General features: G+C 59.3%; 193 protein-coding genes, 7 tRNA genes, 3 rRNA genes and 1 pseudogene (2 of these 204 cut by a window edge). 103 read left to right on the top strand and 101 right to left on the bottom strand.

Translation table 11 applies throughout. From position 1 onward, the window contains the following. Together metK and AC3ITY_RS30620 are read right to left on the bottom strand one after the other, a co-directional pair. Window positions 1–602, bottom strand: the 5' portion of a protein-coding gene (gene metK / locus AC3ITY_RS30625) for a methionine adenosyltransferase (protein WP_008050251.1). Its footprint begins 589 nt before the window's first position; 602 of the gene's 1,191 nt are visible here — the first part of the coding sequence; its start codon is at window positions 600–602; its stop codon lies off the left edge, out of view. Window positions 603–620: 18 nt separating this feature from the next. Continuing rightward, window positions 621–1,616, bottom strand: a complete 996-nt coding sequence (locus AC3ITY_RS30620) for an ArsR/SmtB family transcription factor (protein ID WP_046039312.1) — start codon at window positions 1,614–1,616, stop codon at window positions 621–623. Between the two features lie 261 nt (window positions 1,617–1,877). Between AC3ITY_RS30620 and tkt the strand changes: the two genes are divergently transcribed. The 7 genes from tkt to AC3ITY_RS30585 all read left to right on the top strand — a co-directional run bounded on the left by tkt (window position 1,878) and on the right by AC3ITY_RS30585 (window position 9,792). Beyond that, on the top strand, window positions 1,878–3,875 hold the full coding sequence (gene tkt, locus AC3ITY_RS30615) for a transketolase (protein WP_489306603.1): 1,998 nt from the start codon (window positions 1,878–1,880) through the stop codon (window positions 3,873–3,875). A gap of 188 nt (window positions 3,876–4,063) precedes the next feature. Continuing rightward, window positions 4,064–5,116: an erythrose-4-phosphate dehydrogenase gene (gene epd, locus AC3ITY_RS30610; RefSeq protein ID WP_489306602.1), complete on the top strand. Its 1,053-nt coding sequence runs from the start codon at window positions 4,064–4,066 to the stop codon at window positions 5,114–5,116. Window positions 5,117–5,128: 12 nt separating this feature from the next. Then, a complete protein-coding gene (locus AC3ITY_RS30605) occupies window positions 5,129–6,292 on the top strand; it encodes a phosphoglycerate kinase (RefSeq protein ID WP_489306601.1) in 1,164 nt (387 codons plus the stop codon). A 35-nt stretch (window positions 6,293–6,327) separates the two neighbouring features. After that, on the top strand, window positions 6,328–6,549 hold the full coding sequence (locus tag AC3ITY_RS30600; protein WP_056726539.1) for a hypothetical protein: 222 nt from the start codon (window positions 6,328–6,330) through the stop codon (window positions 6,547–6,549). Between the two features lie 56 nt (window positions 6,550–6,605). Further along, window positions 6,606–6,935, top strand: coding sequence for an MliC family protein (locus AC3ITY_RS30595; RefSeq protein ID WP_489306599.1), 330 nt, complete (start codon window positions 6,606–6,608; stop codon window positions 6,933–6,935). A gap of 247 nt (window positions 6,936–7,182) precedes the next feature. Further along, the gene (fba, locus tag AC3ITY_RS30590) at window positions 7,183–8,247 is read left to right on the top strand and encodes a class II fructose-bisphosphate aldolase (protein ID WP_007981624.1); all 1,065 of its coding nucleotides are present in this window, start codon (window positions 7,183–7,185) and stop codon (window positions 8,245–8,247) included. Between the two features lie 120 nt (window positions 8,248–8,367). Then, on the top strand, window positions 8,368–9,792 hold the full coding sequence (locus AC3ITY_RS30585) for an IS1182 family transposase (RefSeq protein WP_489306598.1): 1,425 nt from the start codon (window positions 8,368–8,370) through the stop codon (window positions 9,790–9,792). A 263-nt stretch (window positions 9,793–10,055) separates the two neighbouring features. Here the strand turns inward: AC3ITY_RS30585 and AC3ITY_RS30580 are convergent, their stop codons facing one another. Then, on the bottom strand, window positions 10,056–10,721 hold the full coding sequence (locus AC3ITY_RS30580; protein ID WP_489306597.1) for a polysaccharide lyase family 7 protein: 666 nt from the start codon (window positions 10,719–10,721) through the stop codon (window positions 10,056–10,058). Window positions 10,722–11,043: 322 nt separating this feature from the next. Here AC3ITY_RS30580 and AC3ITY_RS30575 point away from each other — a divergent pair, with 322 nt between their 5' ends. From AC3ITY_RS30575 to AC3ITY_RS30565, 3 genes are read left to right on the top strand one after another with little or no spacing between them, the layout of a single operon-like run. Further along, window positions 11,044–13,167 carry a putative bifunctional diguanylate cyclase/phosphodiesterase gene (locus AC3ITY_RS30575; RefSeq protein WP_489306596.1) on the top strand — a complete coding sequence of 708 codons (2,124 nt, stop codon included), beginning with the start codon at window positions 11,044–11,046 and terminating at the stop codon, window positions 13,165–13,167. A 45-nt stretch (window positions 13,168–13,212) separates the two neighbouring features. After that, entirely contained in the window at window positions 13,213–13,704 is a 492-nt protein-coding gene (locus tag AC3ITY_RS30570) for a YgjP-like metallopeptidase domain-containing protein (protein WP_223445447.1), read from the top strand. 36 nt (window positions 13,705–13,740) lie between these two features. Beyond that, window positions 13,741–14,037 carry a winged helix-turn-helix domain-containing protein gene (locus AC3ITY_RS30565; RefSeq protein ID WP_007894945.1) on the top strand — a complete coding sequence of 99 codons (297 nt, stop codon included), beginning with the start codon at window positions 13,741–13,743 and terminating at the stop codon, window positions 14,035–14,037. Window positions 14,038–14,145: 108 nt separating this feature from the next. Here the strand turns inward: AC3ITY_RS30565 and AC3ITY_RS30560 are convergent, their stop codons facing one another. Then, window positions 14,146–14,598 carry a GNAT family N-acetyltransferase gene (locus AC3ITY_RS30560; protein ID WP_489306595.1) on the bottom strand — a complete coding sequence of 151 codons (453 nt, stop codon included), beginning with the start codon at window positions 14,596–14,598 and terminating at the stop codon, window positions 14,146–14,148. 255 nt (window positions 14,599–14,853) lie between these two features. Here AC3ITY_RS30560 and AC3ITY_RS30555 point away from each other — a divergent pair, with 255 nt between their 5' ends. Next, entirely contained in the window at window positions 14,854–15,591 is a 738-nt protein-coding gene (locus AC3ITY_RS30555; RefSeq protein WP_489306594.1) for a substrate-binding periplasmic protein, read from the top strand. Between the two features lie 84 nt (window positions 15,592–15,675). Here AC3ITY_RS30555 and yccS read toward each other — a convergent pair whose 3' ends face one another. From yccS to betI, 9 genes are all read right to left on the bottom strand, one after another. Continuing rightward, the gene (yccS, locus tag AC3ITY_RS30550) at window positions 15,676–17,859 is read right to left on the bottom strand and encodes a YccS family putative transporter (RefSeq protein WP_489306593.1); all 2,184 of its coding nucleotides are present in this window, start codon (window positions 17,857–17,859) and stop codon (window positions 15,676–15,678) included. 220 nt (window positions 17,860–18,079) lie between these two features. Further along, window positions 18,080–19,258 carry a BaiN/RdsA family NAD(P)/FAD-dependent oxidoreductase gene (locus tag AC3ITY_RS30545; protein WP_489306592.1) on the bottom strand — a complete coding sequence of 393 codons (1,179 nt, stop codon included), beginning with the start codon at window positions 19,256–19,258 and terminating at the stop codon, window positions 18,080–18,082. Window positions 19,259–19,410: 152 nt separating this feature from the next. Then, window positions 19,411–20,748 carry an ATP-dependent RNA helicase DbpA gene (gene dbpA / locus AC3ITY_RS30540; RefSeq protein WP_263287191.1) on the bottom strand — a complete coding sequence of 446 codons (1,338 nt, stop codon included), beginning with the start codon at window positions 20,746–20,748 and terminating at the stop codon, window positions 19,411–19,413. 105 nt (window positions 20,749–20,853) lie between these two features. After that, window positions 20,854–22,281 carry a multidrug transporter subunit MdtD gene (gene mdtD / locus AC3ITY_RS30535; protein WP_489306591.1) on the bottom strand — a complete coding sequence of 476 codons (1,428 nt, stop codon included), beginning with the start codon at window positions 22,279–22,281 and terminating at the stop codon, window positions 20,854–20,856. A 155-nt stretch (window positions 22,282–22,436) separates the two neighbouring features. Next, the gene (locus AC3ITY_RS30530) at window positions 22,437–23,774 is read right to left on the bottom strand and encodes a TldD/PmbA family protein (protein WP_489306590.1); all 1,338 of its coding nucleotides are present in this window, start codon (window positions 23,772–23,774) and stop codon (window positions 22,437–22,439) included. Then, window positions 23,774–25,216 carry a TldD/PmbA family protein gene (locus AC3ITY_RS30525; protein WP_489306589.1) on the bottom strand — a complete coding sequence of 481 codons (1,443 nt, stop codon included), beginning with the start codon at window positions 25,214–25,216 and terminating at the stop codon, window positions 23,774–23,776. The genes AC3ITY_RS30530 and AC3ITY_RS30525 overlap by 1 nt, the downstream gene beginning before the upstream one ends. Before the next feature lie 293 nt (window positions 25,217–25,509). Continuing rightward, window positions 25,510–27,210, bottom strand: a complete 1,701-nt coding sequence (gene betA, locus AC3ITY_RS30520; protein WP_489306587.1) for a choline dehydrogenase — start codon at window positions 27,208–27,210, stop codon at window positions 25,510–25,512. 213 nt (window positions 27,211–27,423) lie between these two features. Continuing rightward, window positions 27,424–28,896, bottom strand: coding sequence for a betaine-aldehyde dehydrogenase (gene betB, locus AC3ITY_RS30515; RefSeq protein WP_489306585.1), 1,473 nt, complete (start codon window positions 28,894–28,896; stop codon window positions 27,424–27,426). A gap of 61 nt (window positions 28,897–28,957) precedes the next feature. Further along, on the bottom strand, window positions 28,958–29,551 hold the full coding sequence (gene betI / locus AC3ITY_RS30510) for a transcriptional regulator BetI (protein WP_489306584.1): 594 nt from the start codon (window positions 29,549–29,551) through the stop codon (window positions 28,958–28,960). Window positions 29,552–29,932: 381 nt separating this feature from the next. Here betI and AC3ITY_RS30505 point away from each other — a divergent pair, with 381 nt between their 5' ends. Beyond that, window positions 29,933–31,873 carry a BCCT family transporter gene (locus AC3ITY_RS30505; RefSeq protein ID WP_489311041.1) on the top strand — a complete coding sequence of 647 codons (1,941 nt, stop codon included), beginning with the start codon at window positions 29,933–29,935 and terminating at the stop codon, window positions 31,871–31,873. A gap of 253 nt (window positions 31,874–32,126) precedes the next feature. Here AC3ITY_RS30505 and choV read toward each other — a convergent pair whose 3' ends face one another. The 3 genes from choV to AC3ITY_RS30490 all read right to left on the bottom strand — a co-directional run bounded on the left by choV (window position 32,127) and on the right by AC3ITY_RS30490 (window position 35,176). Next, window positions 32,127–33,305, bottom strand: coding sequence for a choline ABC transporter ATP-binding protein (choV, locus tag AC3ITY_RS30500; protein ID WP_223460461.1), 1,179 nt, complete (start codon window positions 33,303–33,305; stop codon window positions 32,127–32,129). Next, window positions 33,302–34,147, bottom strand: coding sequence for a choline ABC transporter permease subunit (gene choW / locus AC3ITY_RS30495; protein WP_110662211.1), 846 nt, complete (start codon window positions 34,145–34,147; stop codon window positions 33,302–33,304). The genes choV and choW overlap by 4 nt, the downstream gene beginning before the upstream one ends. A gap of 72 nt (window positions 34,148–34,219) precedes the next feature. After that, on the bottom strand, window positions 34,220–35,176 hold the full coding sequence (locus AC3ITY_RS30490) for a choline ABC transporter substrate-binding protein (RefSeq protein WP_489306582.1): 957 nt from the start codon (window positions 35,174–35,176) through the stop codon (window positions 34,220–34,222). Between the two features lie 435 nt (window positions 35,177–35,611). On the opposite strand from AC3ITY_RS30490, the gene AC3ITY_RS30485 reads away from it, so the two are divergent. After that, on the top strand, window positions 35,612–36,988 hold the full coding sequence (locus AC3ITY_RS30485) for an L-serine ammonia-lyase (protein ID WP_489306580.1): 1,377 nt from the start codon (window positions 35,612–35,614) through the stop codon (window positions 36,986–36,988). A gap of 536 nt (window positions 36,989–37,524) precedes the next feature. Then, window positions 37,525–38,628, top strand: a complete 1,104-nt coding sequence (gene gbdR / locus AC3ITY_RS30480; protein ID WP_007975492.1) for a choline metabolism transcriptional regulator GbdR — start codon at window positions 37,525–37,527, stop codon at window positions 38,626–38,628. Between the two features lie 69 nt (window positions 38,629–38,697). Here the strand turns inward: gbdR and AC3ITY_RS30475 are convergent, their stop codons facing one another. From AC3ITY_RS30475 to AC3ITY_RS30450, 6 genes are all read right to left on the bottom strand, one after another. Then, window positions 38,698–38,964: a hypothetical protein gene (locus AC3ITY_RS30475; protein ID WP_007995656.1), complete on the bottom strand. Its 267-nt coding sequence runs from the start codon at window positions 38,962–38,964 to the stop codon at window positions 38,698–38,700. 323 nt (window positions 38,965–39,287) lie between these two features. Continuing rightward, entirely contained in the window at window positions 39,288–40,451 is a 1,164-nt protein-coding gene (locus AC3ITY_RS30470; RefSeq protein WP_489306578.1) for a gamma-butyrobetaine dioxygenase, read from the bottom strand. Between the two features lie 13 nt (window positions 40,452–40,464). Then, entirely contained in the window at window positions 40,465–40,941 is a 477-nt protein-coding gene (locus AC3ITY_RS30465) for a thioesterase family protein (protein WP_489306576.1), read from the bottom strand. Window positions 40,942–41,077: 136 nt separating this feature from the next. Next, complete coding sequence (locus tag AC3ITY_RS30460; protein ID WP_095964145.1) at window positions 41,078–42,043, bottom strand: L-carnitine dehydrogenase; 966 nt, start codon at window positions 42,041–42,043, stop codon at window positions 41,078–41,080. A gap of 142 nt (window positions 42,044–42,185) precedes the next feature. Further along, window positions 42,186–43,073: a 3-dehydrocarnitine:acetyl-CoA trimethylamine transferase CdhC gene (gene cdhC / locus AC3ITY_RS30455; protein WP_008048151.1), complete on the bottom strand. Its 888-nt coding sequence runs from the start codon at window positions 43,071–43,073 to the stop codon at window positions 42,186–42,188. 96 nt (window positions 43,074–43,169) lie between these two features. After that, the gene (locus AC3ITY_RS30450; protein ID WP_116261445.1) at window positions 43,170–44,114 is read right to left on the bottom strand and encodes a choline ABC transporter substrate-binding protein; all 945 of its coding nucleotides are present in this window, start codon (window positions 44,112–44,114) and stop codon (window positions 43,170–43,172) included. A 224-nt stretch (window positions 44,115–44,338) separates the two neighbouring features. Here AC3ITY_RS30450 and AC3ITY_RS30445 point away from each other — a divergent pair, with 224 nt between their 5' ends. Then, on the top strand, window positions 44,339–45,283 hold the full coding sequence (locus AC3ITY_RS30445) for a GlxA family transcriptional regulator (protein ID WP_489306574.1): 945 nt from the start codon (window positions 44,339–44,341) through the stop codon (window positions 45,281–45,283). A gap of 213 nt (window positions 45,284–45,496) precedes the next feature. Here AC3ITY_RS30445 and AC3ITY_RS30440 read toward each other — a convergent pair whose 3' ends face one another. From AC3ITY_RS30440 to AC3ITY_RS30425, 4 genes are all read right to left on the bottom strand, one after another. Beyond that, window positions 45,497–45,913 (bottom strand): DUF3010 family protein, encoded by a 417-nt coding sequence (locus tag AC3ITY_RS30440; RefSeq protein WP_489306572.1) that lies wholly within the window; start codon window positions 45,911–45,913, stop codon window positions 45,497–45,499. 33 nt (window positions 45,914–45,946) lie between these two features. Beyond that, the gene (locus AC3ITY_RS30435; RefSeq protein ID WP_489306571.1) at window positions 45,947–46,270 is read right to left on the bottom strand and encodes a helix-turn-helix domain-containing protein; all 324 of its coding nucleotides are present in this window, start codon (window positions 46,268–46,270) and stop codon (window positions 45,947–45,949) included. After that, the gene (locus AC3ITY_RS30430; protein WP_429366804.1) at window positions 46,254–46,508 is read right to left on the bottom strand and encodes a type II toxin-antitoxin system RelE family toxin; all 255 of its coding nucleotides are present in this window, start codon (window positions 46,506–46,508) and stop codon (window positions 46,254–46,256) included. The genes AC3ITY_RS30435 and AC3ITY_RS30430 overlap by 17 nt, the downstream gene beginning before the upstream one ends. Window positions 46,509–46,722: 214 nt before the next feature. Next, entirely contained in the window at window positions 46,723–47,124 is a 402-nt protein-coding gene (locus AC3ITY_RS30425; protein ID WP_489306570.1) for a lysozyme inhibitor LprI family protein, read from the bottom strand. A 223-nt stretch (window positions 47,125–47,347) separates the two neighbouring features. Here AC3ITY_RS30425 and AC3ITY_RS30420 point away from each other — a divergent pair, with 223 nt between their 5' ends. From AC3ITY_RS30420 to etfB, 6 genes are all read left to right on the top strand, one after another. Beyond that, window positions 47,348–48,325, top strand: a complete 978-nt coding sequence (locus tag AC3ITY_RS30420; protein WP_046039549.1) for a dipeptidase — start codon at window positions 47,348–47,350, stop codon at window positions 48,323–48,325. Window positions 48,326–48,403: 78 nt separating this feature from the next. After that, a complete protein-coding gene (locus AC3ITY_RS30415; protein ID WP_489306567.1) occupies window positions 48,404–48,934 on the top strand; it encodes a DUF5943 domain-containing protein in 531 nt (176 codons plus the stop codon). Between the two features lie 15 nt (window positions 48,935–48,949). Beyond that, window positions 48,950–51,010: a dimethylglycine demethylation protein DgcA gene (dgcA, locus tag AC3ITY_RS30410; RefSeq protein WP_489306565.1), complete on the top strand. Its 2,061-nt coding sequence runs from the start codon at window positions 48,950–48,952 to the stop codon at window positions 51,008–51,010. Window positions 51,011–51,194: 184 nt separating this feature from the next. Further along, window positions 51,195–53,141: a dimethylglycine demethylation protein DgcB gene (gene dgcB, locus AC3ITY_RS30405; RefSeq protein ID WP_489306564.1), complete on the top strand. Its 1,947-nt coding sequence runs from the start codon at window positions 51,195–51,197 to the stop codon at window positions 53,139–53,141. Next, window positions 53,141–54,361: an electron transfer flavoprotein subunit alpha gene (gene etfA, locus AC3ITY_RS30400; RefSeq protein ID WP_007985970.1), complete on the top strand. Its 1,221-nt coding sequence runs from the start codon at window positions 53,141–53,143 to the stop codon at window positions 54,359–54,361. Before dgcB ends, etfA begins: the two co-directional genes overlap by 1 nt. 15 nt (window positions 54,362–54,376) lie before the next feature. Continuing rightward, window positions 54,377–55,147 carry an electron transfer flavoprotein subunit beta gene (etfB, locus tag AC3ITY_RS30395; RefSeq protein WP_489306563.1) on the top strand — a complete coding sequence of 257 codons (771 nt, stop codon included), beginning with the start codon at window positions 54,377–54,379 and terminating at the stop codon, window positions 55,145–55,147. Window positions 55,148–55,206: 59 nt separating this feature from the next. Here the strand turns inward: etfB and AC3ITY_RS30390 are convergent, their stop codons facing one another. The 13 genes from AC3ITY_RS30390 to AC3ITY_RS30330 form a co-directional block, all read right to left on the bottom strand. Beyond that, the gene (locus tag AC3ITY_RS30390) at window positions 55,207–57,144 is read right to left on the bottom strand and encodes a secretin N-terminal domain-containing protein (protein WP_489306562.1); all 1,938 of its coding nucleotides are present in this window, start codon (window positions 57,142–57,144) and stop codon (window positions 55,207–55,209) included. A gap of 19 nt (window positions 57,145–57,163) precedes the next feature. Next, a complete protein-coding gene (locus tag AC3ITY_RS30385; RefSeq protein ID WP_489306561.1) occupies window positions 57,164–57,667 on the bottom strand; it encodes a hypothetical protein in 504 nt (167 codons plus the stop codon). Then, entirely contained in the window at window positions 57,664–58,221 is a 558-nt protein-coding gene (locus tag AC3ITY_RS30380) for a GspMb/PilO family protein (RefSeq protein ID WP_489306560.1), read from the bottom strand. Before AC3ITY_RS30380 ends, AC3ITY_RS30385 begins: the two co-directional genes overlap by 4 nt. Before the next feature lie 6 nt (window positions 58,222–58,227). Next, on the bottom strand, window positions 58,228–58,776 hold the full coding sequence (locus AC3ITY_RS30375) for a hypothetical protein (RefSeq protein ID WP_489306559.1): 549 nt from the start codon (window positions 58,774–58,776) through the stop codon (window positions 58,228–58,230). Continuing rightward, the gene (locus AC3ITY_RS30370; protein WP_489306557.1) at window positions 58,773–59,507 is read right to left on the bottom strand and encodes a hypothetical protein; all 735 of its coding nucleotides are present in this window, start codon (window positions 59,505–59,507) and stop codon (window positions 58,773–58,775) included. The genes AC3ITY_RS30375 and AC3ITY_RS30370 overlap by 4 nt, the downstream gene beginning before the upstream one ends. Then, window positions 59,488–61,125: a GspE/PulE family protein gene (locus AC3ITY_RS30365; RefSeq protein ID WP_489306556.1), complete on the bottom strand. Its 1,638-nt coding sequence runs from the start codon at window positions 61,123–61,125 to the stop codon at window positions 59,488–59,490. The genes AC3ITY_RS30370 and AC3ITY_RS30365 overlap by 20 nt, the downstream gene beginning before the upstream one ends. A 6-nt stretch (window positions 61,126–61,131) precedes the next feature. Further along, entirely contained in the window at window positions 61,132–62,316 is a 1,185-nt protein-coding gene (locus AC3ITY_RS30360) for a type II secretion system F family protein (RefSeq protein ID WP_489306555.1), read from the bottom strand. Beyond that, entirely contained in the window at window positions 62,313–62,777 is a 465-nt protein-coding gene (locus tag AC3ITY_RS30355; RefSeq protein ID WP_108229745.1) for a transglycosylase SLT domain-containing protein, read from the bottom strand. The genes AC3ITY_RS30360 and AC3ITY_RS30355 overlap by 4 nt, the downstream gene beginning before the upstream one ends. Window positions 62,778–62,779: 2 nt before the next feature. Beyond that, the gene (gene gspG / locus AC3ITY_RS30350; RefSeq protein WP_489306553.1) at window positions 62,780–63,220 is read right to left on the bottom strand and encodes a type II secretion system major pseudopilin GspG; all 441 of its coding nucleotides are present in this window, start codon (window positions 63,218–63,220) and stop codon (window positions 62,780–62,782) included. Window positions 63,221–63,445: 225 nt separating this feature from the next. After that, a complete protein-coding gene (locus AC3ITY_RS30345) occupies window positions 63,446–64,960 on the bottom strand; it encodes a lytic polysaccharide monooxygenase (RefSeq protein ID WP_489306552.1) in 1,515 nt (504 codons plus the stop codon). Window positions 64,961–65,037: 77 nt separating this feature from the next. Further along, window positions 65,038–65,559, bottom strand: a complete 522-nt coding sequence (locus AC3ITY_RS30340; protein WP_489306551.1) for a type II secretion system protein — start codon at window positions 65,557–65,559, stop codon at window positions 65,038–65,040. A 376-nt stretch (window positions 65,560–65,935) separates the two neighbouring features. Beyond that, window positions 65,936–66,325 carry a type II secretion system protein gene (locus AC3ITY_RS30335; protein ID WP_489306549.1) on the bottom strand — a complete coding sequence of 130 codons (390 nt, stop codon included), beginning with the start codon at window positions 66,323–66,325 and terminating at the stop codon, window positions 65,936–65,938. Further along, window positions 66,300–66,809, bottom strand: coding sequence for a type II secretion system protein (locus AC3ITY_RS30330; RefSeq protein ID WP_489306548.1), 510 nt, complete (start codon window positions 66,807–66,809; stop codon window positions 66,300–66,302). Before AC3ITY_RS30330 ends, AC3ITY_RS30335 begins: the two co-directional genes overlap by 26 nt. A 267-nt stretch (window positions 66,810–67,076) precedes the next feature. Between AC3ITY_RS30330 and AC3ITY_RS30325 the strand changes: the two genes are divergently transcribed. Then, window positions 67,077–68,297 carry a retropepsin-like aspartic protease gene (locus tag AC3ITY_RS30325; RefSeq protein ID WP_489306546.1) on the top strand — a complete coding sequence of 407 codons (1,221 nt, stop codon included), beginning with the start codon at window positions 67,077–67,079 and terminating at the stop codon, window positions 68,295–68,297. 788 nt (window positions 68,298–69,085) lie between these two features. On the opposite strand, the gene gbcA is transcribed toward AC3ITY_RS30325, so the two are convergent. Beyond that, a complete protein-coding gene (gbcA, locus tag AC3ITY_RS30320) occupies window positions 69,086–70,381 on the bottom strand; it encodes a glycine-betaine demethylase subunit GbcA (RefSeq protein WP_046039375.1) in 1,296 nt (431 codons plus the stop codon). A 282-nt stretch (window positions 70,382–70,663) separates the two neighbouring features. Here gbcA and gbcB point away from each other — a divergent pair, with 282 nt between their 5' ends. Beyond that, window positions 70,664–71,764 (top strand): glycine-betaine demethylase subunit GbcB, encoded by a 1,101-nt coding sequence (gene gbcB / locus AC3ITY_RS30315; protein ID WP_489306545.1) that lies wholly within the window; start codon window positions 70,664–70,666, stop codon window positions 71,762–71,764. A 113-nt stretch (window positions 71,765–71,877) separates the two neighbouring features. Here the strand turns inward: gbcB and AC3ITY_RS30310 are convergent, their stop codons facing one another. Together AC3ITY_RS30310 and AC3ITY_RS30305 are read right to left on the bottom strand one after the other, a co-directional pair. After that, window positions 71,878–72,702 carry an SDR family oxidoreductase gene (locus AC3ITY_RS30310; protein ID WP_489306544.1) on the bottom strand — a complete coding sequence of 275 codons (825 nt, stop codon included), beginning with the start codon at window positions 72,700–72,702 and terminating at the stop codon, window positions 71,878–71,880. 611 nt (window positions 72,703–73,313) lie between these two features. Next, window positions 73,314–74,354, bottom strand: a complete 1,041-nt coding sequence (locus AC3ITY_RS30305; RefSeq protein ID WP_489306543.1) for a threonine aldolase family protein — start codon at window positions 74,352–74,354, stop codon at window positions 73,314–73,316. Between the two features lie 132 nt (window positions 74,355–74,486). On the opposite strand from AC3ITY_RS30305, the gene AC3ITY_RS30300 reads away from it, so the two are divergent. From AC3ITY_RS30300 to AC3ITY_RS30260, 9 genes are all read left to right on the top strand, one after another. Beyond that, complete coding sequence (locus tag AC3ITY_RS30300) at window positions 74,487–75,200, top strand: TraX family protein (RefSeq protein WP_489306542.1); 714 nt, start codon at window positions 74,487–74,489, stop codon at window positions 75,198–75,200. A 315-nt stretch (window positions 75,201–75,515) separates the two neighbouring features. After that, window positions 75,516–76,769: a serine hydroxymethyltransferase gene (glyA, locus tag AC3ITY_RS30295; protein WP_046039380.1), complete on the top strand. Its 1,254-nt coding sequence runs from the start codon at window positions 75,516–75,518 to the stop codon at window positions 76,767–76,769. Window positions 76,770–76,792: 23 nt separating this feature from the next. Next, window positions 76,793–78,043, top strand: coding sequence for a sarcosine oxidase subunit beta (locus AC3ITY_RS30290; RefSeq protein ID WP_007947735.1), 1,251 nt, complete (start codon window positions 76,793–76,795; stop codon window positions 78,041–78,043). Window positions 78,044–78,057: 14 nt separating this feature from the next. Further along, window positions 78,058–78,387, top strand: a complete 330-nt coding sequence (locus AC3ITY_RS30285; RefSeq protein ID WP_046039383.1) for a sarcosine oxidase subunit delta — start codon at window positions 78,058–78,060, stop codon at window positions 78,385–78,387. Further along, window positions 78,384–81,401, top strand: a complete 3,018-nt coding sequence (locus AC3ITY_RS30280) for a sarcosine oxidase subunit alpha (protein WP_489306541.1) — start codon at window positions 78,384–78,386, stop codon at window positions 81,399–81,401. Before AC3ITY_RS30285 ends, AC3ITY_RS30280 begins: the two co-directional genes overlap by 4 nt. 158 nt (window positions 81,402–81,559) lie before the next feature. Beyond that, the gene (locus AC3ITY_RS30275) at window positions 81,560–82,192 is read left to right on the top strand and encodes a sarcosine oxidase subunit gamma (protein ID WP_126047958.1); all 633 of its coding nucleotides are present in this window, start codon (window positions 81,560–81,562) and stop codon (window positions 82,190–82,192) included. A gap of 134 nt (window positions 82,193–82,326) precedes the next feature. Further along, complete coding sequence (gene purU, locus AC3ITY_RS30270) at window positions 82,327–83,184, top strand: formyltetrahydrofolate deformylase (protein WP_007981374.1); 858 nt, start codon at window positions 82,327–82,329, stop codon at window positions 83,182–83,184. 202 nt (window positions 83,185–83,386) lie between these two features. Continuing rightward, the gene (fdhA, locus tag AC3ITY_RS30265) at window positions 83,387–84,586 is read left to right on the top strand and encodes a formaldehyde dehydrogenase, glutathione-independent (protein ID WP_056726583.1); all 1,200 of its coding nucleotides are present in this window, start codon (window positions 83,387–83,389) and stop codon (window positions 84,584–84,586) included. 233 nt (window positions 84,587–84,819) lie between these two features. Beyond that, entirely contained in the window at window positions 84,820–85,374 is a 555-nt protein-coding gene (locus AC3ITY_RS30260; protein WP_489306540.1) for a DUF2780 domain-containing protein, read from the top strand. A gap of 1 nt (window position 85,375) precedes the next feature. On the opposite strand, the pseudogene yihG reads toward AC3ITY_RS30260, so the two are convergent. After that, a pseudogene (gene yihG / locus AC3ITY_RS30255) lies at window positions 85,376–86,262 on the bottom strand (1-acylglycerol-3-phosphate O-acyltransferase, YihG family). 164 nt (window positions 86,263–86,426) lie between these two features. Here yihG and rloA2 point away from each other — a divergent pair. Beyond that, window positions 86,427–86,933 carry a retropepsin-like aspartic peptidase RloA2 gene (rloA2, locus tag AC3ITY_RS30250; protein WP_489306539.1) on the top strand — a complete coding sequence of 169 codons (507 nt, stop codon included), beginning with the start codon at window positions 86,427–86,429 and terminating at the stop codon, window positions 86,931–86,933. A 12-nt stretch (window positions 86,934–86,945) separates the two neighbouring features. Here the strand turns inward: rloA2 and AC3ITY_RS30245 are convergent, their stop codons facing one another. From AC3ITY_RS30245 to AC3ITY_RS30210, 8 genes are all read right to left on the bottom strand, one after another. Next, entirely contained in the window at window positions 86,946–87,575 is a 630-nt protein-coding gene (locus AC3ITY_RS30245; RefSeq protein WP_347909488.1) for a glutathione S-transferase family protein, read from the bottom strand. A 159-nt stretch (window positions 87,576–87,734) separates the two neighbouring features. Then, window positions 87,735–87,923 carry a hypothetical protein gene (locus AC3ITY_RS30240; protein WP_489306537.1) on the bottom strand — a complete coding sequence of 63 codons (189 nt, stop codon included), beginning with the start codon at window positions 87,921–87,923 and terminating at the stop codon, window positions 87,735–87,737. Next, a complete protein-coding gene (locus AC3ITY_RS30235; protein ID WP_489306536.1) occupies window positions 87,920–89,050 on the bottom strand; it encodes a PepSY-associated TM helix domain-containing protein in 1,131 nt (376 codons plus the stop codon). Before AC3ITY_RS30235 ends, AC3ITY_RS30240 begins: the two co-directional genes overlap by 4 nt. A 72-nt stretch (window positions 89,051–89,122) precedes the next feature. Beyond that, entirely contained in the window at window positions 89,123–91,567 is a 2,445-nt protein-coding gene (locus AC3ITY_RS30230) for a TonB-dependent siderophore receptor (protein ID WP_489306535.1), read from the bottom strand. Window positions 91,568–91,726: 159 nt separating this feature from the next. After that, window positions 91,727–92,701 (bottom strand): FecR domain-containing protein, encoded by a 975-nt coding sequence (locus AC3ITY_RS30225; RefSeq protein WP_489306534.1) that lies wholly within the window; start codon window positions 92,699–92,701, stop codon window positions 91,727–91,729. After that, on the bottom strand, window positions 92,698–93,216 hold the full coding sequence (locus AC3ITY_RS30220) for an RNA polymerase sigma factor (RefSeq protein ID WP_489306533.1): 519 nt from the start codon (window positions 93,214–93,216) through the stop codon (window positions 92,698–92,700). Before AC3ITY_RS30220 ends, AC3ITY_RS30225 begins: the two co-directional genes overlap by 4 nt. A 226-nt stretch (window positions 93,217–93,442) precedes the next feature. Then, on the bottom strand, window positions 93,443–94,150 hold the full coding sequence (locus AC3ITY_RS30215) for a 3'-5' exonuclease (RefSeq protein ID WP_489306532.1): 708 nt from the start codon (window positions 94,148–94,150) through the stop codon (window positions 93,443–93,445). Then, window positions 94,147–96,087: a putative nucleotidyltransferase substrate binding domain-containing protein gene (locus AC3ITY_RS30210; protein ID WP_489306531.1), complete on the bottom strand. Its 1,941-nt coding sequence runs from the start codon at window positions 96,085–96,087 to the stop codon at window positions 94,147–94,149. Before AC3ITY_RS30210 ends, AC3ITY_RS30215 begins: the two co-directional genes overlap by 4 nt. Before the next feature lie 253 nt (window positions 96,088–96,340). Here AC3ITY_RS30210 and AC3ITY_RS30205 point away from each other — a divergent pair, with 253 nt between their 5' ends. After that, a complete protein-coding gene (locus tag AC3ITY_RS30205) occupies window positions 96,341–96,799 on the top strand; it encodes a response regulator (RefSeq protein WP_489306530.1) in 459 nt (152 codons plus the stop codon). Between the two features lie 361 nt (window positions 96,800–97,160). Further along, a complete protein-coding gene (locus AC3ITY_RS30200) occupies window positions 97,161–98,072 on the top strand; it encodes an EamA family transporter (protein WP_489306529.1) in 912 nt (303 codons plus the stop codon). A gap of 74 nt (window positions 98,073–98,146) precedes the next feature. On the opposite strand, the gene AC3ITY_RS30195 is transcribed toward AC3ITY_RS30200, so the two are convergent. Beyond that, entirely contained in the window at window positions 98,147–100,336 is a 2,190-nt protein-coding gene (locus AC3ITY_RS30195; protein WP_489306528.1) for a malate synthase G, read from the bottom strand. A gap of 546 nt (window positions 100,337–100,882) precedes the next feature. Between AC3ITY_RS30195 and AC3ITY_RS30190 the strand changes: the two genes are divergently transcribed. After that, window positions 100,883–101,401, top strand: coding sequence for a glycine cleavage system transcriptional repressor (locus tag AC3ITY_RS30190; protein ID WP_130210220.1), 519 nt, complete (start codon window positions 100,883–100,885; stop codon window positions 101,399–101,401). Window positions 101,402–101,616: 215 nt separating this feature from the next. Here AC3ITY_RS30190 and rarD read toward each other — a convergent pair whose 3' ends face one another. After that, window positions 101,617–102,504 carry an EamA family transporter RarD gene (gene rarD, locus AC3ITY_RS30185; protein WP_046039417.1) on the bottom strand — a complete coding sequence of 296 codons (888 nt, stop codon included), beginning with the start codon at window positions 102,502–102,504 and terminating at the stop codon, window positions 101,617–101,619. 212 nt (window positions 102,505–102,716) lie between these two features. Then, entirely contained in the window at window positions 102,717–103,691 is a 975-nt protein-coding gene (locus tag AC3ITY_RS30180; protein WP_477753023.1) for a serine/threonine protein kinase, read from the bottom strand. A 239-nt stretch (window positions 103,692–103,930) separates the two neighbouring features. Here AC3ITY_RS30180 and AC3ITY_RS30175 point away from each other — a divergent pair, with 239 nt between their 5' ends. Beyond that, window positions 103,931–104,956, top strand: a complete 1,026-nt coding sequence (locus tag AC3ITY_RS30175) for an IS110 family RNA-guided transposase (RefSeq protein ID WP_489306526.1) — start codon at window positions 103,931–103,933, stop codon at window positions 104,954–104,956. A 275-nt stretch (window positions 104,957–105,231) separates the two neighbouring features. Here AC3ITY_RS30175 and AC3ITY_RS30170 read toward each other — a convergent pair whose 3' ends face one another. From AC3ITY_RS30170 to AC3ITY_RS30160, 3 genes are all read right to left on the bottom strand, one after another. Next, the gene (locus tag AC3ITY_RS30170; RefSeq protein ID WP_489306525.1) at window positions 105,232–107,133 is read right to left on the bottom strand and encodes a PhoX family protein; all 1,902 of its coding nucleotides are present in this window, start codon (window positions 107,131–107,133) and stop codon (window positions 105,232–105,234) included. 67 nt (window positions 107,134–107,200) lie between these two features. Continuing rightward, window positions 107,201–107,965 (bottom strand): TOBE domain-containing protein, encoded by a 765-nt coding sequence (locus AC3ITY_RS30165; RefSeq protein WP_489306524.1) that lies wholly within the window; start codon window positions 107,963–107,965, stop codon window positions 107,201–107,203. Window positions 107,966–108,028: 63 nt separating this feature from the next. After that, entirely contained in the window at window positions 108,029–108,769 is a 741-nt protein-coding gene (locus AC3ITY_RS30160) for a ComFC family protein (protein ID WP_489306522.1), read from the bottom strand. Window positions 108,770–108,862: 93 nt separating this feature from the next. On the opposite strand from AC3ITY_RS30160, the gene bioB reads away from it, so the two are divergent. The 7 genes from bioB (at window position 108,863) to AC3ITY_RS30125 (ending at window position 115,992) form a co-directional block, all read left to right on the top strand. Continuing rightward, entirely contained in the window at window positions 108,863–109,918 is a 1,056-nt protein-coding gene (gene bioB, locus AC3ITY_RS30155) for a biotin synthase BioB (protein WP_489306520.1), read from the top strand. A gap of 185 nt (window positions 109,919–110,103) precedes the next feature. Next, window positions 110,104–111,282 carry an 8-amino-7-oxononanoate synthase gene (bioF, locus tag AC3ITY_RS30150; protein ID WP_223445573.1) on the top strand — a complete coding sequence of 393 codons (1,179 nt, stop codon included), beginning with the start codon at window positions 110,104–110,106 and terminating at the stop codon, window positions 111,280–111,282. Further along, a complete protein-coding gene (locus AC3ITY_RS30145; protein WP_489306518.1) occupies window positions 111,275–112,006 on the top strand; it encodes an alpha/beta fold hydrolase in 732 nt (243 codons plus the stop codon). Before bioF ends, AC3ITY_RS30145 begins: the two co-directional genes overlap by 8 nt. Further along, on the top strand, window positions 111,999–112,811 hold the full coding sequence (gene bioC, locus AC3ITY_RS30140) for a malonyl-ACP O-methyltransferase BioC (protein WP_489306517.1): 813 nt from the start codon (window positions 111,999–112,001) through the stop codon (window positions 112,809–112,811). The genes AC3ITY_RS30145 and bioC overlap by 8 nt, the downstream gene beginning before the upstream one ends. Continuing rightward, window positions 112,808–113,488 carry a dethiobiotin synthase gene (bioD, locus tag AC3ITY_RS30135; RefSeq protein ID WP_489306515.1) on the top strand — a complete coding sequence of 227 codons (681 nt, stop codon included), beginning with the start codon at window positions 112,808–112,810 and terminating at the stop codon, window positions 113,486–113,488. Before bioC ends, bioD begins: the two co-directional genes overlap by 4 nt. 123 nt (window positions 113,489–113,611) lie before the next feature. Further along, window positions 113,612–113,908: a pyrroloquinoline quinone biosynthesis protein PqqE gene (locus AC3ITY_RS30130; RefSeq protein ID WP_489306514.1), complete on the top strand. Its 297-nt coding sequence runs from the start codon at window positions 113,612–113,614 to the stop codon at window positions 113,906–113,908. Window positions 113,909–114,186: 278 nt separating this feature from the next. Beyond that, on the top strand, window positions 114,187–115,992 hold the full coding sequence (locus AC3ITY_RS30125) for a phenylacyl-CoA dehydrogenase (RefSeq protein WP_489306513.1): 1,806 nt from the start codon (window positions 114,187–114,189) through the stop codon (window positions 115,990–115,992). Window positions 115,993–116,071: 79 nt separating this feature from the next. Here the strand turns inward: AC3ITY_RS30125 and AC3ITY_RS30120 are convergent, their stop codons facing one another. Then, window positions 116,072–117,862, bottom strand: a complete 1,791-nt coding sequence (locus AC3ITY_RS30120) for a hypothetical protein (protein WP_489306512.1) — start codon at window positions 117,860–117,862, stop codon at window positions 116,072–116,074. 581 nt (window positions 117,863–118,443) lie between these two features. Here AC3ITY_RS30120 and AC3ITY_RS30115 point away from each other — a divergent pair. From AC3ITY_RS30115 to AC3ITY_RS30095, 5 genes are all read left to right on the top strand, one after another. Then, entirely contained in the window at window positions 118,444–118,662 is a 219-nt protein-coding gene (locus AC3ITY_RS30115) for a hypothetical protein (protein ID WP_489306511.1), read from the top strand. Window positions 118,663–118,972: 310 nt separating this feature from the next. Beyond that, window positions 118,973–121,108, top strand: a complete 2,136-nt coding sequence (locus AC3ITY_RS30110; protein ID WP_489306510.1) for a cytochrome-c peroxidase — start codon at window positions 118,973–118,975, stop codon at window positions 121,106–121,108. A 152-nt stretch (window positions 121,109–121,260) separates the two neighbouring features. Further along, on the top strand, window positions 121,261–122,553 hold the full coding sequence (locus AC3ITY_RS30105; protein ID WP_489306508.1) for a GGDEF domain-containing protein: 1,293 nt from the start codon (window positions 121,261–121,263) through the stop codon (window positions 122,551–122,553). An 85-nt stretch (window positions 122,554–122,638) separates the two neighbouring features. Next, the gene (locus tag AC3ITY_RS30100; protein ID WP_489306507.1) at window positions 122,639–124,435 is read left to right on the top strand and encodes an acyl-CoA dehydrogenase C-terminal domain-containing protein; all 1,797 of its coding nucleotides are present in this window, start codon (window positions 122,639–122,641) and stop codon (window positions 124,433–124,435) included. Window positions 124,436–124,610: 175 nt separating this feature from the next. Further along, the gene (locus AC3ITY_RS30095; protein ID WP_150725176.1) at window positions 124,611–126,389 is read left to right on the top strand and encodes an acyl-CoA dehydrogenase C-terminal domain-containing protein; all 1,779 of its coding nucleotides are present in this window, start codon (window positions 124,611–124,613) and stop codon (window positions 126,387–126,389) included. Between the two features lie 227 nt (window positions 126,390–126,616). Here AC3ITY_RS30095 and AC3ITY_RS30090 read toward each other — a convergent pair whose 3' ends face one another. Then, complete coding sequence (locus tag AC3ITY_RS30090; protein ID WP_489306506.1) at window positions 126,617–127,546, bottom strand: LysR family transcriptional regulator; 930 nt, start codon at window positions 127,544–127,546, stop codon at window positions 126,617–126,619. Between the two features lie 169 nt (window positions 127,547–127,715). On the opposite strand from AC3ITY_RS30090, the gene AC3ITY_RS30085 reads away from it, so the two are divergent. The 4 genes from AC3ITY_RS30085 (at window position 127,716) to AC3ITY_RS30070 (ending at window position 130,162) form a co-directional block, all read left to right on the top strand. Beyond that, window positions 127,716–128,999 carry an aspartate aminotransferase family protein gene (locus tag AC3ITY_RS30085; protein WP_489306505.1) on the top strand — a complete coding sequence of 428 codons (1,284 nt, stop codon included), beginning with the start codon at window positions 127,716–127,718 and terminating at the stop codon, window positions 128,997–128,999. A 251-nt stretch (window positions 129,000–129,250) separates the two neighbouring features. Beyond that, window positions 129,251–129,607, top strand: a complete 357-nt coding sequence (locus AC3ITY_RS30080) for a type II toxin-antitoxin system RelE/ParE family toxin (RefSeq protein ID WP_489311038.1) — start codon at window positions 129,251–129,253, stop codon at window positions 129,605–129,607. Beyond that, window positions 129,600–129,920 (top strand): helix-turn-helix domain-containing protein, encoded by a 321-nt coding sequence (locus AC3ITY_RS30075; RefSeq protein WP_489306503.1) that lies wholly within the window; start codon window positions 129,600–129,602, stop codon window positions 129,918–129,920. The genes AC3ITY_RS30080 and AC3ITY_RS30075 overlap by 8 nt, the downstream gene beginning before the upstream one ends. Before the next feature lie 83 nt (window positions 129,921–130,003). After that, window positions 130,004–130,162 carry a YqaE/Pmp3 family membrane protein gene (locus AC3ITY_RS30070; RefSeq protein ID WP_003228885.1) on the top strand — a complete coding sequence of 53 codons (159 nt, stop codon included), beginning with the start codon at window positions 130,004–130,006 and terminating at the stop codon, window positions 130,160–130,162. A gap of 150 nt (window positions 130,163–130,312) precedes the next feature. Here the strand turns inward: AC3ITY_RS30070 and AC3ITY_RS30065 are convergent, their stop codons facing one another. From AC3ITY_RS30065 to AC3ITY_RS30020, 10 genes are all read right to left on the bottom strand, one after another. Next, a complete protein-coding gene (locus AC3ITY_RS30065) occupies window positions 130,313–132,139 on the bottom strand; it encodes a S9 family peptidase (protein ID WP_489306501.1) in 1,827 nt (608 codons plus the stop codon). Continuing rightward, complete coding sequence (gene pqqE / locus AC3ITY_RS30060) at window positions 132,105–133,277, bottom strand: pyrroloquinoline quinone biosynthesis protein PqqE (RefSeq protein ID WP_108231641.1); 1,173 nt, start codon at window positions 133,275–133,277, stop codon at window positions 132,105–132,107. The genes AC3ITY_RS30065 and pqqE overlap by 35 nt, the downstream gene beginning before the upstream one ends. Continuing rightward, a complete protein-coding gene (pqqD, locus tag AC3ITY_RS30055) occupies window positions 133,249–133,524 on the bottom strand; it encodes a pyrroloquinoline quinone biosynthesis peptide chaperone PqqD (protein WP_015097086.1) in 276 nt (91 codons plus the stop codon). Before pqqD ends, pqqE begins: the two co-directional genes overlap by 29 nt. Then, complete coding sequence (gene pqqC, locus AC3ITY_RS30050; protein ID WP_007993179.1) at window positions 133,521–134,273, bottom strand: pyrroloquinoline-quinone synthase PqqC; 753 nt, start codon at window positions 134,271–134,273, stop codon at window positions 133,521–133,523. The genes pqqD and pqqC overlap by 4 nt, the downstream gene beginning before the upstream one ends. A 139-nt stretch (window positions 134,274–134,412) precedes the next feature. Further along, window positions 134,413–135,324 carry a pyrroloquinoline quinone biosynthesis protein PqqB gene (gene pqqB / locus AC3ITY_RS30045; protein ID WP_489306499.1) on the bottom strand — a complete coding sequence of 304 codons (912 nt, stop codon included), beginning with the start codon at window positions 135,322–135,324 and terminating at the stop codon, window positions 134,413–134,415. Window positions 135,325–135,405: 81 nt separating this feature from the next. After that, window positions 135,406–135,480: a pyrroloquinoline quinone precursor peptide PqqA gene (gene pqqA / locus AC3ITY_RS30040; RefSeq protein ID WP_003444522.1), complete on the bottom strand. Its 75-nt coding sequence runs from the start codon at window positions 135,478–135,480 to the stop codon at window positions 135,406–135,408. A 158-nt stretch (window positions 135,481–135,638) separates the two neighbouring features. Next, window positions 135,639–138,068, bottom strand: coding sequence for a pyrroloquinoline quinone biosynthesis protein PqqF (pqqF, locus tag AC3ITY_RS30035; RefSeq protein ID WP_489306497.1), 2,430 nt, complete (start codon window positions 138,066–138,068; stop codon window positions 135,639–135,641). Window positions 138,069–138,168: 100 nt separating this feature from the next. Continuing rightward, window positions 138,169–138,963 carry a carbon-nitrogen hydrolase family protein gene (locus tag AC3ITY_RS30030; RefSeq protein ID WP_489306496.1) on the bottom strand — a complete coding sequence of 265 codons (795 nt, stop codon included), beginning with the start codon at window positions 138,961–138,963 and terminating at the stop codon, window positions 138,169–138,171. 12 nt (window positions 138,964–138,975) lie between these two features. Then, window positions 138,976–140,658 (bottom strand): flavin monoamine oxidase family protein, encoded by a 1,683-nt coding sequence (locus tag AC3ITY_RS30025; protein WP_489306494.1) that lies wholly within the window; start codon window positions 140,656–140,658, stop codon window positions 138,976–138,978. Between the two features lie 221 nt (window positions 140,659–140,879). Then, a complete protein-coding gene (locus AC3ITY_RS30020) occupies window positions 140,880–141,341 on the bottom strand; it encodes an Lrp/AsnC family transcriptional regulator (RefSeq protein WP_046039454.1) in 462 nt (153 codons plus the stop codon). A 185-nt stretch (window positions 141,342–141,526) separates the two neighbouring features. On the opposite strand from AC3ITY_RS30020, the gene AC3ITY_RS30015 reads away from it, so the two are divergent. Further along, window positions 141,527–143,881: a glucose/quinate/shikimate family membrane-bound PQQ-dependent dehydrogenase gene (locus AC3ITY_RS30015; protein ID WP_489306492.1), complete on the top strand. Its 2,355-nt coding sequence runs from the start codon at window positions 141,527–141,529 to the stop codon at window positions 143,879–143,881. Between the two features lie 113 nt (window positions 143,882–143,994). After that, window positions 143,995–144,675, top strand: coding sequence for a zinc metalloprotease (locus tag AC3ITY_RS30010; protein ID WP_489306491.1), 681 nt, complete (start codon window positions 143,995–143,997; stop codon window positions 144,673–144,675). A 15-nt stretch (window positions 144,676–144,690) separates the two neighbouring features. On the opposite strand, the gene AC3ITY_RS30005 is transcribed toward AC3ITY_RS30010, so the two are convergent. From AC3ITY_RS30005 to ltrA, 4 genes are all read right to left on the bottom strand, one after another. Then, entirely contained in the window at window positions 144,691–145,119 is a 429-nt protein-coding gene (locus tag AC3ITY_RS30005) for a hypothetical protein (protein WP_489306490.1), read from the bottom strand. Then, on the bottom strand, window positions 145,109–145,711 hold the full coding sequence (locus AC3ITY_RS30000) for a nucleotidyltransferase domain-containing protein (protein WP_489306489.1): 603 nt from the start codon (window positions 145,709–145,711) through the stop codon (window positions 145,109–145,111). Before AC3ITY_RS30000 ends, AC3ITY_RS30005 begins: the two co-directional genes overlap by 11 nt. A 68-nt stretch (window positions 145,712–145,779) precedes the next feature. Next, a complete protein-coding gene (locus AC3ITY_RS29995) occupies window positions 145,780–146,091 on the bottom strand; it encodes a DUF3077 domain-containing protein (protein WP_489306488.1) in 312 nt (103 codons plus the stop codon). Between the two features lie 174 nt (window positions 146,092–146,265). Further along, window positions 146,266–147,582, bottom strand: a complete 1,317-nt coding sequence (ltrA, locus tag AC3ITY_RS29990; protein ID WP_489306487.1) for a group II intron reverse transcriptase/maturase — start codon at window positions 147,580–147,582, stop codon at window positions 146,266–146,268. 828 nt (window positions 147,583–148,410) lie between these two features. On the opposite strand from ltrA, the gene AC3ITY_RS29985 reads away from it, so the two are divergent. From AC3ITY_RS29985 to AC3ITY_RS29975, 3 genes are read left to right on the top strand one after another with little or no spacing between them, the layout of a single operon-like run. Then, entirely contained in the window at window positions 148,411–149,205 is a 795-nt protein-coding gene (locus AC3ITY_RS29985; protein WP_489306486.1) for a MarR family transcriptional regulator, read from the top strand. 1 nt (window position 149,206) lies between these two features. Beyond that, on the top strand, window positions 149,207–149,908 hold the full coding sequence (locus AC3ITY_RS29980) for a hypothetical protein (RefSeq protein ID WP_489306485.1): 702 nt from the start codon (window positions 149,207–149,209) through the stop codon (window positions 149,906–149,908). Then, window positions 149,905–150,576 carry a PP2C family protein-serine/threonine phosphatase gene (locus AC3ITY_RS29975; protein WP_223532732.1) on the top strand — a complete coding sequence of 224 codons (672 nt, stop codon included), beginning with the start codon at window positions 149,905–149,907 and terminating at the stop codon, window positions 150,574–150,576. Before AC3ITY_RS29980 ends, AC3ITY_RS29975 begins: the two co-directional genes overlap by 4 nt. Window positions 150,577–150,737: 161 nt before the next feature. On the opposite strand, the gene AC3ITY_RS29970 is transcribed toward AC3ITY_RS29975, so the two are convergent. The 5 genes from AC3ITY_RS29970 to rpsU all read right to left on the bottom strand — a co-directional run bounded on the left by AC3ITY_RS29970 (window position 150,738) and on the right by rpsU (window position 159,277). Continuing rightward, window positions 150,738–150,814: transfer RNA gene (locus tag AC3ITY_RS29970), tRNA-Ile, on the bottom strand. A 15-nt stretch (window positions 150,815–150,829) separates the two neighbouring features. Further along, the gene (locus AC3ITY_RS29965; RefSeq protein ID WP_489306483.1) at window positions 150,830–154,576 is read right to left on the bottom strand and encodes a bifunctional diguanylate cyclase/phosphodiesterase; all 3,747 of its coding nucleotides are present in this window, start codon (window positions 154,574–154,576) and stop codon (window positions 150,830–150,832) included. A 122-nt stretch (window positions 154,577–154,698) separates the two neighbouring features. Then, window positions 154,699–156,546, bottom strand: coding sequence for an RNA polymerase sigma factor RpoD (gene rpoD, locus AC3ITY_RS29960; protein WP_489306481.1), 1,848 nt, complete (start codon window positions 156,544–156,546; stop codon window positions 154,699–154,701). Between the two features lie 67 nt (window positions 156,547–156,613). Continuing rightward, window positions 156,614–158,581, bottom strand: a complete 1,968-nt coding sequence (gene dnaG / locus AC3ITY_RS29955) for a DNA primase (protein WP_489306479.1) — start codon at window positions 158,579–158,581, stop codon at window positions 156,614–156,616. A gap of 480 nt (window positions 158,582–159,061) precedes the next feature. Next, window positions 159,062–159,277 carry a 30S ribosomal protein S21 gene (rpsU, locus tag AC3ITY_RS29950; RefSeq protein ID WP_002551877.1) on the bottom strand — a complete coding sequence of 72 codons (216 nt, stop codon included), beginning with the start codon at window positions 159,275–159,277 and terminating at the stop codon, window positions 159,062–159,064. 199 nt (window positions 159,278–159,476) lie between these two features. Here rpsU and tsaD point away from each other — a divergent pair, with 199 nt between their 5' ends. Then, complete coding sequence (tsaD, locus tag AC3ITY_RS29945; RefSeq protein ID WP_489306478.1) at window positions 159,477–160,502, top strand: tRNA (adenosine(37)-N6)-threonylcarbamoyltransferase complex transferase subunit TsaD; 1,026 nt, start codon at window positions 159,477–159,479, stop codon at window positions 160,500–160,502. A gap of 23 nt (window positions 160,503–160,525) precedes the next feature. Here tsaD and plsY read toward each other — a convergent pair whose 3' ends face one another. Further along, a complete protein-coding gene (plsY, locus tag AC3ITY_RS29940) occupies window positions 160,526–161,095 on the bottom strand; it encodes a glycerol-3-phosphate 1-O-acyltransferase PlsY (protein WP_008051600.1) in 570 nt (189 codons plus the stop codon). 74 nt (window positions 161,096–161,169) lie between these two features. Between plsY and folB the strand changes: the two genes are divergently transcribed. Both folB and folK read left to right on the top strand, forming a co-directional pair. Next, window positions 161,170–161,526: a dihydroneopterin aldolase gene (gene folB / locus AC3ITY_RS29935; RefSeq protein ID WP_489306476.1), complete on the top strand. Its 357-nt coding sequence runs from the start codon at window positions 161,170–161,172 to the stop codon at window positions 161,524–161,526. Further along, on the top strand, window positions 161,517–162,035 hold the full coding sequence (gene folK / locus AC3ITY_RS29930) for a 2-amino-4-hydroxy-6-hydroxymethyldihydropteridine diphosphokinase (protein WP_489306474.1): 519 nt from the start codon (window positions 161,517–161,519) through the stop codon (window positions 162,033–162,035). Before folB ends, folK begins: the two co-directional genes overlap by 10 nt. A gap of 81 nt (window positions 162,036–162,116) precedes the next feature. Here the strand turns inward: folK and AC3ITY_RS29925 are convergent, their stop codons facing one another. The 11 genes from AC3ITY_RS29925 to AC3ITY_RS29875 all read right to left on the bottom strand — a co-directional run bounded on the left by AC3ITY_RS29925 (window position 162,117) and on the right by AC3ITY_RS29875 (window position 176,313). After that, entirely contained in the window at window positions 162,117–163,346 is a 1,230-nt protein-coding gene (locus AC3ITY_RS29925; protein WP_489306473.1) for a multifunctional CCA addition/repair protein, read from the bottom strand. Between the two features lie 63 nt (window positions 163,347–163,409). Then, entirely contained in the window at window positions 163,410–164,972 is a 1,563-nt protein-coding gene (locus AC3ITY_RS29920) for a SpoVR family protein (RefSeq protein ID WP_057713067.1), read from the bottom strand. Further along, the gene (locus tag AC3ITY_RS29915; RefSeq protein WP_007993202.1) at window positions 164,969–166,240 is read right to left on the bottom strand and encodes a YeaH/YhbH family protein; all 1,272 of its coding nucleotides are present in this window, start codon (window positions 166,238–166,240) and stop codon (window positions 164,969–164,971) included. The genes AC3ITY_RS29920 and AC3ITY_RS29915 overlap by 4 nt, the downstream gene beginning before the upstream one ends. Window positions 166,241–166,444: 204 nt before the next feature. Further along, window positions 166,445–168,367, bottom strand: coding sequence for a PrkA family serine protein kinase (locus AC3ITY_RS29910; protein WP_218431083.1), 1,923 nt, complete (start codon window positions 168,365–168,367; stop codon window positions 166,445–166,447). A 297-nt stretch (window positions 168,368–168,664) separates the two neighbouring features. Next, entirely contained in the window at window positions 168,665–168,994 is a 330-nt protein-coding gene (glpE, locus tag AC3ITY_RS29905; protein ID WP_008051614.1) for a thiosulfate sulfurtransferase GlpE, read from the bottom strand. Window positions 168,995–169,027: 33 nt separating this feature from the next. After that, on the bottom strand, window positions 169,028–169,909 hold the full coding sequence (locus tag AC3ITY_RS29900; protein WP_489306471.1) for a symmetrical bis(5'-nucleosyl)-tetraphosphatase: 882 nt from the start codon (window positions 169,907–169,909) through the stop codon (window positions 169,028–169,030). Continuing rightward, window positions 169,909–170,289 (bottom strand): Co2+/Mg2+ efflux protein ApaG, encoded by a 381-nt coding sequence (gene apaG / locus AC3ITY_RS29895; RefSeq protein WP_007980214.1) that lies wholly within the window; start codon window positions 170,287–170,289, stop codon window positions 169,909–169,911. Before apaG ends, AC3ITY_RS29900 begins: the two co-directional genes overlap by 1 nt. 115 nt (window positions 170,290–170,404) lie before the next feature. Beyond that, window positions 170,405–171,223 carry a 16S rRNA (adenine(1518)-N(6)/adenine(1519)-N(6))-dimethyltransferase RsmA gene (rsmA, locus tag AC3ITY_RS29890; RefSeq protein WP_489306469.1) on the bottom strand — a complete coding sequence of 273 codons (819 nt, stop codon included), beginning with the start codon at window positions 171,221–171,223 and terminating at the stop codon, window positions 170,405–170,407. After that, complete coding sequence (pdxA, locus tag AC3ITY_RS29885) at window positions 171,220–172,209, bottom strand: 4-hydroxythreonine-4-phosphate dehydrogenase PdxA (protein ID WP_223460304.1); 990 nt, start codon at window positions 172,207–172,209, stop codon at window positions 171,220–171,222. Before pdxA ends, rsmA begins: the two co-directional genes overlap by 4 nt. Then, entirely contained in the window at window positions 172,206–173,522 is a 1,317-nt protein-coding gene (surA, locus tag AC3ITY_RS29880) for a peptidylprolyl isomerase SurA (RefSeq protein ID WP_223460303.1), read from the bottom strand. The genes pdxA and surA overlap by 4 nt, the downstream gene beginning before the upstream one ends. Beyond that, window positions 173,503–176,313: an LPS-assembly protein LptD gene (locus AC3ITY_RS29875; RefSeq protein ID WP_489306467.1), complete on the bottom strand. Its 2,811-nt coding sequence runs from the start codon at window positions 176,311–176,313 to the stop codon at window positions 173,503–173,505. The genes surA and AC3ITY_RS29875 overlap by 20 nt, the downstream gene beginning before the upstream one ends. A gap of 130 nt (window positions 176,314–176,443) precedes the next feature. Between AC3ITY_RS29875 and AC3ITY_RS29870 the strand changes: the two genes are divergently transcribed. Genes AC3ITY_RS29870 through AC3ITY_RS29860 form a run of 3 tightly spaced genes read left to right on the top strand, consistent with a single transcriptional unit; the run spans window position 176,444 to window position 178,900 of the window. Next, complete coding sequence (locus AC3ITY_RS29870) at window positions 176,444–177,463, top strand: aminoglycoside phosphotransferase family protein (RefSeq protein WP_489306466.1); 1,020 nt, start codon at window positions 176,444–176,446, stop codon at window positions 177,461–177,463. Beyond that, window positions 177,460–178,131 carry an N-acetylmuramate alpha-1-phosphate uridylyltransferase MurU gene (gene murU, locus AC3ITY_RS29865; protein WP_489306464.1) on the top strand — a complete coding sequence of 224 codons (672 nt, stop codon included), beginning with the start codon at window positions 177,460–177,462 and terminating at the stop codon, window positions 178,129–178,131. The genes AC3ITY_RS29870 and murU overlap by 4 nt, the downstream gene beginning before the upstream one ends. A gap of 1 nt (window position 178,132) precedes the next feature. Further along, window positions 178,133–178,900: a TerB family tellurite resistance protein gene (locus tag AC3ITY_RS29860; protein WP_489306463.1), complete on the top strand. Its 768-nt coding sequence runs from the start codon at window positions 178,133–178,135 to the stop codon at window positions 178,898–178,900. 138 nt (window positions 178,901–179,038) lie between these two features. On the opposite strand, the gene AC3ITY_RS29855 is transcribed toward AC3ITY_RS29860, so the two are convergent. Further along, window positions 179,039–180,028, bottom strand: a complete 990-nt coding sequence (locus AC3ITY_RS29855) for an alpha/beta hydrolase family protein (RefSeq protein ID WP_489306462.1) — start codon at window positions 180,026–180,028, stop codon at window positions 179,039–179,041. Window positions 180,029–180,101: 73 nt separating this feature from the next. Between AC3ITY_RS29855 and AC3ITY_RS29850 the strand changes: the two genes are divergently transcribed. The 10 genes from AC3ITY_RS29850 (at window position 180,102) to trpE (ending at window position 192,544) form a co-directional block, all read left to right on the top strand. Continuing rightward, window positions 180,102–182,498 (top strand): PAS domain-containing sensor histidine kinase, encoded by a 2,397-nt coding sequence (locus AC3ITY_RS29850; protein ID WP_489306460.1) that lies wholly within the window; start codon window positions 180,102–180,104, stop codon window positions 182,496–182,498. Between the two features lie 125 nt (window positions 182,499–182,623). Beyond that, window positions 182,624–183,253, top strand: a complete 630-nt coding sequence (locus tag AC3ITY_RS29845; protein ID WP_008051638.1) for a response regulator — start codon at window positions 182,624–182,626, stop codon at window positions 183,251–183,253. A gap of 282 nt (window positions 183,254–183,535) precedes the next feature. Then, the gene (locus AC3ITY_RS29840) at window positions 183,536–184,660 is read left to right on the top strand and encodes an ABC transporter ATP-binding protein (RefSeq protein ID WP_223460289.1); all 1,125 of its coding nucleotides are present in this window, start codon (window positions 183,536–183,538) and stop codon (window positions 184,658–184,660) included. 48 nt (window positions 184,661–184,708) lie between these two features. Beyond that, window positions 184,709–185,752 carry an ABC transporter substrate-binding protein gene (locus tag AC3ITY_RS29835; RefSeq protein WP_489306458.1) on the top strand — a complete coding sequence of 348 codons (1,044 nt, stop codon included), beginning with the start codon at window positions 184,709–184,711 and terminating at the stop codon, window positions 185,750–185,752. Between the two features lie 182 nt (window positions 185,753–185,934). Next, on the top strand, window positions 185,935–187,182 hold the full coding sequence (locus tag AC3ITY_RS29830) for an ABC transporter permease (protein WP_489306457.1): 1,248 nt from the start codon (window positions 185,935–185,937) through the stop codon (window positions 187,180–187,182). 12 nt (window positions 187,183–187,194) lie between these two features. Beyond that, on the top strand, window positions 187,195–188,019 hold the full coding sequence (locus AC3ITY_RS29825; protein ID WP_007986034.1) for an ABC transporter permease: 825 nt from the start codon (window positions 187,195–187,197) through the stop codon (window positions 188,017–188,019). Window positions 188,020–188,238: 219 nt separating this feature from the next. Next, window positions 188,239–189,387 (top strand): iron-containing alcohol dehydrogenase, encoded by a 1,149-nt coding sequence (locus AC3ITY_RS29820; RefSeq protein ID WP_489306455.1) that lies wholly within the window; start codon window positions 188,239–188,241, stop codon window positions 189,385–189,387. A 115-nt stretch (window positions 189,388–189,502) separates the two neighbouring features. Then, window positions 189,503–190,177, top strand: a complete 675-nt coding sequence (gene rpe, locus AC3ITY_RS29815) for a ribulose-phosphate 3-epimerase (protein WP_150725211.1) — start codon at window positions 189,503–189,505, stop codon at window positions 190,175–190,177. Then, a complete protein-coding gene (locus AC3ITY_RS29810; RefSeq protein WP_489306454.1) occupies window positions 190,174–190,992 on the top strand; it encodes a phosphoglycolate phosphatase in 819 nt (272 codons plus the stop codon). The genes rpe and AC3ITY_RS29810 overlap by 4 nt, the downstream gene beginning before the upstream one ends. A 70-nt stretch (window positions 190,993–191,062) precedes the next feature. Continuing rightward, the gene (trpE, locus tag AC3ITY_RS29805) at window positions 191,063–192,544 is read left to right on the top strand and encodes an anthranilate synthase component I (RefSeq protein ID WP_489306453.1); all 1,482 of its coding nucleotides are present in this window, start codon (window positions 191,063–191,065) and stop codon (window positions 192,542–192,544) included. A gap of 208 nt (window positions 192,545–192,752) precedes the next feature. Here the strand turns inward: trpE and estP are convergent, their stop codons facing one another. Further along, window positions 192,753–194,663, bottom strand: a complete 1,911-nt coding sequence (gene estP / locus AC3ITY_RS29800; protein WP_489306452.1) for an esterase EstP — start codon at window positions 194,661–194,663, stop codon at window positions 192,753–192,755. A gap of 408 nt (window positions 194,664–195,071) precedes the next feature. Here estP and AC3ITY_RS29795 point away from each other — a divergent pair, with 408 nt between their 5' ends. The 4 genes from AC3ITY_RS29795 to AC3ITY_RS29780 all read left to right on the top strand — a co-directional run bounded on the left by AC3ITY_RS29795 (window position 195,072) and on the right by AC3ITY_RS29780 (window position 198,402). Beyond that, window positions 195,072–195,665: an aminodeoxychorismate/anthranilate synthase component II gene (locus AC3ITY_RS29795; RefSeq protein ID WP_007906885.1), complete on the top strand. Its 594-nt coding sequence runs from the start codon at window positions 195,072–195,074 to the stop codon at window positions 195,663–195,665. 9 nt (window positions 195,666–195,674) lie between these two features. Then, complete coding sequence (trpD, locus tag AC3ITY_RS29790; RefSeq protein WP_489306451.1) at window positions 195,675–196,724, top strand: anthranilate phosphoribosyltransferase; 1,050 nt, start codon at window positions 195,675–195,677, stop codon at window positions 196,722–196,724. Next, window positions 196,721–197,557, top strand: coding sequence for an indole-3-glycerol phosphate synthase TrpC (trpC, locus tag AC3ITY_RS29785; protein WP_223445702.1), 837 nt, complete (start codon window positions 196,721–196,723; stop codon window positions 197,555–197,557). The genes trpD and trpC overlap by 4 nt, the downstream gene beginning before the upstream one ends. A gap of 143 nt (window positions 197,558–197,700) precedes the next feature. Beyond that, entirely contained in the window at window positions 197,701–198,402 is a 702-nt protein-coding gene (locus AC3ITY_RS29780; protein WP_489306450.1) for a lipoate--protein ligase family protein, read from the top strand. 10 nt (window positions 198,403–198,412) lie between these two features. Here the strand turns inward: AC3ITY_RS29780 and crp are convergent, their stop codons facing one another. Continuing rightward, a complete protein-coding gene (gene crp / locus AC3ITY_RS29775) occupies window positions 198,413–199,057 on the bottom strand; it encodes a cAMP-activated global transcriptional regulator CRP (protein WP_223445706.1) in 645 nt (214 codons plus the stop codon). Between the two features lie 229 nt (window positions 199,058–199,286). Between crp and AC3ITY_RS29770 the strand changes: the two genes are divergently transcribed. Together AC3ITY_RS29770 and speD are read left to right on the top strand one after the other, a co-directional pair. Beyond that, window positions 199,287–199,709, top strand: a complete 423-nt coding sequence (locus tag AC3ITY_RS29770) for an OsmC family protein (protein ID WP_489306448.1) — start codon at window positions 199,287–199,289, stop codon at window positions 199,707–199,709. Window positions 199,710–199,948: 239 nt separating this feature from the next. Further along, window positions 199,949–200,740 (top strand): adenosylmethionine decarboxylase, encoded by a 792-nt coding sequence (gene speD / locus AC3ITY_RS29765; protein WP_007986012.1) that lies wholly within the window; start codon window positions 199,949–199,951, stop codon window positions 200,738–200,740. Between the two features lie 81 nt (window positions 200,741–200,821). Here speD and coq7 read toward each other — a convergent pair whose 3' ends face one another. The 6 genes from coq7 to hemJ all read right to left on the bottom strand — a co-directional run bounded on the left by coq7 (window position 200,822) and on the right by hemJ (window position 205,379). Further along, window positions 200,822–201,469, bottom strand: a complete 648-nt coding sequence (gene coq7, locus AC3ITY_RS29760; protein ID WP_223460272.1) for a 2-polyprenyl-3-methyl-6-methoxy-1,4-benzoquinone monooxygenase — start codon at window positions 201,467–201,469, stop codon at window positions 200,822–200,824. A gap of 148 nt (window positions 201,470–201,617) precedes the next feature. Beyond that, window positions 201,618–201,956 (bottom strand): histidine triad nucleotide-binding protein, encoded by a 339-nt coding sequence (locus tag AC3ITY_RS29755; protein ID WP_007986008.1) that lies wholly within the window; start codon window positions 201,954–201,956, stop codon window positions 201,618–201,620. Window positions 201,957–202,036: 80 nt separating this feature from the next. Continuing rightward, complete coding sequence (locus AC3ITY_RS29750; protein WP_489306446.1) at window positions 202,037–202,825, bottom strand: SDR family NAD(P)-dependent oxidoreductase; 789 nt, start codon at window positions 202,823–202,825, stop codon at window positions 202,037–202,039. Window positions 202,826–202,886: 61 nt separating this feature from the next. Beyond that, window positions 202,887–203,852, bottom strand: a complete 966-nt coding sequence (locus tag AC3ITY_RS29745; RefSeq protein ID WP_489306445.1) for a DUF805 domain-containing protein — start codon at window positions 203,850–203,852, stop codon at window positions 202,887–202,889. Between the two features lie 93 nt (window positions 203,853–203,945). Continuing rightward, entirely contained in the window at window positions 203,946–204,914 is a 969-nt protein-coding gene (locus AC3ITY_RS29740; RefSeq protein WP_489306444.1) for an NAD(P)H-dependent flavin oxidoreductase, read from the bottom strand. Between the two features lie 33 nt (window positions 204,915–204,947). Next, window positions 204,948–205,379 (bottom strand): protoporphyrinogen oxidase HemJ, encoded by a 432-nt coding sequence (gene hemJ, locus AC3ITY_RS29735; RefSeq protein ID WP_489306443.1) that lies wholly within the window; start codon window positions 205,377–205,379, stop codon window positions 204,948–204,950. A gap of 295 nt (window positions 205,380–205,674) precedes the next feature. On the opposite strand from hemJ, the gene argC reads away from it, so the two are divergent. Then, the gene (gene argC, locus AC3ITY_RS29730) at window positions 205,675–206,709 is read left to right on the top strand and encodes an N-acetyl-gamma-glutamyl-phosphate reductase (RefSeq protein ID WP_007980174.1); all 1,035 of its coding nucleotides are present in this window, start codon (window positions 205,675–205,677) and stop codon (window positions 206,707–206,709) included. A 166-nt stretch (window positions 206,710–206,875) separates the two neighbouring features. Next, window positions 206,876–207,226: an iron-sulfur cluster insertion protein ErpA gene (gene erpA, locus AC3ITY_RS29725; protein ID WP_007906865.1), complete on the top strand. Its 351-nt coding sequence runs from the start codon at window positions 206,876–206,878 to the stop codon at window positions 207,224–207,226. Window positions 207,227–207,294: 68 nt separating this feature from the next. On the opposite strand, the gene AC3ITY_RS29720 is transcribed toward erpA, so the two are convergent. Further along, window positions 207,295–208,386 (bottom strand): anhydro-N-acetylmuramic acid kinase, encoded by a 1,092-nt coding sequence (locus tag AC3ITY_RS29720; RefSeq protein ID WP_489306442.1) that lies wholly within the window; start codon window positions 208,384–208,386, stop codon window positions 207,295–207,297. 3 nt (window positions 208,387–208,389) lie between these two features. After that, entirely contained in the window at window positions 208,390–209,814 is a 1,425-nt protein-coding gene (locus AC3ITY_RS29715) for a peptidoglycan DD-metalloendopeptidase family protein (RefSeq protein WP_489306441.1), read from the bottom strand. A gap of 211 nt (window positions 209,815–210,025) precedes the next feature. Between AC3ITY_RS29715 and tyrS the strand changes: the two genes are divergently transcribed. The 21 genes from tyrS to rpoC all read left to right on the top strand — a co-directional run. Further along, window positions 210,026–211,225, top strand: a complete 1,200-nt coding sequence (gene tyrS, locus AC3ITY_RS29710; protein ID WP_489306440.1) for a tyrosine--tRNA ligase — start codon at window positions 210,026–210,028, stop codon at window positions 211,223–211,225. Window positions 211,226–211,719: 494 nt separating this feature from the next. Continuing rightward, a 16S ribosomal RNA gene (locus tag AC3ITY_RS29705) occupies window positions 211,720–213,256 on the top strand. Between the two features lie 159 nt (window positions 213,257–213,415). Then, window positions 213,416–213,492: transfer RNA gene (locus AC3ITY_RS29700), tRNA-Ile, on the top strand. A gap of 30 nt (window positions 213,493–213,522) precedes the next feature. Continuing rightward, window positions 213,523–213,598 (top strand) — tRNA-Ala (locus tag AC3ITY_RS29695). 249 nt (window positions 213,599–213,847) lie between these two features. Beyond that, a 23S ribosomal RNA gene (locus tag AC3ITY_RS29690) occupies window positions 213,848–216,741 on the top strand. A gap of 148 nt (window positions 216,742–216,889) precedes the next feature. Further along, window positions 216,890–217,005 (top strand): 5S ribosomal RNA (gene rrf, locus AC3ITY_RS29685). The 16S, 23S and 5S rRNA genes sit together here with 2 tRNA genes alongside, the layout of an rRNA operon. A 135-nt stretch (window positions 217,006–217,140) precedes the next feature. After that, window positions 217,141–218,100 (top strand): bifunctional biotin--[acetyl-CoA-carboxylase] ligase/biotin operon repressor BirA, encoded by a 960-nt coding sequence (gene birA, locus AC3ITY_RS29680; RefSeq protein WP_489306439.1) that lies wholly within the window; start codon window positions 217,141–217,143, stop codon window positions 218,098–218,100. Further along, window positions 218,090–218,839 (top strand): pantothenate kinase, encoded by a 750-nt coding sequence (locus AC3ITY_RS29675; protein WP_489306437.1) that lies wholly within the window; start codon window positions 218,090–218,092, stop codon window positions 218,837–218,839. Before birA ends, AC3ITY_RS29675 begins: the two co-directional genes overlap by 11 nt. A gap of 7 nt (window positions 218,840–218,846) precedes the next feature. Next, window positions 218,847–219,287, top strand: coding sequence for a hypothetical protein (locus tag AC3ITY_RS29670; protein WP_489306435.1), 441 nt, complete (start codon window positions 218,847–218,849; stop codon window positions 219,285–219,287). Between the two features lie 143 nt (window positions 219,288–219,430). Further along, window positions 219,431–219,515, top strand: a tRNA-Tyr gene (locus AC3ITY_RS29665). Window positions 219,516–219,539: 24 nt separating this feature from the next. Continuing rightward, window positions 219,540–219,613 (top strand) — tRNA-Gly (locus AC3ITY_RS29660). 26 nt (window positions 219,614–219,639) lie between these two features. After that, a tRNA-Thr gene (locus AC3ITY_RS29655) sits at window positions 219,640–219,715 on the top strand. A gap of 174 nt (window positions 219,716–219,889) precedes the next feature. After that, window positions 219,890–219,965: transfer RNA gene (locus AC3ITY_RS29650), tRNA-Trp, on the top strand. Between the two features lie 45 nt (window positions 219,966–220,010). After that, window positions 220,011–220,379 carry a preprotein translocase subunit SecE gene (secE, locus tag AC3ITY_RS29645; protein ID WP_007984402.1) on the top strand — a complete coding sequence of 123 codons (369 nt, stop codon included), beginning with the start codon at window positions 220,011–220,013 and terminating at the stop codon, window positions 220,377–220,379. 9 nt (window positions 220,380–220,388) lie between these two features. Further along, the gene (nusG, locus tag AC3ITY_RS29640; protein WP_007984405.1) at window positions 220,389–220,922 is read left to right on the top strand and encodes a transcription termination/antitermination protein NusG; all 534 of its coding nucleotides are present in this window, start codon (window positions 220,389–220,391) and stop codon (window positions 220,920–220,922) included. 117 nt (window positions 220,923–221,039) lie between these two features. Beyond that, window positions 221,040–221,471, top strand: a complete 432-nt coding sequence (rplK, locus tag AC3ITY_RS29635) for a 50S ribosomal protein L11 (RefSeq protein ID WP_007933726.1) — start codon at window positions 221,040–221,042, stop codon at window positions 221,469–221,471. Further along, complete coding sequence (gene rplA / locus AC3ITY_RS29630; protein ID WP_003186095.1) at window positions 221,471–222,166, top strand: 50S ribosomal protein L1; 696 nt, start codon at window positions 221,471–221,473, stop codon at window positions 222,164–222,166. The genes rplK and rplA overlap by 1 nt, the downstream gene beginning before the upstream one ends. 199 nt (window positions 222,167–222,365) lie before the next feature. Further along, window positions 222,366–222,866, top strand: coding sequence for a 50S ribosomal protein L10 (gene rplJ, locus AC3ITY_RS29625; protein WP_007970413.1), 501 nt, complete (start codon window positions 222,366–222,368; stop codon window positions 222,864–222,866). A gap of 75 nt (window positions 222,867–222,941) precedes the next feature. After that, window positions 222,942–223,307, top strand: coding sequence for a 50S ribosomal protein L7/L12 (rplL, locus tag AC3ITY_RS29620; RefSeq protein WP_108218340.1), 366 nt, complete (start codon window positions 222,942–222,944; stop codon window positions 223,305–223,307). A gap of 220 nt (window positions 223,308–223,527) precedes the next feature. Continuing rightward, window positions 223,528–227,601: a DNA-directed RNA polymerase subunit beta gene (gene rpoB / locus AC3ITY_RS29615; RefSeq protein WP_108218341.1), complete on the top strand. Its 4,074-nt coding sequence runs from the start codon at window positions 223,528–223,530 to the stop codon at window positions 227,599–227,601. Between the two features lie 64 nt (window positions 227,602–227,665). Continuing rightward, a protein-coding gene (gene rpoC, locus AC3ITY_RS29610) for a DNA-directed RNA polymerase subunit beta' (protein WP_150726866.1) crosses the window boundary here: on the top strand, window positions 227,666–229,954 show its 5' portion. 1,911 nt of this gene lie beyond the right edge of the window; only the first 2,289 of its 4,200 coding nucleotides appear in the window; it begins with the start codon at window positions 227,666–227,668; the stop codon falls past the right edge of the window.

Genomic DNA, 229,954 nt, shown 5'->3' with positions numbered 1-229,954 from the left:
CGCAGGTCGTTGTACGACACTTCCGGGTTGTGCTGGGTCGACAGAACGACAGCGTCGATGCCGACAACCTTGCCGTTTTCGTAACGGCAGGTCACTTGCGATTTGGCGTCCGGGCGCAGCCAAGGCAGCAGGCCGGATTTACGGGCTTCGGCCTGGCGCTGTACCAGCTGGTGCGAGAAAGTGATCGGTGCAGGCATCAACACGTCGGTTTCATTGCTGGCGTAGCCGAACATCAGGCCCTGGTCGCCGGCGCCCTGATCTTCAGGCTTGGCACGGTCGACACCCTGGTTGATGTCCGGGGACTGCTTGCCGATGATGTTCATCACGCCGCAGGTCGCGCCGTCGAAGCCGACGTCGGAGCTGGTGTAGCCGATGTTGGTGATCACGTCACGAACGATCTGCTCCAGGTCAACCCAGGCGGAAGTGGTGACTTCGCCGGCGATGATCGCCACGCCCGTTTTCACCAGAGTCTCGCACGCCACACGGGCGAACTTGTCTTCAGCAATGATGGCGTCCAGCACCGCATCAGAAATCTGGTCGGCGATTTTGTCCGGATGCCCTTCAGACACGGACTCGGAGGTGAAAAGGGAGTATTCGCTCATCTCGATGTTTTCCTGAAATTACCGATGGTGAGTGTCGCCAGCCGGCCGCTGAAAATGGCGGACCTGGATCTGGAAACCATTACGTAAGCCTACATAGAGGCTTTCCCCGGGAACGAGTCCCGCAGCGGTGGCCCAACGGGCCAGATCGTCCTGTTCAAACCCCAGCCAGAGATCACCGCAGGCCTCCTTGGCCCAACTCTGGTTGTGGCTACATAACTCTGTCACTAACAGGCTACCGCCTGGTTGCAGCAAATTGGCCATGTGCTTGAGCGCATCGGCCGGCGCGGCAAAATGGTGCAGCACCATGTTCAGTACCACGCAATCGGCCTTGAGGCTGACGCCGTTCAATGCATCGGCCAGTTGCAGGCTAACGTTAGTCAGCTTGTCGCGTTCGCAGACCTGGCGTGCCAACTCAAGCATCGCGCTGCTGTTATCCAGCGCCGTGACTTGCGCGAAGCGGCGCGCCAGTTCCGGCAGGAATGCGCCATCGCCGGGGCCGACTTCAATGGCCGTGGCGTCTTTGTCGAAGCTCAGCTTGTCGAGCAGGGCCACCACGCTTTCGCGGTATTGCGGCAGGCCGGCGATCAAGTCTTGCTGGGCGCGAAACTTCTCCGCCACTCGCGAGAAAAAGTCCTGGCTGGCGGCCGCCCGTTGCCCATGGACCTGGGTGATGCGCGACTGTACGTCAGTCGGCAGCGTCAGGTTGTCCACTTCTTCGAGCAGGGCTGCGTGCAATTTTCCGCCCAGCAGTTCGGTGTGGGGCAGGGCGCGACGGTAGAAAATCGCATTGCCTTCGCGGCGCGTCGCCACCAGGTCGGCCTGGGCCAGTACCTTGAGGTGGTGGCTCATGCCTGACTGGCCGATGCCGAAGATCTGTGCCAGTTCCAGTACGCCGAACGAGTCGTTGGCCAGTGCGCGCAAGACATTCAACCGCAGGGGATCGCCGCCAGCCTTGCACAAGGCTGCCAGCTCATCGCAATCGTCATGTTGAATGGATGGCACGCGTAAATTCATAAGGCCGGCAGTCTAGTCACGGGTCGAAGGCATCGCAAGAGCAATATCAAAAAGTTTTGATATTGCTCGATAGATGGCACTTCTTAACGTTAGCTTCAGTCAACAAACGGACGGCGGAAAGGTTTCATCAAGCGAAACCGTCGTTATCCATTGGAAAAACGCCTTCAGATGACTATCTGTCATTGCCCCGAGGCGTCCCGGTGAGGGAAAATGCTCGCCTTTTTTCCGTTTCGTTTTATTCAAGCCCCCAGGAGAACAGCGATGCCTAGCCGTCGTGAGCGTGCCAACGCCATTCGTGCCCTCAGCATGGATGCCGTGCAAAAAGCCAACAGCGGCCATCCCGGTGCCCCGATGGGTATGGCGGATATCGCCGAGGTACTTTGGCGCGACTACCTCAAGCACAACCCGAGCAATCCATCGTTCGCCGACCGTGACCGCTTCGTGCTGTCCAACGGCCACGGCTCGATGTTGATCTACTCGCTGCTGCACCTGACCGGCTACGACCTGTCGATCGACGACCTGAAGCAGTTCCGTCAACTGCACAGCCGCACCCCGGGCCACCCGGAACTCGGCTACACCCCGGGCGTAGAAACCACCACCGGTCCACTGGGCCAAGGCCTGGCCAACGCCGTGGGTTTTGCCCTGGCTGAAAAAGTCATGGCAGCGCAGTTCAACCGTCCTGGCCACAACATCGTCGACCACCACACCTATGTGTTCCTGGGTGATGGCTGCATGATGGAAGGCATTTCCCACGAAGTCGCTTCCCTGGCCGGTACCCTGGGCCTGGGCAAGCTGATCGCCTTCTACGATGACAACGGCATCTCCATCGATGGCGAAGTCGAAGGCTGGTTCACCGACGACACGCCGAAGCGTTTTGAGTCCTACAACTGGCAAGTGATCCGCAATGTCGACGGTCACGATCCGGAAGAGATCAAGACGGCGATCGAGACGGCCCGCAAGAGCGCGCAGCCAACCCTGATCTGCTGCAAGACCACGATCGGCTTCGGTTCCCCGAACAAGCAAGGCAAGGAAGACTGCCACGGCGCCCCGCTGGGTGACGCGGAAATCGCCCTGACCCGTGCGGCGCTGAAATGGAATCACGGCCCGTTCGAAATCCCGGCCGATATCTACGCCGAGTGGGACGCCAAGGAAGCAGGTAAAGCCGTGGAAGCCGAGTGGGACCAGCGTTTCGCTGCCTACTCCGCAGCATTCCCTGCCGAAGCCAGCGAACTGGTACGTCGTCTGAGTGGCGATCTGCCGGCTGACTTCTCGGAAAAAGCCTCGGCCTACATCGCCGAAGTGGCCGCCAAGGGCGAAACCATTGCCAGCCGCAAAGCCAGCCAGAATGCCCTGAACGCATTCGGCCCGTTGCTGCCTGAGTTCCTCGGCGGTTCGGCTGACCTGGCCGGTTCCAACCTGACCCTGTGGAAAGGTTGCAAAGGCGTCACCGCCGAAGACGCCAGCGGCAACTACATGTACTACGGCGTGCGCGAGTTCGGCATGACCGCGATCATGAACGGCGTCGCCCTGCACGGTGGCCTGGTGCCTTACGGCGCGACCTTCCTGATGTTCATGGAATACGCCCGCAACGCGGTGCGCATGTCGGCCCTGATGAAGCAGCGTGTGATCCACGTCTACACCCACGACTCCATCGGTCTGGGCGAAGACGGCCCGACTCACCAGCCAATCGAGCAACTGGCCAGCCTGCGCTGCACGCCGAACCTCGATACCTGGCGTCCGGCGGATGCCGTTGAATCGGCAGTGAGCTGGAAGTATGCACTGGAGCGCAAGGACGGTCCTTCGGCCCTGATCTTCTCCCGGCAGAACCTGCAGCACCAAACCCGTGACGCTGGCCAGATCGCCGACATCAGCCGTGGTGGCTATGTGCTCAAGGACTGTGCAGGCGAGCCGGAGCTGATCCTGATCGCCACCGGTTCGGAAGTCGGTCTGGCCGTTCAGGCCTTCGACAAACTGACCGAGCAGGGCCGCAAGGTGCGTGTGGTTTCCATGCCGTGCACCAGCGTGTTCGATGCCCAGGAAGCCGGCTACAAGCAATCGGTCCTGCCGTTGCAGGTCAGCGCCCGTATCGCCATCGAGGCTTCCCATGCGGACTACTGGTACAAGTACGTGGGCCTGGAAGGCCGCGTGATCGGCATGACCACCTACGGCGAGTCGGCGCCTGCGCCGGCCTTGTTCGAAGAATTCGGCTTCACCCTGGAAAACATCCTGGGTCAGGCTGAAGAGCTGCTGGAAGACTAAGCACGACGCGGTGGTTTCACGACCACCGCGATCTTCTGTAGGAGCGAGCTTGCTCGCGATGGTCGTTAACGATAACGCTGGCTGTCTGGATAAACGCGTTGTTCTGAAGTCCATCGCGAGCAAGCTCGCTCCTACAAGAGACCGTGTTGTTAACGAGAATTCGTTTGCCTGCGTCTATCGAGAACCCCATGCCTCAACCGCGTCCCTACAAAGTTGCACTCAACGGCTACGGCCGGATTGGTCGTTGCGTCTTGCGTGCGTTGTTCGAGCGAGGCGACAAGGCCGGGTTCGAGATTGTCGCGATCAACGATCTGGCGGACATGGCCAGCATCGAATACCTGACACGCTTCGACTCCACCCATGGCCGGTTCCCCGGCGAAGTGAAAGTCGACGGCGATTGTCTGCATATCAATGGCGACTGCGTGAAGGTCCTGCGCAGTGCCACCCCCGAAGGCATCGATTGGGCGTCCCTGGGCGTCGATCTGGTGCTGGAGTGCTCCGGCGCTTATCACACTCGCGAAGATGGCCAGCGGTTCCTCGACGCCGGCGCCCCGCGTGTGCTGTTTTCCCAGCCGATGGCCAGCGAGACGGACGTCGACGCGACCATCGTCTATGGCGTGAACCAGGATTGCCTGACCGGTGATGAGTTGCTGGTGTCCAACGCGTCCTGCACCACCAACTGCGGCGTGCCGCTGTTGCGCCTGTTGAATCAGGCCATTGGTCTGGATTACGTGTCGATCACCACCATTCACTCGGCGATGAACGATCAGCCGGTCATCGATGCCTATCACCACGAAGACCTGCGCCGCACCCGTTCGGCGTTCCAGTCGGTGATTCCGGTGTCCACCGGTCTGGCGCGTGGTATCGAGCGCCTGCTGCCGGAACTTGCCGGCCGAATTCAGGCCAAAGCCGTGCGGGTGCCGACAGTCAACGTGTCCTGCCTCGATATCACGATGCAGACCGCCACCGCGACCGACGCCACCGAGGTCAACCGGATTCTGCGCGAAGCCGCCACCTGCGGCCCGCTCAAAGGCCTGCTGGCCTACACCGAGCTACCCCACGCAAGCTGTGATTTCAACCATGACCCACATTCGGCGATCGTCGATGCCAGTCAGACCCGCGTTTCCGGCCCTCGGCTGGTGAACATCCTGGCCTGGTTCGACAACGAATGGGGTTTTGCCAACCGAATGCTGGACGTTGCAGAACACTATCTGCAAACAGCAATTTCAAAAAAACCGTAGGAAGTGCGACCCATGACCGTGTTGAAGATGTCCGACCTCGATCTGCAAGGTAAGCGCGTATTGATCCGCGAAGACCTCAACGTCCCAGTCAAGGACGGTGTTGTCACCAGCGATGCGCGTATCCTGGCCTCGCTGCCGACCATCAAGCTGGCCCTGGAAAAAGGCGCGGCCGTGATGGTCTGCTCGCACCTTGGCCGTCCGACCGAAGGCGAGTTCTCGGCCGAGAACAGCCTCAAGCCAGTTGCCGACTACCTGAGCCGTGCTCTGGGTCGTGAAGTGCCGCTGGTGGCCGATTACCTGGGCGGTGTTGACGTGAAAGCGGGCGACATCGTGCTGTTCGAAAACGTGCGCTTCAACAAAGGCGAGAAAAAGAACGCCGACGAACTGGCCCGGCAATACGCCGCCCTGTGCGACGTGTTCGTGATGGACGCCTTCGGCACCGCTCACCGTGCCGAGGGTTCGACCCACGGCGTGGCCAAGTTCGCCAAAATCGCTGCTGCCGGCCCGCTGCTGGCCGCTGAGCTGGACGCACTGGGCAAAGCCCTGGGCGCTCCGGCCCAGCCAATGGCGGCCATCGTCGCCGGCTCCAAGGTGTCGACCAAACTCGACGTGCTGAACAGCCTGAGCCAGATCTGCAACCAGTTGATCGTCGGCGGCGGCATTGCCAACACCTTCCTGGCCGCTGCCGGTCACCCGGTCGGTAAATCCCTGTACGAGCCAGATCTGTTGGACACCGCTCGCGCCATCGCCGCCAAAGTCAGCGTACCGCTGCCAGTGGACGTGGTGGTTGCCAAGGAGTTCGCGGAAAGTGCTGCTGCGACTGTCAAGCTGATCGCTGACGTCGCTGCCGACGACATGATCCTGGACATCGGCCCGCAGACCGCGGCGAATTTCGCCGAGCTGCTGAAGTCGTCGCAAACCATCCTGTGGAACGGTCCGGTCGGCGTGTTCGAATTCGATCAGTTCGGTAACGGTACCAAAGTGCTGGCCCAGGCCATCGCGGACAGCGCGGCGTTCTCTATCGCTGGCGGCGGCGACACCCTGGCGGCCATCGACAAATATGGCGTTGCCGAGCAGATCTCCTACATTTCTACCGGCGGTGGCGCGTTCCTCGAATTTGTCGAAGGCAAAGTGCTGCCAGCCGTTGAAGTTCTGGAAAGCCGGGCCAAGGCCTGAGGGTCGCCCGTTTGACCAGGCAAGGGAGTGTTGAAATGGTCAAGACGTTAGCGCTGTTGATCGTCGCGGGTTCACTGGTGGCTTGCGGGAGTAACCCGAAAGCCACGCCGGAACCTGCGCCGTCCGAGTCGGACAAAGGCTGCTACCAGGCTGACTGGCAGGCGGAAACCAACCCGGTGCTCAACAAGCGTTCCGGGCCGGAAGGCCTGGACAAATACGAGACCCAGGCACCCGCCAAGGAACATGGCTGCCCTTGACGGGTCTGATTCATTACTCAGGGCTGGCGGCGTGCGCCGTCAGTCGAGGGGCACGGATGAAAGGTTTTATCGCAGTTGCGGCATTGGCGTTGTTGGCGGGTTGTGCTCAGTTGAACCTGTTCCAGTCGTCCGCGCCTGTGGATAACTGGACCACCTGGACCTGCGACAGCCAGGCCAAAGTGCTGTGGCGCTACACCGACGTTAGCCGCAAGGAAGTCGACGTGCGCCTGGGCGGTGCCGATCAGGTCTACCGCTTGAAGCAGGAACCGGGTGCATCAGGTTCGCTGTACAGCAATGACATGCTGGCGTTTCACATAAAAGGTGAGGAAGGCCTGGTTTACTGGGTCGCCACCAATGATTTGATTGGCCGTGGTTGTCACCTGTAGGAGCGAGCATGCTCGCGATGGTCGTTAACGATAACGCTGGGGACCTGAATGCCCGCGTTGTCTGGGCCACCATCGTCGGATCGCCGCCCGGAGCAAGCTCGCTCCTACAGGGGGGCCGGCGTTTAGAACTGATGCAGCACCGAATCCGCAGCCCGGGCCAACCCCCGATCTGCAAAAACTTGAATAGCCGCCGCCGCTACGGCAGGCTGGCACGATTAACGACCCTCAACCGGGAGAGATATACACAATGGCACTTATCAGCATGCGCCAGATGCTGGACCACGCAGCCGAGTTCGGCTACGGCGTTCCAGCCTTCAACGTCAACAACCTTGAGCAGATGCGCGCCATCATGGAAGCCGCTGACAAGACTGACTCCCCGGTGATCGTCCAGGCTTCGGCCGGTGCTCGCAAATACGCCGGTGCACCGTTCCTGCGTCACCTGATCCTGGCAGCCATCGAAGAATTCCCGCACATCCCGGTGTGCATGCACCAGGACCACGGCACCAGCCCTGACGTCTGCCAGCGCTCCATTCAACTGGGTTTCAGCTCGGTGATGATGGACGGTTCCCTGGGCGAAGACGGCAAGACCCCGACCGACTACGACTACAACGTGCGTGTTACCCAACAGACCGTGGCCATGGCTCACGCCTGCGGCGTTTCGGTAGAAGGCGAGCTGGGCTGCCTGGGTTCGCTGGAAACCGGCATGGCCGGTGAAGAAGACGGCATCGGTGCCGAAGGCGTTCTGGATCACAGCCAGATGCTGACCGACCCGGAAGAGGCCGCCGACTTCGTAAAACGCACTCAGGTTGATGCCCTGGCCATCGCCATCGGCACCAGCCACGGCGCGTACAAGTTCACCAAGCCGCCTACCGGCGACGTGCTGGCCATCGACCGCATCAAAGAGATCCACAAGCGCATTCCGAACACTCACCTGGTGATGCACGGTTCGTCTTCGGTTCCGCAAGAGTGGCTGGCGATCATCAACCAGTACGGCGGCGACATCAAGGAAACCTACGGCGTACCGGTTGAAGAAATTGTCGAAGGCATCAAGCACGGCGTGCGCAAGGTCAACATCGACACCGACCTGCGCCTGGCATCCACTGGCGCAATGCGTCGCCTGATGGCTACCAACCCGAGCGAGTTCGACCCACGTAAATTCTTCGGCGCCACAGTCACCGCCATGCGCGATGTGTGTATCGCTCGCTACGAAGCCTTCGGCACTGCCGGCAACGCTTCGAAGATCAAGGCGATCTCGCTGGAAGGCATGTATCAGCGTTACCTGAAAGGTGAGTTGAACGCCAAGGTCAACTAAGCCTGAGCGTTAAACTGCCTTGATGAAAAACCCGCCGAGACAGACTGTGTGAAAACCTGGCAATCTGCCTAGCGTTCAAAGAAAATGCTCCGCGTCGAAAGATACGGAGCATTTTTCGTTATGGCCTACATCCAAGGACAGTCCCGCAGTCAGACCAGTCTGTTTCCGGTCTCGCTGGAAGAGTTGATCCCCGAGGATCACCTCGTTCGAGTCATTGACCTGTACGTCACCAAACTGGATCTGGTGCAACTGGGCTTTGATAAGGCGCTGCCCAAAAGCACAGGGCGCCCCTCTTATGATCCTGCCGATCAGCTAAAACTCTACCTCTACGGTTATTTCCAGCGGATTCGTTCATCACGGCGTCTTGAAGCCGAGTGCCAGCGCAACATCGAAGTGATGTGGCTGATCAACCGCCTCAAGCCCGACTTCAAGACCATCGCCGACTTCCGTAAAGACAACAAACCCGCTTTTATCGCGACGTGCCGGGCCTTCGTCCGGTTTTGCCGCACGGTGGGTTTGATCGCGGGTGATTTGGTGGCGATTGATGGCAGCAAGTTCCAGGCGGTTGCTTCCTCGCGGCGCCATACGAGTTTGCAACGGCTCAAACACCAGGAGCAGAAGCTGGAGAAACGCATTGCCCAGTACCTGGCCGATCTGGATGAAGCGGATAAAACCGAAGCCGACGAGAAGGTTGACCGTAGCGCGATCAAGACGGCTTTAGCGCAACTTGAAATTAGGCATTCCAAAAACCTGACGTGCCAAGCGCTGATGAAATCAATGGCGCTCGAGCAATTCAATACCCACGAAAGCGATGCGCGAATGATGCGCACGCATAAAGGGCCGCGGGTCGGGTACAACGTGCAGACAGCCGTGGATGCCGAGCATTGCCTGATTCTGCATCATGAAGTGACTCAGGACAGCGATGATCGCAAGCAGCTTGAACCGATGGCCAAGGCCGCCAAAGAGCAATTGCAGCAAGATGAACTGACTGTCACTGCTGATATGGGCTATTCAAATGGCAAGCAGTTCCAGGCTTGTGAGGATGAAAACATAACGGCTTATGTACCGCCGGCTCGGTCGAACAACTCCTGCGGCAAGGAACAGGCGTTCTTCGACCGAACGATATTTACCTACGATGCGTCGCAGGATCGCTATCAATGTCCCACCGGTAAATGGCTGACTTTTAAACAGATCAGCAATAAGGGGCGTATCTACCAGGCGGCGGTCAGTGACTGCCTAAGCTGTCCGTTAAGAGCGCAATGCACCGACGCCCAACGCCGATACATTTCACGCCACGTGCACGAAGAGGCTTTCGAGCGAATGGAACGGCGAATGCAAGCACACCCCGAAATGATGGTCAGCCGAAGATCCATCGTGGAGCATCCCTTCGGAAACCTAAAGCAGTGGTTGTTTGGCAACGCTCGCTTCCTGCTGCGACAACTAGAAGGCACGAGAGCCGAGATGGCCTTGGCGGTGAACGCCTACAACCTGAAAAGAGCGATCAACGTGCTCGGCGCACGTCAGCTGATGGCGTTGATGGGCTGAAACGCCTTTTTCGTCTGCTGTCCGTACAAAAGCAAACGCCCCGAACATGTCGGGGCGTTTGCCAGAACCACCATCAGTGCGTTTTCACACAGCCTGGAGAGGCGGGTTTTTTGTGGGCGAGAGAAATATATGACGCGGGCTTTTGTGGCGAGGGAGCTTGCTCCCGTTCGAGAGCGAAGCTCTCGCCTTCGGCGTTGGGGCTGCTTCGCCCGAACGCGGACCGGCCCAGCGGGAGCAAGCTCCCTCGCCACAAAGGGTTCGGGCTATTGATTGTGATCAATATCCAGCTTGCTGAACGTCACTTCCCCGCCTTCGCTTGTGTACCCCGTGTTGTCCTGCACATAGACGCCGGCCTTGAAGTACAGCGGCTTATCACGCCACATCGCGCTGATATCGGTATTCCACTGATAGCCCGCCGCACTGATGCCCAATGCACCGCCGGGGCTGAGGTGGATGAGGTAGGAGAATTCCTGATTGAGTTTCACGTCGGTGGCGATGGTGATGACTCGGGGGGTGTCGTCGGGGTGCATGCGGACTTTGGCGACGATGTTGCCGGTCGAGCTGTAGGTTTTGTATTGATACTCGACCTTCACCATGGGCTTCTGGCTGTTATAGGCGTGGATCTGGCCAATGACGATCTTTCCCGAGCTGGGTACCTGGCTGACCGAAAGGGTCGCATGCAGGGAGTTGTCAGCGTCGGGGTAGTACCAGTTTTTCAACGTGCCGTTGCTGTAGGTTTCACGCAATTCGGTGCGTGGGTAAATCGCGTTTTCGGTACGGGAACCGGTCACGGGCGCCCAGAAAAACAATGTGCCGGTGTCGGAGTGGAAGTATTGATCCTTGAAGCCATCCACCAGTTTGGCGGTTTCGACGGTGTACGGCGGGTTGCCAACGGGAACGCTGAGGTTCCAGCTTGCGAGATCGATCATGTCGGTTCTTCCACTCGATTCATGCTGAAGGGGTGTGCCAGAAGCTCTAGATCGCCCCTTTGGGGCGGCCTTTATAAGCGTAGCGGGATATTTTGTTAACGCTCGTCTGACGGGTGGTTGACGTCAACATCCTGTCGAAATGCCATCTTCCCGGTTTTCATGGAACTGAACCATCGACCGTTAGTCGGTAAAAAGACACAATGATTATATGATGGCTTACTGACACCTTCTGCTTTTGCAGAACCGGGTCTAGAGTGATGGCACCGTATTTGTCCGGTTTTCACGAGAAGCCGGCCTGACACCCCGCAATTAGAGAGGCAGCATGGAATGCGCGCAACCCACGCCAGTAGACGGCGGCTCAACCCTTTTAGTCGTCGACGATTACCCTGAAAACCTGATCAGCATGCGCGCGTTGTTGCAGCGCCAGGGCTGGCGGGTCATTACTGCCGCCTCGGGATTCGAGGCCCTCGGCTTGTTACTTGAACACGACATCGACCTGGTGCTGCTGGATGTGCAGATGCCGGGCATGGACGGCTATGAAGTGGCGCGCCTGATGCGCGATAGCCAGCGGACCCGTCTCACGCCGATCATTTTCCTGGCCGCCAACGAACAGTCCCGGGACGCCGTGATCAAGGGTTATGCCAGTGGTGCGGTGGATTACCTGTTCAAGCCGTTCGACCCGCAGATCTTCACGCCCAAGGTCCAGGCGTTGCTCGAATACCAGCGTAATCGCCGAGCCTTGCAGCGCCTGAGTCATGATCTGGAAGCCGCTCGTGCCTTTAATGCGTCAGTGCTGGATAACGCAGCCGAAGGCATTCTGGTATTGGGGGAGGACGGTCTGATTCGTTTTGCCAATCCGGCAATGTCACGGTTGCTCAATGCCGCGGTGCAGGAACTGCAAGGCAAGGAGTTTGTGGACTACCTGCAAAAACCGCATATCCCGATCTGGGCCGATTCCGAGTTGCTGGCCGGATACAAACGCGGCGAAACCCTGCGCCTGCACGATGCCCTGCTACGAACGGCGCCCGGCCAGCAGGTGCCGGTGGCCTTGTCCTGCGCGCCATTGCCCGCCGAGCAACAGGCGATGGTAGTGACTGTGCTGGACATGTCGGTGGTGCGCCATCTGCATCAGCAACTGGAGTCTCAGGCGGTCACCGATCCACTGACCGGATTGCTCAACCGCCGGGGGCTCTACCAGACCGTAGAGAACCTGCTGTTGCGCGGTGAGCGTTCCGACAGTTCCTGGGTCTTGATGTACCTGGACCTCGACGGCTTCAAGCGAGTCAATGATTCGCTCGGGCACGATGCCGGTGATCGGGTGCTGCGCTGGGTCTGCGAACAGTTGAAGGCTTGCCTGCGGCCCTTCGACATTCTGGCGCGGATGGGCGGCGACGAATTCACTGTGCTGCTGGATCTGGAGTTCCCCGAGCAGGCGGCGAAGATTGCCGAGAAGCTCATCGAGCGAGTGTCGATCTGTCAGCAGATCGACGGCTTCGATATCGCCCTGGGTGCCAGCATTGGCATCGCCACGTTCCCTGATTGTGGCGCCAATCTCGACGGGATGCTGCGGGCGGCCGACATCGCCATGTACGAAGCCAAGCGCGCCGGTCGCCAGCAATATCGCTTCTACGATCACGAAATGAACGGCCGGGCGCGCTCGCGGCTGATGCTGGAAGAAAGTGTGCGCAGGGCCATCGAGAACCGGGATTTCAATCTGGTGTATCAGCCTCAGGTTGCGATTGCCGATGGGCGGACTCGTGGCTTCGAGGCCTTGTTGCGCTGGCAGCATCCGAGTGTTGGCGATGTCCCCCCGGGGCTGTTTTTGCCATTGCTGGAGGAGGCGCGGCTGATCAGTCGCCTGGGCAGCTGGATCTACCATCGCGGCATCGGGCAACGCAAAGCCTGGGGGTCTCTGTTTACCGAGGACCTGGTACTCGGCGTCAGCTTGAGCAGTACGCAGTTCGGCATGCCCAACCTGGTCACCGAGTTGCGCCAGGTGCTGGAGCGCCATGACTTGCAACCGCGTTATCTGGAAGTCGAGGTCACGGAAGAGGCCTTGATGCTCAACCCCGAAGAAACCCGCAAGCAATTGCGCCTGCTGCACAATCTGGGCGTACGAGTGGCATTGGATGACTTCGGGGCCGGACCCTGCTCCCTGTCGCACTTGCGCGACCTGGAGCTGGATACCCTCAAGCTCGACCGCCATTTGATCGCCCGGTTGCCGGAGTCGGTACGGGATGCGGCGCTGGTGCGCAGTGTGATCGACCTGTGCAAACAGTTCGGGATGCTGGTGATTGCCGAAGGGGTGGAAACCGTCGCGCAGTTTGAGTGGCTGCAAGCCAATGGCTGTGAATATGTGCAAGGTTTTCTGGTGGCCCGGCCGATAATGGCCGAAGACACTGGGGTCTTTGTCCAGCCGTTTGACTGGAGCGCGCTGGCCCGCTGAATTCGCTACACTTGCGACCTTTTAGTGACCTGTATTGCCACCCCGATGACAGTGTTGAAATATCTCCAGGCCTATCCCGCCACCTTGCAGGATCAGGTGCGCCAGCTGATCGCCGACGGTCGGCTGGGCGATTACCTGAGCCAGCGTTACCCGCAAAAGCACGGGGTGCAGAGCGACAAGGCGCTGTACACCTATGCTCTGGACCTCAAGCAGGAATACCTGCGTAATGCCCCGGCCATCGACAAGGTGCTGTTCGACAACCGCTTGGACCTGACCCACCGTGCCCTTGGCCTGCACACCACGATTTCCCGGGTGCAGGGCGGCAAACTAAAGTCCAAGAAGGAAATCCGCATCGCTTCGCTGTTCAAGGAAGCACCTTGCGAGTTCCTGAAAATGATCGTGGTGCATGAGCTGGCGCACTTCAAGGAATCGGACCACAACAAGGCCTTCTACAAATTGTGCGAACACATGCTGCCGGGTTATCACCAGGTGGAGTTTGATGTGCGGGTGTACCTGACGTGGCGGGACATGCAGTAGCTATCGCCGCCGAGAATCGCAACAAGGAGTGTGTGGATGGACGTGAGCAAGACCAAGAGCAGCTTCTATCGTCGGTTGTACGTGGCGTACCTGATCGACAGCGGGTTGGCCAGCAGTGTCCCGGCGCTGACCGAGGTCACCGGCATGCCCCGGCGTACGGCGCAGGACACCATCGCGGCGTTGGCGGATCTGGATATCGTGTGTGAGTTCGAGCAGGAAGAGGGTGCGCGCAACCATGCGGGGCGCTATCGGATTCGAGAGTGGGGGGCGATTGATCGCGGGTGGATCGAGCGTAATCTGCGACAGATCAAGGCGGTGCTGGAGTATCCCTGACGCCAGTGGTGACTGAACTGACACCTTCGCGAGCAGGCTCGCTCCCACGGTTGATTTTGGTTGTGAACGCAATCCAGTGTGGGAGCGAGCCTGCTCGCGAAAGGGGCTTCAGGAACGACGCATCCCGATGTGTGGAATGCCATCCTCGAAAAACTCCTCGCCCGTCACGACAAACCCGTACCGCCCGTAATACCCCTGCAAATGCGTCTGGGCCGAGAGGTAGATCGGCGTTTCCGGCCAGCGTTCTTCAATCTGCTTCAACGCCTGGTCCATCAACTCATGTCCAAGCCCGGCGCCTCGTGCGTGTGGAGCAATGATCACCCGACCGATCACTACGTCCCCGCCTTGCAGTTCCGGGTCGAGCAGCCGCAGATAGGCCACCAGTTGATTGCCGTCCCAGGCCATCAAGTGACAAGTGTCACCTTCCAGGTCCTGGCCATCCACGTCTTGATAAGCGCATTGCTGCTCGACGACGAACACTTGTGCACGCAACTGCAAAATGGCGTACAGCTGCTCCTTGCCCAGGTCGCTGTGGTGTTTGCAGATCCAATCGACTGTCATGTTTTGATTCCCTGAAAACGTCGTTCCGATACTAAGCGCACTCACGCCAGAAGTCTTTATGGTGGAAGAATCTGTGACAAAGGCCAAAATGCCATCATTCATTTCTCGCGCAGATGTCTTCTTTGTGTAATCTGGATCGAAGCGCTGTGCTGTGGCGTCGATGAGCTAATGTTGAGTACCCGGGTCTTGCCGGTACGGGGCCTGGGGTTTTGGCTGAAACACGTCGGGCAACCCGCCCGCTAAGGATTTTCTGGCATGCCGCGATTGCATCGAGCTTTTGCCTTGATTGGGTTGCTGTTGCTGGTTCAGGAAGCGGCGGCAGAAAAACTGCGGTTGGTCGCTGATGCCTGGCCGCCCTTTACCGACGCCACGCTCGTCAACGGTGGTTTGGCCACGGACATTGTCAGTACTGCGCTCGCCAGGGCCGGCTATGCCAGTGAGTTCGAGCAGGTGCCCTGGGCACGGGCCTTGATGGGATTGGGCGAGGGCCGATACGACGTGCTGGTCAACGCCTGGTACACCGAGGAGCGGACCAGGCTTGGCCAGTTTTCCGGCGAGTACCTGCTCAATCGCGTGCGCTTTCTCAAGCGCAAAGACGCGCCCATCGAATTCAATAACCTGCAGCAATTGCACACTTATCCGATTGCCATCGTGCGTGGTTACGCCTATTCGCCCGCGTTCGACAACGACGACTCGTTGCAGAAAATCCCTGTGCACAGTTTCGCCATGGCGGTGCGCATGCTCGCGGCCGACCGGGTCAAACTGACGCTGGAAGATGAGTTCGTCGCCCGCTACTACCTGGCCCGTGAGTCACCCAAGGTGCGAAACGCCGTGGAGTTCCTGCCCAAGCCATTAAGCGAGAACAGCCTGCATATTATGGTCAGCCTGAAGAATCCTGAGCATGAACAGATCGTTGCCGGTTTCGACCGCGAGATCGCGGCGATGAAGGCGGACGGGAGTTATGACAAGTTGATCAAACAGCACGGGATGTGAGTGGGTGGAGCCAGTTTCTGTGGTGTCTGAGCGGGCCTCATCGCGAGCAGGCTCGCGATGAGGCCCGCTCAGACACCACAGATCTCAATCCTCACTGGTGTCCTTGATGAGATGCGCCGCCAACGTCCGCAACGGCCCCAACTGCCGGCAGATCAACGCCAGTTGCGTCTGCACCAACCGCTGCCCCTCATCGATTTCATCAGGCATCTGTTCCAGGTCATTGGCCAGTGCTTCTTCTTCATCGCTCTGAATCTCGATCGAAGACTTGCTCGCCAGCCCTTGGGCGATCTCGTCGATGCTGGCGGCCAGTTTCACCCCGGCCCCATCGATCAAATGCTCGCGCACGTCCGCCGGCAGTTGGGTTTCCCTGTGCGCGCCGAGGCCCGACAGGTAACTGAGCAGCGTGTGTGACAGCACCAGGAAGCGGAAGCCCACGTCCGCCTCCTTCCGGAAATGCCCCGGCTCCATCAGCATGTTGGCCAGCGTGGTCGACAGCGCCGCGTCGGCGTTGTGCGCGTTGCGGCGGGCCAGGCGGTAAGCCAGGTCGTCGCTTTTGCCCGCAGCGTATTGCTGCATGATCTGGCGCAAGTAAATGCTGTTGCAGGACAGGGTGTTGGCCAGCACTTTGTTCAGGCGTCGGCCTTGCCAGTCCGGCAGGAACAGGAACACCGCCAGCCCGGCAATCAGGCTGCCGAGCAAGGTATCGAGCAGCCGTGGCAGGAACAGCCCGTAACCGTCGCCCACCTGGTTGAAGCAGAACAGTATCATCAAGGTGATTGCCGCCGTCGCCAGGGTGTAGCGGGTGGTGCGGTTGGTAAAGAACACCACCCCGGCGGCAATGGCGAAACACGACTGGATCAGCGGGTTCGGGAACAGGTCGAACAGCGCCCAGGCCAGGGTCAGGCCGATGGCGGTGCCGATGATCCGCTGGCCAAGTTTGCGGCGGGTGGCGCCGTAGTTCGGTTGGCAGACGAACAGCGTAGTGAGGATGATCCAGTAGCCTTGGGACGGGTGAATCAAATGCACCATGGCGTAGCCGATGCTCAAGGCCAGGGGCAATCGCAGGGCATGGCGGAACAGCAGCGAGGTCGGCGTCAGCTGCGTGCGCAAGCGCAGCCACACGTCCTTGAGGCTGCGCGGCGAACGGTCGAGCAAGCTGCTGTCGGTGGCGTCGGCCAGGGCGTCGGGGTTGCTGGCGTCGCTGAGCAAGCGGTCGAGAGTACCGAGGTTGGCCGCCAGTGCCCGCAGTGAACGCAGCAAGCCGCGCCAGGCCGGATTGCTCTGGATGCGCAGGTGTTCGAGAGAGGCATCGAGGTCGCTCAGGGCCTCGGCGAAACTGGCGTCATAGGTGAACGGCTGGCGCATCTGGATCGATTCGGCCAGGGCCCGGCAGGCCTTGCCTTGCTGACGCAACAGGCGTTGGCAGCGGAACAGCACGTCGCTGTGGAAGAAGGCGTCGGCCAGGGCGTTATACGGGTAGTGCGAAGAACTGGCGCGCTCGTGGATGTCCTGGGCGAGGAAGTACAGCTTGAGGTAGCGGCTGACTTTCGACCCCGGGCGACCATTGCCGACCCGGTGCAGGATGATCTCCTTGGCGGCGTTCAGTGCCGCCACCACCCGGCCGTTCTGCTGGGCCAATTCCAGGCGCCGTGCCTCCACGTCCATCTGCCGGATCGGCTCGAAAAGCGAGGATTTGAGCTTCAGGTAAAAGCCCAGTTCGCGGAACAACCGCGCCAGGCTCTGCTGCACCGGCTGATTGGAAAACAGCGCCTGCCACAACACCGACAGCAAGCCGTACCAGGCAGCACCGGCCACCAGCAGCAATGGCTCGTGCCAGACATCGGTGACCGCGCCGCCACGCTGGTCCACGCCAATCATGGTGTAGACCGAAAGGATCAACGTTGCCGAGGCAATCGCGCCATAGCGCTCGCCGAGGGCGCCGAGCATGGTCAGGCAGAACGCAGCCAGGGCGAAGGCGATGATAAACAGCGAGGGGTAGGGGAAGAGCAGTTCGACAGACAGGGCGGCAACCGCGAAACACACCAGCGTCACGGCCAGCGCGTTGATACGGCCCTGCCAGCTGTCGTCGGTCTCGGCCAGGGCACTGGCGATAATCCCCAGGAACAACGGGATCAGCAGGCCCATTTCATCCTGATACCAACACAGCGCCATGGTGCCGGTCAGGGCAATGAATACCCGCACGCTGTAGCTGAATTTATCCAGCGCCCAAAGGCGACGCAGAGACTGGCGGAACGAAGTCGATGACATGAAATGCGAAGGCCTTCCGAGGCAATGACGCTAAATTGAGCCACTAATGACGCCGACGCAATGGCGTCGATCACATCAGACAGCAAAATCTGTTCCTTGATACCACACGTATTCAATGTAGGAGCGAGCCTGCTCGCGATGAGGCCGGTACATTCAACATTTATGTCGACTGTCGAACCGCTATCGCGAGCAGGCTCGCTCCTACAGGTTTTGGGGTGAGTCAGACGTACTGCGCGGCGGCGTAACCGGAAGCCCACGCCCACTGGAAATTGAACCCGCCCAGATGTCCGGTCACGTCCAGCACTTCACCAATGAAGTACAGCCCCGGGCTTTTCAGCGATTCCATGGTCTTGGACGACACTTCATTGGTGTTGACGCCGCCCAGGGTCACCTCGGCGGTGCGATAGCCTTCGGTGCCGGCGGGCACGACTTTCCAGCTCGCCAGTTTTTCCGCGACATCGGCCAGTTCCGCGTGGGTGTACTGCTTCATCGGTTTGGAGACGAACCAGTTGTCCGCCAGCAGGTTGGCCATCTTCTTGGTGAAGATTTCACCGAGCAAGGTTTTCAGCTCGCTGTTGGGACGTTCGGCCTGTTGCTGTTGTAGCCATTCCGGTACGTCGTGATCCGGCAGCAGGTTGATCTCGACGGTATCGCCGGATTCCCAGAATGACGAGATCTGCAAAATCGCCGGGCCGCTGAGGCCACGGTGGGTGAACAGGATGTTCTCGCGGAAGCTCTGGTCGTTGCAGCTCACCAGGCAATCCACCGATGTACCGGACAGCTCAGTGCACAAGGTCTTGAGCTGATCGGTGATGGTGAACGGCACCAGGCCGGCGCGGGTTGGCAGCAGTTCGTGGCCGAACTGTTTGGCTACCTGGTAACCGAAACCGGTGGCGCCCAAGGTCGGGATCGACAGGCCGCCGGTGGCGATCACCAGGGATTCGCATGTTATCTGGTCGAGCGTCGTGTCCAGCAAATAGCCTTTCTCAAGCTTCTCGATGGTCTGGATCGAGGTGTCCAGGTGCAGGCTGACGCCGACCTGATCGCACTCGTTGAGCAGCATTTCCAGGATGTCGCTGGATTTGTTATCGCAGAACAGCTGGCCGAGTTTTTTCTCGTGGTATGGCACGCCGTGCTTGGCCACCATGCCGATGAAATCCCACTGGGTGTAACGAGCCAGGGCGGATTTGCAGAAGTGTGCATTCTGCGAGAGGAAATTGCTCGGTTCTGTGTACATGTTGGTGAAGTTGCAGCGGCCACCGCCCGACATCAGGATTTTCTTGCCAGCCTTGTTGGCATGGTCGAGCAACAACACTTTGCGCCCACGCCCGGCGGCGGTCAGTGCACACATCAACCCTGCGGCGCCAGCGCCAATGATCACGACTTCGGTAGAGCGCAAAACGGTGTCCTCTTGATGTATCACCACAAAACAAACTGTGGGAGCGAGCCTGCTCGCGATGGGGCTGCACATTCAACATAGATGTTGTTTGACAGTCCGCTATCGCGAGCAGGCTCGCTCCCACAGGGGATCTTCTTTGGTTGGAAGATCGCTTACAAAATACGCACGCGCAACGAACGGCCCTTGATCTTGCCGTCGTTCAAGCGCTGCAAGGCCTGCTTGGCGACGCCGCGCTCCACGGCCACATAGGCCTGGAAGTCGAAAATCGCGATCTTGCCGACCTGGGCACCGGGGATGCCGGCGTCACCGGTCAGTGCGCCAAGAATGTCGCCCGGACGAACCTTGTCCTTGCGGCCGGCAGCGATGCACAGGGTGCTCATCTGCGGCAACAGCGGGCCACCGCCCTTGGAGGTGAGGTTGTCCACCTGGTCCCAGGTCAGTGGTGTCTTCTGCAATTGCTCGATAGCCTGGGCGCGCTGCGCTTCGGACGGCGCCACCAGGCTGATGGCGAGGCCTTTCTCACCGGCGCGGCCAGTACGGCCGACGCGGTGAATGTGGATTTCCGAATCACGGGCCAGTTCGACGTTGATCACCATGTCCAGGGAATCGATATCGAGGCCGCGCGCAGCGACGTCGGTCGCCACCAGCACCGAAGTACTGCGGTTGGCGAACATCGCCAGCACCTGGTCGCGGTCACGCTGTTCCAGATCGCCGTGCAGGCCGACGGCGGAAATGCCTTTGGTAGTCAGGTGGTCGACGGTTTCCTGAACCTGCTGCTTGGTGTAGCAGAAAGCCACGCAGGAGGCCGGGCGGAAGTGGCCAAGCACCTTGGTCACCGCACTCATGCGGTCATCCGGGGAAATCTCGTAGAAGCGCTGCTCGATCTGCGTGTCGTCGTGGAACGCCTCGGCCTTCACCTGCTGCGGGTTGCGCATGAACTTCGAGGCCAACTGCTTGATGCCTACCGGGTAGGTGGCGGAGAACAGCAGGGTCTGGCGACGTTCCGGGGCCTGCATGATGATTTCTTCGATGGAATCGTAGAAGCCCATGTCGAGCATACGGTCGGCTTCGTCGAGAATCAGCGTGTTGAGGCCGTGGAGTACCAGCGAACCCTTGCGCAGGTGCTGCTGGATGCGTCCAGGGGTGCCGACGATGATGTGCGCGCCGTGTTCCAGCGAAGCGATCTGCGGGCCGAGGGACACGCCGCCACACAGGGTCAGGACCTTGATGTTGTCTTCGGCACGGGCCAGGCGACGGATTTCCTTGGCGACCTGGTCAGCCAGTTCGCGGGTCGGGCACAGGATCAGCGCCTGGCAACCGAAGTAGCGCGGATTGATCGGGTTCAGCAGGCCGATGCCGAACGCGGCGGTCTTGCCGCTGCCGGTCTTGGCCTGGGCGATCAGGTCCATCCCCTTGAGGATCACCGGCAAGCTTTGCGCCTGGATCGGCGTCATCTGGGCATAACCGAGGGAGTCGAGGTTAGCCAGCATGGCGGCGGACAGCGGCAAAGTATTAAATTCGGTGGCGATGGTGGTCACGGGACTGGCCTGCAAAACAAAATGTCGCGCAGTGTACCAGTCCGATGGCCATTCGCCCTAAGGCTCTATGTGCTCTTCCGGACGTTTAACACGCCGTCCGTCATTCCGTGAAAGCTGGGAAAAGATCGTCGCGGCCAACATTGCCATGATTCCCACAGTCACAAACGTCAGTTGAAACGCGCCCAGAACGGTCTGCACGCCGTCGTTTCCGATCTCCGCCGTGAACCCGCCGAGCAATGCCCCCGCGCACGCGACCCCCAGGCTCAGGGACAATTGCGCGACCACCGACAGCAGGCTGTTGCCGCTACTGGCGCTGGCGTCATCGAGGTCGATCAGGGTCACGGTGTTCATCGCGGTGAACTGCAAGGAGTTGATCGCGCCAAGGATCGCCAGCAGGCACAGCAGTAGCCAGTACGGCGTCTGCTCGCTGACCAGGCCCATGCTCGCCAGCATGATCCCCAGCGCCAGGGTATTGCCGGTGAGCACGATGCGGTAGCCCAAACGCTCGATCAGCGGCCGCGCCATCCACTTGGCGATCATCGCCGCTGCCGCCAGCGGCAGCATGCTCATCCCGGCCTGGGACGGCGAATAGCCCAGCGCCACTTGCAGCAGCAACGGCACCAGAAAGGGCAGGGCGCCGCTGCCGAGGCGGGCGAACAGGTTGCCGAGAATGCCCACGGCAAAGGTCCGGGTCCTGAACAGCGACGGCGCGAACAGCGGGTTTTCGATATGACCGGCGCGCAGCCAGTACGCCGCCAGGCACGCCATGCCACCGAACAGCAGCAACATCACCCGCAGGTGCGGCAGGTGCAGTTCGCCCAGGCCTTCCATGGCGATGGTGATCAGAATCATCGCCGCGCCAAACAGCACGAAGCCCAGGCTATCGAAGCGCGTGCGTTCGGTTCCACGCAGGTCCGGGATGTATTTCCACACGGCGTAGCAACCGACCAGCCCCACCGGCAGGTTGATCAGGAAGATCCAGTGCCAGGTCAGGTATTGCACCATCCAGCCGCCCATGGTCGGGCCGATCAAGGGGCCGAGCAGCCCGGGAATGGTGATGAAGCCCATGATCCGCACCAGCTCTGAACGCGGGTAGGCGCGCAACACCACCAGCCGCCCGACCGGCAACATCAACGCGCCGCCCAGACCCTGGATCACCCGGGCGCCGATCAGCATGCTCAGGCTGCTCGACAATGCGCAGAGCAGCGAGCCGAGGCTGAACAGCAAAATCGCACTGAAAAAGATTTTCCTGGTGCCGAAGCGATCGGCAATCCAGCCAGAAGCGGGAATCAGCAAGGCGACGGTGAGCATGTAGGCGATGATCACACCCTGCATGCGCAATGGGTCTTCGGCCAGGTCGCGGGCCATGGCCGGCAGGGCAGTATTGAGAATCGTCCCGTCGAGGGACTGCATGAAGAAGGCAATGGCGACAACCCAGGGTATCCAGCGGGCTGTTACAGCGTCGAGAGGTGGGCGGTTGGGCATGGGACCTCTTCTGTAGGAGCGAGCTTGCTCGCGATGGACGTGAACGATGATGCGTACTGTCTGAGTAAATACGCAGCCCTCTCATTCTTCGCGAGCAAGCTCGCTCCTACAGGAATTGTGCTGTCCATGTGGGAGCGAGCCTGCTCGCGAAGCTTTTAAAGGGTCAGAGTCAATCGGCTGACCAACGCCCCCGGCAACAACGCCGAAGCCGTCGCCCGTTGGCTGTAGGTACTCGCCGACAACAACAACTCCCGCTCCTCGGTCAACGCTTCCAGCTGCGAACCGAGCAGGCTGAAGGCGCTGTCATCGAAGCGCATGGTGCTGACCGGTGCCTGAATCTCGCCGTTCTCGACCCAGAACGTGGCAAACCGGGTCATACCGGTCAGGCGTGCAGCCGGTTGATCCGAGAAGTTCAGGTACCACAGGTTGCTGATGTACAACCCCGTGCCCAATTGCTTGAGGATGTCCGCGTCAGGCAATGCCCCGGCTTTCATGTTCAGCGCGCTCGGTGATTCACCGCCGCTGGCGCCATTGGCGGTCAAGCCGTATTCGGCGGCGCTGCGCGAGCTGACCAGTTGTGCCCCGGCCTTGCCATCGACGATCAACCCTAGATCGCTGCGCGGATAACCTTCATCGGAAAACGCCGGGCTCAGCGAGCCGCTGACTTTTTCATCCAGCGAGACCAGCGGGCTGAACGCGCTGTCGCCACCGTAGAGCTTTTGCAGCGGGCTGCTTTTGCTGGCAATCGACTGTGCCGAGAAACCACCCCAGCACAGCATGCCCATGATTTCTTCCAGCGCCGCCGGTGCCAGGTAAGCGCGGTACTGGCCGGGCGGCACAGTGCGCAGCGGCCGGCCCAGAAACTCAAGCTGCTCGCGGGCTTGCTGGAAGCGTCTGGAAAAGCCTTCCCTGTTCCAGTCGTGCCCGGCGTAGCTGGCTTTCACGGCCTGGCCATTCTCGTGGAACAGGCTGAAGTCAAAATTGAAACTGTTGGCCTGATGCCAGCCGAAGGCGCCCGAAGAGCTGGCAAAGCCACGACTGATCGGGCCGGCAGCGTAGAAACCGACAAGATCCAGGCCTTCGGCAGCCTGGGTTATTTGCGCGACCACCTGCTCGGTGTCCGGCAGCGGATGCGACTGCACGTTGTTGCTCTGCCAGCCGTTGTGGTTGAGCAACAGGTACGGGTCCGGCGGCAGCAGCGGCAGGGTTTCACGCAACTGTTGCAGACCTTCGCTCAGGCGCTGCGCATCCACTTGCGGATCGCCGGCCAGGGTGATGTGCAGGTCGGCATGGCGGCCTTCGTTGATCAGTTTCAGGCCGATGCTCGCCTGCTGCACCTGGCCGGCCTGACGCACCCTGGCGTGGTTGAAACGCACGAAGGCCGACGATTCGGCGGCGTAGCTGAGGGTGAACTGCTCGGGCTCGTGCAGGGCTCCACGCAGGCTGTTGACCAGCGCCTTGAACGATGCGGACTGGCTGTTTGAAGGATTCATCAGGCGTCTCCTCCGAATACATCGACATTGCTGAACACGCAGGCCGGTGACGCGTGACCGACGCGGATCACCTGGTTCGGTTCACCCTTGCCGCAGTTCGGTGTGCCGAGGACCTTGAAGGTACTGGCATCGCCGACGGCGCTGAGGCTCTTCCAGAACTGCGCGGAGATGCCCCTGTAATTGGGATTCTTCACCACCCCCTTGAGTTCGCCGCTTTCGATCAGTTGGCCCCATTCGCAGCCGAACTGGAATTTGTTGCGCGCATCGTCGATCGACCATGAGCGGTTGGTCGACATCAGCACGCCGTGTTCGATACCGCCGATCAGCTGTTCGATGGACTGATCGCCTGGCTCGATGTTGAGGTTGGCCATGCGGTCGATCGGCGGGCGGTTCCAGCCGCAGGCACGGCTGTTGGCGACGCCGTCCATGCCGGCACGGAATTGCGACAAAGCACCGCCCAGCGGACGCAGCAGCAGGCCTTCACGGATCAGGAACTGCTTGCTGGCGGGCGTGCCGTCGTCGTCATGGCCGTAGCTGGCGAGTTCTTCGGGGATGTCCGGGTCGAAGGTCACGTTGAGCAGGCCGGAACCGTATTGCAGGCGGCCGAAATCACTGGCTTTGACGAAACTGGTGCCAGCGTAATTGCGCTCGTCGCCGAGGATGCGGTCCAGCTCCAGCGGATGGCCGATGGACTCGTGGATTTGCAGCATCATCTGGTCGGGCATCAGCAGCAGGTCGCGCTTGCCTTGCGGGGTGTTTGGCGCCTGGAGCAATTGCAGGGCCTGATCGGCCACCTGGGCACCGGCACCGATCAGGCCGCAGCGGCTGATGACGTCCGCCGCGCCTTGCTGGCCGAAGTTCTCGCGGCCAAGGCTGCGGGTCTGGCTGTCGTTGCCGTCGTAGGCCGTGACGTCCAGGCCGGGGTACACAAAGCGTTGGGCCTGGCGCAGTTCGGCACCGGCGCTGTTGAGGTAGATCTGCTCAACGTGGGTGATACCGAGGCTGACCTGCCAGTTCACCAGGCGCTCGTCCTTGGGCACGGCGGCCGACTCGGTGCCAAGCAGTTGGAAGCAGTCGCTCAGGGACGGGAAGGTCTGGTCGAGGTTGGGTGAGAAGTAATCGGCGCGGTCGCTGGAAACAGCCTGCTCGCGCAGGTCCAGCAAGGCGTGGGGCTTGAGTCGACGGGCCTGGAGTTCGGCGCGTTCGAGGGCGGCTTGCAGGCCTTGTTGCGACAGATCGTTGGTGGCCGCATAGGCTTCGACGCCATTGACCCGTACGGTCAGCATCGCCCCTTCGTCACGGCTCAGGCTTGGCGGCTCGGCAATGTTCTTGCGCACCGACAGGTACTGCCCGGATTCGCGCACATAACGCAGGGAAAAGAATTCAGCGCCCGTGCGCAAGGCAGCGAAGCGCTGCTTGAGCTGGGGGTAGAAATCGAACATTCGTGAACCTCCTGGGTATGGAGTGGCGGTGGAGCGGCGTTGCGAGGGGAGGGGTGAAACGATTGCGTGGCGCTAGATTAGGCCTGCAAGGGGGGAGGGATCAAGGATGGAGCGGTCTAGAGCGGTGGATACTTTGGGAGGGATGGTGGCTGACAGGGCCCCTTCGCGAGCAAGCCCGCTCCCACATTTAATCCCGGGTGTTCACAAAATCTGTGTCCACTGGAGATCAAGTGTGGGAGCGGGCTTGCTCCGGGCGGCGTTCCGACGAAGGCCGCACCGCGGTGTAACGGTTGTTAAGCGATCTGGCTCACTTCCCGCACCGGCTTGCCCTTCACCGGCGCTTCACCCGCCACATAGTAAGTGGCGGTACTGCGCGGCAACGGCTTGCGGCCACGGATCTTGTCGGCGATTTTCTCGGCCATCATGATCGTCGGTGCATTCAGGTTGCCGGTGGTGATGATCGGCATGATCGACGCATCGACCACGCGCAGGCCTTGCATGCCATGCACGCGACCTTCGCCATCGACCACGGCCATCTCGTCGGTGCCCATCTTGCACGAGCAGGACGGGTGGAACGCGGTTTCCGCGTGTTCGCGGATGAACTTGTCCAGTTGCTCGTCGCTTTGCACGTCGATGCCCGGGCTGATCTCGCGACCGCGGAAAGCGTCCAGAGCCGGCTGTTGCATGATTTCCCGGGTCAGGCGGATGCCGTCGCGGAACTCCTGCCAGTCCTGCTCGGTGGCCATGTAGTTGAACAGGATACTCGGGTGCTGGCGCGGGTCCTTGGACTTGGCCTGGATGCGCCCGCGGCTTGGCGAACGCATGGAGCCCATGTGCGCCTGGAAACCGTGCTCTTTCACACCGTTGCTGCCGTTGTAGTTAATCGCCACCGGCAGGAAGTGGTACTGGATGTTCGGCCATTCGAATTCCGGACGGGTGCGGATGAAACCGCCGGCTTCGAACTGGTTGCTGGCGCCGATGCCGGTGCCGTTGAACAGCCACTCGGCACCGATGGCCGGCTGGTTGTACCAGAGCAGCGACGGGTACAGCGAGACCGGTTGGGTGCAAGCGTATTGCAGGTACAGCTCGAGGTGATCCTGCAGGTTTTCACCGACGCCCGGCAGGTCGTGGACCACCGGAATGTCGAGCTTGTTCAGCAGCTTGGCCGGGCCGACGCCGGAGCGTTGCAGGATCTGCGGCGAAGCGATGGCGCCGGAGCACAGCAGCACTTCCTTGCGTGCCTTGACCTCAACGCGCTCTTCAGCGGCGCCGACCAGGTAACGCACGCCGACCGCACGCTTGCCTTCGAAGAGGATCTTGTCAGTCAGGGCGTGGGTGACGATGGTCAGGGTCGAACGCTTCTTGGCGACGTCCAGGTAACCACGGGCAGTGGAGGCACGACGACCTTTGGGCGTCACGGTGCGGTCCATCGGGCCGAAGCCTTCCTGCTGGTAGCCGTTCAAGTCTTCGGTACGCGGGTAACCGGCCTGCACGCCGGCTTCAACCATGGCGTGGAACAGCGGGTTGTTGCCGGCTTTCGGCGTGGTCACGCTGACCGGACCTTCGCCACCGTGGTAGTCATTGGGGCCGATGTCGCGGGTTTCCGCTTTACGGAAATACGGCAGGCAGTCGAGGTACGACCAGTCCTCAAGGCCTGGCAGTTTCGCCCAGCCGTCGTAGTCCATGGCGTTGCCGCGGATGTAGCACATGCCGTTGATCAGCGAGGAACCGCCCAGGCCCTTGCCGCGCCCGCATTCCATGCGACGACCGTCCATGTGTGGCTCAGGATCGGTTTCGTAGGCCCAGTTGTAGCGACGGCCTTGCAGCGGGAACGCCAAAGCGGCCGGCATTTGCGTGCGGAAGTCGAAACGGTAGTCCGGGCCGCCCGCTTCGAGCAGCAGGACGGTGACGCCTGGGTCTTCGGTCAGACGGGTCGCCAGGGTGTTACCGGCCGAGCCGGCACCGATGATGATGTAGTCGAATTCTTGGGACATTGAATGCACCCTCTTTGAAGTTGGTCAGGTCGCGGTCGCTGGGACACTGCACAACCTGTGGCGAGGGGGCTTGCCCCCGCTCGGCTGCGTAGCAGTCGCAAAACCTGCGATTGCGTTCTGTCTGAAAGAGCGCGGAACCTGGTCTCAGGGCCGCTTCGCGACCCAACGGGGGCAAGCCCCCTCGCCACAGGTTCAGCGCTCGGAATCAGAGTCTTAGAACACCGAGACGTAATCGCCCAGCTCGACCTGTACCGATTTGATGCGGGTGAAGTTGTTCAGCGAGCTGATGCCGTTCTCACGGCCGACACCCGACTGCTTGTAGCCGCCAACCGGCATCTTCGCGTCGGACTCGCCCCAGGCGTTGATCCAGCAGATACCGGCTTCCAGTTGATGGATCACGCGGTGGGCGCGGTTCAGGTCCTTGGTGACGATACCGGCGGCCAGGCCGAAGTCGGTGTCGTTGGCGCGACGGATCACTTCTTCTTCGGTTTCGTAGGTGAGGATCGCCATCACCGGGCCAAAGATTTCCTCACGGACGATGGTCATGTCGTCGGTGCAGTCGGTGAACACGGTCGGAGCCACGAACGCACCTTTGGCGAACTCGCCGTCGGTCAGGCGCTCACCGCCGCACAGCAGGCGGGCACCTTCTTCCTTGCCCTTGGCGATGTAGCCCAGCACGCTTTCCATATGCGCAAAGCTGACCAGCGGACCGAAGTTGGTGTTTTCGTCTTGCGGGTTGCCGATGCGGATGCGTGCAACGCGCTCAGCGATCTTGGCTTCGAAAGCGGCTTTCAGGTGGGCCGGTACGAACACGCGAGTACCGTTGGTGCAAACCTGACCAGAGCTGTAGAAGTTGGCCATCATCGCGGTGTCGGCGGCGCGGTCGAGGTCGGCGTCGTCGCAGATGATCAGCGGCGACTTGCCGCCCAGTTCCATGGTCACGTCCTTGAGCGAAGAGCTCGAAGCGCTGGCCATGACTTTCTTGCCGGTGTCGGTGCCGCCGGTGAACGAGACTTTTTCGATGCGCGGGTGTTCGGTCAGCCAGGTGCCGACTTCACGGCCGCTGCCGGTCAGGACGTTGAACACACCGTTTGGCACGCCGGCTTCGGTGTAGATCTCGGCCAGTTTCAGGGTGGTCAGCGAGGTGACTTCGCTTGGCTTGAAGATCATCGCGTTACCGGCCGCCAGGGCTGGTGCGGATTTCCACAGGGCGATCTGGATCGGGTAGTTCCACGCGCCGATACCGGCCACGACGCCCAGCGGCTCGCGACGGGTGTAGACGAACGAAGTGGTGCGCAGCGGAATCTGCTCGCCTTCGATGGCCGGTACCAGGCCTGCGTAGTACTCCAGCACGTCGGCGCCGGTAACGATATCTACGTAGCGGGTTTCGGAGTAGGCCTTGCCGGTGTCCAGGGTTTCCAGGGCGGCCAGTTCGTCGTTGCGCTCGCGCAGGATTTCCACGGCGCGACGCAGGATGCGCGAACGCTCCATGGCGGTCATGGCGGCCCAGATCTTCTGGCCCTTTTCGGCGCTGACGACGGCGCGTTCGACGTCTTCCTTGGTCGCACGTTGCACTTTTGCGAGGACTTCACCGTTAGCCGGGTTGATGGCTTCGAAAGTGGCGTCGCTGCTGGCGTCGCTGTACGCGCCATCGATGTAGAGTTTTTGCAGTTCGAAACGGGCCATAAAGTCCTCGCAAGAGCATTAAGTGGCTGGCGCGTTCGGTGGTTGAGCGTTTATGTGTGCTCTAACTCACCCGCTTGGCCAGTTGGGTATCCATGTATTCGTAAGCGATCTGTTGCGCCTGCCCGGTGTCGAAAGCATCTCCCGACAGCGCGCCGCGCAACCACAAGCCGTCGATCAACGCTGCCAGGCCTCGGGCGGCACTGCGCGCATCATTGAGCGGCAGCACGCGGCGGAACTGGCAGCACAGGTTGGAATACAGACGGTGATCGTTGATCCGCTGCAACCTGTGCAAAGACGGTTGGTGCATGCTGGTGGCCCAGAAGGCCAGCCAGGTTTTCATTGCCGGACCATTGACCTGGCTGGCGTCGAAGTTGCCTTCGATGATCACCTGCAGATGCGCCCGCGGGCTGTCATCTGTCAGCGCCTGTCGGCGCAGGGTGACGCTCTCGCTCAGGACGGTCATCAGGTACCCCATGGTGGCGGCAATCAGGCCGTTCTTGTCCTGAAAGTAGTGACTGATGATGCCATTCGAGACACCGGCCAAACGGGCGATCAGCGCAATGCTGGCGTCCCCCATGCCGACCTGATCGACGGCCTGCAAAGTGGCTTCGATCAATTGCTGGCGGCGGATGGGTTGCATACCGACCTTGGGCATCTTGCACATCTCCTTAGGCCTTCCGGTGGACGTGGAACGGCTACCGGGTTGAAGGCCAGTCTATTTTGTTTTGATTGAACGTTCAATCAACAAAGAATAAGATCTGCGACAAATCGTCGCTGCCTACAGGTTTTTCCTACTTGTAGTTGGCGGAAAAACGACTTCCGAAACTGCTCGAAACCTACGCGCTGCGGCGCTCCAGGGGTTTCGGGCTTTTTTCGGGCTGTCTTTATATCACCCGCCGGTCGGCTGCCCACTAACCGATTGGTCGGGTAACTCGTTTGTCTTGCGTTCTTCTCTCGCACTGCCCGGAGCATCTGTGCCATGAGTTCTGCCTCGCTAATAAAGACCCCACCCGAGAAGGTGACGGTCAACGGTTGGGTGTTCTACACCTCTACCGCGTTGATTCTGTTGTTGACCGCCATTCTGATCATTGCCCCGCAAGAGGCCGGCAGAATGCTGGGTACGGCGCAAGCCTGGTTGTCCCGCAGCTTCGGCTGGTACTACATGGTGGTGATTGCCGCCTATCTGATTTTTGTCGTTGGCCTGGCGTTTTCGTCCTACGGCAAATTGAAACTGGGCAGCAAGGACGACACCCCGGACTTCAGCTACGGCGCCTGGGCGGGGATGCTGTTTTCGTCGGGTATCGGCATCTCGCTGCTGTACTTCGGCGCGTCCGAGCCGCTGGACCACTACTTCAATCCGCCGGAAGGCGTGGCCGGTAGCAACCTTGCCGCCCGTCAGGCGGTTCAGCTGACGTTCCTGCACTGGGGACTGCACGGCTGGGCGATTTACGCGCTGGTCGGTCTGGCCGTTGCCTACTTTGCTTACCGTCATAACCAACCGCTGGCGTTGCGTTCGGCGCTGTATCCGCTGGTGGGCGAGCGTTGGGTCAAGGGCGCGGCCGGGCATGCGGTGGACGGCTTCGGCATGTTCGTGACCCTGCTGGGGCTGGTGACCAACCTGGGGATCGGTTCGTTGCAAGTGTCGTCGGGGCTGGAAAACCTGTTCGGCATGGAACACAGCAACACCAACCTGCTGATCGTGATCATCGTGATGAGCACCGTGGCGACCATTGCCGCTGTGTCGGGTGTGGAAAACGGCATCCGTCGTCTGTCCAACCTCAACATCGTGCTGTTCAGCGGCCTGCTGATTTTCGTCCTGTTGTTCGGCCCGACCTTGCACCTGCTCAACGGCTTCGTACAGAACGTCGGTGACTACCTGAACGGCGTGGTGCTGAAGACTTTCGATCTGTATGTGTACGAAGGCGACAGTGAGAAATCCGACCGCTGGTTGGGCCTGTGGACCCTGTTCTACTGGGCCTGGTGGATTTCCTGGGCGCCATTCGTGGGCATGTTCATCGCGCGTATTTCCCGTGGTCGCACCGTGCGTGAACTGGTGGCCGGCGTGCTGCTGATTCCGCTGGGCTTCACCCTGGCGTGGTTGTCGATCTTCGGTAACTCGGCTTTGGACCTGGTGATGAACCATGGGGTGGTGGAGCTCGGGAAGACGGCGCTGGAACAGCCGTCCATGGCGATCTACCAGTTGCTTGAGCATTACCCGGCGTCGAAGGTTGTGATCGGCGTGTCGATCTTTGTCGGTTTCGTGCTGTTCCTGACCCCGGCGGACTCCGGCGCGGTGATGATGGCCAACCTTTCGTGCAAGGGCGGCAACGTCGACGAAGACGCGCCGCACTGGCTGCGGGTCTTCTGGTCGGCGGTAATCACCCTGGTGACCATCGGCCTGCTGTTCGCCGGCAACTTCGAAGCCATGCAAACCATGGTGGTGCTGGCTGGCCTGCCGTTCTCGGTGGTGCTGGTGTTCTTCATGTTCGGCTTGCACAAGGCCATGCGCCAGGACGTGCAGATTGAACAGGAGCAAGCGGAGCTGGCGGCACGCGGTCGCCGTGGTTTCAGCGAGCGTTTGACCCAGCTGGACCTGCAACCGAGCCAGTCGGTGGTACAGCGCTTCATGGACAAGCATGTGAGCCCGGCATTGCAAGATGCGACAACGCAAATGCGTGCTCAAGGTCTGCAAGTGCAGACGCTGCTGGGCAAGTCCAAGCGCTGCATGGGCCTGCGGATCGAGATGGAAGAGGGCAATCCTTTCGTCTACGAAGTAAGCCTGGATGGTTATCTGGCCACGCCGACCGAGTTGGCTCAGTCCGATGAGGCGCGTCAGCGTTTCTATCGCGCCGAGGTATACCTGCACAACGGCAGCCAGGACTACGACTTGATGGGCTTCACCCAGGATCAGATCACCCGTGACGTGCTCGATCAGTTTGAAAGCCATCGGCAGCTCCTTGGCCGGGTTTATAGCTGAGCTGTGAGGTCTGCGGTGGCGTCAGTTGCACCGCAGATCTTATGTGGCGAGGGAGCTTGCTCCCGTTGGGCTGCGAAGCGGCCCCAAAACCAGAGACTGCGGTAGTTCAGGCAGAACGCACTATCCGGATCTACGACTGCTTCGCAGCCGAACGGGAACAAGCTCCCTCGCCACAGTTGTCAGTATTCCAAGTCTTATATCTGCACTAACAAAAACGCCGCGATTCTCTCGCGGCGTTTTTGTGTCTGTTGCCTTACCCCAGGTTCTTGCCGAGCAGTGCGTGATACAGCTCGCTGTCGCCAAGAATCCCCACCACATGGTTGTTATCGTGCAGCACCAGTTTGTTGCCGGTCTGATAACGAATCTGTAGCGCATCGCGCATGCCGATGTTCGAGTCCACCAGGGTTGGTCGACGACCCAGGCCTTCAACGGCCTGACCCGGTACCCAGTTCTGCAAGTCCAGCGCAGACCCGTTCTGGCGAGCGCCCTTGATGGTGTTGCCCTCGGCCAGGTCCAGCCACGAATCGCCACCTGGATCCAGGCACACCGAACCGTTGATGCGTTTGCAGTTGTCCAGGCTGCGCATCAGGCTGCGGCCGCACAGCACGTTCAGCGGGTTGGTGTGGGCTACGAAGGTCCGCACGTAGTCGTCCGCCGGGTTGAGGACGATTTCTTCCGGCTTGCTGTACTGGATGATCCGGCCGTCTTTCATGATCGCGATACGGCTGCCGAGTTTCAGCGCTTCATCAAGGTCGTGGCTCACGAAGACGATGGTCTTGTGCAACTTGCGTTGCAGTTCCAGCAGCTCGTCTTGCAGGCCCTGGCGGATCAGCGGGTCGAGGGCCGAGAACGGTTCGTCCATCAGCAGAATGTCGGCGTCCATCGCCAGGGCACGGGCCAGGCCCACGCGTTGTTGCATACCACCGGACAGCTCGTTGGGTTTCTTGTTGCGCCACTGGGTCAGGCCCACCAGCTCAAGCTTGTCGTCCACCAGTTTGCGCCGTTCTTTCTCGGGACGACCCTGCATCTCCAGGCCGAAGCTGATGTTTTCGCGAACGGTCAACCAGGGCATCAGGGCGAACTTCTGGAACACCATCGCGATGCGCTTGGTGCGCATCATTTTCAGTTCTGCCGGCGTGCACGAGGCAATGTCGATCTGCTTGCCTTCGTGCTCGACGAACAGCTTGCCGCGGCTGACGGTGTTGAGGCCGTTGATGCAGCGCAGCAGGCTGGACTTGCCGGAGCCGGACAGGCCCATCAGTACGCAGATTTCACCTTTTTCGATATCCAGGCTGGCCTTTTCGACCCCCACGATCTGCCCGGTCTTTTTCAGGATCTCGTTACGGGTCATGCCTTGATCCAGCAGCTTGAGCGCCTCGCGTGGATCCTTGGAGAAGATAACGTCAACGTTCTCGAAGCGAATAATGCTCATGCGTCACCCCCTACTTTGGCGTCGGGTTGTTTGCAGATACGGTCGAGCATGATCGCCAGCAGTACGATCGCCAGGCCTGCTTCGAAGCCCAAGGCGATATCAGCAGTGTTCAGTGCGTTGACCACCGGTTTGCCCAAGCCATCGGCGCCCACCAGTGCCGCAATCACCACCATCGAAAGGGACAGCATGATGCACTGGGTGATACCGGCCGCGATGCTAGGCATGGCGTGGGGCAGTTCGATTCGCGAGAGCAGCTGACGTCGCGAGCAGCCAAAGGCCTTGCCGGCGTCCATCAATTCTTCCGGAACATCGCGGATACCCAGGTAGGTCAGGCGGATGGGCGCGGCAATCGCGAACACCACCGTGGAGATCAGGCCCGGGACCACACCCAGCCCGAAGAGGGTGAGGGTAGGAATGAGGTACACGAAGGTCGGTACGGTCTGCATCAGATCGAGTACCGGACGCATTAAAGTATAGAACATCGGCTTGTGCGCGGCGACGATGCCCAGCGGCACGCCGATGACCACGCAGACCAGGGTGGCGAACAGCACCTGGGCGAGGGTTTCCATGGTTTCCTGCCAGTACCCCAGATTGAGGATCAGCAGAAAGGAGGCAACGACAAACGCGGTTAGACCCCATTTGCGTTGAATGAAGTGTGCCAGTAGTGCGATTAGGCCGATCAGTGCCAGCGGGTTGAACCAGGTCAGCGCAAACGTCACGCCGTGGATCATCGTTTCCAGTGTCACGGCGATTGCGTCGAAGGTGCTGGCGCCGTGTTGCGTCAACCATTCAACGAAGCTCGCGATGTACTGGCCTAAAGGGATTTTCTGATCAATCAGCATGGTAGTGAACGTCCGCATGCAAGGAAATAAAACAGCCTGGCGGCCGAAGCCGCCCGGCATAACCGGTTTTCTTTATTTCAAGGGCCCGGCCAGCTTGGCTTTCACGGCCTCCAGGCCTGGTTTACCGTCAATGGTGGTCACGCCAGCGAGCCAGGTATCGAGTACCTGTGGATTGTTTTTCAGCCAGGCCTTGGCGGCCGCGTCAGGCTTCATCTTGTCGTCCAGGATGTTGCCCATCAGCGAGCTTTCCATGTCGACGGTGAACTCCAGGTTCTTCAGCAACTGGCCGACGTTGCTGCATTCCTGCGCATAGCCCTTGCGGGTGTTGGTCGCCACGGTGGCGGCACCGAAGTCCGGGCCGAAGAAGTCATCACCACCGGTCAGGTATTGAATCTTGAAGCGCTTGTTCATCGGGTGCGGCGCCCAGCCGAGGAACACCACGGCAGTGTCGCGTTTCTGTGCACGGTCCACCTGCGACAGCATGCCGGCTTCGGAGGATTCGACGACTTTGAAACCGGCGGTCTTCAGGCCGAAGGCATCCTTGTCGATCATGCTCTGGATCAGACGATTGCCGTCGTTGCCAGGCTCGATACCGTAGATCTTGCCGTCGAGCTCTTTCTTGAATTTGGCGATGTCGGCGAAGTCATGCAGCCCCTTGTCGTACAGCGCTTGCGGGACGGCGAGGGTGTACTTGGCGCCCTTGAGGTTGGTACGCACGGTTTCCACGGTGCCGGCATCGCGATAGGCCTTGATGTCGTTCTCCATGGTCGGCATCCAGTTCCCCAGGAACACGTCCATGTTCTTGCCGTCGGCCAGGGATTTGTAGGTCACGGGCACGGAAATCATGGTGGTCTTGGTCTTGTAGCCGAGTGCGTTGAGCACGACGCTGGTTGTCGCGGTGGTCGCGGTGATGTCGGTCCAGCCGACATCGGAGAAGTTTACGGTACCGCATTGCGCCGGTTCTGCGGCTTGCGCCAGAACCGGCAGACTAAGCATGGCGGCCAACAACAACGACGGGGAACCTTTCATGGATGGACTCCTTGGTGTTTTTTTTGGCAGTGTTCCGACTGGACCACCGCACTTATAGGTTGCGGTTGGATGGCGTTCTGGAGACAGCTCTACCACGTCGCCTTGCAATCGAGTCGATATGATCATGTACCAGTGAAAATCTGACGCCTACAGGGTGCGTCGTATCCAGTACAGGGATGGTCGCATCCAGTGTCGGTGACGTCGTTTACAGATTTTTTCAGCCCGATTTCCCCGTCTGAATCGCAAAAAAACGGCGAAAACACGGCGTAAAAGACACGCGGCGCTGGTGGGCATGAGTGCGTCGGTTAGAGACGTCGAACAACTGGATAAAAGCTTGATGATGCGGTCATCTCGGCGGATTGCAGCTTGAGCGTAGCAGCTCCGTCACCGTGCGCTTTCGCGTGCGCAGTGGGCCCATCCAGGAGTTCGGCAGTAATGGCTATCAGTGTTTTCGACCTGTTCAAAATCGGCATCGGCCCTTCCAGTTCACACACCGTAGGGCCCATGCGGGCGGCGGCGTTGTTCGTGCAGGGCTTGCGCGAGCGCGGATTGCTGGAGCAGGTGCGGCGTGTCGAAGTCCAGTTGTTCGGCTCGTTGTCGGCCACCGGTATCGGCCACGGCAGCGACAATGCCGTGATCATGGGCCTGATGGGCGAGTGGCCGGATGCGATCGATCCGTCGCAAATCGGCATTCGTATCGCCACCCTGCGTGAGACCGATACGCTGCTGCTCGACGGTCGCTTGCCGGTGCCCTTCATCTGGGCCCGGGACATGCGCCTGATCGACGAGAACCTGCCATTCCATCCCAACGCCATGACCCTGATTGTCGAAGGTGATGACGGCGAGTTGTATCGCGACACCTACTATTCGGTCGGCGGCGGTTTTGTCGTCGATGAGGCTCAGGCCTCCAGCGGTGTCGTCGACCTCGACCGCACTGTGTTGCCTTATGACTTTTCCAGTGCGGCCGAGCTACTGGAGCTGTGCAAAATACACAAGCTGCGCGTGGCTGAGTTAATGATGGCCAACGAGAGGGTGTGGCGCAGCGAGGACGAAATCCGCAGCGGCCTGATGAAACTCTGGCGCGCCATGCAGGATTGCGTTGAGCAGGGCCTCAAACACGAAGGCATCCTGCCCGGTGGGCTGAACGTGCGCCGGCGTGCGGCGAAACTACATCGCAGCCTGCAGGAGCTGAACAAACCCAACGTGATCGGCTCGACCTTGAGCGCCATGGAATGGGTCAACCTGTTCGCCCTGGCGGTCAATGAAGAAAACGCCGCCGGCGGGCGCATGGTCACGGCACCGACCAACGGCGCGGCGGGGATCATTCCGGCAGTACTGCACTACTTCATGAAATTCAGCGAGGCCGTGACCGACGCCAATGTCGTCGATTACTTCCTCGGCGCGGCGGCAGTGGGAATCCTGTGCAAGAAGAACGCCTCGATCTCCGGTGCCGAAGTCGGTTGCCAGGGCGAAGTCGGCTCGGCCTGCGCCATGGCGGCGGCGGGGCTGGCGGAAATCCTTGGTGCCACGCCAGAGCAACTGTGCAACGCGGCGGAAATCGGTCTGGAACATAACCTCGGCCTGACCTGCGACCCGGTGGGTGGACTGGTCCAGGTGCCGTGCATCGAGCGCAACGCGATTGCCGCGGTGAAGGCGATCAATGCCGCGCAGATGGCATTGCGCGGTGATGGCCAGCACTTTATTTCGCTGGATCGGGTGATCCGCACCATGCGTGATACCGGTGCCGATATGCATGACAAATATAAGGAGACATCGCGGGGTGGGTTGGCGGTGAGTGCGGTGGAGTGTTGACGCAATACTTGTAGGAGCTGGCTTGCCAGCGAAAGCGGTGGTTCTACCGCTGAAGATGTGTCGGCTGTACGGGCCTCTTCGCTGGCAAGCCAGCTCCTACACATAGCCAGACCAGTCAAAACTGCGCGCTAAGTGAACACCCGCTCGAAAACGCGCCACCTTTTAGCGCGTCGCTCTCAGATAAATTGTCTTGCCACTGATCGAGGGTCAACCGGCCTTCGACCGCCCGTCACCCGTGCCTGCGGTGACACTCCTTTCCATCGCGGCGCAACGCCGTTCCCACAAGTGCTACCGAATTGCTCACAGCTTGTGGGGCGGGGCACTTGCCAGTCCTGATGGCCATTTAAATCCCTACGCCTTGCAAGACATATATAGACACATTCCGACGTCGTTTTTAGGAGTTATTGAACGCGCATTCAAATTTAGGCATGGCAATTGCTCTGTCATTACAAAGCCCGTCTCCCACGCGAGAACGATGGCAATAAAAAGAGCCTCCGCCTGAGGCCATCACCCGCTTTGTGTGAGGAGATACCGCGATGACGACGTTCAACTCCGGGGCCCAACCCCAGAACCGTGCGCCTCAATCCATCGGCTTTCTGCTGCTGGACAATTTCACGCTGATTTCCCTGGCCTCCGCAGTGGAACCCCTGCGCATGGCCAACCAGTTGTCCGGTCGTGAGCTGTACCGTTGGACCACCCTCACCGTCGATGGCGGCCAGGTCTGGGCCAGTGACGGCCTGCAGATCACCCCCGACGCTTCCATGCACAAAGCCCCGCCAATGGACACCGTCATCGTGTGCGGCGGTATTGGCATCCAGCGCACTGTTACCCGCGAACACGTGTCATGGCTGCAAAGCCAGGCCCGCCAGTCCCGCCGCCTCGGCGCGGTGTGCACCGGCAGCTGGGCCCTGGCCTGCGCCGGCCTGCTCGACGGTTTTGATTGCAGCGTGCACTGGGAATGCTTGGCGGCGATGCAGGAAGCTTTCCCGCGTGTAGCGATGAGCACTCGCCTGTTCACCCTCGACCGTAACCGTTTCACCAGCTCCGGCGGCACCGCGCCGCTGGACATGATGCTGCACTTGATCAGCCGCGATCATGGTCGTGAGCTGTCGGCGGCCATTTCGGAAATGTTCGTCTACGAGCGCATCCGCAACGAGCAGGATCACCAGCGTGTGCCGCTCAAGCACATGCTCGGCACCAACCAGCCGAAGTTGCAGGAAATCGTCGCGTTGATGGAAGCCAACCTCGAAGAGCCGATCGACCTGGACGAACTGGCGGTGTATGTCGCGGTGTCCCGTCGTCAGCTCGAGCGGTTGTTCCAGAAATACCTGCACTGCTCGCCGTCGCGTTACTACCTGAAACTGCGTTTGATCCGCGCGCGCCAGCTGCTCAAGCAAACGCCGATGTCGATCATCGAAGTGGCGTCGGTCTGTGGCTTCGTATCCACGCCGCACTTCTCCAAGTGCTACCGCGAATACTTCGGCATTCCGCCGCGTGACGAGCGCGTAGGGTCCAACACCACCCAGCAAGTGGCGATGATGCCTTTGCCGCAAGCGCTGGTGCTGTCGCCGTTGTCTGGGCCGTTGTCGGCGCTGAGCCAGGCGCGTAATGAGTCGACGTTTGCCAGTGTAAGGCTCTAGACCGAGGCGCTGCATTCGCGAGCAAGTCGGATCGCCGCACCGCCGCTCCGACTTGCTCGCGAAGGCTTTTTATCGGCCTGTGTGGCTCTGCTGATACTCCGCCAACGCCGGCAACAACTGCTTGTCGATCGCCTGGCGCACCGCCGGCAGGATGGTCGCGCTGCTGGTGTACATCTGCTTGACCATGGTCCGCAGCGTCATCGCCCGCACATCGTTCAACCCCCTTACCGCACACTCGCAGGCCTGCTCGGCGGTGGCGCCGGTGGGCACTTCGAATCCCAATGACTTGAGCTGGCCCAACAGGTCTTCCTGGTCTATCAAATCGGCGTGCATCATGACGCAATCCTTCTTCAGGGAACGGTGTCGTGGTTCGATTCTGGTAGGGGTGCCGGGTGTCGGCAAGGACGATTTGTCGCAATGGCTCAATTGGTTATGAACATGTCGTTTTCGGCTAACCTGGCCCGCGGGGGAGTGGGCACACTGGACTCAGCTCGCTTCACGAAGGTTTGGTCACCCTCGCACGGCAGCTCCTCAACAGTACCCTCTGCCTCGATCCTGTCACGGCTTGATCGGGGCTTTTTTTGCCTGTGATTCAGGGAAATATTAGGTGTCGGTATGGGCGCCATCGCGAGCAGGCTCGCGATGAACGATGACTCGGTTTAACGTTGTAGCACGAGGATGCGCGACAACAACTCATCCCGGTCGACATAGCAGCCCTGGAAATGCCGGGCGCCTGTGGCGGGGTCGAAGGCGTTGCGGGCATGCAGGGTGCGGCGGTTGTCGAAACACCACAGCTCGCCGGGATTGAGCCGCTGCATCAACCTGAATCGAGGCTCGCGGGTCATCGCGATAAAGCGTCGGTAGGCTTGATACAGCTTGGGCATCTGCTCCACCGAGGCATCGAACGGTCCGCGCAAAAAGTTTGCCATGCGGATTTCCGACACCTGCCCCAACGCATCCAGGGCAATGATCGGTGCCAGGCAGCGGTAGTCGCTGTGACGGTCCTTGTTGCGAAACTCCACGGGGATTTCGCAGAGGCTTTTGAAAGCCTCCGGATCTTCCCGGCGCAAGGCGTCGGCAATGGCAAAACCATCGACAAAAATGCTCTCGCCACCCTCGGCGTCATTGACCAGGCAATGCAGGAATTGCAGCCCCGGTTGCAACTCCCGGGTCGGCAAGTCGCTGTGCAGCGGCAGGTTGAAGGCGGTGTAGGCGTTGCTGTCGGCGTCGGCTTTGGATTGCACGTTGAACAGCACGCCGAAATTGCTCTCGCGGATGAAGGAAATCCGTTGGGCGATCAGCTTCAGAGAACCGGGTTCGGTGGGCACGCCACGGACCTGGGTCAATCCGACATCTCGCACCGCCAACAACCATTGCAACAAGGCGTCGCTGTCGTTCATCAGTGCCTGATATTCGAACACCGGCAGTTGCAAATCGCTGTGCCAGAGCCTGGCTTTTGGCTTGCGTGCCTGGCGCTCGGCGCGGGACTCGTCATCATAGGCGTGGGCGCGCAGCCAGCCGGGGTCGAAGCGGCTGCTGTGGCCGTCCTGCCAATCAACCGACAAACAGCCATCGCTGTCTATACGGGCGTTATCGGGCATCAGATCTTGAGCCACATCGACGATTTCCAGCACTTGCTCGCGGGTCACGGTGTAGACGCACTGCGGGCACGGGCAGTTATCCCGCAGCCATTGATGGTGGAAAGGGCTGACGCGATCGTCGGCCCACTTCACCAGAACACGGTCCGCCTGGGTCTGCACGCCAGTCAGCGCGCTGATCAACGGATAGGTACGAAAGTCGGCAAATGCAGCGGCGGTGTTCATGGCGATCTCCTTGTTATTTTTTTGGGGGTAATGCGATCACTCGGCCAATGTACTCGGGTGTCGGCAGGTCTACCTGTTCGGCGACGATGGCTTGCAACCGGCTCAAGGACTGTTCGCTGAACGGCGCCGAACGCGGCCCGGCGAGATCCACGTGCAGCAGCATCTGTTCGTTGCCTGCAAGTTCCTGGGCATCACCGACCAGATGCAGGCTGTGATAGAGGTGCACGCGCTTGCTGTCGTGGGCGATGATTTGAGTGTGCACTTCGACCTGGGCGTCGAGCTTCACTTCGTGCAGGTAATTGAGGTGCAGTTCTAGGGTGAACAGCGAGTTGCCGCTGGCCTCGCGGCTGTTGCTGTCCAGGCCCAGGCGATCCATCAGGGCATCGGTGGCGTAGCTGAAAATCAGCAGGTAGAAGGCATCGCGCAGGTGGCCGTTGTAGTCGACCCAGTCGGGGATGATGGTGGTTTGGTAGGTGGTGAGGGTGGGCATGATGTTAGTTCCAACATTGATGGTGACTGGGCTGCCGCTATCGCGAGCAGGCTCGCTCCTACATTGGAATGCATTCCCCCTGTAGGAGCGAGCCTGCTCGCGATGGGGCCAGTGCTGCTAGCCCCAAGGCCTGGGCTTACTCGCTGAAAGCCATCCCATGCTTCTCTTTGGTGGTCTTCACCGCCTCCAGCACTGCCAGCAGGCAGTCATCACGATAGCGCTCCAGCGCCGAAATGCTGTGTTTGCCCAGTTGATCGCTGGTGCCATCGACCACGTCATCGATCAGTTTGTCGGTCAGCTCCGGCGCCGGCAGGTAGGTCCAAGGCAATTGCAACGCCGGGCCGAACTGCGCCATGAAGTGGCGCATGCCGGCATCGCCACCGGCCAGGGTGTAGGTCAGGAAGGTGCCCATGAACGACCAGCGCAAGCCGGCGCCGAAACGGATTGCATCGTCGATTTCGCCGGTGGTCGCCACGCCGTCGTTGACCAGGTGCAGCGCTTCACGCCACAGCGCTTCGAGCAGACGGTCGGCGATGAAACCCGGTACTTCCTTGCGCACATGCAGCGGGCGCATCCCCAGGGATTCATAGACCTTCATTGCCGCTTGGACTGCTTCCGGGGCGGTGTTTTTGCCACCGACCACTTCCACCAACGGCAGCAGGTAAACCGGGTTGAACGGGTGACCGACCACGCAGCGTTCCGGGTGCGTGGCGCTCTCGTAGAACTCGCTTGGTAGCAGGCCGGAGGTGCTGGAACCGATCAACGCATTGGGCTTGGCTGCCGCGCTGATTTTGCTGTGCAGGTCCAGTTTCAGCTCCAGCCGTTCCGGGGCGCTCTCCTGGATGAAATCGGCATCGCGCACGCACTCTTCAATGGTCGCGACAAAGCGCAGGCGATCCTGCGATGCACCCGGCGCCAGGCCTTGTTTCTCCAGCGCGCCCCAGGCATTGGCGACACGCTTGCGCAAGGCGGCTTCGGCGCCGGGGGCCGGGTCCCAGGCCACTACATCCAGACCATGGGCGAGGGCGCGGGACACCCAACCGCTGCCGATGACACCACTGCCCAGCGCTGCGAAGGTTTTGATTTCGGTGATAAAGCTCATGGCGACTTCCTGAATTTGGCTCGGAAAAAACTGTGGGAGCGAGCCTGCTCGCGATGGCATCGGTACATCCGATGCATCAATTGAGGCAGGTAAACCGCTATCGCGAGCAGGCTCGCTCCCACAGGGGGAAAGTTGTTTTGAATCAACCGCGCTTGGTCAGGCCCATTTTTGCCCGGCCTTCAGCCGGAGTCAGGACGCGGGCACCGAGGCGGCTGAGGATTTCGCCGGCGCGCTCGACCAGTTGGCCGTTGGTCGCCAGCACGCCCTTGTCCAGCCACAGGTTGTCTTCCAGTCCGACTCGCACGTTGCCGCCGAGCAACACCGCTTGCGCCGCCATCGGCATCTGCATGCGACCGATACCGAAGCCGGCCCAGACCGCGTCGGCCGGCAGGTTGTCGACCATGGCTTTCATGGTGGTGGTGTCTGCCGGCGCGCCCCACGGGATGCCCAGGCACAGCTGGAACAACGGGTTGTCGAGCAGGCCTTCCTTGATCATCTGCTTGGCGAACCACAGGTGGCCGGTGTCGAAAATCTCCAGCTCGGCTTTCACGCCCAGCTCTTGAATGCGTTTGGCGCCAGCGCGCAGCTGGGCCGGGGTGGAGACGTAAATGGTGTCACCGTCGCCGAAGTTCAGGGTGCCGCAGTCGAGGGTGCAGATTTCCGGCAGTAGTTCTTCGACATGGGCCAGGCGGGTCAACGGGCCGACCAGGTCGGTGTTCGGGCCAAATTCCATCGGGTTTTCGCCGGCACCGATTTCCAGGTCGCCGCCCATGCCGGCGGTGAGGTTGACGATGATGTCGACGTCCGCCTCGCGGATGCGCTCCATCACTTCGCGGTACAGCGCCACGTCACGGCTGAACTTGCCGGTTTGCGGGTCACGCACATGGCAATGAACCACGGTGGCGCCGGCCTTGGCGGCTTCCACGGCGGCAGCGGCGATTTGTTTCGGGGTGACCGGCACGTGTGGGCTCTTGGCGGTCGTGTCGCCAGCACCGGTGAGTGCGCAGGTGATGATGACGTCGTGGTTCATTTGGGCGGTTCCTTACAGGCGAGTTTTTGGTTTTGGCCAGGCGTGGTGGTCCCGTTCGCAGCCCGTCGGGGCTGCGAGTCGGTGGTTCTATCGGGTTTATTTACTGGTCAGTTGCAGGTTTTCAGCGGCCGGTTTGCCATCGAAGGTGGTGACGCCTTCAAGCCAGCGCTTTTTGTCCTGCGGGTGATCCTTGATCCATTGTTTGGCCGACTCGAAAGCGTCCTTGTGATCCAGCAGCGGCTGCATCATCCGGCTCTCGTCTTCGGCGGTGAACGTCAGGTTGCTCAGCAGGCGACCGATGTTCGGGCATTGCTCGGCGTATGTCGGTGCAGTGACGGTCCACACCGTGGCCTTTCCTTCGTCCGGCCCAAGGGCGTTTTCACTGCCGGTGAGGTAGGTCATTTTCACGTTGACGTTCATCGGGTGCGGCGCCCAGCCGAAGAACACCACGGCTTCGTTGCGACGTACGGCGCGATCCACGGCGGCGAGCATGCCGGCTTCACTGGACTCGACCAGCTGGAACTTGCCGAGGCCAAACTGGTTCTTGGAGATCATCGCCTTGATCTGGGTGTTGGCGCCCGAGCCAGGCTCGATGCCGTAGATCTTGCCGCCCAGTTCTTTTTCGAATTTGGCGATGTCAGCGAAGGTTTTCAAACCCTTGTCGGCGAGGTAGGTCGGCACAGCGAGGGTCGCGCGGGCGTCCTGCAGGCTTGGCGCTTCAAGCACCTTGACCTGTTTGGCGTCGACGAACGGGGTGATGGTCTGGGTCATCAGCGGGTTCCAGTAGCCGAGGAACAGATCCAGACGCTGGTCGCGGATCCCGGCAAAGATGATTTGCTGGGAGGCGCTGGTTTGTTTGGTGCTGTAGCCGAGGCCATCGAGCAATACCTGGGTCATGGCACTGGTGGCGATCACGTCGGTCCAGTTCACTACACCCATGCGCACGTTCTGGCACGCGGCGGGTTCGGCGGCCATGACACTGGCGCTCAGCAAAGCGGTACCACTGAGTGCAAGAACACAGCTGCTGATCAGTCGTTTCATCTCAGGTTCCTCGGCAGTTCGTTTATTGTGAGTTCCGGTGTCTGATGCGCCGGTGATGCCAAGTTACGCAGCAAAGCACCGATGAAAGCGCACTGCGGCGACCAGCTCTTGCACTGCAGCGACCTGCCCCCTTGAATGCCGCTCGCAAGTGGCGTATCAACATCCCTACGCTGCCCGCCCTCTCGTTACCTGGCCTCCTGTTACCTGCTAAGCGAGTGCGCTCCATGTCCCAGGATTTCTACTTCTTGTTGATGCCGGGTTTCTCGGCCATCGGATTTATCTCGGCCATAGAGCCGTTGCGGGTTGCCAATCGATTTCGCGGCGAGCTGTACCGCTGGCATGTGCTGAGTGCGGATGGCGGGGCAGTGCTGGCGAGTAACGGCATGTCGGTCAACGCCGATGCGGCGCTGGAGCCGCTCAAGAAAGGCGCGACACTGCTGGTGGTCGCCGGGTTCGAGCCCCTGAAGTTCACCACCCCGGCGCTGGAACACTGGCTGCGCCGGCTGGACAACGAAGGCGTGACCCTCGGCGCCATCGACACCGGCAGCTTCATCCTCGCCGAAGCAGGCCTGCTCGATGGCCATCGCCTGACCCTGCACTGGGAAGCCATCGACGCCTTCAAGGAATCTTATCCACAGCTCAGCGTCACCCAGGAGCTGTTCGAGATCGACCGCCGTCGCATCACTTCCGCCGGTGGCACCGCTTCCATTGATCTGATGCTGGATCTGATCGCCCAGGCCCACGGTCCGGAATTGGCGATCCAGGTCAGCGAACAATTCGTGCTAGGCCGCATCCGCCCGCGCAAAGACCACCAGCGCATGGAAGTTGCCACGCGTTATGGAATCAGCAACAAGAAGCTGGTTCACGTGATCGGCGAGATGGAGCAGCACAGCGAGCCGCCGCTGAGCACCTTGGAACTGGCGGAATCGATCAAGGTGACGCGGCGACAGTTGGAGCGACTGTTTCGGTTGCACCTGAACGACACGCCGAGCAATTTCTACCTGCGGTTAAGGCTGGAGAAGGCGCGACAGTTATTGCGGCAAACAGACATGAGCGTGCTGGAAGTGAGCATTGCCTGCGGGTTTGAATCGCCGTCGTATTTCACCCGCTGTTATCGGGCGAAGTATGAGCGCTGTCCGCGGGAGGACCGGCGTACCGCGCAGGCATAAACACCCGAGAAACCTGTGGGAGCGGGCTTGTGGCGAGGGGGCTTGTCGGAATGCCGCACCACCCCGTTCGACTGCGAAGCAGTCGTAAAACCTGCCAATGCGTTTTTCCAGACAGACCTCATTGTCTGGTTTTGGGGCCGCTCCGCGACCCAACGGGGGCAAGCCCCCTCGCCACAGAGGCCCGCTCCCACATTTGTACGGCGGCGCCTGGAATTACTTCTTCACCAACGCCGAACACGCCGCCTTGAACGCCTCATGCTGATACTTGTTCAGTGTCCCCGGCAGCTCAAAATTGTGCTTCTTGGTCTGGGCATTGATGGTCTGCGGCGACAGCAAGGTCACTTCGCAATTCTCCAGCAACTGGAAAACCCCTTCGATCTTGAACGTCGTCGGCCCGCCGGCGAACTCGCCTTTCTTGCTGCGCTTCTTGATCGCAATGCGGTCGATGGAGTTCTCACGGACAAACGAAGCGACCTGAGCGGCGAACACTTTGACGTTGGCGGCTTCGTCGTCATCGTCCATGGCAATTTTCTTGGTGGCGAGCGCGACATGGCCCAGCGCCTGACCGTCCAGCGTGGCCACGGCGATGATCGCTTCGCTGCCTTTGATTTCGATGCCGCAGACTTTCATGTTGAATCCCTTTACTGGCTGATGGCATGCAGCTTACAGCTCGAGTTGACCGGCGGTGATGCCAAACGCCGAGGCGATTTTTTCGCGAGTGGCTTTACGGGGTTTGGCGACTGTTTCCTGTTGGGCGAATGCGGGTTGAGAAATGCCCATGCGTTTGGCCACTTCATCCTGAGTAAGGTTCAAGTGTTCGCGCCAGGCGCGGATCGGTGTGGCGCCATCTACGATACGGCTGACCACCTCGTGGGGGATCAGATCAGGCTCAATCCTTTGCGCGACATATTGCGCATAGGGGATGACGACGAATGCGGGGTTGCCGTTTTCGTCGTTGATGATTTGAACGTCAGTAGGTGCGTTCATCGCGTTTTTTGACCTCTTGAATACTGACCACTTTGATCGCGCCATCCCAGTTGAACATGACCCTGTAGTTACCGACGCGCAGTCGATAAGCGTAGTCATGACCAACGAGTGCCTTGACCTGACTCACATCAGGCATGTCAGCGAGCGCCGTGATGGCATCACGAACCTGAATCTGGTGAACGGAATGCAATCTCAAGAGTTGCTTAACGGCCTTTCGAGTCCAGTGAATGCTGTTCATGGAAGAATATAAGTCTTTTATAAGATTTGCGAATCTTTACTTATATTTTTATGGTTGGCCATCAACAACATTTGTCGGCATGTTGCGTGAAAAGTCCGCAGAGCAGCGGCTTTGGACAGAAGCTGTAGGTCAGATCAGAGTGCTTTGTGGGAAAAGGGTTTTTTTGGCGATTGAAAGCTGGTGGTAGTGCCAGCTTTCAGCGGGACGTTCAGGACTATTCCTGCCCAATCGACTCCAAAAACTCCGACCGCTCGTCGCTCATTCGCGCAATGCAATCGTTCTGGGCAATGGTGAACGCCTTGCTGCCACTGGTGGCCGGGAAGGCTTCGACGGCGCAGTCGGCATCCCGAGTCTTCAGCCATTGCTGTTGGGCGGCCTTGAGCTTGGCGGTGATGTCGGCTAGTTGCGACGGGGTTTTGCCGTACTGCGACTGCATGCGCTCGGTCAGGCCCTGGAGGTTTTCCTTGAGCAGGTCTTCGGCGGTGGTTTTGCTGAAGGCCGAGCACTCGAGGGTCTGGACGTCGTTTTCGACTTTGTCGCACGGGTTGTCGTCAGACACCTCCGCTGCGTGTACGCCGGTCGCAATCAGTGCCAAAGCCAGAAGGATGGATTTCATTCAGGTCGCCGCTCTATTCCAGTGATGCGGCGAATTCTGGCCCAAGCCGAGGGCCTTGAACAGGTCGGTGATTGTGCCTGGCGACGACCCTTTGTCGCGGATTGACGCTTTCGGCAATTCCCCTGTCGTTTTTGCACCCGGCTGCTTAGGCACCGAGGCATATGCTGGCCCCAAAGCGCCGGCAGACGATTCGGCGCATGAATCGCTAATAGGGGACAGCCTGATGAGCCCAGCCGAATTGCACGCCGACAGCATCGTTATCGACGGGCTGATTATTGCCAAGTGGAACCGTGAACTGTTCGAAGACATGCGCAAGGGCGGTTTGACCGCGGCCAACTGCACCGTGTCGGTGTGGGAGGGCTTTCAGGCCACCGTCAACAACATCGCCGCGAGCCAGAAGCTGATCCGCGAGAACAGCGACCTGGTGATTCCGGTCCGCACCACCGCGGACATCCGTAAAGCCAAGGAGCAGGGCAAGACCGGCATCCTTTTCGGCTTCCAGAATGCCCACGCCTTTGAAGACCAGATCGGCTATGTCGAAGTCTTCAAGCAGCTTGGCGTCGGTATCGTGCAGATGTGCTACAACACCCAAAACCTGGTGGGCACCGGTTGCTACGAGCGTGACGGCGGCCTGTCGGGCTTCGGTCGCGAAATCGTCGCCGAGATGAACCGGGCTGGCGTGATGTGCGACCTGTCCCACGTCGGTTCCAAGACTTCCGAAGAAGTCATCCTCGAATCGAAGAAGCCGGTCTGCTACTCCCACTGCCTGCCGTCGGGGCTCAAGGAGCACCCGCGGAACAAGTCCGATGAAGAACTCAAGTTCATTGCCGACCACGGCGGCTTTGTCGGCGTGACCATGTTCGCGCCGTTCCTGGCCAAGGGCATCGATTCGACCATCGACGACTACGCCGAAGCCATCGAGTACGTAATGAACATCGTCGGCGAAGACGCCATCGGCATCGGCACCGACTTCACCCAGGGCCATGGCCAGGACTTCTTCGAATACCTGACCCACGACAAGGGCTACGCCCGCCGTCTGACAAGCTTCGGCAAGATCATCAACCCGCTGGGCATCCGCACCGTGGGCGAGTTCCCGAACCTGACCGAGACCCTGCTCAAGCGCGGCCACTCCGAGCGTGTGGTACGCAAGATCATGGGCGAGAACTGGGTGAACGTCTTGAAAGATGTCTGGGGCGAATAAGCCGCCGCACTTCTGAATCCTTTCCCGCTGCCGTCCGTGCAGCGGGCAACACAACGAATTTTCTGGAGTTAAGTTTCCATGGCCAAGATCGCCCCGCAATTGCCAATCGAAGTCGACAGCGAAACCGGTGTCTGGACCTCCGACGCCCTGCCGATGCTGTATGTGCCACGCCATTTCTTCGTCAACAACCACATGGGCATCGAGGAAGTGCTGGGCGCTGAAGCCTACGCCGAAATCCTCTACAAGGCCGGCTACAAGTCCGCCTGGCACTGGTGTGAAAAAGAAGCCGAATGCCACGGCCTGGAAGGCGTCGCGGTGTTCGAGCACTACATGAAGCGCCTGTCGCAGCGCGGCTGGGGCCTGTTCAAGATCCAGGACATCGACCTCGACAAAGGCACCGCCAGCGTCAAGCTCGAACACTCGGCATTCGTCTACGTGTACGGCAAGGTCGGGCGCAAGGTCGACTACATGTTCACTGGCTGGTTTGCAGGCGCGATGGACCAGATCCTCGCCGCTCGCAGCAGCAAGATTCGCACCGTGGCCGAGCAAGTCTACGGTGGCTCCGAAGAGGGCCACGAAGACGGCTTGTTCACCGTCAAGCCGTTGTAAGTCGAGGAACCCGCCATGGCTTTCGAAGCAATGTTCCAGCCGATCCAGATCGGCAAACTGACCATCCGCAACCGCGTGCTCAGCACCGCACACGCCGAGGTCTATGCCACCGACGGCGGCATGACCACCGACCGGTACGTCAAGTATTACGAAGAGAAAGCCAAGGGCGGGATCGGCCTGGCGATTTGCGGCGGCTCCTCCAGTGTGGCCATCGACAGCCCGCAAGGTTGGTGGAAGTCGGTGAACCTGGCGGATGACCGGATCATTCCGCACTTCCAGAACCTGGCCGATGCCATGCACAAGCATGGCGCCAAGATCATGATCCAGATTACCCACATGGGCCGTCGTTCCCGTTGGGACGGCGAGCACTGGCCAACCCTGCTGTCGCCGTCGGGCATCCGTGAACCGGTGCACCGTGCGACCTGCAAGACCATCGAGCCGGAAGAAATCTGGCGGGTGATCGGCAACTACGCCAGTGCTGCGGCGCGGGCCAAGGCCGGTGGCCTGGACGGCGTCGAATTGTCGGCCGTGCACCAGCACATGATCGACCAGTTCTGGAGCCCACGGGTCAACAAGCGTACCGACGAATGGGGCGGCAGCTTCGAGAACCGCATGCGTTTTGGCCTGGAAGTGATCAAGGCTGTGCGCAAGGAAGTGGGCCCGGACTTCTGCGTCGGCATCCGTCTGTGCGGTGATGAATTCCACCCGGACGGTTTGTCCCATGAGGACATGAAGCAGATCGCCAAGTACTACGACGACACCGGCATGATCGACTTCATCGGTGTGGTCGGCTCGGGTTGCGACACCCACAACACCCTGGCCAACGTTATCCCCAACATGAGTTATCCACCGGAGCCGTTCCTGCATCTGGCGGCCGGTATCAAGGAAGTGGTCAAGGCACCTGTGCTGCACGCGCAGAACATCAAGGACCCGAACCAGGCGACCCGTATTCTGGAGGGCGGCTACGTCGACATGGTCGGCATGACCCGCGCTCACATCGCCGACCCGCACCTGATCGCCAAGATCAAGATGGGTCAGGTTGACCAGATCAAGCAGTGCGTCGGCGCCAACTACTGCATTGACCGTCAGTACCAGGGCCTGGACGTCTTGTGCATCCAGAACGCCGCGACGTCCCGTGAATACATGGGCGTGCCGCACATCATCGAGAAAACCACCGGCGTCAAACGCAAGGTGGTGGTGGTCGGTGCCGGTCCAGCCGGGATGGAAGCCGCTCGTGTGTCGGCTGAACGCGGCCACGACGTGACCCTGTTCGAGAAGAAAGAATTCATCGGCGGGCAGATCACCACCGCTTCGAAAGCCCCACAGCGGGATCAGATCGCCGGTATCACCCGCTGGTTCCAACTGGAGCTGGCGCGCTTGAAAGTCGATCTGCGCCTGGGCGTGGCGGCGGATGCGGCGACCATTCTCGACCTGCGTCCGGACGTGGTGGTACTCGCCGTCGGCGGTCATCCGTTCCTGGAGCAGAACGAACACTGGGGCGCGGCTGAAGGCCTGGTGGTCAGCAGTTGGGACATCCTTGACGGTAAGGTTGCGCCGGGCAAGAACGTGTTGGTCTACGACACCATCTGCGAGTTCACCGGGATGTCGACGGCCGACTTCCTCGCCGACAAGGGCAGCCAGGTCGAGATCGTCACCGACGACATCAAACCGGGCGTGGCCATCGGCGGTACGTCGTTCCCGACTTACTACCGCAGCATGTACCCCAAAGAAGTGATCATGACCGGCGACATGATGCTGGAGAAGGTCTACCGCGAAGGCGACAAGCTGGTGGCGGTGCTGGAAAACGAATACACCGGCGCCAAAGAGGAGCGGGTGGTGGACCAGGTGGTGGTGGAAAACGGCGTGCGTCCGGACGAAGAAATCTACTACTCGCTGAAGGAAGGCTCGCGCAACAAAGGCCAGATGGACATCGAAGCCTTGTTCGCGATCAAGCCGCAACCATCGTTGAGCACCACGGGCGACGGCTACTTGCTGTTCCGTATCGGCGATTGCGTGGCTCAGCGTAATACACACGCCGCGATCTACGACGCGCTGCGGTTGTGCAAGGATTTCTAAGAGCTTGTGGATAACCCTTGTAGGAGCGAGCTTGCTCGCGATGGACGTGAACGATGACGCGGGGAGTCTGACTTAGCGCGGCGTTCTCAGGTTTTTCGCGAGCAAGCTCGCTCCTACAAGGAATCGGGCAAGGCATCCAGGTAGTTTGGCCTGCAAGACCCTGCGGTCTTTGGGAGCTTCACCTATGTTGAACACCCTTCTTCCAATCCTGCTGTTCGCTGCCCTGGGCCTTGGCGTCCTCGGTGCTTTGCGGCGGGTGAATATGTGGCGTCGGGGCCGCGCCTCGAAAGTCGACCTGATCGGCGGCTTGTTCGCCATGCCCAAGCGCTACATGGTCGACTTGCACCATGTGGTCGCGCGGGACAAATACATTGCCAACACCCACGTCGCCACGGCCGGCGGTGCGGTGGCGTCCATCGTGCTGGCGATTCTGGTGCATGGTTTCGGCCTGCATAACCGCTTCCTCGGCTATGCGCTGCTGCTGATGACGGCAGTGATGTTCGTCGGCGCGATCTTTGTTTACCTGCGTCGACGCAACCCGCCGTCGCGTCTGTCGAAAGGCCCGTGGATGCGCCTGCCGAAAAGCCTGTTGGCGTTCTCGGCCTCGTTCTTCCTGTTGACCCTGCCGGTGGCGGGCATCCTCCCGGAAAACTTCGGTGGCTGGCTGTTGGCAGCAATTCTCGGGGTTGGCGTGTTGTGGGGCGTGTCGGAACTGTTCTTCGGCATGACCTGGGGCGGGCCGATGAAGCACGCCTTCGCCGGTGCGCTGCACCTGGCCTGGCACCGTCGCGCCGAGCGCTTCGGTGGCGGTCGTTCCACGGGCCTCAAGCCTCTGGACTTGAGCGACCCGACCGCGCCACTGGGCGTGGAAAAACCCAAGGATTTCACCTGGAACCAATTGCTTGGCTTCGACGCCTGCGTGCAGTGCGGTAAATGCGAAGCAGCGTGCCCGGCCTTCGCTGCCGGCCAGCCGCTGAACCCGAAAAAACTGATTCAGGACATGGTCGTCGGCCTGGCCGGTGGCACCGACGCCAAGTTCGCCGGCAGCCCGTACCCAGGCAAACCCATCGGTGAACACGCCGGTAATCCGCATCAGCCGATCGTCAACGGTCTGGTGGATGCCGAGACCCTGTGGTCGTGCACCACCTGCCGTGCCTGCGTCGAGGAATGCCCGATGATGATCGAGCACGTCGATGCCATCGTCGACATGCGCCGTCATCTGACCCTGGAAAAAGGCGCGACCCCGAACAAGGGTGCCGAAGTCCTGGAAAACCTGATCGCTACCGACAACCCGGGCGGCTTCGCGCCGGGCGGGCGGATGAACTGGGCGGCTGACCTGAACCTCAACCTGCTCAGCGAAAAGAAATCCACCGACGTGCTGTTCTGGGTCGGCGACGGCGCCTTCGACATGCGCAACCAGCGCACCCTGCGCGCCTTCGTCAAAGTGCTGAAAGCAGCGAAAATCGACTTCGCCGTGCTCGGCCTCGAAGAACGCGACAGCGGTGACGTGGCCCGGCGCCTGGGTGACGAAGCGACCTTCCAGTTGTTGGCCAAACGCAACATCCAGACCCTGGCCAAGTACAGCTTCAACCGTATCGTCACCTGTGACCCGCACAGCTTCCACGTGCTGAAAAACGAGTACGGCGCCTTCGATGGCAACTACCTGGTGCAGCACCACAGCACCTACATGGCGGAAATCATCGATGCTGGCGCGCTCAATCTCGGTCAGCACAAAGGCGACAGCGTGACCTACCACGACCCGTGCTACCTCGGCCGCTACAACGGCGAATACGAGGCACCGCGTCAGGTGTTGCGCGCCCTGGGGATCGAAGTGAAAGAGATGGAACGCTCCGGCTTCCGCTCGCGCTGCTGCGGCGGTGGTGGCGGCGCGCCGATCACCGACATTCCCGGCAAGCAACGCATTCCCGACATGCGCATGGAAGACATCCGCGAAACCGGCGCCGAACTGGTGGCCGTGGGTTGTCCACAATGCACTGCGATGCTCGAAGGCGTGGTCGAACCCCGGCCGATGATCAAGGACATTGCCGAACTGGTGGCCGACGCGTTGCTGGAAGAAGCCGCGTCCAAGCCCTCTACACCGGCCCAGCGTAAACCCGCGGAGGTGCACTGATGAGCGACATTATCCGCCGCGACCCTCGGGCCGAATGGATTGCCCGCAACCGGCTGCACCCGCTGCACGCGGCCATGCAACCGGCGCAACACAGCTGGATGGGGCCTAACGGCGTCATCCGCAAGAATCCCCATGGCATTGGTTTTATCGGCCCCAATGGCATCAAACGCATCGACCGCAGCGGCGCTCAACAGGGCGGGGCGACCAAACGCTCGGCTGCTGTTGAAGTGCAACTGCCATTGCATCAGGTGGCCGCGCCGGCATTTTACATCAGCGTGGTGCCGGACATGGTCGGTGGTCGCTTGAGCAGTCACGACCGCGACCTGCTGGGCCTGGCCCATCAGCTGGCCGGCAAGGACGGCGCAGTGCTGGCCGTGGTGTTCGGCGAGCACAAGGAAAACGCTTTCGCCACGGCGGGCGTCGACCGCCTGCTGGTGCTGGAAGGTGAAGAATTCAACGGTTATGCACCGGAACAACGGGTCCAGGGCCTGCGGGCTGTGGATAACCAGTTCAGCCCGCGTCACTGGTTACTGCCGGACAGCCGCAGTGGCGGTGGCGAACTCGGCCGACGTTTTGCCGCGGCACTGGGCGAGCGCCCGGCCACGCGGGTCTGGCAGGTCAAGGATCAGGAGTGCATCGGTCGTGCCGGCGCGGGTCTGCAAGACCTTGCCCGTCCGCTAGCGCGATTGATTCTGGCGGCTGCCGAGTGCGCCGAACCGGTCAGCGAAACCCGTCACGAAGCCTTGCCGGTGGAGTTATCCACAACCGTGGCGCGCAGCCTGTCGCGGATCGAAGATCTGGGCGCGGTGGCGGTGGACCCAGCGGCAATCCCCATGGCCGAAGCCGAGTTCATTTTCTCCGGCGGCAACGGGGTCAAGGACTGGGGACTTTTCCACAGGACCGCCGAAGCCCTCGGCGCGACCGAGGGCGCATCGCGGGTGGCGGTGGACGACGGCTTCATGGCCCGCGACCGTCAGGTCGGGGCATCCGGCACCTGGGTCACCGCACGGGTCTATGTGGCGGTGGGGATTTCTGGGGCGATCCAGCACCTGCAAGGCATTGGTGCCTGCGACAAGGTGGTGGCGATCAACCTTGATCCTGGCTGCGACATGATCAAGCGCGCGGACCTCTCGGTAATCGGCGAGAGCGCGGAGATTCTTCAAGCCTTGATCGAGGCGGTAGAGGCTTACCGCAACGACGCCAAGCGCGATGCGGCTTAAGGGAAGGAAAGGGTTATGAGCACGAAAATCATCAGCCTGGTGTCCATCGGCGCCCACCCGACGTCCGGTCGGCCGCGTCGCGCGGAGCAGGATGCGCGGGCGGTGGAACTGGGCCTGCAACTGGCTGGGGATAACTTGCAGGTGCTGCATGCCGGCGACATTGCCGAGCCTGCCTTGCGCGCTTACCTGGGCATGGGGCTTGAGCTACTGCATGTGCTGGAACAACCGCAAGGCGCCGATGCGCTACCGGCGCTGACCGACTATTTGCGTGATGCCGGGGCGCAGGTGGTGTTGACCGGCAGCCAGGCGGAAACCGGTGAAGGCTCGGGCATGCTGCCCTTCCTGCTGGCCGAAAGCCTGGGCTGGCCGCTGGTGGTGGGACTGGCGCAGGTCGAGTCCATTGATGGCAGTTCGGCGCTGGTGCTGCAAGCCTTGCCCCGCGGTCAACGCCGTCGGCTGAAGGTGCGCCTGCCGTTTCTGGCGACGGTGGATAACGCCGCACCCAAGCCTCGGCAGAGTGCTTACGGCCCGGCTCAACGCGGCGTGCTGCAAGCACAGGACGTCGAGGTCATCGACGATGAACTGCTCGCGGTCGCCACCCTGCAACCGGCCAAGCCACGGCCCAAGCGCCTGAAGGTGATCAAGGCCAAGAGCGGTGCCGACCGCATGAAAGCCGCGACGGCCAAGGCCAGTGGTGGAGGCGGGCAGGTGCTCAAAGGCGTGACGGCCCAGGCCGGCGCCGAGGCGATTCTGAAGTTGCTGATAGAGGAAGGTGTGGTTCGCTGACGGATCACCAACGCAGATCCATAGATGTGGGAGCGCGCAAACCCGCTCCCACATCAGATTCAGGGTGTATTCGGACCAGGAGCGGCTGCCGGCGGTACCGCTTGCTGTTCCAACGGTGGGGGCAACGGCTGCCAGGTGGCGTCCGGTTGTTGCATTGGCGGTGGCAGCGGTGCACTCAGGGTGCTGGAGCCGCCACTGGATTTGAGTGTGAGGCTACTGCTCGTATCACGCAGGATCATCCCTTCGGTGGAACTGCGCGCCTCGGTACCGCTGTGGAAGGTGCTGACCTGGGAGATCGGCAGATCCAGATTACGTTCGATTCGGGGTGTGAGTAGCAGGATGATTTCGGTCTTCTGCTGGGTGCCCTGATTGGTGCCGAACAAGGTTTTACCCAGCCACGGGATTTGGCTCAGCCACGGCAAACCCGACCCCTCATCAATGTCTGCCGTGCGGATCAGCCCTGAGACCACCTGGGTTTCATTGTTGCGTGCCGTCAGCATGGTCTTGGTGGAACGGGATCCCAGCTCAAAGGTGGCCGGAACATTTTCCGAACCAGGGATACGTTTGGTGATGTGGCTCATTTCTACAAACAGATCGAGACTGATTTCGTCGGCCAGGCTGATATTGGGCTGCACTTCGATTTTCAGGCCCACGTCCTGATAGCTCACTGACGAGGTACTGATCTGGTTGGTGGTAGTGGTAGTGATTACGGGGATCTTGTCACCGATATTGACCTGAGCCTTCTCGCGGTTTTTCACCCGAACCCTTGGGTTGGCCAGCGTCACGGTGTTTCCGCTGCGTTGTAGCAGGTTGATTCGTGCGGAAGTACTCCCGGTGTCCAGCAAAATGTTATCGCCATTGATCCCCCGCAATGCGCTGATGGGCGTGCCGGCGAGACCTTCAGGCAAGTTGGCAAAGTTGCCTACCGACAGTCCGATGCTCTCTGGGTAGGCGATCCCCAGGTTCTGTTCGTCCGCCAGGCTGACCTCGAGCACCTGAATATCAATGGTCACTTCCGACTGGGCGATGTCGATGGCTTCCACCAGCTTTTCGACGGCGCTCAACGTGTCGAGACCATCGCGCACAATCACTGCATTGAGGCGTTCATCCACCAGTACTTCCTTGGGCTTGAGCAGCTGCTTGATTTCGGCGGCGATCAGCTTCGGGTCGCTGTGGCTCAGGTAGAAGGTGCGCACCGCCAGCTCACGGTATTCGCGATCTTTTTCCGGGCGTGAGGGGTACACCAGGATGGTGTTGGCGTTGAGGATTTTCTTCTGCAGTTGCTGGGTTGCCAGCAGCAGATTGAGTGCATCTTCAGGGGTGGTTTTGGTGGCTGTCATGCTGGCGGCGGCATTGGGGTTCACGTCCTTGTCGATGACGAAGTTGACCCCGGACACACGGGCGATGGTCTCGAAGATCGCCGTCAGGCTCTGGGAACTGAATTCCAGGCTCACGGGTTTGCGCATGGCTTCACTGAGGTCGGGGCTCAGGTTGTCGGCACTCACCAGTTCGCGGGTCAGGGCATTGCGCAGCTCCAGGGCCGCACGATAGTTGGGTTTTTGCGCGATGATCTGGCGCACCAGGTGGAGGGCTTCTACCGGGTTGCTGTCTTTGATCGCAAAAGCCCGAGCCAATTGCGGGCGTAGTTGCTTCATTATCTGGATGCTCTGGATTTCCTGGCGGGCGCCGAGGTTGCTGGGGTCGTACTTGAGGATGGTTTGCATGGCGGCGATGGCCGCGGCGTCATCACCACGCATCAACGCTGCACTGGCCTCGCGGCTGTATTGGGCGACCAGTATTTCCAGTTTGCTGAAGTTGGCGGTGCGCAACTGCACGTCTTCGGGATTTTCCTTGGCTTCGGCTTGCAGCAGTTCTACCGAATCCACGATTTGCCCTTTCTGGCGCAGTTCGTCGCTTTGCTCGATGGCGTGTTGCGTCTCGCAACCGGTCAGCAGGATCAATCCAAAGCAGCAGTGAACTAATGTGCGCGTTGACATGAGCGTTCTCTTTGTCCCGTCACGGGTAGGTACCCAGGTGTAAAGTGCTGACGTGCTTCATGGGCAAGTACGTCAGCACCACGCGGGTGTCAGTCAATTTGTCCAGTCGGTAGTCCTTGTCGAGCATGCCGCCTGGCCGAATCCGGCCCGGTACCGTGCATTGGTTGCATAAGGTGTATTGCTTGCCGTTACGTCTGAGCACGACGATCTTGGCCTGGTTTTGATAGCGCCATTGCGCACTGATAACGAACGGCAGTGGTGGCGGTGTCGGTGTCGGGTTGCTGACGACCGAGGGCGCAGGAGGCGGCCTCCAGGTTTGTATCGGGAACACGTCCACCACGGCACCGGGTTCAGCAACTCGTGTGTTCTTTGGCTCAGACGGAGGAGGGGTGGACACTCCGGGCATGGCTGCTGCGGGGGATGTTGGCGTGTCGGGACTGCCCGTCTGATCCTCCCAGAACAACCAGCCGCAACCGAACAGGGTGAGCAGCAGCAAGATCCGCAAATAGAGTGGCACTTTCATTCAATCACCCCAATTACGCTCAATTTGAGGTTGATGGTCAGTTGCGCAGCGTCGATCTCCTTGCGCTCCAGCCTGAGGTTTTCGATACGCACCGCCGGCTCTTGCACCACGGCGGCCAAGGCCTGACGTAGTGCTGGATAAGTGCCGGCCAGAGGAATTTCGATGTCCAGGCGTTGAAGTCCGCTATCGCCCGGCGTGGAGTAGGAAAGGGTGGTCTGATCGATACTGAAACCCTGTTGCTGAATGAGCGTCAGGATCTTTTCCAGGCGAGTCGCGAAGGCCTGGGCACTGGGTAGTTTTTCTACCACTGCCGGATCAGTGACCTGCACATCTTGAGGGCGTTCGGCGATAGCTGCCTGCAGCTCCTGACGACGCAGGGCGTCCTGCTCAAGGGACGGGACAATCAGTGTCAGTTTGATCACCAGTGTGCCGGCCATGGCCCCAAGGGCGAGCACACCCCAGAAACCGAGAGTCTGCTGCCAGTGCATCAGCCGCCAGCGCAGGCGTGGTAGCCATTGAGCGAGGCCGGGAAGCTGACGAGTCAGGCGCTTCACCACGGCTTACCCGCCGCCAAGGGTGAGCTTGACCAGCACCGGCCGTGCCGGATCGTTGGTCTTGCGGCTGCTTTGTTGCAGGCTCACGTGAACATCATCCAGGGCCTTGAGCCGCTCGACAAAGCGAAACGCGTCGCCCAGTACCCGAGCTTCCAGCTCCAGGTTCAACAGTTGGGTTTGGGTATTCACCTCCAGACGAGTCAGGGCTATGTCGTTGGACCATGCCTGGCCCAAGGCATCGAGCAGTGGGAAAGGGGTGACTGCTTGCTGGCTGAAGATCACCAGCTGTTTTTTTTGCTCGGGCGAGAGGTGGATGGCAGCTTGAATCAGTTGTTCCTGTTGTCGGGCCAGCTGGATGAATTGCTGCTCCAGTTCGTCGGTCTGTCGCTGCTGATGCTGCATCTGTTGCCAGTGTTCCCACGTCGTGAACATCACCATCAGGGTGATCAGCCAGAGCAATGCCACAAGGGGACGGCGGGTGGTGCCGGGGTGTAGAAAATCGATCATCGGCGAGCGCACAGCCCGCAGGCGTTGCCAGCGGTTTCGCAGATTCATGGTGCCGGCTCCATCAACCACGGGTGGGGTGGTCCCAGCCAGTGTTCTGGTGGCTCAATGGGGCGAGGGGTTGCGATAAAGGATGCTGGTGCGTGTTGTTCAACCAGCAGGTTTGCGGTGAACAGGTTATCGCTCAAAAGGCTGTCGGGAGCGGTGTGTATCAAACAGACCTGGCTGATTGCCCCATGCTGCATGTAGACGCAACCGAGGGCGTTGGTTTCAGGCACCGCCAACACACAGTCACCAGGCAACTGTATGCGGTAATACTGCAGGGCTGCCGTCAACAATGGTGCACAGGTTCCCAAGGGCAGGGCCTTGAGTTTGAACAGGGTGCGCAAGTCTTCCAAAAGGTCCAGAGGGGTGGCCACCGCAAGGCAGCTGTGACCGAAGCCAGCGTGGGCGACCTGCACCTGCCAAGGGAGCGGGTCAATGCCGGTCTGCTGATTGAAGCTCGCCCGGGCGTAACCTTGCCAATCGGCCTGGCTGTACAGGCCGGCCTGCCAAGGCAGTATCCAGTAATGCACGTGTGGAAAACCGAGCAGCACCGTGACCCGGTCCAGATAACGCAATCGTCCTCGTGGTGCCTGCTCCAGCAGGGTGGCGCAAGCACCCAGAGGCTCGCCGTCCTGGTGACTGCGCCAGGCTGGCCCCATTTTCCAGCGGGGGCGAGCGGCCCAGGTGGCGCCGGTGCTGTGCAGCAACACCACATGCTCAATACAGAGAGATGACACGGTGAATTTCCTTGAGTGTGGTGTGACCGGCGGCAGCGCTCGCCAGTGCGATATCGCGGATAAACAGGTGGCCGGATTGCTGCGCCAACTCCCGCAGGGCAGACGCCGAACTGCGTTGCAGCAATCCCTCCTTGATGCTGTCGGTGACAGCCAACACTTCGGCCAGGGCCAATCGCCCGCGATAGCCGGTATGACGGCAGGCTTCACAACCTTTGCCGATCCGGTAGTGGCCTTTGTTCAAGTGCAGGTGCGAGAGCTTCGCAAGTCGCGTCAGTTCGGCATCGGGCTCGACTTCCACGGCGCATTCTTCGCATATGCGTCGTACCAGTCGCTGTGCGACCACGCCGTTCAGCGCCTCGACAAAGCTGGCCGGCTCCACGTCCATGTAGATGAAGCGCTCCAGCACGCTGAAGGCGCTGTTGGCATGCACCGATGACATCACCAAGTGCCCGGTCAGAGCAGCTTGCACTGCAATGCCGGCAGTCTCGCCGTCGCGGATTTCCCCCACCAGAATCGTGTCCGGGTCATGGCGCAGAATCGAGCGCAGACCGCGTGCGAAGGTCAGGCCTTTTTTGTCATTGACTGGAATTTGCAACACGCCCGGTAACTCGTACTCCACCGGGTCCTCGATGGTGATGATTTTTTTCTCGCCGGTGTTGGTCTCCGACAAGGCGGCATACAGGGTGGTGGACTTACCGCTGCCGGTCGGTCCCGTCACCAGCAACATGCCGTAGGGTTCGCTGGCGAGGGCGCGGATACGCTCGATGGTATCGGCGGCCAGCCCCAGGGAATCGAGGCTCAGCGATTCCCCCCGCTGCGACTTGTCGAGGATGCGCAGCACTGCATCTTCCCCGTGGATACTGGGCATGATCGATACCCGGAAATCCACCTCGCGAGCCTGAATTCTGGCCTTGAAACGACCGTCCTGGGGCACCCGTCGTTCGCCGATATCCAGCTCTGACAAGACCTTGATCCGCGACAGTGACTGCTCGGCCATGTCCAGCCCGGCGGCTTGTCCCATCTTTTGCAGCACGCCGTCGATGCGGTACTTGATCTCCAGGCCCTGAGGAGTGGTTTCGACGTGAATATCGCTGGCGCGACTTTGCAGGGCATCGAACAACATCGAGTTGACCAGGCGCACCACCGGGTTGTCGTCGAGGGCGATGCTGCTCAGGGATATCTCCTGGGCGGTCTCCATCACTCGGGCATTTTCGTCGTCTTCGCCGAAGGGTTGCATGACCCGTTGGCTGGTTTCGGCGAGGGTCAACTGCTCTTTCACCGCGCCCGACAAGCTCATGGCCAGTGGCAGTGGCTGCAACGTTTTCGAAGACTGAATCCAGCGACGGCTGGCCAGTGAAAATGGATCCCCCAATACCAGACAGGGTTCACCTTGCCAGTCCACCACCAGCACCTGATGGATCAGCGCCTGGGGCAGTGGCAGGAGGTCGAAGCGCCAGTGGTTGGCGAGATTCTGCGGCTCGATGGCCTTCAAGCCCAGCCGGGTGGCAAGCGCCTGCAATTGCTCGGGTGCCTTGTCCAGGATCTCCAGCAAGTAATTGGCTAGCGATAGCCCTTGCTGGTCGGCCAGTGCCTGCCATTGCTGGATTTGATCACTCATGGCTTTTTATCCCTGGATTGAGCCCGCCAGCTCGAAAATCGGCATGTACAACATGAACACAATCAGCCCGATCAAGCCGCCGACCACCAGCATCAGCAGCGGTTCGAAGACCTTGCTGAACAATTCGATGGCCCGTTCGAGCGCTTCGTCGTGAAATTGCGCGATGCGCTCGCACATTGCCGCCAATTCACCGCTTTGCTCGCCCACCCGCAACAGGCGTTCAGCGACAGCGGTGGTCAGTTGATGGCGTGCCAGAGACGTCGACAGAGGTTGGCCGGCCTGGATGTCGGTCATGGCCTGGCGCAGTGCGCCCTGGCGCTCACTGGGCAGCAGCGTACCGGACAGCTCGATCGCCGTGACCACTGGCATCCCGCCCATCAACAGCATGCCGGCGGTACGATAAAACCGGGCGAGGATAAACAGCGTGCGTTGGGCACCCAGGCTCGGGATTTTCCAGAATAGTGCGGCGGCCCGGTGCTTGAAGGCGGCGCTGCGCAACAGCAGCGCCAGGCCGGCGACAGCAGCCAGGGTGCCAAGTATCAGCTCCATCCCACGCGCTTGCACCAGTGCGCCCCACCAAACCATGAACCGGGCAGTGGCCGGCAGATCGGCTACCGCATCGAATACCGAGGCAAATCTGGGGATCACAAAAAACAACAAGAACAGCAGGATCAGCGCGCCGACACTCAGTACCACCAGGGGATACATCAGTGCACCGCTGACGCGCTTCTTCACCGTTTCCAGATGCGCCTCAAAGTGGTGATAACGGCGCAAGGCGACGGACAACTGGCCGCTGTGCTCCGAGGAAGCCACGGTGGCGATCAACAGCGAAGGGAAGGTCTGTGGCTTGAGCTGCATCGCCCGGGACAGTGCGTTGCCTTGATACATTGATTCCAGCAGTTCACTCATGACCTGCCGATTGACGCCGGGCTCTGCCTTGTCGCGCAAGGTTTCCACCGCTTCTACCAGCACCAGGCCGGCGTCCAGCAGTACCACCAGTTCCTGGATGAACAGGCCCAGGGCAAATTTTGCGCGACGGCTGGGCAGTTTCAACTCACGACGCGCTTGCACAGAGATGATCTGCGTACCGTCGTCCTGCAGTTGCCGGCGTGCCTGCGCAAGGTCCGGAGCCTGGACGCGCAGGGTCTGCAAATGGCCATCGCGGATGATGCGCGCGTCGAAGTCGATCATGGTGTTTGCCCGGCCAGTTGTTGGCGGCGCCGCTGCAGTTCGCCGTAGTAACGCCAGACGGTGGCGGCGTAGCGCGAGCGACGGGCATCGCGCCCGGGGCGCGTACCGGCGTTATAGGCGCCGACGGCTTGCCAGTCGTAACCTTTCTCGCGGATGAACCCGGCGAGCACCCAAGCGCCGACGATCACGCTCGTGCAGGGTTGAGTCAGCAGGTGTTGTTCGGTAATGCCAAACTGTGCCAATGCCGGCAAATGGCGGCTGTTGATTTGCATCAGGCCGATGTCATGGCTGCCGTCGCTGTTGAGATTGCGGGCGGACGGGTTCAAGCCCGACTCAACCTTGGCGATGGCGTAAAGCAATAATGGGTCTATGTGGTAACGGCTGCCCGCCAGTTGCCAACAATTGGCGTGTGCGCCGTTGATCAAAAACAAAGCGCCCAGTGTGAGGACGAAAGGGTGCATGTTCATTGGCCAAACACGATGTCAGCGTTAGTCCCTTCGCCGCCGGCCTGGCCATCGCGGCCAAGGGAGATAATTTCGATCTCGTGGGCTGCGCCGGGGTTTTTGAACAGATAGGGATTATTCCACGGGTCTGGTGGTGCGCTTTTAGGCAGATAAGGGCCATGCCAATTGGGTTCGGAGGCCGGGCGTTCGGTCAGCGCTTTCAAGCCCAGGGCCTCGCTGGGGTAATGAGCGTTGTCCAGGCGGTACTGATTCAAGGTATCGCCCAGGGACTTCATCTGGCCTTTGGCGGATTGCACCTTGGCCAATTCAAGTCGATCGAACATCTTGGGGCCGACGTAACCGGCCAACAAGGCGATGATCAACAGCACGACCAGCAGCTCCAGCAAGGTGAAGCCGTGCTGCGGGTGCAACGTGCGAGGGGGTAAAGATAGCGAAATCATGGCGATACCTTTTGGGAGTGCCTGGGTAAGGCGGTTTTACTTTTTACTCTCCCGGCCCAACTGCAGAGGGGCACTTCCGGTAGGACTTCGTTTTGTGTGAACTTCAAGTAATTGAATATGTTTTTGTGATTGATTTTTTTCGGAAAAGTTAACCAACAATTTACCCCGCCAATATAAGCGCCACATAAACATGCGGCGCTTATAGCGAGACATCGGGTCTTGGCTTTACATTTTGTCCCAAGCTTGCTCCCAAGCCCTGCCTACACCAGGTTCGTATGCATCTGCTGGTCCTTTACACCAGCCGGTATACGGCCATGGTTTGCACTTATAATTACTGCCTTTATTGGACACAATATTGCCCGCTGCGTACTCCTTACCATCTACCCATTGTTCAGGATTACCGCCACCTGCCGGATTAATGGTCACAGGAAATTCAGCCTGGCTGGTTTTCCCGTTTTGAGCATCGCGTATGTTCAACCGTACAGTGTGTTGTGCTGGTTGCGGTACGGTGAAGGCCTTGAATGTAACGCTGTCGCCATCCAATTTGTCGGTCTCGCCAGCAGGTGCCCAAGTAAAGCCCAACTTGCCGTTGTACCCGATTGAGGACTGGCCAGAAAAGGTATAAGTCTGGCCCGACACTAATGAGCCAGGCCCTGTAATCCGGGCTACCGGTGCCGTTGGATTGACAGGCGTTTCACCACCACCAGGGATGATGGACATGGCTTTGGTGTAAACCTCGTTGGTTGCATAAACAGAGTTGGCACCTGAGTTGGTTGTGTTGAAGACCACATTGCTGCCGTTTTTTTCACCTATTTTGGCGATGTTCGAGCCCACTTGCTCAGCCACCTGACGACCCCAGACATTCTTGTTCAAGTTGCTTTGGTCGATCTTGTGGGTGATATCAACGATTTCCTTGGCCGCCGGCGTATCGTCCATGATGCGGAAGTGCACGGAGTCCCCTGGCTTGAGGCGATCCATATCGGAACCAATAAATGGACCCAGATCATGTAGTGGATCCGGTGTCCCACCACCGGCAATGGTGATGTCGCTGCAGTTGTAGAAACCTTCGCCATCCGGATCGATTCGCTGCCAGCGGGTATAGAGTACGGCATCGCCTGTGCGGCCAGGGGGAATCGCTACGTTGAACGTAAAGTAACCGCTCGCCCCTGGAATTTTCGGTGGATTGCTGCCCCAGTCCTTTTCGTATTTTTCCATCCGCTCTTCATGGATCAGTAGCAGGTCACTCCATTTCAGCGGCGTTGTGGCAGCGTTGTAGGCAGGCTTGCTCAGGTAAATTTTCACAAAGCTGGGAACATGGGGGGCGGTGCCAATAATTCGCACCTCAATGGAGCCGTTTTTGGGTGTTACTGTTGTCTTGTGCCACGTGGCCAATGGCAGGTTCAGACCATTCTTAAGTGAGTCAGCTGCCGAGCAGAGTTGGCCATCCGGTATCAATTTTTCGACAGTGCTCTGATCGTTGTAGTCGTAACCGTCTTTACTTTTTATCAGTTTGGCCACTTCGTTCCATTGTTGTCCCGGATATGTACCGCTCTCTTCGTGCACAGCTTTACAGGCCGGATCATTGGTGCCCCCCCAGAAATTCGGAAGCGTATAACAATGAACCTGCCGTGAAGCGGGAATATCCACCGCGCCATGGGCCCAGATCAGCGTGGGTACCAAGAACGTTGCCGCCATCGCCCACCCAAGCAGGTGTCGCATTTTTCGCTGTAGATTCTTCATTTTTGTGTCCACCTTCAATTCAGCTAAATGTGTTCCGAACTGCATGGAACAATCAGGGTAAGTTGTTGCGGTAGGCTTTATCCGGTTGGTTGAGCTCCATTGGGCGTGACGCTTTTTGGAGGGTTACTCTGTCCAGGGCCGTACAGAAACATCCACCCTTGATAACTGCCTTGTCCTGAGAAGCTTTGGTTTTCCCTTGAAAAGTTACTTTGCTTGAAAGGCGTTCCCTTTGCGGTGCTGAAGACGCCCATGATGGTGTCGCCTGGGCCCTGGATCAGGCCCCACTCGGTGGTGCCGAGCAGAGGGTCCTCATAGACCCGGCGCAAGTAGCGATTGATAGTGGGCAGGCGGCGGTCCAGCAACAGGTCGTCGAGGGTTTTGGGAAAGGTTTTACCGTGCTGGTAATACAGGCCGATGGCCCGACGTATTTCTCCGCCTCGGGCCAGGAGTTCCAACTCACGCTCGCGTTGCAGCACACTGGACCAAAGCGTGCCCGCCTCCATCAGCATTACCGCGACAATCGCAACTGAAACCAGCATGCCCATGAACACCGAGCCTTGCTGGCGCTGCCTACTAGCCTGCATAGGGAGTTCCGTCATTACGTTGGCCTGAAACACAATTGCACCGTTTATGGGTAATAGTGCTGGTGTTGTCGTTGCTAGAGATCTTTTCGTGTGCTCGCGTGTTTAATAGAAAATCTCGAGCATTAAATAGCTCAATAGTGTTTTTTATATGAGCAGTCGAAGTGTATTTTTCTATTGGCATACTTATTTCGCTCTACTTGGAGTGAGCTCGAAAACTGCAAAAGTTAAATCCTGTAACAAATAGATACGCCAAGCGAGCATCTTCCACCAGCTGTTAGAAATAACAGTTACGACGAACGGTTGTGTGAAGATAGAAGAGGAAGACAGGGCGTCGCGACGGGGAAGTTGTTGAACGCCGGGTGCCTATTGCAGGCGCTGGAGTTAGTGCTTTTTACCAATCTGAATACGGCGTTCCGTCATTACCTTGACCTTTGGCACCGCTGCGCACATCACCCAGGCCTTGCTCATCGGATGCTTGTAGTTGCCAGGTGTCACGCTTGCCGGTAAGGGGGTCGAGGGGGATTTCCCGCAAGTAACGACGGCTGACGAGTTCCTGGAGAGAGTCGGGGCTCTTGCCGTGATCTTCACGATATTGGTCCAGCGACTGGCGCAGTGAAACCAGGTTATGCCTAAGCACGGTTTCCTGGGCCTTGGTGTGTTGGCGAAAGTATTGGGGAGTGACGAGCGTCATGAGGGTGGCAATGATCGCCATGACCACCAGCAGTTCGATCAGGGTGAAACCACGTAAGTTGCTGCTACCATTGACTGTAAGGCGTTCCATTTAAACTCTCCCGTTGGCTGCGGGATGAAACGTCAAATACATCTTCTCCCTCGGATGGATTGTCGGGACTGCTTCGGTAACTGCGCAATTGCCAGGTGTCAATTGGTGAAAGTTCGGGGCACTCGCACACCGGGTCGCGGGGGATACGGCGCAAAAAAAATATCTTTTGGCCTTTGATATCACTCTTGTCCGTGACGCCCTGGACTAATACTTGCAAATTGGGAGGGTAACCACTGGCACTGATGCTTTGTTCAATTCGCTTGTCATCAGCGGCTTCTTTATAAGAATCAATCGCCCGCCGTATTTCCCGCAATGAACGTTGCAGTTCGAGTTCCCGGTCGCGTTGTCCCATCACCGCCGTCAGCGGATAAGCTACTGTCGAAAGAGTGGCTAGCAGAGCCAACGTCAGTAGTAATTCAATCAGCGTAAAACCTTTGGCGCAGTGATGGCGAGGCGCTATCAATGATAGCTTGCCGTGCCACATCACCGTTTAACCTCCATGCCTGCCAAGGACTTCTTCAATAACCCAGGCAATTGAAATTAACTGCTTGCCTGAGTGTAGAACAGGTTTTGATAGGGCAGTGCTACTTGAGATGAAAGGTGCAGACCTCACATTTCAAGCCTCGCGCTGCAACTGCCAATGGGGTGAACTACAGTTTTCATGCGCTGTTTAAGGGTGCAGCACGGTTTCGGGATCATTCAGACATTCAGCGCATACTTAAAAAACCCGGTTTTTATGAATGGGCTGGATATGAATGCGTTCTGTCGGTGCCTGATGTTCTTTGCAGGCTTCATGTGTTTATCGCCGGAGTTGATGGCTGCCCCCCAGGCAAAAACTTCTGACACCCCTGCTGCGCTCGATCCGGATTTTTATCAGTGGATAACCTCCGAGCAGGGACAGAGGGCGTCTCTGACGCAGCTGAGGCAGCGATGTGACAAGGTGCTGGACGCTGCGAAGAACCTCAGCTGTTCCGTCTCCGTCTTCGCCAGAATGCTGGAGGCCAAAGCCGCCAACCAGATCCCCGAATACTATCTGGCGATCAAGGAAAAACATGCACGAGCGATCGAAGCCAACGCCGATCTGAAACCACTGTTTTCCACGTTTGGCCACCAATCGCTGGCGATCCTGGCGGCGACCGGAAACTTTTCCATAAGCGGTTCGACACAGCATGAAGTGCTGCGCATCCATCCGTATGCCAACGACGCTTATGTCGCTGACGAGGTGCTGCCCTTTATTGATGTCGATGGGGCCAATGGTGCATCGGCGCGTTTTGTTGTGGATACCGGCGCACCGCAAACCCGCGTCAACGTCGACACCGCGAAACAGATGGGCATCCAACTGTTGCCCGATGCTTACTATCGCTACAGCACCTTTTATGGCGAAAAGGGCTTGGCCGCGAGGCTGGGCATTCTCGGGTCGCTGAAAGTCGGCACCCGTGAGTTCAGGAACGTCCTGGTCTTTGTCAGCGACCGGGATAATCTGTTGGGGCTGGATCTGATCAGCAAGCTGGGGCGCTTGAAGATAACCAGCAGAATACTGGAGCTAAATCCGCCGCTTGCCACACGCTGTGATGCGTCGATTGTCGTCAGCCGCCTGGATCTCAATCAACGGCTGGTGGTGGCCGCACAGTTGGATCGTCGGGCAACGCAGGCCATCATCGATACCGGAAATGTCGACTACCTGACGGCCTCGTCGCCCGGCAGGCAGCTCAGTGTTGTGCAGGCGCTGACACCGGGAAGCACGAGCGTTTACATCGGCGACAACAAGCGCTTTCAACGCTTCGACGGCGTATTGGCCCTGCAAGGCAACACCATGGCGGTCACCTACAAATACTACCCGGGCTTTACCATCCCGCCGTCGCTGATAGGCGGGCAATACGTCCCGTCGATATTGCTCGGATGGCGCGCCTTCAAAGACTTTGAATTGAACCTGGATCTGGATTCAGGACGCTCATGCCTCAATAAAATCTGAACAACTTCGGTGTTTACCCACAATCCCTGTTGGTGGTTCTGTGGATAACATGTTCGCCCCTCGCTACACCCCATACAAATCAAGCCTTGCAAGCCGTCGTTCAAAAAACAACCAGCCTTGTTCGTGTTTTTTCCAAGATTTTTCAAGGGGATAAGTGCTGCTGTGGATGCAGACTTGCCCCCAATCTCTGTTGGCGCTTCTGTGGATAAGATGTTTGCTATCGGCTGTAGGCCTTATAAACAGCGGCTTTCATGGTTGTGATCAAAAAATGATCAGTTGATGGTTGTGAACCGTAGAATTCCATGCAAACACCGGTTTTTTGCGGGTTGTAGCGGTTTTCCACAGAGCCTTCGAAGTTAACCCCAAAGTCTGTTGGCGCTTCTGTGGATAAGGTGTTTGCCGTCCTCTGGAAGCCTTGCATTCCGTACCTTTCAGGCTCCTGATCAAAAAATGACCAGCCCGGTCATGGAAGCATGCTTCTGGATAAGTCACGGTTTTTCTTTGGTTTTTGTGGAGAAAATTTTCAGCATTTCCACAGTTGTCCCCAATAGCTGTGGGTGGAGATGTGGATAACTTGTTCGCGGAAGGCTGGGAGGTGCGGCGGGCATAGGCCTGAACGAGATAGATCATATTTCGTACAGTTCTAAGTAAAGAGAGACTTAGTGCGGGCAAGCCCCTTGTAGGAGCGAGCTTGCTCGCGAAGGTCGTGAACGATAACGCGTAAAACCAGATGCCCAGCGGTGGCCTCGAGTTTTTCGCGAGCAAGCTCGCTCCTACAGGGGAGAGCTTCAGCCGCTAACCGGGACACCCTTGAGGTACGGCGCAGGCTCGGCCCCCAGGTTGCTCAGCAGACGCTCGCTGTACCAGTCCACGAAGTTCACCACGCCAAACTCATAGGTCTTGGAGTACGGGCCAGGCTGGTACGCGGTGGAGTTGATGCCGCGCTGGTTCTCTTCGGCCAGGCGACGGTCCTGGTCGTTGGTGGCGTCCCAGACCTGGCGCATGCGCTCCACGTCGTAGTCCACGCCTTCGACCGCGTCCTTGTGCACGATCCACTTGGTGGTGACCATGGTTTCCTGGGCGCTGATCGGCCACACGGTGAACACGATGATGTGGTCGCCCATGCAGTGGTTCCAGGAGTGCGGCAGGTGCAGGATGCGCATCGAGCCCAGGTCCGGGTTCTGGATGCGGCCCATCAGCTTGGCGCAGCCCTGTTTGCCGTCCATGGTCATCGACACGGTGCCCTTGAGCAGCGGCATGCGCACGATGCGGTTACGCAGGCCGAAGCTGGCGTGGGCGTAAGGGATCTTCTCGGCTTCCCAGGCAGCGGCGGAGGCGGCTACGTGGTCCTTGAACGCCTGGTCGGCGCGCGGGTCGGTGACGTCGTCCCATTCCAGCAGGGTTTTCAGCAGCTCCGGGTGCGACGCGTTGCAGTGGTAGCACTCGCGGTTGTTTTCCAGCACCAATTTCCAGTTGGCCTTTTCCATCAAGGTGGTTTGCACCGCCACCTTGGTGTTCTCCATGTCGTACGGTTCCATGTAGTGGTTGAGCGTCGACAGGAAGTCATCGATGGCCGGCGGGTTCTCTGCCAGGCTGATGAAGATGTAGCCGCCGGCGGTCTTCACGTTCACCGGCTTGAGGCCGTACTCTTTCATGTCGAAGTCGGCGCCCATTTCGGTGCCGGCGAACAGCAGGCGGCCGTCGAGTTCGTAGGTCCACTGGTGGTAGTGGCAAACCAGCTTGGCGACCTTGCCCTTGTCGCTGGTGCACAGGCGCGAGCCACGGTGGCGGCAGACGTTGTGGAACGCATGCACCACGCCTTCGGCGCCGCGGATCACGATGATCGGGTTCTTGCCGATCTGCAGGGTCAGGTAGTTGCCCTTGGTGGGGATCTCGCAGGTCATGCCGGCGATCAACCACTCTTTCTGAAAGATTTCCTGCATGTCGATATCAAACAGGCGCTCGTCGGAGTAAAACGGCTGCGGCAGCGAGAACGTGCGCTCGCGCTCTTGCAGCATCTGTGCGGTGGCCTTGCGTGCGGGTTCCAGCGGATCGCCCAGGCTCAGGGTAGTAGTGACGTCCATCATTTAATCCTCAAGGCCATTCTGTGTGGCCGGCGAATAGTGGCTACGGTTGTGCGACGCAAGACAAAAAACAGCAGTTATCTGTTGAGGCGAGTGTGGGGCCGGCGCTGCCCGGAACCTTATCCATGGGCGACATGGTGCAATCTGTTCCCGACGCGCAAGCCCCGGTAGTTGGGGGCTGGTCGCGATAAGCATGTCAATGTCGCAGATAGGTAAATGGATGGTTCGCGCTATACGCAGAATCGCCAACATGAAGGCCGACAGTCGGCCGTGGAGATCAGCATGTCCAACAGCTTCCTGAACCCGGTAACCACCCAGACCTGGGCCAATGGTCGACACATCGTCCGTTGCGTCAAAGTCATCCAGGAAACCTGGGATGTGCGCACCTTTTGCTTCATGGCCGACCAGCCGATCATGTTCTTCTTCAAGCCGGGGCAGTTTGTCACCCTGGAGCTGGAGATTGAAGGCCAGCCGACCATGCGTTCGTACACCATTTCCAGCTCGCCATCGGTGCCGTACAGCTTTTCGGTGACCATCAAGCGTGTACCGGGCGGCAAGGTTTCCAACTGGCTGCACGACACCCTGCACGAAGGCCAGGAGCTGGCAGTGCACGGGCCGGTCGGGCTGTTCAACGCCATGGACTTCACCGCGCCGAAGGTACTCTACCTAAGCGGCGGCGTTGGTATCACGCCGGTCATGTCCATGGCGCGCTGGTTCTACGACACCAACGGCAATGTCGACATGGTGTTTATCCACAGCGCCCGTTCGCCTAAAGACATCATTTACCACCGCGAGTTGGAGCACATGGCGTCGCGGATCGACAACTTCAGCCTGCACCTGATCTGCGAGAAGCACGGCATGGGTGAGCCCTGGGCCGGTTACCGCGGTTACCTCAACCACAGAATGCTTGAATTGATGGCGCCGGACTTCCTTGAGCGCGAAGTGTTCTGCTGCGGCCCGACACCGTATATGAATGCGGTCAAGCGCTTGCTGGAAGCCGCTGGCTTCGACATGTCGCGTTATCACGAAGAATCCTTCGGTGCGACCCCGCCAGAGGCGCGCGCTGACGCCGTGGAACACGCCGAACAAGCGGCCGAGGCACCGGAAGTCGACGCCGCGGATTTGCATCAAGTGGAATTCACCACCTCCGGCAAGAGCATCCGCGTGGCCCCGGGTGAGACCGTGCATGCAGCGGCGGCCAAGGTCGGCCTGATGATTCCGAAAGCCTGCGGCATGGGGATTTGTGGGACGTGCAAGGTGTTGAAGCTGGGCGGCGAAGTGGAAATGGACCACAACGGCGGGATCACTGAAGAAGACGAAGCGGATGGGTTCATTCTGTCGTGCTGCAGCGTGCCGAAAGGCGATGTGCGGATCGAATATTGATTCGGGATCCCTTGTAGGAGCGAGCTTGCTCGCGAAAGCGGTATGTCAGACGCAAAGATGTCGATTGACCTGACGCTTTCGCGGGCAAGCCCGCTCCTACAATGATTGGTGTTTCAATCCACAAACAGATCCGTCATCAGCTTGTCGCTGCTGTCGGGCGCGAACCGATAGTGCTCGAACTCCGTCACACCGTGTTCTCGCAGTATTTCCTCATCAATCAGCAAACGCCCGGTCAAGCTGCGGTTTGCGCTGCTCAGAATGACGTGGGCGGCATCGGCCATGATCGTCGGCAGGCGCGCATGCTTGAACGACTCGCGCGATCCCAGCTGAAACTCGATGGCGGCTGTGGCAATCATCGTCTGTGGCCACAGCGAGTTGACGCTGATGCCGTAGTTCTTGAACTCCTCACTCATGCCCAGGGTCAGCATGCTCATGCCGTACTTGGTGACGGTGTAGGGGCTGTACTGGGCGAACCACTTGGTGGCCAGGTTCAGCGGCGGGGACAGGTTGAGGATGTGGCCGCTGGACTTCTTCAGGTACGGCAACGCAGCCTGGCTGCACAGCAATACGGCGCGGGTGTTGATCTGGTGCATCAGGTCAAAGCGCTTGAGTTCAAGGTGCTGGACCCCGGTCAGCTTGATCGCCCCGGCGTTGTTGATCAGTGCATCAATGCTGCCGAAATGTTCGTTGGCCTGGGCCAGCGCCTCACGGACGGCATCCTCCTCACGTACATCTACCTGCAAGGCCAACGCCTTGCCGCCCGCGGCTTCCACTTCCTCGGCCACACTGAAAATCGTCCCCGGCAGCTTGGCGTGGGGTTCGGCGCTTTTGGCGGCGATCACGATGTTGGCGCCATCGCGGGCGGCCCGCAGCGCAATCTCGCGGCCGATGCCGCGACTGGCGCCAGTGATGAAAAGGGTTTTGTCTCGCAATGACATGTACACGCTCCTGATTGTTGTTATATGAGCGGACGAGCTCGACAGAGAATGTAGACGAAGCTTGATGGCGCGAGCGGACAAAAGTGACCTTCACCCTTTGGCAGCGGTCGTTTCGGGATCCGCGAAGTGTTGTAGTGGGTAAGGTGGAACGGAGGGCGCTACTGCAGAAGACGTCTGATGGGCTCCGCGTCTAGAGTGCTTTGACGCGGAGCATTGGAGCGATAATTTACGGCCTTTCTGAGGAGACCTCGATTTTGTAATTATTTGACATCTGTTGCACGAAAACCTTTTTTACAACAATGGATTCTGAATTGTCGTGATGTTTAATTGTGTCGCCGATGTTCACAATCTTTAAAAATTCATCTCTTTCAACTTCTTTGGCAGTACTTGTCAGAAGCACACCTTGTGTTTGATCGTTCATTTTGATCGCTCTCTACTGGAACAGCGTTTGCGCCGAATGTTCGACGGGCCTTGTTCCTGAAAGACTGCGTAACCCTTTCAGGTGTTCCGACGATACGCCAGCGTTGCAGAGCAGTTGAACTGTCAGAAATAACAGTTCTGATGAGCGGCGCGACGCAATCCGGATGCGCCTGCCGCTGCTGGTGCCAGATTCAGGCACTCATCACTTCACGAATATCTTTCGCCAGTTCCCGCACGCGCTCTTCCTCGGTGTCCCACGAGCACATGAAGCGTGCGCCGCCGTTGCCGATGAAGGTGTAGAAGCGCCAGCCCTTGGCGGTCAGTGCGGCGATGGCCGGTTCCGACAGTTGCAGGAACACGCCGTTGGCCTGTACCGGGAACATCAGCTCCACGCCGGGAATGTCGCTGACCAGTTCGGCGAGCAATTGCGCGCAGTGGTTGGCGTGGTTGGCGTATTTGAGCCAGGCGTCGTTTTCCAGGATCCCGACCCACGGCGCCGACAGGAAGCGCATCTTTGAAGCAAGCTGCCCGGCCTGTTTGCAGCGGTAATCGAAGTCTTCGGCGAGTTTGTGGTTGAAGAACAGAATCGCCTCACCCACTGCCATGCCGTTTTTCGTGCCGCCAAAGCACAACACGTCGACGCCGGCCTTCCAGGTCAGGTCGGCCGGGGTGCAGCCGAGGAAGGCGCAGGCGTTGGAGAAGCGCGCGCCGTCCATGTGCAGGTTCAGGCCCAGTTCCTTGCAGGTGGCGCTGATGGCGCGGATTTCGTCCGGGGTGTAGACGCTGCCGACTTCGGTGGCCTGGGTCAGGGTCACGACGCGGGGTTTCGGGTAGTGGATGTCCTGGCGCTTGAGCGCGACCTCGCGGATCGATTCCGGGGTCAACTTGCCGTTTTCAGTGCGGGCGATCAGCAGTTTGGAGCCGTTGGAGAAGAATTCCGGGGCGCCGCATTCGTCGGTTTCGACGTGGGCGGTTTCCGAGCAGATCACGCTGTGGTAACTCTGGCACAGCGACGACAGCGCCAGCGAGTTGGCGGCGGTACCGTTGAAGGCGAAAAACACTTCGCAGTCGGTATCGAACAGTTTGCGGAATCCGTCGGAGGCGCGGGCGGTCCACTCGTCGTCGCCGTATGCGCGCTGGTGGCCGTGGTTGGCCTGTTCCATGGCCGCCCAGGCTTCAGGGCAGATGCCGGAATAGTTGTCGCTGGCGAATTGTTGGCTCTTGTCGGTCATGGCCTGCTTCCGTGGTCGAGATGCCTATGGTGAAGCGTCCCGTGGTCAATGAGGGTGCGCACTGTACCCAAGATCGTCAGGTGGAGCGCACAGGATGTCGCTGTCAGGAACATACACAGTCGAAGGGCAATTATGCACGTGACTTCAAGGGACGGGGCACTGGATCTGCTCAAGTGGCTGGCGCTGCTCTGCATGGTGATCGATCACCTGCGATATGTCGGTTATTCCGCCGATCTGTTGTATGTGCCGGGGCGTTTGGCGTTTCCGTGGTTCTGCCTGGCGATGGCGGCCAATCTGGCGCGCGTGCGGACGACGACCGGCGGCCAATGGCGCTATCTGGGCTGGTTGTTGCTGTTTAGCGCGGTGAGTGAAATTCCTTACCGGATGTACATTCCCAATCCCGACACCTTGAATGTGCTGCCCACCCTTGCCCTGGGCTTGCTGGTGGTTCGTGGCTGGCAGCAGCCAGTGCTTGTGTCGCGCCTGCTGGCCGTTGGCGCGGTGCTGCTGGCAGGGTTTTTCTCCCAGCGATTGATGTTCGGTTTCTTTGGCGTTCTGTTGCCGCTGGCGATGCTGCTGGTACTGCAACGGCCCTGGTACTTCGCGCTGTTGGCGGGGTTGGTGTGCCTGGCGGGCAATCAGTGGCAGGTGCTGTATTACGCGGCTCGCTTGGGTAATGTCGCGGCGATTCCGGCCATCGTCACGTGCCTGATTGCGCCATGGCTCGGGCTGTTCTTGTTGCGACATGCAAAGGGCGTAAAACCACCGCCGATGCGGCGTTGGGCGTATGCGCTGTATCCGGTGCATTTCCTGGTGTTACTAGCCCTGCGCCAACTCATTGCCTGACTCTGCTTTTGTGGCGAGGGGGCTTGCCCCCGTTGGGCTGCGTAGCGGCCCCGAATGCTGAAACAGCGTTTTTTTCAGGTACACCACGCCTGCTGGATTTGCGACTGCTTCGCAGCCGAACGGGGGCAAGCCCCCTCGCCACAGAGATATCCTCAGCCCAGCCATTTCCCGCCATGTCGTAAACGCACCTTTGCGTGGCGTCCATAGGCATTTGACGACTCCAAGCCAGTCATACCATCGCATTCAAAGGGCACTGCCGAAAAACCAGTGCCTCACCGAGACGAATGGCGCACCACCGCCGCTGGGAGAGACGCGATGTTCAGCAAGCAAGACCAGATCCAGGGTTACGACGATGCACTGCTGGCGGCGATGAATGCCGAGGAGCAACGTCAGGAAGATCACATCGAGCTGATCGCATCGGAGAACTACACCAGCAAGCGTGTGATGGAAGCGCAAGGCAGCGGCCTGACCAACAAATACGCCGAAGGCTATCCGGGCAAGCGCTACTACGGCGGTTGCGAGCACGTCGACAAGGTTGAGGCGCTGGCCATCGAGCGCGCCAAGCAACTGTTCGGCGCCGATTACGCCAACGTGCAGCCGCACTCCGGTTCCTCAGCCAATAGCGCCGTATACCTGGCCCTGCTGCAAGCCGGCGACACCATCCTCGGCATGAGCCTGGCCCACGGCGGTCACCTGACCCACGGCGCCAAAGTGTCGTCCTCGGGCAAGCTGTACAACGCCGTGCAGTACGGTATCGACACCAAAACCGGTCTGATCGATTACGACGAAGTCGAGCGCCTGGCCGTCGAGTGCAAGCCGAAGATGATCGTCGCCGGCTTCTCGGCCTACTCCAAGACCCTCGACTTCCCGCGCTTCCGCCAGATCGCCGACAAGGTCGGTGCCCTGCTGTTCGTCGACATGGCCCACGTTGCCGGTCTGGTCGCTGCCGGCCTGTACCCGAACCCGCTGCCTTACGCCGATGTGGTCACCACCACTACCCACAAGACCCTGCGCGGTCCGCGTGGCGGCCTGATCCTGGCCAAGTCCAACGAAGAAATCGAGAAGAAGCTCAACGCGGCAGTTTTCCCGGGTGCCCAGGGCGGCCCGCTGATGCACGTGATCGCCGGTAAGGCAGTGTGCTTCAAGGAAGCGCTGGAGCCTGGCTTCAAGGTTTACCAGCAACAAGTGATCGACAACGCCCAGGCCATGGCCGGCGTGTTTATCAAACGCGGCTACGATGTAGTGTCCGGCGGTACCGACAACCACCTGTTCCTGGTCAGCCTGATCCGTCAGGGTCTGACCGGCAAAGAGGCGGATGCCGCCCTCGGTCGCGCCCACATCACTGTGAACAAGAACGCTGTCCCGAACGATCCACAGTCGCCGTTCGTGACCTCCGGCCTGCGCATCGGCACCCCGGCGGTCACCACGCGCGGCTTCAAGGTGACCCAGTGCGTCACGCTGGCCGGCTGGATCTGCGACATCCTCGACAACCTCGGCGACGCCGATGTCGAGGCCAATGTCGCCGAGCAAGTGGCAGCCCTGTGCGCGGACTTCCCGGTTTATCGCTGAGTGCGGTTTTGGAGTAAATGACTATGCAACGCTACTCGGGCTTCGGCCTCTTCAAACACTCTCTCAGCCATCATGAAAACTGGCAGAAAATGTGGCGTACGCCGACCCCTAAAAAGGTCTACGACGTGGTCATCGTCGGCGGTGGCGGGCATGGTCTCGCCACGGCCTACTACTTGGCCAAGGAACACGGCATCACCAACGTGGCCGTGGTCGAGAAAGGCTGGCTGGGCGGCGGTAACACCGCGCGCAACACCACCATCGTTCGCTCCAACTACCTGTGGGACGAGTCGGCGCACCTGTACGAACACGCGATGAAACTGTGGGAAGGCCTGTCCCAGGACCTGAACTACAACGTGATGTTCTCCCAGCGTGGTGTCTACAACCTGTGCCACACCCTGCAGGACATCCGTGATTCCGAGCGTCGGGTCAGCGCCAACCGCCTCAACGGTGTGGACGGTGAACTGCTCGATGCCAAACAGGTCGCCGATGAGATTCCGTACCTCGACTGCTCCAAGAACACTCGCTACCCGGTGATGGGCGCCACCGTCCAGCGTCGTGGCGGCGTGGCCCGTCACGATGCCGTGGCCTGGGGCTTTGCCCGTGCCGCCGACGCCCTCGGCGTGGATTTGATCCAGCAGACCGAAGTGATCGGTTTCCGCAAGGAAAACGGCGTGTGCATCGGCGTTGAAACCAACAAGGGCTTCATCGGCGCCAAGCGCGTCGGCGTAGTGACCGCCGGTAACTCCGGGCACATGGCCAAACTCGCCGGTTTCCGCCTGCCGATCGAATCCCACCCGCTGCAAGCGCTGGTGTCCGAGCCGATCAAGCCGATTATCGACAGCGTGATCATGTCCAACGCCGTGCACGGCTACATCAGTCAGTCCGACAAGGGCGACCTGGTGATCGGTGCCGGTATCGACGGCTACAACGGCTACGGCCAGCGTGGTTCGTACCCGGTGATCGAGCACACCATCCAGGCCATCGTCGAGATGTTTCCGGTACTGTCTCGCGTACGCATGAACCGTCAGTGGGGCGGCATCGTCGACACCACGCCGGATGCCTGCCCGATCATTTCGAAAACCCCGGTACCGAACATGTTCTTCAACTGCGGTTGGGGCACCGGCGGCTTCAAGGCCACACCTGGCTCGGGCAACGTGTTTGCCGCGAGCCTGGCCAAGGGTGAAATGCACCCATTGGCCGCACCTTTCTCCATCGACCGTTTCCACAACGGTGCGTTGATCGATGAACACGGCGCTGCTGCGGTTGCCCACTAACAGGAGAAATCCCCATGTTGCATATCTTCTGTCCTCACTGCGGCGAACTGCGCTCCGAAGAGGAATTCCATGCATCCGGCCAGGCGCACATCCCGCGTCCACTGGATCCGAACACCTGCACCGACGAGGAGTGGGGCGACTACATGTTCTTCCGCGATAACCCGCGCGGTCTGCACCACGAGCTGTGGGATCACGTCGCCGGTTGCCGCCAGTACTTCAACGTCACCCGCGACACCGTGACCTACGAGATTCTCGAAACCTACAAGATCGGCACCAAGCCACAATTCACCGACAAGACCGATAGCCCGAAAGCGGCCAGCACGGCTCTGGGAGAGAAGGTATGAGCCAGATCAATCGCCTGTCCAACGGCGGACGGATCGACCGCAACAAAGTCTTGAGCTTCACCTTCAACGGCCAGAACTACAAAGGCTTCGAAGGCGATTCCCTGGCCGCTGCACTGCTGGCCAACGGCGTCGACATCATCGGTCGCAGCTTCAAGTATTCCCGTCCGCGCGGCATCTTCGCTGCGGGTGCTGAAGAGCCGAACGCGGTGCTGCAGATCGGCGCCACCGAAGCCACGCAGATCCCGAACGTGCGCGCCACGCAACAGGCGCTGTACCAAGGCCTGGTCGCCACCAGCACCAACGGCTGGCCGAGCGTGAACAACGACATGATGGGGATTCTCGGCAAGGTCGGCGGCAAGCTGATGCCGCCGGGCTTCTACTACAAAACCTTCATGTACCCGCAATCGTTCTGGATGACCTACGAGAAGTACATCCGCAAGGCTGCCGGCCTGGGCCGCTCGCCGACCGAGAACGATCCGGACACCTACGACTACATGAACCAGCACTGCGACGTGCTGATCGTTGGTGCCGGCCCTGCGGGTCTGGCCGCTGCACTGGCCGCTGCGCGCAGCGGTGCCCGTGTAATTCTGGCTGACGAACAGGAAGAGTTCGGCGGCAGCTTGCTCGACTCCCGCGAAAGCCTCGACGGCAAGCCTGCGATGGAGTGGGTGGCCAGCGTCATCGACGAACTGAAGAACACCCCGGACGTGCTGCTGTTGCCGCGCGCCACCGTCAACGGCTACCACGACCACAACTTCCTGACCATTCACGAGCGCCTGACCGATCACCTCGGCGACCGCGCTCCGATTGGCCAGGTGCGTCAGCGCATCCACCGGGTCCGCGCCACTCGCGTGGTGCTGGCAACCGGCGCTCACGAGCGTCCACTGGTCTACGGCAACAACGATGTGCCGGGCAACATGCTCGCCGGCGCCATCTCGACCTACGTGCGTCGTTACGGCGTGGCACCGGGCAAGAAACTGGTGCTGTCGACCAACAACGACCACGCCTACCGCGTTGCCCTGGATTGGCTCGATGCCAGCCTGCAAGTGGTGGCCATCGCCGACGCCCGCAGCAATCCACGTGGTGCGCTGGTGGAAGAAGCCCGCGCCAAAGGCATCCGCATCCTTACCGGCAGCGCCGTGATCGAGGCCCGTGGCAGCAAGCACGTGACCGCTGCCCGCGTAGCCGCCATCGATGTCAAAGCCCACACCGTGACCAGTCCTGGTGAATGGCTTGAGTGCGACGTGGTGGCAAGCTCCGGTGGTTACAGCCCGGTGGTTCACCTGGCTTCGCACTTGGGTGGCAAGCCGATCTGGCGTGAAGACATCCTCGGTTTCGTACCGGGTGAAGCCCCGCAGAAACGCGTGTGTGTCGGTGGCATCAACGGTGTCTACGGCCTTGGCGATTCCCTGGCCGACGGTTTTGAAGGCGGCGTTCGCGCTGCTGCCGAAGCCGGCTTCCAGTCGGTTGAAGGTGTGTTGCCAAAAGCCCTGAGCCGTCTCGAAGAGCCGACCCTGGCGCTGTTCCAGGTGCCCCATGAAAAGAACACCGCACGGGCGCCGAAGCAATTCGTCGACCTGCAAAACGACGTCACCGCCGCCGCCATCGAACTGGCGACCCGCGAAGGCTTCGAGTCGGTCGAGCACGTCAAGCGCTACACCGCGCTGGGCTTCGGCACCGATCAGGGCAAGCTCGGCAACGTCAACGGCTTGGCCATCGCCGCCCGTTCGCTGAACGTGACCATCCCGCAGATGGGCACCACCATGTTCCGTCCGAACTACACGCCGGTGACTTTCGGCGCCGTGGCCGGTCGTCACTGTGGGCACATCTTCGAGCCGGTGCGTTACACCGCGCTGCATCAATGGCACCTGAAAAATGGCGCCGAGTTCGAAGACGTCGGCCAGTGGAAACGTCCTTGGTATTTCCCGAAATCCGGTGAAGACCTGCATACCGCGGTGAAGCGCGAATGCAAAGCCGTGCGCGACAGCGTCGGCCTGCTGGATGCTTCGACCCTGGGCAAGATCGACATCCAGGGCCCGGATACGCGTGAGTTCCTCAACCGCGTCTACACCAACGCCTGGACCAAGCTCGACGTGGGCAAGGCGCGTTACGGCCTGATGTGCAAAGAAGACGGCATGGTCTTCGACGACGGTGTGACGGCTTGCCTGGCCGACAACCATTTCGTCATGACCACTACCACGGGCGGCGCCGCTCGCGTACTTCAGTGGCTGGAGCTGTACCACCAGACCGAATGGCCGGACATGAAGGTGTACTTCACCTCCGTCACCGACCACTGGGCGACCATGACCCTGTCCGGGCCGAACAGCCGCAAGCTGCTCGCTGAAGTCACCGACATCGACCTGAGCAACGAAGCCTTCCCGTTCATGACCTGGAAAGAAGGTCTGGTGGGTGGTGTGCCAGCGCGGGTATTCCGGATTTCGTTTACCGGTGAACTGTCGTACGAAGTCAACGTGCAAGCCGACTACGCCATGGGCGTGCTGGAAAAAATCGTCGATGCCGGCAAGAAGTACAACCTGACCCCGTACGGCACTGAAACCATGCACGTGCTGCGGGCCGAGAAGGGCTTCATCATCGTCGGTCAGGACACTGACAGCTCGATGACCCCGGACGACCTGAACATGGGCTGGTGTGTCGGTCGCACCAAACCGTTCTCGTGGATCGGCTGGCGTGGCATGAACCGTGAAGACTGCGTGCGTGATCAGCGCAAGCAACTGGTTGGCCTGAAGCCGATCGATCCGAACAAATGGCTGCCGGAAGGCGCGCAACTGGTGTTCAACACCAAGCAAGCCATCCCGATGACCATGGTTGGTCACGTGACTTCCAGTTACCTGCACAACTCCCTGGGCTATTCGTTCGCGATGGGCGTGGTCAAGGGCGGGTTGCAGCGAATGGGTGAGCGAGTGTTCGCACCGCTGGCCGACGGCAGCGTGATCGAGGCGGAAATCGTTTCTTCGGTGTTCTTTGATCCGAAAGGCGAACGCCAGAACGTGTGATGGTTCGGACCCTGTGGAGTGCAGCTGCACCGTGGTGAATTCATCGCGAGCAGGCTCACTCCTACAGGTGATCGCGTAACCCTTGTAGGAGCGAGCCTGCTCGCGATGGCGGCAGTGCAGCCACCACAGGAACCAACAGAATTCAGGAAAGGTGCTTTATGACCGCAGCCAATGTTTACCAACAACGCCCAACCTCCGGGGCCAAGGCCGAGTCGTCGCTGCATCACGCCGACCTCGCCAGCCTGGTGGGCAAGGGCCGCAAGAACGCCGGCGTGACCGTGCGTGAGAAAAAACTACTCGGCCACCTGACCATCCGTGGTGACGGCCACGATGCCGCGTTTGCCGCCGGTGTGCACAAGGCCCTCGGCATCGAATTGCCGGGTGCACTGACTGTCATCGTCAAAGGCGAAACCAGTTTGCAATGGATGGGGCCGGATGAGTGGCTGCTGATCGTGCCGACCGGTGAAGAACTGGCCGCCGAGCAAAAACTGCGCAAAGCGCTGGGCGATTTGCACATTGCAATCGTCAACGTCAGCGGCGGCCAGCAACTCCTCGAACTGAGCGGCCCGAACGTGCGCCAGGTGCTGATGAAATCCACCAGCTACGACGTGCACCCGAACAACTTCCCGGTGGGCAAAGCCGTCGGCACGGTGTTCGCCAAGTCGCAACTGATGATCCGTCACACCGCCGAAGACACTTGGGAACTGCTGATTCGTCGCAGCTTCTCGGATTACTGGTGGCTGTGGTTGCAGGATGCTTCTGCCGAGTACGGCCTGAGCGTGCAGGCCTGAAATTTAATCGCCGGCAAGCCGGCTCCTACAGGATTGATGTCGGTCTTGAGAACGGCGTGATCCCCTGTAGGAGCTGGCTTGCCAGCGATCAACCGCGCAGCGGTTGTCATTAAACGAACAGGAGTCACCGCACTATGAGCCGCGCCCCAGACACATGGATTCTGACCGCCGACTGCCCCAGCGTGCTCGGCACCGTGGACGCGGTGACCCGCTTTCTGTTCGAGCAGGGCTGCTACGTCACCGAACACCATTCCTTCGATGACCGGCTCTCGGGCCGTTTTTTCATTCGTGTGGAATTCCGCCAGCCCGATGGCTTCGACGAGCAGTCGTTCCGCGCGGGCCTGGCCGAGCGCGGTGAAGCCTTCGGCATGATCTTCGAACTGACCGCGCCGAATTATCGGCCGAAAGTGGTGATCATGGTTTCCAAGGCCGATCACTGCCTCAACGACTTGCTCTATCGCCAACGCATCGGCCAGTTGTCGATGGACGTGGCCGCGGTGGTCTCCAACCACCCGGACCTCAAGCCACTGGCGGACTGGCACCAGATTCCGTACTACCACTTTCCGCTGGACCCGAACGACAAGCCATCCCAGGAACGTCAGGTGTGGCAGGTCATCGAAGAGTCCGGCGCTGAACTGGTGATCCTTGCGCGCTACATGCAAGTGCTGTCGCCGGAGCTGTGCCGCAAGCTCGATGGCAAGGCGATCAACATTCACCACTCCCTGCTGCCCGGGTTCAAGGGCGCCAAGCCCTATCACCAGGCCTACAACAAGGGCGTGAAACTGGTGGGCGCCACGGCGCATTACATCAACAACGATCTCGATGAAGGCCCGATTATTGCCCAAGGCGTCGAGGCGGTGGACCACAGCCATTACCCGGAAGACCTGATCGCCAAGGGGCGGGATATCGAAGGGCTGACGCTGGCCCGGGCGGTTGGGTATCACATTGAAAGAAGAGTGTTTTTGAACGCCAATCGTACGGTCGTTCTCTAGATCGCCATCGCTGGCAAGCCAGCTCCTACAGGGTTTTGTGTCGTTCACAAATTTTGCGTTCGCTCCGAATCACTGTAGGAGCTGGCTTGCCAGCGAAGAGGCCATAACAGACAACACAAGACACACAGGCAATAACCCGAGCACTTAACGCGCTGCCTGCCTGGGCAACGCGGTTCCATAAAAACAACAGCGAGGTGAAAGCATGTCTGGCAATCGTGGTGTGGTGTATCTCGGCGCTGGCAAGGTCGAAGTACAGAGTATTGACTATCCGAAAATGCAGGACCCGCGTGGCAGGAAGATTAACCACGCCGTCATCCTGCGTGTGGTTTCCACCAACATCTGTGGTTCCGACCAGCACATGGTGCGCGGTCGTACCACCGCACAAACCGGCCTGGTGCTGGGCCACGAAATCACCGGCGAAGTGATCGAGAAGGGCAGCGACGTCGAGAACCTGCAAATCGGCGACCTGGTATCCGTACCGTTCAACGTCGCTTGCGGGCGCTGCCGTTCCTGCAAAGAGATGCATACCGGCGTGTGCCTGAGCGTCAACCCGGCGCGTCCGGGCGGTGCCTATGGTTATGTCGACATGGGCGACTGGACTGGCGGCCAGGCCGAATACGCCATGGTGCCGTATGCCGACTTCAACCTGCTGAAACTGCCGGATCGCGACCGGGCCATGGAAAAAATCCGTGACCTGACTTGCCTCTCCGACATCCTGCCGACTGGCTATCACGGCGCCGTGACTGCCGGCGTTGGCCCGGGTAGCACGGTGTACATCGCCGGTGCCGGTCCGGTCGGTCTGGCGGCGGCCGCATCCGCTCGCCTGCTCGGCGCGGCAGTGGTGATCGTCGGTGACGTCAACACCGTTCGCCTGGCTCACGCCAAGGCCCAAGGCTTCGAGATCGCCGACCTGTCCCTGGACACACCGCTGCATGAACAGATCGCCGCGCTGCTCGGTGAACCGGAAGTGGATTGCGCCATCGACGCCGTCGGCTTCGAAGCCCGTGGCCATGGCCATGACGGCGTGAAACACGAAGCCCCGGCCACCGTGCTCAACTCGCTGATGGGCGTGGTGCGGGTGGCAGGCAAGATCGGCATTCCCGGCCTCTACGTGACCGAAGACCCGGGTGCTGTCGACGCTGCCGCGAAAATGGGCAGCCTGAGCATCCGCTTCGGTCTGGGCTGGGCCAAATCCCACAGCTTCCACACCGGCCAGACCCCGGTGATGAAGTACAACCGCGCGCTCATGCAAGCGATCATGTGGGACCGCATCAACATCGCCGAAGTGGTGGGCGTTCAGGTGATCAGCCTGGATCAGGCTCCGCAGGGGTATGGCGAGTTTGACGCGGGCGTGCCGAAGAAGTTTGTGATCGATCCGCACAAGATGTTCAGCGCAGCGTAAGTCTGCAGGCCAAACAAAACGGCGACCTTCGGGTCGCCGTTTTGTTTGGATATCTTTTTCAACCGGCTGCCCGGTCGTGCCATTCATCGTATGGCATCCAGGGATTCACGTTTCTTATACGTGGCCTGTGTAAAAACGGATGCGCGGCAAGGAACATGATTGAGGATGCCCGGTCAAATCGGCAGTTTTACCGCCGGTTTTCGGATGGTTTCATGGCACAAGAGGATGTCTGGATGAAGATTTCATGCAGTATTGCACTGGCTTCGCTGTTGGCTCTGTCCGCCAGCCCGGCCTTTGCACAGTTCAGCCTGAACGACGCGGCCAATGCGATTTCGGGCATGAAGGGCGGTGATGCGGCCGCGACTGCCGAACCGACGCCGCAGACCGCCGACCTGCTAAGCACCCTCAGTGAATTGAACATCACCCCACAACAAGCCATCGGCGGCGCCGGGGCGATGCTGGGGCTGGCGAAGAACCAGTTGAGTTCGACCGACTACTCGGAACTGGCCAAAAGCGTACCGGGCATCGACATGCTCTCGGGTGGCGGTGAGTTGGGTGCACTGGCCGGTCTGCTCGGCTCCAGCGGCAAAGCTGCAGGGCTGGACAATGCCCTGGGTAACGTCAAGAACACCAACGACCTGAACAACGCCTTCAGTGCCCTGGGCATGGACAGCGGCATGATCGGCCTGTTTACCCCGGTGCTCCTGCAATACCTCGGCCAGCAGGGCGTCGGCGGTTCGCTGCTGAGCAGCCTGGGCGGGATCTGGGGTGCCGGCGCTGGTAGCTGATTCAGCGGCGCCCGGCGCGCAAGGCGTCGATGCGTTGATCCTTCTCGATCCAGACTGGTTGACCCAGTTCTGGGTCTTCTCGCGAAACAGCGGATCGTTTTCGTAATCGCCCTGCCACAGCGCCGGGTCGAGTTCGCGGGTCTGGATATCGATGATGACCCTCGGCACATTGCCGCTGATCAAGTCCCAGAACCCCGGAATCTTCTGCTGCGGGTAAACCACCGTCACATCGAGAATCGCGTCCAGCTGTTCACCCATCGCCGCCAGCACAAAGGCCACCCCGCCGGCCTTGGGCTTGAGCAGGCGATTGAACGGTGACTGTTGCTGGGAAGATTTAGCTGCCGTGAAGCGAGTGCCTTCGAGGTAATTGACCACCGTCACCGGTTGGCGCTTGAACAGTTCGCAGGCTTGCCTGGTGATTTCCAGATACTTGCCGGCCAGTTCCGGATGCCTGGCCAGGAACGCCTTGCTGTAGCGTTTCATGAACGGGTAATCCAGCGCCCACCACGCCAGGCCCAGGAAGGGCACCCAGATCAGTTCTTTCTTGAGGAAAAATTTGAAGAACGGCGTGCGCCGGTTTAGCGTCTGGATCAGCGCCGGGATGTCGACCCAGGATTGATGGTTGCTGATCACCAGATACGAGGTATCACGACGCAGATCGTCACAGCCGCGGATGTCCCATCGGGTGGGGATACACCCGCGGAAAATCAGCTTGTCGATTTCCGACCAGGTCTCGGCGATCCACATCACCGACCATGAGGCGTAATCGCGAAAACGGCCGGGCAGGACCAGTTTGAGCAGGGCAAACACCATCAACGGCCCGATCAGGACCAGGGTATTGAGCACAAGCAGCAGGGTCACGAAACAGCCGGTGAGCAGGCGGCGCATAAGTCACTCGTGGAAGCGTTTGGGCGCGCCATGATAAGCAGCTTCGGGCGGCAGGCCAAATCGGTGCTGACGAATGTTTCACTTTTGGGTCGGTAACCTTGTGGGAACGATCAAGCGAACGACGGTCTAAAATCCGACCGCTCACTCTCATGGAAGCCCATCACGTGAAATCCCTCCTTGCAGTGCTCTCCCTCATCGCCCTGCCGGTCATGGCCGCCGAGCCGACCCTGTACGGGCGTTATGAATACATCGCCCTGCCGGAAATCGGCGGGCAGGTCCTCAAGGCCAAAATGGATACCGGCGCCCTGACCGCGTCGCTGTCGGCCAAGGACATCGAAACTTTCAAGCGTGACGGCGAAGACTGGGTGCGTTTCCGCCTCGGCACCAAGGGCGCGAGCAACCAGGTTTACGAACACAAGGTCGCGCGCATCAGCAAGATCAAGACCCGTTCCGAAGAGGAGGAGGATGACAGCGAAGTGATTGCACCCACCAAGCGTCCGGTGGTCGATCTGGAACTGTGCCTGGGTAACGTCAAGCGCACGGTCGAGGTCAACCTGACTGACCGCAGCAGCTTCAATTATCCGTTGCTGATCGGCGCGAAGGCGTTGCGTGAGTTTGGGGCGGCGGTGAATCCGGCTCGGCGGTTTACGGCCGACAAGCCGGATTGCTGATCTTTTGAAGGCTTAAACCTTCGGCATCGTCGCGATCATCGAAGGTCGCTGACTCACCTCGAAATACCACGCCGCAAGTTGCGGATTCGCTGTGCGCCAATCCAGATCCGGATGGCGCAGGTCCAAGTAACCCAGTGCGCAAGCCACGCTGATCGCGGCCACGTCGAAGTGGCAGGTCAGCTCGGCAATCGCGTCCTTTTCCAGCAATGCCAGGGCACGACGGATCTTGTCGCGCTGGCCGTCGAGCCATTCGTCCCAGTGTTTTTCCGGGGCGCGCAGGGCGGTTTCGTAGCGCACCAACACAGCCGCGTCCATGATCCCGTCGGCCAGCGACGCGAGGGTCAGTCGGCGCCAGCGGGCCGAGCCTTCGCGGGGGATCAGCGGGTTACCGACGTGCTGGTGGTCGAGGTAGTCGAGGATGACCCGGCTGTCGTGGATGATGTTGCCGTCGGCCAGGCGCAGTGCCGGGATTTTGCTCAGCGGGTTATCTTCGATCAGGGTCAAGTCAGGGTTGACCGGGGTGAGCACGCTGGTCTGCAACGCCACGCGGTTCTGCTGGCCGGTTTCGTGCAGCAGCACCATGACTTTACGGACGAAGGGGGAAAGCGGGTTGTGGTACAGGGTCATGCTCGGGGCGGACATGGCAGCGTCTCGATCGGTGGCAGTGTCGGGCAGCATAGCGTGTTGGAGCGATAGCTCAAGATGGCAAACACCTTTGTAGGAGTGAGCCTGCTCGCGATGGCGGCCTGACATTCAACATCAATGCTGGCTGACAGACCGCTATCGCGAGCAGGCTCGCTCCTACAGGGGGCAGCGGCGTTGCAGGAGGCCGCGTAGGGCTAGCACGGCTGGGATGCCCAGCCCCAACCAGCTCAGCGAATCCCACACACCATCCCCGAGCAACGCGGCAAACAAGCCTGCCGCGCTGAGTACCGCGATGACGGTCGGAATGGCAAACACTTTCCAGAAATTCGACTGCCGGGGCTTCATGCCACGCTCTCCGCTTTTTCCAGCACCGGCCTGGCAGCCTTGCGCCGTACCACCCACAGGTAGACCCCGCTGCCGAGCACGATGATGGTCAGCACATCCAGGGTCGCCCAGAGGATCTTCATCGGCATGCCGCCGTAGTCACCGAAGTGCAGTGGCTGCGACATGCCCATGGCGTCCATGTACCACGGTCGTTCGGCCACGGCGGTGACTTGCAGGGTGCGGGCGTCGATCAACACGGGTGTCAGTAGATGTGAGGTCAGGTGCGTGCTGCCTTTCATGAACACCGCGTAATGGTGCTCGCTGGAAAACCGCGTGCCGGGGAAGGCGATGAAGTCCGGCTGCATGCCTGGCGCGACGTCCTTGGCGATGTCGAGCAAACGGTTGGCGGGCGCCAGTTGTGTCAGCGGTGGCGCATCGCGGTACGGCGCGACCATCGCGCTCAGGCTGTCGTTGCGCCAGGCGGCAATGATCAGGTCGGCGCAGGCACTGATTACGCCCGTCACGCCCACCACCAAAGCCCAGGTCAAGGTCACGACGCCGATCAGGTTATGCAGGTCGAGCCAGCGCAGGCGCGTGGATTTGTCCTGGCGCACGGTGGCGAATTTCAAGCGGCGCATGAACGGCAAGTACAACACCGTGCCGGAAACGATCGCCACCACGAACAGAATCCCCATGAACGCCAGCAGCAACTTGCCCGGTAGCCCGGCAAACATGTCCACGTGCAGGCGCAGCATGGCCATCATGAAACCGCCGTTGGCCGATGGCGTCTCCAGCGCTTCGCCGGTACGGGCGTCGAGCATGAAGGTGTGGGACGAATTCGGCTCGGTGCCTGCGGTCGCGGCCATGATGGTCAGCACCGCGTTGGGCTCATCCTCCTCGAAGCCGAAATACTGCATGACTTCACCGGGGCGATGCTTCTCGGCGGCTTCCACCAACTGCTGCAAATTCAGGTGCGGGGTGTCCACCGGCATTTCCTTCACTTCAGGCGCATCGCCCAGCAAGTGGTCGATCTCGTGGTGAAAGATCAACGGCAGGCCGGTCAGTGCCAGCAGCAACAGGAACACCGTACAAATCAGGCTGGTCCAGGTATGAATAGCGGACCAGTGGCGAATTGTTTTACTTTTCATTTCATAGCCTTCAGAAAAACCAAAGCCGTCTACAAAGGACGGCCTGGTCATTGGGCGTGTCAGCTCAGAGCGTTACCACTTGTAGGTTGCACTTGCGACGACACTGCGCTGGTCGCCGTAGTAGCAGTAGAAGCTGTCGCAAGTCGAGATGTAGTCCTTGTCGAACAGGTTGGTGGCGTTAACGGCCAGCGAAGCGCCTTTGAGGCTGTTGTCCAGGCGACCGAGGTCGTAGTGAACCACCGCGTCGAACACCGTGTAGGCGCCGGCCTTGCCCAGCCATGTGTTGGCCTGGTCGCCATAGGTATTGCCGGTATAGCGTGCGCCAGCGCCGATGCCGAGGCCATCCAGCACGCCGTTGTGCCAGGTGTAGTCGCCCCACACCGACGCTTGTTGGTTAGGCATCAGTTGCAGGCGATTGCCCTTGTAAATGCCTTCTTGCACTTCGGATTTGGCCAGGGTGTAGGCAGCGGTAACCTTGAGGTTATCAGTCACGTCGGAAACGGCTTCCAGCTCCAGACCTTTGACTTTCACTTCGCCGGTCTGGCTGGTGACTGTCACGTTGCCTACGTTGTTGGTGACGGAAACATTTTTCTGGGTCAGGTCATACACAGCCGCCGTCAACAGCGTGTTGCTGCCCGGTGGCTGGTACTTGATCCCCAGTTCCCATTGCTTGCCTTCGGTTGGCTTGAACGACTCGGTCGGCGAGGCGACGGCATTGCTGGTCGGCTGGAACGACTCGGCGTAGGACAGGTAGGGCACGAAGCCCGAGTCGAACACGTAGCTGATCGCCGCGTTGCCGCTGAAGTTCTTGTCGCGTTCGGTGTTGGTGGCATCGCCCTTGTTGAAGAACGTGGTGCCGGTGTGGACCCAGTCTTCACGGCCGCCAAGGGTCAGGCGCCATTGGTCGAAGGCCATCTGGTCCTGGATGTACAGGCCGGTCTGCTGGGTCTTCTGCTCGTAGTCGTAGAACGCCGTGGAGCGTGGCGGACGGGTGATCGGCAAGCCATAGATCGGGTCGTTGACGTTGATGCCCGGCGCGGTGCCGAAGATCGAGAGGTAGTTGGTGGTGTTGCGCTGGTGGTCCAGGCCGATCAGCAAGGTGTGACTGACGTCGCCGGTGACGAAGTCGCCCTGGAGGTTGTTGTCCACGGCGAACTGGGCGATGTCTTCGTCGACATTGGTGGTGCCACGGCCGGTGTTGCCTTGATCGTCGACGACAAACCCGAACTCGGCAAAGTCAGGGTTGTAGCTGTTGACGGTCACGGCCTGGAACGACAGCTCCGACTTGGTATAGCGCAGGTTCTGCCGGAACTGCCAGACATCGTTCAAGCGGTGTTCGAAGGCATAACCCAGCGCGTAGTAGGTGCGGTCGTAGAAGTCGTAGTTCGGATCACCCAGGTTCTTGTGGTGGGAGATCTCTCCGAACGGCATGTCGATCTTGGTGCCCTGGATCGGATAGAACTGACTGGTGATACCGGTATCGTCACGAGTGAACTGCGTGAGCAGGGTGAACCTGGTGTCTTCGTCGATGTTCCAGGTCAGGCTTGGCGCAATGTTGTAGCGCTTGTCATCGATGTGGTCGATGGGCGTGCCGCCGTCGCGCAGCACGCCGCTGAGGCTGTACAGGAACTGGCCTTCGTCGTCGATCTTGCCGGTGCTGGCGAAGTTGATCTGGCGATGATTGTCGCTGCCGTATTGCAGCTGGATCTCGCTGCTGGCTTCCGCGCTTGGGCGACGGCTGACCATGTCCAGCAGGCCGCCCGGCGGGGTCTGTCCGTACACCGAGGAGGCCGGGCCGCGCAGCAGCGCCAGTCGGTCGAGGTTCCAGGTTTCCTGTTTCGGGTTGGAGTACACACCTTTTGGCAGTGGCAGGCCGTCGAGGAATTGAGTCGGTTCGAAACCCCGCACGCGCAACCAGTCGGAGCGGGTGTCGCTGCCGAAACTGCTGGCGGTGATGCCCGGTAAGTAGCGCACGGCATCATCGAGGGTGTGCGCGTTGCGGCCGTCCATCTGCTCACGAGTGACGACCGAAATCGAACGCGGTGCCTCGACCAGCGCGGTGTCGGTCTTGGTGCCGGCGGCGGTGCGCTTGGCCAGGTAGCCCTGTACCGGGCCCCAGGCGCTTTCAGAGTCTTCCACGCCGATCACGCTGGTGGCCGGCAGGGCCATCACGCCCTCGGGCACGGCCACCAGGCTGTAGGTGCCCGCACTGCTCTGCTCCAGTTGCAGGCCGGTACCACGCAGGGCTTCGCGCAGGGCGCCAGCGGCATCGAACTGGCCTTTGACTGGCGCCGAGGTTTTGCCCGCGGCCAGGGATGGATTAAATGACAAGGCCAAACCGGCCTGGCTGGCGATCTGGTTCAGGGTGCTGGTCAACGGCGCGGCCGGCAAGTTGTAGGCGCGGACGCTGGACACCTGTTCAGCGGCGACCAGTTGGCTGCTGGCCAAAGGGGTGCAAAGGGCAATGGCGACTGCCAGCAAACTGCGGCGCAACAGGGAGTCTAGCGAACGAGGCATACAGCGGCTCCTGAATGGAAACATTTCTCAATTGCCTGTGTGCCGAACGAAAATCAAAAAGTGATAGGGCTGGATGAAAATAATTTCGATTCAGTTATTCAATAAGCATCGAGGAACTTCAGGCATGCGCATTTTGTGGCGAGGGGGCTGTGTGCGGGTTCAGGGCTTGGTTTCGGCCTTGGCCACGACCTTTACCCACCATTGCGTGTGCTGTTCGATCTGCACCGGCAGGGTCGGCAGCAGGGCGTTGAGTGCCAGGTCGGTGTCGCGCAGCGGGAAGCTGCCGGTGATGCGCAGGTCGGCCACTTCCGGCGCGACCCCGACGTAACCGTTTCGATAGCGGCCGATTTCATGCACCAGATCTTCCAGCCGCGTCTTGTCCACCACGAGCATGCCGCGGGTCCAGGCATCCGCGCCGAGGTTGACGGCCAGAACCGGGCCCAGGCGGTTGTTGCGGATCAGTACCTGCTGGCCTTCGCGCAGAATCTGTTCATCAGGGTTGGACTCAGGGTGAACCGCTACCGCCGACTGCAAGACGCTCAAACGCGTTCCGTCTTCCTCGCGCTTGACCAGAAACCGCGTCCCCAGCGCACGCATGCTGCCTTCGCGGGTTTCGACGATGAACGGCCGGGAATCGCCATGGCCGGTTTCAACCAGGATTTCGCCTTCCTGGAGCACGATGCGCCGCTGCTTTTCATCGAAACGCACATCCAGCGCGCTGCGGGTGTTGAGATTGATCAGCGTGCCGTCAGCCAGGCGCAAGGTGCGCTGCTCGCCAACGGCGGTGCGCTGGTCGGCCAGCCAATAGTCGATCGGCAGGTAACGATCCCCGGCGAACAGGGCCAGGCCGATCACGGCAACGATACTGGCGACACCGTTGCCAAGCTTGCGCACTCGCCGGCGAATGCCTTCGCGCGATTGCAGCAAGGCAGTGCGGACCGGGCCGCTGGCCACGCTGAAACGCTGGTCGAGCATGCCCAGCTGGCGCCAGGCGCGGGCGTGCTCTTCGTGGGCCGCGTGCCACTTGGCGAACTCTTCGCGCTCTACCGGGTTGGCGAAGTCCATGGACAGCTGCCAGGCAATCGCCGCGTCCAGCACGTTGGCCGATACCGGTTTGGAACTGAGCGGATTCATGTCGGCTCACCATACAGTGCGATGTAGCACTGGCGAATGCCTTGGGCCAGGTACTGGCGCACCCGCGGCACCGACACACCGAGGCGCTCGGCGATTTCTGCGTGGCCGAGGCCGTCGAGACGGTTGTAGAGGAACGCCGCCCGGGCCTTGCTGGAAAGCTTGCCGAGCAAGCGGTCGATGTTTTTCAGGTCTTCGAGGATCATTTGCTGTTCTTCCGCCGACGGTTGTTCGGCTTCGGGAATCAGCATCAGCTCGGTGAGGTAGGCCTGTTCCAGCGCGGCACGACGGAAATAATCGAACAGCAGGCCCTTGGCAATCGCCACCAGAAACGCCCGCGGCTCGCGCGGCACCTTCAGTTCCTCACGGCCCAGCAAGCGTACGAAAGTGTCCTGGCTCAGGTCTTCGGCCCGTTGTGGGCAGGCGACGTTGCGTCGAAGCCAGGCCAATAGCCAACCGCGATGGTCGCGATATAACTCACCGACGAGCTCACTTTGAGGGCTTGGGACTGACGACACGCCGCATCACCGATTGGGAAATATTAACTAACGAGAATTATTCGCGATTGTGGCAGAGGCGAAGGAGGTAAGCAATTGGCGTTGGTCGGGTGGGAATTAGGCGACAGCCCCCGTAGGAGCGAGCCTGCTCGCGAAAATCGTCAACGGTGACACGTTTTTCTGGCAAGACCGAGGTGTCAGATGATTTTTCGCGAGCAGGCTCGCTCCTACAGGGATTGCGTATAGGTCAAAAGGATGGAGCCTGCTGCCGGCGCTTCCACTGATTCAAGCGCTGTTGCAAATTCAATGGGCTATGAATCTGCTGCTGCCGCGCGCGGCTGAACAGGATCAGCATCAGTTCGGCGGTGGCCAGGGCGTCGGCGCTGGCGTGGTGGCGCTCGAAGACTTCGAGCTTGAACCAGTCGATCCAATCGTCCAGTCCGGCCTCGCGAATGTGTGCCTGGGGGCATAGCAGCGGCGCAATGTCCGCCACGTCCAGAAACGGATGCTGCAACTTGAAACCCAAGTGATCTTTCAGCGCACGGCCGAGCATGTGCTGGTCAAACGGCGCGTGGAAGGCCAGCACCGGACTGTCCCCGATGTACTCCATCAGATCAAGCAGCGCTTCTGCCGGGTCGCTGCCCGCCGCAATGGCGCTGGGGCCAATGCCGTGGATCAGCACGCTGGGGCCGAGTTTCACTTGCGGATATTGCAGGGTGCGTTCGAACTGCTGGCGAAAGTCGATGGCCCCGTCCTCGATCACCACCGCGCCGATGGACAACACGTGGTCCTTGTTCAGGTTCAGGCCGGTGGTTTCCAGATCGAGCACCACCCAGCGCTGCTCGCGCAGGCTGCACTGCGCCAGGTCGGCCGCTGTCGGTAATTGCTCCAGCCGATGTTGCAGGTGGGCTGGCAGGGTGGGACTCGGCGGGCGCAGCCACGAAAACAGGCTCATAACTGATACCGCAAGGCCAGGCTGCTTTGCAGGCGTTGTGCCTGGCGCAGGGACTCACGCAGGATGCGTCGGTCCAGATGATTGAGGCTGTCGGGATCGACCCGATTCGAGTAAGGAAAATTCTCCCGGGTCTGTAGTTGATGCTGCTGCATGCGGGTCTGCTGGATGAAGTGATAGGCCTCTTCGTACGCGGCACCGTCCAAGGGATCGATGACCTCCTTGTCGACCAACTGGCGAAAACGCTCCAGCGTGTTGTTCGCTTCGATACCGTGGACCAGGGCCAGCAACCGGGCGCCGTCGACAAAGGGTGCCAGGCCCTGGATCTTCAGGTCCAGGGTGGCCTTCTCGCCATTTTTGCGCGCCAGCACGAACTCGCGGAAACGTCCTACGGGCGGGCGATTGCGCAGCGCATTCTCGGCCATCATGCGCTGGAACAAACGGTTGTCGCCGACCTGGTCGAGAATGCCCCGACGCAACTGCTCACAGCCTTGCTCGCTGCCCCAGACCACGCGCAAATCGAAGTAGATGCTCGAACCCAGCAGGTTCTCCGGGGTTGCCTCGCGGATAAACGCCGCAAAGCGCCGCGCCCATTCGGCTCGGGACAGGCACAGCTCGGGGTTGCCGGCCATGATATTGCCCTTGCACAAGGTGAAGCCGCACAGCGCCAGGCTCTGGTTGATCTGCTGGGCAATGGGCAGCAGCTTGCCGCGAATCTCGGCGGCATGGGCCGCGTCCCTGGCTTCGAACAAAATGCCGTTGTCCTGATCGGTGTGCAGGGTCTGCTCGCGACGGCCTTCACTGCCGAAACACAGCCAACTGAACGGCACGCCGGGGTCGCCTTTTTCAGCGAGGGTCAGTTCAATCACCCGGCACACAGTGTGGTCGTTGAGCAAGGTGATGATGTGGGTGATCTGCGTCGAAGACGCGCCGTGGGCCAGCATGCGCTCGACCAGTTGACCGATTTCGCCCCGCAGCGCCACCAGGTTTTCCACTTTCTGGGCATTGCGGATAGTGCGCGCCAGGTGCACCAGGTCGACCCGTTGCAGGGAAAACAGATCGCGCTCGGAAACCACGCCGCACAAGCGTTGGTCCTTGACCAGACAGACATGGGCGATGTGACGCTCGGTCATGGCAATCGCCGCGTCGAATGCACTGTGATCCGGCGACAGGAAAAACGGTGCCCGGGTCATGTGCCCTTCGATGGCTTCGTTGAAATCACTGCTGCCGTTGGCCACGGTCTGACGCAGGTCGCGCAGGGTGAAAATCCCCAGTGGCGCCTTGTGTTCGTCGACCACCACGATGCTGCCGACTTGCTGTTCATGCATCAACGTCACGGCTTCGCGCAACGGCGTCTGCGGGCCGCACGTTACCGGGTGGCGCATGGCCAATTCGCCCAGTCGGGTATTGAGCGAATATTGGGTGCCCAGGGTTTCCACGGCTTTTTGCTGCACTTGCTGGTTGACCTGATCCAGCAGGCTGCTGACGCAGCGCAGGGCGAAGTTGCGGAAGGTGTCCGATAGCGAAAACAGGCGGATGAACGCCGGCTTGTTCAGTTGCAGGCAGAAGGTGTCCTCGCCGGCCAGGTGCTCGGTGCGGGTCGCCCGTTCACCCAGCAACGCCGCGAGGGGGAAACACTCGCCGGTGGTGATCTCGAAGACCGTTTCGGTGCCACCTTTTGCCGTGTGCGGACGCTCGCCCACGACCCGGCCTTGCTTGACGATATAGAAGTGCTCGACCGGGCCGTCGGCGGGTTTGATGATGCTCTCGCCGGGGGCGTAAAAACGCAGCTGACATTGCTCGACCAGATACGCCAGGTGAGCGTGTTCCATTTGGTTGAAGGGCGGGAAGCGCTGAAGGAATTGCAACGTGCCCTGGATGTTCTGCAACACCGCGGTTTTCCCTGCCTGTGTGAAGGCGTCCGCTTTACTCATAACCATTACCGCAGTCTTTTTTGAATTGTTGTAGTCGGATGACCCAGACATGGTCGACCCCTGTGGCCGGGGTGCCCATTGGACGTAAGTCTAGGTAGGCAATCAGGGTGATGGAATGTCGGAAATACCTTACGCAACTGCGAGAAAAACCGCTCTATTCTGCTATTGGAAAAATATCCGACGAAGTGCACATTGGTGGTCTGCTCAGCGATGTCTCAGCACTGTGCAAGGGAAATGAATTGAACATATAGGGAAAGCCATGTCCGACCACGATATTTTGAGTGACGCCGAGCGCGAAGCGCTCAGTGCCGTCATGCTGGAGCCTGACCTGCCGCTGCAACGGGTGCTGATCGTCGACGACGATAAAGACGCCCGGAAGCTGCTGTCAGAGATCCTTGCGTTAGAGGGCATTCGCTGCCTGACGGCGGCCAGTGGCGAAGCGGCACTCAAGATCCTGGTGACCGAGGCAGAGATCAAAAAGCCCTCGATCGGTTTACTTATCACCGATCTGCGGATGGGCGGCGTTGACGGTTTGGAACTGATCCGTCAGGTACGCGAATCGGTAAGGGCGGCATTGCCGATCATCATTGTCTCGGGTGACGCCGACGTGAAGGATGCGATCGCCGCAATGCATTTGAGCGTGGTGGACTTTCTGCTCAAGCCGATCGATGCCAGTCATCTGCTGACATTGGTAAAACGTGAATTGGGCATTAAATAACTGGACTCCTGTAATTGTTAGTTGCAGGTTCGAGTTGTTTTTGTGAATTTAACTTGTAATTAAGTTTATCTAGTTGGTCTGCGAAAAAGCTACTCACAAATAGCTTGTTTCTTCTTTCGATTAATCAGATATCGTTCGGTTCTTGAAAACCAATGCAGGCATCTATTTGATGTTGTACTTGGTTTAATAAAATCTGTCGTAGCACTATCCGGGTTACCAGTTTGGCACTCCGCTTTTTAGTGGCTTGAGTATGCCGATGGTCGTCGTATATTCAGTCTGCGGCTAGTTCCTGCGGATAAAATACCGACAAAGGTCATTACTCTTCCTGGATTGTGTGGTTGTGTGTCGCAATGAGGACGATATGATAAAGAAAATTGAATTTCGCGATCTTGTACTTATTATCGGTGTGACAGTCATGTGGGGCAGCAATTTTACGGTCATTGATATCAGTCTTGACGGTATCGATCCGTTCATATTGACAGCGTTGCGCTTTACTTTCTGTGCATTACCACTGGTGTTCTTCATCCCGAAACCAAAAGGTGTCAGTATTTTTGTAACTATCGTCTACGGTTTGTTGTTTGGTATCGGAATGTGTTGGCTGATGAACTACGGCATGTTTCTTGGCGTCAGTGCCGGCGTGACATCTTTGCTCTTGCAGTTCAGTGCTTTTTTCACGGTCATCTGGGGAGTACTGCTGTTTGGCGAGAAAATGACGGCAATACAAGTGGCCGGCATTCTCATGGCGTTGGTGGGGCTGATGTTCATTACTCATGTAACACACGGTGATGCCGAAAGCTTTGGGCTTTTTCTGGTACTGCTCGGCGCATTGTTCTGGAGTCTTTGCAATGTGCTGGTCAAGAGAAGCAAAGTGGCTGATATATTTTCCTTTGTCGTTTGGTCGAGTCTGTATGCAACACCGCCTCTATATCTGATGACTTACTGGGTCAAGGGCGCAGCCCCTTTCCAGTCGTTGCTAACGGACATAACTGCTCCAGTGCTGGCATCTGTCCTGTTCCAGGCCTATGTGGCGACGGTATTCGGGTATTGGGTGTGGAACCGAATGATTGAGAAGTATCCGGCGAGCCAGGTTGCACCGTTGTCAGTGATTGTTCCGATATCGGGTATCTTGACCTCGTGGTATGTACTCGACGAACCCATTAGTGGCGAAAAGCTGTTTGCGCTCATCATCACGGTCCTTGGAATTGCCTTGTTCATGAATGCATCGAGAATAGGCCGCCACATCGCTGCAAACGCGTTGCGTTTCAGGAGATAGTTCTGCATTTGCAGGTCGCAGAAACAAAAATCCCCCGGCTTTTCAACCGAGGGATTGCTGTGGAGGGAGCTGGTTTACAACCCGTTCTTCGCCTTGAACTCGCGACGACGACGGTGCAGGACCGGCTCGGTGTAGCCATTCGGCTGCTTCGTGCCTTCAACCACCAGTTCGACCGCCGCCTGGAAGGCGATGTTGCTGTCGAAGTTCGGGGCCAGAGGACGGTACAGCGCGTCGCCGGCGTTCTGCCGGTCAACCACCGGCGCCATGCGCTTGAGGCTTTCCATGACCTGGTCTTCGGTGACGATACCGTGACGCAGCCAGTTGGCGATGTGCTGGCTGGAAATACGCAGCGTTGCACGGTCTTCCATCAGGCCGACGTCGTTGATGTCAGGCACTTTCGAACAACCAACGCCCTGGTCGATCCAGCGCACAACATAACCAAGAATGCCCTGTGAGTTGTTGTCCAGTTCGTTCTTGATCTGCTCAAAGGTCCACTGCGGGTTCACCGCCAGCGGGATGGTCAGGATGTCGTCCACCGAAGCGTGGGCACGTTTGGCCAGTTCGGCCTGACGGGCGAACACGTCAACCTTGTGGTAGTGCAGCGCGTGCAGGGCAGCAGCGGTTGGCGATGGTACCCAGGCGGTGTTGGCACCGGCCATCGGGTGAGCGATTTTTTGTTCGAGCATCGCTGCCATCAGGTCAGGCATGGCCCACATGCCTTTACCGATCTGTGCGCGACCTTGCAGGCCGGTGCTCAGGCCGATATCGACGTTGGAGTTCTCGTAGGCGCCGATCCATTTTTCCGCCTTCATGTCCGCCTTGCGCACCATCAGGCCGGCTTCCATGGAGGTGTGGATTTCATCGCCGGTGCGGTCGAGGAAACCGGTGTTGATGAACACTACACGCTCACTCGCTGCCTTGATGCAGGCCTTGAGGTTGATCGTGGTACGACGCTCCTCGTCCATGATCCCGACTTTGAGGGTGTTGCGTGGCAGGCCCAGCACGTCTTCGATGCGACCGAACAGCTCGTTGGTGAACGCCGCTTCTTCCGGGCCGTGCATCTTCGGCTTGACGATGTAGATAGAGCCGGTGCGGGTGTTTTTGCGCGACGTGTTGCCGTTCAGGTTGTGCATCGATGCCAGGCAAGTGACCAGGCCATCGAGAATGCCTTCCGGCACTTCGTTGCCGTCCTTGTCGAGGATCGCGTCGATGGTCATCAGGTGACCGACGTTACGCACGAACAGCAACGAACGACCGTGCAGGCTCAATTCGCTACCGTCGACAGCGGTGTAGGTGCGGTCGGCGTTCATGGTACGGGTAAAGGTCTGACCGCCCTTGGCGACGTTTTCCGACAGATCGCCCTTCATCAGGCCGAGCCAGTTGCGGTAGATCACCACTTTGTCATCGGCATCGACGGCGGCGACCGAGTCTTCGCAGTCCATGATGGTGGTCAGCGCGGCTTCCATCAGGATGTCTTTGACGCCGGCCGCGTCGGTCTGGCCGACCGGGGTGTTGGCGTCGACCTGGATTTCGAAATGCAGGCCGTTGTTTTTCAGCAGGATCGCGGTCGGTGCAGCGGCATCGCCCTGGAAGCCGATCAGTTGCGCATCGTTGCGCAGGCCGGTGTTGCTGCCACCTTTAAGGGCGACCACCAGTTTGCCGTCGACGATCTTGTAGCCGGTGGAGTCGACGTGGGAGCCGGCCGCCAAAGGCGCCGCTTCGTCGAGGAAGGCACGGGCGAAGGCGATGACCTTGTCGCCGCGAACCTTGTTGTAGCCTTTGCCTTTTTCCGCGCCGTCGGCTTCGCTGATGGCGTCGGTGCCGTAGAGCGCGTCGTACAGCGAGCCCCAGCGGGCGTTCGAGGCATTGAGCGCGAAGCGCGCGTTCATGACCGGTACCACGAGCTGTGGGCCGGCCATGCGGGCGATTTCGTCATCGACGTTTTGTGTCGTTGCCTGGAAATCGGCCGCTTCTGGCAGCAGATAACCGATCTCTTGCAGGAAGGCTTTATAGGCCTTCGGGTCGTGCGCCTGGGCTGACCCAAGAGCTTGGCGGGATTGGTGCCAGCCATCGATACGAGCCTGGAAATCATCGCGTTTGGCGAGTAGGGCTTTGTTCTTCGGCGCCAGGTCATGGATGACCTTGTCGGTACCGGCCCAGAACTTATCGGCGGTGAGGCCGGTACCGGGAATGGCTTCGTTGTTCACGAAGTCGAACAGGACTTTGGCGACCTGCAGGCCACCGACTTGAACGTGTTCAGTCATTGCTTGCCTCACTCTGCTCAGCTATTTCGCTTTTCAGCTCTTCAAATTAACAATGAAGCCGTTGGCCATTTAAACCACAAACCCGTCTACCAGTACATGCCCATGACAGGCGGCTGGGTTGGGACCAATCAACGGCTTGGGGCCTTGCTGACAGGGCTTTCAGGGTTGCGAACGTGCCTGCGGCAGACATCGATCCAACGTTATGTAGTGCGCGCTGCGGCATACTACATGATGAATTGCGGTTGTGAAAATTAGACTAATTACGTCGTTCTGCGACCCCATGACGCATTGCGGTCACGTCGGGGAGTGTGATGTTCTCAAAAAACCATTGGATTGTTCCAGTTAAATATCAAAAGTTGTACACGATTTGTCGGGTCAGTCAGATCGGCGGTGCCTTCATTCGCGAGCAGGCTCGCTCCCACAATGGCCCGCGCAACCCTTGTGGGAGCGAGCCTGCTCGCGAAGGCGCCTGACCTGTCGGCGCAGGTCCAACCCTTGCCTATACTTGGTTCTCTATAACAAAAGTCATGACTAGAGGGCTGCGCCATGGACCACCTCGTACTCACTGTTTTTGCTCCGGACAAGCCAGGGCAAGTCGAGCGCATTGCCCAATGCATTGCCGAGCACGGCGGCAACTGGCTGGAAAGTCGCATGTCGCGTATGGCGGGACAGTTCGCCGGGATTCTTCGAGTGGGGGTGCCGGCCGAGGCCTACGACGAATTGGTCGATGCCTTGCAGGGCTTGTCCGCCCAAGGCATTCGCGTGTTGATCGCTGAAAGCGGCATCGAACAATCCTGCACCTGGAAACCGATTGCCATGGAACTGGTGGGCAATGATCGCCCGGGGATCGTGCGTGACATCACGCGCTTGTTGAGCGAGCAGGGGGTGAATCTGGAACGGCTGGTCACCGAAGTGCGCCCGGCACCGATGAGCAGCGAGCCGTTGTTCCATGCCGAAGCGATTCTTGCGGTCCCGCTGACCCTGTCGCTGGACGTGCTGCAGTCGCGCCTGGAAACCCTGGCTGACGACCTTATGGTCGAATTGGTGCTGCGCAGTGAACCCTGATCAGGTTATCCAAGTTAAACGTGCACCGGCCTGTGGATAACCTGTAGAGACACCCCGCCAGGCCACGCCGACCGCGGTTCTCCAGGATCTGATCAAAAAACCAGCAGTTTCAGATACTTGCGCACAAACGGCGGGGATCACGCTGTGGATAACCTTGGGAAGGATCGATGCAGGCCACGGGGGGCGTGGCCTGTAGAGTTTTGTACGTTTTTTGATCAGCTGCGGCGGCGCAAACTTATCCACGCATCGATGCTGTAAACCGCCAGGCCGGCCCAGATAAACATGAACGCTACCAAGGTGCTGGACGACAGGTGCTCGCCAAACAGCAGGACCGCTTGCAGCAGCACCAGTGTCGGTGCCAGGTACTGGAGAAACCCCAGTGTCGTGTAGGGCAAATGCCGTGCAGCAGCGTTGAAGCAGACCAGTGGCACCAGTGTGATCGGGCCGGCGGCGACCAGCCACCAGGCTTGGGAAGTGGTCCAGAATTCGGCCTGGGCGCTGCTGGCCGTCGGATTGAGCAGTAACCAGCCGAGGGCAATCGGCACCAGCATCCAGGTTTCCACCACCAGCCCCGGCAGCGCCTTGACTGGCGCCTGCTTGCGAATCAGGCCATAGAAACCGAAGGTCAGTGCCAGCACCAGTGAAACCCACGGCAGGCTGCCGACTTGCCAGACCTGTTGCGCCACACCGACAGCCGCCAGACCGACGGCAATCCATTGCATGCGCCGCAGCCGTTCGCCAAGAATCAGCATGCCCAGCAATACGTTCACCAACGGGTTGATGTAGTAACCGAGGCTGGCCTCCAGCATGCGGCCGTTGTTCACCGACCAGACGTAGGTCAGCCAGTTGGCCGCGATCAGCGCACCGCTCAGGGCCAGGATCGCCAGCCGCCGAGGGTTTTCCCGCAGTTCGCGCCACCAGCCGGGATGCTTCCAGACCATCAGCAACAAGGCGCCGAACAGCGCCGACCACAGTACCCGGTGGATGATGATTTCCACGGCCGGCACGCTGGCGATGGCTTTGAAATAGAGTGGGAAAAGTCCCCAGATGATGTAGGCACTCAGGCCCAGAATGTACCCGCGACGCGGGTTGGCGGCTTGCATGCAGAATCCTTGCTTAGGCAGCTAACAAAGAGGGGATTGTAAGGAGATTTGTCTGCGAATGTCCTGACTGAATAGGTAGGACATTTGTGAACATCGATACCTGTAGGAGCGAGCCTGCTCGCGATGGACGTCAACGATAACGCGTGCTGTCTGGGTAAACGCGCTGCCCTTGCGTTTTTCGCGAGCAGGCTCGCTCCTACAGGGGGGTGTAGTCAGAAAAGTTTAAGCGGCTCTTCGTTAAGCGCAGCACATTGCTCGCGCAACGCCAAAACCTGATCACCCCAATAACGCTCGGTGCCGAACCACGGAAAACTGCGGGGGAATGCCGGATCCTCCCAGCGACGGGCGAGCCAGGCGCTGTAGTGCATCAGGCGCAAGGCGCGCAACGGTTCGATCAGCGCCAGTTCACGGGGGTCGAAGTCGTGGAATTCGTTGTAGCCGTCCATCAGTTCCGACAACTGGCTCAGGCAATCCTGACGATCGCCAGCGAGCATCATCCAGATGTCCTGTACCGCCGGGCCCATGCGGCAGTCATCGAGGTCGACGATATGGAACATCTCGTCGCGGCACATCATGTTGCCGGGGTGACAGTCACCATGCATGCGGATGTTCTGGTGCGGCGTATTGCTGTAGGCATCTTCCACACGTTTGAGCAGATCGCGGGCCACCGATTCGTAGGCCGGCAGCAGGCTGCGGGGGATGAAGTTGCCGTCGAGCAACGTGGCCAGCGAGTCATGGCCGAAGTTTTTGACCGCCAGCGCTTCACGGTGCTCGAACGGCCGGGTCGAGCCGACCGCATGCAGGCGTCCGAGTAACTGGCCCAGGCGATACAGTTGGTCGAGGTTGCCCGGCTCCGGCGCGCGGCCGCCACGGCGGGGGAACAGGGTGAAACGGAATCCGTTGTGTTCGTGCAGGGTTTCACCGTTGTGGATCAACGGCGCCACGACCGGCACCTCGCAGTCGGCGAGTTCGGCGGTGAATTGGTGCTCTTCCAGAATCGCCTCGTTGCTCCAGCGTTGCGGCCGGTAGAACTTGGCGATCAGCGGCTCGGCGTCTTCGATACCGACCTGATAGACGCGGTTCTCGTAGCTGTTGAGCGCCAGGATGCGCGCGTCGCTGAGAAAGCCGATGCTTTCGACGGCATCGAGCACGAGGTCTGGCGTAAGGGTTTCAAACGGGTGGGCCATGCTGACTCCTGCGCGCAGCAGGCTGCTGCGTCCGGCCAGGCATGGTAGCGCAGACGGCGCGGTTTTAGTGGTTGGGCTTGAGATGTGTGGTGTCTGGGTTGACGCCTTCGTCGGAACGCCGCCCGGAGCAAGCCCGCTCCCATAAGGACTACATGATTCCCTAATGAAATGGCTACCCCCCCTCACACCCTGTGATCGCTCTCTAAGCTTTCACAGGGTGTCTTTCGGAGGCTATTACCATGGACAACGTTGCTATTGTCGCTATCGATTTAGGGAAACATACCTTCCATCTGCATGCGCAAGATGATCGCGGTCATGAGCTCTACCACAAGAAATTCAATCGCGCAGGTCTGGCCAGGCACCTGGCCAGCCTTGAACCGTGCACGGTGGCGATGGAGGCCTGTGGTGGCGCCCACTACATGGCGCGAGAAGCGGCAAAATGGGGGCATGTGCCCAAGCTCATTGCCCCCCATCTCGTGCGTCCCTACGTAAAAAGCAACAAGAACGACTTCGCCGATGCCATGGCGATTTGCGAGGCGGCGAGTCGCCCGACCATGCGTTTTGTGTCCCCTAAAACCGAAGCACAACAAGCGCTGGCCATGCTCAATTCGCAACGTGACGCCTACATCAAGGAGCGTACGGCCAGCGTCAATCGGATTCACGCCGGTCTGTTAGAGGTCGGTATCAGCCTGCCCCCAGGCTTTCACGCCATCAAGGAACTGCCAGCGCTGCTGGAGGAATGCTCATTTTCTGCGCAGATCAAACAAATCCTGCTGGGACTGCGTGACCACTTCAATTATCTGGACGGGCGGGTCAAGGCACTGGACAAGCAGGTTGAACACCAGGCCGCTGAAGATGATCTGGCTTCTCGCCTGATGACAATTCCTTGCGTAGGTCCGATCACCTCCAGCGTCCTGGCTGCGGAGTTGGGCAACGGTCAGCAGTTCAAGTGCGGTCGAGACTATTCAGCCTCGATTGGGTTGGTGCCCAAGCAACACTCCACCGGCGACAAGACGGTACTTTTGGGCATCAGCAAACGCGGAGACCGAAATCAGAGACGGCTGCTTATCCAGTGCGCCCGTGTGTATCTGATGGGGCTGGAACGACAGACAGGAGCGCTGGCCGATTGGGTCCGACAGCTGCTGGCTCGCCATCATTCCAACCGTGTGGTCTGCGCCTTGGCCAACAAGCTGGCGAGAATCGACTGGTCGATCGCCGCTCACCACGATGAATTCAAGGCGGGGCCAAGCGCGATGAACGCTTGACCTCGCTGTCACCCGAGCACCACCCACCTGGTTTTGCGATGCTGGATAACAGATGACGTGAACGGTCAACCGGCCTGACGACTACCCTGGGCTCCCACAAGGCTGAAAAAGCCTTTTCACTATGAAGGGCCGTCAGGCGCGATTCTCATCGAGGCGCAGGGTCGCCACCCAGACGCCGGATAGATGAAAGCAAGCCAAACACGCATCAAAAACAGTATTGCAGAAATGGGGGTATCCATAGATGTGGGAGCGGGCTTGCCCGCGAAGAGGCCGGATCAGGCGCCGACGATCCCGCCATCTTCCCGGGTAATCGCCATCACCGATGAGCGCGGCTTGCCATTGGGCAGGTGCTCGGGGAAGGTCGAACCGCCGTTTTCACCCGGATGCTGAATCCCGACAAACAGGGTTTTCTGATCCGGCGAGAAGCTGATCCCCGTCACTTCACAACCTACCGGGCCAACCATGAAGCGGCGAATCTCGCCGGTTACCGGGTCGGCACAGAGCATCTGGTTGTTGCCCATGCCGGCAAAGTCTCCGGCGTTGCTCGAATCGCCGTCGGTGAGAATCCACAAGCGTCCGGCCTTGTCGAAGCCCAGACCGTCCGGGCTGTTGAACATGTTTTGCGGCGTGATATTCGACGATCCGCCTTTTGGTGTGCCGGCGTGAACCCCCGGATTACCGGCGACGACGAACAGGTCCCAGGCAAAAGTTTTCGAGCCGTGGTCGTCACGCTCGGTGCGCCAGCGCAGGATCTGCCCGTAGACGTTCTTCTCGCGCGGGTTTGGCCCGCCCACCGGTTGCCCTTCTTCGCCGCGTTTGGCGTTGTTGGTCAGCGTGCAGTAAACCTGGCCGTCCTTGGGGCTGACCACGATCCACTCCGGGCGGTCCATGCGCGTGGCTTTCACCACACTGGCGGCAAGACGGGCGTGGATCAGCACATCGGCCTGATCGGCAAAACCGCTGCTGGCGTCGATGCCGTTTTTGCCATGGGTCAGTTCGATCCATTCACCCAGGCCTTTCGGGTGATCGGTGTTGCCGTCGCCCGCATCGAAACGCGCCACGTACAGGGTGCCGTGGTCGAGAATGTCGCGGTTGGCCTTGGGGTTTTTGTGGTCGATTTTATCGCGGCTGACGAATTTGTAGATGAACTCACCGCGTTCGTCGTCGCCCATGTACACCACGGCATGGCCATCGCCGGTTTCGGCCAAGGCGGCGTTTTCGTGTTTGAAGCGCCCCAGGGCCGTGCGTTTGACCGGCGTCGATTTCGGATCGAACGGATCGATCTCCACCACCCAGCCGTGACGGTTGAGCTCGTTGGGGTTCTTCGCCATGTCGAAGCGCTCGTCGTGCGGGTGCCAGTTGATTTCTTTGCTGGTGGCCACCACGCCGTAACGCTTCTGCGCCGGGTCGAATTTCTGCTCGGCGTTGCTGCTGCCGAAGCAGTCGGTGAAGTTCTCTTCACAGGTCAGATAGGTGCCCCATGGCGTCTTGCCGTTGGCGCAGTTCTGGAACGTGCCGAGGACGTTCTTGCCGTGCGGATCGGCGCTGGTTTTCAGCAGGGCATGTCCGGCGGCCGGGCCGCTCAGGCTGATCGGTGCGTTGCCGTGAATGCGGCGGTTGTAGCGCGAGCCCTGGACGAATTGCCATTGGCCGCTCTTGCGCTGCACTTCAATCACCGACACGCCTTCGCAGGCCAGTGCCTTGCGCACTTCTTCCGCCGATTGCGGCATGCCGCCGTGGGCGTAGAGGTAGCGGTAGTTGGTGTATTCGTTGTTGATCGCCATCAGCGCCCGGTCTTTTTCGCCCGGAAATTCGAACAGGCTCATGCCGTCGTTGTTGTCGCCGAACTGGACTTCCTGATGTTCGGCGCTGCCGTTGCCGCTCGGGTCGAACGCCGGCCCGTCCTTGTGCAGGGGCTGGCCCCAGCTGATCAGCACCGAGGACTTGTAGCCCGCTGGCAGGGTGATGGAGTCGCTGGTGGCGGCGGCAATGCTGTCGAAGCCCAGCAACTGGCTGTTGCCGGCGCTGACGCTGGCGGCCATCACGCTGCGGCTCAGCAGGTTGCCGCCGAGGAACATCGCCGCGCCGCACAGGGCACCCGCGCTGATGAAGCCGCGACGGCTAAGACCGACCATGTTTTCGAGGTCGGTGGACTGGTTTTCTTCTAATAGGCTCATTTCAGGCTCCCTGCGGTTTGTGCAGACACCTTAATGATGATTAATGAATCTTTTGTTGCAGTTTTGTTCAAAGCGGCGTGCCCAGCAGAACCCTGGACGGCGAAAACTCCACGCGCACCGGTTTACCGGACGTCAGCCCCAATGCCTGCAGATGCTTCGGTTCGGCCAATGCGCACAGCGTCAGGCCGTTGGGCAGGGTGATGCGCACTTCGCTGGGGCCATCGTCGGCGTCGAGAATTTTTTCGATGATGCCGCTTAGGCAATTGTGTCCAGGGGTTTCGACGGAGTCGATTTCCAACACGTCGAGCCAGCCGGCCTTGATCAATGCCACGACTTCGGTGCCGATTTGCAGCTCCAGGCGCTCGGTGCTGTCGTGGGTGATCTGCGCGTCGACGATCACGCCTTCGGCGACTTCGAGACGAATCAGGTCGTTGCGTCCATGAGGTTCGATCGCAATCACCTTTCCGTGCAACTGATTGCGCGCGCTGGTACGCAGCATCAGGCGCCCTAGCAGGTTGAGGTCGCTCGCGTCTTCGGCGGCTTCCAGCACCTGGGCCTGCAAGGCTTGCAGCTTCTGGTACAGGCGTAACACCCGCTCCCCCTCGTTGGACAGGCGCGCGCCGCCGCCGCCCTTGCCGCCGACGATCCGCTCCACCAGCGGCTTCTGCGCCAGGTTGTTCAGCTCATCGATCGCATCCCAGGCGGCCTTGTAGCTCAGGCCCGCGCTTTTTGCCGCGCGGGTGATCGAGCCTTGTTCGGCGATGTGCTGCAGCAGGGCAATGCGCTGCGGACGGCGGACAATGTGCTGGGACAATAAGGTTGGCAAAGACATGACAAGTCGCTTTGGGTGGTGACGATGGTGAGGACGTTGGCCGCTTGGGCCGCGTGAGTCAAGTCAGGGTGTCTCGCCGGGTTTGGGCGTACGGGCCAGGCAATAGACGTCGACCCTCGCCGCACCGGCGTCCATCAGCAGGCGAGCCAGGGCCTGGGCCGTGGCACCGGTGGTCAGTACGTCGTCGACCAGGGCCAGGTGCAGGCCTTTGACGACGGCGCCGGATGCCAGGGCGAAAGCGTTGCGCAGGTTTTTTCGGCGGGCTTCGGCGTTCAAGGCCTGTTGGGCGTCGGTGTCTTGGGTGCGTAGCAGCAACCGTTCGTCGCAAGGGATATCAAGACTCGCACTCAACCAGTGAGCCAGCATCGCCGCCTGATTGAACCCACGCTGGCGCAGGCGTCGGTTGGCCAACGGCACCGGGATCAGCGCATCGGGGCGCTGCAGATCGTCTTCGAAGCGATGTTGCAGGTATTGAACGAGAAGTTCGGCGAGCAGGCGGCCAAACGGCCACATTGCGTTGTGTTTGAAGCGGGTGATCAGGCTGTCTACCGGAAAGCTGTAGGTCCAGGGGACAATCACTTGTTCGAAGGCCGGTGGCTGCTTCAGGCAATGGCCGCAGGTCAGGTCCGCGGCCGGGAGCGGCAGGGCGCAGGTGATGCAATGATCACCGAGCCAGGGCAACTCGGTTTCGCAGGCCATGCAGACAGGGGAGATGCCGTCGGCCGTTTCATCGCACAAAAGGCATGGTTGTTTGTTTTTTAACCAGATGTAAACCGGTCCTTCGTATCGTGGTTGACAGCGCATCGCTCTTCCTTAAATATGCCGAAACAACTGTGAAGCGACTGTGACATTCCATTACCCAGCCGCATGCCAAAGCATAATTCAAAGGAAACGCCCATGAGTGCCAGCACCACTGCAACCCTGCGTCATGACTGGACTTTGGCCGAAGTCAAAGCACTCTTCGTTCAACCATTCAATGACCTGCTGTTCCAGGCGCAGACGGTGCACCGTGCGCATTTCGACGCCAACCGCGTCCAGGTGTCGACCCTGCTGTCGATCAAGACTGGCGCCTGCCCGGAAGATTGCAAATATTGTCCGCAGTCCGGTCACTACAACACCGGCCTGGAAAAAGAAAAGCTGATGGAAGTGCAGAAGGTCCTCGAAGAGGCCGCTCGCGCCAAGGCCATCGGTTCGACCCGCTTCTGCATGGGCGCGGCGTGGAAGCACCCGTCGGCCAAAGACATGCCGTATGTGCTGGAAATGGTCAAAGGCGTGAAAGCCATGGGCCTGGAAACCTGCATGACCCTCGGTCGTCTCGATCAGGACCAGACCGTTGCGCTGGCCGACGCTGGCCTCGATTACTACAACCACAACCTTGATACCTCGCCGGAGTTCTACGGCAGCATCATCACCACCCGCACCTACAGCGAGCGCCTGCAAACCCTGGCCTACGTCCGTGAGTCGGGGATGAAAATCTGCTCTGGTGGCATCCTCGGCATGGGCGAGTCCCTCGATGACCGCGCCAATCTGCTGATCCAACTGGCCAACCTGCCGGAGCATCCGGAGTCGGTGCCGATCAACATGCTAGTGAAAGTCGCCGGTACGCCGCTGGAAAATGCCGACGACATCGACCCGTTCGATTTCATCCGCATGCTCGCCGTCGCCCGCATCCTGATGCCGCAATCCCACGTACGCCTGTCCGCTGGCCGCGAAGCGATGAACGAGCAGATGCAGGCCCTGGCGTTCTTCGCCGGTGCCAACTCGATTTTCTACGGCGACAAACTGCTGACCACCGCCAACCCGCAGGCCGACAAGGACATGCAACTGTTCTCGCGTCTGGGCATCCTGCCGGAAGCCCGCGAAGAGCACGCCGACGAAGTGCATCAGGCAGCTATCGAGCAGGCGCTGGTGGAGCAGAAGAGCAGCGAGCAGTTCTATAACGCGGCGGTTTGAAGTCTGCATCGATTCTTTTGGTGCAACGCAAAACACTGTGGGAGCGGGCTTGCCCGCGATAGCAATCGGTCAGTCAACATATGTGTTGAATGTGACTAGTCATCGCGGGCAAGTCGAATCGTCGCACCGCCGCTCCCACAGGGATCGTGTTTACTTCGATTTTTATGATCTGACCCGAGGCCTGCATGTCTTTCGATCTCGCCGCACGCCTTGCTGCCCGTCGTGCCGAAAACCTCTACCGCCAGCGCCCGCTGCTCGAAAGCCCGCAGGGGCCGCAAGTGGTGGTCGATGGCCAGCCGTTGCTGGCGTTCTGTAACAACGACTACCTGGGCCTGGCCAATCATCCGCAAGTGATCGAAGCCTGGCGCGCTGGCGCGTCGAAATGGGGTGTGGGTGGTGGGGCATCACATCTGGTCATCGGCCATAGCTCCCCGCACCATGCCCTGGAAGAGGCGTTGGCCGACCTGACCGGTCGCCCGCGCGCGTTGCTGTTCACCACCGGCTACATGGCCAACCTCGGCGCGGTCACGGCGCTGGTGGGGCAGGGTGATACGGTGCTCGAAGACCGGCTCAATCATGCGTCGCTGCTCGACGCGGGGCTGTTGTCCGGCGCGCGGTTCAATCGTTATCTGCACAACGACGCGGTGAGCCTGGCCAAACGCCTGGAAAAAGCCACCGGCAATACACTGGTCGTCACCGACGGCGTGTTCAGCATGGACGGTGATATCGCCGACTTGCCTGCGCTGGCCCGAGAAGCCAAGGCCAAAGGCGCCTGGTTGATGGTCGACGATGCCCACGGTTTTGGACCGCTGGGTGCCAACGGTGGCGGCATCGTCGAACACTTCGGCTTGAGCCAGGATGACGTTCCGGTGCTGGTCGGCACCCTCGGCAAGGCGTTCGGTACGGCGGGTGCCTTTGTGGCTGGCAGCGAAGAGCTGATCGAAAGCCTGATCCAGTTCGCCCGTCCCTACATCTACACCACCAGCCAGCCACCTGCGCTGGCCTGCGCCACGTTGAAAAGCCTGGAACTGCTGCGCAGCGAACACTGGCGCCGCGAGCATTTGCAGACGCTGATCCGCCAGTTCCGCCACGGTGCCGAACAGATTGGCCTGGAACTCATGGACAGCTTCACGCCAATCCAGCCGATCATGGTCGGTGACGCGGGGCGCGCGGTGCGTCTTTCGCAGATGCTGCGCGAGCGCGGGTTGATGGTGACCGCGATTCGTCCGCCGACCGTACCCGCCGGCAGCGCCCGATTGCGGGTCACGCTAACGGCTGCCCACAGTGAGGCCCAGGTACAGCTATTGTTAAACGGACTGGCCGATTGTTTTCAGCAACTGAAGCCGGAGCCAAGCCATGCGTGATCGTCTGATTCTGCTGCCCGGCTGGGGCCTTGGCGTTTCACCGCTGGAGCCTCTGGCGGCGGCCTTGCGCGGCCTGGATGAGCACCTGCACGTCGAGATCGAACCGTTGCCGGAGCTGGAGTCGAGCGATCTTGAAGAGTGGCTCGATGAGCTTGATTCGACCTTGCCGCAAGACGCCTGGCTTGGCGGTTGGTCATTGGGCGGCATGCTCGCCTGCGAGTTGGCGGCCCGGCGTGGCGATCGCTGTTGTGGTGTGTTCACGCTGGCCAGCAACGCTTCTTTTGTCGCCCATGATCAATGGTCAAGCGCCATGCCCGGGGAAACCTTCGATGCGTTTCTGGCGGGATGTACAGCCGATCCGCGCGCGACCTTGAAACGCTTTTCACTGCTCTGCGCCCAGGGCGCCGAAGACCCACGCGGCTTGTCGCGGTTGTTGCTCGGTGGCGCACCGAACACCGCCGCGCCGGTGCTGCTCAGTGGTCTGCAAGTGCTCGCGCAACTCGATACACGACAGGCACTGCAATCGTTCCGCGGTCCGCAACTGCATCTGTTCGCCGGCCTCGACGGGCTGGTGCCGGTGGAAGCGGCGGGCGAGTTGTTGGCACTGCTGCCGGATGTCGAAATCGGTCTGATTGAACAGGCCAGCCACGCGTTTCTCCTGGAGGATCCCCACGGTGTGGCGGGGGCGATCCAGGCCTTTTTGCATGAGTCCGGCGATGACTGATCTATCCTTTCCCAACCTGCCCGGCGCCTTGCCTGACAAGCGCCAGGTAGCAGCCTCATTCTCCCGCGCGGCGGCAAGCTACGACAGCGTGGCCGAGTTGCAGCGAGACGTAGGCAGCCAATTGCTCGGGCGCTTGCCGCAGGACTTTGTACCGCAGCGCTGGCTGGATCTGGGCTGCGGCACCGGGCATTTCAGTCGTGCCTTGGGTGAGCAGTTTCCGGGCTGCCACGGTGTGGCGCTGGACATCGCCGAAGGCATGCTCAACCACGCCCGGCCATTGGGCGGTGCCGCGCACTTCGTGGCCGGCGATGCGGAGCGATTGCCACTGCAGGATTCGACCTGCGACCTGATCTTCTCCAGCCTGGCGGTGCAGTGGTGCGCGGACTTCGACTCGGTGCTCGGTGAAGCCTTTCGGGTGCTGAAACCGGGTGGCATTTTCGCGTTTGCTAGTCTGTGTGTAGGGACGTTGTTCGAATTGCGCGACAGCTGGCGGCAGGTCGACGGCATGGTGCACGTCAATCGCTTCCGGGCGTTTGGTGTTTATCAGCAGTTGTGTGCGGCCAGCGGCTTGAGGGTGCTCAGTCTGCAAAACCTCGCGCACGTGCTGCATTACCCGGATGTGCGCAGCCTGACCCATGAACTCAAGGCGTTGGGTGCGCACAATCTCAATCCCGGGCGGCCGGGTGGCTTGACCGGCCGGGCGCGGATTCTGGGTCTGATTGAGGCTTACGAGCAGTTTCGTCAGGCCCAGGGACTGCCGGCGACTTATCAAGTGGTGTACGCCGTTTTGGAGAAACCCTTATGAGCGCAGCCTATTTCATCGCCGGCACGGATACCGATGTCGGTAAAACCACGGTCGCTGCGGGGCTGCTGCATGCGGCGCGTTCGGCGGGTTTGAGCACGGCGGCGGGCAAGCCGGTCGCGTCCGGTTGTGATGTGACGCCCAAAGGCCTGCGCAACGCCGATGCACTGGCCTTGCTGGCGGAGTGTTCGCTGCCGCTGACCTATGCACAGGTCAATCCGGTGGCCTTCGAACCGGCCATTGCCCCGCATCTGGCGGCGCGAGAGGCGGGCGTGGCGCTGACGGTGCAGTCGTTGCTGGCGCCGATGCGGCAGATTTTGAGCATGCAGGCGGACTTTACCCTGATCGAAGGCGCCGGCGGCTGGCGCGTACCCTTGGCGGATCAGGACAATCTGTCGGACCTTGCTATCGCATTGAAGCTGCCGGTGATCCTGGTGGTCGGCGTGCGGCTGGGGTGTATCAGCCATGCCTTGTTGACCGCCGAAGCGATTGCCCGGGACGGTTTGCAACTGGCGGGATGGGTGGCCAATATCATCGATCCCAAGACCTCGCGGCTGGAAGAAAACCTGGCCACCCTTGCCGAGCGCATCCCGGCGCCGTGCCTGGGGCGTGTGCCTAAACTCAAGGCCGTTACGGCCGAGGCAGTGGCCGAGCACTTGCAACTGGACCTGTTGGACTGACGTTTTTGCAATGCGGGCTTTACCTATGATAAGGCACTGTGCCATTAGTGTTTTTGACGGGTGTTTTACCAGCCACTCTGCTTCAATGGCCGCTGTTGATCCTTTGAAAGGACGAGTTTTCCCATGGAAATCTCAGGAAGCACCGCTTTTTATGCCGGTCTGAGCACCCTTCAGGCAGGGCAGAACCGTGTCGATCAAGCCGCCGGGCAGATCGCCAATAACACCATCGAACGTTCGGTCACCAGCCAGTCCTCAGAGGCGCAGGTCGATCGTCTGCGATCGGTTGATCGCAGCCGGCAATCGGACTTGGCCAGCAGCGTGGTCGACATGGCCCAAGGCAAGATTCAGGCGGAACTGGGCGTGAAAGTCGCCAAGGCAGCCGACGAAGTGCTCGGGACGTTGATCGATACCTACGCTTGATTCTTTAAAGAATCCGCACCCTCCAACGCCGCGCCTGTTCGCGGCGTTTTTCTGCGTAAGTCTTTCTTGCTCAACTAATCTTTTCAGTGTGGCGGGCTGCTTCGAAAGCGCGGCTGCGCTGTCGTGTGCCTGTGTGTCCAAGCCTGCGATGACGAACGGCAAAAGATCGACGCTTGACAAGATTTCGGCGTAAACGTATGTTTCAAACAACTGTTTGATCGCAACAACAAATCAACGCGGTCGTTCATTCCCGGTTACATCAGCAGAGGTTTATCGCTATGCCTGACTACAAGGCCCCCTTGCGTGATATTCGCTTCGTTCGTGACGAACTGCTCGGCTACGAAGCGCACTATCAGAGCCTTCCGGCTTGTGCCGACGCAACTCCGGACATGGTTGACGCCATTCTCGAGGAAGGCGCCAAGTTTTGTGAGCAGGTACTGGCTCCGCTGAACCGCGTGGGCGACATCGAGGGTTGCACCTGGAGCGAGTCCGGCGTCAAGACCCCGACTGGCTTCAAGGAAGCCTACAAGCAATTCGTCGAAGGCGGCTGGCCGAGCCTGGCTCACGACGTAGAGCACGGCGGCCAAGGCCTGCCGGAGTCCCTGGGGCTGGCCATCAGCGAAATGGTTGGCGAGTCCAACTGGTCGTGGGGCATGTACCCAGGCCTGTCGCACGGTGCGATGAACACCATCTCCGAGCACGGCACCCCTGAGCAGCAAGAGGCTTACCTGACCAAGCTGGTTTCCGGCGAGTGGACCGGCACCATGTGCCTGACCGAGCCGCACTGCGGCACCGACCTTGGCATGCTGCGCACCAAGGCCGAGCCTCAGGCCGACGGTTCCTACAAGGTTTCTGGCACCAAGATCTTCATCTCGGCCGGTGAACACGACATGGCCGACAACATCGTCCACATCGTACTAGCCCGCCTGCCTGATGCACCGGCTGGCACCAAAGGCATCTCCCTGTTCATCGTGCCGAAGTTCATGCCGAACGCTGATGGTTCGGTTGGTGCGCGTAACGCCGTGTCCTGCGGTTCCCTGGAACACAAGATGGGCATCCACGGCAACGCCACCTGCGTGATGAACTTCGACGGCGCCACCGGTTTCCTGATCGGCCCGGCGAACAAAGGCCTGAACTGCATGTTCACCTTCATGAACACCGCACGCCTGGGTACCGCGCTGCAAGGCCTGGCCCACGCTGAAGTCGGTTTCCAGGGCGGCCTGAAATACGCTCGCGACCGTCTGCAGATGCGCTCGCTGACTGGCCCGAAAGCACCGGACAAAGCCGCTGACCCGATCATCGTGCACCCTGACGTACGCCGCATGCTGTTGACCATGAAGGCATTCGCCGAAGGCAACCGAGCGATGGTTTACTTCACCGCCAAGCAGGTCGACATCGTCAAGTACGGCGTGGACTCCGAGGCGAAGAAGAAAGCCGACGCACTGTTGGCGTTCATGACTCCAATCGCCAAGGCCTTCATGACCGAAGTCGGCTTCGAATCGGCCAACCACGGCGTGCAGATCTATGGCGGTCACGGCTTCATCGCCGAGTGGGGCATGGAGCAGAACGTTCGCGACAGCCGTATCTCGATGCTGTACGAAGGCACCACCGGTATCCAGGCACTCGACCTGCTGGGCCGTAAAGTGCTGATGACTCAAGGTGAGGCGCTCAAAGGCTTCACCAAGATCGTCCACAAGTTCTGCCAGACCAACGAAGGCAACGAAGCGGTTCAAGAGTTCGTCGCACCGCTGGCTGCACTGAACAAGGAATGGGGCGAGCTGACCATGAAGGTCGGTATGGCTGCCATGAAAGACCGCGAAGAAGTTGGCGCGGCCTCCGTGGACTACCTGATGTACTCCGGTTACGCCTGCCTGGCCTACTTCTGGGCTGACATGGCGCGCCTGGCTGCCGAGAAACTGGCTGCCGGCACTTCCGAAGAGGCGTTCTACACCGCCAAGCTGCAGACTGCGCGCTTCTACTTCCAGCGCATCCTGCCGCGTACCCGCACTCACGTCGTAACCATGCTGTCGGGCGCCAACAACCTGATGGACATGAAAGAAGAGAACTTCGACCTGGGCTACTAAGCCTTAACACAGTCCTTCAAAAAAGCCGCCGCTTCCTCCGGGAGCGGCGGTTTTTTTTTGCGCGGTGGTCAGGCCATGCTCACCATGGCGTCGGGTCCAGAGGGCCGACGCCAGTCGGGGTGCCCACGCCTTCTCCGTTACGTATGAACGGCAGGTGCCAGAAGTCGTTCGGGACGACGGGATCGCCAGGCTTGACGCCTTCCGGAAAGATGAACTCGAACACCGGCGCCACATACTGTCCGGCAATCAGTCCATTGGCGACGGTCAGCCTGCCCGCGTTCTGGATGCAACTGTCCACGCCGGGCTGGGACAAGCTTAGCTGTGGAACGCAAAGTGACCGCGCAACGACGCGCAAGGTACGTGTCGGCTGGCTAAGCAGCCCGGTGGGCGCTTTGGTCGCGCGTAATCTGGCGCGTTGTGGCTGAGGACCGGTGTTCTGTGTGGTAATACCACCCGAGGCTCCCAGGCAACTGGCCGCAAGGCCCAGCGCAGGGTTGCATTCACCCGTCATCTCATAGGGTGTAATCCAGCGATTGGTTTGCACGCCTGTCGATGGATTGACATCGATCAGATAGATGTCGACCGGGGTCTGGATGTCGGTGGTCGAGGCTTCAAGGAAAATCCGGTCCTGCGTCTCCTGGGCTACTCCGCTGATAGCCGTTGCGGCCGGGTCGGCCGTACCGATGCCAAATTCCCCGATAGCCAGGTAGCTGGGCTGCGAACCAGGCTGAGTGTAGATCCCGACATTCGCCTCGATCGTGTGTGCAGAGATGAAGTCCGGGAGGCCCGTTGTTGCTGACTTGAACAGAGTACCGGACCAGCTGATGAAGTCGCCGACTTCGAAGGGTGCCTGTTGTGTCGGGTCGGGGTCCGTCGCCGTGCGTGTAGCATCGCTGAATCTCTTCATGACGTACTGGCTGCAATAGACCTGCCCCACCGCTGGACCCGAGAGCTCTCCACTGGCCGGAGGCGTGACGCCGGCCTGGCTGAAGTTGCGGCAGTTGTTGGTCGTGGTCGGGGTGACCACTTGTGGCCGGTTTTTCTGTGGGCAGAGTGCATCGTCCCCGGAAATCGTGCGCGGCACGCACATCGGGTAGCCGGTGGCGGCATGGATGGTCGGGTTGGCATCATCGACGGAGAAGCGTGGGTCGGGGCTTTGGGCACGGCCAAAACGTCCATTCGGATCGTTGATCTGAATGATCGTGGGTTGCGTCGGGTTCCCGCTGTCAACTTCGAGGTTGCCGTTGGTGTAGTCGATCCGGGTGATGACGCCGCTGCCCGCATTGACTGATTGCTGGGAGACAAAGATCAGCCCGGCAATTTGCTTGTTGGAGACAGTATTACCTACCACATGGATCTCGAACGAGGGGTAGGCTGCCGGTGATTTTCCGAGCGCCAGGGTTCCACCCCTGACGAAGTCGGCCCAGGTCAGGGTGTTGGCCGGCATCTGCATAACGGTGTTGCAAGGGACAACAATCGTGACGCCGTTCAACTGGACGGTCCCCCCAAAGCGGCCCGGCTCGCTGGTATTGGGGCAATTCGCATTGGTGGTGTCCAGGGTCATGTTTTGGATAAAACCGGTAACGTCAAACCCATGAATCGCAGTCGGGTTTGTAAAAATCGGATCGGGCAGTGTGGGTGTCGTGAACGGTGAGGGCAAACCCGGGGGCTTGGCAGTCCCGCCGCCACCTCCACCTCCACCGCCGCCGCCGCCAGCTCCGTTTTTGGCAAATGCATCTCCAGCACCACCAATGGCCAGTGCGACAGCGACGACACTGGCGAGCAGAGCATGGCGACTGAAGATGCGGTTGAATCGTTTGTGAGGCAGCAGCGGTATGGCGAGCGTTTTTTCGAACAAAGATAAGCTCATGGCTCACTCCAGAATCTTGCAGGACCAATTGCCGGCCGATCGAGATCGCGGATCTGCTGATGCGCTGAATCCTGCGCAAGAAAAACGCAAAGCCGTGAGTGTCGAATTGGGGCTCGATCCGGCGGGATAAGTGCCTGTGTACTGTCGTCACTTGCCGTTCGGATGCTTTCACCTGCGTTGCGTTGGCCGGTTACGGACGCAAACGCGAGAGACATTTCCTTGAGCCTGAGGGGCACATAGCAGTAGTCGTGCCTGATTGGTTCAGTCGCCTTGTTAGCCAGCAAAAATGCGGGCTGCGCTGATGTTGGTGATATACATATAGTTATATGTTATGTGGTTAACACCGAAGTGGGTGGGGATATATGCCCAAGTTTGGAGTGTTGTTAAAAGTTCTAGTAGGTGCGTCTCCATTAGTAGTAGTTGAGAAGTGTTGTCTATTAAATACTACTAAGGTCGTAGGTGTGCAACAGGGATGTTGAAGAGGGTGGCGAGAAAATATTCTTGTGTGGGAGGTATAAATAAAAAAGGCAATAGCTGGCGCAGTGCAACTTGCGCACGAATGGATTTTATAGGTTTGATGGATGTTTCTATTGGCTGGCGATGCGGTTTTACAGGTGTTTTTTAAAGTGCCGCTTACACTGGGGTGTTTGGATGAGCAAATACTCTGCCAGCTTCAAGAAACGCAGTCTGGTGGCGTGACGCCCTTTAAATGCTGGCGTTTAGAGGTCGTTGGTGATCACCTGATGCGGGCTGTTTGGGGAATGGCACCCAATAATGGGGTGAAGATCAACCAGAACTGAGGAATAGTGCACGGCTTCTGTTATTTGTAGTGTTTCTTGATTTGGCTTAAATAAAAAATATTGAAATTTTCATGTTGAAATGTTTTGTTGCGGCTAGAGTTTCATCAAGCACTACCCAGTGGTGCGAAATATCATTCTTTAAAAAGGCCTGGGCCACGAGAGTGCTTTGCCAGTTAGGTCTCGCATTGCCCATGCAACTTCAAGTTGATGTGGTTACTCAAGCGAGCAGCAAGATTCATGGCGATGAGCTCATCTCGCAACAGGGCAACCGCGGAGCCTGACTACTCCGTGCTGATTCGGGAACGTCGTCATGTTTAAGTATTTGAGCATCTTTCGAACCACCTGCTTGCCCCGTGCAATGGTGATGACGCTCTTCGCCATTGGCCTGCCCGTCATGAGCGTTTGGGCCGCAGACCCGGTCGTTCTGGCCGTGCCGGACGTGCCCAGTCTGCAGTCACTGCGCGGCATGACGCCTCCCGACCCTTCAGGAACCGAAGGCGGGCGCAAGGTCGACCTGATGACCGACTACGTGCTCAATCGCTCGGCGGCAGTGCTCCTGGGCAAGGCACTGTTCTGGGATATGGAGATCGGCAGTGACGGCTCCACCGCTTGCGCGTCCTGCCACTTCCACGCGGGTGTCGATCATCGCACCACCAACCAGATCAACCCGGGCCAGGCGAATACCAATGCGAACGTCTCGTCGATCTTCAACAAGCCGTTTACCGCGTCGGATATTCCGGGCGACGTGCCGAGCTACACCACCAGGTCCGGTGGCAAGGGCGGTCCGAACTACCTGCTGAAGAAAAGCGACTTCCCGACCCACGTGCTGGCCGATCCGCTGGATCGCAACTCGGCGATTGTCTATTCAAGCGATGATGTGATCGGCTCCCAAGGCGTGTTCGACGCCAACTTCGTCAAGCCCAATCAGTCGCGGTTCGACAAGTGCATTCAGCAACCAGACGGTATCTTCCAGGTGGGCGGTATCAATGTTCGCCGTAGTACCGGGCGTAACGCACCGACGGTGATCAACGCTGCGTTCAACGTGCGCAACTTCTGGGATGGCCGGGCCAACAACGTATTCAACGGTTTCTCACCGTTCGGCAATCGCGACCCTGACGCCGGGATTTTCGTGACCAGCGATCGCAGTGGCGTGGCGACCAAAGTCAGGCTGGCGCTCAAGGATGCTTCCGCCGCCTCGCAAGCGGTAGGGCCGCCCGGCAGCCCGGTGGAAATGTCCTGCGGCGGGCGTACCTTCGCCGACATCGGCCGGCGCATGCTCGACACCTTGATGCTCAAACAGCAACGGATATCGTCAACCGACTCAGTACTCGGGCCGGTGTCCGGCGGCCGTCGGCCGACTTACCGTGAATTGATCAAGAACGCGTTCCAGCCGCGTCTGTGGAATGCCACGCAGCAGGTCTTGTTGGGCGGCGCCCCCTACACCCAGATGGAGGCGAACTTCCCGCTGTTCTTCGGGCTGGCGATTCAGATGTATGAGTCCACGCTGATCTCGGACCAGGCGCCGCTGGATGCCTATTTGCAGGGCGATCATGCGGCCATGAACGACCAGCAGGTCCAGGGCATGAATCTGTTCCTGGGCAAGGGCAAGTGCGTCAGTTGCCACGGCGGCGCGGAATTGACCAATGCCGGCAGCCGCTTGCTGTTCCAACCTCGGGAACGGATCGAACGCATGGTCATGGCCGACAACCTGATCACGCTGTATGACAACGGCTTCTACAACACCGGGGTGCGTCCAACGTCGGAGGACCTGGCACTCGGTGGCTCGGATGCGTGGGGCAATCCATTGTCTTTCACCCGTGAGTACAACACCGTACTCCAGGGCGGCCAGATCCCTGACCCGCTGGAAGTCGATGTGTGCACCTTCGAAGCGCCTTTGAGCCCGGCCATTCCTTGTGATGCGACGCTCAAGCCCAATGTCGGTTTCCGCGATGCGGTCGATGGCGCCTTCAAGACACCGACCTTGCGCAATATCGCGTTGACCGGGCCGTATTTCCACAACGGCAGTCGCGCAACGCTGCAACAGGTGATGGAGTTCTACAACCGCGGCGGCGACCGGCGTGGTGAAGATGCCAGCAACACCAGCGGCTTCGAGCATCCGGCGGTCAATCAGCACAACGGCTCCAATCTTGATCCGGACATCACCCGTCTGAACCTGGCCCCGGATGAAGTGGATGCGCTGGTCAAGTTCATGGAAGTCGGGCTGACCGACCCTCGGGTCGCCTGGGAACGGGCGCCATTTGATCATCCGTCGCTGGTGCTGGTACAGGGCGAAAAGGGTGATGAAAACTCGGTCGGGCAAAAACCGGCCAGTCCGAAGATCACTACCCGGCAGGCGAAGGACGCCGAAATCCAGCTCAACCCGGTCGGTGCCGAAGGACGCACGGCGCTGGAAGGGCCGCTGCAACCGTTCAACAACGATCTGTAACCGTATTTGCCCTTGCGTCACTGGCGGCTGATGGACGCCAGTGACGTCTTTTTACAAATACCTCAGTATTTCACTCAGCAAATCGGGGTTTCTGCCGTTAAAGGGGGTGGGCACAATGCCATCTATTGAACTGACGGGTCGGAGCTTTACCCTTGCCGCGCTCATCTGCTGTACGTTTCAGTCATTTCCTGCCGTCATTAGTGCTGTTACTGGCGGGGCTTGCGGCTGCTTACATCAAGGATCTGAACGTCTTCTTCACGTCGCTGTTCAACGTGTTGCCCACCCTGGTGCTGTTGCTCGGTGGCGCCTATTGCGCGGTTTACCGACGCCAGCGTGAACTGTTTCTGATGGTCACGGTGTACATCGCCTACTTCCTGCTCGACACCCAGACTGACTATTACCGCGACAACGGCAAGGTGCGTGACGATGCCGCCGTGGTCTTTCATTTGTGTTGCCTGCTGCTGCCGCTGCTGTTTGGCGTGTTCGCGGCGTGGCAGGAACGCACCCATCTGTTCCAGGACATGGTGGCGCGTTTCGCGGTATTGCTGGCGGTCGGCTGCGTGGCGCTGGGGCTTGAGCAAAGTTATCCACATGCGCTGCTGATCTGGCTGTCGGAGATTCGCTGGCCTGCCTTGCATGGCGCCTGGATGAGCCTGATCCAGTTGTCCTATCCGGTGTTCATGGCAGCGTTCCTGCTGTTGGCCTGGCAATACTGGCGCAACCCGCGACCGCTGCATGCCGCGCAATTGGTGGGGCTGCTCGGGTTGTTCTGGATGTTGCCGAAAACCTTCATCCTGCCATTCACGCTGAACATCATGTGCAGCCAGGTGATGCTGATGATCGCCGCCGCCGTTGCCCACGAAGCCTATCAAATGGCCTTCCGCGACGAACTGACCGGACTGCCGGGCCGTCGTGCGCTGAATGAACGCATGCAACGGTTGGGGCGCAACTACGTGTTGGCCATGAGCGACGTCGACCACTTCAAGAAATTCAACGACACCCACGGCCACGACGTCGGTGACCAGGTGCTACGGCTGGTGGCCAGCAAGCTGTCGAAAATCGGCGGTGGCGGTAAGGCGTATCGCTATGGCGGCGAGGAATTTGCCTTGGTGTTTGCAGGCAAGACCCTCGAAGAGTGCATGCCGCACCTGGAAGTCATCCGCGAGTCCATCGCCACTTACAACATTCAACTGCGCAATCAGGAAAATCGCCCGCAGGACGATAATCAGGGGCGCCAGCGGCGTGCCGGTTCCGGTGCGTCGAGTGTGTCGGTGACGGTCAGTATCGGCGTTGCCGAACGCATCGATCAACGCACCCCCGAAGAGGTGCTCAAGTCCGCTGACCAGGCGCTCTACAGCGCCAAGGGCGCCGGGCGCAACTGCGTGATGGCGTTCGGGCAGAACCGCCGTGGCGCCGTGCGCATGGACGCCGCTACGGTTGAGTGATGATGGCGCATTCAGCGAGTGCAAAGTGATTGTGAGGCGTGGTCGGCAGCAGTAGGTTGGAGAAATCTGCCGACGGAGAATGACCATGCCCGAGTACAAAGCTCCCTTGCGCGACATGCGCTTTCTGATCGACCATGTCTTCGACTTTCACAGCAACTACGCCGCGCTGGGGGCCTCCGATGCCAGCCCGGACATGGTCGATGCGATCCTCGAAGAAGGGGCGAAGTTCTGTGAAAACGTGCTGTCGCCGCTCAACCGCAGCGGCGATGAAGAAGGCTGTCACTTCGACAATGGCGTGGTCACCACGCCGGCAGGCTTCAAGCAGGCCTTCGCCCAATATGTCGAGGGCGGCTGGCATGGCCTGGCGGCGGATCCGCTTTACGGCGGTCAAGGGTTGCCGATCTCTCTGGGCCTGGTGATCAGCGAGATGGTGGGTTCCAGCAACACCTCATGGGGCATGTACCCCGGCCTGACCCACGGTGCGATGTCGGCGATCCACGCCCATGGCACCGAGGCGCAAAAGCAGACTTATTTGAAGAAGCTCACCGCTGGCCAATGGACCGGCACCATGTGCCTGACCGAAGCCCATTGCGGCACTGACCTGGGCATCATCAAGACCCGCGCCGTACCTGCGGCCGATGGCAGCTACGCGATCTCCGGCAGCAAGATTTTCATCTCCGCCGGCGAGCACGACATGAGCGCCAACATCATTCACCTGGTGCTGGCCAAATTGCCGGACGCACCGGCCGGGACCAAGGGCATTTCGCTGTTCATCGTGCCCAAGTTCCTGCCCGATGCGACGGGCGAAGCGGGCGAGCGCAACGGCGTGTCCTGCGGCTCGATCGAACACAAAATGGGCATCAAGGCCTCGGCCACCTGCGTGCTGAACTTCGACGAGGCCAAGGGCTTCTTGATCGGCGAGCCGAACAAGGGCCTCAACTGCATGTTCACCATGATGAACCACGCGCGGCTGGGCACTGGCATGCAAGGGCTGTGTCTAGGGGAGGCGAGCTTCCAGGGCGCGATCAAATACGCCAACGACCGTTTGCAGATGCGCTCGCTGACCGGCCCGAAAGCGCCGGAAAAAGCCGCCGACCCGATCATCGTGCACCCTGATGTGCGACGGATGTTGCTGACCATGAAAGCCTTCAACGAAGGCAACCGCGCGCTGACCTACTTCACCGCGCAACTACTGGACGTGGCGCACCTGAGCCCGGATGAAACGGCGCGTCAGGATGCCGAAGACTTGCTGGCGTTCCTCACGCCGATCTGCAAAGCCTTCATGACCGACACCGGGCTGGAGGTGACCAACCATGGCATGCAGGTGTTTGGCGGCCACGGGTTCATTCGCGAATGGGGAATGGAGCAACTGGTACGCGACTGCCGGATCGCGCCGATCTATGAGGGCACCAACGGCATTCAGGCGCTGGACCTGCTCGGGCGCAAGGTACTCGGCAGTCAGGGCAAGCTGTTGCGCAGGTTCACCAAAATCGTCCACAAGTTCTGCTTGGCGAACGCCGAGCATCCACAACTGGCCGGGTATGTGGCGCAGCTCAATCAACTGAACCAGCAGTGGGGTGAATTGACCACCAAGGTCGGCATGGCGGCGATGAAAAACCCTGACGAAGTCGGTGCCGCGTCGGTGGATTACCTGATGTACAGCGGTTACATCATCCTCGGCTACCTGTGGTTGCGCATGGCGCTGGTGGCTCAGGCGCAGCTCGATGCTGGCAGCGGTGATGGCGACTTCTGCCGGGGCAAACTGGCGACCAACGAGTTTTACTTCAAGCGCTTGCTACCGCGCACTGCGGCTCATCGGGCGGCCATAGAGGCGGGTAGCGATTGCCTGATGCAACTGCCGGCGGAGTTGTTTGCGCTTTAGTCATATAAATCCGTTACAAAGAAGCTCGCCTTGCGCGGGCTTTTTTGTCGGTGACTAAAAATAACAAAACGGTCATGAGTTGACCCTATGTGTCGCAAAAGTTGTTGGGTTACACTCCGACCCAACGAAAACACTCTTCCTGTGAATCACCTGTATAGATCTTGCGAGGTTTGCCATGGCTGACTACAAAGCGCCCCTGCGCGATATGCGCTTCGTCCTCAATGAAGTTTTCGAGGTCGCCAAACTCTGGGCCGAACTGCCTGCACTGGCTGAAACCGTGGATGCAGAAACGGTCGAAGCCATCCTGGAAGAAGCCGGCAAAGTCACCAGCAAAAGCATCGCACCGCTGAGCCGTGCCGCTGACGAAGAAGGTTGCCATTGGGCGGACGGTGCCGTCACCACGCCGGCAGGTTTCCCACAGGCCTATCAGACCTACGCTGAAGGCGGTTGGGTCGGTGTCGGTGGCGATCCGTCCTACGGCGGCATGGGCATGCCCAAAGCCGTTTCGGCCCAGGTCGAAGAAATGGTCAACTCCGCCAGCCTGTCGTTCGGCCTGTATCCGATGCTGACCGCCGGCGCTTGCCTGTCGATCAACGCCCACGCCAGCGAAGAGCTGAAAGCCGCGTACTTGCCGAACATGTACGCCGGCATCTGGGCCGGTTCCATGTGCCTGACCGAGCCACACGCTGGTACTGACCTTGGGATCATCCGTACCAAGGCCGAGCCTCAGGCCGACGGCTCCTACAAGGTCAGCGGCACCAAGATCTTCATCACCGGTGGCGAACACGACCTGACCGAAAACATCATCCATCTGGTGCTGGCCAAGCTGCCGGATGCACCGGCGGGGCCAAAAGGCATTTCGCTGTTCCTGGTACCCAAGTTCATGGTCAATGCCGATGGCAGCCTGGGCGCGCGCAACCCGGCGAATTGCGGTTCGATCGAGCACAAGATGGGCATCCAGGCGTCCGCGACCTGCGTGATGAACTTCGATGAAGCCGTGGGTTACCTGGTCGGCGAGCCAAACAAAGGTCTGGCTGCGATGTTCACCATGATGAACTACGAGCGACTGGGTGTCGGTATCCAAGGCCTGGCCACTGGCGAGCGTTCGTACCAGAACGCCGTGGAATACGCCCGCGACCGTCTGCAAAGCCGTTCGCCGACCGGCGCGCAGAACAAGGACAAAGTGGCTGACCCGATCATCGTCCACCCGGACGTGCGTCGCATGCTGCTGACCATGAAAGCCTCGAACGAAGGTGGCCGTGCGTTCTCCACCTACGTGGCGATGCAACTGGACACCGCCAAGTTCAGCGAAGATGCAACCACCCGCAAGCGTGCGGAAGACCTGGTGGCGTTGCTGACCCCGGTGGCCAAGGCGTTCCTGACCGACCTCGGCCTGGAAACCACCGTACACGGCCAGCAAGTCTTTGGCGGCCACGGTTACATCCGTGAGTGGGGCCAGGAGCAACTGGTGCGCGACGTGCGCATCACCCAGATCTACGAAGGCACCAACGGCATTCAGGCACTGGACCTGGTCGGGCGCAAGATCGTGGGTAGCGGCGGGGCGTTCTACAACCTGTTCGCCGACGAGATTCGTCACTTCACGGCGACCGCCAGCACGGACCTCGCCGAGTTCACCAAGCCACTGAACGACGCAGTGACCACCCTCGATGAACTGACCGCGTGGTTGCTTGACCGAGCGAAGAGCAATCCGAACGAAATTGGTGCGGCGTCGGTCGAGTATCTACAGGTGTTCGGCTACGTGGCGTACGCCTACATGTGGGCCCTGATGGCCAAGGCTGCTTTCGGCAAGGAAGCGCAAGACGATTTCTACGCCAGCAAACTGGGCACGGCGCGGTTCTATTTTGCCCGCCTGCTGCCGCGCATTCACTCGTTGAGCGCGTCGGTGAAGGCCGGTAGCGAATCGTTGTTCCTGCTGGATGCAGGACAATTCTGATGAAGTAACGTTATGTAAGCATTCTCTTACATAACGTGCTGCTGTTCTCCCATAGATGCAAATTGGATCCACAGCTAATCTACTTCACATGGACGTAGCGCAGGAAGCGCAAAGCAACAACAGGGACACGTAGGATTCTGCCAGGATGGTGGAGTGAAATGGATGTCAGGGAAACAGTCTGCAAAGCCCCGCTTCGGCGGGGTTTTCTTTTGCCTGAAGAAAAGTTTTCAGCTTGTCCCATCCAGAGCCTGCGCGCTGTTCAAGCGCCCATCCGGGCCGTTTATCACCTCTTCCAGCAATGTCCGCAGCAAGGCCAGCGAGGCCTGCTGCCGTTGCACATCCCGACACACCAAACCGACTTTCAGCGGCACTCGTGGTTCGCTCAGGGGTTTCCACAGCAGTTCGTGGTTGCCATGGGTCTTTTGCGAGCGTCCGGGCAGCACCGTCGCCAGGCGCGTGTGCGGCAGACTGTCGAGGATGCCGGCCATGTTGTTCAATTCGGCTTGCACCTGCGGGCGACGTCCCAGGTTTGTCAGCTGTGCCTGCCAGATCTGCCTTATCTGAAATTCCTCGCCCAGCAGCAACATCGGCAGTTCGGCGGCCTGACTCATGGACACTTTCTTGAATTCACGCAGCGGATGCTCTGCCGGGATGACCAGGGTCAATTCATCTTCGTACAGCATCACGCCATGCAAGCCAGGCTGGCGGGGCGGCAGATAGCCGATGCCGATATCCAGAGAACCGTTGAGCAGTCGCCGCTCGATTTCCAGGCCGGTCAGTTCATAGATCTGCACCACCAGATGCGGCTGCGCCTTGCGCACCCGTTCAAGCATCTGTGGAACGAGGCTGGTATGCACGGTCTGCAATACACCGATGGCCAGGGTGCGTAGCGCCTGACCCTTGAAGTTGCCGAGCGCTTCCCGTGCCCGTTGCAGGCCATCGAGCAAAGGCAGGGCGTGGTTGTACAGCGTGTGGGCCGCGAGGGTCGGCAACAGGCGTTTGCTGCTGCGCTCGAACAGGCTCACCTCGAGGTTTTGTTCGAGATGGCGGATTTGCTGGGACAGCGCCGGCTGGGAGATGGACAGGCGTTCGGCGGCCCGGCCCACGTGGCCTTCTTCATAGACCGCGACGAAATAACGCAGTTGCTTGAAATCCATAAGTGTTACTTATCGAAAATGCTGGGAAATCGAAATGGCTGAATGCCTCGCCTGAGCCTAGTCTAACCGCATTCACAGGGCTTACAGGGCCACAGAGCGCGATGAATACCCTTTGCTTCGATGGTATTTACATAGGTAAGGCAAAAAACCTCATCAGAGGTTTTTTCAGATGAATCTGTTCAGTCTGCGCCGTAGTCCTCCCAGTCTTGATGATCTGGTCATGGACGCCTCCCTGCCATCCCGAGGCGATAACCTTTCCAGCGAGTACTTGATGCCCAGTGTCGAGCGGCCGAAACAGGTGTTTGTGCGTGGCCAGGGTTCATGGTTGTGGGACAGTGATGACCGTGCGTACCTGGATTTTTCCCAGGGCGGCGGGGCCAACAGCCTCGGTCACAGCCCTTCGGTACTGGTCAATGCAATCACTGCCCAGGCTCAGTCGCTGATCAATCCGGGCTTCGGTTTGCAAAACCGCGGCATGCTCAGCCTCGCCGAGCATCTGTGTGCCAGCACCGGCAGTGATCAGGCCTACCTGCTCAATACCGGCAGCGAAGCCTGCGAGGCGGCGATCAAACTGGCGCGCAAATGGGGTCAACAGCATCGCGGCGGTGCATCGCGAATCATTGTGGCCAACAACGGATGCCATGGCCGCAGCCTGGCGACGATTTCGGCGTCGGACAGTTCGACATTGATCAACCGATTCGAGCCGCAATTGCCAGGCTTCAGTCGTGTCCCGTTCAATGACCTGCCAGCGTTGCATGCGGCCGTGGATGAACGGACCGTAGCGATCATGCTCGAGCCGATCCAGAGCGAAGCCGGCGTGATCCCGGCCACCGCGCACTACCTCAAGGGCGTCGAGCGCTTGTGCCGTAAACTCGGCATTTTGTTGATCCTTGACGAAGTGCAAACCGGCATCGGCCGTTGTGGCACCTTGCTCGCGGAACAGTCCAGCGGCGTCACGGCGGATATCGTCGTGCTTGGCAAAGGCTTGGGCGGCGGCGTGCCATTGGCCGCGCTGCTGGCGCGGGGCAAGGCTTGCTGTTTCGACATTGGCGAGGTGACCGGCACTCATCACGGTAATGCGTTGATGACCGCGGCGGGGCTCTCGGTACTCGATACCGTGCAGGACAAGGCCTTCCTCAAACACGTTGCAGAAGCAGGTCAGCACCTGTGTGAAGGCTTGGGGCGTCTGGCCCATCGTTACGATCACGGCGAGTTGCGCGGACAAGGGCTGCTTTGGGGGCTGACGCTGTCGGACGACTCCGCTGACGCGGTGGTCAAGGCCGCGCTGTACGAAGGCCTGCTGCTCAATGCCCCGCAACCCGACTGCCTGCGCTTTACCCCTGCGCTTAATGTCAGCAACGCCAACATCGATGAAATGCTCCTGCGCCTGGCGCGCGCCTTCTCCCGAGTACGCACCGCGCAATTGCAGTGCCTCAAAGGGATTGCCGTCTGATCAGACGCGCCCTGCACACATTCCAGAACCGTCTCGCGGTAATACGCACGCCCCACGCCCGACATTTTTGGCGTGGGGCGTTTTTTTGTGGCCGGGTTTTTCCACAGGCAATCTCGGCTTGAGCGGTTGGCACATCAATGGCTTTCTAGCGTGAATCGGCAGGGACTGCCGGTGCCAGCGAAACGGTATTGCTGTCGCGTTGGTTTTGATTTCTATACCACTGGGTGGTATGTTTTATGGAAGGGATGCCGATGTCACCAAGGTTGTTCAAGACAAAGCGCTTCGCAATGCAGGCTGCCAAGGCCTGGATCGGTGATGACGAGCTCTGGGAGGCATTCACCGAAATGCTCAATGGCCAAGCTGACAATTTGGGCGGCGGAGTCTGGAAGAAGCGTTTGAATGCCAACCGCCATCGCTCGATTATCCTGGCCAGAGGCGGTGTTCATTGGGTCTATCAGTTCCTGTACGCAAAGAAAGATCAGAGCAATATCAGTCCCAGGCATTTGCTCGACTTGCGAGAGTTGGCCAAGACATATGGTGGACTGACCGAAATGGAAATTCAGCGCTTGCTGGATGCAAAGGAGTTTGTGGAGATACCAAATGAGTAAAAAATTCAAAAGTGAGCTATCGGAATCGATCCACGAATCGGCGAGTGCCTTGTACGCCATAGGTGCAATCAGCAAGGCGACCATGCGTGAATTCGATGAGTCTTGCCTTGCAAGGGTGCCGGATGCGATTCCCGCACAAGAGATCAAGGCACTGCGCGAGCGCAACAATGTCAGCCAACCGGTGTTTGCGCGCTACCTGAACACCAGCGCTTCCACGGTGAAGCAATGGGAAGCAGGGAATAAGCACCCCAGTGGCATGGCGTTGAAGTTGCTGAGTATCGTGCGCAAACACGGTCTGGAGATACTGGCCTGAGGAATCGGGCTGAACCCTGACAAACGGCACAGGTCGATTAGCTGTAGGGCTCGAACGAGTTCACCCCATTCAGGAGCTGTCCCATGGACTTTATTCGCATCATCATCGCCATCCTGTTGCCGCCACTGGGTGTATTTCTGCAAGTAGGATTCGGCGGGGCGTTCTGGCTGAATATTCTGCTGACGTTGTGCGGTTACATTCCGGGGATCGTGCATGCGGTGTACATCATCGCCAAGCGCTGAGCTGAGCTGAGCGTCGGCAGGTCGGCCGCCTTCGCGAGCAGGCTCGCTCCCACAGGATTTGTGCATGCCACAGTACCTGTGGGAGCGGCGGTGCGGCGATCCGACTTGCCCGCGAAGGGAACGCCTCCGTTTCGGCAATGGGCGCAGGCTTCAGTCCACTGAATCCATCACCCGCCGATAAAACAACCACTCCTGCTCCAGCGCATGGGCCTGATTGCCGGCCTTGCGAAAGCCATGGCGTTCATCGGCGTAGTAATGCGCTTCGACCAGGATGCCGTTGTCTTGCAGCGCCGTGACCATGTCGCGGGTCTGCTGCGGGACGACCACGGCATCCAGTTCTCCTTGAAAGAAGATCATCGGCACGCGGATGTTGCTGGCATGCAGCAGCGGTGTGCGGGCGGCGTAGCGTTCGGCATCCATTTGCGGATCGCCGATCAGCCAATCCAGATAGTCGCTTTCGAATTTGTGGGTCGCGCGCCCCAGAGCCACCGGATCGCTGACTCCATACAGGCTGGCGCCGGCGCGGAACACGTTGTGAAAGGCCAAGGCGCAGAGGGTGGTGTAGCCGCCGGCACTGCCGCCGCGAATGAAGGCCTGGTGGCCGTCGATCAAGCCGCGTTCGTTGAGGTAACTGACCACGGCGCAGGCGTCTTGCACATCCACGTCGCCCCAACTCAGGTGCAGTGCCTGGCGATAGGCCCGGCCATAACCACTGCTGCCGCGATAGTTGAGGTCGGCCACGGCGAAGCCCCGCTGTGCCCAGTACTGGATACGCGGATCGAGCATCGGGTAGCACGCCGAGGTCGGGCCACCATGGATGAACACCACCAATGGCGGTTTCGCCTCGCCGGTCATCGCCGGGTAGAAGAAACCGTGGGCTTCGCCTGAGCCACTTGGGTAACGCAAGGTTTGCGGGCGGCTGATCTGTTCGGGAGCAAGCGGTGCGATACCGCCGGCCAGTACTTGCACTTGACGGCTCTGGCGGTCGATGGCGATGACGGCGGTTGAACTGACGGGCGACGCCGCGATGCAATAGATGAACTGCTCATCCACGGCGAGATGACGGAAGCGGCTGTAGTCGCCGGTGAAGTCGACGCTGGAATCGCCGCCTATGCCCAATCGGCCAAACCCGCCTTCGGTCCAACTGGCCAGATAACTATCGTCGCTCAGCGGTAACCAGGTGCTGCCGCCAAGTTGCCAAGGCGCGGGGCCATGGTCGGCGCTGGCACTTGGCAATGGGCTCAGGCCTTTTTCAGATTCCGCCCATGGCTGCCAGTAACCCGCGCGATCCGTCAGGCAATACAAGCGACCGCTGGCATCAAACCGCGGTTGTTGCACAGACTCTTGAACGCCGTCGCCCGCCACACAACGGGCCTCGGCAAAGCCGCCGTTGGCGAGGCGTTCGGCAACCATCAAGCGGGTCGCTGTCCATGGCAGATCCGGGCGACTCCACTCGATCCAGGCCAGGCGCCGGGCATCAGGGCTCAGCGTCGGTGCCGCGTAGAAATCAGCACCCTCGGCCAGCAGGTGACGTGCGCCATCGAGCAGATCGATTGCCACCAGTCGGTATTGGTCGCGATGCTCCTCGACCGCCAGCACCTGGCCGTTGGCGAACTGCAGATCGCCATAACGGCACGCCCCGGACGTCAGCCTTTCGGGCGCTTCGTGTTGCAGTGATTGCCGATACAACTGCTGGTCGGCCTCGTTGACGAAAACGAGGCCGTCGTCCGTCAGACAAAACGCGCCGCCGCCATACTCGTACACCCGACTGCGCACGCTGAACCCCGGTGGCGTCAGGCACTTCGCTGCACCGTCGCGCCAATGCCAGATCCGGCAGGCCGCGTCTTCGGGGCGGTACTCGTTCCAGAACAGGCCCGGTCGACCGACCTGCAGTTCGGCAAAGTCGATTCCGGCGGCCACGGCTTTGGCAGCGCTGAAAGGTTCAGCTTTTGGCGATGAGGCGTGAGTTTCGTTCATTGCGAAAGGCCAGTTGGTCGATGGTCTGGGTGGCGTGTTCGGCTTCTTCGCGGGCCTTGAGGATCACGCCGTGTTGTGGCGACTTGCTGCACACCGGGTCGGCGTTGCTGGCATCACCGGTGAGCATGAACGCCTGGCAGCGGCAGCCGCCGAAGTCTTTTTCTTTCTCGTCACAGGAACGGCACGGCTCGGGCATCCAGTCATAACCGCGAAAGCGGTTGAAGCCGAACGAGTCGTACCAGATGTGCTGCATGCTGTGATCGCGCACGTTGGGAAACTGCACCGGCATCTGTCGGGCACCGTGACAGGGCAGGGCGGTTCCGTCTGGCGTGACCGTCAGAAAAATACTGCCCCAGCCATTCATGCAGGCTTTCGGGCGTTCTTCGTAATAGTCCGGCGTGACGAAAATCAGCTTGCACGGATGCCCTTCGGCCTCCAGTTTGGCGCGGTATTCGTTGGTGATGCGTTCGGCGCGCACCAGTTGCTCTTTGGTCGGCAAAAGCCCAACGCGATTGAGTTGCGCCCAGCCGTAGAACTGGCAAGTGGCGAGCTCGACGAAGTCCGCTTCCAGGGCGATGCACAGCTCGATGATGCGGTCGATCTGGTCGATATTGTGCCGATGGGTGACGAAGTTCAGCACCATCGGATAACCGTGGGCCTTGACCGCCCGGGCCATTTCCAGTTTCTGTGCAAAGGCCTTTTTCGAACCGGCCAGCAGATTGTTCACCTGCTCGTCGCTGGCCTGGAAACTGATCTGGATGTGATCGAGACCAGCCTTCTTGAAGTCGCTGATTTTTTGCTCGGTCAGGCCGATGCCGGAGGTGATCAGGTTGGTGTAGAAACCCAGTTTTCGGGCTTCGGCAATCAACTCGGCGAGGTCCTGACGCACCAACGGTTCACCACCGGAAAAGCCCAGTTGCGCCGCGCCCATTTCCCGCGCTTCACGAAATACTTTTATCCACTGCTCGGTACTCAGCTCTTTGCCTTGCTCGGCGAAATCCAGTGGATTAGAGCAATACGGGCATTGCAGCGGGCAGCGATAGGTCAGCTCGGCGAGCAGCCACAGCGGCAGGCCGACCTCGGGTTTGGGCGGTACTTGCACCGATGAGTCAGGCAAGTTCGATCCAGTGCTGCGCACGGGCAACCTCCATGAATTGCTCGATGTCGTCTCCGAGCTCGGGCACGCCGGGGAACTGTTGGTCGAGCTCATTGATGATTGCCGCGACATCCCGTTCACCGTCAATCAAACCACCGATCAGCGCGGCACTTTCGTTGAGCTTGATCATGCCTTCCGGGTACAGCAGCACATGGCCTTTTTGCGCCGGCTCGTACTGGAAGCGGTAGCCAGGGCGCCAGGTCGGGGTCTTGCTGCGATCGAAACTCATAAGGTGATTCCTTTGTGCCAGACCCGTTCCCCGGTCACGCTGTGATACGGCGGGCGTTTCAGTTCGTAGGCCATGCTCATGGCATCGAGCATGCTCCAAAGAATGTCCAGTTTGAACTGGAGAATTTCCAGCATTCGCTCCTGGCCTTCACGGGTAGTGTAGTGCTGCAACGTGATCGCCAGACCATGCTCGACATCACGCCGTGCCTGGCCCAAGCGCGTGCGGAAATACTCGTAGCCGGCCGGGTCGATCCACGGGTAATGCTGGGGCCAACTGTCCAGGCGCGATTGGTGGATCTGCGGGGCGAACAGTTCGGTCAGCGAGCTGCTCGCGGCTTCCTGCCAACTGGCGCGGCGGGCAAAATTGACATAGGCGTCCACGGCGAAGCGTACGCCGGGCAGCACCAGCTCCTGGGAGCGCAGTTGGTCCGGGTCTAGGCCCACGGCCTGGCCCAGGCGCAGCCAGGCTTCGATGCCGCCGTCTTCACCGGGCGCACCATCGTGGTCCAGCAGGCGCTGAATCCATTCGCGGCGGATCTCGCGGTCAGGGCAGTTAGCGAGTATCGCCGCGTCCTTCAGGGGAATGTTCACCTGATAGTAGAAACGGTTGGCGACCCAGCCCTGGATCTGTTCGCGAGTGGCCCGGCCTTCGTACATCGCCACGTGATAGGGGTGGTGGATGTGGTAATAGGCGCCCTTGGCACGCAGGGCCGCTTCGAATTCGGCGGGGGACATTGGGGTGTCAGTCATTGCGGTTCTCCGGGTAGGACCGGTGGATTCTTTGGTGCCTGAGCTGGCCTCTTCGCGAGCAGGCTCGCTCCCACAGCTGATCGCATACCCCTGTGGGAGCGAGCCTGCTCGCGATAGACCGCGCAGCGGTCTCGACTACTTACAACACAATACTCATGCCGTCATACGCCACTTCAACCTGGCGCCGATCCAGCTCTGCGCGCTCCAGCGAATCCTCATCAAGAATCGGGTTGGTATTGTTGATGTGGATAAGCACCTTGCGTTGCTTGGGCAGTTGCTCCAGCACTTCAAGCATCCCGCCGGGGCCGTTCTGCGCCAGGTGTCCCATCTCGCGACCGGTACGGGTACCGACGCCGCGCCGCTGCATTTCATCGTCATCCCACAACGTTCCATCCACCAACAGGCAATCGCTGCCGGCCATGATTTCCAGCAGCGGCGCATCGACCTTGCCCAGACCCGGTGCGTAGAACAGTTTGCCGCCAGTGTTGAGGTCTTCGACGATCAGGCCGATGTTGTCGCCCGGATGCGGGTCGAAGCGGTGCGGTGAGTAGGGTGGTGCAGCGCTGCGCAGTGGCAGCGGGGTGAAGCGCAGGTTCGGGCAGGCCGGTACGCTGAAGCTCTGGTCGAGTTCGATGCGATTCCAGGTCAGCCCGCCATTCCAATGGTTCAGCATGGTGAACAGCGGAAAACCAGTGCTCAGGTCTTCATGGACCATGTCGGTGCACCAGACCTGATGCGGGCAGCCTTCACGCAGCATGAGCAGGCCGGTGGTGTGGTCGATCTGGCTGTCCATAAGGATGATCGCGCCGATCCCGGTATCGCGCAGGGCGCGGCCCGGTTGCATCGGGGCGAAGCTCTGGAGTTGGGCGCGGATGTCCGGGGAGGTGTTGCACAGCACCCAGTTCACGCCGTCATCGGAAATCGCGATGGACGATTGCGTCCGCGCCTTGGCCCGCAGGCTGCCGTTGCGAAAGCCCGCGCAGTTCACGCAGTTGCAGTTCCACTGGGGGAAGCCGCCGCCGGCAGCGGAACCTAGAATCTGGACAAACATGGACGCTCCATCATTTCAACGCTGAAAATAAAACGCCTCGGATAACCGAGGCGTTGTGCTGCATCTCTGCCAAAGCTGAGATTAGCGGCTTGCGAAGTACATGGTGACTTCAAAGCCAATACGCAGGTCGGTGTAGGCAGGTTTGGTCCAGGCCATAAATTGAACTCCTTCAGGTAGGGTGGGACAGCGCTATCTATAGGTATAGTCCACCTCAAGTCAGAGATGTTCCAGATAGTTAGGTTGCTATGTTACTCAAAATTTCAAAGAAATTGCCCGTGAAACTTTGAGAAAGCTCCTTGCAGCCCCGGTAAAGATCATTTTGCCGCTTGCCATGGCGCGTCTGGTGCAGCGCTGTTGGCAAGGCACAGCCAGCCGCCTTCGGCCTGATTCAGGCGTCGGGCCGCAGCCAGTAAAGCGGTCCGGTCAATGCGCACAATGGCCTCGGGCAATTGCGTCAAATAATCCGACGAGCGGCCGGCCAGCTTGCCCTGCCAGAGCAATCCGGCCGCTTGACCCGTGGTGAGCGCAGCGCTGGAAAACTGATCCGCCAGGGACTGGCGTTGAGCGTTGAAGGTGGTGTCGTCGAGCGAGTGGATCAGCTCCGGCAATCGATTCAGGAATTGCTCGATGTGTTGCAGCAACTCCACAGGTGCGACGCTTGGCGATTGCACGCCGAACAGCAGCCCGGTTTGCCCGTGAATCTGGCGCAGGGCGCTGAACACCGCATAGCCAAGTTGCAGCTCCACCCGCAGGCGTTGGTAGAACGGTGTCTGGCAGACATGCGCGAGCAAACGCCATGCGGCTTCGTCGGCCATTTCCTGGGTGGCTGTCGGACAGAACAGCAGCAACGCGTGCTCACTGGAGGCGGTATCGACAGTGCTCCACAGATGCTGTGCAAGGATCGAAGAGGGCGGCGTCAGTTGATTGTCCGGCGTGCCGGGTATGCGGCTCAAGGCCAGGCCCATGGCCGCTTGAGTCTGAGCCGATAACCCGATGGCCAGCCCGTCCCATTGCGCACTCGACCAGAGTGGCAGCATGTCATCCGAGTTCGCGGTGTGCCCGAGGCAGTGATCGGGCAATGCCTTGAGCAGTTGTCGAATCGGTATCAACGCAACGCTGGTCGATTCAGCTTGTGAGGCAACGGCATCGGGTTTTGTCAGTTCTTTCAGCACATGCTCCAGGACGCTGGGCATCGGCTCCTGTAGCCCGTTCAGTTTTAGCAGCCATTCGTTGCCCGATGCACTGAAGGAAAAATCCACACCGGCCTGATGCGCGTCTTCGCGTAACGGTTGCAGGTGGTTTTCTAGCCGTGATTGAAGGTCGCTGCCGGGAGCCGAGTCCAGACGCCAGCGCAGATAAATCGCACCTTCAGCACCGTTGTCCGGCCATGCCTGGCTGAATTGCATCGGCGAACGTTCACGACGGCTGCGCGAGCGATCCTGGGCAAAAGTGCGCAGGCCGCGGTGGGCGCTGGTCTGGCCACGAATCAATCCGGCGTTGGCTGCCGCTGCCTCGGAGCGTAAGAACGGGTTGGGTGCCGGCAATTGCCATGGCCCGCTGAAGTTATCCACAGCGCCGATTTGTTGAAGGATTTGCTTGAGGGCTGTAACGCCCGGCTCGGATAACCCGACTTCGCGTTGTTCGCTGTCCAGTCGGGCCAGTTGCAAGGCACTGCTGATTTGCTGCTGGCGCTGGAGCAGGGTGGCGTACTCTTCGCGCAATCGGTTCCAGTCTTGCTCGGCAAAGAAACCGAGCCAGTCCATCAGGCGTTCGCGGATGCCTGTTGCCAAGTCGGCGGCGGGCAGGGTGAATTCGATATGCAGCAAGGCTTGCCCGGCGAACTGGTACAGCGGCTGGGCTTTCAAGTGATCGGCCAGCCCGCGCTCGCGCAGGTCCACCAGCAAGCTGCCGGGTTTTGCCAGGTTCAGCCAGTGGCACAGGAATGCCAGCGCTTCGGCAGAGTTGTCAGGCAGTGTTTCGAGAGCAAACAGCAAGTCCAGACGTCGTTCGCCAGCCTGTTGATAACTTTTGTCCGGTGCGTCCATCAGAGGTGTAGGCGCTTGTTGCGTGACTGTTTCGCTTTTGGCAATGACGCCGCCAAAGGCTTCGGCCATCGCTTTCAATTCATCGAGGTTCTGCGGTCCGGCCAGGCTCAGGGTCATTTGCCCGGTCTGGTAATAGCGCTGATAAAAACCCTGCAAAGCCTGCTGAAAATCGGCTTGATCCACTGGCAGACTGTCGCGATTGCCGGCATGAAAACCCCGTAGCGGATGAGCCTCGGCCAGGCCATTGAACAACGCAAACTGCTGCTGCGCCGCGGCATCCTGCGACCAGGCGACAAATTCCGCCTGCAAAACTTCCCGTTCCTGCTGCTGGTCGTCCGGATTCATACGCGGATGGGCGAGCATGTCTGACAGACGCTCCAACCCACCGGCAAACGCCTGGGGTGGCAGTTCGAAAAAGTAGTCCGTGGTGCGTTCGCTGGTTCGTGCGTTTACCTGGCCGCCATGACTCTGGACGTAGGCCATCAACCCTTGCCCGGCGGGAAAGCGCTCGGTACCGAGAAACAGCAGATGCTCAAGAAAATGCGCAAGGCCAGGCCACGCCAGCGGCACATCATGGCTGCCCGCGGCGACCCGCAACGCTGCTGCGCAACGCTTCAAATTCGGGGCATGACGCAGCGTCACCCGCAGGCCGTTGGCCAGGGTTTCAGTGTGGGGGCGAAGGGGATTCAGCGCGGGCATGGGCACTTCCAGAACAGTGAAGTGCCAATGCTAGCGGATTAGGGGGCGTTCTCAATTAGTTTCCGCGCCGCGGGAAACTAATTGAGAACGCCCCCTAGGACTAGCGCTTGTTCAGGTCGCCGTAAAGCTCGGGACGACGATCGATCAGGTAGCGATTGGCGGCGCGGGAGTCGAGCATCAACTGCCGATCCAGCTCGCCGACGATCAGTGCTTCATCCAGCCCGGCCTGGGCGATACGGCTGCCATCCGGTGCGGCGATGCTGCTCTGGCCGCAATAATGGATGTCGCCTTCATGGCCGCAGTAGTTGGCGTAAGCCACATAGCATTGGTTTTCGAAGGCACGGGAGCGCACGGTGACATCGGCGACGAAATCGAACGGAATCATGTTCGCGGTCGGCACCAGGATGAGTTCTGCACCGGCCAGGGCCAGACGCCGGGCGTTTTCCGGAAACTCCAAGTCGTAGCAAATCAGGAAACCGAGCTTCCAGCCGTTGAGCTCAACGATGGGAAACTCGTCGGAGCCTGCGCTGAACATCGAGTGATCCAGATCGCCGAACAGATGGGTCTTGCGGTAGTTGCAGATGCGCTCGCCGTTAGAGTCGATCAACTGCACGGCGTTGTAGATCTGCCCGTCCTCGGTGCGCTCGGGATAGCCATACAAAATGGCGATCCCGGCAGCCTTGGCAATGCGCGCAATCTGCTGCGCCGACTCACCGTTGTACACCTCCGCCAATACGCTGACGGCATCGACGCCGATGTTGTAGCCGGTCAGGAACATCTCCGGCAGCACCAGTAGGTCGGCACCTTTTGCCTCCTGCGCAAGCTGCTGCAAGCGTTGCAGGTTGCCAGCGACATCCAGAGGCAGCGGTGGACATTGGTAAAGGGCTACGCGCATTTCGGATTCCTCTTACTCGGGCAGGGCGATCGGTCCGATCTCGTTGAATACATCTCCTGGACCCGGATTCTCGGCGTGAGTTGCACCGCCGAAGTGTTTCATGATGCCCCACACCGCGTTGAGCGAGGTCTGTACCGCACCCTCAACCCAGGCCGGCGTCCACGAAACGTCGTCGCCGGCGATGAAGATCCCGCGCTGTTCGGCGGGCATGTCGTCCTGCATGAAGTGCGCGTACATGCGCTGGTTGTAGCGGTAGTGGCCGGGCAGGGCGCCTTTGAACGCGCCGAGGAAATGCGGGTCGGCTTCCCACGAAACGGTGATCGGGTCGCCGATGATCCGCGCGGCGATGTCGACTTTCGGATAGATCTTCTTCAACGCATCCAATGCCAGCTTCACACGTTTTTCCACCGGCTGCGGCAGCATTTTCAGCGCGTCACTCATCCACGAGTACGACAGGCAAATCACCCCCGGCTTGTCGTCGCCGTTGTCGAACAGGTAGGTGCCACGGGTCAGGCGGTCAGTGAGGGTCATGCTCATCAGGTCGCGGCCGGTTTCCGGATCCTTGTCCTTCCAGAACGGGCGATCGACCATCACGAAAGTCTTCGACGACTGCATGTAGCGGGTGCGGTCCAGGGCCATCCACATCTTTTGCGAGAACAGGGTTTCGTCGCATTCGATCTGGGTGGTCAGCAGCCAGCTCTGGCAGGTGGTCAGCACCGCGGCGTACTCGCGGGTGTCGCCCCAGTTGTCGGTGACGGCGAAACGGCCACCCGGCGAGTGGGCAATCTTCTTCACGCCGGTGCGCGGTGCGCCGTTGTGCAGGGAACTGAGGCTGGTGCCGGCCGGCCAGTGCGCGCAACGCTCCGGCACATGGCGCCAGATGCCCTGCGGTACCTGTTCCACGCCGCCGACCACGAGGTGTTGGTGATCGTCGCAGTTGGTCATCACCACGCGGAAAATTTCCAGCATCGAGTTGGGGAAGTCCGAGTCCCAGCCGCCGGTACCGAAACCGACCTGGCCGAACACTTCACGGTGATGGAACGAGAGCTTGGCGAACGCCTTGGAGGTGGCGACGAAGTCGTAGAAGGTGCGGTCGTCCCACAGCGGCACCAGGGTGTTCCACAGTTCCTTGAGGCGCGGCACGTCGCGGTCGCGAATGGCTTGCTGGATATCGGAGAACTGCGAGCCGGCTTCCAGGGCGTCGGCCCAGGCGTCAGCCACTTCCTGGAACAATGCAGGAAGGTCCGACAGCTTCTGTGCGTAATGGGTCTGACCTTCGAGGTCGATCACCGTGCTGCCCGACGCGGGCGTCAGCGGGTTGGGGAAGGGTTTGGTTTCCAGGCCGAGCTTGTCGACGTAGTGATAGAACGCGGTGGACGACACCGGGAAGCGCATTCCGCCCAGTTCGGCAACGATGCCTTCGGCCCCATTGAATGCCTGGGAGCGCAGACGGCCGCCCATTTTTGAGGCTTCGTAGACGACTGGTTTCAGGCCCAGCTTCATCAGCTCATACGCCGCTACCAGGCCGGCGATCCCGCCGCCGACAATCGCCACTTCGGCACCGTGATTGTGCTCGGGAATGCTGCCCAGCCCGGCCGGGTGTTCGATCCAGTCGTCGAAGGCGAAAGGAAAGTCCGGGCCGAAAATGGTGACTGGTTTCTTACCGTCTGCAGGATGGCGATTGTTCTTGTTCATGGCTGACCTTGCTGGCGACCCGACGCGGAATGCGCATCTGAGTATAGGAAAAGATGCCAGCCATTCTAGAGAGCACAGAACACGTTAATAAGACGCAAAGTGTCGTCATTTTGCTGTTTTATTGGTCAGTATGACGATCATGATGCACACACTGACCAATGTGGTAGCGGGCTTGCCCGCGAAGAGGCCAGCTCAGGCGCCAAAAAACTACAGGCAGAAACTCAAACCGGCTGCCCCCGATCAATCTTGCTACTCAAGATGATCGACGTCGTGGTCTTCTCCACCCCATCCACACTGCCAATCTGATCCAGCAACTGATCCAGCTGCTCCGGCGAATCGGTGCGCAACCACGCCACATAATCAAATTCGCCACTCACCGCACACAACTGCTGCACCTGCGCCATTGCACTCAGGCGTCGCAACACCTCCTTGCCGGAACGCGGTTGCACGGTTATCCCCACATACGCCTGCAACCCGCCATCCACCACCCGCTGCCCAAGGCGCACGCCGTAACCGGTGATCACCTTGGCCTTTTCCAGCCGCGCCAGGCGCGAAGTGACGGTGGTACGGGCGATGCCCAGTTGCCGGGCGAGCATGGCCACGCTCTCGCGGGCGTTGATCTGCAGGGCGGCAATCAGTTGGCGGTCGATTTCATCGAGAACAGGCGTGCGAGTGTCAGGCAAAGGGTTATCTCCAGCGGCATGGATCAGTGCGCAAGCATGTTACAGGCAGTTCCTGCAGGACGCTCGCGACGGAGATTTGATCCAGCCTCAATACCGTTCATGACATTTTTGCCTGCGACAAATTGCCATAAGTAACTAGGTAGTACATTATTCCGCCCTTGTCACAAATGGGGAAAATTTCCGACATGAACAATTCTGGGGCTGCCGCCGGCAGCAAATGGTTGCTGGCGGGGCTGGGTGTGCTGATTGCACTGATCGGGCTCGGCCTGGCCGGTGGCGGTGGCTATCTGATCGCGCTGGGTGGCAGCTGGTATTTCCTGCTGATGGGGCTGGCGATGCTGGCGTCCGGGTTGATGATTGCCCGGCGCAAGCCGCTCGGCGCCTGGCTGTATGGTGTGGCGTTGCTCCTCACTGCGATCTGGGCGGTGTGGGATGCGGGTCTTGAATACTGGCCGCTGGTCTCACGGGTGCTGACCTTCGCCGTGATCGGTCTGGTGGTGGCGTTGATCTATCCGACCCTGGTCCGCGCTTCGGGCGCGACCGGCGGGCGTGGCGCCTACGGTCTGGCTGGCATTCTGGGTGTGGGCGTCGTTGCGACGATGGCCTACATGTTCGTGCCGACCCACGTGGTCAAAAACACCACTGTACCTGCGGTAACGCCGGTCACTCCGGGTACCGAACAGAAAGACTGGGCGCACTGGGGCAACACCACCGCCGGCAACCGCTTTGCCGCGCTGGACCAGATCACCAAGGGCAATATCGACAAGCTGCAGGTCGCCTGGACCTTCCGCACCGGCGACATCCCGCAAAGCACCGGCGCCGGTGCCGAAGACCAGAACACCCCGCTGCAAATCGGTGACACGGTCTACACCTGCACCGCCTACGGCAAAGTCTTCGCCCTGGATGCTGACACCGGCGCCCAGCGCTGGAAGTTCGACCCGCAAGGCACCGCGCCCAACTGGCAGCGCTGCCGTGGCCTGGGCTATTCCGAAACCCCGGTGTCTTCGGACAGTCAGCCAACCGCCTGTACGAAACGCCTGTTTCTGCCGACCGGCGATGCGCGCCTGATCGCCATCAATGCCGACACCGGCAAGCCCTGCGAAGAATTCGGCAACAAAGGCACCGTCGACCTGACTACTGACATGGGCGAAGTGAAGCCCGGTTACTACCAGCAAACCTCGACCCCATTGGTCGCAGGAGACGTGGTGATCGTCGGCGGCCGCGTGGCCGATAACTACTCCACCGGCGAACCGCCGGGCGTGGTGCGTGCCTACGACGTGCGCAGCGGTGAGCTGGTATGGGCGTGGGATCCGGGCAACCCGAACACCACCAAACGTCCGCCGGCCGGTGAAACTTACACCCGTGGCACGCCGAACGTCTGGTCGGCCATGTCCTACGACGCCAAGCTCGGTCTGGTTTACTTGCCAACCGGCAACGCCACCCCTGACTTCTTCGGCGGTCAACGCACCGAGTTCGACGACAAGTGGAACTCGTCCATCGTCGCCATCGATGTGAAGACCGGCCAGGTGCGCTGGCACTTCCAGACCACTCACCACGACCTGTGGGACTTCGACCTGCCGGCGCAACCGCTGCTTTACGACGTGCCGGATGACAAGGGCGGCACCCAGCCAGCCCTGGCGCAAGTCACCAAGCAGGGCGAGATCTTCCTGCTCAACCGCGAAACCGGCGTGCCGATTGCCCGCGTCGAAGAGCGCCCGGTGCCGCAAGGCAAGGTTCCCGGCGAACGTTACTCGCCAACCCAGCCGTTCTCGGTGGACATGCCGTCAATCGGCAACAAGACCCTGAGCGAAGCCGACATGTGGGGCGCCACGCCGTTTGATCAGTTGATGTGCCGCATCCAGTTCAAAGGCATGCGCCACGAAGGCGTCTACACCCCGCCGGGCATGGACCGCGCCCTGCAATTCCCGGGCTCGCTGGGCGGCATGAACTGGGGCAGCGTCTCGGTTGATCCGAACACCCACTACATGTTCGTCAACGACATGCGCCTGGGCCTGGCCAACTACATGATCCCGCGCGACAAGATCAAAGCCGGGGCCAGCGGTATCGAAATGGGCGTGGTACCGCAGGAAGGCACGCCGTTCGGCGCCATGCGCGAACGCTTCCTCTCGGCGGTCGGCATTCCGTGCCAGAAACCACCGTTCGGCACCATGTCGGCCATCGATCTCAAGACCCACAAGCTGATGTGGCAAGTACCGGTCGGCACCGTGCAGGACACCGGCCCGCTGGGCATCCGCATGCACCTGCCGATCCCGATCGGCATGCCGACCCTCGGCGCTTCGCTGGCCACCCAGTCGGGCCTGCTGTTCTTCGCTGGCACCCAGGACTTCTACCTGCGCGCCTTCGATACCGGCAACGGCAACGAAATCTGGAAGTCGCGCTTACCGGTGGGCAGCCAGTCCGGGCCGATGACTTACGTTTCACCGAAAACCGGCAGGCAGTACATCCTGTTGACGGTGGGCGGTGCGCGTCAGTCGACGGATCGTGGGGACTATGTGATTGCCTACGCTTTGCCCAAGTAAGGGCTGAAGCTTGAGTCAGAAAAGCCGCGCCATTGCGCGGCTTTTTCTTGGGCGAAAGAGAGGGTATGGAAATCGGCTAGGATTGAGGCAGTCGAGGGTGCGAGGCGAAGGACATGACAACGAAGCTACCTGCTGCTGTACGGGACCGTGCATTGCAGATCGCCCATCATGAAATGGGGCACTATGTGATGGCCCGCGCCCTGGGATTTGAAACGGGCGGCGTGACCCTGACAGTGACCAAGGATCTGCGGCACCAGGGAGGGGCCTCCATTACCCTGGTGCGCCCAATTTCGTCGATGGAAGCCATGAAGGAACATCTGGAGGCCCGAATGATGGTGCTCCTGGCTGGCGCAATGGCGCAGACCCTCCCTTCAAAACCTTCAGCCGCAAAACGCGTCGACAAGCCCAAAGCCACCGCCATCCTCAAAGGCGAGCAAGGGGCGGAACAGGATTACGCAAAAATCAGGGAGCTTCAGCATTTGCTGCGCAACATTGCCTGCCCCGATACCGATCCAGCGTCGGGTGAGCGAATAACGGCGCAGCTTAAAGCGATGACTGATCGGCTGTGGGTTCGGACGCAAAAAATCATAGAGGATCAGGCCGAAACGATTGTCGAATTGGCTGTGGTGCTGGTGGGCGGTATGGCTCTTGTTGAGCAATGGGGGCGGGCGGCGGATACGTATGAGGTGGTGTTCCCCGGGCCGATGCTGGAACGGTTGCGGGCGGTGCAGGCCATCCCTTCGTTACGTGTTTGGACTGACAATTGCGGTGATGTCGTTCAGCACTGGAAGTAACGAAGGGTCGAAGCGTTATTTGCTCGCGAGCATAGCGTCTTGCACCAGTGGCAACAGTGCATCAGTCGCCGCTAACAGTTCAGCCAGAAGGGTTTCGTCCACATCCATATAACCTTCGTACTCAGCCAGATTGCGGCGCTCGTGACAGAGCGCGAACAGGCGTACATGGACTTTGTTCAGACCGAGAGTATGTATCAGGCACTGAAATACCAGATAGCGACGGTCGGAGCGAAAACCCTGCAAACGCATGGCAGTCAGTGCCAGAGCATGGGCGGCGTTGTAGGCGAGGTCGAAGCGACTAGCAAAGGACAGGGCTGAACTGTGAGCATCCTTCAAACGGTCCGTGGCCGATCTCAGCAGCCCTTCACATTCCTTGCGATCTGGCGGTTCGGCTTTGAGGCCGCCGCTACGCACCAGGTTTTCCAGATTTTCGTTACTGCCCATCGGCTACCTCTGCTGGATTGCGGCCAATCAAATCAATTTTTTCCTGTTGCTCAACCCGCACTACAAAGCTGTTGCCGGCCGCCTTCTTGGCTTGCCAGTCGGCCAAGGTATAGAGCGTTGGGTTAATGGTGCGGCCAAGCTGTTCCTCTACGGGTAGTACCCGTTCCATCAAGTCGCTGTAACTGAGATTTTCGCCAATCAGCATCAGGTCAATGTCACTGCCTGCATGCTCGTTACCCTTGGCAATGGAGCCATAGATGAACGCCCATACCAACTGATCATTCAGTGGAATCAAGGCCGCACGCAGCTGCTCTGCAATGCCAAAAGTCTTACGGACTATCCCAAGCAGTTCTGCATAGATGGGGCATTCAGGGTTGGCTTGGTAGTGCGTCTGATTACCCCGTCGACTCATGGTGAGAATGCCTGCACTATGCAATCGCTCCAGCTCTCGCATCAGGCTGCCCTTGCCGACCTGCGCCCAGCGGGATATTTCATTGGCATAGAAGCTCTGATCCGGTTTGCCATACAACATGCCCAGCACTTTTTGCTGAGTGGCAGTAAAGAGAGCATCGCTGAGCGGGATGGCAGGCATGGTTGACTCTATAAGTCCCAAAAAGGGAACGATAGGTCCCTTTTTGGGAATTTTCAACTCTGCCGTGATTATGTGTTTTTCGATGGGTCTGCTTCCTTTCTCGTTTGAACAGACCGCCGCGTCAGCGCTTTTACCACATCATCAATCACCGCTTTGCTCATCGTCGTCAGATAGTGCGCGGCCCAGGCGTGGCGGTCGGAGTCTTGGGCGTAGGCGGCATCGACTGTCAGGGACTTGGCGAGGTACAGCAGGTCGGAGGCTTGGGCCAGGGCATCGGCGATGGGGACGTCGCGGCAGACGTGGAACAGTGGTTGGTCCGAGAGATACAGGAAGGGTGTGAAGCCGACGGTTTTTAGTTCTGAAGGTGTGGATGTGCTCATGTTCAAACTCCTAATTTTTTAAGGAGCTGTCACATTCGTTTCCAAGCGAATGGGTGGCAGCTGCGCGCAGGTTGGAAAACCGGGAAACTAGATCGGCATAGGGGACGGCCTTGCCGTTCCCCTGCCACACCACCCGGCATGCGGGTCCGCACCGGGCGGTTCGAGAGATTGAGGTCAGGACAGACGCGGCAATCCCAGGCGGTCAAACCAAGCCAGATTCAGCACCCGATTCAACCCAAGACAGCTAGTACGCCACCAGCGGCGGGTGTTTCCCACTGCTCTTTGTGCATCATCCCTATTGGCGCCCAGCGCCTGCAGCTTTGTGAAAGCCGTCGTTCCGCGTTTCCATTGTTTCAGTTGAATAGCCCTTAGTCGGTGCCGTATCCATTCCTCCAGCAAACGCAGGATTTTCGGAGTTTGCGACAGACTGAAGTACGCTTTCCAACCCAACAGATACCGGCGAAGGTCATCGACAACCCGCTGCATACTGCGGCCGCAGTTGCGCCGGGTAAGCTGGCGGATTCGCTGCTTGAACTGCTTCTGTGCTTTGTATGAAACCGCGCGCCTGACTTCGCCTCTTCTGGACCAGAACTCGTAGCCCAGAAACTTGCGGCCAAACGCACTCGCCACTGCACTTTTGCTCTCGTTGACGCTCAAGTGCAGCTTTTCATACAGGCGCCGGAGTAATGCCATTACTCGCTCGCCTGCCTTTTGGCTGCAAACATAAACGTTCGCATCGTCGGCATAGCGCACAAAGCAATGCCCTCGGCGTTCGAGCTCACGATCCACTTCGTCCAGCAGCACGTTCGCCAATAAGGGCGATAACGGGCCGCCTTGCGGCGCCCCGCAACGGCGCTTTTCAACCGCGCCATCCTTCATCGTTCCGGCGTCCAGATAAGCCCGGATCAGCCGGATAACCGGCTGCTCTGCAATCCGTTTGCTTAAACGATCAATCAGAATGTCGTGATCGACTCGATCAAAGAACTTTTCAAGATCCACATCCACCACGATTTGCCGGCCCGAGGATACATAGTGCTGTGCCGCGAGAATCGCGCTGTGAGCATTACGACCCGGACGAAAACCGTAGCTGTGTTCACTGAAGGTAGGATCAAGTAGAGGCTGCAAAACTTGCAGTAGTGCTTGCTGGATAAGGCGGTCGGTGACCGTCGGGATACCCAGCTCGCGTTCGCCGCCGTCGGGTTTTGGGATGACCACTTGGCGTACCGGGCTGGGCCGATACGCCCCTGACAACAATTGTTGGCGAATCCCAGCCCACTCTGTCAGCAAATGTTGAGCTGTCTGATCAATGTCCAGACCGTCGACACCCGCTGCACCTTTATTGGCTTTGACTCGCTTCCACGCTTGTTGCAGGTTTTCTCTCGCAAAGGCGCATTGCAGCAACCCTTGCCCTGCGCTTTCGGTATCACCTTGCGGGCAACATGCCTCGTCGCTGACAGGGAGATTCACGGCTTCACCGCTCTTTCTCCGCATCCGCCCCGCGTTTGGCAGGCATCTGACTTCCGGTCGTGTCGCATCAAGGTGGCCTACTACGCTCTCTCTCGTTCGGCCCTTCGTCTTAAAAAAAAAAGACTACTACGGCCTCTGCTGACTTCTCGCTCCGGCTTGCGCCGTCGCCCTTTCAGGCGCTAGGCGAGATCTCCCCAGGTAAGAACGCAATCCTTCACCGCACAACTGCCGAATCTACGTCGTCGCCCTTTTGACCACTAGAGCTTCGCGGTTATTCGCCCGCTCGCCCTGGCCGACTTCGCCTCATATTCGATTTTTGTACATCAGCTCGCGGCTTCGCTCCACGCTTCCTCCCCACACTCGGTCACCCTCATGCAGTTGCGCTTCACTTCGTTTGCTGTGGTCAACTTACGGTGGGACTTGCACCCACAAGATTGCGCCCATGCTGGGCGCACGAAACCGGCACGCCCGAGGGCGTCCCGCGCACAGCCGCCATAACTCAATATCGTGATGGGCAAACTGTTGCGTCCAATTTCGACGGGTTTCCAAGCCCGATCACTGAATGGTCAGCGACGGCCGGAGACTATCCCGTCAAAGAAAAGCGCAACAAGGCGGCAAAGTGCCCAAACAGAAGATTCGGAGTTTGCCTACAAGGTCCTAAGGCGTCATCCGATATTGCGTCACCTTCAGTAAACAAAACCAAACAATCAGGCAAAAAAACTGCAAATGAAACGCGGCGTTTTAGTTTGACGTACACAGCCTCCCATCAGTACCGGCACGATAATCAGGCCGGTCGTAAAATGGCTTGACTGTAAAACTTTTCTCGTGCGACAACTGTCCACGTTTTATGGAATGTGGACAGCGAGGCTTTTTGAGTTCATGAAGAGTCAAGATATTTTGCTTCTTTTTAAAATGGCTAGTCTCCACGCGCAGGAGGAGAAGCTTTTTGGAAGAATGGAATCGGAGTCAATGGCGGATTTCGTTGAAACGCTACTGGAGCCCAGTGTGAACTCACCAATGGTGGCTGGCGATCCGGTGGGTCGCGCATTGGCTGCTCACAACCCTGATCCTGAAGACACAGTTTATCGCGTGCAGGAGCTTGATACCCCCATGGGGGATGCTGACAAGTGGGAGGGGTGGTCGGACGCGGTTCCGTCCCCCCCAGTGTCAACCTGGATTGAAAGTTACTCCTTGCGTGCACTCTCGGCATCTCTTGGCCTGAGTAAAAGTGAGGTTTCGAACTCAATGGCACGGTGTCGTGAGGCGGGGTTGCTCACCAACGACTACGACACCTCTCTCCCGAAGGTGAACCGCCGAGAACTCGTGAAAATCACGGAGCATGCCCTCAAATACTTTTACCCAGTAAAGCTAGGTGCAATTGTTCGCGGCATCCCCACCGGCTTTGCAGCGCCAGCGCTGTCCAAGAGCCTCAAAAGTGCTGGTGGGCTCATTCCAGTTTGGCCAGATCCTTTGGGGAGTGAGCGCGGTCAGGCGATAGAGCCGCTCTACAAAACTGTTCCAGACGCGGTGAAGAAGGACCGAACCCTTTATCATTATTTGGCGCTCGTTGATGCGATCCGCGTTGGCGGACCTAGAGAGTGCGCAGTAGCGGTCAACATACTCAAGGCGGGGATGGGGCTGAAATAAGATGGCATCAAATTCTAACCATAATTACGAGCTGATCGAGTATGTGGCTGAAGGTCTGGGCAAAGAATTTTTGGCTGAAGTTGCCTTTGTTGGTGGATGCACGACGGCAATGCTGGTGACCGACACCGCTGTCATGGATGACATCCGGTTTACTGATGATGTCGACTTGGTAATCGAATTGGCTGGTGTTAGTGCCTGGCAACGCCTCACAGAACGCCTGGCGGCCAAAAAATTCAAAATCACAGGGGAAGACGAGGTCAACTGTCGATTTCGTTTCAACGATGTCATCGTAGATGTGATGCCTTCGGATCCGGCTGTTCTCGGCTATGCGAACCGCTGGTTCGTGGAAGGGCTCGCTCAAGCTGTGAAGTTCGCGCTACCCAGTGGTCTAGAGATACAGATCTTCAAGTCGACTTACTTTCTTGCTACGAAGTTGGAAGCCTTCAGCGGGCGCGGAGAAGGCGATCCTTATCACAAGGATGTCGAGGACATCGTTATCTTGATTGATGGGCGCGCGGAGCTACTGGAGGAGGTTCGGCGGGCGGAAACCGAATTGATGCAATTCATTGTCAAAGGGGTTGGTGAGCTGTCTAGGCTCAGCGGCATCGACTATGCGATTCAAAGCTCAGGCTCGGTTCGGGCAAACCCCGCTCGTGGCATGCTCATCCATCAGCGTATGAAGGATCTGAGCCTGCTCGCATGAGATACGAAATCAGATCGGTAAAAGGGCGAGCCCGAGAAGCCAACCATGATTGTGCTGGCGCGGTATTCGATGGCGTCAGGGGGTTGTTTGTTGTCGTGGATGGCACTTCGAAGCCCGGTAGCGGCCAGTTGGCCCATGGATTTGTGCAAGCAGTGATGGATGCCTGTCAGGCCCGTATTAGCCAAGGCGCTGAAGACACTACTCATAGTGGCGTCCAGCAGCTGCTACGGTCTGTACTTACAGATTTACACGCTCCACTGTTTGCTAAGCACACCGGTACAACAAGCTACTTGGTTGGTGTTGCTTCTCATGGGCAGCTCACCCTTGCATATGAGGGCGACTGTTCATGTGGCTTTACCAGCGCGGAGGGTGGAATCGAGTGGTTTACACCACCGCATTGCAAGGCGAACTGGAGGCGTGACCGATCACATCGGGAACTTGCGCCTGATCCGGCCCGCAATCTGATCACCCGTTGCTATAGCGCCAACCGTTCCCCGGATCCAGATTTTGTTTTCCGTTCAGTGGCTGCAGGCGAGCGTCTGGTGTTCGCAACGGATGGCTTTTGGGCGGAGCTGACCGATGCTCGACAGGATGACGTGCTTGCAACTCCTGCCATTGAAATCACCGATGTAGACGATGATGTGACTTGGATTGATGTGAAGCTGTAAAACATTGCGAGTTGGCCGGTTTTTTCATTGATGGCGCGCCACTTGCGTATGAAGTGGGTCGAAGGGCTTGAAATGGGGCCGAAGTCATTCCAACTGAAGAACTCCAGTCGCTCCCACCGACCAGGCACGAAAAAGCCGCGTAAAAACGCGGCTTTCTTGTTTGGTGGGCCCACACGGACTTGAACCGTGGACCAAAGGATTATGAGTCCTCTGCTCTAACCAACTGAGCTATAGGCCCTCAGTAGGTCGCGGATTATAGCGATGGTTTCGCAGCTGTGCTATCCGAAAAATCCAATACGGTTGTACGAAGAAACGTCGCGGCAAATTCGTCGGGGGGCAGGGGCAGGCTGACGATGTAGCCCTGGATTTGTTCACAGCCCTCGGCAGCGAGGAATTGCTGTTGCGCCAGGGTCTCGACCCCTTCGGCAATCACGGTGAATGGCATGCTGCGTCCGAGCGCGATGATGGCGCGTACGATCGCCGCATCGTGGGGATCGTCCGGCAGGCCGCGGACGAAGGACTGGTCGATCTTGAGGATGTCCAGTGGCAGACGCTTGAGGTAGCTCAGGGACGAGTAACCGGTACCGAAGTCATCGATGGCCAGTTGCACACCCAGTTTTTTGAGTTGATGCAGCACCGCCAGCGCTTCCTCGGCTTGGCTCATGATGAAGTTTTCGGTGATTTCCAGTTGCAGGAAACCGGGGTTGAGGCCGTTGTCCTTAAGCAACTGTTCAATGCGGCCCAGCAGATTGGGTTGGCGCAATTGGGCGCCGGCAAGGTTGACCGACAGTGGGCCGGGACTTTCGTACAGCCGGTGCCATTCGGCCATCTGCCGGCAGGCGGTTTCCAGAACCCAGTCGCCGATTTGCAGGATCATGCCGTTTTCTTCAGCCAGCGGGATGAAGTGTTCCCGCGGCACGTCGCCAAAGGTCGGGTGGCGCCAGCGGATCAGGGCTTCGGCGCCGACCAGGCTGTAGTCCACGAGGCTGATTTTCGGTTGGTAGCACAGGTGCAACTCGTTGCGTTCGATGGCGCGGCGCAGTTCGTGTTCCAGCGCTACGCGTTCGCTGGCCTGGGCGGTGAGGTCGCGGGTGTAGCTTTCGACGCGGTTGCGGCCCTTGGCCTTGGAGCGGTACATCGCGGCGTCGGCGTTTTTGATCAGTGTGGCAACGTCGCAGCCATCCTTCGGATAGAGGCTGGTGCCGATACTGGCGCTGATGAAAAACTCGTGTTCGCCGGCCTGGAACGGCGCGGCGAAACAATTGAGCAATTTGGTGGCGATGTGGTCGGCATCGCTGGATTGTTGCAGGCCCGGCAATAGAATGATGAATTCGTCACCACCCAGGCGCGCCACGGTGTCGATGTCACGCAATTGCTCCTTGAGACGTACGGCAATGCCCTTGAGCAGCAGGTCGCCGACCGGGTGGCCGAGGCTGTCGTTGATGTGCTTGAAGCGGTCAAGGTCGAGGAACAGCACGGCGCCCTGGCCGCCGTTTTCCTGTTGGTTGTTGAGCGCCGTCAGCAAGCGGCTTTCGAACAGCGTGCGGTTCGGCAGGCCGGTCAGCGGGTCGTGGTGCGCCTGGTAGTCGAGTTTGGCCTGGGCATGCTTGAGGCTGGAAATGTCGGCGAACACCGCGACAAAGTGGGTGATGAACTTGTCGCGGTTGCGCACGGCACTGATGGTCAGCCAGCTCGGATACAGCTCGCCATTCTTGCGCCGATTGGAAATCTCGCCCTGCCAATGACCTTCGGCGGTCAATTGATGCCACATGGCCGCGTAGAACGCGCTGTCATGCAGGCCTGAGGCGAGCAGGCGTGGCGTGTGGCCCAGGGCCTCGTTTTCGCTGTAACCGGTGATTTCGGTGAACGCACGGTTGACCGCGCTGATGTGCTGTTGGGTATCGGTGATCAACACGCCTTCGGCGGTGCTTTCGAACACGGTGGCGGCCTGTTGCAGTTTTTCCTGCATCAGGTGCCGCTCGGTGATGTCCCGGGCGATGGTCAGCATGCAGTCTTCATCGCCAATCGGCAGCGGACGGCTGGACACTTCACAGAGGCGGATCTGCCCGTCGCTGCGGCGGATATGGCAGCTGAAGTCGCGGACAAAGCCGTCGCGGTGCAGCAGGTCGAGCATTTGCTTGCGTTCATTGAGGTTGACCCAGATTCCCAGGTCCAGCGCCGAACGATCCACTGACATGGCGCTGTTGAACCCGGTGATGCGGCTAAAACCATCGTTGACCTCCAACAGCAAGCCATCACTTTGCCGAGACAGCAGCAAGCCGTCGGGAGAGGCGTGGAAGGCCTTGGCGAACTTTTCTTCGGAAGTTTGCAGCTGTTGCTGGGTTTCCTTGAGCTGGGTGATGTCCCGCACTACGACCACCAGCGCCGGTGTCATGTCGAGGTTGAACGGTTCGGCGGAGATCAGGCCGGTAAACACCTGGCCGTTGCTGCGACGAAAGGGCATTTCCAGGTTGCGGATGCTGCCGGCCTGCAAGCGTTGCAACAGGCCCGGCCCAACACCGGGAATCCCCCAGATGTTCAGGTTGGTGGCGGTCTGGCCAATGACGTCCTCGGCCTTGAGGCCGATCTGTTCTTCGAACGCTTCGTTGACTTCCAGCAGGCAGCCGTCGCTCAGACGCGCGATCACCAGCATGTCCGGGCATTGCTGGAACACGGAAGCGAATTTCTGTTCCGATAGGCGCAGCGCTTCCTCGGTGCGCTTGGCGTCGGTGATATCGATCATCAATCCGCGCAGCACCGGCTCATGCCCGTGTTCGATCAGGCTGACGATATCGCGCACCCACAGGCAGCGGCCGTCGGCGGTGATCACCCGGTAATCGAGGCGGTGATCGCGCCCGGCCAGCACTTCGTGATCGCAGAAGGTCTGGGCACGGGTCAGGTCGGCGGGGTGAATGATGTTGCGCCAGAAGCCCGGAATCAGCCAATGGGACAGGGGATAACCGAGAAGGTCTTCGGCGTGGGGCGATACATAGCTGTAGGTGAAGTCAGTGACTTTTGCTTCCCAGGCGATGGCCGACAGGCTCTCCACCAGGCCGCGGTAGTGGTATTCGCTGCTGCGCAGTTCCTGTTCAAGGTTGACCCGGCGAGCGATTTCCGAGCTCAAGCGGCGGTTGATGCGGATAACCACCGCCAGCACGGTAGTCAGCAGCAGCAATCCGGGCAGGCCATACACCAGCAGGTCATTCCAGAAAGTTCGATGATCGAGGACGTTGCCGACCCAATGCTCCTGAATGGCGCTGATTTCAGCGGGGCTCATGTCTGCCAGGACTTTGTCGAGAATGCCGACCAGCATCTTGTTGTCGCGGGGTACAGCCATGGCCAGTTGATAGCGATAGGGGGTTTCACCACTGACATACAACCCATCGAGCTTGAGTTGGCGCAGTCCCCAGACGCTGGAAGCCAGATCGCCCACCACGGCGTCCACTTCGTCGGTGGCCAGCGCCTGTAGCGCCGAGCTGACGTTGGGCACCGCCACCAGGTTCAAGTCGGGATGGTGGCTGCGCAGCAGCTCGTGGGGGGCGTAGTTTTCCACCACGGCGATTTTCAGGCCGTACAGGTCTTGCAGGTTATGTGGCTGGGGGCCCCCGACATGGGCCAGGATGACAATCGGAAAATCCAGATAGGGGCGGGTGAACGACAGGTATTTCTGGCGTTCAGGGGTCGACATGATGCCCGGCAGCAGGTCCAGTTTGCCCTTTTTGGCTTGTTCCAGGACGGCGGTCCAGCTCACCGGCTCGATGGGCGTGAGCCGGGTTGCCAGCCTTTTGCGGATGACCTCGATGTAATCCGCGGCAAGGCCCTGGTAGCGGCCCCCATCGTCACGAAACTCGAAGGGCGGCCACGACGCATCGACACCCAGGCGCAATTCCGGGTGAGCCGCCAGCCAGCTACGTTCATCGTCAGTGAGAGTCAGCGCGCCAGCCGTTGCGGTCCAGGTCATCAGCGACAGCAAAAAAAGCACGGTCGGCAGTCTGGGCATAACGGTCTCGTTATGGCTCGGGGGAATGTTTCGAGTGTAGACGGCTACAGGGAGGAGGGGGGAAGCGGGGAGATTTAATCTGTACAAAGCAAAACCCCCGGCCTGGGCCGGGGGTTCTGTGATCACTCGTCGAGGAAGGAGCGCAGATGCTCGCTTCTCGTCGGGTGGCGCAGCTTGCGCAGCGCCTTGGCTTCGATCTGACGAATCCGTTCACGGGTCACGTCGAACTGCTTACCAACCTCTTCAAGGGTGTGGTCGGTATTCATGTCGATACCGAAGCGCATGCGCAGTACCTTGGCTTCACGGGCAGTGAGGCCGGACAGCACTTCGCGAGTCGCTTCTTTAAGGCTCTCAACGGTTGCAACATCGATTGGCGACTGCATGGTCGAGTCTTCGATGAAGTCACCCAGGTGGGAGTCTTCGTCATCACCGATCGGGGTTTCCATGGAGATCGGCTCTTTAGCGATCTTCAATACCTTGCGGATCTTGTCCTCAGGCATTTCCATGCGTTCGCCCAGCTCTTCCGGGGTCGGTTCGCGACCCATTTCCTGCAACATCTGGCGGGAAATACGGTTGAGCTTGTTGATCGTCTCGATCATGTGCACCGGAATACGGATGGTGCGGGCCTGGTCGGCGATCGAGCGAGTGATCGCCTGACGGATCCACCAGGTGGCATAAGTCGAGAACTTGTAACCGCGACGGTATTCGAACTTGTCTACCGCTTTCATCAAGCCGATGTTGCCTTCCTGGATCAGATCGAGGAATTGCAAGCCACGGTTGGTGTACTTCTTGGCGATCGAGATCACCAGACGCAAGTTCGCTTCGACCATCTCTTTCTTCGCGCGGCGGGCCTTGGCCTCACCGATCGACATGCGACGGTTGATGTCCTTGATCTCGGCGATCGTCAAACCGGTCTCGGTTTCCAGCGCGGTCAGCTTCTGCTGGCAACGGATGATGTCCGGTTGCAGGCGACCAATGGCTTCAGCGTATTTGCTTTTGCCTTTGGCCAGAGCGTCGCTCCAGCTTTCGTCGACTTCGTTGCCCGGGAACTGGCGCAGGAAGTCGGCACGCGGCATACGTGCATCACGAACGCACAGCTGCATGATTGCGCGCTCTTGCTGACGCAGGCGGTCCAGGGCACTGCGAACACGCTCGACCAGGCCTTCGAATTGCTTCGGCACCAGTTTGATCGGCATGAACAGCTCGGCCAGGGCCAACAGCTCGGCAATTGTTGCCTTGTTGTTGCGACCGTGCTTTTTCAGCGCCTTGCGGGTGATTTCCATCTGATCGGCAACAGCGCCGAAACGCTGGGCAGCGATGATCGGATCCGGACCGCTTTCGGCTTCTTCTTCGTCATCGGAAGATTCGGCTTCATCGTCGTCGGAGTCGTCATCCGCTTTCACGGCTTTCGCGTCGATCGGCGGCGGCACTTCTGCCGCAGGCGGTGCGATGCCGTCGTCCGGGTCGATATAACCGCTCAGGACGTCAGACAGGCGACCACCTTCGGTGGTGACGCGGGTGTACTCGGAGAGAATATGATCAACCGTGCCAGGGAAGTGCGCGATTGCGCTCATCACTTCACGGATGCCCTCTTCAATACGCTTGGCGATTTCGATTTCGCCTTCACGTGTGAGGAGCTCCACCGTACCCATTTCGCGCATGTACATGCGCACCGGATCGGTAGTGCGACCAATGTCGGTCTCGACCGCAGCCAACGCTGCAGCGGCCTCTTCGGCTGCGGCTTCGTCGGTATCGGCGTCGGCCAGCATAAGGGAATCCTTATCTGGCGCAACCTCGAATACGTTGATCCCCATGTCATTGATCATGCGGATGATGTCTTCCACCTGTTCCGGATCTGAAATATCCTCCGGCAGGTGGTCGTTGACCTCCGCGTAAGTCAGGTAGCCCTGCTCACGACCAAGTGTGATCAACTCTTTGATACGAGACTGCTGTTGCGCTTTTCCGGACATAACACCCTATCCACTGAAGGTCTTGGCGGGCAAAAAACAAGCCGAGGATTATACCTGAGCTATGACCTCACGCGCCAGTTGAGGTCGGGTTTGTTGCGGAAACATTGCGACTCAAGAGATCGCGCAGTTGGTTTTTCTCTTCGCTGGTCAATTCGCTTTGACGCGCTTTTCGCAGAAGTTGTTCCAGGTTTCGCTCGCGTTGGCGGGCTGACAAGCTAGTAATGGTGTCGAAAAACTGTTGTTCAAGGTTATCTCCATCAATCAGCCATTCCTTTTCGGCCAGCGCTCTGAGCAAACGGCCTTGTTCTGTGCCGTGCCAACGCGCAATCAGTTGAATTGAGTTTAGCTTGGGATTCTTCTGCACGGCTTCGAGCAGCGCCACCAGCAATTGTGTGTTGGTGTGATCTTCGGCGGCGAAGTGCCCGGCATCCTCGACTTTTTCCGCCAGTTGCGGGTGATGCAGCAACGTGCGCAAGGCGGCGAGGGTCGGCGGTTCTACGGCGGCGGGCACCCGTGGCGCGCGGGGTTGATCGCGATCACCGCCCCGTTTGCCATTCTTGTCCCACGGTTTCTTGTCCCATTTCTTGCCTCCTGCACCGGGTTTCTTCGGCGTCCATTCCTGCTGCGGCACATACATTTCCTGTGCCTGCGGCTGATGATAGTCGCTGTAATCGGGCATCGCGTCGTAATCGATGCCCGGGTCGTAGGCCGGCGGTGCTTCTTGCGGGGCGTTTTGTGCCAGTTGGCTCACCGCTTCGCCGCTCAGGCCGGTGATTTCGCTCAGGCGTTGACGCATCAGGGTGCGCAGGTTGGCGCCCGGGACTTTGTCGATCAACGGTGCGGCGAGGGTGGCCATGTGGGCTTTGCCCTCAAGCGAGCGCGGGTCGGCTTCTTCCGTCAGTTGCTGGAAGAAGTAGTCGGCCAGGGGCTGCGCGTGCTGGTTGATCCGTGCGCGGAAGGCATCGGTGCCTTCGGAGCGGACCAGGGTGTCCGGGTCCTCGCCTTCGGGCAGGAACAGAAAGCGTGCACGACGACCGTCCTGCAGGCTCGAAAGTGTCGCCTCCAGCGCCCGCCATGCCGCATTGCGGCCGGCCTGATCGCCATCGAAGCAGAACAGCACGCTGGGCACGACGCGAAACAGCCGCTTGAGGTGTTCCTCGCTAGTAGCGGTGCCCAGGGTCGCGACGGCGTTGCGCAGGCCTTGCTGGGCCAGGGCAATGACGTCCATGTAACCCTCGACGACGATGATCTCGTCGAGGTTGCGGTTGGTCTTGCGCGCTTCGTACAGGCCGTAGAGTTCCTGGCCTTTATGGAAAACCGGGGTTTCCGGGGAGTTCAGGTACTTCGGCTTGTCGTCGCCCAATACCCGGCCACCGAAGGCGATGACGCGCCCGCGACTGTCGCGGATCGGGAACATCACGCGGTCGCGGAAGCGGTCGTAACGTTTACCGCTTTCAGCGTTTTCGATCAGCAGGCCGGCATCGATCATGGCTTTTTGTTGCAGGGTATCGCTGCTCAAGTGCTTGAACAGGTTGTCCCAGCCAGGCGGAGCAAAACCCAGGCCGAAGTCCCGGGCGATTTCGCCGGTCAGCCCGCGACCTTTCAGGTAATCCACGGCGGCCTTGCGCGATGGATGGCTTTTCAGGGCCTGGCGATAAAAGTCGGCAGCGGCGCTGAGTAGCGGGTACAGCGGTGAATCGGTCGGCTGTCGCGGTTTGTGCGGGCGGCCGCTTTCTTCGCGGGGTATTTCCATGCCAGCGGCTTTGGCCAGTTCTTCGACGGCCTGGACGAAATCCAGGTTGTCGTGGTCCATGATGAAGCCGAGGGCGTTGCCGCCAGCGCCGCAGCCGAAGCAGTAATAGAACTGCTTGTCGGGGCTGACGCTGAACGACGGAGTCTTTTCCTTGTGGAACGGGCAGCAGGCGGTGTGGTTCTTGCCGGCCTTTTTCAATTGCAGGCGCGAGCTGACCACATCGACGATGTCGGTGCGGTTCAGAAGGTCGTCAATGAAGCTCTGGGGAATTAGCCCGGCCATGGCGTTCTCGTCATCTGCGCTGAAAGGAACCCGAAACGTGCGGCGATCGAACGCGGTCATTGTTTGAGGCGCGCAAAGTGTGCGGCTCGACCAGTGTCGTCTGCGTAATCGCTGTCGGGAAGTGTATCTGCCGAAAATCCACTGACGTTAATGCCAATCAGTATTCGACTGTTTGAATGTGTTGCGCTGAATCCGCTGCGGCCAATCATAGGCCCCGGATAGCTCATCATCTGGCACGCAAGCAGGTGCCTTGGGCTGATCGTCGTGAGAGGAATCAGTGGGTGTGCTCGTCAGTAGCCTTGAAAGGCTCGTCAGAAAAGACGTGCACCGCTGGCAAAAGAGCCAGGTCTGACGCGGTGAAGCAGATTTGTCTCGGTCGCGTCTGCGGCTTTGACAGTGAAGCATCAAGCGTTTTACGCAAATGCCATAAGCCCGGCTGAGGGCCGGGCTTGGCAGAAGCTTGCTACGATCGTCTGTGTATTAGTACAGACGAACGGCGCGGCGCTGTTCGCGCTGAACTTTCTTGGCGTGACGCTTAACAGCGGCTGCTGCTTTGCGCTTACGCTCAGAAGTTGGCTTCTCGTAAAATTCGCGGCTACGAACTTCAGCCAGTACACCGGCTTTTTCGCAGGAGCGCTTGAAACGACGCAGAGCTACGTCGAAGGGTTCGTTCTCTTTTACTTTGACGGCTGGCATCCAGAGCTACCTTCATTCATTACCGGGGTCAACATCCTCGCGGCAAAAGAGCACTTGAAGACGTCGGTTTTTAAGGGTTGCGGATGTTAACCCCTCATCGCTCGGAATGCAAAGCCTCTGATCGAAAACCGCTGGTCGGGGCATCACGCGACGACTATTATGCGCGCCTTCGAATTCAGCCTAAACAAGGCGCAAACCCATGCTAGTACTGGGATTAGAAACCTCCTGCGACGAAACTGGTGTCGCATTATATGACAGTGAACGCGGCCTGCTGGCCGACGCGCTGTTCAGTCAGATCGACCTGCATCGCGCCTATGGTGGCGTGGTGCCGGAGCTGGCTTCGCGCGATCACGTCAAACGCATGCTGCCCTTGATTCGTCAGGTGTTGGCCGAGGCCGATTGTGTGCCGACCGAGATCGATGCGATCGCCTACACCGCGGGTCCTGGCCTGGTCGGTGCCTTGTTGGTAGGGGCTTCCTGTGCTCAGGCGCTGGCCTTTGCCTGGGGCATTCCGGCCCTTGGCGTGCATCACATGGAAGGCCATTTGCTGGCGCCGATGCTGGAGCCGCAACCGCCGGAATTTCCGTTCGTCGCTTTGTTGGTGTCGGGTGGTCATACGCAACTGGTTCAGGTCGACGGAATTGGTCAGTACACGCTTCTGGGCGAGACCCTGGATGACGCCGCTGGCGAGGCCTTCGACAAGACGGCCAAGATGATGGGTCTCAATTATCCGGGCGGACCGGAGATCGCTCGCCTTGCAGAACAGGGCGTTGCAGGACGTTTCGTCTTCCCGCGTCCGATGTGTGACCGCCCGGGCCTGGATTTCAGCTTCAGTGGCCTGAAAACCTTTGCGTTGAACACCTGGCAACAGTGTGTCAACGCCGGGGACGACGGCGAGCAAGCCCGTTGCGACATCGCGCTGGCATTCCAGCAGGCCGTGGTGGAGACTTTGACCATCAAGTGCAAGCGTGCCCTGAAGGCCGCCGGCATGAAGCGCCTGGTGATTGCAGGGGGCGTCAGTGCCAACAAGGCGTTGCGCACTTCGCTGGAGAAAATGCTCGGCGACATGAAGGGTGATGTGTTTTATGCCCGTCCGCAGTTTTGCACCGATAACGGCGCGATGATCGCCTTTGCCGGCTGCCAGCGCTTGCAGGCCGGTCAGCAGGAAAGCCTGGCGATCAGCGTGCAGGCACGCTGGCCGATGGAGCAGTTGTCGGCGCTGTGATGAGCGGTGTTTATGCCTGGCCTTTAAAAATGCCGTTCGCGCCCGGCAAACAGGTCGCGTAGATTGCCGCGATGACGCCAGACGATCAGCCCGGTGAGCGCGCTCATGGGCAGCAGGGCGGCCGGTTCTTGCCAGGCTAGCAAAGGCAGGGTCAGTGGTGTGGCGATGAGGGCGGCCAGGGAGCTGGTGCGGGTCAGGTAGAACGTCAAGAGCCAGGCGCAGACCGCCAGAAGGGCAGCGGGCGGGTATAGTCCCAGCAACATGCCGGCAGCGGTGGCGACACCCTTGCCGCCGCGAAAGCGAAAGTACAATGGAAACAGATGGCCGATGACGGCATAGACGCCGATCCAGGCCTGTTCCTGCTGCGAAAGACCCGCAAGACGCGCAATCAGTACCGGCAGCAGGCCTTTGCAAAGGTCGCCGAGCAGGGTCAGGATGGCGAGTTTCTTGCCGGCCAGGCGCAACATGTTGGTGGCACCGGCATTGCCCGAGCCACTCATTCGCGGATCGGGGTTACCGGTCAGGCGGCTGAGCAAAATGGCAAAGGACAGAGAGCCGAGCAGGTAGGCGAGGATCGCCAATAACCAAAACATGCTAACTATTCCGGGCGAGGAAGCCCTGATTCTAACGGCGCATTGCGCCCTTGTCGTGTAGCGGAGAGAAGTGCTTGGACAGAGTGTTTATCGAGGGCCTGGAAGTCGACACGGTGATTGGTGCCTACGACTGGGAGCGAGGCATCCGACAGTGCTTGCGTCTTGATCTGAGCTTCGCCTGGGATAATCGCCCGGCCGCAGCCGGTGATGACCTGACCCTGGCGCTCGACTACGCCAGTGTTTCCTCGCGCATCCAGGCGTTTGCCGAGCATTCCCAGTATCAACTGGTGGAAACCTTTGCCGAGCGCCTGGTTGAAGTGCTGATGAGCGAATTCAAGATCACCTGGATGCGCCTGAAGCTGACCAAGCCCGGCGCCGTCCCGGCGGCCACCGGCGGTGTGGGCGTGGAGATCGAGCGCGGATGTCGCTGACTCAGGTGTACCTCGGGCTCGGTAGCAATATCGAGCGTGAAGCCCATTTGCGGGCGGGGCTCGATGCATTGGCGGCGTTCCTTGTCGATATCCGCTGTTCGGCGGTGTTCGAAAGTCAGCCGGTGGGTATCAAGAGCGGGCCGTTCTTCAATTTCGTGGTGTCGGCGTATACCGATCTGCCACTGATGGAGCTTGATCGTCGATTGAAGTTCATCGAGGCGGATAACGGTCGTTACGCACCGGATCGCCGAGGTTTGCCGCTGGATATCGACGTGTTGTTGTTCGGTGACCTGGTGGGCAACTTCGATGGCTTGATCTTGCCGCGGGCAGAAATTCTGAAAAATGCCTTTGTGTTGTGGCCGTTGTCGCTGATTGCGCCGGATCGAGTGCACCCGGGTGTGGGTAAAAGTTTTGCCACCTTGTGGGCGGAATCGCAGATCAATCAAGTGCTGGCGCCGGTGGCTTTCGAATGGCGCGGTGAGCAACTGACACCTTCAGATTTGATGTGATCCGACTGACGCCTTCGCGAGCAGGCTCGCTCCCACGGGTTTGGCGTAAACCTGTGGGAGCGAGCCTGCTCGCGAAGCTTTTCAGATCGACGCGGTCTCTTTGTAGGCTTTCAAGGCTTTGAGCCGCTCGCGCTTGATCTCCTCCCCCAACTCCGGCCCCTTGAAGCCTTTCTCCAGCAACGGCTGAACCGCCACGCTACGGGCAGCGGTTGCCGCGCCGCGCAAATAATCCGCCTGTGGATAACTTCTTTCTTCCAGCCCTTTGCGCCCGCGCGCATCCATCTCGCATGCCGCGATGAACTCCTCGAACCGCTGTGGGCGACGGTAAATGTCGAAGCTTTGCAGCAAGTCCAGCAATGTCGATGGCTTCAGCTCAAGGGCGCGATGCCCGTGGGTGTGATACTCGCCCACCAGCAGAGCCAGTTCCTGGCAGTCTCTCGGGGCCTTGAAGCGTTCATTGACCGCTTTGATCAGCTTCAGGCCTTTGAACTCATGGGCAATGTGTCGCGGCCATTCTTCCTTTGGCGTCAGGCCTTTGCCCAGGTCATGCAGCAGGCACGCCCAACGCACGGTCAGCGGCTGTTTGTGCCGCGCCGCTTGCTGCAACACGCTCAAGGTATGTGCGCCTGTATCGATTTCCGGGTGGTGGGCTGGTGGTTGCGGTACGCCAAATAGCGCATCGACCTCCGGCATCAGCACCTTGAGTGCGCCGCATGCGCGCAAAACCTCAACAAACACTTGTGGCTGATCTTCCATCAGGGCGCGGGAAATTTCCTTCCAGCTGCGCTCCGGGGTCAGTGCTTCAAGTTCGCCTGACTCGCTGAGTTGGCGCATCAGCGCCAGGGTTTCCGGGGCAACGGTAAAACCCAGTGTCGCGTAGCGCGCCGCGAAGCGGGCAACACGCAGGACCCTGAGCGGATCTTCGGCAAATGCCGGGGAAACATGGCGAAGCAGGCGCGCTTCGAGATCGCGCTGGCCGTGGTACGGGTCGGTCAGGTTCTGCTGATCGTCTTCGGCCATGGCATTGATGGTCAGGTCGCGACGGATCAGGTCTTCTTCGAGGGTGACTTCAGGGCTGGCGTGAAAAGTGAACCCGCCGTAACCGCGCCCGCTTTTGCGCTCGGTGCGGGCGAGGGCGTATTCCTCACCGCTTTTTGGATGAAGGAACACCGGGAAATCCGCGCCCACCGGGCGAAAGCCCTTGGCGAGCATTTCTTCGGTAGTGGCGCCGACCACGACCCAGTCGATATCGGTAACCGGTTTGCCCAGCAGGCGATCACGTACCGCCCCGCCGACTTTATAAATCCGCATAAAAAACCTCCGTTAGCTCGACAGGATAACCGTTGCATCGAGCTTTCGGAGGCACAAACCGGATCAAAGATGGATGACGGCCAGGTCCAGGCGGCCGTAATCGCCTTCGCTGTGCTCGCTCCTGGGCGGCACATGATGGGTTTTCATGACCTGATCGCCTTGCAGGGTTTCCAGGTGGATGTCGAAGCCCCAGAGGCGGTGCAGGTGTTTGAGCACTTCTTCGGTCGAGTCCCCCAGCGGTTTGCGGTCGTGCTGTTGGTGGCGCAGGGTCAGGGAGCGGTCACCACGCCGGTCGATGCTGTAGATCTGCACGTTGGGCTCGCGATTACCCAGGTTGTACTGTGCCGCGAGGGTTTCACGGATGATGCGGTAGCCTCCTTCGTCGTGAATGGCGGGCACCAGCAGGTCGTCCTTCTGGTCGTCATCGAGAATGCTGAACAGCTTCAGGTCGCGGATCACCTTGGGCGACAGGTACTGCAGGATGAAGCTCTCATCCTTGAAGCTGCTCATGGCGAACTTGATGGCTGCCAGCCAGTCGGTACCGGCAATGTCCGGGAACCAACGACGATCTTCTTCCGTAGGCTCTTCGCACATGCGACGGATGTCGCGGTACATGGCAAACCCCAGGGCGTAGGGGTTGATGCCGCTGTAGTAAGGGCTATCGAAACCAGGCTGGAACACCACGCTGGTGTGGGACGTCAGGAACTCCATCATGAAGCCGTCGGTGACCAGGCCCTCGTCGTACAGGTCGTTCATAAGAGTGTAGTGCCAGAACGTGGCCCAACCTTCATTCATCACCTGGGTCTGGCGCTGTGGATAAAAATACTGGGCGATCTTGCGCACGATACGCACGATTTCCCGCTGCCAAGGTTCCAGCAATGGCGCATGTTTTTCGATGAAGTACAGGATGTTTTCCTGAGGTTCGGCGGGGAAACGTGCGTTGTCCTTGTCGCTGTACTTGTCCGCGCCTTTTGGAATGGTGCGCCACAGGTCATTGATCTGTTTCTGCAAATGCTCTTCCCGGTCCTTTTGCCGGCGACGTTCTTCCTCCGCGGAAATCGGATAAGGGCGTTTGTAGCGGTCGACACCATAGTTCATCAGCGCATGGCAGGAGTCGAGCAGGTCCTCGACCGCGTCGATACCGTGGCGCTCTTCGCACTGCATGATGTACTGCTTGGCAAACACCAGGTAGTCGATGATCGAGCTGGCGTCGGTCCAGGTGCGGAACAGGTAGTTGCCTTTGAAAAAGCTGTTGTGCCCATAGCAGGCATGGGCCACCACCAGTGCCTGCATGCAGATGGTGTTTTCTTCCATCAGGTAGGCGATGCAGGGGTCGGAGTTGATCACGATCTCGTACGCCAGCCCCATCTGGCCGCGAGTGTAGGATTTTTCAGTACTGAGGAAATGCTTGCCGTAGGACCAGTGGTGATAACCCAGCGGCATACCCACCGAGGCGTAGGCGTCCATCATCTGTTCGGCGGTGATCACTTCGATCTGGTTGGGGTACGTATCGAGTGCGTAGCCGGCCGCAATACGACTGATTTCGCGGTCGTAGGCCTGGATCAGCTCGAACGTCCATTCGGAGCCGGTGGAAATGGGTTGGCGTTTCTGCTCTTTGGCGGTCATGTCACTAACCTGCGCTGGAAGAGTTCACGGAAGACCGGATAGATATCCCCGGCCGAGACCAGTTGTTGCTGGGCAAACGTGTCGGAAAAGGCTTCGGCGATGCGCTCGTACTCGAACCACAGGGCCTGGTGTTCGCGCGGGGTGATCTCAACGTAAGTGTAGTACTGCACGAATGGCATGATCTGGTTGATCAGGATGTCGCGGCAGATCGGAGAGTCGTCGTTCCAGTTGTCACCGTCGGAGGCCTGGGCGGCATAGATGTTCCACTCGTTGCTCGGATAACGCTCGGCCATGATCTCCTGCATCAGTTTCAGGGCGCTGGAGACGATGGTGCCGCCGGTTTCCCGGGAGTAGAAAAATTCCTCTTCATCCACTTCGCGGGCGCTGGTGTGGTGGCGGATGAACACGACATCGATCTTTTCGTAGTTACGCTTGAGAAACAGGTACAGCAGGATAAAGAAGCGCTTGGCGATGTCCTTGGTCGCCTGGGTCATCGAGCCGGACACGTCCATCAGGCAGAACATCACGGCCTTGGAACTGGGGTTGGGTTGCTTGATGAGCAGGTTGTACTTGAGGTCGAATGTGTCGAGAAACGGTATGCGGTGAATGCGCGCGCTGAGTTTTTCGATTTCTGCTTCGATTTCCTGAATATCGCCGAAGTTGTCCGGTTCTTCCTGCTTGAGTCGCAGAAGTTCCTCTTTGGCTTCGCGCAGTTTTGCCCGGCTGCTGCCGGACAGGGCGATTCGCCGGGCGTGGGCTGAACGCAGGGTGCGGATGATGTTGATCCGCGACGGGTTGCCCTCGTTGCTGATCCCGGCCCGCACGGTCTTGAAGGTGTCGGTGCCGGTCAGGTTGCGTTTGACCAGGTTGGGCAGTTCGAGGTCCTCGAACATGAATTCGAGAAATTCTTCCTGGGTGATCTGAAAGACGAATTCGTCCATCCCTTCGCCGGAATTGCCAGCCTTGCCGGGGCCTCTGCCGCCACCGCCTCCCGGTGGACGGGCGATATGTTCGCCGCTGGTGAATTCCTTGTTGCCCGGGTGCACGACCGTCTGCTTGCCACCGCGACCATGGTGAAGCACCGGCTCGTCGATGTCGCGACCGGGAATGCTGATTTGTTCGCCGTGTTCCATATCGGTAATGGAGCGCCGGCTGACCGCCTCTTCGACAGCCTTTTTGATGTGATCACGGTAGCGCCGCAGAAACCGCTGGCGGTTCACCGTGCTCTTGTTCTTGCCATTGAGACGTCGGTCGATCACATAGCTCATGACTGCTCCTTAGAAGCTGTCCTGAAAGGGGCGAGCGGTGATACAGCATCGAACCGAGAGCCGAGGGATATTGAACGCTCCCCCAAGCGCTTTGGATGCTGCCTGAACTCGCTACCGACTTTCGAACACCTTCCAGAGGCTTGTGTAACAGAAAATGCATACACAGGCCTCTGGCTGACGACAACCGGTCTGACCGGCAGCGGGTTATTGTGATTTTCTGACCCGCAGGTACCACTCGGACAGCAGTCGTACCTGTTTGTCGGTGTAGCCCCGCTCGACCATCCGTGTGACGAAGTCGTTGTGTTTCTGCTGGTCCTCTTTGCTGGCCTTGGCATTGAAGCTGATGACTGGCAGCAGGTCCTCGGTGTTGGAGAACATTTTCTTCTCGATAACCACCCGCAGTTTTTCGTAGCTGAGCCAGGTTGGGTTCTTGCCGTTGTTGTTGGCCCGGGCGCGCAGTACGAAGTTGACGATTTCGTTGCGGAAGTCCTTCGGATTGCTGATGCCGGCCGGTTTTTCGATTTTCTCCAGTTCTTCGTTCAACGCTACGCGGTTGAGGATCTCGCCGGTTTCCGGGTCGCGGTATTCCTGGTCCTGGATCCAGAAGTCGGCGTACAGCACATAACGATCGAAGATGTTCTGGCCGTACTCGCTGTAGGACTCGAGGTAGGCAGTCTGGATCTCCTTGCCGATGAATTCGATGTAGCGCGGTGCCAAGTACTCCTTGAGGAAGCGCAGATAACGTTCGCGGGTCTCGGCCTGGAACTGTTCCTGCTCGATCTGTTGTTCCAGCACGTAGAGCAAATGCACCGGGTTGGCGGCGATTTCGTGCGGATCGAAGTTGAACACCTTCGACAGGATCTTGAACGCGAACCGGGTTGAGAGACCGTTCATACCTTCGTCGACGCCCGCATTGTCGCGGTATTCCTGGATCGACTTGGCTTTCGGATCGGTGTCCTTGAGGTTCTCGCCGTCGTACACGCGCATCTTCGAGTAGATGTTGGAGTTTTCCGGCTCCTTGAGGCGTGAGAGCACGGTGAACTGGGCCAGCATCTTCAGGGTATCCGGCGCGCAATGCGCCTTGGCCAGCGAACTGTTGAACAGCAGCTTGTCGTAGATCTTCACTTCGTCACTGACCCGTAGGCAGTACGGCACTTTGACGATGTAGATCCGGTCGATGAAGGCTTCGTTGTTCTTGTTGTTGCGGAAGGTGTGCCACTCCGATTCGTTGGAGTGGGCCAGCAGGATCCCGGTGAACGGAATCGCGCCGAGGCCTTCGGTACTGTTGTAGTTGCCTTCCTGGGTGGCGGTCAGCAGTGGGTGCAGCACCTTGATCGGTGCCTTGAACATTTCGACGAATTCCATCAGGCCCTGGTTGGACCGGCACAGTGCACCCGAGTAGCTGTAGGCATCGGCATCGTTCTGTGGGAATTCTTCCAGTTTGCGGATATCGACCTTACCCACCAGTGCCGAGATGTCCTGGTTGTTTTCATCGCCCGGTTCGGTCTTGGCCACGGCGATCTGGTTGAGGATCGACGGATAGAGTTTGACCACGCGGAACTGGCTGATGTCGCCGCCGAATTCGGCCAGGCGTTTGGTGGCCCATGGCGACATGATGGTGTTGAGGTAGCGCCGTGGAATGCCGAAGTCTTCCTCGAGGATCGCGCCATCTTCGGTGGCGTTGAACAGACCCAGGGGGGATTCGAAAACCGGCGAGCCCTTGATTGCATAGAAGGGCACTTTTTCCATCAGTTGTTTGAGTTTTTCGGCCAGGGACGATTTACCGCCACCGACGGGGCCGAGCAGGTAGAGAATCTGTTTCTTTTCTTCCAGACCCTGAGCGGCGTGGCGGAAATACGACACGATCTGGTCGATGCATTCTTCCATCCCGTGGAAGTCTTCAAAGGCCGGATAGCGGCGGATCACCTTGTTGGAGAAGATGCGCGACAGTCTCGAGTTGGTCGAGGTGTCGAGCAGCTCCGGTTCTCCGATGGCCAGCAGCAGACGCTCGGCGGCGGAAACGTAGGCGCTGCGGTCCTTTTTGCACAGCTCCAGGTACTCTTGCAGAGAGAGTTCTTCCTGGCGTGTGGACTCGAAGCGTTGTTGGAAGTGGCTAAAGATACTCATGACGTCACCTCGCTCGATACGTGGAGCCGACGCCGGATCACTCAGTCGATGCTGGCAGCAACCGAACAGGCGGTTGCTGTTTACCCCCCAGAACTCCCTCAAGGCTTACCGCCCCGAAAGCTACTCCCGATGACCCGTGCGCCGGTGTACCGGCTCTCCCCTGTTTTGGATGGCCTGGGCTTAAGGATAGTTGGGAATTCGGCAGGTAAAGGCGAGATACGTAATTAGTTGTGGCAGACCGTTCGTCTGCCACCGTGCTAACCCGCGGGAGCCGGGGCCTGCAACGTTACAAAAAAATTATTCAGTGGTGCCTTGCGCCGTTTCCGCAGGATACGTCGTACGCCACAATTCGAATCCTCCATCCATGCTGTAGACGTCGGAGAAGCCCTGGCTGATCAGGTAGGCGGCCGCGCCCTGGCTGGAATTGCCGTGATAGCAGACCACCACGGTCGGTGCATCGAGGTCGGCGCCCTGGATGAAGGCGTGCAGGGAATGGTTGTCCAGATGCTTCGAGCCTGCGATGTGCAGGGCGGCAAAAGTGGCCGGGTCGCGGACGTCGACCACCACTGCGCCTTGTTCGCGCAGGGCTTGGGCCTGTTCCGGGGGGATACGTTTGAATTCGCTCATGGCGGGCTCCTGTGGCTCGGCTGAATGGGCAGTCTAGCGCGGGGCGCTGGCTGGCGATGTTTGGGGAAGGGATGAGGCGACTGGCGGCACGGCATGGCCGTGTTCGTCGCATTTGCAGGACAGGCGCTCAAAGCTGTCGACGTTCATCAGGGTCAGGGCCCCGCCCCAGACGCAACCAGTGTCGAGGGCCGAGATACCCGGCTCGTGGCACTTGCCTTCCAGTGCTGCCCAGTGACCGAAGATGATTTTCAGATCCTTGGTCTTGCGTTCCTTGTGCTGGAACCAGGGCTTGTAGCCAGGTGGTGCGGTATCGAGGCCTTCCTTGCTCTTGAGGTCGAGCTTGCCTTCGGCGGTGCAGAAACGCATGCGCGTGAAATAGTTGGTGATCACCCGCAGGCGCGTCACGCCTTTGAGGTCGTTATCCCATTTCGCCGGATCGTTGCCGTACATGCCATCGAGGTAGGGTGGCAACAGGTTGTCGTCACGCAAGGCGGTCTCGACTTCGGCAGCGCACTTCAAGGCTTTGCGTAGCGACCACTGCGGTGGAATGCCGGCATGGACCAGTGCAACGTTGCGCTGTTCGTCGTAGTGCATGAGCTTTTGCTGGCGCAGCCATTCCAGCAGTTCGGCGCTATCCGGCGCCTCAATGATCTCGCGCAGGGTATCGGCCTTCTTCAGGCGTTCGATGTTGCGTCCGGCTGCCAGCAGGTGCAGGTCGTGGTTGCCGAGCACGCACACCAGCGCTTCGCGAATGCTGTAGAGGAAGCGCAGGGTTTCCAGAGACTGTGGGCCGCGGTTGACCAGGTCGCCCACCAGCCACAGACGATCCCGCTGTGGGTCGAACGCCACTTGTTTGAGCAGGCATTGCAGGGCTTGAAGACAGCCTTGCAGGTCACCGACAGCGTACGTTGCCATCAGTGCAGGGCTCCGGGCACCGCCAGGCGGAAGGGCGCGATGATGGCATCGAAATGTTTGCCGTCGTCGGACAGCATCTGATAGGTGCCTTGCATGGTGCCGACCTTGGTGGTCATGACCGTGCCGCTGCTGTAGGTGTGGCTCTTGCCGGGGTCGATCAACGGCTGCTGACCTACCACGCCTGCGCCGCGCACTTCTTCGACATGCCCGTCACCATCGGTGATGACCCAGTGCCGTGAAAGCAGTTTGGCGGGCATTTCGCCGTTGTTTTGCACGGTGATGGTGTAGGCGAAGGCAAAGCGGTCGTGCTCGGGTTGCGATTGTTCTGCCAGATAGCGGGTGACGACGCTGACGTCGACCTGATAACGAGGATCGGACATGCAAGGGGCCTTAAAAACGAAGCGGGACGCGGGGCGTAGCTGATGGAGTTCAGTCTAGGCCAAGTATCGGGTAGTAGACCAGAGTGGCGTCCTACCCGATAGCGCTCATCGCCTGTCAGTCAGCGGCAGGCTTTTGTGGCGCTTGCTCGCTGAGCTTGTCGGCCAGGCGCACGAAGGCAGCCAGGTCGAGTTGCTCGGGACGCAGGCTGCCATCGACGCCGGCGGCTTCGATTTCGGCATTGCTCAGCAGCAGCTTGAGGGTGTTGCGCAGGGTTTTGCGGCGCTGGTTGAAAGCTTCGCGCACGACACGCTCCAGCAAGCGGTGATCCTTGGCCGGGTGCGGCAGTACAGCGTGGGGCACCAGACGCACGATGGCCGAGTCGACTTTCGGCGGCGGGTTGAACGCGCCCGGGCCGACGTTGAACAGGTGCTCGACCCGGCAGTGGTACTGAACCATGATCGACAAACGACCCCAGTCACCACCACCAGGGCCGGCCGCCAGGCGTTCGACCACTTCCTTTTGCAGCATGAAGTGCATGTCGCGAATCAGGTGCGAGTTATGCAGGAGGTGAAAAATCAGCGGCGTCGAGATGTTGTACGGCAGGTTGCCGACCACACGCAGGCTGCCAGGCGCGGCATTCAGGCTGTTGAAGTCGAACTTCAGCGCATCGCCCTGATGCAGGTTGAAGTTGCTCTTGCCGGCAAACTGCTGGTTGAGGATCGGGATCAGGTCCTTGTCCAGTTCCACCACGTCGAGTTGCGCGCCGCTGCTGAGCAGGCCTTGGGTCAGTGCACCCTGGCCCGGGCCGATTTCCAGCAGGCGGTCTTCTGCCTTGGCATGAATGGAGCGCAGGATGCGGTCGATAACGCCGGCATCGTGCAGGAAGTTCTGGCCAAAGCGTTTGCGCGCCTTGTGTTGGTAGTGCTCGGTCATAAACGGGTCTCGGCCATCTGGTAGGCGGTTTCCAGGGCGACTTGCAGGCTGCCGGTGTCGATCTTGCCGCTGCCGGCCAGGTCCAGGGCGGTGCCGTGGTCGACCGAGGTGCGGATGATCGGCAAGCCGAGGGTCACGTTGACTGCCGCGCCGAAGCCTTTGTACTTCAGCACCGGCAGGCCCTGGTCGTGGTACATCGCCAGCACCGCATCGCAGTGCTCCAGATATTTGGGGGTAAACAGAGTGTCGGCGGGCAGGGGGCCACGAAGGTCCATGCCCTCGCCGCGCAAGCGCTCTAATGTGGGTTCGATGATATCGATTTCTTCATGGCCCAGGTGTCCGCCTTCGCCGGCATGGGGGTTGAGCCCGCAGACCAGGATGCGCGGTTGGGCGATGCCGAACTTGTCTTGCAGGTCGGCGTGCAGGATTCGCGTGACGCGTTCCAGACGCTCCGGCGTGATTGCGTCGGCAATCTCGCGAAGGGGCAGGTGAGTGGTCACCAGGGCTACGCGCAAACCGCGTGTGGCCAGCATCATCACCACTTGCGCGGTGTGGGTCAGGTCGGCGAGGAATTCCGTGTGCCCGGAAAAGGCGATGCCGGATTCGTTGATCACGCCTTTGTGCACCGGTGCGGTAATCATGCCGGCGAAATCTCCGCTCAGGCAGCCCTGGCCGGCGCGGGTCAGGGTTTCCAGAACGAAGGCAGCGTTGGCCTTGTCCAGTTGCCCGGCGACGACCTTGGCGTTGAGCGGTGTATCCCAGACATACAGGCTGTTGGCTGGCGCGGGTGCATCCGGCCAGTTGTCGGGCGTAACCGGCAGCAAGTCGACGGCCACACCCAGCTGCGCGGCCCGCTCAATGAGCAGATCGCGGCTGGTGATGGCAATCAGGGGGTGTGGCTGGGCTTGCGAGGCGAGCAGCAGGCACAGGTCTGGACCTATGCCGGCCGGTTCGCCGGGTGTCAGCGCGAAACGTTGGGGTTTCACTGCGCTGCCTGGTCGGCGCCAGGGAGTTTGATTTCCACGTACGCTTCGTCACGGATCTGACGCAGCCAGGTTTGCAGCTCTTCGTCGTATTTGCGGTTACGCAAAACGGTCATTGCTTGCTGCTCGCGAGCCTGTGTGGTGCTGTCGGTGGCGCGACGACCAAGAACTTCCAGGACGTGCCAGCCGTATTGAGTCTGGAACGGCTTGGACAGCTGACCTTGCGGGGTCTTGGCCATCACTTGGCGGAACTCGGGCACCAGCGCGTTCGGGTCGATCCAGTTCAGGTCGCCGCCGTTGAGGGCGGAACCCGGGTCTTCCGAGTAGCTTTTCGCCAGCTCGCCGAAGTCTTCGCCAGCCTCGATACGGCTGTAGAGCGACTCAGCCAGGGCCTTGGTTTTCGCTTCGTCGCGGATCGGGCTCGGTTTGACCAGGATGTGGCGCACATGCACTTCATCGCGCATCTGGGTCTCACCGCCACGCTTGTCGAGGATCTTCAGGATGATGAAGCCGCCCGGCGTGCGCATTGGCTGGGTGACATCACCCACCGGCATGGTGCTCAGCAGGCGATCGAACGGCGGAGGCAATTGAGCGGCTTTACGCCAGCCCATGTCACCACCTTCCAGTGCGGTTTCGCTGGCGGACTTGGCGATTGCCAACTGACCGAAGTCAGCGCCTTGCTTGAGCTGCTGGTAAATCGTATCGGCCTGTTTGGCTGCATTCTGAATCGCGTCGGAGTTGGCGCTTTCCGGCGTAGGAATCAGGATGTTGGCCAGGTGGAACTCTTCGGACAGCTGCATTTTGCCCAGGTCGGACGCCAGGAAGTTCTTCACTTCCTGCTCGGAGACCTGAATGCGTTCGGCAACCCGACGCTGGCGCACACGGCTGATGACCATTTCGCGACGAATCTGCTCGCGTGCGTCATCGTAGGACAGGCCGTCGCGAGTCAGTGCAGCACGGAACTGCTCGACCGACATGTTGTTGCGCTGGGCAATGGTGCCGACAGCCTGGTTCAACTCTTCGTCGGTAATGCGGATGCCGGAACGCTCGCCGATCTGCAATTGCAGGTTTTCGACGATCAGGCGCTCAAGTACCTGCTGCTCCAGGACGCTGGCCGGGGGCACGGCAGAACCACGCTTGGCAATGGTTTGCTGAACTTCATGAACACGTTGGTCCAGTTGGCTCTGCATGACCACGTCGTTGTCGACGATGGCCACCACTTTATCGATGGACTGTACGGCGGCACTGGCCGCCGTACTCAGGAACAGCGCGCCCAGCATCAGCGGGCGCAGACAATCAGAAAGCTTGGTCTTCACGTTCACGATAACCTTGAATGCCTTTGTCGAGGAAGCTCTCTGCCTTGGCGCCGGTGAGGCCGCCGAGTCCCTTCAGAACAATTTGGAGGAAGACGCCATGGTCGCCTTTTTCGTTTTGCGGTGCCTGCTGGCTGAACTCATCATAATCAACGAAGTAGCGGTTGATCAGGCGCAGTTTCCAGCAGCAACTGTCGTACTCGAAACCACCGAAGGCTTCCAGGGTACGGTTGCGGTTGTAGTCATACTGCCAACGGCTGATAGCGCTCCATTGCGGCACGATCGGCCAGATCACCGAGAAGTCGTGCTGCTGGATCTTGTAGTAATCCTTCACGAAGTCAGGCTGGCCAGGGGTACCGTAGTCACCGCCGAACTGCCATTTACCGGTGTTCTGGTTATAGATCACCTGGTCGTTACGATAGCGATAGCCGACGTTGACGACCTTGTTCGGGTTGTCTTCAGGCTGGTAGTGGAACATCGCGCTGCCCGAGCGAGGGCTGCGGCTGTCCGGGTCCCAGTTGTAGTCGGCCGTGGTACGCCAGTCGCGGTTCCAGCGATACTCGTATTCCAGTGCATATGGGGAAACGCTGGCTTTGGCGTCGGCACGATCGTTGAAGTTCACGCCAGGCAACTGAACCTCGCGGTCCTTGAAGTACAAGGCTTGGCCGATGCTGATGCGTTGACGCTCGAAACCGTCGTCTTCGATCCAGCGGTTGGTCACGCCCAGGGACAATTTGTTTTCATCGCCGACACGGTCGGAGCCGGAGAAGCGGTTGTCACGGAACAACGACGCATAGTTGAAGGTGTATTCGCTGGTGTCGAATACCGGGATGTCTTCCTGGTCAACCTCAGGCACGTACAGGTAGAACAGGCGCGGCTCGAGGGTCTGGCGGTAGTTCTTGCCGAACCATTGGGTATTTCGATCGAAGTACAGACCGCTGTCGATGCTGGCGATCGGCACCCCGCGGCTCTGGTTGCTGTCAAATTGACCATTGATATTTTCAGTCCCGGCTGCAGCTGCGGCTTGATTTTGAGCCGCGATTTGACTTTTGCCGGTACTGTCCAGGTCCAGTTGGTACTGGGTGTACTGGTACTTGAGCTTCGGTGTCAGGAAGCCGTACGTCGTGTTCATCGGCAGGCTGATGGCGGGCGCGAGATTCAGGCGGTCGCCATTGGCGCGAGCCAGGCCTTGAATGTTGTTATCAAGACGGGGAGAGCCGACGCCGTCTTCGTCAAAGTAGGTTCCGCTCTGCAGATCCCGGTCAAACCGTACGAGTTCGGTGTTGTACGTGAAGTCCAGGCCTTCCGGATGATAAGGCAGCATGCCGTCGAGGGTGAGCTGCGGCAGGCGGTCGTACGGCGTAATGTTCGACACGGTCGCCAGCTGGTATGCCTGGGCGTTCACGCGAGCGGTATAGCTGTCGCCGCGATAGGTGACGGAACCCTGCTGGTTCACGTAGTCGCTGCTTTTGATGCCAATCTGGTCGGTCTGCAGATCCTGGAAGTAATACGGATCGCTGATCTTGGTGTAGTCGACTTGCGTGAACACTCGCGAGTCTAGACCACCCTTGTGCTGCCAGTTGTACATGTAGCGGGTTTTTTCGGCGTCACTCTGCTTGTCGCGTTCGTCGCTTTCGTCGTTGAGGTACGCCGCACCGAACTGGCCTTCGCTGGACTTGGTCAGGTAGCGGAATTCGCCTTCCATCAACAAGCCGTGCTTTTCCATGTAGCGCGGGTACAACGTGGCATCGTAGTTCGGTGCCAGGTTGAAGTAGTACGGGGTGACCAGCATGAAGCCGGTATCGCTGCCGGTGCCGATGGTTGGCGGCAGGAAGCCGGACTGGCGACGGTCGTCGATCGGGAAATAGATGTACGGTGTGTACAGGACCGGAATGTCCTTGACCCGCAGCGTTACGTTGGTCGCCGTACCGAAACCGGTGGCCGGGTTCAGGGTGATGTTGTTGCCCTTGAGCTGCCAGGCGTTGCTGTTCGGTTCGCACGTGGTGTACGTGCCATCCTTGAGGCGGATGATCGCGTTCTCGGCACGTTTGGCGTACAGCGCATTACCGCGGATGCGGGATTTGTGCATTACGTATTCGGCGTTGTCGACCTTGGCTTCACCGGTGTCGAGCTGCACGTCGGCGTGGTCGCCGACAATCAGTGCGCCGTTGTCGCGAATGCGCACGTTGCCGTTCAGATCACCACGGCTCTCGGCCTGGTACAGGTTGGCTTCGTCGGCTTCGACCTGCATGCTGCCCTGACGCATGACAACGTCGCCAGCCAGGGTCGCGACCTGCTCATCCTGCTTATAGCGGGAGGCTTTTGCGCCGATAAAGGTGGGTGCGTCACTTTTATTCGTCTTGTCAGTCATGCCAGGACGAATCGGTTCGATATAGGAACCAGAGCAATAAGGACCGGTTTCGGCCAATTGTGCGGCGGTGAGCTGCTCGCGGGGAACCCAGTCGAGGTGGCTGTAGTCTGCGCTACGCGACTTCAGGCCACGGCCTTTGGATTCGGTGACCAGTACCGGCTTGGCGCCAGTGTCTTCGCTGGAACCGTTCTCGGCCGGGGCTTCGCCGGTAGCGGAAACTGCGCTGCCATCATGAACGGGACGCGGTGGCAATGCAGCCGCCGGCGACTTTGGTGCACAGTCCCAGGAACCCGAAGCAGAGACTGAGCAGTCAAACTGTTCCGCGGCGACCACATAGGAAGTGGCGAGGGGTTGCAGCGCCAGCAAACTGCCGGTAACCAACAACGGAAATTTTTTACCAAACGCGGGGGATTTCAATGCCATCTTATTAGTCCGGGCTTCCTGCGTGCCATCTGCCCGCGGTGTGGGCCGCACGCCTCTCGATGGTCTGAAAAAGATGCTGGATAATAAAGCATGACCCGCTTGACGGCTAGCGCCGTCGGAGACCCTTGCAATGCCTGATCAAGATGTACGCTTGCAACACCTGAAAGTTTGGCTCAATGAACAATTGGCGACCCTTTTTGCCGAGCAGGGCTGGGGCGACGTCCCCCCGGCCACGTTGACTGCGGCCAGCAGTGACGCGAGTTTTCGGCGGTATTTCCGTTGGGAAGGCGGTGGCAAAAGTTTCATCGTGATGGACGCGCCGCCGCCCCAGGAAAACTGCAAACCCTTCGTGGATATCGCCTTTTTGCTGGCAAAGTCCGGAATAAATGTGCCAAAAATTTATGCCGAAGACCTCGAACGCGGTTTTCTATTGCTCAATGACCTGGGTAACAAGACCTATCTGGACGTCATCGACAGCGAAAACGCCGACGATTTGTTCAAGGATGCCCTGCAAGCGTTGCTGGCTTTCCAGCAGTTGCCGATGGTTGCGCCTTTGCCGAGCTATGACGTGGCCTTGCTGCGTCGCGAGCTGGAGCTGTTCCCCGAGTGGTACGTGAAGCGCGAATTGGGCATCGAATTCGACGCGGCGCAGCAAGTGCTCTGGCAGCAGGTCAGCGAACTGTTGATCGACAGCGCCCTGGCACAGCCAAAAGTCCTGGTGCATCGCGACTACATGCCGCGCAACCTGATGCTCAGCGAGCCCAATCCCGGTGTGCTGGATTTCCAGGATGCGGTGTATGGCCCGGTGACCTACGACGTGACCTGCCTGTTCAAGGACGCATTTCTCAGCTGGCCGCAAGAACGCGTGCACGGCTGGCTCGAAAGCTACTGGCAGCAAGCGGGTGCCCTCGGGATTCCGGTTCAGCCCGACTTCGAGGACTTCCTGCGTGCCAGTGACTTGATGGGCGTGCAACGTCACCTGAAAGTCATCGGTATTTTCGCGCGCATCTGCCATCGCGACGGCAAGCCGCGTTACCTGGGCGATGTGCCGCGTTTCTTTGCGTACATAGAAGGCGTGATCGCTCGCCGCCCTGAACTGGCCGAGCTGGATGTGTTGCTGGCCAGTCTGCGTGTCGGAGTGAGCGCATGAAGGCAATGATTCTGGCCGCGGGTAAAGGCGAGCGCATGCGCCCGCTGACCCTGACCACGCCAAAACCGCTGGTTCGTGCAGGCGGAGTGCCATTGATCGAGTATCACCTGCTAGCGCTGGCCGCCGCCGGGTTCACTGACATCGTGATCAATCACGCCTGGCTTGGTCAGCAGATCGAAGACTATCTGGGCGATGGATCGCGCTATGGCGTGAGCATTCAATACTCGGCGGAAGGCCAGCCCCTGGAAACCGGCGGTGGGATTTTCCACGCGTTGCCGTTGTTAGGGGATGAAGCGTTTGTCGTGGTCAATGGCGACATCTGGACCGATTACGACTTCAGCGTGCTGCATCAGCCCATCAACGGCCTGGCGCACCTGGTGCTGGCCGGCAACCCGCCCCATCATCCGGCCGGGGACTTCAGCCTGGTCGGAACGCAGGTGCGCGACGGTCAGCCGGAGGCCGCCACTCTGACCTACAGCGGCATCGCCGTGTTGCATCCGCAGCTGTTCGACGGTTGCACCGCGGGGGCCTTCAAGCTCGCGCCGCTGTTGCGCAAAGCCATGGCTGACGGTCAGGTGACCGGAGAGCAATTGAGGGGGCACTGGGTCGATGTCGGCACTCACGAGCGTCTGGCCGAAGTTGAAACATTGATAGAAGCGAGCCGCTGACATGCTGTGGCCAGGGACTCTGATCGGAGCCGGAGCAGGCTTTGCCATAGCCAGTATTCCGGGGGCCATGCTCGGCGCGTTGTTGGGGCAGGCGCTGGACCGGCGCTTGCACCTGCAAAGCTGGGGGCACTTGTGGGAAAAGCTGGGCGGTCGCCCGGTGCTGCGTAACGATGAGTTGCTGTTTGTCTTGTTGGGGCGCCTGGCCAAGTGTGACGGCCAAGTGATGGCCGGGCACATCGAACAGGCCCGAGCGGAAATGCGCTCGCTGGACATGTCCGAGCCGGCCCGGCGTCGTGCGATTGCCGCGTTCAATCGCGGCAAGTCGGGCCGCGACCGGTTACACGGTTATCTGCGTCGCCTGAGTGCCCAGCCCCATGCGGCAGAAGGCGTGTTGCGCGCCTGCTGGCGAATGGTGTGGGCCGATGGTCGTGCCGGCAGCAGTGAACGTCAATTGATTGGCCAATGGGGCAAGTGGCTGGGCTGGACGCCCCATCAGGTACAAGCGTTGGCCCACGACTATGAGCCGCAGAAGCGGCCATTGGGCAGCAGCGTGCCAAATTATCAGGACGCGTTAAGGCTTTTGGGCGTGTCGGCCACCACTGAGCCGGCACAGATCAAGCGTGCTTATCGGCGCCTGCTCAGTCGTCATCACCCGGACAAGATTGCCGGCAGTGGCGCGACGGCGATGCAGGTGCGTGAGGCTACCGAGCGAACGCGTGAACTGCATAACGCCTATACGCTGATTCGGGAGCGGCGGGATTTTCGCTAGCCCGGAAAACTTACGTCGCCAGTAATACCGCTATCGCGAGCAAGCTCGCTCCCACAGGTTTTGTGTCGTACGCAATTTTGTGATCGGCATAAAACCTGTGGGAGCGTGGCTTGCCCGCGATGAAGGCGCCTCGGTCTGTCAGCCCGCCGGGTTCTGCGGGCTCAACCAGCCCCGCACCCGACGGAACAGTTGCTCCTGTTCGGCCTTGGTATCCGGCAACGCCTTGAGTGCAACCTGGCTGAATGCCGATGACTTCTGGCGTTTGCTGGCCTGCAGTCGCTCCAGTGCTGTGTCGCGATCCAGCGCTTTGTCCTTGTAGAAAATATCCGCGGTTGGCAGTTTCAGGGTCGGGGTCAGCTCTGCCAGCCCGGGCGTGGCCACCACAGGTGTCCGGGCGGCAACCATCACCAGTTTTTCGACCTGCGATGGCTGCTTCTCGCTCAGGTAGCGCGCGGCCCAATAGGCGCCGGAACCATGCCCCAACACCACGATACTGCGGGCGCTTTGCTGTTCGGCGAAGGCGACCGCGGCGTCGATCCGGGCGAAGATGCGCTCGGCATCTGCCTTGGACTGTTCTTCGCTGGTTCCGGCGACGGCCTTGTCGGCCACATCGGCCTCGCCACCGGCCACCTGTTCGATGGGGGCGGCGGTGGTCGAGTCTTTACTGACGGTTTCGGGGGGCTTGGGAGCCTGTGCTGCTTCGACGATTCGTGGCGCAATGGCATCGCTTTGCAGGTCCGGCAAGGTGATACTCAGGCTGCTCCACTCGGCATCCGGCAATTTGCGCCGCAAAGGGCCGACCGCTTGCGGCCAGTCAACGGTTTCACCGGCGCCCGGGATGATAATCACCGCGCCTTTGGGTTCGGCGGTATTGGCCGGTTTCCACAAGGCCAGAAACGTGTCGGTGCCTGCTTGCAGTTGTTGCTGTTCCTGAGCCGGGATTTTTCGCTCAAGTGCAGTCGCTTCTTCCTGACTACGCTCAGGCAGCGGCTGACGTTCGAGTGGTTTCTCTTCGGCGGTTTTTTCCTCCGCGGCGGGCGCCGGGTCGGCCGCCTTGACGGAAAAAGCGCAAGGCAGGATCAGCGACAGGCACAACGCTGGCAGTGCCAGGCGGTAGACAGGGGGCATCGGATATTCCAGGCCAGAAGATGTTCCGGCAGCCTAATGGGTTGGTCAGTATTTGTCAGTGTGTGAGAGTTCAATGATGCGTTTTCGCTGCCTGTGGGTTATCGGCTGTTTGTGGTTTCCCTTGATGGGCTGGGCGGCCGTCGCGCCTCCGGCGCCCGTTGCCCAACTGTCCCCGAAACAGCAGCACTGGCTGGCGCAGCAGAGCGAGTTGCGGGTCGGCGTGGTGCTGCAGGCGCCCTATGCGCAATACGATCGTCGCTTGCAGCGCCTGTCCGGGGTGAACGTCGAGTTGATGAAGTGGCTGGCGAAAAACCTCAATGTCGAACTGAGCTGGCGCAATTTTTCTGACCTTGAACAATTGGAAGCCGCGGCCCGCGAGGGCGAGATCGACATCGCCCCGGGGCTGACCCAGACACCTGGCGGGCTGCGCCTCTGGCAGTTTTCAGACCCCTACATGCGGGTGCCGCAACTGGTGGTCAGCGACCAGAAAAGCGCTGGCGCTGTCGAGCTGGAAAAGCTCGACAGCCAGACCCGCGTCGCCGTGCGGATGCCCAGTGCCATTGCCGATTACCTGCGCGGCAACTACCCGCACCTGAATCTGCAAGGCGTACCGATGGAACGCCAGGCATTGCAATTATTGGTTGGCCAGCAGGCGGCTTATGCGGTGATCGATGAGGCGCAGCTGGGACGCTTGTCGGTCGAGCCGGAGTTCGCCGGGTTGGTGGTGGTGGGGGATGTCGGCCTGCCACAGTTGCTGCGGGTGGCCACGCTCCGCGACAAACCTGAACTGGCGGGCATCGTCGAAAGTGCATTGCGGGCGATCCCGGCCAAGGATCTGGAGCAACTGCACAATCAATGGCTGCAGCCCAAGTATCCGCGGCTCACCGAGTCTCCGGGGTTTTGGCAAAACCTCTGCCTGTTGCTGGCAGTGCTGACGTTGAGTTGCATGGCCATCGTGTTCTGGCAGCGTCGCCAGCAGCACAACCTGGAACAGCGTCTGCTGGCCGCGCAGGAAGACATCGCCTTGCGCGCCGCCAGCGAAGAGGCCTTGCGGCTCACCCAGTTTTCCATTGACCAGAGCACCGTCGGCATCCTCTGGGTCAACTGGGACAGCCATGTGCGCTACGCCAACCGCGCGGCGGAAAGCATGCTGGGCTATCCGGCCGGCGGGATCATCGATCGGCCCCTGATCGATTTCGAGCCTGGCCTGCACATGGACCGTTGGCTGAACCTGTGGAAGCGCGCCCGGGCCAGTGAAGATGGCCCGCAAAGCTTCGAATCCAATTGCGTGCGGGCCGATGGCAGCATCCTGCCGGCCGATGTCTCATTGAGTTTTCTGCGCTTTCGCGATGGCGAATACCTGGTGGTTTACCTCAACGATGTCACGGAGCGGCGTCGTGCCCTGGCGGCCTTGCAGGAAAGCGAGGCGCGGTTGCAAGGTATCGCCGCCAACGTTCCGGGACTGGTTTTCCGGCTGGAGCGGGCGCCGGTGACCGGTCAGATTGACTTTGCCTACATCAGCGAAGGCAGCGAAAGCCTGGTGGGTTACTCGCCGGCCACGCTGGCGCATCGCGATAAAGGCCTGCGCAGCCTCGTGCATCCGGATGACAAGGCCAGCTATCACCAGACCCAGGATCATGCGCTGGATACCGACAGCGACTGGTCGTGGCAGGGGCGAATCCTCACGCGTCAGGGCGAGCAGCGCTGGGCGGAAATCAAGGCCATCACCCGCCGGCTGGAAGACGGCGCCTATGTCTGGGACGGGATCGTCTGGGACATCAGCGAGAGCAAGCGCATCGAACTTGAACTGGCCAGCTCCCGGGAACAACTGCGTGAGTTGTCTGCGCACCTGGAAAGCGTGCGCGAGGAAGAAAAAGCGCGCATTGCCCGGGAAGTTCACGATGAACTGGGTCAGATGCTGACCGTGCTCAAGCTAGAAACCTCCATGTGCGAACTGGCTTACGCGCAACTTGATCCCGGTCTGAACGAGCGCTTGAATAGCATGAAGCGCTTGATCGCTCAGTTGTTTCAGTTGGTCCGCGATGTGGCCACGGCATTGCGACCGCCGATTCTCGACGCTGGCATCGCCTCGGCCATTGAGTGGCAGGCCCGCCGATTCGAGGCGCGCACGCAGATCCCGTGTCTGGTGCAGGTGCCGGACAATTTGCCAGCGCTCAGCGATGCGAAGGCAATCGGCCTGTTTCGAATCCTTCAGGAAGCGCTGACCAATGTCATGCGGCACGCCCAGGCGCATACTGTTGAACTGACACTGGCCCTTGAGGGCGACGAATTGTGTCTGACGGTCAGCGATGATGGCGTAGGATTTGTCGCCGCAGCTGGCAGGCCGACATCCTTTGGGGTGGTCGGCATGCGCGAGCGGGTGTTGATCATGGGCGGTGAGTTGTCGCTTGAGAGTGAGCCGGGTGAGGGCACGACGTTAGAAGTGCGAGTGCCTCTGGAGAAAGCCTGAAGAATTTGTGGTGTCTGTGCTGACGCTTTCGCGAGCAGGCTCGCTCCCACAATGGCTTTGAGTCGTTCAAAAATCCCCTGTGGGAGCGAGCCTGCTCGCGATAGATCTTGAACCTGGAGAAGAACGTGATCCGTGTACTGGTAGCCGAAGACCACACCATCGTTCGCGAAGGCATCAAGCAGTTGATCGGCCTGGCCAAGGACTTGCTGGTGGTGGGGGAGGCGAGCAATGGCGAGCAGTTGCTCGACACCTTGCGTCATGTGCCCTGCGAAGTGGTGTTGCTGGACATCTCCATGCCGGGCGTCAACGGCCTGGAAGCGATTCCGCGGATTCGCGCCCTGAACAATCCACCGGCGATCCTGGTGCTGTCGATGCACGACGAAGCGCAGATGGCCGCCCGGGCGTTGAAGGTGGGCGCTGCCGGTTATGCGACCAAGGACAGCGACCCGGCACTGTTGCTGACGGCCATTCGCAAAGTGGCGTCAGGCGGGCGTTATATCGACCCGGAACTGGCCGACCGCATGGTTTTCGAGGTCGGTCTTACCGACTCGCGTCCATTGCACTCGTTACTCTCCGAGCGCGAATTTTCCGTGTTCGAACGCCTGGCCCAGGGCGCCAACGTCAACGACATCGCCCAGCAATTGGCGCTGAGCAGCAAGACCATCAGCACCCACAAGGCGCGGTTGATGCAGAAGCTCAACATCACCTCGCTGGCGGAACTGGTGAAGTACGCGATGGAGCACAAGCTGCTCTAAACCACACCGATACTCAATGTGGGAGCGGGCTTGCTCGCTCCCACAGGTCCGGTGGTGGCATATCCATTTACGACAGCTCCAGATACCGCATCGGCTTGCTTTTGTGGCTTGTAGCTGACCCCTTGCCACTGCATTTGCCAAAACACGCCATCTTTGTAGGGCAATCCCTACCCCTAGTCTTCCATCCGGCTTAGGGGAATCTCTCTTGCGCCCCGATTTGCGCGGTACCCAGCGTCCACTAGGCTTAGTCCCACAGCAGTCATCAATAACAAAGGTGTGGGTATGAGCCAGGTCGATTCAAGCGCAGGGGCCAATGATGTTCTGGTCAGCTTTCGTGGAGTGCAGAAGAGCTACGACGGCGAGAACCTGATCGTCAAGGACCTCAACCTGGACATTCGCAAAGGCGAATTCCTCACGTTGCTCGGGCCGTCCGGCTCCGGCAAGACCACCAGCCTGATGATGCTCGCCGGTTTCGAAACGCCGACCGCGGGCGAAATCCTGTTGGCCGGGCGCGCCATCAACAACGTGCCGCCGCACAAGCGCGACATCGGCATGGTGTTCCAGAACTACGCATTGTTCCCGCACATGACGGTGGCCGAGAACCTGGCTTTCCCGCTGACCGTACGCGGCATGAACAAGAGCGACGTCAGTGCCCGGGTCAAGCGCGTGCTGAGCATGGTCCAGCTCGATGCCTTCGCCCAGCGCTACCCGGCGCAGCTCTCCGGTGGTCAGCAACAGCGTGTGGCCTTGGCCCGCGCGCTGGTGTTCGAACCGCAACTGGTGCTGATGGACGAACCCCTCGGCGCACTCGACAAACAACTGCGTGAACACATGCAGATGGAGATCAAGCACCTGCACCAGCGCCTGGGCGTCACTGTTGTCTACGTGACCCACGATCAGGGCGAAGCCTTGACCATGTCCGACCGTGTGGCGGTGTTCCACCAGGGCGAAATCCAGCAGATCGCGCCACCGCGCACCCTCTACGAAGAGCCGAAGAACACCTTCGTCGCCAACTTCATTGGCGAGAACAACCGCCTCAATGGCCGACTGGTCAGCCAGAGCGGCGAGCGCTGCGTGGTCGAGCTTGGTCGCGGGGAAAAAGTCGAAGCGCTGGCGGTCAACATCGGCCAGACCGGCGAGCCGGTGACCCTGTCCATTCGTCCGGAGCGAGTGAGCCTCAACGGCTCCAGCGACCAATGCGTCAACCGCTTCTCCGGGCGAGTCGAGGAATTCATCTATCTGGGCGACCACGTCCGGGTTCGCATGGAAGTCTGCGGCAAGACCGACTTCTTCGTGAAACAGCCGATTGCCGAGCTTGATCCCTCGCTCGCCGTCGGCGACGTGGTACCGCTTGGCTGGCAGGTCGAGCACGTTCGCGCACTCGACCCACTTTTAGAGGCGCATTGATCGCCCCGGCAACACCAACACCAACCCTGCACGTGGAGAGAACAATAAATGTTGAGATCCCTGAAATTCACCGCTTTGGCACTGGGCATGATGGGCGCGGCACACACAATGGCGGCCGGCCCGGACCTGACCGTGGTGTCCTTTGGTGGGGCGAACAAGGCGGCTCAGGTCAAAGCCTTCTACGCACCGTGGGAAGCGGCAGGCAACGGCAAGATCGTGGCCGGCGAGTACAACGGTGAAATGGCCAAGGTCAAGGCCATGGTCGACACCAAGAGCGTGTCCTGGGATCTGGTAGAGGTTGAATCGCCGGAACTGTCCCGTGGTTGCGACGAAGACATGTTCGAACAGCTTGATCCGAAGTTGTTCGGTAAGACCGAAGACTACGTCAAGGGCGCCATCCAGCCTTGCGGCGTGGGTTTCTTCGTGTGGTCGACCGTGCTGGCCTACAACGCCGACAAGCTGAAAACCGCACCGACCAGCTGGGTGGATTTCTGGGACACCAAGCAGTTCCCGGGCAAGCGTGGCCTGCGTAAAGGCGCCAAGTACACCCTGGAATTCGCACTGATGGCCGACGGCGTTGCGCCGAAAGACGTCTACAAAGTGCTGGCCGGCAAAGACGGTCAGGACCGCGCGTTCAAGAAGCTCGATGAGCTCAAGCCAAACATCCAGTGGTGGGAAGCCGGCGCACAACCGCCGCAATACCTCGCTTCCGGCGACGTGGTCATGAGCTCGGCCTACAACGGTCGTATCGCTGCCGTGCAGAAAGAAAGCAACCTGAAAGTCGTGTGGAACGGCGGTATCTACGACTTCGACGCATGGGCCATTCCAAAAGGTCTGGATGCCAAGCGCGCTGAAGCCGCGAAGAAGTTCATCGCCTACTCGGTGATGCCACAGCAGCAGAAGACCTACTCGGAAAACATCGCCTACGGCCCGGCAAACACCCAGGCCGTACCCCTGCTGACCAAGGATGTCCTGAAAGACATGCCGACTACCCCGGAAAACATCGCCAACCAGGTGCAGATCGACGTCAGCTTCTGGGCTGACAACGGCGAGCAACTGGAACAGCGCTTCAACGCCTGGGCTGCCAAGTAAGACCGCACCGCGGGCTTACGCTGTAGGAGCGAGCTTGCTCGCGAAAGCGGTGGGTCAATCAACATAGATGTTGAATGTGATGGCCTCATCGCGAGCAAGCTCGCTCCCACAGGTTGCGGTGTTTCAACACAACAGGGGTGGTTCGCCACCTCTGTAACGATCAAAGATTCCCGGAGTACGTCATGGCTATCGCCGTTCCCCTGAACGAGGGCACCAGCCCCACCTTGAAGCAGCGGCTCAAGCATGCCGAGCGGGTCAACCGCTGGAAGGCCCAGGCGTTGATCGCACCGCTGGTGCTGTTTCTGTTGCTGGTGTTCCTGGTGCCGATCGTGGCGCTGCTCTACAAAAGCGTTGGCAACCCGGAAGTGGTCGGCGGCATGCCGCGTACCGTGACCGCCATCGCCAGTTGGGACGGCCGCGGCCTGCCCGCTGAACCGGTTTACAAAGCGGCGGCCGAAGACCTCGCCGACGCGCGCAAGAATCAGACCCTGGGCGATCTGTCCAAACGCCTGAACATGGAACTGGCCGGCTACCGTAGCCTGCTGACCAAAACTGCCCGCGCCTTGCCGCTCACCACTGAACCTGCCTCCTATAAAGAAGCGCTGGAAGGTCTCGATGAGCGCTGGGGCGACCCGGCCTACTGGCAAGCGGTACGCCGCAACACCAGCAGCATCACCCCGTATTACCTGCTGGCGGCTGTCGATCACCGCATCGACGACCTCGGCGAAATCGCCCCGGCCACCCCGGACCAGGCGATCTATCTCGACATCTTCGCCCGCACCTTCTGGATGGGCCTGATCATCACCGTGATCTGCCTGGTGCTGGCGTATCCCCTGGCTTACCTGTTGGCGAACCTGCCGTCACGGCAGAGCAACCTGCTGATGATCCTGGTGCTGTTGCCGTTCTGGACCTCGATCCTGGTACGGGTCGCGGCGTGGATCGTGTTGCTGCAATCGGGTGGCCTGATCAACAGCGGCCTGATGGCCATGGGCATCATCGATAAGCCGATCGAACTGGTGTTCAACCGTGTCGGCGTCTACATCTCGATGGTGCACATCTTGCTGCCGTTCATGATCCTGCCGATCTACAGCGTGATGAAAGGCATCTCGCCGACCTACATGCGCGCCGCGATTTCCCTCGGCTGCCATCCGTTCGCCAGCTTCTGGCGGGTGTACTTCCCGCAGACCTATGCCGGTGTCGGCGCCGGCTGCCTGTTGGTGTTCATCCTCGCCATCGGCTACTACATCACCCCGGCATTGCTGGGCAGCCCGAACGATCAGATGGTCAGCTACTTCGTCGCCTTCTACACCAACACCAGCATCAACTGGGGCATGGCGACCGCACTCGGTGGGCTGCTGTTGCTCGCGACGGTCGTGCTTTATCTGATTTACAGCTGGCTGGTGGGCGCGAGCCGCCTGCGCCTGAGCTAAGGGGAGAACGAAATGCTGAGTCCTTATATGTCGCCCATTGAACGGGTGTGGTTCTACAGCTTGCGGATTCTCTGCGGCTTGATTCTGTTGTTCCTGATCCTGCCGGTGCTGGTGATCATTCCGCTGTCGTTCAACTCGGGGAGTTTTCTGGTCTATCCGCTGCAAGGCTTTTCGCTGCACTGGTACCAGGACTTCTTTGCCTCGGCGGAATGGATGCGTTCGTTGAAGAACAGCATCATCGTGGCCCCGGCAGCGACGGTACTGGCGATGATTTTCGGCACGCTGGCGGCGATCGGCCTGACCCGAGGCGATTTCCCGGGCAAGCCGCTGGTGATGGCGCTGGTGATTTCGCCGATGGTGGTACCGGTGGTGATCATTGGCGTGGCCAGTTACCTGACCTTCGCTCCACTGGGATTTGGCAACAGCTATACCTCGCTGATCGTCGTGCATGCCGTGCTCGGTGTGCCGTTTGTGATCATCACAGTGTCGGCGACCTTGCAGGGGTTCAACCACAACCTGGTGCGGGCCGCTGCGAGCCTGGGCGCTTCGCCGCTGACCACGTTCCGCCGGGTGACCTTGCCACTGATTGCGCCGGGCGTGATCTCCGGGGCGCTGTTTGCCTTCGCGACGTCGTTCGATGAAGTGGTGGTGACGCTGTTCCTCGCCGGCCCCGAGCAAGCGACCCTGCCACGGCAGATGTTCAGCGGAATCCGCGAAAACCTCAGCCCGACCATCGCCGCCGCCGCGACGCTGCTGATTGCCTTCTCGGTGATCCTGTTGCTGACCCTGGAATGGCTGCGTGGGCGTAGCGAGAAACTGCGTACTGCGCAGGTCTGACGAATCACCCTACTCCCTGTGGGAGCGAGCTTGCTCGCGATAGCGGACAGTCAGTCGACATTTATGGTGGCTGGTACTCCCTCATCGCGAGCAAGCTCGCTCCCACAGTGGTTTTTGGCGTTCCCGGAAACCTAGGTCATTCACCGCCTGAATGGAAGACAACCCGCAATCCCCAGCTACTATTGTGCCCAGCTCCCCTACCTATAAGAGGCTGCGCACATGAGTCTTTCCTCTTTCAAAATCGCTCACAAACTGATCACCGGCGCAGGTGCCATCGAGCAACTGGCCGCCGAGCTGACACGCCTGGATATCGACAACCCGCTGATCGTCACCGACGCAGCCCTGGTCAAGTCCGGCACGGTAGAACTGGCACTGGCGCAGCTGGGCGATCGCAGTTATGAGATTTTCGACCGGGTGCTGCCAGACCCGGAAATCGCCATCGTCGAAGATTGCATGCAGGTCTATCGCGACGGCGGGCATGACGGCTTGATCGGCTTGGGCGGCGGCAGTGCCATCGACATTGCCAAGAGCGTGGCGGCCTACGCCGGGTACCACGGTGCGCTGGAGGATTTGTTCGGTATCGATCAGGTCCCGCGCAAAGGCCCGCCACTGATTGCCATCCCGACCACCGCCGGCACCGGCTCGGAAGTGACCAACGTCGCCATCCTTTCCGACAAGGTCGCGCAACTGAAGAAGGGTATCGTCAGCGACTACCTGTTGCCGGATGTAGCGCTGGTCAGTCCGCAAATGACCATGACCTGTCCGCGCAGCGTCACGGCGGCCAGCGGCGTCGATGCGCTGGTGCACGCCATCGAGTCCTATCTGTCGATCAACGCCTCGCCGATTACCGATGCCCTTGCCATTGGCGCCATCAAGTTGATCGCCAAGGCTTTGCCCAAGGCCTACGCCAACCCGTCGAACCTGCAAGCCCGGGAAGACATGGCCACTGCCAGCCTGATGGCCGGCATGGCGTTCGGCAATGCCGGGGTCGGCGCGGTGCATGCGCTGGCGTATCCGCTGGGCGGGCGTTTCAACATTGCCCATGGGGTCAGTAATGCCTTGCTACTGCCCCATGTCATGACCTGGAACAAGATGGCCTGCATCGAACGCATGCAGGATATCGCCGAGGCCATGGGCGTGAAGACCGCTCACTTGAGCATCAACGAAGCGGCCGACAAAGCCGTGCAAGCCATGTCCGAACTGTGTGCCGCCGTGGAAATTCCCCAGGGCCTGCGCAGCTTCGGTGTGCCCGAGGACGCCATCCCGTCCATGGCCGTGGAAGCGGCGGGGATCGAGCGCTTGATGCGCAACAATCCGCGCAAGTTGAGTGCCGTCGATATCGAAAAGATCTATCGCGCGGCGTACTAGAGCCTTTGCTGTTATTGGATGATGGCAAGGTCCAATCATCGCGCTCACGGTGCGCGCGTCAAAGCATGAGGTATACAATGCGCGCCATCGTGATTCTGCTCAGAAAAGGTGCGTCATGCAGCCCTTCGTAATTGCTCCGTCGATTCTCTCCGCCGACTTCGCCCGCCTGGGTGAAGAAGTGGACAACGTCCTGGCCGCCGGTGCCGACTTCGTGCACTTCGATGTCATGGACAATCACTATGTGCCGAACCTGACCATCGGCCCGATGGTCTGTGCGGCGCTGCGCAAGTACGGCGTGACCGCGCCGATCGACGCGCACCTGATGGTCAGCCCGGTGGACCGCATCGTCGGCGACTTCATCGAAGCCGGCGCTACTTACATCACCTTCCACCCGGAAGCCACCCAGCACATCGACCGCTCCCTGCAATTGATCCGCGAAGGCGGCTGCAAGTCGGGCCTGGTGTTCAACCCGGCGACCCCGCTGGACGTGCTCAAGCACGTCATGGACAAGGTCGACATGATCCTGTTGATGAGCGTCAACCCGGGCTTCGGCGGGCAGAAGTTCATCCCCGGCACCCTCGACAAGCTGCGTGAAGTGCGGGCGCTGATCGATGCGTCGGGCCGTGACATTCGCCTGGAAATCGACGGCGGCGTGAACGTGAACAACATTCGCGAAATCGCTGCGGCTGGCGCTGACACCTTCGTCGCCGGCTCGGCCATCTTCAATGCGCCGAACTATCAGGAAGTCATCGACAAGATGCGTTCCGAACTGGCGCTGGCTCGCCCATGAGTGGCTTTGAGCAGTTGTTCCCGGGGCAACTGCCGCGGCTGGTGATGTTCGATCTGGACGGCACGTTGATCGATTCGGTCCCGGACCTGGCAGTGGCTGTGGACAAGATGCTGCTCAAACTCGGTCGTAAGCCCGCCGGTCTGGAAGCGGTACGCGAATGGGTCGGCAACGGCGCGCCGGTATTGGTGCGTCGTGCGCTGGCTGGCGCTATAGATCATTCGGCGGTCGATAACCACGAGGCCGAGCGGGCGCTGGAGTATTTCATGCAGGCTTATGGCGAGAGCCATGAGTTGACGGTGGTGTATCCCGGCGTGCGCGACTTCCTCAAATGGCTGCAAAAGCAGGGCGTCGAGATGGCGCTGATCACCAACAAGCCGGAGCGTTTCGTCGCGCCGCTGCTGGATCAGATGAAAATCGGCCGTTACTTCCGCTGGATCATCGGCGGCGACACCCTGCCACAGAAAAAGCCCGATCCGGCCGCGCTGTTTTTCGTGATGAAAATGGCCAACATTCCGGCTTCGCAGTCGTTGTTCGTCGGCGATTCGCGCAGCGATGTGCTGGCGGCGAAAGCGGCGGGGGTCAAGTGCGTGGCCCTGAGCTACGGCTATAACCACGGTCGGCCAATTGCCGAAGAGTCGCCGACACTGGTGATCGACGACCTGCGCAAACTAATTCCCGGTTGCCTGGATCCGGCCGCTGAGATAACGTTGGCCGACGCTGTCAAACCCCCTTCTGGAAACGCCATCGTGGTGGTCACTCGCAAACTCTGGATGAAAGTCATCAAGGCCCTGGCCCGCTGGCGTTGGCGCGCCTGACTTGATTCTGGCCGGTTATCCGGCGCGTTTGCATACCTGACTGTTCGACCCTCAAACCACGAGGCACCTCATGATCCGCGAAGAATTCCTGCGTTTGGCCGCTGCCGGCTACAACCGCATTCCGCTTGCCTGCGAAACCCTGGCCGACTTCGACACGCCGCTGTCGATCTACCTGAAGCTGGCCGACGAGCCCAATTCCTACTTGCTGGAGTCCGTACAGGGCGGCGAGAAGTGGGGCCGTTACTCGATCATCGGCTTGCCGTGCCGTACCGTGATGCGGGTTCACGATCATCACGTCAGCGTGACCGTCGATGGCGTCGAGACCGAAAGCCACGACGTGGAAGACCCGCTGGCCTTCGTCGAAGCCTTCAAGGCTCGCTACAACGTGCCGACCATTGCCGGCCTGCCGCGCTTCAACGGTGGCCTGGTGGGTTACTTCGGTTATGACTGCGTGCGTTATGTGGAAAAGCGCTTGGGCAAATGCCCGAACCCGGACCCGCTGGGCGTACCGGACATTCTGCTGATGGTGTCCGACGCCGTGGTGGTGTTCGACAACCTGGCCGGTAAGATGCACGCCATCGTCCTGGCCGACCCGGCGCAGGAAGACGCCTTCGAACAAGGTCGCGCGCGCCTGGAAGAGCTGCTGGAAAAACTCCGTCAGCCGATCACCCCACGCCGTGGCCTGGACTTCAGCAAGCAACAATCGGCTGACCCGGTGTTCCGCTCCAGCTTCACTCAGGACGATTACGAAAAAGCCGTCGACACCATCAAGGAATACATCCTGGCCGGTGACTGCATGCAGGTCGTGCCGTCCCAGCGCATGTCGATCGACTTCAAGGCGGCGCCAATCGATCTGTACCGCGCGCTGCGCTGCTTCAACCCGACGCCTTACATGTACTTCTTCAACTTCGGCGACTTCCACGTCGTCGGCAGTTCGCCGGAAGTGCTGGTGCGGGTCGAAGACAACCTGATCACCGTGCGCCCGATTGCCGGCACCCGTCCGCGGGGTGCCAACGAAGAGGCTGACCAGGCGCTGGAAAAAGACCTGCTGTCGGACGACAAGGAAATCGCCGAACACTTGATGCTGATCGACCTCGGTCGCAACGACACCGGTCGCGTTTCGGAAATCGGCTCGGTGAAGCTCACCGAGAAGATGGTGATCGAGCGTTACTCCAACGTGATGCACATTGTGTCCAACGTCACCGGGCAACTGAAAGCAGGGCTGACGGCGATGGATGCACTGCGGGCGATTCTGCCGGCGGGCACCTTGTCCGGCGCGCCGAAGATTCGCGCGATGGAAATCATCGACGAACTGGAGCCGGTCAAGCGTGGCGTCTACGGCGGTGCGGTCGGTTACTTCGCCTGGAACGGCAACATGGACACCGCCATTGCGATCCGCACGGCGGTGATCAAGAACGGCGAACTGCATGTGCAGGCCGGTGGCGGCATCGTCGCCGACTCGGTACCGGCGCTGGAATGGGAAGAAACCCTGAACAAGCGTCGCGCGATGTTCCGCGCCGTTGCCCTGGCTGAACAATCCCCGGAAAGCTGAGCTCATGTGGTGAAGGAGCTTTTGTGGCGAGGGGGCTTGCCCCCGTTGGGTCGCAAAGCGGCCCCCTGCATTCTTTCGGGCTTATCGAGTCGCCGGAGTTTGCGACTGCTACGCAGCCGAACGCGAGCAAGCTCGCTCGCCACAATAAGTGTTCACCATAAAAAAACGCGGCGCCTGAGAGGGCGCCGCGTTTTTTATTGCCTGCACATCAGAAGTCCAGCGCAACACCTACGTTGATGCCCTGTTGAGTGAAGTCGTCGTCCTTGCGGATGTTGTAGCTGGCGCGCAGTGCCAGGTCCTTGGTGAGGTTGTGGCTCACCCCCAGGTTCACACGTTGCAAGTGACTTTGCGGGGTGTAGCCTTCCAGCGTGAACTGATTGTTCGGCAGGCTGTTGAGGTTGATACCCACGTCCTGAGTGTCGTCGTTGTACTCGCGCTCGATTGCCGCTTCACCGAATACCTGGGTTTGCGGGGTGATCTGGTATTTGCCCGGCAGGCCAGCGCCCAGACGCCGGGAAATACGCTCCTGATCGGCGAAGGTCAGCGCCGTGGAATCGTTGCCGTCCTCCGAGTAACCGTCGACTTGCACCTTGGAGAAGTCGGCGCTGACAAACGGCGACAGGTGCCAGGGGCTGCTGGCTTGTTGCGCAATGTCGTAACCCACGCGTGCGCTGAAGGCTTCGACGTTACCGCTTGTATCGCCTTTTTCGCCGCGTTCGTTGACGCCCAGCTGGAATTTACGCTTGAGGCTATCGTAATCCAGATGCCCGGCCGTCAGCGCCGCATCAGCCCACACACGGTTTTGCTGGTACTGGGCGAATGCCGTGCCCAGGTAAGTGTTTAGCTTGTAGTCGGAGTCGTTGTTGCCGGCTTCGAGTTTCTGGTTATAGAAACCGGCCACCAGACCAACACGCCAGGCATCGTCGAGACGGTAGCTGCCACCGATGTTCAGGTTGGCACCGTTACCGTCGGCGCTTGCCACGCTGTCCTGACCGTCAAAGTCCTGATGCTGTCCGCCGCCGGAAACAATGGCTCGCCATTGGCCGACGCCTTGCCAGTTTTCCCAATCGGCCAGCCACTGATTGCGCAATTCATCCTGATGCGCACGCACGGTGCCCTGGGCCATTTCTGGCAGCAAGGTCAGCTCCCACGGCGCCGCCAGCAGGGAATACGCGTAATCGGCAATCAGGCGCTGCCCGGCTTCGGTGGGGTGCACCGAGTCGTTGTAGATCAGCTTGGTCGGGTCCGGCATGGCGCTGTTTATGCCGTAGCGGGCGTTCTCGGTGCAGCCGCTGCCGCTGAAGCAGGTGGCGATGAGGTTCTGGTCGGTGGCCAGGCCAAACTGTGCCGGGTTGGCGAACGTCTCTTTGAGCAGTACCGGAATGTTGAGCGGGATGACTTCGGCATTGATGTTTTGCAGTCGGCCTACCAGTTCAGTGTTGAACTGGGCGCTGAGTTGGGACGTGAACGCTTGCAGCGGGGTGCCGTTGAACGCCGGGGTAAAGCCGATATCGGGCAGCAACCAGACCATGACGTATTTGGCGCCGGCGGTTTGCAGCGTCTGCACGCTGTCGGCCAGGCGGTCGGCGGCGGCACTGGCCTGGGGCAGGCTGGTGACGCGACCTTGCAGGAAGTCATTACCGCCGCCCGACAGGTAATACAGTGCGTTCGGGTCGGCACGGAAGTTATTGGATGGAAGATAGCCGGCCCGGGTGCGTTCGCCGGTGGCGGAGGTGCTGGTAATCGAATCAAGAATCTGGTCGGTACGGTAGCCGCCTACAGCCCAGTTGTTACCATCAGGCAGGCCTTCGTTGGCGCGAACTGCTGAAGCAGAGGATGCCGTCTGGTCCGGTGAAAACCCCAGTTTTCCACCCAGAATCTGCGTGGCGTTGAGCGAGCGGACTTCGCCGCTGCCATCCAGGTACACCGGCCCCGTCCGGTTGGTGAAGCGCTGCGTCGCCCCGGCAGGCCCGCCCGTGTCGGCAAAGGTCCCTGCGTCGTTAAGGCTGTCCCCGAAGACAATGAAACTTGTATAAGGATTAGGTGCGGCGTTCGCCTGGGCGCATGCGATCGCTAGCAAGCATCCTGCGAGCGGTACAAACAACGACTGTTTGATCATGAGCAAGTCCGTTTATTTATTGTTGTAGTTAACGAAACGACAGTACCAAAAACTTTCGGCCTTTTGCCATCTGTCGCGAAGCCTTTGATAGTTTCGCGGGCAGTACCCCCGGCGATATTGCGCGCTCTGCCCAGCTAAGTTACTGTGCCGGGACGTACGAACGAGACCTTCCCCGTGTTGATCATCAGTAAACTCCTGGATCAAGTCATCAAGGCACACGCCCGCTGGCGTTGGCGCGCCTGAATTCTTTTGCCGGCCTCGCCGGACCTGTATCGCTTCGCCTTCTTTACCTGTTTGAAATGCCGCTTTGCTGGCGCTGCTCCAGCACCTGACAAAGTGCAGCGCTCTGCGGGTAAATCATTCGAAGGCCATCTTCAAAGTCAGTGAATTCAAGAGGTTCTAAACGCCATGTTGCTGATGATCGATAACTACGACTCCTTTACCTACAACGTTGTGCAGTACCTGGGCGAGCTCGGCTCCCAGGTCAAAGTCGTGCGCAACGATGAACTGACCATCGCTGAAATCGAAGCCCTCAACCCTGAGCGCATTGTTGTGTCCCCCGGTCCTTGCACGCCGACCGAAGCCGGCATCTCGATTGAAGCGATCAAGCATTTCGCCGGCAAACTGCCGATTCTTGGCGTCTGCCTCGGCCACCAGTCCATCGGCCAGGCTTTTGGCGGTGATGTGGTGCGCGCCCGCCAAGTGATGCACGGTAAGACTAGCCCGGTATTTCACGAGGACAAGGGGGTCTTCGAAGGCCTGAATCGTCCTCTGACGGTGACCCGCTATCATTCATTGATCGTCAAGCGCGAAACCCTGCCAGATTGTCTGGAGCTGACCGCCTGGACCCAGCTCGAAGACGGCTCGGTCGACGAGATCATGGGCCTGCGTCACAAGACTCTGAACATCGAAGGCGTGCAGTTCCACCCTGAGTCGATCCTCACCGAACAGGGCCACGAACTGTTCGCCAACTTCCTCAAACAAACCGGCGGCACGCGCTAAGGACTTTTCATGAATATCAAGACAGCCCTGAGCCGAATCGTCGATCACCTCGACCTCAGCACTGATGAAATGCGCGATGTGATGCGCGAAATCATGACCGGGCAATGCTCGGACGCGCAGATTGGCGCGTTCATGATGGCTATGCGCATGAAGAGCGAAAGCATCGACGAAATTGTCGGTGCAGTGTCGGTGATGCGCGAACTGGCGGACAAGGTCGAGCTCAAGACCCTAGACGGTGTGGTCGATGTGGTGGGCACCGGCGGCGACGGCGCCAATATCTTCAACGTGTCGACCGCAGCTGCGTTCGTGGTTGCCGCTGCTGGCTGCACCGTGGCCAAGCATGGCAACCGTGCAGTCTCGGGCAAGAGCGGCAGTGCCGATCTGCTGGAAGCGGCCGGCATCTACCTGAACCTGACACCGGTGCAAGTGGCGCGCTGCATTGACAACGTTGGTATTGGTTTCATGTTTGCCCAGACCCATCACTCTGCGATGAAATACGCTGCAAGCCCACGCCGCGAACTGGGTCTGCGGACCTTGTTCAACATGCTCGGCCCGCTTACGAATCCGGCCGGTGTGAAACATCAGGTGGTGGGCGTGTTCACCCAGGCCTTGTGCCGGCCGCTGGCGGAAGTGTTGCAGCGCCTGGGCAGCAAGCATGTGCTGGTGGTGCATTCGAAGGACGGCCTGGATGAGTTCAGCCTGGCAGCACCGACCTTCGTGGCAGAACTGAAAAACGACCAGATCACCGAGTATTGGGTCGAGCCGGAAGACCTGGGCATGAAGAGCCAGAGTCTGCATGGGCTGGCGGTGGAAAGCCCGGCGGCATCTCTTGAGCTGATTCGCGATGCCCTGGGCAAGCGCAAGACCGAAAACGGTCAGAAGGCGGCCGAGATGATCATGCTCAATGCCGGTGCCGCGCTGTACGCCGCCGATCATGCCAGCAGTTTGAAAGAGGGAGTTGCACTTGCGCACGATGCGCTGCACACCGGTCTCGCTCGGGAGAAGCTCGAGGAACTGGGTGCGTTTACTGCGGTATTCAAAGTGGAGAATGAGGGATGAGTGTACCGACGGTTCTGGAAAAGATTCTGGCGCGCAAGGTCGAGGAAGTGGCCGAGCGCAGCGCTCGCGTCAGCCTCGCCGAGCTGGAAAGCCTGGCCAAGGTGGCCGATGCACCCCGTGGTTTTGCCAAGGCCTTGCTGGCTCAGGCCAAGCTGAAGCAGCCGGCAGTCATTGCCGAAATCAAGAAAGCCTCGCCGAGCAAAGGCGTGATCCGCGAGAACTTCGTTCCCGCCGACATCGCCAGAAGCTACGAGAAGGGCGGCGCGACCTGCCTGTCGGTACTCACCGACATCGACTACTTCCAAGGCGCGGATGCGTACCTGCAGCAGGCCCGCGCGGCGTGCCAGCTGCCGGTGATCCGCAAGGACTTCATGATCGACCCGTACCAGATCGTCGAAGCCCGAGCCTTGGGTGCCGACTGCGTGCTGTTGATCGTTTCCGCGCTGGATGACGTGAAAATGGCCGAACTGGCAGCCGTGGCCAAAAGCGTCAACCTCGATGTGCTGGTGGAAGTCCACGATGGTGACGAACTGGAGCGGGCCTTGAAAACCCTCGACACTCCACTGGTTGGCGTGAACAACCGCAATCTGCACACCTTCGATGTCAGCCTGGAAACCACCCTCGATCTGTTGCCGCGTATTCCGCGTGATCGTCTGGTCATCACCGAGAGCGGCATTCTCAATCGCGCCGATGTCGAACTGATGGAAATCAGCGACGTCTACGCATTCCTGGTCGGCGAAGCGTTCATGCGCGCCGAAAGCCCGGGCAGCGAGTTGCAGCGTCTGTTCTTCCCTGAGCGCGGTGTGCCGGTCAGCGGTTCGACACTCGACTGAAAAGCATCGCGAGCAAGCTCGCTCCCACAGGGTTTGAAGGTGGCCACAAAATCTATGAGCTGCCGAGATCAAATGTGGGAGCGAGCTTGCTCGCGATAGCGGCATAAGAAGCACCACAGACTTTATGTCCTACGGAATACCTTATGACCTCACCTATTTCCCTGACCATCGAAGCCGGTCTGCAAGCCGAGCAGGATTTGCTGGCGTCGGTCTGTGCCGGCAACGCGGAATTTGGTCTGTTGTTCTGGCAACCGAGTGACCAGGCACTAGTGATGCCGCGTCGCTTGAATCGCTTGCCAGGCTTTGAATCCGCATGTGAAGTCTCGGCAGCGGCAGGCTGGCCAGTGTTGTTGCGCGATACCGGCGGAGAACCCGTTCCGCAATCCGACACCACGATCAACATCGCTCTGGTCTACGCACCGCCGCGCAGCGAAGGCGACCTTAACCGCATCGAATCCGGCTACCGGCGTCTATGCGATCCAATCTGTCAGTTGCTGGATGAGTTGGGTGGCACTTCGTCCCTGGGTGAAATCGAAGGCGCGTTCTGTGACGGTCGCTTCAACGTCAACCTCGACGGACGCAAGATGGTCGGTACCGCCCAGCGCTGGCGCCAGAGCCAGGGTGGGCAGCGTCCGGTAGGACTGGTGCACGGGGCGATGCTGATCGATAACGAGCGAGAGTCGATGGTCGCCGCAGTCAATCGTTTCAACGAGGCCTGCGGTCTGGAACAACGAGTACGCGCCGAAAGCCACATCGCGTTGCATGAGAAGTTCGCGGCGCACGATGCCCTGGCGCGCCTCGACTATCTCTACCGGTTGGTGCTGGTGCAGATGTTCAGCGGCTAGGTTTTCGAGCTTAACGCGTACCAAAGACCACCATGGTCTTGCCTTTGACGCCCACCAGGTTGCGCTCTTCCAGATCCTTGAGCACGCGACCAACCATCTCTCGGGAACAACCGACAATCCGCCCGATTTCCTGACGGGTCACCTTGATTTGCATGCCATCGGGGTGAGTCATGGCGTCTGGCTGTTTACACAGTTCCAGCAGGCAGCGGGCGACGCGACCGGTTACATCAAAGAATGCCAGGTCACCGACCTTGCGCGTGGTGTTGCGCAGACGCTGTGCAATTTGTCCGCTGAGCACGTAAAGAATGTCCGGGTCCTGCTGGGACAACTCGCGGAATTTCGCGTAGCTGATTTCCGCGACTTCGCATTCAACCTTGGCCCGCACCCAGGCGCTGCGCTCCTGCTCCAGGCCAGCTTGCTCAAACAGACCCAACTCGCCGAAAAAGTCCCCGGTGTTCAGGTAGGAAATGATCATTTCCCGGCCGTCGTCATCTTCGATCAGGATGGTGACTGAGCCTTTGATGATGAAGAACAGCGTTTCCGAGCGGTCGCCGGCACAAATGATGTTGCTCTTGGCCTGATAGCGGCGGCGCTGGCAATGCATCAACAGCTTATCGAGGTTCTTGATCTTGGGGTTGGGGGCAATCGCAACCATGGTTGTATCCCGAAAAGACTGCACGGTGTGTTTGGTTTTTTATGAATAGCGAACGCTGGGTAAAAGCTGGCCATGCGCCATTGATTTGGCGTCAGCTTAACAGACACTTCCGTCAATATTCGAGCATTTACCTACAAGGCAGTGGGATATGTCCTAAGACGCCGGGCGCCGTCAATCACGGGGCCTGTGCTAAGCTGGCGACCCTTTTTTATACAGTGGAGTCTTGGCGATGAAGGCACGCATCCAATGGGCTGGCGAAGCCATGTTCCTCGGCGAATCCGGTAGTGGTCATGTCGTGGTCATGGACGGTCCGCCTGATGCCGGCGGACGTAACCTGGGTGTCCGGCCGATGGAAATGCTGCTGCTGGGTGTCGGCGGCTGCAGCAATTTCGATGTGATCAGCATCCTCAAGAAGTCCCGCCAGGCGGTCGAAAGCTGTGAAGCCTTCCTCGAAGCCGAGCGCGCGACCGAAGATCCAAAGGTGTTCACCAAGATCCACATGCACTTTGTGGTCAAGGGCCGCGGGCTGAAAGAAGCCCAGGTCAAACGCGCCATCGAGCTGTCTGCCGAGAAGTATTGCTCGGCCTCGATCATGCTCGGCGCGGCTGGCGTGGCAATTACCCACGACTACGAGATCATCGAGCTCGGTTGAATCGACATTCAACTATCATAAAAGCAGTGCAGACTCTGGCGAACACAAGCTGACGTCTGCATAATGCGCCACTTTTTTCAGGGTAGTGGCCCGTCAGCCGACAGGCCTCGCACCCGAACAGACAACCAAAATCGCCATCGCGAAGAGGTGTTAACCGTCCTACGCAGGTGCGTTGTTCGCATCTGACGGGCATGCTTGATCACGCGGCCGGGCCGCAAACACATAGAGAGTTTTTAACGGTGAAAAGCAAACTCAAGCTCCACGGGTTCAATAACCTGACAAAGACCTTGAGCTTCAACATCTATGACATCTGCTACGCGGAAACCCCGCAAGACCAGCAGGCTTACGTCGAGTACATCAATAAAGAGTACAACGCGAAACGCCTGACGCAGATCCTCACGGAAGTTGTCGATATCATTGGTGCCAACATCCTGAACATTGCCAGTCAGGACTATGAGCCGCAGGGCGCCAGCGTCACGATCCTGATCTCGGAAGAGCCGGTAACCCCGACCGACAGTCAGATCGAAGAGTCCCCGGGCCCGCTGCCCGAAATCATTCTGGCCCACCTCGACAAGAGCCACATCACGGTGCACACCTACCCGGAGATCCATCCGGTCAGTGGTATTGCAACCTTCCGTGTGGACATCGACGTGTCGACTTGCGGGGTCATTTCACCGCTTAAAGCGCTCAACTTCCTGATTCACCAGTTCGATTCGGACATCGTGACCGTGGACTACCGTGTGCGCGGCTTCACCCGTGACGTTGAAGGCAAAAAGCACTTCATCGACCACGAGATCAATTCGATCCAGAACTACCTCTCCGACGACACTTACGACGCGTACCAGATGACCGACGTGAACGTGTACCAGGAAAACCTGTTCCACACCAAGATGTTGCTGAAGAACTTCGAACTGGATAACTACCTGTTCGGCGACGCCACCAGCAACCTGTCCTCTGAGCAACGCGCCCAGGTGACCGAGCGGGTGAAACACGAAATGCTCGAAATCTTCTACGCGCGCAATATGGCGTAAGACTCCCGAGCACAAAAAAAGGCGACTCCCTCACGGCAGTCGCCTTTTTTATTCTGGCGCACGCTCCTACAAAAAACGGAGTCAGATCCGATAAGTACTCTTGGTCATCACCTTGGCCATCAGGCTCATCCCGAATTTCACCGGTGCCGGAAAGCGGAACCCGCCAGCCTCCAGCGCACTTTCGGCATGCTGTTCTTCATCGATACGCATCTGCTCAAGAATCGCCCGGGATTTTTCATCCTCGGCCGGCAATTGCTCCAGATGTTCGTTCAGGTGTTTGCACACCTGGTCTTCCGTCGCCGCAACGAACCCCAGGCTGACTTTATCGCTGATCAGGCCGGCCACTGCGCCAATCCCGAACGACATGCCATAGAACAGCGGATTGAGGATGCTGGTGTGGCTACCCAGTTGATGAATGCGTTGTTCGCACCAGACCAGGTGATCGACTTCTTCTTCGGCGGCATGTTCCATCGCGGCACGCACTTGCGGCAGCTTGGCGGTCAGTGCCTGTCCCTGGTACAGCGCCTGGGCGCAGACTTCGCCGGTATGGTTGATGCGCATCAGGCCGGCAACGTGGCGCGTGTCTTCGTCGCTCATCTTCGCATCCGGCTGCACGATGGCGGGCGACGGACGGTACGGCTGACCGCTGAAGGGCAGCAGGGTGCGCATCGCGGCATCGGCTTGCAGCAGAAGGCGGTCAATTGGCGAGTAGTGACGTTGGGTAGTCATGCTGACCTCCGGGGGGATTTCGGCGGCCAGTTTAACCCAATCGGCCGGGGAAGGTTTGCGCTGGGTCATTGTGCTGCAGAGGCTGTGACAGTGTTGTGATGCCTTTTGTGGAAGCGGCAGTGTGCCGCTTCCTCGGGGTTTGGCGCAATCAGCCCGGCGGCCAGTGCATCTGGCGCTGACCCAGCACGTGCATATGAATGTGGTAGACGGTTTGTCCGCCTTCTTCATTGCAGTTCATGACGACGCGGAAACCTTTTTCGCAGCCCAGTTCCAGTGCCAGGCGCTGGGCGGTGAACAGAATGTGTCCGGCCAATGCCTTGTCGTCCTCGGTCAGGTCGTTCAAGGTGCGAACCGGTTTCTTCGGGACCACCAGGAAATGTACCGGTGCCTGTGGGGCAATGTCGTGGAAGGCCAGTACCTGGTCGTCCTCGTAAATGATCTTCGCCGGGATTTCCCGGTTGATGATCTTGGTGAACAGAGTATCCACAGCTGTTTTCTCCGTTGTTTTGGCTGGCCAGAGTGTACTCAGGGCGTATGCCCGCGCCCAGCCTTTTACCTTGAGTTGGATCAGCGCGGGCAGTAAGCCTTGTTGACCATACCGGCGATTGTGCGAGTCAGCCAGCGCGAGCCCAGCCGCGGCAGGAAGGTGAACCAGCGGTTGCGCCGCCCGGGAATAATGATCGCTTTATTCTTTTCCAGTGCGCGCACGGTGTAGAGCGCCACTTCCTCGGGGCTCATCAGCAGTTTGCTGTTGGCCAGTTTGTCGCTGTCGAGTTGTGCGGTACGGAAAAACGCCGTGCGGGTCGGCCCGGGGCAGAGCACCGAAACCTTGATCGCACATTTTTTCAGCTCGACACGCAATCCTTCGGAAAAGTGCAGCACATACGCTTTGCTGGCGTAATAAGTGCTCATCCACGGCCCCGGTTGAAACGCCGCCACCGAGGCCACATTCAGAATCTGCCCGCCGCCTTGCAGGGCCATGCTGTTGCCGACGGCATGGCACAGGCGGGTGAGGGCGAGGATGTTCACTTCGATCAGGTCTTGCTCGGTCATCCAGTCCTGGGCCAGAAACGGGCCGCATGTGCCGATACCGGCGCAGTTGACCAGCAGATCGATCTGCCGGTCGCCTTCTTCCAGCTCCAGCAGGAATCCGGACAGCCGCAGCGGTTCGCCCAGGTCACAGGCACGGAACAACACTTCCACGCCGAACCTTTGGGTCAGTTCAATCGCAATACTTTCCAGCTGATCACGTTGTCGGGCCACCAGAATCAGGCTGCGGCCGCGCCGGGCCAGCGCTTCGGCCATTGCCAGGCCGATGCCGCTGGAGGCGCCAGTGATCAGAGCGTAACGGGTCATGCAGTTCTCCATCGCAACAGCTCCGCGCCGCGACGCAGGTGTCACGGGCCAGGAGCGCTGTTTATTCTTTCGCAGAGTCTACAGGGGGCTGGGCCTCTTCGGCTGCATCGTTGGCGGAATTTGGCACCGGTTCGACCTCGACGTCGATTTCATCGGTGGTGACCGAGCTGCTTTCGTAGCTGCTCTGGGCGGCGCTTTTGTATTCTTCCCGTATCGCCGTGAGACCACCGGCCAGCGAGCCGAACAGAACCAGCGCGATAACGATCAGCCACAGCGAAGACAATACCTTGACCGCGGTACTGTTCGGCGGAGGCGGTGGGCCGTAGCGGTTGGCGGTGTCGTTGCCCGGTACGACCATGATCACGAACGGAAAGAAACTGCCAACGAACGGCACCAGGTTCAGCAGCCACAGCCAGCCGGACCAGCCGACATCGTGCAAGCGTTGAACGGTGATCTGGATGCTGACGAATACAAATCCGACGAACAGGATCAAGGCCAGCAAGCTGCCCAATATCAGGCCGGCGGTCGAATCCGCGCCGATGAGAGCCAGGGCGACCAAGGCAAACACCCCGCAAACGGCCAGGAGCACAATTGACAGCACCAGCGTCCAGGCAAGGTAGCGCAAGCGGCCGATACGGCCATCGAAACTGAATGGCTTGAGCGTGGCGAATTCCGCCACTGCTTCGCCGACGGGCGCGCAAGGCGGCGCGTAAGGGGACTGCGGATCTGCAAAAGACGCCTGGCTGCTGGCCGGAGCATGCTCATGCACGTCGGCGAGGTTCAATTCGATCGGCGTTTCGGCTTCAATGCGGGCGTCGATACCGGTTTTGCTCAGTGCCTGGAGATAGGTCTGGGCATCGGCTTGCGACAGGTTGCGTTTGAGCGCTACCGGACGCCCGGTGAACAAGCGCTCAATGGCCGTGACATCGCTTTTGAACAAATCGGCGAGATTGAGCTTTGCCGTGGTGATGTCGACACCGGGCAGCAAGGCGCCCTCGAATACGATCTTGAAATGATTTTCGCCCATGTGCGAAGCATCCTTGTCGCGAGAGGTTGAAAGAAGAATGTTGTGCCCGGGCGAGAGTAAGGCCAGTCGGGCAAGACTGGCCAAGGTTTGCTGTCAGCTCGGCCAGCGTTTGGTCAACTGGGCAGCCTGCTCCAAGGCCTTGCGGTACTCCGTGTCGAGACGTGCAATCAATTGCTCGACACTCGGCAAGTCTTCGATTTCTCCCACGCCCTGGCCTGCAGACCAAACGGTTTTCCAGGCTTTGGCCTCATCGCTCACGGGTTTAAGCTTGGAACCGAAGTTGATCTCGCCCTTTCCTTGCAAGGCGGCCATGTCGAAACCGGCGGCCTCCAGGCTCTTGCGCATGAAGCTCGCAGGGACACCTGACACGACTGGAGTATGGATGATGTCTGCCGCTTTGGATGTCAGCAGCATTTCTTTGTAGGCGTCAGGCGCATGACTTTCGGTCGTGCCGATAAATCGTGTACCAAAGTAGGCCAAATCCGCGCCGAGCAATTGAGCGGCAAGAATTTCGTGGCCGTGGTTCAGGCAACCGGCCAGCAACAGGGTCTTGTCGAAGAACTGGCGGATTTCGGCAATCAGCGAGAACGGGCTCCAGGTCCCGGCGTGTCCACCGGCGCCGGCAGCCACGGCGATCAAGCCATCCACGCCGGCTTCGGCCGCTTTCTCGGCATGACGACGAGTCGTCACATCATGGAAAACCAGGCCGCCGTAGCTGTGGACCGCGTCGACCAGTTCTTTCACGGCGCCGAGGCTGGTGATCACGATCGGCACTTTGTGTTCGACGCAGATCTCAAGATCCGCCTGTAAGCGTGGATTGCTGTTATGGACGATCAGGTTCACGGCATAAGGCGCGGGATTTTCCATTGTCGCCAGCCCGGCTTCGATTTCTTCCAGCCAGGCGTTGAAACCGCTGCTTTCGCGCTGGTTCAACGCCGGGAAGCTGCCGACCACGCCCTGACGACAACAGGCGAGTACCAATTGCGGATTGGATATCAGGAACATCGGCGCCACCACCACGGGCAGACGCAAACGTTGTTCGAGCAGAGCGGGCAGCGACATTGGAAGTACCCCGGTGAGTGGTGCGTGGTGAATTTAGAACGGTCGAACGACGACCAGAATTACGATAGCCAGCAATATCAGAACCGGCACTTCATTGAACCAGCGATAAAAGACATGGCTGCGGGTGTTCTCGCCACGGGCAAAACGTTTTACCTGGGCACCGCACATGTGGTGGTAGCCGATCAGCAGTACAACCAGCGTCAACTTCGCGTGCATCCAGCCACCCTGGGTGAAATACGCACTTGGGTTGAGGCTGATCAACCAGCCTCCAAAGATCAGCGTGGCGATCATTGCCGGGCCCATGATGCCCCGATACAGCTTGCGCTCCATGATGCTGAAGCGTTCCTTGCTGACGGTGTCTTCGCTTTGAGCGTGGTAAACGAACAGGCGCGGCAAGTAAAACAGGCCGGCAAACCAGCACACGATGCTGATGATGTGAAAAGCTTTAAGCCACAGATAGAGCATTTTTAGTTATTCCAGGATTCACGGTAGCCCGAATAGTAGAGAAAGAGTCCCGTCTCGGACATAACTGTTCAATTTTGACGGTGTCTTTTGTCGCCATACTGCGTTGCCGCTCCTCGCCATAGCGGGCTATGGCTCGTCGCGGCGCCTTGTCTGGCAACAAAATACACTCGCCAAAACTTGAACGTATGCCCGAGACGGGACTCGTGAGCGTCCGCACGTCACCTTGACGGTTGTCGCAGGGGCGCGCGGCCCCTATTATCGACGGCTTTCCAGTGGGTTCGTTGAGGGCAGGTTTATGGTCAAGGTCGGTATCGTCGGCGGCACGGGTTACACCGGTGTCGAACTGCTGCGTCTGTTGGCGCAACATCCGCAAGCTGAGGTGGTTGTCATCACCTCCCGATCCGAGGCTGGCCTGGCCGTGGCCGACATGTACCCGAACCTGCGAGGCCATTACGACGGCCTGGCGTTCAGCGTTCCGGACATCAAGACCCTGGGTGCCTGCGATGTGGTGTTCTTCGCCACACCGCACGGTGTTGCCCATGCCTTGGCGGGCGAACTGCTGGCGGCCGGGACCAAGGTCATCGACCTGTCGGCCGACTTCCGTCTGCAAGACGCGGATGAGTGGGCCAAGTGGTACGGCCAACCGCACGGTGCACCGGAGTTGCTGGACGAGGCGGTCTACGGCTTGCCGGAAGTCAATCGCGAGCAGATCAAGAAAGCGCGCCTGATTGCCGTGCCGGGCTGCTACCCAACTGCAACGCAATTGGGCTTCCTGCCATTGCTCGAAGCCGGCCTTGCCGATGCTGCGCATCTGATTGCTGACTGCAAGTCCGGCGTCAGCGGTGCTGGTCGTGGTGCTTCCGTAGGCTCGCTGTACTCCGAAACGTCGGAAAGCATGAAGGCTTATGCGGTCAAGGGTCACCGTCACTTGCCGGAGATTCGCCAGGGGCTGCGTCGTGCAGCAGGCAAGGACGTCGGCCTGACCTTCGTTCCGCACCTGACACCGATGATTCGTGGCATTCACTCCACGCTCTACGCAACCGTTGTTGATCGCTCGGTAGACCTGCAGGCGTTGTTTGAAAAGCGTTACGCCAACGAACCGTTCGTCGATGTGATGCCGGCTGGCAGCCATCCGGAGACTCGTAGCGTACGGGGTGCCAACGTCTGCCGTATCGCGGTGCATCGCCCTCAGGATGGTGATCTGGTGGTTGTGCTATCGGTGATCGACAACCTGGTCAAAGGCGCTTCAGGTCAGGCGGTGCAGAACATGAACATTCTGTTCGGGCTGGATGAGCGTCTGGGCCTGTCCCACGCCGGCATGCTGCCGTAAGCGTTATCGCGTACAGCAAAAGGCCCGTCTGACGGGCCTTTTTGCATTCCGGGCCGGCGATTGGATTGGTTGATATACCATAACAATAGTTGACCGCTTTTCTAGGAGAAGCGGATAATGCGCGTCATCACGCAATATGACGGCGTAACGCCGGGAGATAGTCAGCATGAGCGTCGAATCCTTCACCCCCACGGCTTTGCAATTCACCCACGGTGCCGCGCACAAGGTGAAGAGCCTGGTCGATGAAGAGGGGAATGATCGCTTGAAGCTGCGCGTATTCGTTACGGGCGGCGGTTGTTCAGGTTTTCAGTACGGCTTCACCTTCGATGAAGAAGTGGCCGATGACGACACCATCGTCGAGCGCGAAGGTGTGAGTCTGGTTGTCGATCCGATGAGCTTCCAGTACCTGGCAGGTGCCGAGGTGGACTACCAGGAAGGTCTGGAAGGTTCGCGTTTCGTCATCAAGAACCCGAATGCGACCACCACCTGTGGCTGCGGTTCTTCGTTCTCGATCTGATCAGCGCACCTGTTTCACAGAACGCCGCACGGCCTCAGGGTCTTGCGGCGTTTTGCTGTGTGGAGGATTTATGCGGGGTAGATGGCGCCGAGTATGCGCAAGCCACGGGCGCCGGTAACGCTCGGACGGTTGGCTGCGATGCCTTCGAGGCAGCAATGAGCCAGCCACGCGAAGGCCATGGCTTCGACCCAGTCGGGGTCCACGCCGTAAGTGGCGGTGCTGCTGACGCTGGCGTTTGGCAGCAGGCTGGCCAGGCGCGTCATCAAGGCGGTGTTGTGAGCGCCACCGCCGCAAACCAGCAGTTCCCGCGTGTCTGCCTGGGCGCTTTGCAGTGATTCGATGATGGTCAGCGCGGTCAGCTCAAGCAGCGTCGCCTGAACATCTTCGGCGGCGAAGGCTGGCAGTTGTGCCAGATGCCGTGTCAGCCATGGCAGGTTGAACACTTCCCGGCCGGTACTCTTCGGGCCTTTGGTCACAAAGAACGGATCACTGAGCAGTGCATTCAACAGGAGCGGTTCTGCGTTGCCGCTGGCAGCCCATTGGCCGTCACGGTCAAAGTGGTCGCCGCGTTGCTGGTGAATCCAGGCGTCCAGCAGCACATTGCCCGGGCCACAGTCGAAACCGGCGACCGGCTTGCCGGGCTCGATAAGACTGAGGTTGCTGAAGCCGCCAACGTTCAGCACTGCGCGATTACCAGCCCGCTCTTCAAACAGGGCTTCGTGAAAGGCGGGAACCAGCGGTGCGCCTTGTCCGCCGGCAGCGACATCGCGGCTGCGGAAGTCGCTGACCACGGTGATGCCGGTCAGCTCGGTCAGCAGGGCCGGGTTGCCAATCTGCACGGTGAAACCGCGTGCCGGTTCGTGGCGGATGGTCTGGCCATGGCTGCCAATTGCACGAATGTCGTCAGGCTTCAGTTGCTGCTGAGCGAGAAGGGTATGAATCCCTTGGGCTGCCAGTTTCACCCAGTTCTGCTGGGCGATGGCGGAGCGGGCGATTTCGTCCGGGCCGCTGGCGCACAAGCCGAGCAGCTCGGCGCGCAGGGTATCGGGCATCGGGATGTAGTGGGAGGCGATCAGTCTGATCGCCGGGGCTTGCTCGACCAGTGCGATGTCCAGGCCATCAAGGCTGGTTCCGGACATCACACCTATATAGAGCGCCATGGCTTAGCGCTTGCTCGAAGCCAGCAGAGTGGCTTTTTCCTGTTCCATGCGCGCCATCAGTGGCTGGCTTTGGGCGAGGAAGCGTGCGCGTTCGGCCTTGGCAATCGGATCGGCCATTGGCAGTTTCTGGCCCAGCGGGTCGACGTGCACACCATTGACCTGGAACTCGTAGTGCAGGTGCGGCCCGGTGGAGAGGCCGGTGGTGCCGATATAGCCAATCACCTGGCCCTGTTTCACCGTGCCGCCAGTCTTCACGCCTTTGGCGAAGCCTTGCATGTGGCCGTAGAGCGTAGTGTAGGTATTGCCGTGCTGGAGGACCACGGTATTGCCGTAGCCACCACGGCGGCCGGCCAGCAACACCTTGCCATCACCGGCAGCCTTGATCGGCGTGCCGCGCGGTGCTGCGTAGTCGACGCCTTTATGGGCGCGGATCTTGTTCAGGATCGGGTGTTTGCGGCCCATGGAAAACTTCGAGCTGATGCGGGCGAAGTCCACCGGTGTGCGGATGAACGCCTTGCGCATGCTGTTGCCGTCAGCGGTGTAGTAGCTGCTGTTGCCTTGTTTGTTGGTGTAGCGCACGGCGGTGTAGGTCTTGCCGCGGTTGGTGAAGCGCGCCGACAGGATCGGGCCAGTGCCGACGGCCTTGCCGTTGACTACCTTTTGCTCGTAGATCACGTCGAACTCGTCGCCCTGGCGAATATCCTGGGCGAAGTCCACGTCGTAGCCAAACACACTGGCCATGTCCATGGTCAGGCTGTGAGACAGGCCGGCCCGGGCTGCGGACTGCGACAGCGAGCTGTTGATCACGCCATGTACATAGGCGGAGCGCACGGTCGGCTTCGCGGTAATGCGGTTGAAGGTGTAGCCCTTGTCGTTCTTGGTCAGGCTGATGCTTTCGAGGTCGTTGAGCTTGCTGTGCAGGTTGGTCAACTGGCCGTCAGGACTCAGTTCGAATTCGAGTTTTTGCCCATGCTTGAGCTGGCTGAACAGCTTGGCCTGCTTGTCGCTGGCCAGCACGTCATGCACTGAGGTAGCTGGGAGGCCGACCTTCTCGAACAGTGTAGAGAGGGTGTCACCCTTGGTGACGATCACTTCCCTGTGGCTTGCCGGCTTCTTTTCTTCGACGACCGGCAACGGTGCAGGTTCGGCTTGAGCGGTTTCCTGGGTGTCTTCGGCGCTGTTGTCGATCTGCGCGAAGGGGGAGGTTGCTGGTTCATTTGTGGCTTGAACGACGTCAGCAGCGTCTTGATCTTGTGTCAGTTGTTCAGCAGGGCTTTCCAGTTCAAGACTCAGGGTTGTCTTTTTGGCTTCAACATCGCTGGAAGGGAATACCAGGAGCGCCAGACTGAGAAGGGCGGCGATGCCACTTGCGGCAAGCAAGTGGGTCTTCGGGTAAAGCGGCGGCGCTTTAGACGATTCGTTGGTCATAAGTGGTTTTGACTTTGAAAAAGATGAATTGGAAAAGATGAATGACATGATGAAGATGAAATAACTGTATAAAATATAACCAAATCATCTCTGAAGCAAGTCCGCAGGCACTCTGTCTGCGGATTGGCGTCCGTGCGCCGGGCAAACCTTGTATTTGACGCGCGATCTTGTATGGTTGGTTCCCTTTGAATCTGAGCCTTGCAGGTTGGTTATGAAGTCGGTTGAAGAGCAGCTAGCGCTGATCAAACGTGGTGCGGAAGAACTGTTGGTCGAGTCCGAGCTGATTGAAAAGCTCAAGCGTGGCCAGCCGCTACGTATTAAGGCGGGCTTCGATCCAACGGCTCCGGATCTGCACTTGGGTCACACCGTGCTTATTAATAAGCTGCGCCAGTTCCAGGAGCTGGGGCATCAGGTGATCTTCCTTATAGGTGACTTCACCGGGATGATCGGCGATCCGAGCGGCAAGAGTGCTACGCGCCCGCCGCTCACTCGCGAGCAGGTCCTCGAGAATGCCGAGACCTACAAGACTCAGGTCTTCAAGATTCTGGATCCGGCAAGAACCGAAGTGGCATTCAACTCCACCTGGATGGATCAGATGGGGCCGGCCGACTTCATTCGCCTGACTTCGCAGTACACCGTGGCTCGCATGCTCGAGCGCGATGACTTCGACAAGCGCTACACAACCAATCAGCCTATCGCCATTCATGAGTTCCTTTATCCGCTGGTTCAGGGTTACGACTCGGTAGCCCTGCGCGCAGATGTCGAACTCGGCGGTACCGATCAGAAGTTCAACTTGCTGATGGGGCGTGAGCTGCAGCGTGGTTATGGTCAGGAAGCCCAGTGCATTTTGACCATGCCGCTGCTTGAGGGTCTGGATGGCGTGAAGAAGATGTCCAAGTCCTTGGGCAACTACGTCGGCATCCAGGAAGCGCCGGGTGTGATGTACAGCAAGCTGGTCTCCATTCCGGATGCGCTGATGTGGCGTTACTTCGAGTTGCTCAGCTTCCGCTCCATGGATGAGATCAATGCGTTCCGCGCTGATGTAGAGGCGGGTGCCAATCCGCGTGACATCAAGATCCAGCTGGCTGAAGAGATCGTTGCGCGCTTCCATGGTGAAGAGGCTGCTGCCAATGCTCATCGTGCCGCCGGTAACCGTATGAAGGATGGCGAGCTGCCGGATGATCTGCCGGAAATCGAATTGACTGCTGCCGAAGATATGCCGATCGCTGCTGTCCTTAATAAAGCAGGGCTGGTTAAGAACTCGGCGGTGGCTCGAGATCTCCTGGGTTCCGGTGGTGTGCGTATAGATGGTGAGGTTGTCGATCGCACCTTTATATATGCACTGGGCGCGACCCATGTTTGCCAAGCCGGGAAGAAGGCATTTGCGCGTATTACGCTCAAATCCGAATAAAGCTGAAATAAGGGGTTGACGGCGAATTCTAGAAGCCTATAATTCGCCCCACTTCCGGCGCAGTCGAAACGGAAAACTCCTTGGTAAACAAAGAGTTACGCAGTTTTCGGCAGCAGGTTGCTTCAGGTCATCGAAGCCAAAAGGAAGTTGAAAAAGAGGTGTTGACAGCAGCGTGTAACGCTGTAGAATTCGCCTCCCGCTGACGAGAGATCTGAAGCACAAGTGGTTGAAGTTGAAAAGGAAACTTGGAAAACTTCTGAAAAATACCACTTGACAGCAAATGAGGCTGCTGTAGAATTCGCGCCTCGGTTGAGACGAAAGATCTTAACCAACCGCTCTTTAACAACTGAATCAAGCAATTCGTGTGGGTGCTTGTGGAGTCAGACTGCTAGTCAACAGATTATCAGCATCACAAGTTGCTCCGCGAGAAATCAAAGATGTAACCAACGATTGCTGAGCCAAGTTTAGGGTTTTCTCAAAACCCAAAGATGTTTGAACTGAAGAGTTTGATCATGGCTCAGATTGAACGCTGGCGGCAGGCCTAACACATGCAAGTCGAGCGGATGACAGGAGCTTGCTCCTGAATTCAGCGGCGGACGGGTGAGTAATGCCTAGGAATCTGCCTGGTAGTGGGGGACAACGTTTCGAAAGGAACGCTAATACCGCATACGTCCTACGGGAGAAAGCAGGGGACCTTCGGGCCTTGCGCTATCAGATGAGCCTAGGTCGGATTAGCTAGTTGGTGAGGTAATGGCTCACCAAGGCGACGATCCGTAACTGGTCTGAGAGGATGATCAGTCACACTGGAACTGAGACACGGTCCAGACTCCTACGGGAGGCAGCAGTGGGGAATATTGGACAATGGGCGAAAGCCTGATCCAGCCATGCCGCGTGTGTGAAGAAGGTCTTCGGATTGTAAAGCACTTTAAGTTGGGAGGAAGGGCATTAACCTAATACGTTAGTGTTTTGACGTTACCGACAGAATAAGCACCGGCTAACTCTGTGCCAGCAGCCGCGGTAATACAGAGGGTGCAAGCGTTAATCGGAATTACTGGGCGTAAAGCGCGCGTAGGTGGTTCGTTAAGTTGGATGTGAAAGCCCCGGGCTCAACCTGGGAACTGCATTCAAAACTGACGAGCTAGAGTATGGTAGAGGGTGGTGGAATTTCCTGTGTAGCGGTGAAATGCGTAGATATAGGAAGGAACACCAGTGGCGAAGGCGACCACCTGGACTGATACTGACACTGAGGTGCGAAAGCGTGGGGAGCAAACAGGATTAGATACCCTGGTAGTCCACGCCGTAAACGATGTCAACTAGCCGTTGGGAGCCTTGAGCTCTTAGTGGCGCAGCTAACGCATTAAGTTGACCGCCTGGGGAGTACGGCCGCAAGGTTAAAACTCAAATGAATTGACGGGGGCCCGCACAAGCGGTGGAGCATGTGGTTTAATTCGAAGCAACGCGAAGAACCTTACCAGGCCTTGACATCCAATGAACTTTCCAGAGATGGATTGGTGCCTTCGGGAACATTGAGACAGGTGCTGCATGGCTGTCGTCAGCTCGTGTCGTGAGATGTTGGGTTAAGTCCCGTAACGAGCGCAACCCTTGTCCTTAGTTACCAGCACGTCATGGTGGGCACTCTAAGGAGACTGCCGGTGACAAACCGGAGGAAGGTGGGGATGACGTCAAGTCATCATGGCCCTTACGGCCTGGGCTACACACGTGCTACAATGGTCGGTACAGAGGGTTGCCAAGCCGCGAGGTGGAGCTAATCCCACAAAACCGATCGTAGTCCGGATCGCAGTCTGCAACTCGACTGCGTGAAGTCGGAATCGCTAGTAATCGCGAATCAGAATGTCGCGGTGAATACGTTCCCGGGCCTTGTACACACCGCCCGTCACACCATGGGAGTGGGTTGCACCAGAAGTAGCTAGTCTAACCTTCGGGAGGACGGTTACCACGGTGTGATTCATGACTGGGGTGAAGTCGTAACAAGGTAGCCGTAGGGGAACCTGCGGCTGGATCACCTCCTTAATCGACGACTCAGCTGCTCCATAAGTTCCCACACGAATTGCTTGATTCATTGAAGAAGACGATAAGAAGCAGCCTTGGGGTTGTAGCTTAGTTGGTTAGAGCGCACCCCATGCTCTGTGGTTAAGAGCAGGGTGAGGTCGGCCTTAGCAGCTCGAAATTGGGTCTGTAGCTCAGTTGGTTAGAGCGCACCCCTGATAAGGGTGAGGTCGGCAGTTCGAATCTGCCCAGACCCACCAATTTTGTGTGGGAAACGCCTGTAGAAATACGGGGCCATAGCTCAGCTGGGAGAGCGCCTGCCTTGCACGCAGGAGGTCAACGGTTCGATCCCGTTTGGCTCCACCACTACTGCTTCTGATTGTGTAAAGCTTAGAAATGAGCATTCCATCGGTTCGATGGTGAATGTTGATTTCTAGTCTTTGACTAGTTCGTTCTTTAAAAATTTGGGTATGTGATAGAAAGATAGACTGAACGTTACTTTCACTGGTAACGGATCAGGCTAAGGTAAAATTTGTGAGTTGCTCGTTATGAGCAAGAATCGAATTTTCGGCGAATGTCGTCTTCACAGTATAACCAGATTGCTTGGGGTTATATGGTCAAGTGAAGAAGCGCATACGGTGGATGCCTTGGCAGTCAGAGGCGATGAAAGACGTGGTAGCCTGCGAAAAGCTTCGGGGAGTCGGCAAACAGACTTTGATCCGGAGATGTCTGAATGGGGGAACCCAGCCATCATAAGATGGTTATCTTGTACTGAATACATAGGTGCAAGAGGCGAACCAGGGGAACTGAAACATCTAAGTACCCTGAGGAAAAGAAATCAACCGAGATTCCCTTAGTAGTGGCGAGCGAACGGGGACCAGCCCTTAAGTGGCTTTGAGATTAGCGGAACGCTCTGGAAAGTGCGGCCATAGTGGGTGATAGCCCTGTACGCGAAAATCTCTTGGTCATGAAATCGAGTAGGACGGAGCACGAGAAACTTTGTCTGAATATGGGGGGACCATCCTCCAAGGCTAAATACTACTGACTGACCGATAGTGAACTAGTACCGTGAGGGAAAGGCGAAAAGAACCCCGGAGAGGGGAGTGAAATAGATCCTGAAACCGTATGCGTACAAGCAGTGGGAGCCCACTTTGTTGGGTGACTGCGTACCTTTTGTATAATGGGTCAGCGACTTATTTTCAGTGGCGAGCTTAACCGAATAGGGGAGGCGTAGCGAAAGCGAGTCTTAATAGGGCGTCTAGTCGCTGGGAATAGACCCGAAACCGGGCGATCTATCCATGGGCAGGTTGAAGGTTGGGTAACACTAACTGGAGGACCGAACCGACTACCGTTGAAAAGTTAGCGGATGACCTGTGGATCGGAGTGAAAGGCTAATCAAGCTCGGAGATAGCTGGTTCTCCTCGAAAGCTATTTAGGTAGCGCCTCATGTATCACTGTAGGGGGTAGAGCACTGTTTCGGCTAGGGGGTCATCCCGACTTACCAAACCGATGCAAACTCCGAATACCTACAAGTGCCGAGCATGGGAGACACACGGCGGGTGCTAACGTCCGTCGTGAAAAGGGAAACAACCCAGACCGTCAGCTAAGGTCCCAAAGTTATGGTTAAGTGGGAAACGATGTGGGAAGGCTTAGACAGCTAGGAGGTTGGCTTAGAAGCAGCCACCCTTTAAAGAAAGCGTAATAGCTCACTAGTCGAGTCGGCCTGCGCGGAAGATGTAACGGGGCTCAAACCATACACCGAAGCTACGGGTATCACCTTCGGGTGATGCGGTAGAGGAGCGTTCTGTAAGCCTGTGAAGGTGAGTTGAGAAGCTTGCTGGAGGTATCAGAAGTGCGAATGCTGACATGAGTAACGACAATGGGTGTGAAAAACACCCACGCCGAAAGACCAAGGTTTCCTGCGCAACGTTAATCGACGCAGGGTTAGTCGGTCCCTAAGGCGAGGCTGAAAAGCGTAGTCGATGGAAAACAGGTTAATATTCCTGTACTTCTGGTTATTGCGATGGAGGGACGGAGAAGGCTAGGCCAGCTTGGCGTTGGTTGTCCAAGTTTAAGGTGGTAGGCTGGAATCTTAGGTAAATCCGGGATTCCAAGGCCGAGAGCTGATGACGAGTGTTCCTTTGGAACACGAAGTGGTTGATGCCATGCTTCCAAGAAAAGCTTCTAAGCTTCAGGTAACCAGGAACCGTACCCCAAACCGACACAGGTGGTTGGGTAGAGAATACCAAGGCGCTTGAGAGAACTCGGGTGAAGGAACTAGGCAAAATGGCACCGTAACTTCGGGAGAAGGTGCGCCGGTGAGGGTGAAGGACTTGCTCCGTAAGCCCACGCCGGTCGAAGATACCAGGCCGCTGCGACTGTTTATTAAAAACACAGCACTCTGCAAACACGAAAGTGGACGTATAGGGTGTGACGCCTGCCCGGTGCCGGAAGGTTAATTGATGGGGTTAGCTAACGCGAAGCTCTTGATCGAAGCCCCGGTAAACGGCGGCCGTAACTATAACGGTCCTAAGGTAGCGAAATTCCTTGTCGGGTAAGTTCCGACCTGCACGAATGGCGTAACGATGGCGGCGCTGTCTCCACCCGAGACTCAGTGAAATTGAAATCGCTGTGAAGATGCAGTGTATCCGCGGCTAGACGGAAAGACCCCGTGAACCTTTACTATAGCTTTGCACTGGACTTTGAATTTGCTTGTGTAGGATAGGTGGGAGGCTTTGAAGCGTGGACGCCAGTTCGCGTGGAGCCAACCTTGAAATACCACCCTGGCAACTTTGAGGTTCTAACTCAGGTCCGTTATCCGGATCGAGGACAGTGTATGGTGGGTAGTTTGACTGGGGCGGTCTCCTCCTAAAGAGTAACGGAGGAGTACGAAGGTGCGCTCAGACCGGTCGGAAATCGGTCGTAGAGTATAAAGGCAAAAGCGCGCTTGACTGCGAGACAGACACGTCGAGCAGGTACGAAAGTAGGTCTTAGTGATCCGGTGGTTCTGTATGGAAGGGCCATCGCTCAACGGATAAAAGGTACTCCGGGGATAACAGGCTGATACCGCCCAAGAGTTCATATCGACGGCGGTGTTTGGCACCTCGATGTCGGCTCATCACATCCTGGGGCTGAAGCCGGTCCCAAGGGTATGGCTGTTCGCCATTTAAAGTGGTACGCGAGCTGGGTTTAGAACGTCGTGAGACAGTTCGGTCCCTATCTGCCGTGGACGTTTGAGATTTGAGAGGGGCTGCTCCTAGTACGAGAGGACCGGAGTGGACGAACCTCTGGTGTTCCGGTTGTCACGCCAGTGGCATTGCCGGGTAGCTATGTTCGGAAAAGATAACCGCTGAAAGCATCTAAGCGGGAAACTTGCCTCAAGATGAGATCTCACTGGGACCTTGAGTCCCCTGAAGGGCCGTCGAAGACTACGACGTTGATAGGTTGGGTGTGTAAGCGCTGTGAGGCGTTGAGCTAACCAATACTAATTGCCCGTGAGGCTTGACCATATAACACCCAAGCAATTTGCGAACTCGAGAGAGGCCAGATTGCGGTGTGTGAAGACGAAAGAACCGAAAGTTCGAGAAACACACAAATCTATTACATACCCAATTTGCTGAAGCGAGGCCAACCGGCCACGACTCAGTACCCGAATTTCTTGACGACCATAGAGCGTTGGAACCACCTGATCCCATCCCGAACTCAGCAGTGAAACGATGCATCGCCGATGGTAGTGTGGGGTTTCCCCATGTGAGAGTAGGTCATCGTCAAGATTAAATTCCGAAACCCCAATTGCGAAAGCAGTTGGGGTTTTGTTTTTGTCCGCAGGAAAGCCAAGGCTACTGGATTTCTATGCAATCGCTCGATGCGTGGCTATCATGCGGGCCTCATTGTGAGGCGAGACCTGCATGCTGACGTTGTTAAAGCTTCTTAAAGATGGCCGATTCCATTCGGGTCAAGCATTGGGTGCTGCCCTGGGCGTCAGTCGTAGTGCTGTGTGGAAGCAGCTTCAGCATTTGGAAGCTGAACTGGGTTTGTCTATTCATAAGGTTCGTGGGCGCGGCTATCAATTGTCCGCGCCATTAGCGCTGCTCGATCCTGCCGAGATAAGCGCTCAGGCGCACTCTTGCGCCTGGCCCGTCCAGGTTTACGACTCAATCGACTCTACTAATGCCGAAGCACTGCGCGCTATTGAGCGTGGGCAAGCGGCACCGTTTGTGGTGCTTTCGGAGCGGCAGACAGCTGGACGCGGGCGACGTGGTCGCAAATGGGTCAGTCCATTCGCAGAAAACGTCTATTACAGCCTGGTGCTACGCATTGATGGTGGGATGCGTCAGTTGGAGGGTTTGAGTCTCGTCGTTGGGCTCGCTGTCTTGCAGACGTTGCGTGAACTCGGTATTGCAGCCGCTGGATTGAAGTGGCCTAACGATGTCCTTGTGGGTCAGAAAAAGATCGCGGGAATATTACTCGAGTTGGTTGGTGACCCTGCTGATGTGTGTCACGTGGTCCTGGGGGTTGGAATCAATGTGAACATGCAGTCCGCTGACGAGGTGGACCAGCAATGGACATCCCTGCGGCTCGAGTCAGGCAAATTGTTTGATCGCAACCAATTGGTCGCGGTGCTGGGGGAGATGCTGCAGCGATACCTGGCTCGTCACCAGGCGGGTGGTTTTTTGGCCATTCAGTCGGAGTGGGAGCAAAATCACCTGTGGCAGGGGCGAAGTGTGTCGTTGATTGCCGGCGTCAATCAAATTGATGGTGAAGTGCTTGGTATTGATGGCCAGGGCGCCTTGCGCCTGAAGGTGGGTGGTGTGGAGAAAGTCTTCAGTGGTGGTGAGTTGAGCCTGAGGTTGCGTGATGATTCTTGAGCTCGATTGTGGGAATAGTTTCATCAAGTGGCGTGTGCTTGCCGTTAATGCCGGGCAGGTGCTTGGTGAGGGGGTCGTCGATTCCAGTCTCGCATTGCTGGAGGGGTTGGGGGCGCTCAAAGGGCTTGCCCTCACGTTTTGCCGGCTGGTGAGCGTCAGGACTGCGGAGGAAACCGCTGCGCTGACGTCATTACTCAAGGACACTTTTGGTGTGCCGGTTGTGTGCGCAACGCCTGCGCGCGAAATGTCAGGCGTACGCAATGGGTATGAGGAGTTTGAGCGACTGGGTCTGGATCGGTGGCTTGCAATGCTCGGAGGCTTTCATCTGGCTTCAGGTGCGTGCCTGGTGCTCGACTTCGGTACGGCCGTGACTGCTGACTTTATCGCTGCGGATGGGGAGCACCTGGGTGGTTTCATCTGTCCGGGGATGCCGTTGATGCGTAATCAATTGCGCACCCACACTCGCAAAATTCGTTATGGGGATCTGGCGGCCGAGCAGGCTCTGGAAAGTCTTGTTCCAGGTCGCGCGACTGTCGAGGCTGTAGAGCGTGGTTGTCTGTTGATGTTACGCGGTTTTGTGCTGACCCAGCTCGAGTTGGCGCGCAGTTACTGGGGGGAGGACTTTGTCGTGTTCCTCACCGGGGGGGATGCTAGCCTGGTTACTGAGGTCGTGCCTCAGGCCAGGGTTGTTCCGGACTTGGTGTTTGTCGGATTGGCCATGGCCTGTCCCTTGTCCTGAGGTTTTTATGCGTTGGTTGTTTCTGCTGCTGCTTGTCCTCAATGGCTTCTACTACATCTGGCATCAACAAGAGGCTCCTCTGCGCGCGAAAGATGTCACGCCTTTGAGTCTGTATCGCGGATCTCAACAAGATATCCGCTTGTTGAGCGAAGCAAGTGACGTCTCCAAAGACAAGGGTAAGGCTGTCTCGACAGACAATGGCTGCCTTTATCTGGGCGGCTATACGCGCCAGGATGCCGCGCAGGCGGTTGAGCGTCGTTTGAGCGGGATGGAGGTCAAGTATCAGTCCCTGCCGAAAGCTGCGACAGAAGGGGCAGGGTATTGGGTGCGTATCGCACCGGAAAGCCGGCGTTGGCTGGACGATTTGCAGCTGCAAAACCTTTCTAAAGAATTCAATGAGTTAAAACATAAAATAATGCCGTGCGAGGGGGTTGCACCCATCGAATAGTTTGCATAGAATGGCGCCCGCTCCACAGCGAACACCGGAAACGGTTAACGGTGTGAAGCGAGGTCAATGCAGCTAAGCTCAGGTTTTTAATGAGAAAAATGCTTGACAGAAGGCTGGCATGATGTAGAATGCCGGCTCGCTTAGGAGGGGTTCCCGAGCGGCCAAAGGGATCAGACTGTAAATCTGACGTCTACGACTTCGAAGGTTCGAATCCTTCCCCCTCCACCATTTTTAGCGAGAGCTGTAAGCCTCGCGGGTATAGTTTAGTGGTAGAACCTCAGCCTTCCAAGCTGATGATGCGGGTTCGATTCCCGCTACCCGCTCCAAGTTTACAGGTTTTGCACAGTGTTACGCTCTTGTAGCTCAGTTGGTAGAGCACACCCTTGGTAAGGGTGAGGTCAGCGGTTCAAATCCGCTCAAGAGCTCCATATAACAAGGCAGATATGAAAATATCTGCCTTTGTTTTAGGTGGTAGTGGTTGCGCCTGATTGTGTTTCTGAAGGTTGCCGGTGTCGTGGATATCGGTGTTGCAGCCAGGGTTGCCTAGTAAGTGTTGTAAAGTCTTTTTCGGGTCGGCATAATGGTCGGCCTGATTTTGTTTTAGGTCAGTAGCTCAATTGGCAGAGCGACGGTCTCCAAAACCGTAGGTTGGGGGTTCGATTCCCTCCTGACCTGCCAGATTCACTTGGTGTGTCTGGCTTTCTTTTCACAGGATCTTCATAGATGACTCCTAAAGCTGAAGCTCAAGGCTCTCGTTTCGACCTCCTCAAGTGGCTTGTAGTAGTCGCTCTGGTGGTTGTTGGCGTTGTTGGCAATCAGTACTTTTCTGCTTCGCCGATCCTGTACCGCGTACTCGCATTGCTTGCTATTGCTGCCGTAGCTGCCTTTGTAGGCCTGCAGACGGTCAAGGGCAAGTCTTTCTTTGTACTGGTTAAGGAAGCGCGCACCGAGATTCGTAAAGTCGTTTGGCCAACTCGCCAAGAAACCACACAGACCACGTTGATCGTTGTGGCTGTTGTCCTGGTTATGGCGTTGCTGTTGTGGGGGCTTGATTCCCTGCTCGGCTGGCTTGTTTCCTTGATTGTCGGCTAAGGGTGTCCCGTGGCTAAGCGTTGGTATGTTGTGCATGCTTACTCCGGTTACGAGAAGCATGTAATGCGCTCGCTGATCGAGCGCGTAAAGCTGGCCGGTATGGAAGATGGCTTCGGCGAGATTCTGGTTCCCACTGAAGAAGTGGTTGAGATGCGCAATGGCCAGAAGCGCAAAAGCGAACGCAAATTCTTCCCTGGCTATGTGCTGGTGCAGATGGATATGAACGAGGGTACTTGGCACTTGGTCAAGGATACTCCTCGGGTGATGGGTTTCATTGGCGGTACTGCCGATAAGCCTGCGCCAATTACCGATAAAGAAGCAGAAGCCATTCTGCGTCGCGTTGCCGATGGCAGCGACAAGCCGAAGCCGAAGACGTTGTTCGAGCCGGGTGAGTCGGTGCGTGTCAACGACGGTCCGTTTGCGGACTTTACCGGTGTTGTTGAAGAAGTTAACTACGAAAAGAGCCGGATCCAGGTCGCGGTGCTCATTTTCGGTCGCTCTACTCCGGTGGAGCTCGAGTTCAGCCAGGTCGAAAAGGTCTAGTTGAACAAAAATCCCAACCCCGCAGCCGTAGGCTGTGGGGTTTTGTCGTCACTGGGATAAACGCGCAAGTAACCGGGGAGCCTTTCGAGGCGTTTGAACCCGTAATTGGAGTGCCTCATGGCCAAGAAGATTACCGCTTACATCAAGCTGCAAGTGAAAGCCGCTCAGGCTAACCCGAGCCCACCTGTTGGTCCTGCTCTGGGTCAGCACGGCGTGAACATCATGGAATTCTGCAAGGCTTTCAACGCCCGTACTCAGGGTCTTGAGCCAGGTCTGCCGACTCCAGTGATCATCACTGTCTACAGCGACCGTAGCTTCACTTTCGAAACCAAATCCACCCCTGCTTCGGTTCTGCTGAAGAAGGCGGCCGGTCTGACCAGCGGTTCCGCTCGTCCGAACACCGTTAAGGTTGGCACCGTGACTCGTGCTCAGCTGGAAGAAATCGCGAAAACCAAAAACGCGGATCTGACTGCAGCTGATATGGAAGCAGCCGTGCGTACTATCGCCGGTTCTGCTCGTAGCATGGGCCTTAACGTGGAGGGTGTGTAATGGCTAAGCTGACCAAGCGTCAAAAGGCTATCGCCGGCAAAATCGAAGCAGGCAAGGCCTACAACTTTGTAGACGCCGCTGCTCTGCTGGCCGAGCTGTCGACTGTCAAGTTCAGCGAGTCGTTCGACGTAGCTGTAAACCTGGGTGTTGACCCGCGTAAATCCGACCAGGTCGTTCGTAGCGCTACTGTGCTGCCACACGGCACTGGCAAGACCGTTCGCGTTGCTGTGTTCACCCAGGGTCCAGCTGCTGAAGCCGCTCTGGCTGCCGGCGCTGACCGCGTAGGCATGGACGACCTGGCTGCCGAAATGAAAGGCGGCGACCTGAACTATGACGTAGTGATCGCATCCCCGGATGCAATGCGCGTTGTAGGTCAGTTGGGTCAGATCCTCGGTCCACGTGGCCTGATGCCTAACCCTAAAGTCGGCACCGTAACCCCAGACGTAGCTACCGCGGTTAAAAACGCCAAGGCTGGTCAGGTTCGTTATCGCACCGACAAAAACGGCATCATCCACACTTCCGTTGGCAAGATCGGCTTCGACGCCGTCAAGCTGAAGGAAAACGTTGAAGCCCTGATCGCTGATCTGAAGCGTATCAAGCCAGCTTCCTCGAAAGGCATTTACGTCAAGCGCGTTACCCTGAGCACCACTATGGGCCCAGGTCTGGTCATCGACCAAAGCTCGCTCGACGCGTAAGACAAAGATTGGCGCAAGCGATTGCGCCAATTGAAAAAATTGGGGTCCCTGCCTGGCGGGGGCTATCCAAGACCGTAGGCGACGCAAGTCTTAAACCTCAAGCCTACGCAGATGGTGCTCCCGGTTCCTTACCGAATCAGACACCAAAACGACATCCGGTTTCGACCAGATGAAACGGTAACAAGCAGGAGTTAAACCCGTGGCAATTAAACTCGAAGACAAGAAGGCCATCGTCGCTGAAGTCAACGAGGCTGCCAAAGTCGCTCTGTCCGCTGTCGTGGCTGATGCCCGTGGCGTAACAGTAGGCGCGATGACCGGACTCCGTAAAGAGGCTCGTGAAGCTGGCGTTTACGTACGTGTTGTACGTAACACCCTGCTCAAGCGCGCTGTTGCTGACACTGAATTCAGTGTCCTCAACGACGTGTTCACTGGCCCTACCCTGATTGCGTTCTCCAAAGAACATCCAGGCGCTGCTGCCCGGATCTTCAAGGAATTCGCAAAGGGTCAGGACAAGTTCGAGATCAAGGCAGCTGCGTTCGAGGGCAAGTTCCTCGCAGCTAACCAAATCGACGTACTGGCAACTCTGCCGACCCGTGACGAAGCAATTTCTCAGCTGATGAGCGTGATTCAAGGCGCTACCAGCAAATTGGCTCGTACCCTGGCGGCAATTCGCGACCAGAAAGAAGCTGCTGCAGCCTAAGGCTCGTCAACTTCTCGCGTTTTTTGTTTTTTTCGATGGTCGCGTAGGCCGTCCCCAATATCAGGAATTAGATTCATGTCTATCTCTCAGAACGATATCCTTGAAGCAGTTGGCAACATGTCCGTAATGGAAGTTGTTGAGCTGATCAAAGCTTTCGAAGAAAAATTCGGTGTTACCGCTGCTGCTGCTTCGGCTGGTCCAGCTGCTGCTGCCGCTGTTGTTGAAGAGCAAACTGAATTCAACGTCATGCTGCTGGAAGCTGGCGAGAAGAAAGTTAACGTGATCAAGGCAGTACGTGAACTGACCGGTCTGGGCCTGAAAGAAGCCAAGGCTGTAGTTGACGGCGCTCCTGCCATGGTTCTGGAAGCAGTGACCAAAGATGCAGGCGACAAAGCCAAAGCAACTCTGGAAGAAGCAGGCGCTAAAGTCGAGCTGAAGTAAGCATCGACTTTGCGTCTCCAGCCCGAGCGTTAAGCGACAGGCTGATGGCTGGTGGCTCTTGCCACCGGCCTTTTTCCGTTATTGGCAGCCGACTGGGTCGGTGCCGATAACGTGCTGTAACCACCCGATGCGGTGGCGCAAACCATGGGGTTTGCACGATTTTCTGGCTGCTCCCGTCGGGAGGGGCCAAACAAGCAGGTGACCAAGCTGGGGAACGCTGATGGCTTACTCATATACTGAGAAAAAACGTATCCGCAAGGACTTTAGCAAGTTGCCGGACGTCATGGATGTGCCGTACCTCCTGGCCATCCAGCTGGATTCGTATCGTGAATTCTTGCAAGCGGGAGCGACTAAAGATCAGTTCCGCGACGTGGGCCTGCATGCGGCCTTCAAATCCGTTTTCCCGATCATCAGCTACTCCGGCAATGCTGCGCTGGAGTACGTCGGTTATCGCCTGGGCGAACCGGCATTTGATGTCAAAGAATGCGTATTGCGCGGTGTAACTTACGCCGTACCTTTGCGGGTAAAAGTGCGCCTGATCATTTTCGACAAAGAGTCGTCGAACAAAGCGATCAAGGACATCAAAGAGCAAGAAGTCTACATGGGTGAAATCCCCCTGATGACTGAAAACGGTACCTTCGTAATCAACGGTACCGAGCGTGTAATCGTTTCCCAGCTGCACCGTTCCCCGGGCGTGTTCTTCGACCACGACCGTGGCAAGACGCACAGCTCCGGTAAACTGCTGTACTCCGCGCGCATCATTCCTTACCGCGGTTCGTGGCTGGACTTCGAGTTCGACCCGAAAGACTGCGTATTCGTGCGTATCGACCGTCGTCGCAAGCTGCCTGCATCGGTACTGCTGCGCGCGCTGGGCTATACCACTGAAGAAGTGCTGGACGCGTTCTATACCACCAACGTATTCCACGTGAAGGGCGAGACCCTGAGCCTGGAGCTGGTGCCTCAGCGCCTGCGCGGTGAAATCGCTGTCCTCGATATTCTGGATGACAAAGGCAAGGTTATTGTCGAGCAGGGTCGTCGTATCACCGCTCGCCACATCAACCAGCTGGAAAAAGCCGGGATCAAAGAGCTGGATGTGCCTCTGGACTACGTCCTGGGTCGCACAACCGCCAAGGTCATCGTGCATCCGGCAACCGGCGAAATCCTGGCAGAGTGCAACACCGAGCTGAACACCGAGATCCTGGCCAAAATCGCCAAGGCTCAGGTTGTTCGCATCGAAACTCTGTACACCAACGATATCGACTGCGGTCCGTTCGTCTCCGACACCCTGAAGATCGACTCCACCAGCAACCAATTGGAAGCGCTGGTCGAGATCTATCGCATGATGCGTCCAGGCGAGCCGCCAACCAAAGACGCTGCCGAGACCCTGTTCAACAACCTGTTCTTCAGCCCTGAGCGCTATGACCTGTCTGCGGTCGGCCGGATGAAGTTCAACCGCCGTATCGGTCGTACCGAGATCGAAGGTTCGGGCGTGCTGTGCAAGGAAGACATCGTCGCGGTACTGAAGACCCTGGTCGACATCCGCAACGGTAAAGGCATCGTCGATGACATCGACCACCTGGGTAACCGTCGTGTTCGCTGCGTAGGCGAAATGGCCGAGAACCAGTTCCGCGTTGGCCTGGTACGTGTTGAGCGTGCGGTCAAAGAGCGCCTGTCGATGGCTGAAAGCGAAGGCCTGATGCCGCAAGATCTGATCAACGCCAAGCCAGTGGCTGCGGCGGTGAAAGAGTTCTTCGGTTCCAGCCAGCTGTCCCAGTTCATGGACCAGAACAACCCGCTGTCCGAGATCACCCACAAGCGTCGTGTTTCTGCACTCGGCCCTGGTGGTCTGACTCGTGAGCGAGCCGGCTTTGAAGTGCGTGACGTACACCCGACTCACTACGGTCGTGTATGCCCGATTGAAACGCCGGAAGGTCCGAACATCGGTCTGATCAACTCCCTGGCCGCTTATGCGCGCACCAACCAGTACGGCTTCCTGGAAAGCCCGTACCGTGTGGTGAAAGACGCTCTGGTCACCGACGAGATCGTGTTCCTGTCCGCCATCGAAGAAGCCGATCACGTGATCGCTCAGGCCTCGGCCACGATGAACGACAAGAAAGTCCTGATCGACGAGCTGGTAGCTGTTCGTCACTTGAACGAATTCACCGTCAAGGCGCCGGAAGACGTCACCTTGATGGACGTATCGCCGAAGCAGGTAGTTTCGGTTGCTGCGTCGCTGATTCCGTTCCTCGAGCACGACGACGCCAACCGTGCGTTGATGGGTTCGAACATGCAGCGTCAAGCTGTACCAACCCTGCGCGCTGACAAGCCGCTGGTAGGTACCGGCATGGAGCGTAACGTAGCCCGTGACTCCGGCGTTTGCGTCGTGGCTCGTCGTGGCGGCGTGATCGACTCCGTCGACGCCAGCCGTATCGTGGTTCGTGTTGCCGATGACGAAGTTGAAACCGGTGAAGCCGGTGTTGACATCTACAACCTGACCAAATACACCCGCTCCAACCAGAACACCTGCATCAACCAGCGTCCGCTGGTGCGTAAGGGTGATCGGGTTCAGCGTAGCGACATCATGGCCGACGGCCCGTCCACCGACATGGGTGAACTGGCACTGGGTCAGAACATGCGCATCGCGTTCATGGCATGGAACGGCTTCAACTTCGAAGACTCCATCTGTCTGTCCGAGCGTGTTGTTCAGGAAGACCGCTTCACCACGATCCACATCCAGGAACTGACCTGTGTGGCCCGTGACACCAAGCTTGGCCCAGAGGAAATCACTGCCGACATCCCGAACGTGGGTGAAGCGGCGCTGAACAAGCTGGACGAAGCCGGTATCGTTTACGTAGGTGCTGAAGTTGGCGCAGGCGACATCCTGGTCGGTAAGGTCACTCCGAAAGGCGAGACCCAGCTGACTCCGGAAGAAAAACTGCTGCGTGCGATCTTCGGTGAAAAAGCCAGCGACGTTAAAGACACCTCCCTGCGTGTACCTACCGGTACCAAAGGTACTGTCATCGACGTACAGGTCTTCACCCGCGACGGCGTTGAGCGTGATGCTCGTGCACTGTCGATCGAGAAGTCCCAGCTGGACGAGATCCGCAAGGACCTGAACGAAGAGTTCCGTATCGTTGAAGGTGCTACTTTCGAACGTCTGCGTTCCGCTCTGGTCGGCCACAAAGCCGAAGGCGGCGCCGGTCTGAAGAAAGGCCAGGACATCACCGACGAAGTTCTCGACGGTCTTGAGCACGGCCAGTGGTTCAAACTGCGCATGGCTGAAGATGCTCTGAACGAGCAGCTCGAGAAGGCTCAGGCCTACATCGTTGATCGTCGCCGTCTGCTGGACGACAAGTTCGAAGACAAGAAGCGCAAACTGCAGCAGGGCGATGACCTGGCTCCAGGCGTGCTGAAAATCGTCAAGGTCTACCTGGCAATCCGTCGTCGCATCCAGCCGGGCGACAAGATGGCCGGTCGTCACGGTAACAAAGGTGTGGTCTCCGTGATCATGCCGGTTGAAGACATGCCGCACGATGCCAATGGCACCCCGGTCGACGTAGTCCTCAACCCGTTGGGCGTACCTTCGCGTATGAACGTCGGTCAGATCCTTGAAACCCACCTGGGCCTCGCGGCCAAGGGTCTGGGCGAGAAGATCAACCGCATGATTGAAGAGCAGCGCAAAGTTGCCGAGCTGCGCAAGTTCCTGCACGAGATCTATAACGAGATCGGCGGTCGTCAGGAAAGTCTCGATGACTTCTCGGACCAGGAAATCCTGGATCTGGCTCAAAACCTGCGTGGCGGCGTTCCAATGGCCACTCCAGTGTTCGACGGTGCCAAGGAAAGCGAAATCAAGGCCATGCTGAAACTGGCGGACCTGCCAGAAAGCGGCCAGATGCAGCTGACCGACGGCCGTACCGGCAACAAGTTCGAGCGCCCGGTTACCGTTGGCTACATGTACATGCTGAAGCTGAACCACTTGGTAGACGACAAGATGCACGCTCGTTCTACCGGTTCGTACAGCCTGGTTACCCAGCAGCCGCTGGGTGGTAAGGCGCAGTTCGGTGGTCAGCGTTTCGGGGAGATGGAGGTCTGGGCACTGGAAGCATACGGTGCCGCTTACACTCTGCAAGAAATGCTCACAGTGAAGTCGGACGATGTGAACGGCCGTACCAAGATGTACAAGAACATCGTGGATGGCGATCACCGTATGGAGCCGGGCATGCCCGAGTCCTTCAACGTGTTGATCAAGGAAATTCGTTCCCTCGGCATCGATATCGATCTGGAAACCGAATAACACGTGACGCGAATCGAGAGCGGGGCAGGATTGCCCGCTCTCTGCTCCGCCAGGAGGAAAGGCCTTGAAAGACCTACTGAATTTGCTGAAAAACCAGGGTCAAGTCGAAGAGTTCGACGCCATCCGTATCGGATTGGCATCGCCTGAGATGATCCGTTCGTGGTCGTTCGGTGAAGTTAAAAAGCCGGAAACCATCAACTACCGTACGTTCAAGCCTGAGCGTGACGGCCTGTTCTGCGCCAAGATCTTTGGCCCGGTAAAGGATTACGAGTGCCTGTGCGGTAAGTACAAGCGCTTGAAGCACCGTGGTGTGATCTGCGAGAAGTGCGGCGTTGAAGTCGCGCTGGCAAAAGTTCGTCGTGAGCGCATGGCGCACATCGAACTGGCCTCGCCAGTTGCCCACATCTGGTTCCTGAAATCGCTGCCGTCCCGTATCGGCTTGCTGATGGACATGACCCTGCGTGATATCGAGCGCGTTCTCTACTTCGAGAGCTACGTCGTTATCGATCCAGGCATGACCACCCTTGAAAAAGGTCAGCTGCTGAACGATGAGCAGTACTTCGAAGCGCTGGAAGAGTTCGGCGACGATTTTGATGCCCGCATGGGTGCCGAAGCTGTCCGCGAACTGCTGCACGCTATCGACCTGGAGCACGAGATTGGCCGCCTGCGTGAAGAGATTCCGCAAACCAACTCCGAAACCAAGATCAAGAAGCTGTCCAAGCGTCTGAAGTTGATGGAAGCCTTCCAGGGTTCCGGCAACCTGCCAGAGTGGATGGTGCTGACCGTTCTGCCGGTTCTGCCGCCAGATCTGCGTCCACTGGTCCCGCTGGATGGCGGTCGCTTCGCGACTTCCGACCTCAACGATCTGTATCGTCGAGTGATCAACCGTAACAACCGTTTGAAGCGCCTGCTGGATCTGTCCGCTCCGGACATCATCGTGCGCAACGAAAAGCGTATGTTGCAGGAAGCCGTCGACGCATTGCTCGACAACGGTCGTCGTGGCCGCGCTATCACCGGTTCCAACAAGCGTCCTCTGAAATCCCTGGCTGACATGATCAAGGGTAAGCAGGGTCGTTTCCGTCAGAACTTGCTCGGTAAGCGTGTTGACTACTCCGGCCGTTCGGTAATTACCGTAGGTCCGACCCTGCGTCTGCACCAGTGCGGTCTGCCGAAGAAAATGGCTCTCGAGCTGTTCAAGCCGTTCATTTTCGGCAAGCTTGAAATGCGTGGTCTCGCTACCACCATCAAGGCTGCCAAGAAGATGGTCGAGCGCGAGCTGCCAGAGGTTTGGGACGTTCTCGCTGAAGTGATTCGCGAACACCCGGTTCTTCTCAACCGTGCACCGACCCTTCACCGTCTGGGCATCCAGGCGTTTGAACCGGTTCTGATCGAAGGTAAGGCTATCCAGCTGCACCCTCTGGTCTGCGCCGCGTACAACGCCGACTTCGACGGCGACCAAATGGCCGTGCACGTACCGCTGACGCTGGAAGCCCAGCTCGAAGCGCGTGCGTTGATGATGTCGACCAACAACATTCTGTCGCCAGCCAACGGTGAGCCAATCATCGTTCCGTCGCAGGACGTTGTATTGGGTCTGTACTACATGACGCGTGAAGCGATCAACGCCAAGGGCGAAGGTCGTGTGTTCGCGGATCTGCAGGAAGTTGACCGTGTGTTCCGTGCCGGCGAAGCCGCACTGCACGCCAAGGTCAAGGTGCGGATCAACGAAACCGTCAACGACCGTGATGGCGGCAGCGTGAGCAACACCCGTATCGTCGACACCACTGTCGGCCGTGCTCTGTTGTTCCAGGTTGTGCCAAAAGGTCTGTCGTACGACGTCGTCAACCTGCCGATGAAGAAAAAGGCGATCTCCAAGCTGATCAACCAGTGCTACCGCGTGGTTGGTTTGAAAGAGACCGTTATTTTCGCTGACCAGTTGATGTACACCGGTTTTGCTTACTCGACCATTTCCGGCGTTTCCATCGGTGTTAACGACTTCGTTATCCCGGATGAGAAAGCCCGCATCATCGCGGCTGCAACCGATGAAGTGAAAGAGATCGAAAGTCAGTACGCCTCGGGCCTGGTAACTCAGGGCGAGAAGTACAACAAAGTAATCGACCTTTGGTCGAAAGCTAACGACGAAGTCTCCAAGGCAATGATGTCGAACCTCTCGAAAGAGAAGGTTATCGACCGTCACGGCAACGAAGTTGAGCAAGAATCGTTCAACTCGATGTACATGATGGCCGACTCCGGTGCTCGAGGTTCTGCTGCGCAGATCCGTCAGCTGGCCGGTATGCGTGGTCTGATGGCCAAGCCGGACGGCTCCATCATCGAAACGCCGATTACTGCGAACTTC

This window comes from Pseudomonas sp. GL_091 (genome assembly GCF_057837725.1).
The sequence above is the reverse complement of the archived record's forward strand: the minus strand, read 5'-3'. Positions and strand labels throughout refer to the sequence as shown.

Bases quoted from the DNA above. Each gene is read 5' to 3' on its own strand.
- AC3ITY_RS30620 (WP_046039312.1), bottom strand. From the start codon at position 1,616: ATGAATTTACGCGTGCCATCCATTCAACATGACGATTGCGATGAGCTG.
- tkt (WP_489306603.1), top strand. From the start codon at position 1,878: ATGCCTAGCCGTCGTGAGCGTGCCAACGCCATTCGTGCCCTCAGCATG.
- epd (WP_489306602.1), top strand. From the start codon at position 4,064: ATGCCTCAACCGCGTCCCTACAAAGTTGCACTCAACGGCTACGGCCGG.
- AC3ITY_RS30605 (WP_489306601.1), top strand. From the start codon at position 5,129: ATGACCGTGTTGAAGATGTCCGACCTCGATCTGCAAGGTAAGCGCGTA.
- AC3ITY_RS30600 (WP_056726539.1), top strand. From the start codon at position 6,328: ATGGTCAAGACGTTAGCGCTGTTGATCGTCGCGGGTTCACTGGTGGCT.
- AC3ITY_RS30595 (WP_489306599.1), top strand. From the start codon at position 6,606: ATGAAAGGTTTTATCGCAGTTGCGGCATTGGCGTTGTTGGCGGGTTGT.
- fba (WP_007981624.1), top strand. From the start codon at position 7,183: ATGGCACTTATCAGCATGCGCCAGATGCTGGACCACGCAGCCGAGTTC.
- AC3ITY_RS30585 (WP_489306598.1), top strand. From the start codon at position 8,368: ATGGCCTACATCCAAGGACAGTCCCGCAGTCAGACCAGTCTGTTTCCG.
- AC3ITY_RS30580 (WP_489306597.1), bottom strand. From the start codon at position 10,721: ATGATCGATCTCGCAAGCTGGAACCTCAGCGTTCCCGTTGGCAACCCG.
- AC3ITY_RS30575 (WP_489306596.1), top strand. From the start codon at position 11,044: ATGGAATGCGCGCAACCCACGCCAGTAGACGGCGGCTCAACCCTTTTA.
- AC3ITY_RS30570 (WP_223445447.1), top strand. From the start codon at position 13,213: ATGACAGTGTTGAAATATCTCCAGGCCTATCCCGCCACCTTGCAGGAT.
- AC3ITY_RS30565 (WP_007894945.1), top strand. From the start codon at position 13,741: ATGGACGTGAGCAAGACCAAGAGCAGCTTCTATCGTCGGTTGTACGTG.
- AC3ITY_RS30560 (WP_489306595.1), bottom strand. From the start codon at position 14,598: ATGACAGTCGATTGGATCTGCAAACACCACAGCGACCTGGGCAAGGAG.
- AC3ITY_RS30555 (WP_489306594.1), top strand. From the start codon at position 14,854: ATGCCGCGATTGCATCGAGCTTTTGCCTTGATTGGGTTGCTGTTGCTG.
- yccS (WP_489306593.1), bottom strand. From the start codon at position 17,859: ATGTCATCGACTTCGTTCCGCCAGTCTCTGCGTCGCCTTTGGGCGCTG.
- dbpA (WP_263287191.1), bottom strand. From the start codon at position 20,748: ATGCTGGCTAACCTCGACTCCCTCGGTTATGCCCAGATGACGCCGATC.
- mdtD (WP_489306591.1), bottom strand. From the start codon at position 22,281: ATGCCCAACCGCCCACCTCTCGACGCTGTAACAGCCCGCTGGATACCC.
- AC3ITY_RS30530 (WP_489306590.1), bottom strand. From the start codon at position 23,774: ATGAATCCTTCAAACAGCCAGTCCGCATCGTTCAAGGCGCTGGTCAAC.
- AC3ITY_RS30525 (WP_489306589.1), bottom strand. From the start codon at position 25,216: ATGTTCGATTTCTACCCCCAGCTCAAGCAGCGCTTCGCTGCCTTGCGC.
- betA (WP_489306587.1), bottom strand. From the start codon at position 27,210: ATGTCCCAAGAATTCGACTACATCATCATCGGTGCCGGCTCGGCCGGT.
- betB (WP_489306585.1), bottom strand. From the start codon at position 28,896: ATGGCCCGTTTCGAACTGCAAAAACTCTACATCGATGGCGCGTACAGC.
- betI (WP_489306584.1), bottom strand. From the start codon at position 29,551: ATGCCCAAGGTCGGTATGCAACCCATCCGCCGCCAGCAATTGATCGAA.
- choV (WP_223460461.1), bottom strand. From the start codon at position 33,305: ATGAGCATTATTCGCTTCGAGAACGTTGACGTTATCTTCTCCAAGGAT.
- choW (WP_110662211.1), bottom strand. From the start codon at position 34,147: ATGCTGATTGATCAGAAAATCCCTTTAGGCCAGTACATCGCGAGCTTC.
- AC3ITY_RS30490 (WP_489306582.1), bottom strand. From the start codon at position 35,176: ATGAAAGGTTCCCCGTCGTTGTTGTTGGCCGCCATGCTTAGTCTGCCG.
- AC3ITY_RS30485 (WP_489306580.1), top strand. From the start codon at position 35,612: ATGGCTATCAGTGTTTTCGACCTGTTCAAAATCGGCATCGGCCCTTCC.
- gbdR (WP_007975492.1), top strand. From the start codon at position 37,525: ATGACGACGTTCAACTCCGGGGCCCAACCCCAGAACCGTGCGCCTCAA.
- AC3ITY_RS30475 (WP_007995656.1), bottom strand. From the start codon at position 38,964: ATGATGCACGCCGATTTGATAGACCAGGAAGACCTGTTGGGCCAGCTC.
- AC3ITY_RS30470 (WP_489306578.1), bottom strand. From the start codon at position 40,451: ATGAACACCGCCGCTGCATTTGCCGACTTTCGTACCTATCCGTTGATC.
- AC3ITY_RS30465 (WP_489306576.1), bottom strand. From the start codon at position 40,941: ATGCCCACCCTCACCACCTACCAAACCACCATCATCCCCGACTGGGTC.
- AC3ITY_RS30460 (WP_095964145.1), bottom strand. From the start codon at position 42,043: ATGAGCTTTATCACCGAAATCAAAACCTTCGCAGCGCTGGGCAGTGGT.
- cdhC (WP_008048151.1), bottom strand. From the start codon at position 43,073: ATGAACCACGACGTCATCATCACCTGCGCACTCACCGGTGCTGGCGAC.
- AC3ITY_RS30450 (WP_116261445.1), bottom strand. From the start codon at position 44,114: ATGAAACGACTGATCAGCAGCTGTGTTCTTGCACTCAGTGGTACCGCT.
- AC3ITY_RS30445 (WP_489306574.1), top strand. From the start codon at position 44,339: ATGTCCCAGGATTTCTACTTCTTGTTGATGCCGGGTTTCTCGGCCATC.
- AC3ITY_RS30440 (WP_489306572.1), bottom strand. From the start codon at position 45,913: ATGAAAGTCTGCGGCATCGAAATCAAAGGCAGCGAAGCGATCATCGCC.
- AC3ITY_RS30435 (WP_489306571.1), bottom strand. From the start codon at position 46,270: ATGAACGCACCTACTGACGTTCAAATCATCAACGACGAAAACGGCAAC.
- AC3ITY_RS30430 (WP_429366804.1), bottom strand. From the start codon at position 46,508: ATGAACAGCATTCACTGGACTCGAAAGGCCGTTAAGCAACTCTTGAGA.
- AC3ITY_RS30425 (WP_489306570.1), bottom strand. From the start codon at position 47,124: ATGAAATCCATCCTTCTGGCTTTGGCACTGATTGCGACCGGCGTACAC.
- AC3ITY_RS30420 (WP_046039549.1), top strand. From the start codon at position 47,348: ATGAGCCCAGCCGAATTGCACGCCGACAGCATCGTTATCGACGGGCTG.
- AC3ITY_RS30415 (WP_489306567.1), top strand. From the start codon at position 48,404: ATGGCCAAGATCGCCCCGCAATTGCCAATCGAAGTCGACAGCGAAACC.
- dgcA (WP_489306565.1), top strand. From the start codon at position 48,950: ATGGCTTTCGAAGCAATGTTCCAGCCGATCCAGATCGGCAAACTGACC.
- dgcB (WP_489306564.1), top strand. From the start codon at position 51,195: ATGTTGAACACCCTTCTTCCAATCCTGCTGTTCGCTGCCCTGGGCCTT.
- etfA (WP_007985970.1), top strand. From the start codon at position 53,141: ATGAGCGACATTATCCGCCGCGACCCTCGGGCCGAATGGATTGCCCGC.
- etfB (WP_489306563.1), top strand. From the start codon at position 54,377: ATGAGCACGAAAATCATCAGCCTGGTGTCCATCGGCGCCCACCCGACG.
- AC3ITY_RS30390 (WP_489306562.1), bottom strand. From the start codon at position 57,144: ATGTCAACGCGCACATTAGTTCACTGCTGCTTTGGATTGATCCTGCTG.
- AC3ITY_RS30385 (WP_489306561.1), bottom strand. From the start codon at position 57,667: ATGAAAGTGCCACTCTATTTGCGGATCTTGCTGCTGCTCACCCTGTTC.
- AC3ITY_RS30375 (WP_489306559.1), bottom strand. From the start codon at position 58,776: ATGAATCTGCGAAACCGCTGGCAACGCCTGCGGGCTGTGCGCTCGCCG.
- AC3ITY_RS30365 (WP_489306556.1), bottom strand. From the start codon at position 61,125: ATGAGTGATCAAATCCAGCAATGGCAGGCACTGGCCGACCAGCAAGGG.
- AC3ITY_RS30360 (WP_489306555.1), bottom strand. From the start codon at position 62,316: ATGATCGACTTCGACGCGCGCATCATCCGCGATGGCCATTTGCAGACC.
- AC3ITY_RS30355 (WP_108229745.1), bottom strand. From the start codon at position 62,777: ATGCACCCTTTCGTCCTCACACTGGGCGCTTTGTTTTTGATCAACGGC.
- gspG (WP_489306553.1), bottom strand. From the start codon at position 63,220: ATGATTTCGCTATCTTTACCCCCTCGCACGTTGCACCCGCAGCACGGC.
- AC3ITY_RS30345 (WP_489306552.1), bottom strand. From the start codon at position 64,960: ATGAAGAATCTACAGCGAAAAATGCGACACCTGCTTGGGTGGGCGATG.
- AC3ITY_RS30340 (WP_489306551.1), bottom strand. From the start codon at position 65,559: ATGACGGAACTCCCTATGCAGGCTAGTAGGCAGCGCCAGCAAGGCTCG.
- AC3ITY_RS30335 (WP_489306549.1), bottom strand. From the start codon at position 66,325: ATGGAACGCCTTACAGTCAATGGTAGCAGCAACTTACGTGGTTTCACC.
- AC3ITY_RS30330 (WP_489306548.1), bottom strand. From the start codon at position 66,809: ATGTGGCACGGCAAGCTATCATTGATAGCGCCTCGCCATCACTGCGCC.
- AC3ITY_RS30325 (WP_489306546.1), top strand. From the start codon at position 67,077: ATGAATGCGTTCTGTCGGTGCCTGATGTTCTTTGCAGGCTTCATGTGT.
- gbcA (WP_046039375.1), bottom strand. From the start codon at position 70,381: ATGGACGTCACTACTACCCTGAGCCTGGGCGATCCGCTGGAACCCGCA.
- gbcB (WP_489306545.1), top strand. From the start codon at position 70,664: ATGTCCAACAGCTTCCTGAACCCGGTAACCACCCAGACCTGGGCCAAT.
- AC3ITY_RS30310 (WP_489306544.1), bottom strand. From the start codon at position 72,702: ATGTCATTGCGAGACAAAACCCTTTTCATCACTGGCGCCAGTCGCGGC.
- AC3ITY_RS30305 (WP_489306543.1), bottom strand. From the start codon at position 74,354: ATGACCGACAAGAGCCAACAATTCGCCAGCGACAACTATTCCGGCATC.
- AC3ITY_RS30300 (WP_489306542.1), top strand. From the start codon at position 74,487: ATGCACGTGACTTCAAGGGACGGGGCACTGGATCTGCTCAAGTGGCTG.
- glyA (WP_046039380.1), top strand. From the start codon at position 75,516: ATGTTCAGCAAGCAAGACCAGATCCAGGGTTACGACGATGCACTGCTG.
- AC3ITY_RS30290 (WP_007947735.1), top strand. From the start codon at position 76,793: ATGCAACGCTACTCGGGCTTCGGCCTCTTCAAACACTCTCTCAGCCAT.
- AC3ITY_RS30285 (WP_046039383.1), top strand. From the start codon at position 78,058: ATGTTGCATATCTTCTGTCCTCACTGCGGCGAACTGCGCTCCGAAGAG.
- AC3ITY_RS30280 (WP_489306541.1), top strand. From the start codon at position 78,384: ATGAGCCAGATCAATCGCCTGTCCAACGGCGGACGGATCGACCGCAAC.
- AC3ITY_RS30275 (WP_126047958.1), top strand. From the start codon at position 81,560: ATGACCGCAGCCAATGTTTACCAACAACGCCCAACCTCCGGGGCCAAG.
- purU (WP_007981374.1), top strand. From the start codon at position 82,327: ATGAGCCGCGCCCCAGACACATGGATTCTGACCGCCGACTGCCCCAGC.
- fdhA (WP_056726583.1), top strand. From the start codon at position 83,387: ATGTCTGGCAATCGTGGTGTGGTGTATCTCGGCGCTGGCAAGGTCGAA.
- AC3ITY_RS30260 (WP_489306540.1), top strand. From the start codon at position 84,820: ATGAAGATTTCATGCAGTATTGCACTGGCTTCGCTGTTGGCTCTGTCC.
- AC3ITY_RS30245 (WP_347909488.1), bottom strand. From the start codon at position 87,575: ATGTCCGCCCCGAGCATGACCCTGTACCACAACCCGCTTTCCCCCTTC.
- AC3ITY_RS30240 (WP_489306537.1), bottom strand. From the start codon at position 87,923: ATGAAGCCCCGGCAGTCGAATTTCTGGAAAGTGTTTGCCATTCCGACC.
- AC3ITY_RS30235 (WP_489306536.1), bottom strand. From the start codon at position 89,050: ATGAAAAGTAAAACAATTCGCCACTGGTCCGCTATTCATACCTGGACC.
- AC3ITY_RS30230 (WP_489306535.1), bottom strand. From the start codon at position 91,567: ATGCCTCGTTCGCTAGACTCCCTGTTGCGCCGCAGTTTGCTGGCAGTC.
- AC3ITY_RS30225 (WP_489306534.1), bottom strand. From the start codon at position 92,701: ATGAATCCGCTCAGTTCCAAACCGGTATCGGCCAACGTGCTGGACGCG.
- AC3ITY_RS30215 (WP_489306532.1), bottom strand. From the start codon at position 94,150: ATGAGCCTGTTTTCGTGGCTGCGCCCGCCGAGTCCCACCCTGCCAGCC.
- AC3ITY_RS30210 (WP_489306531.1), bottom strand. From the start codon at position 96,087: ATGGTTATGAGTAAAGCGGACGCCTTCACACAGGCAGGGAAAACCGCG.
- AC3ITY_RS30205 (WP_489306530.1), top strand. From the start codon at position 96,341: ATGTCCGACCACGATATTTTGAGTGACGCCGAGCGCGAAGCGCTCAGT.
- AC3ITY_RS30200 (WP_489306529.1), top strand. From the start codon at position 97,161: ATGATAAAGAAAATTGAATTTCGCGATCTTGTACTTATTATCGGTGTG.
- AC3ITY_RS30195 (WP_489306528.1), bottom strand. From the start codon at position 100,336: ATGACTGAACACGTTCAAGTCGGTGGCCTGCAGGTCGCCAAAGTCCTG.
- AC3ITY_RS30190 (WP_130210220.1), top strand. From the start codon at position 100,883: ATGGACCACCTCGTACTCACTGTTTTTGCTCCGGACAAGCCAGGGCAA.
- rarD (WP_046039417.1), bottom strand. From the start codon at position 102,504: ATGCAAGCCGCCAACCCGCGTCGCGGGTACATTCTGGGCCTGAGTGCC.
- AC3ITY_RS30180 (WP_477753023.1), bottom strand. From the start codon at position 103,691: ATGGCCCACCCGTTTGAAACCCTTACGCCAGACCTCGTGCTCGATGCC.
- AC3ITY_RS30175 (WP_489306526.1), top strand. From the start codon at position 103,931: ATGGACAACGTTGCTATTGTCGCTATCGATTTAGGGAAACATACCTTC.
- AC3ITY_RS30170 (WP_489306525.1), bottom strand. From the start codon at position 107,133: ATGAGCCTATTAGAAGAAAACCAGTCCACCGACCTCGAAAACATGGTC.
- AC3ITY_RS30165 (WP_489306524.1), bottom strand. From the start codon at position 107,965: ATGTCTTTGCCAACCTTATTGTCCCAGCACATTGTCCGCCGTCCGCAG.
- AC3ITY_RS30160 (WP_489306522.1), bottom strand. From the start codon at position 108,769: ATGCGCTGTCAACCACGATACGAAGGACCGGTTTACATCTGGTTAAAA.
- bioB (WP_489306520.1), top strand. From the start codon at position 108,863: ATGAGTGCCAGCACCACTGCAACCCTGCGTCATGACTGGACTTTGGCC.
- bioF (WP_223445573.1), top strand. From the start codon at position 110,104: ATGTCTTTCGATCTCGCCGCACGCCTTGCTGCCCGTCGTGCCGAAAAC.
- AC3ITY_RS30145 (WP_489306518.1), top strand. From the start codon at position 111,275: ATGCGTGATCGTCTGATTCTGCTGCCCGGCTGGGGCCTTGGCGTTTCA.
- bioC (WP_489306517.1), top strand. From the start codon at position 111,999: ATGACTGATCTATCCTTTCCCAACCTGCCCGGCGCCTTGCCTGACAAG.
- bioD (WP_489306515.1), top strand. From the start codon at position 112,808: ATGAGCGCAGCCTATTTCATCGCCGGCACGGATACCGATGTCGGTAAA.
- AC3ITY_RS30130 (WP_489306514.1), top strand. From the start codon at position 113,612: ATGGAAATCTCAGGAAGCACCGCTTTTTATGCCGGTCTGAGCACCCTT.
- AC3ITY_RS30125 (WP_489306513.1), top strand. From the start codon at position 114,187: ATGCCTGACTACAAGGCCCCCTTGCGTGATATTCGCTTCGTTCGTGAC.
- AC3ITY_RS30120 (WP_489306512.1), bottom strand. From the start codon at position 117,862: ATGAGCTTATCTTTGTTCGAAAAAACGCTCGCCATACCGCTGCTGCCT.
- AC3ITY_RS30115 (WP_489306511.1), top strand. From the start codon at position 118,444: ATGTTTCTATTGGCTGGCGATGCGGTTTTACAGGTGTTTTTTAAAGTG.
- AC3ITY_RS30110 (WP_489306510.1), top strand. From the start codon at position 118,973: ATGTTTAAGTATTTGAGCATCTTTCGAACCACCTGCTTGCCCCGTGCA.
- AC3ITY_RS30100 (WP_489306507.1), top strand. From the start codon at position 122,639: ATGCCCGAGTACAAAGCTCCCTTGCGCGACATGCGCTTTCTGATCGAC.
- AC3ITY_RS30095 (WP_150725176.1), top strand. From the start codon at position 124,611: ATGGCTGACTACAAAGCGCCCCTGCGCGATATGCGCTTCGTCCTCAAT.
- AC3ITY_RS30090 (WP_489306506.1), bottom strand. From the start codon at position 127,546: ATGGATTTCAAGCAACTGCGTTATTTCGTCGCGGTCTATGAAGAAGGC.
- AC3ITY_RS30085 (WP_489306505.1), top strand. From the start codon at position 127,716: ATGAATCTGTTCAGTCTGCGCCGTAGTCCTCCCAGTCTTGATGATCTG.
- AC3ITY_RS30080 (WP_489311038.1), top strand. From the start codon at position 129,251: ATGTCACCAAGGTTGTTCAAGACAAAGCGCTTCGCAATGCAGGCTGCC.
- AC3ITY_RS30075 (WP_489306503.1), top strand. From the start codon at position 129,600: ATGAGTAAAAAATTCAAAAGTGAGCTATCGGAATCGATCCACGAATCG.
- AC3ITY_RS30070 (WP_003228885.1), top strand. From the start codon at position 130,004: ATGGACTTTATTCGCATCATCATCGCCATCCTGTTGCCGCCACTGGGT.
- AC3ITY_RS30065 (WP_489306501.1), bottom strand. From the start codon at position 132,139: ATGAACGAAACTCACGCCTCATCGCCAAAAGCTGAACCTTTCAGCGCT.
- pqqD (WP_015097086.1), bottom strand. From the start codon at position 133,524: ATGAGTTTCGATCGCAGCAAGACCCCGACCTGGCGCCCTGGCTACCGC.
- pqqC (WP_007993179.1), bottom strand. From the start codon at position 134,273: ATGACTGACACCCCAATGTCCCCCGCCGAATTCGAAGCGGCCCTGCGT.
- pqqB (WP_489306499.1), bottom strand. From the start codon at position 135,324: ATGTTTGTCCAGATTCTAGGTTCCGCTGCCGGCGGCGGCTTCCCCCAG.
- pqqF (WP_489306497.1), bottom strand. From the start codon at position 138,068: ATGCCCGCGCTGAATCCCCTTCGCCCCCACACTGAAACCCTGGCCAAC.
- AC3ITY_RS30030 (WP_489306496.1), bottom strand. From the start codon at position 138,963: ATGCGCGTAGCCCTTTACCAATGTCCACCGCTGCCTCTGGATGTCGCT.
- AC3ITY_RS30025 (WP_489306494.1), bottom strand. From the start codon at position 140,658: ATGAACAAGAACAATCGCCATCCTGCAGACGGTAAGAAACCAGTCACC.
- AC3ITY_RS30015 (WP_489306492.1), top strand. From the start codon at position 141,527: ATGAACAATTCTGGGGCTGCCGCCGGCAGCAAATGGTTGCTGGCGGGG.
- AC3ITY_RS30010 (WP_489306491.1), top strand. From the start codon at position 143,995: ATGACAACGAAGCTACCTGCTGCTGTACGGGACCGTGCATTGCAGATC.
- AC3ITY_RS30005 (WP_489306490.1), bottom strand. From the start codon at position 145,119: ATGGGCAGTAACGAAAATCTGGAAAACCTGGTGCGTAGCGGCGGCCTC.
- AC3ITY_RS30000 (WP_489306489.1), bottom strand. From the start codon at position 145,711: ATGCCTGCCATCCCGCTCAGCGATGCTCTCTTTACTGCCACTCAGCAA.
- AC3ITY_RS29995 (WP_489306488.1), bottom strand. From the start codon at position 146,091: ATGAGCACATCCACACCTTCAGAACTAAAAACCGTCGGCTTCACACCC.
- ltrA (WP_489306487.1), bottom strand. From the start codon at position 147,582: ATGCGGAGAAAGAGCGGTGAAGCCGTGAATCTCCCTGTCAGCGACGAG.
- AC3ITY_RS29985 (WP_489306486.1), top strand. From the start codon at position 148,411: ATGTGGACAGCGAGGCTTTTTGAGTTCATGAAGAGTCAAGATATTTTG.
- AC3ITY_RS29980 (WP_489306485.1), top strand. From the start codon at position 149,207: ATGGCATCAAATTCTAACCATAATTACGAGCTGATCGAGTATGTGGCT.
- AC3ITY_RS29975 (WP_223532732.1), top strand. From the start codon at position 149,905: ATGAGATACGAAATCAGATCGGTAAAAGGGCGAGCCCGAGAAGCCAAC.
- AC3ITY_RS29965 (WP_489306483.1), bottom strand. From the start codon at position 154,576: ATGCCCAGACTGCCGACCGTGCTTTTTTTGCTGTCGCTGATGACCTGG.
- rpoD (WP_489306481.1), bottom strand. From the start codon at position 156,546: ATGTCCGGAAAAGCGCAACAGCAGTCTCGTATCAAAGAGTTGATCACA.
- dnaG (WP_489306479.1), bottom strand. From the start codon at position 158,581: ATGGCCGGGCTAATTCCCCAGAGCTTCATTGACGACCTTCTGAACCGC.
- rpsU (WP_002551877.1), bottom strand. From the start codon at position 159,277: ATGCCAGCCGTCAAAGTAAAAGAGAACGAACCCTTCGACGTAGCTCTG.
- tsaD (WP_489306478.1), top strand. From the start codon at position 159,477: ATGCTAGTACTGGGATTAGAAACCTCCTGCGACGAAACTGGTGTCGCA.
- plsY (WP_008051600.1), bottom strand. From the start codon at position 161,095: ATGTTTTGGTTATTGGCGATCCTCGCCTACCTGCTCGGCTCTCTGTCC.
- folK (WP_489306474.1), top strand. From the start codon at position 161,517: ATGTCGCTGACTCAGGTGTACCTCGGGCTCGGTAGCAATATCGAGCGT.
- AC3ITY_RS29925 (WP_489306473.1), bottom strand. From the start codon at position 163,346: ATGCGGATTTATAAAGTCGGCGGGGCGGTACGTGATCGCCTGCTGGGC.
- AC3ITY_RS29920 (WP_057713067.1), bottom strand. From the start codon at position 164,972: ATGACCGCCAAAGAGCAGAAACGCCAACCCATTTCCACCGGCTCCGAA.
- AC3ITY_RS29915 (WP_007993202.1), bottom strand. From the start codon at position 166,240: ATGAGCTATGTGATCGACCGACGTCTCAATGGCAAGAACAAGAGCACG.
- AC3ITY_RS29910 (WP_218431083.1), bottom strand. From the start codon at position 168,367: ATGAGTATCTTTAGCCACTTCCAACAACGCTTCGAGTCCACACGCCAG.
- glpE (WP_008051614.1), bottom strand. From the start codon at position 168,994: ATGAGCGAATTCAAACGTATCCCCCCGGAACAGGCCCAAGCCCTGCGC.
- AC3ITY_RS29900 (WP_489306471.1), bottom strand. From the start codon at position 169,909: ATGGCAACGTACGCTGTCGGTGACCTGCAAGGCTGTCTTCAAGCCCTG.
- apaG (WP_007980214.1), bottom strand. From the start codon at position 170,289: ATGTCCGATCCTCGTTATCAGGTCGACGTCAGCGTCGTCACCCGCTAT.
- rsmA (WP_489306469.1), bottom strand. From the start codon at position 171,223: ATGACCGAGCACTACCAACACAAGGCGCGCAAACGCTTTGGCCAGAAC.
- AC3ITY_RS29875 (WP_489306467.1), bottom strand. From the start codon at position 176,313: ATGGCATTGAAATCCCCCGCGTTTGGTAAAAAATTTCCGTTGTTGGTT.
- AC3ITY_RS29870 (WP_489306466.1), top strand. From the start codon at position 176,444: ATGCCTGATCAAGATGTACGCTTGCAACACCTGAAAGTTTGGCTCAAT.
- murU (WP_489306464.1), top strand. From the start codon at position 177,460: ATGAAGGCAATGATTCTGGCCGCGGGTAAAGGCGAGCGCATGCGCCCG.
- AC3ITY_RS29860 (WP_489306463.1), top strand. From the start codon at position 178,133: ATGCTGTGGCCAGGGACTCTGATCGGAGCCGGAGCAGGCTTTGCCATA.
- AC3ITY_RS29855 (WP_489306462.1), bottom strand. From the start codon at position 180,028: ATGCCCCCTGTCTACCGCCTGGCACTGCCAGCGTTGTGCCTGTCGCTG.
- AC3ITY_RS29850 (WP_489306460.1), top strand. From the start codon at position 180,102: ATGATGCGTTTTCGCTGCCTGTGGGTTATCGGCTGTTTGTGGTTTCCC.
- AC3ITY_RS29840 (WP_223460289.1), top strand. From the start codon at position 183,536: ATGAGCCAGGTCGATTCAAGCGCAGGGGCCAATGATGTTCTGGTCAGC.
- AC3ITY_RS29835 (WP_489306458.1), top strand. From the start codon at position 184,709: ATGTTGAGATCCCTGAAATTCACCGCTTTGGCACTGGGCATGATGGGC.
- AC3ITY_RS29830 (WP_489306457.1), top strand. From the start codon at position 185,935: ATGGCTATCGCCGTTCCCCTGAACGAGGGCACCAGCCCCACCTTGAAG.
- AC3ITY_RS29825 (WP_007986034.1), top strand. From the start codon at position 187,195: ATGCTGAGTCCTTATATGTCGCCCATTGAACGGGTGTGGTTCTACAGC.
- AC3ITY_RS29820 (WP_489306455.1), top strand. From the start codon at position 188,239: ATGAGTCTTTCCTCTTTCAAAATCGCTCACAAACTGATCACCGGCGCA.
- rpe (WP_150725211.1), top strand. From the start codon at position 189,503: ATGCAGCCCTTCGTAATTGCTCCGTCGATTCTCTCCGCCGACTTCGCC.
- AC3ITY_RS29810 (WP_489306454.1), top strand. From the start codon at position 190,174: ATGAGTGGCTTTGAGCAGTTGTTCCCGGGGCAACTGCCGCGGCTGGTG.
- trpE (WP_489306453.1), top strand. From the start codon at position 191,063: ATGATCCGCGAAGAATTCCTGCGTTTGGCCGCTGCCGGCTACAACCGC.
- estP (WP_489306452.1), bottom strand. From the start codon at position 194,663: ATGATCAAACAGTCGTTGTTTGTACCGCTCGCAGGATGCTTGCTAGCG.
- AC3ITY_RS29795 (WP_007906885.1), top strand. From the start codon at position 195,072: ATGTTGCTGATGATCGATAACTACGACTCCTTTACCTACAACGTTGTG.
- trpD (WP_489306451.1), top strand. From the start codon at position 195,675: ATGAATATCAAGACAGCCCTGAGCCGAATCGTCGATCACCTCGACCTC.
- trpC (WP_223445702.1), top strand. From the start codon at position 196,721: ATGAGTGTACCGACGGTTCTGGAAAAGATTCTGGCGCGCAAGGTCGAG.
- AC3ITY_RS29780 (WP_489306450.1), top strand. From the start codon at position 197,701: ATGACCTCACCTATTTCCCTGACCATCGAAGCCGGTCTGCAAGCCGAG.
- crp (WP_223445706.1), bottom strand. From the start codon at position 199,057: ATGGTTGCGATTGCCCCCAACCCCAAGATCAAGAACCTCGATAAGCTG.
- AC3ITY_RS29770 (WP_489306448.1), top strand. From the start codon at position 199,287: ATGAAGGCACGCATCCAATGGGCTGGCGAAGCCATGTTCCTCGGCGAA.
- coq7 (WP_223460272.1), bottom strand. From the start codon at position 201,469: ATGACTACCCAACGTCACTACTCGCCAATTGACCGCCTTCTGCTGCAA.
- AC3ITY_RS29750 (WP_489306446.1), bottom strand. From the start codon at position 202,825: ATGACCCGTTACGCTCTGATCACTGGCGCCTCCAGCGGCATCGGCCTG.
- AC3ITY_RS29745 (WP_489306445.1), bottom strand. From the start codon at position 203,852: ATGGGCGAAAATCATTTCAAGATCGTATTCGAGGGCGCCTTGCTGCCC.
- AC3ITY_RS29740 (WP_489306444.1), bottom strand. From the start codon at position 204,914: ATGTCGCTGCCCGCTCTGCTCGAACAACGTTTGCGTCTGCCCGTGGTG.
- hemJ (WP_489306443.1), bottom strand. From the start codon at position 205,379: ATGCTCTATCTGTGGCTTAAAGCTTTTCACATCATCAGCATCGTGTGC.
- argC (WP_007980174.1), top strand. From the start codon at position 205,675: ATGGTCAAGGTCGGTATCGTCGGCGGCACGGGTTACACCGGTGTCGAA.
- erpA (WP_007906865.1), top strand. From the start codon at position 206,876: ATGAGCGTCGAATCCTTCACCCCCACGGCTTTGCAATTCACCCACGGT.
- AC3ITY_RS29720 (WP_489306442.1), bottom strand. From the start codon at position 208,386: ATGGCGCTCTATATAGGTGTGATGTCCGGAACCAGCCTTGATGGCCTG.
- AC3ITY_RS29715 (WP_489306441.1), bottom strand. From the start codon at position 209,814: ATGACCAACGAATCGTCTAAAGCGCCGCCGCTTTACCCGAAGACCCAC.
- tyrS (WP_489306440.1), top strand. From the start codon at position 210,026: ATGAAGTCGGTTGAAGAGCAGCTAGCGCTGATCAAACGTGGTGCGGAA.
- birA (WP_489306439.1), top strand. From the start codon at position 217,141: ATGCTGACGTTGTTAAAGCTTCTTAAAGATGGCCGATTCCATTCGGGT.
- AC3ITY_RS29675 (WP_489306437.1), top strand. From the start codon at position 218,090: ATGATTCTTGAGCTCGATTGTGGGAATAGTTTCATCAAGTGGCGTGTG.
- AC3ITY_RS29670 (WP_489306435.1), top strand. From the start codon at position 218,847: ATGCGTTGGTTGTTTCTGCTGCTGCTTGTCCTCAATGGCTTCTACTAC.
- secE (WP_007984402.1), top strand. From the start codon at position 220,011: ATGACTCCTAAAGCTGAAGCTCAAGGCTCTCGTTTCGACCTCCTCAAG.
- rplK (WP_007933726.1), top strand. From the start codon at position 221,040: ATGGCCAAGAAGATTACCGCTTACATCAAGCTGCAAGTGAAAGCCGCT.
- rplA (WP_003186095.1), top strand. From the start codon at position 221,471: ATGGCTAAGCTGACCAAGCGTCAAAAGGCTATCGCCGGCAAAATCGAA.
- rplL (WP_108218340.1), top strand. From the start codon at position 222,942: ATGTCTATCTCTCAGAACGATATCCTTGAAGCAGTTGGCAACATGTCC.
- rpoB (WP_108218341.1), top strand. From the start codon at position 223,528: ATGGCTTACTCATATACTGAGAAAAAACGTATCCGCAAGGACTTTAGC.